This window comes from Rhodococcus antarcticus (assembly GCF_026153295.1).
GTDB classification, from domain to species: Bacteria; Actinomycetota; Actinomycetes; order Mycobacteriales; family Mycobacteriaceae; genus Rhodococcus_D; species Rhodococcus_D antarcticus.
Genome location: NZ_CP110615.1, coordinates 855,032 through 1,083,791 on the forward strand (window position 1 = coordinate 855,032; position 228,760 = coordinate 1,083,791).

Annotated in this window: 213 protein-coding genes, 3 tRNA genes, 8 pseudogenes and 3 riboswitches (2 of these 227 cut by a window edge); of the genes and pseudogenes, 152 read left to right on the plus strand and 72 right to left on the minus strand. The window is 73.8% G+C overall.

The genetic code is table 11. From position 1 onward, the window contains the following. From gltX to RHODO2019_RS04235, 4 genes are all read left to right on the plus strand, one after another. Positions 1–420, plus strand: the 3' end of a protein-coding gene (gltX, locus tag RHODO2019_RS04220; protein WP_265383770.1) for a glutamate--tRNA ligase. 1,077 nt of this gene lie to the left of the window's left edge; only the last 420 of its 1,497 coding nucleotides appear in the window; the start codon falls outside the window, past its left edge; it ends in the stop codon at positions 418–420. Further along, complete coding sequence (locus RHODO2019_RS04225; RefSeq protein ID WP_265383771.1) at positions 417–1,112, plus strand: HAD family hydrolase; 696 nt, start codon at positions 417–419, stop codon at positions 1,110–1,112. Before gltX ends, RHODO2019_RS04225 begins: the two co-directional genes overlap by 4 nt. Positions 1,113–1,197: 85 nt before the next feature. Then, positions 1,198–1,269 (plus strand) — tRNA-Gln (locus RHODO2019_RS04230). An 84-nt stretch (positions 1,270–1,353) separates the two neighbouring features. Further along, positions 1,354–1,426, plus strand: a tRNA-Glu gene (locus RHODO2019_RS04235). 74 nt (positions 1,427–1,500) lie between these two features. Here the strand turns inward: RHODO2019_RS04235 and RHODO2019_RS04240 are convergent. Beyond that, entirely contained in the window at positions 1,501–2,202 is a 702-nt protein-coding gene (locus RHODO2019_RS04240; RefSeq protein WP_265383772.1) for an IclR family transcriptional regulator, read from the minus strand. Between the two features lie 75 nt (positions 2,203–2,277). On the opposite strand from RHODO2019_RS04240, the gene leuC reads away from it, so the two are divergent. From leuC to RHODO2019_RS04255, 3 genes are all read left to right on the plus strand, one after another. After that, positions 2,278–3,693 (plus strand): 3-isopropylmalate dehydratase large subunit, encoded by a 1,416-nt coding sequence (gene leuC / locus RHODO2019_RS04245; RefSeq protein WP_265383773.1) that lies wholly within the window; start codon positions 2,278–2,280, stop codon positions 3,691–3,693. 13 nt (positions 3,694–3,706) lie between these two features. After that, positions 3,707–4,309: a 3-isopropylmalate dehydratase small subunit gene (gene leuD, locus RHODO2019_RS04250; RefSeq protein ID WP_265383774.1), complete on the plus strand. Its 603-nt coding sequence runs from the start codon at positions 3,707–3,709 to the stop codon at positions 4,307–4,309. Positions 4,310–4,450: 141 nt separating this feature from the next. Then, positions 4,451–5,032 (plus strand): HU family DNA-binding protein, encoded by a 582-nt coding sequence (locus RHODO2019_RS04255; RefSeq protein WP_265383775.1) that lies wholly within the window; start codon positions 4,451–4,453, stop codon positions 5,030–5,032. 35 nt (positions 5,033–5,067) lie between these two features. On the opposite strand, the gene RHODO2019_RS04260 is transcribed toward RHODO2019_RS04255, so the two are convergent. From RHODO2019_RS04260 to cofC, 3 genes and pseudogenes are all read right to left on the minus strand, one after another. Then, positions 5,068–5,976 (minus strand): NUDIX hydrolase, encoded by a 909-nt coding sequence (locus RHODO2019_RS04260; RefSeq protein ID WP_265383776.1) that lies wholly within the window; start codon positions 5,974–5,976, stop codon positions 5,068–5,070. A 10-nt stretch (positions 5,977–5,986) separates the two neighbouring features. Beyond that, positions 5,987–8,200 (minus strand): RNA degradosome polyphosphate kinase, encoded by a 2,214-nt coding sequence (locus RHODO2019_RS04265; RefSeq protein WP_435532173.1) that lies wholly within the window; start codon positions 8,198–8,200, stop codon positions 5,987–5,989. A gap of 240 nt (positions 8,201–8,440) precedes the next feature. After that, positions 8,441–9,079, minus strand: a pseudogene (cofC, locus tag RHODO2019_RS04270) (2-phospho-L-lactate guanylyltransferase); the annotation flags it as partial. 92 nt (positions 9,080–9,171) lie between these two features. Between cofC and RHODO2019_RS04275 the strand changes: the two are divergent. The 3 genes from RHODO2019_RS04275 to RHODO2019_RS04285 are packed head-to-tail and all read left to right on the plus strand — an operon-like array spanning position 9,172 to position 12,453. Then, positions 9,172–10,170 carry an NAD(P)H-dependent glycerol-3-phosphate dehydrogenase gene (locus tag RHODO2019_RS04275; protein ID WP_265383778.1) on the plus strand — a complete coding sequence of 333 codons (999 nt, stop codon included), beginning with the start codon at positions 9,172–9,174 and terminating at the stop codon, positions 10,168–10,170. 11 nt (positions 10,171–10,181) lie between these two features. After that, the gene (locus RHODO2019_RS04280) at positions 10,182–11,306 is read left to right on the plus strand and encodes a cystathionine gamma-lyase (RefSeq protein ID WP_265383779.1); all 1,125 of its coding nucleotides are present in this window, start codon (positions 10,182–10,184) and stop codon (positions 11,304–11,306) included. Positions 11,307–11,343: 37 nt separating this feature from the next. Then, positions 11,344–12,453, plus strand: a complete 1,110-nt coding sequence (locus RHODO2019_RS04285) for a D-alanine--D-alanine ligase family protein (protein ID WP_265383780.1) — start codon at positions 11,344–11,346, stop codon at positions 12,451–12,453. 7 nt (positions 12,454–12,460) lie between these two features. Here the strand turns inward: RHODO2019_RS04285 and RHODO2019_RS04290 are convergent, their stop codons facing one another. After that, positions 12,461–12,985, minus strand: coding sequence for a DUF3515 domain-containing protein (locus RHODO2019_RS04290; RefSeq protein ID WP_265383781.1), 525 nt, complete (start codon positions 12,983–12,985; stop codon positions 12,461–12,463). 65 nt (positions 12,986–13,050) lie between these two features. Further along, on the minus strand, positions 13,051–13,314 hold the full coding sequence (locus RHODO2019_RS04295; protein WP_265383782.1) for an Lrp/AsnC family transcriptional regulator: 264 nt from the start codon (positions 13,312–13,314) through the stop codon (positions 13,051–13,053). Between the two features lie 200 nt (positions 13,315–13,514). Between RHODO2019_RS04295 and RHODO2019_RS04300 the strand changes: the two genes are divergently transcribed. The 4 genes from RHODO2019_RS04300 (at position 13,515) to RHODO2019_RS04315 (ending at position 16,256) form a co-directional block, all read left to right on the plus strand. Then, positions 13,515–14,435 carry a thiamine-phosphate kinase gene (locus RHODO2019_RS04300; protein ID WP_265383783.1) on the plus strand — a complete coding sequence of 307 codons (921 nt, stop codon included), beginning with the start codon at positions 13,515–13,517 and terminating at the stop codon, positions 14,433–14,435. Beyond that, positions 14,432–14,935 (plus strand): GNAT family N-acetyltransferase, encoded by a 504-nt coding sequence (locus RHODO2019_RS04305; protein ID WP_265383784.1) that lies wholly within the window; start codon positions 14,432–14,434, stop codon positions 14,933–14,935. The genes RHODO2019_RS04300 and RHODO2019_RS04305 overlap by 4 nt, the downstream gene beginning before the upstream one ends. A gap of 10 nt (positions 14,936–14,945) precedes the next feature. Beyond that, complete coding sequence (locus RHODO2019_RS04310; protein ID WP_265383785.1) at positions 14,946–15,467, plus strand: gamma carbonic anhydrase family protein; 522 nt, start codon at positions 14,946–14,948, stop codon at positions 15,465–15,467. Positions 15,468–15,578: 111 nt separating this feature from the next. Continuing rightward, positions 15,579–16,256, plus strand: coding sequence for a uracil-DNA glycosylase (locus tag RHODO2019_RS04315; protein ID WP_265383786.1), 678 nt, complete (start codon positions 15,579–15,581; stop codon positions 16,254–16,256). Between the two features lie 106 nt (positions 16,257–16,362). Here the strand turns inward: RHODO2019_RS04315 and rpmB are convergent, their stop codons facing one another. Then, on the minus strand, positions 16,363–16,554 hold the full coding sequence (gene rpmB, locus RHODO2019_RS04320) for a 50S ribosomal protein L28 (RefSeq protein ID WP_265383787.1): 192 nt from the start codon (positions 16,552–16,554) through the stop codon (positions 16,363–16,365). Positions 16,555–16,733: 179 nt separating this feature from the next. On the opposite strand from rpmB, the gene RHODO2019_RS04325 reads away from it, so the two are divergent. Both RHODO2019_RS04325 and recG read left to right on the plus strand, forming a co-directional pair. Beyond that, positions 16,734–18,305 (plus strand): DAK2 domain-containing protein, encoded by a 1,572-nt coding sequence (locus tag RHODO2019_RS04325; RefSeq protein ID WP_265383788.1) that lies wholly within the window; start codon positions 16,734–16,736, stop codon positions 18,303–18,305. Continuing rightward, on the plus strand, positions 18,305–20,479 hold the full coding sequence (gene recG / locus RHODO2019_RS04330) for an ATP-dependent DNA helicase RecG (RefSeq protein WP_265383789.1): 2,175 nt from the start codon (positions 18,305–18,307) through the stop codon (positions 20,477–20,479). The genes RHODO2019_RS04325 and recG overlap by 1 nt, the downstream gene beginning before the upstream one ends. A gap of 7 nt (positions 20,480–20,486) precedes the next feature. Here recG and RHODO2019_RS04335 read toward each other — a convergent pair whose 3' ends face one another. Genes RHODO2019_RS04335 through RHODO2019_RS04365 form a run of 7 tightly spaced genes read right to left on the minus strand, consistent with a single transcriptional unit; the run spans position 20,487 to position 27,300 of the window. Beyond that, positions 20,487–20,927 carry a hypothetical protein gene (locus RHODO2019_RS04335; RefSeq protein ID WP_265383790.1) on the minus strand — a complete coding sequence of 147 codons (441 nt, stop codon included), beginning with the start codon at positions 20,925–20,927 and terminating at the stop codon, positions 20,487–20,489. Then, positions 20,924–22,231, minus strand: a complete 1,308-nt coding sequence (locus RHODO2019_RS04340) for a cytochrome P450 (RefSeq protein ID WP_265383791.1) — start codon at positions 22,229–22,231, stop codon at positions 20,924–20,926. The genes RHODO2019_RS04335 and RHODO2019_RS04340 overlap by 4 nt, the downstream gene beginning before the upstream one ends. Further along, complete coding sequence (locus RHODO2019_RS04345; RefSeq protein WP_265383792.1) at positions 22,228–22,749, minus strand: hypothetical protein; 522 nt, start codon at positions 22,747–22,749, stop codon at positions 22,228–22,230. The genes RHODO2019_RS04340 and RHODO2019_RS04345 overlap by 4 nt, the downstream gene beginning before the upstream one ends. Then, positions 22,736–23,347 (minus strand): hypothetical protein, encoded by a 612-nt coding sequence (locus tag RHODO2019_RS04350; protein WP_265383793.1) that lies wholly within the window; start codon positions 23,345–23,347, stop codon positions 22,736–22,738. Before RHODO2019_RS04350 ends, RHODO2019_RS04345 begins: the two co-directional genes overlap by 14 nt. Further along, the gene (locus RHODO2019_RS04355) at positions 23,344–23,925 is read right to left on the minus strand and encodes a hypothetical protein (protein WP_265383794.1); all 582 of its coding nucleotides are present in this window, start codon (positions 23,923–23,925) and stop codon (positions 23,344–23,346) included. Before RHODO2019_RS04355 ends, RHODO2019_RS04350 begins: the two co-directional genes overlap by 4 nt. Positions 23,926–23,965: 40 nt before the next feature. After that, complete coding sequence (locus RHODO2019_RS04360) at positions 23,966–25,489, minus strand: CoA transferase (RefSeq protein WP_265383795.1); 1,524 nt, start codon at positions 25,487–25,489, stop codon at positions 23,966–23,968. After that, a complete protein-coding gene (locus RHODO2019_RS04365) occupies positions 25,486–27,300 on the minus strand; it encodes an acyclic terpene utilization AtuA family protein (protein ID WP_265383796.1) in 1,815 nt (604 codons plus the stop codon). Before RHODO2019_RS04365 ends, RHODO2019_RS04360 begins: the two co-directional genes overlap by 4 nt. A gap of 63 nt (positions 27,301–27,363) precedes the next feature. Between RHODO2019_RS04365 and rsmD the strand changes: the two genes are divergently transcribed. The 17 genes from rsmD (at position 27,364) to RHODO2019_RS04450 (ending at position 43,215) form a co-directional block, all read left to right on the plus strand. Beyond that, positions 27,364–27,930, plus strand: a complete 567-nt coding sequence (gene rsmD / locus RHODO2019_RS04370; protein WP_265383797.1) for a 16S rRNA (guanine(966)-N(2))-methyltransferase RsmD — start codon at positions 27,364–27,366, stop codon at positions 27,928–27,930. Then, entirely contained in the window at positions 27,927–28,424 is a 498-nt protein-coding gene (coaD, locus tag RHODO2019_RS04375; protein ID WP_265383798.1) for a pantetheine-phosphate adenylyltransferase, read from the plus strand. The genes rsmD and coaD overlap by 4 nt, the downstream gene beginning before the upstream one ends. Before the next feature lie 88 nt (positions 28,425–28,512). Further along, positions 28,513–29,214, plus strand: coding sequence for a DivIVA domain-containing protein (locus RHODO2019_RS04380; RefSeq protein ID WP_265383799.1), 702 nt, complete (start codon positions 28,513–28,515; stop codon positions 29,212–29,214). 110 nt (positions 29,215–29,324) lie between these two features. Then, the gene (locus tag RHODO2019_RS04385; protein WP_265383800.1) at positions 29,325–29,993 is read left to right on the plus strand and encodes a YceD family protein; all 669 of its coding nucleotides are present in this window, start codon (positions 29,325–29,327) and stop codon (positions 29,991–29,993) included. A gap of 2 nt (positions 29,994–29,995) precedes the next feature. Further along, complete coding sequence (gene rpmF / locus RHODO2019_RS04390) at positions 29,996–30,175, plus strand: 50S ribosomal protein L32 (RefSeq protein WP_265383801.1); 180 nt, start codon at positions 29,996–29,998, stop codon at positions 30,173–30,175. Positions 30,176–30,214: 39 nt separating this feature from the next. Next, positions 30,215–31,015, plus strand: a complete 801-nt coding sequence (gene rnc / locus RHODO2019_RS04395) for a ribonuclease III (protein ID WP_265383802.1) — start codon at positions 30,215–30,217, stop codon at positions 31,013–31,015. Next, positions 31,008–31,901, plus strand: a complete 894-nt coding sequence (mutM, locus tag RHODO2019_RS04400) for a bifunctional DNA-formamidopyrimidine glycosylase/DNA-(apurinic or apyrimidinic site) lyase (protein WP_265383803.1) — start codon at positions 31,008–31,010, stop codon at positions 31,899–31,901. Before rnc ends, mutM begins: the two co-directional genes overlap by 8 nt. 37 nt (positions 31,902–31,938) lie before the next feature. Then, the gene (locus RHODO2019_RS04405) at positions 31,939–33,024 is read left to right on the plus strand and encodes a flavin monoamine oxidase family protein (RefSeq protein ID WP_265383804.1); all 1,086 of its coding nucleotides are present in this window, start codon (positions 31,939–31,941) and stop codon (positions 33,022–33,024) included. A 94-nt stretch (positions 33,025–33,118) separates the two neighbouring features. Continuing rightward, a complete protein-coding gene (locus RHODO2019_RS04410; RefSeq protein WP_265383805.1) occupies positions 33,119–33,292 on the plus strand; it encodes a PadR family transcriptional regulator in 174 nt (57 codons plus the stop codon). A 619-nt stretch (positions 33,293–33,911) separates the two neighbouring features. After that, the gene (kdpF, locus tag RHODO2019_RS04415) at positions 33,912–34,007 is read left to right on the plus strand and encodes a K(+)-transporting ATPase subunit F (protein WP_265383806.1); all 96 of its coding nucleotides are present in this window, start codon (positions 33,912–33,914) and stop codon (positions 34,005–34,007) included. Further along, entirely contained in the window at positions 34,007–35,689 is a 1,683-nt protein-coding gene (gene kdpA / locus RHODO2019_RS04420; RefSeq protein ID WP_265383807.1) for a potassium-transporting ATPase subunit KdpA, read from the plus strand. The genes kdpF and kdpA overlap by 1 nt, the downstream gene beginning before the upstream one ends. Beyond that, positions 35,686–37,776: a potassium-transporting ATPase subunit KdpB gene (gene kdpB / locus RHODO2019_RS04425; protein ID WP_265383808.1), complete on the plus strand. Its 2,091-nt coding sequence runs from the start codon at positions 35,686–35,688 to the stop codon at positions 37,774–37,776. The genes kdpA and kdpB overlap by 4 nt, the downstream gene beginning before the upstream one ends. A gap of 5 nt (positions 37,777–37,781) precedes the next feature. After that, entirely contained in the window at positions 37,782–38,432 is a 651-nt protein-coding gene (locus RHODO2019_RS04430; protein WP_265383809.1) for a potassium-transporting ATPase subunit C, read from the plus strand. Positions 38,433–38,464: 32 nt separating this feature from the next. Beyond that, the gene (locus RHODO2019_RS04435; protein WP_265383810.1) at positions 38,465–41,020 is read left to right on the plus strand and encodes a sensor histidine kinase; all 2,556 of its coding nucleotides are present in this window, start codon (positions 38,465–38,467) and stop codon (positions 41,018–41,020) included. Further along, the gene (locus tag RHODO2019_RS04440; RefSeq protein WP_265383811.1) at positions 41,017–41,697 is read left to right on the plus strand and encodes a response regulator; all 681 of its coding nucleotides are present in this window, start codon (positions 41,017–41,019) and stop codon (positions 41,695–41,697) included. The genes RHODO2019_RS04435 and RHODO2019_RS04440 overlap by 4 nt, the downstream gene beginning before the upstream one ends. A 24-nt stretch (positions 41,698–41,721) precedes the next feature. Then, on the plus strand, positions 41,722–42,225 hold the full coding sequence (locus RHODO2019_RS04445) for a hypothetical protein (protein WP_265383812.1): 504 nt from the start codon (positions 41,722–41,724) through the stop codon (positions 42,223–42,225). Between the two features lie 159 nt (positions 42,226–42,384). Beyond that, complete coding sequence (locus RHODO2019_RS04450) at positions 42,385–43,215, plus strand: hypothetical protein (protein ID WP_265383813.1); 831 nt, start codon at positions 42,385–42,387, stop codon at positions 43,213–43,215. A 19-nt stretch (positions 43,216–43,234) separates the two neighbouring features. On the opposite strand, the gene RHODO2019_RS04455 is transcribed toward RHODO2019_RS04450, so the two are convergent. Next, entirely contained in the window at positions 43,235–43,420 is a 186-nt protein-coding gene (locus tag RHODO2019_RS04455) for a hypothetical protein (RefSeq protein ID WP_265383814.1), read from the minus strand. A gap of 11 nt (positions 43,421–43,431) precedes the next feature. On the opposite strand from RHODO2019_RS04455, the gene RHODO2019_RS04460 reads away from it, so the two are divergent. Continuing rightward, positions 43,432–43,719 carry an acylphosphatase gene (locus RHODO2019_RS04460; RefSeq protein ID WP_265384618.1) on the plus strand — a complete coding sequence of 96 codons (288 nt, stop codon included), beginning with the start codon at positions 43,432–43,434 and terminating at the stop codon, positions 43,717–43,719. Positions 43,720–43,752: 33 nt separating this feature from the next. Beyond that, positions 43,753–47,364, plus strand: coding sequence for a chromosome segregation protein SMC (smc, locus tag RHODO2019_RS04465; RefSeq protein WP_265383815.1), 3,612 nt, complete (start codon positions 43,753–43,755; stop codon positions 47,362–47,364). Between the two features lie 13 nt (positions 47,365–47,377). Here the strand turns inward: smc and RHODO2019_RS04470 are convergent, their stop codons facing one another. Continuing rightward, positions 47,378–48,088, minus strand: coding sequence for a DsbA family oxidoreductase (locus RHODO2019_RS04470; protein ID WP_265383816.1), 711 nt, complete (start codon positions 48,086–48,088; stop codon positions 47,378–47,380). A 284-nt stretch (positions 48,089–48,372) separates the two neighbouring features. Here RHODO2019_RS04470 and ftsY point away from each other — a divergent pair, with 284 nt between their 5' ends. The 20 genes and pseudogenes from ftsY (at position 48,373) to RHODO2019_RS04570 (ending at position 68,987) form a co-directional block, all read left to right on the plus strand. Further along, positions 48,373–49,824 carry a signal recognition particle-docking protein FtsY gene (gene ftsY / locus RHODO2019_RS04475; protein ID WP_265383817.1) on the plus strand — a complete coding sequence of 484 codons (1,452 nt, stop codon included), beginning with the start codon at positions 48,373–48,375 and terminating at the stop codon, positions 49,822–49,824. A 241-nt stretch (positions 49,825–50,065) separates the two neighbouring features. Continuing rightward, positions 50,066–51,436 (plus strand): ammonium transporter, encoded by a 1,371-nt coding sequence (locus tag RHODO2019_RS04480; protein WP_435532199.1) that lies wholly within the window; start codon positions 50,066–50,068, stop codon positions 51,434–51,436. A 5-nt stretch (positions 51,437–51,441) separates the two neighbouring features. Then, entirely contained in the window at positions 51,442–51,780 is a 339-nt protein-coding gene (locus RHODO2019_RS04485) for a P-II family nitrogen regulator (RefSeq protein WP_265383819.1), read from the plus strand. Further along, positions 51,770–54,256 carry a [protein-PII] uridylyltransferase gene (locus RHODO2019_RS04490; protein ID WP_265383820.1) on the plus strand — a complete coding sequence of 829 codons (2,487 nt, stop codon included), beginning with the start codon at positions 51,770–51,772 and terminating at the stop codon, positions 54,254–54,256. Before RHODO2019_RS04485 ends, RHODO2019_RS04490 begins: the two co-directional genes overlap by 11 nt. Before the next feature lie 189 nt (positions 54,257–54,445). Continuing rightward, positions 54,446–55,963: a signal recognition particle protein gene (gene ffh, locus RHODO2019_RS04495; RefSeq protein ID WP_265383821.1), complete on the plus strand. Its 1,518-nt coding sequence runs from the start codon at positions 54,446–54,448 to the stop codon at positions 55,961–55,963. A gap of 4 nt (positions 55,964–55,967) precedes the next feature. Beyond that, positions 55,968–57,056, plus strand: coding sequence for an amidohydrolase family protein (locus RHODO2019_RS04500; protein WP_265383822.1), 1,089 nt, complete (start codon positions 55,968–55,970; stop codon positions 57,054–57,056). A gap of 326 nt (positions 57,057–57,382) precedes the next feature. Next, a pseudogene (gene rpsP, locus RHODO2019_RS04505) lies at positions 57,383–57,838 on the plus strand (30S ribosomal protein S16); the annotation flags it as partial. Between the two features lie 155 nt (positions 57,839–57,993). Next, positions 57,994–58,233 (plus strand): RNA-binding protein, encoded by a 240-nt coding sequence (locus RHODO2019_RS04510; protein ID WP_265383824.1) that lies wholly within the window; start codon positions 57,994–57,996, stop codon positions 58,231–58,233. 21 nt (positions 58,234–58,254) lie between these two features. After that, positions 58,255–58,779: a ribosome maturation factor RimM gene (gene rimM / locus RHODO2019_RS04515; protein ID WP_265383825.1), complete on the plus strand. Its 525-nt coding sequence runs from the start codon at positions 58,255–58,257 to the stop codon at positions 58,777–58,779. Between the two features lie 2 nt (positions 58,780–58,781). Then, positions 58,782–59,573, plus strand: a complete 792-nt coding sequence (gene trmD, locus RHODO2019_RS04520) for a tRNA (guanosine(37)-N1)-methyltransferase TrmD (RefSeq protein WP_354005577.1) — start codon at positions 58,782–58,784, stop codon at positions 59,571–59,573. A gap of 107 nt (positions 59,574–59,680) precedes the next feature. Then, complete coding sequence (rplS, locus tag RHODO2019_RS04525; protein WP_265383826.1) at positions 59,681–60,022, plus strand: 50S ribosomal protein L19; 342 nt, start codon at positions 59,681–59,683, stop codon at positions 60,020–60,022. Positions 60,023–60,107: 85 nt separating this feature from the next. Beyond that, a pseudogene (gene lepB / locus RHODO2019_RS04530) lies at positions 60,108–60,908 on the plus strand (signal peptidase I); the annotation flags it as partial. 173 nt (positions 60,909–61,081) lie between these two features. Continuing rightward, a complete protein-coding gene (locus RHODO2019_RS04535; protein WP_265383827.1) occupies positions 61,082–61,789 on the plus strand; it encodes a ribonuclease HII in 708 nt (235 codons plus the stop codon). Continuing rightward, positions 61,740–63,527, plus strand: coding sequence for a dihydroxy-acid dehydratase (gene ilvD, locus RHODO2019_RS04540; protein ID WP_435532200.1), 1,788 nt, complete (start codon positions 61,740–61,742; stop codon positions 63,525–63,527). The genes RHODO2019_RS04535 and ilvD overlap by 50 nt, the downstream gene beginning before the upstream one ends. 57 nt (positions 63,528–63,584) lie before the next feature. Continuing rightward, positions 63,585–63,908, plus strand: coding sequence for a DUF2469 domain-containing protein (locus tag RHODO2019_RS04545; RefSeq protein WP_265383829.1), 324 nt, complete (start codon positions 63,585–63,587; stop codon positions 63,906–63,908). 234 nt (positions 63,909–64,142) lie between these two features. After that, on the plus strand, positions 64,143–64,487 hold the full coding sequence (locus tag RHODO2019_RS04550) for a YraN family protein (RefSeq protein ID WP_265384619.1): 345 nt from the start codon (positions 64,143–64,145) through the stop codon (positions 64,485–64,487). Continuing rightward, positions 64,487–65,995 (plus strand): YifB family Mg chelatase-like AAA ATPase, encoded by a 1,509-nt coding sequence (locus tag RHODO2019_RS04555; protein WP_265383830.1) that lies wholly within the window; start codon positions 64,487–64,489, stop codon positions 65,993–65,995. Before RHODO2019_RS04550 ends, RHODO2019_RS04555 begins: the two co-directional genes overlap by 1 nt. Further along, complete coding sequence (dprA, locus tag RHODO2019_RS04560) at positions 65,992–67,137, plus strand: DNA-processing protein DprA (RefSeq protein WP_265383831.1); 1,146 nt, start codon at positions 65,992–65,994, stop codon at positions 67,135–67,137. The genes RHODO2019_RS04555 and dprA overlap by 4 nt, the downstream gene beginning before the upstream one ends. Before the next feature lie 85 nt (positions 67,138–67,222). Continuing rightward, a complete protein-coding gene (locus RHODO2019_RS04565) occupies positions 67,223–68,116 on the plus strand; it encodes a tyrosine recombinase XerC (RefSeq protein WP_265384620.1) in 894 nt (297 codons plus the stop codon). Further along, positions 68,109–68,987, plus strand: a complete 879-nt coding sequence (locus tag RHODO2019_RS04570; RefSeq protein WP_265383832.1) for a FliA/WhiG family RNA polymerase sigma factor — start codon at positions 68,109–68,111, stop codon at positions 68,985–68,987. Before RHODO2019_RS04565 ends, RHODO2019_RS04570 begins: the two co-directional genes overlap by 8 nt. Positions 68,988–69,018: 31 nt before the next feature. Here the strand turns inward: RHODO2019_RS04570 and RHODO2019_RS04575 are convergent, their stop codons facing one another. Continuing rightward, entirely contained in the window at positions 69,019–69,540 is a 522-nt protein-coding gene (locus tag RHODO2019_RS04575; RefSeq protein ID WP_435532174.1) for a M23 family metallopeptidase, read from the minus strand. Positions 69,541–69,896: 356 nt separating this feature from the next. Between RHODO2019_RS04575 and rpsB the strand changes: the two are divergent. The 6 genes and pseudogenes from rpsB to RHODO2019_RS04605 all read left to right on the plus strand — a co-directional run. Beyond that, positions 69,897–70,811, plus strand: a pseudogene (gene rpsB / locus RHODO2019_RS04580) (30S ribosomal protein S2); the annotation flags it as partial. Between the two features lie 237 nt (positions 70,812–71,048). Continuing rightward, complete coding sequence (gene tsf / locus RHODO2019_RS04585) at positions 71,049–71,873, plus strand: translation elongation factor Ts (protein WP_265383833.1); 825 nt, start codon at positions 71,049–71,051, stop codon at positions 71,871–71,873. A 142-nt stretch (positions 71,874–72,015) separates the two neighbouring features. Beyond that, the gene (gene pyrH / locus RHODO2019_RS04590; RefSeq protein ID WP_265383834.1) at positions 72,016–72,804 is read left to right on the plus strand and encodes a UMP kinase; all 789 of its coding nucleotides are present in this window, start codon (positions 72,016–72,018) and stop codon (positions 72,802–72,804) included. Further along, positions 72,801–73,358 (plus strand): ribosome recycling factor, encoded by a 558-nt coding sequence (gene frr / locus RHODO2019_RS04595; protein ID WP_265383835.1) that lies wholly within the window; start codon positions 72,801–72,803, stop codon positions 73,356–73,358. Before pyrH ends, frr begins: the two co-directional genes overlap by 4 nt. A gap of 82 nt (positions 73,359–73,440) precedes the next feature. Continuing rightward, positions 73,441–74,295, plus strand: a complete 855-nt coding sequence (locus RHODO2019_RS04600) for a phosphatidate cytidylyltransferase (RefSeq protein ID WP_265383836.1) — start codon at positions 73,441–73,443, stop codon at positions 74,293–74,295. Between the two features lie 5 nt (positions 74,296–74,300). Next, positions 74,301–75,047, plus strand: a complete 747-nt coding sequence (locus RHODO2019_RS04605; RefSeq protein WP_265383837.1) for a class I SAM-dependent methyltransferase — start codon at positions 74,301–74,303, stop codon at positions 75,045–75,047. Here RHODO2019_RS04605 and RHODO2019_RS04610 read toward each other — a convergent pair. Beyond that, a complete protein-coding gene (locus RHODO2019_RS04610) occupies positions 75,032–75,373 on the minus strand; it encodes a LapA family protein (RefSeq protein WP_265383838.1) in 342 nt (113 codons plus the stop codon). The genes RHODO2019_RS04605 and RHODO2019_RS04610 overlap by 16 nt on opposite strands. Before the next feature lie 116 nt (positions 75,374–75,489). On the opposite strand from RHODO2019_RS04610, the gene rlmN reads away from it, so the two are divergent. Beyond that, the gene (gene rlmN / locus RHODO2019_RS04615) at positions 75,490–76,611 is read left to right on the plus strand and encodes a dual-specificity RNA methyltransferase RlmN (RefSeq protein ID WP_265383839.1); all 1,122 of its coding nucleotides are present in this window, start codon (positions 75,490–75,492) and stop codon (positions 76,609–76,611) included. 3 nt (positions 76,612–76,614) lie between these two features. Here the strand turns inward: rlmN and RHODO2019_RS04620 are convergent, their stop codons facing one another. Continuing rightward, positions 76,615–76,884, minus strand: coding sequence for a DUF2631 domain-containing protein (locus tag RHODO2019_RS04620; RefSeq protein WP_265383840.1), 270 nt, complete (start codon positions 76,882–76,884; stop codon positions 76,615–76,617). Positions 76,885–76,965: 81 nt separating this feature from the next. On the opposite strand from RHODO2019_RS04620, the gene dxr reads away from it, so the two are divergent. The 8 genes from dxr (at position 76,966) to RHODO2019_RS04660 (ending at position 86,996) form a co-directional block, all read left to right on the plus strand. Beyond that, on the plus strand, positions 76,966–78,162 hold the full coding sequence (gene dxr, locus RHODO2019_RS04625) for a 1-deoxy-D-xylulose-5-phosphate reductoisomerase (RefSeq protein WP_265383841.1): 1,197 nt from the start codon (positions 76,966–76,968) through the stop codon (positions 78,160–78,162). Between the two features lie 3 nt (positions 78,163–78,165). Continuing rightward, positions 78,166–79,407, plus strand: a complete 1,242-nt coding sequence (locus tag RHODO2019_RS04630; RefSeq protein ID WP_265383842.1) for a M50 family metallopeptidase — start codon at positions 78,166–78,168, stop codon at positions 79,405–79,407. Positions 79,408–79,417: 10 nt separating this feature from the next. Next, a complete protein-coding gene (gene ispG, locus RHODO2019_RS04635; RefSeq protein WP_265383843.1) occupies positions 79,418–80,587 on the plus strand; it encodes a flavodoxin-dependent (E)-4-hydroxy-3-methylbut-2-enyl-diphosphate synthase in 1,170 nt (389 codons plus the stop codon). A gap of 179 nt (positions 80,588–80,766) precedes the next feature. Further along, positions 80,767–81,603: a GNAT family N-acetyltransferase gene (locus tag RHODO2019_RS04640; RefSeq protein ID WP_265383844.1), complete on the plus strand. Its 837-nt coding sequence runs from the start codon at positions 80,767–80,769 to the stop codon at positions 81,601–81,603. Positions 81,604–81,658: 55 nt separating this feature from the next. Continuing rightward, the gene (locus RHODO2019_RS04645) at positions 81,659–83,464 is read left to right on the plus strand and encodes a penicillin-binding transpeptidase domain-containing protein (RefSeq protein ID WP_265383845.1); all 1,806 of its coding nucleotides are present in this window, start codon (positions 81,659–81,661) and stop codon (positions 83,462–83,464) included. A 79-nt stretch (positions 83,465–83,543) separates the two neighbouring features. Beyond that, positions 83,544–84,401, plus strand: a complete 858-nt coding sequence (gene map, locus RHODO2019_RS04650) for a type I methionyl aminopeptidase (protein WP_265383846.1) — start codon at positions 83,544–83,546, stop codon at positions 84,399–84,401. 133 nt (positions 84,402–84,534) lie between these two features. Beyond that, entirely contained in the window at positions 84,535–86,052 is a 1,518-nt protein-coding gene (locus RHODO2019_RS04655; RefSeq protein ID WP_265383847.1) for a cobyric acid synthase, read from the plus strand. Positions 86,053–86,150: 98 nt separating this feature from the next. Continuing rightward, on the plus strand, positions 86,151–86,996 hold the full coding sequence (locus RHODO2019_RS04660; RefSeq protein WP_435532175.1) for a shikimate 5-dehydrogenase: 846 nt from the start codon (positions 86,151–86,153) through the stop codon (positions 86,994–86,996). Here the strand turns inward: RHODO2019_RS04660 and RHODO2019_RS04665 are convergent, their stop codons facing one another. Both RHODO2019_RS04665 and RHODO2019_RS04670 read right to left on the minus strand, forming a co-directional pair. Next, a complete protein-coding gene (locus RHODO2019_RS04665; RefSeq protein WP_265383848.1) occupies positions 86,997–87,401 on the minus strand; it encodes a hypothetical protein in 405 nt (134 codons plus the stop codon). After that, complete coding sequence (locus RHODO2019_RS04670) at positions 87,398–88,831, minus strand: sugar porter family MFS transporter (protein ID WP_265383849.1); 1,434 nt, start codon at positions 88,829–88,831, stop codon at positions 87,398–87,400. Before RHODO2019_RS04670 ends, RHODO2019_RS04665 begins: the two co-directional genes overlap by 4 nt. Positions 88,832–88,953: 122 nt before the next feature. Here RHODO2019_RS04670 and RHODO2019_RS04675 point away from each other — a divergent pair, with 122 nt between their 5' ends. Continuing rightward, the gene (locus tag RHODO2019_RS04675) at positions 88,954–89,769 is read left to right on the plus strand and encodes an alpha/beta fold hydrolase (RefSeq protein WP_265383850.1); all 816 of its coding nucleotides are present in this window, start codon (positions 88,954–88,956) and stop codon (positions 89,767–89,769) included. A gap of 40 nt (positions 89,770–89,809) precedes the next feature. On the opposite strand, the gene RHODO2019_RS04680 is transcribed toward RHODO2019_RS04675, so the two are convergent. Both RHODO2019_RS04680 and RHODO2019_RS04685 read right to left on the minus strand, forming a co-directional pair. Continuing rightward, on the minus strand, positions 89,810–91,189 hold the full coding sequence (locus RHODO2019_RS04680) for a mycothione reductase (protein ID WP_265383851.1): 1,380 nt from the start codon (positions 91,187–91,189) through the stop codon (positions 89,810–89,812). A gap of 10 nt (positions 91,190–91,199) precedes the next feature. Further along, on the minus strand, positions 91,200–92,702 hold the full coding sequence (locus RHODO2019_RS04685) for a WS/DGAT/MGAT family O-acyltransferase (protein WP_265383852.1): 1,503 nt from the start codon (positions 92,700–92,702) through the stop codon (positions 91,200–91,202). 105 nt (positions 92,703–92,807) lie between these two features. Further along, positions 92,808–92,926: riboswitch (cobalamin riboswitch) on the plus strand. A 35-nt stretch (positions 92,927–92,961) separates the two neighbouring features. Here RHODO2019_RS04685 and cobN point away from each other — a divergent pair. Beyond that, complete coding sequence (cobN, locus tag RHODO2019_RS04690) at positions 92,962–96,570, plus strand: cobaltochelatase subunit CobN (protein ID WP_265383853.1); 3,609 nt, start codon at positions 92,962–92,964, stop codon at positions 96,568–96,570. On the opposite strand, the gene RHODO2019_RS04695 is transcribed toward cobN, so the two are convergent. Next, on the minus strand, positions 96,534–97,556 hold the full coding sequence (locus tag RHODO2019_RS04695) for an alpha/beta hydrolase (RefSeq protein WP_265383854.1): 1,023 nt from the start codon (positions 97,554–97,556) through the stop codon (positions 96,534–96,536). The genes cobN and RHODO2019_RS04695 overlap by 37 nt on opposite strands. A gap of 117 nt (positions 97,557–97,673) precedes the next feature. On the opposite strand from RHODO2019_RS04695, the gene RHODO2019_RS04700 reads away from it, so the two are divergent. The 18 genes from RHODO2019_RS04700 to nrfD all read left to right on the plus strand — a co-directional run bounded on the left by RHODO2019_RS04700 (position 97,674) and on the right by nrfD (position 119,605). Further along, positions 97,674–98,066, plus strand: coding sequence for a GNAT family N-acetyltransferase (locus RHODO2019_RS04700; RefSeq protein WP_265384623.1), 393 nt, complete (start codon positions 97,674–97,676; stop codon positions 98,064–98,066). Between the two features lie 68 nt (positions 98,067–98,134). Beyond that, positions 98,135–98,257: riboswitch (cobalamin riboswitch) on the plus strand. A gap of 39 nt (positions 98,258–98,296) precedes the next feature. Further along, positions 98,297–100,207: a magnesium chelatase subunit D family protein gene (locus RHODO2019_RS04705; RefSeq protein ID WP_265383855.1), complete on the plus strand. Its 1,911-nt coding sequence runs from the start codon at positions 98,297–98,299 to the stop codon at positions 100,205–100,207. 11 nt (positions 100,208–100,218) lie between these two features. Beyond that, the gene (gene cobO / locus RHODO2019_RS04710) at positions 100,219–100,833 is read left to right on the plus strand and encodes a cob(I)yrinic acid a,c-diamide adenosyltransferase (RefSeq protein ID WP_265383856.1); all 615 of its coding nucleotides are present in this window, start codon (positions 100,219–100,221) and stop codon (positions 100,831–100,833) included. Next, the gene (locus RHODO2019_RS04715; protein WP_435532176.1) at positions 100,830–102,152 is read left to right on the plus strand and encodes a cobyrinic acid a,c-diamide synthase CobB; all 1,323 of its coding nucleotides are present in this window, start codon (positions 100,830–100,832) and stop codon (positions 102,150–102,152) included. Before cobO ends, RHODO2019_RS04715 begins: the two co-directional genes overlap by 4 nt. Further along, on the plus strand, positions 102,149–102,907 hold the full coding sequence (cobI, locus tag RHODO2019_RS04720; RefSeq protein WP_265383858.1) for a precorrin-2 C(20)-methyltransferase: 759 nt from the start codon (positions 102,149–102,151) through the stop codon (positions 102,905–102,907). Before RHODO2019_RS04715 ends, cobI begins: the two co-directional genes overlap by 4 nt. After that, positions 102,904–103,776, plus strand: coding sequence for a precorrin-4 C(11)-methyltransferase (gene cobM, locus RHODO2019_RS04725; RefSeq protein ID WP_265383859.1), 873 nt, complete (start codon positions 102,904–102,906; stop codon positions 103,774–103,776). Before cobI ends, cobM begins: the two co-directional genes overlap by 4 nt. Before the next feature lies 1 nt (position 103,777). After that, positions 103,778–104,944, plus strand: coding sequence for a cobalt-precorrin-5B (C(1))-methyltransferase (locus RHODO2019_RS04730; protein WP_265383860.1), 1,167 nt, complete (start codon positions 103,778–103,780; stop codon positions 104,942–104,944). Beyond that, positions 104,941–106,134, plus strand: coding sequence for a precorrin-6y C5,15-methyltransferase (decarboxylating) subunit CbiE (cbiE, locus tag RHODO2019_RS04735; protein ID WP_265383861.1), 1,194 nt, complete (start codon positions 104,941–104,943; stop codon positions 106,132–106,134). Before RHODO2019_RS04730 ends, cbiE begins: the two co-directional genes overlap by 4 nt. After that, positions 106,131–107,897, plus strand: coding sequence for a precorrin-3B C(17)-methyltransferase (cobJ, locus tag RHODO2019_RS04740; protein ID WP_265383862.1), 1,767 nt, complete (start codon positions 106,131–106,133; stop codon positions 107,895–107,897). The genes cbiE and cobJ overlap by 4 nt, the downstream gene beginning before the upstream one ends. A gap of 3 nt (positions 107,898–107,900) precedes the next feature. Next, positions 107,901–108,101 (plus strand): ATP-binding protein, encoded by a 201-nt coding sequence (locus tag RHODO2019_RS04745; protein WP_265383863.1) that lies wholly within the window; start codon positions 107,901–107,903, stop codon positions 108,099–108,101. Positions 108,102–108,323: 222 nt separating this feature from the next. Beyond that, positions 108,324–109,970 (plus strand): peptide ABC transporter substrate-binding protein, encoded by a 1,647-nt coding sequence (locus RHODO2019_RS04750; protein ID WP_265383864.1) that lies wholly within the window; start codon positions 108,324–108,326, stop codon positions 109,968–109,970. 130 nt (positions 109,971–110,100) lie between these two features. After that, positions 110,101–111,027 (plus strand): ABC transporter permease, encoded by a 927-nt coding sequence (locus tag RHODO2019_RS04755; RefSeq protein ID WP_265383865.1) that lies wholly within the window; start codon positions 110,101–110,103, stop codon positions 111,025–111,027. Then, positions 111,020–112,018 (plus strand): ABC transporter permease, encoded by a 999-nt coding sequence (locus tag RHODO2019_RS04760; RefSeq protein ID WP_265383866.1) that lies wholly within the window; start codon positions 111,020–111,022, stop codon positions 112,016–112,018. The genes RHODO2019_RS04755 and RHODO2019_RS04760 overlap by 8 nt, the downstream gene beginning before the upstream one ends. A 7-nt stretch (positions 112,019–112,025) precedes the next feature. Next, the gene (locus RHODO2019_RS04765) at positions 112,026–113,135 is read left to right on the plus strand and encodes an ABC transporter ATP-binding protein (protein ID WP_435532177.1); all 1,110 of its coding nucleotides are present in this window, start codon (positions 112,026–112,028) and stop codon (positions 113,133–113,135) included. Then, positions 113,128–114,147 (plus strand): ABC transporter ATP-binding protein, encoded by a 1,020-nt coding sequence (locus RHODO2019_RS04770; RefSeq protein ID WP_265383867.1) that lies wholly within the window; start codon positions 113,128–113,130, stop codon positions 114,145–114,147. The genes RHODO2019_RS04765 and RHODO2019_RS04770 overlap by 8 nt, the downstream gene beginning before the upstream one ends. A gap of 150 nt (positions 114,148–114,297) precedes the next feature. After that, a complete protein-coding gene (fdh, locus tag RHODO2019_RS04775) occupies positions 114,298–117,516 on the plus strand; it encodes a formate dehydrogenase (RefSeq protein ID WP_265384625.1) in 3,219 nt (1,072 codons plus the stop codon). Then, positions 117,516–118,517 carry a 4Fe-4S dicluster domain-containing protein gene (locus tag RHODO2019_RS04780; protein ID WP_265383868.1) on the plus strand — a complete coding sequence of 334 codons (1,002 nt, stop codon included), beginning with the start codon at positions 117,516–117,518 and terminating at the stop codon, positions 118,515–118,517. Before fdh ends, RHODO2019_RS04780 begins: the two co-directional genes overlap by 1 nt. Positions 118,518–118,558: 41 nt before the next feature. Next, positions 118,559–119,605 carry an NrfD/PsrC family molybdoenzyme membrane anchor subunit gene (gene nrfD, locus RHODO2019_RS04785; protein WP_265384626.1) on the plus strand — a complete coding sequence of 349 codons (1,047 nt, stop codon included), beginning with the start codon at positions 118,559–118,561 and terminating at the stop codon, positions 119,603–119,605. 6 nt (positions 119,606–119,611) lie between these two features. Here the strand turns inward: nrfD and selB are convergent, their stop codons facing one another. From selB to RHODO2019_RS04800, 3 genes are all read right to left on the minus strand, one after another. After that, positions 119,612–121,366, minus strand: coding sequence for a selenocysteine-specific translation elongation factor (gene selB, locus RHODO2019_RS04790; RefSeq protein WP_265383869.1), 1,755 nt, complete (start codon positions 121,364–121,366; stop codon positions 119,612–119,614). Next, entirely contained in the window at positions 121,366–122,664 is a 1,299-nt protein-coding gene (gene selA / locus RHODO2019_RS04795) for an L-seryl-tRNA(Sec) selenium transferase (protein WP_265383870.1), read from the minus strand. The genes selB and selA overlap by 1 nt, the downstream gene beginning before the upstream one ends. Positions 122,665–122,773: 109 nt before the next feature. Continuing rightward, positions 122,774–122,869, minus strand: a tRNA-Sec gene (locus RHODO2019_RS04800). A gap of 71 nt (positions 122,870–122,940) precedes the next feature. On the opposite strand from RHODO2019_RS04800, the gene selD reads away from it, so the two are divergent. From selD to RHODO2019_RS04820, 4 genes are all read left to right on the plus strand, one after another. Next, the gene (selD, locus tag RHODO2019_RS04805) at positions 122,941–123,945 is read left to right on the plus strand and encodes a selenide, water dikinase SelD (protein ID WP_265383871.1); all 1,005 of its coding nucleotides are present in this window, start codon (positions 122,941–122,943) and stop codon (positions 123,943–123,945) included. A 221-nt stretch (positions 123,946–124,166) separates the two neighbouring features. Then, positions 124,167–124,592, plus strand: coding sequence for an Hsp20/alpha crystallin family protein (locus RHODO2019_RS04810; RefSeq protein WP_265383872.1), 426 nt, complete (start codon positions 124,167–124,169; stop codon positions 124,590–124,592). Positions 124,593–124,966: 374 nt separating this feature from the next. Then, positions 124,967–125,722, plus strand: a complete 756-nt coding sequence (locus RHODO2019_RS04815; RefSeq protein ID WP_265383873.1) for an ANTAR domain-containing protein — start codon at positions 124,967–124,969, stop codon at positions 125,720–125,722. Positions 125,723–125,978: 256 nt separating this feature from the next. Next, on the plus strand, positions 125,979–126,308 hold the full coding sequence (locus tag RHODO2019_RS04820; RefSeq protein WP_265383874.1) for a hypothetical protein: 330 nt from the start codon (positions 125,979–125,981) through the stop codon (positions 126,306–126,308). 148 nt (positions 126,309–126,456) lie between these two features. Here the strand turns inward: RHODO2019_RS04820 and glgX are convergent, their stop codons facing one another. Then, on the minus strand, positions 126,457–128,502 hold the full coding sequence (gene glgX, locus RHODO2019_RS04825) for a glycogen debranching protein GlgX (protein WP_265383875.1): 2,046 nt from the start codon (positions 128,500–128,502) through the stop codon (positions 126,457–126,459). Positions 128,503–128,778: 276 nt separating this feature from the next. On the opposite strand from glgX, the gene RHODO2019_RS04830 reads away from it, so the two are divergent. Further along, positions 128,779–129,672, plus strand: coding sequence for a haloalkane dehalogenase (locus tag RHODO2019_RS04830; RefSeq protein ID WP_265383876.1), 894 nt, complete (start codon positions 128,779–128,781; stop codon positions 129,670–129,672). Between the two features lie 96 nt (positions 129,673–129,768). On the opposite strand, the gene RHODO2019_RS04835 is transcribed toward RHODO2019_RS04830, so the two are convergent. Together RHODO2019_RS04835 and RHODO2019_RS04840 are read right to left on the minus strand one after the other, a co-directional pair. Continuing rightward, positions 129,769–131,046 carry an MFS transporter gene (locus RHODO2019_RS04835; protein ID WP_265383877.1) on the minus strand — a complete coding sequence of 426 codons (1,278 nt, stop codon included), beginning with the start codon at positions 131,044–131,046 and terminating at the stop codon, positions 129,769–129,771. Between the two features lie 101 nt (positions 131,047–131,147). Continuing rightward, a complete protein-coding gene (locus tag RHODO2019_RS04840) occupies positions 131,148–131,792 on the minus strand; it encodes a TetR/AcrR family transcriptional regulator (RefSeq protein WP_265383878.1) in 645 nt (214 codons plus the stop codon). A gap of 101 nt (positions 131,793–131,893) precedes the next feature. Here RHODO2019_RS04840 and RHODO2019_RS04845 point away from each other — a divergent pair, with 101 nt between their 5' ends. The 3 genes and pseudogenes from RHODO2019_RS04845 to RHODO2019_RS19305 all read left to right on the plus strand — a co-directional run. Next, complete coding sequence (locus RHODO2019_RS04845; protein WP_265383879.1) at positions 131,894–132,355, plus strand: peroxiredoxin family protein; 462 nt, start codon at positions 131,894–131,896, stop codon at positions 132,353–132,355. 86 nt (positions 132,356–132,441) lie between these two features. Continuing rightward, the gene (locus tag RHODO2019_RS04850; RefSeq protein ID WP_265383880.1) at positions 132,442–133,248 is read left to right on the plus strand and encodes an SDR family NAD(P)-dependent oxidoreductase; all 807 of its coding nucleotides are present in this window, start codon (positions 132,442–132,444) and stop codon (positions 133,246–133,248) included. A gap of 219 nt (positions 133,249–133,467) precedes the next feature. After that, positions 133,468–133,818, plus strand: a pseudogene (locus tag RHODO2019_RS19305) (recombinase family protein); the annotation flags it as partial. 338 nt (positions 133,819–134,156) lie between these two features. Here the strand turns inward: RHODO2019_RS19305 and RHODO2019_RS04860 are convergent. The 3 genes from RHODO2019_RS04860 to RHODO2019_RS04870 form a co-directional block, all read right to left on the minus strand. After that, complete coding sequence (locus tag RHODO2019_RS04860) at positions 134,157–135,254, minus strand: ScyD/ScyE family protein (RefSeq protein WP_265384627.1); 1,098 nt, start codon at positions 135,252–135,254, stop codon at positions 134,157–134,159. A gap of 229 nt (positions 135,255–135,483) precedes the next feature. Then, the gene (locus tag RHODO2019_RS04865; RefSeq protein WP_265383881.1) at positions 135,484–135,807 is read right to left on the minus strand and encodes a hypothetical protein; all 324 of its coding nucleotides are present in this window, start codon (positions 135,805–135,807) and stop codon (positions 135,484–135,486) included. A 107-nt stretch (positions 135,808–135,914) separates the two neighbouring features. Further along, complete coding sequence (locus RHODO2019_RS04870) at positions 135,915–136,247, minus strand: hypothetical protein (RefSeq protein ID WP_265383882.1); 333 nt, start codon at positions 136,245–136,247, stop codon at positions 135,915–135,917. 656 nt (positions 136,248–136,903) lie between these two features. On the opposite strand from RHODO2019_RS04870, the gene RHODO2019_RS04875 reads away from it, so the two are divergent. After that, positions 136,904–138,295: a HAMP domain-containing sensor histidine kinase gene (locus RHODO2019_RS04875; protein WP_265383883.1), complete on the plus strand. Its 1,392-nt coding sequence runs from the start codon at positions 136,904–136,906 to the stop codon at positions 138,293–138,295. Here RHODO2019_RS04875 and RHODO2019_RS04880 read toward each other — a convergent pair. Together RHODO2019_RS04880 and RHODO2019_RS04885 are read right to left on the minus strand one after the other, a co-directional pair. Then, a complete protein-coding gene (locus RHODO2019_RS04880) occupies positions 138,271–138,933 on the minus strand; it encodes a response regulator transcription factor (RefSeq protein WP_265383884.1) in 663 nt (220 codons plus the stop codon). The genes RHODO2019_RS04875 and RHODO2019_RS04880 overlap by 25 nt on opposite strands. Next, positions 138,930–139,205: a YggT family protein gene (locus RHODO2019_RS04885; RefSeq protein WP_265383885.1), complete on the minus strand. Its 276-nt coding sequence runs from the start codon at positions 139,203–139,205 to the stop codon at positions 138,930–138,932. Before RHODO2019_RS04885 ends, RHODO2019_RS04880 begins: the two co-directional genes overlap by 4 nt. Before the next feature lie 104 nt (positions 139,206–139,309). On the opposite strand from RHODO2019_RS04885, the gene RHODO2019_RS04890 reads away from it, so the two are divergent. Beyond that, positions 139,310–139,456, plus strand: a complete 147-nt coding sequence (locus RHODO2019_RS04890) for a hypothetical protein (RefSeq protein ID WP_265383886.1) — start codon at positions 139,310–139,312, stop codon at positions 139,454–139,456. A gap of 170 nt (positions 139,457–139,626) precedes the next feature. Further along, on the plus strand, positions 139,627–140,415 hold the full coding sequence (locus RHODO2019_RS04895; protein ID WP_265383887.1) for a S1 family peptidase: 789 nt from the start codon (positions 139,627–139,629) through the stop codon (positions 140,413–140,415). Positions 140,416–140,590: 175 nt separating this feature from the next. Here RHODO2019_RS04895 and RHODO2019_RS04900 read toward each other — a convergent pair whose 3' ends face one another. From RHODO2019_RS04900 to RHODO2019_RS04920, 5 genes are all read right to left on the minus strand, one after another. Then, entirely contained in the window at positions 140,591–141,862 is a 1,272-nt protein-coding gene (locus RHODO2019_RS04900) for a Zn-dependent hydrolase (protein WP_265383888.1), read from the minus strand. Continuing rightward, complete coding sequence (locus RHODO2019_RS04905; RefSeq protein WP_265383889.1) at positions 141,859–143,358, minus strand: sodium:solute symporter family protein; 1,500 nt, start codon at positions 143,356–143,358, stop codon at positions 141,859–141,861. Before RHODO2019_RS04905 ends, RHODO2019_RS04900 begins: the two co-directional genes overlap by 4 nt. After that, positions 143,355–143,564: a DUF3311 domain-containing protein gene (locus RHODO2019_RS04910; RefSeq protein ID WP_265383890.1), complete on the minus strand. Its 210-nt coding sequence runs from the start codon at positions 143,562–143,564 to the stop codon at positions 143,355–143,357. The genes RHODO2019_RS04905 and RHODO2019_RS04910 overlap by 4 nt, the downstream gene beginning before the upstream one ends. Before the next feature lie 615 nt (positions 143,565–144,179). Beyond that, the gene (locus RHODO2019_RS04915; protein WP_265383891.1) at positions 144,180–145,466 is read right to left on the minus strand and encodes an MFS transporter; all 1,287 of its coding nucleotides are present in this window, start codon (positions 145,464–145,466) and stop codon (positions 144,180–144,182) included. Further along, positions 145,463–146,785 (minus strand): GGDEF domain-containing protein, encoded by a 1,323-nt coding sequence (locus RHODO2019_RS04920; protein ID WP_265383892.1) that lies wholly within the window; start codon positions 146,783–146,785, stop codon positions 145,463–145,465. Before RHODO2019_RS04920 ends, RHODO2019_RS04915 begins: the two co-directional genes overlap by 4 nt. A gap of 1,064 nt (positions 146,786–147,849) precedes the next feature. Here RHODO2019_RS04920 and RHODO2019_RS19310 point away from each other — a divergent pair. Next, a pseudogene (locus RHODO2019_RS19310) lies at positions 147,850–148,035 on the plus strand (hypothetical protein); the annotation flags it as partial. Positions 148,036–148,287: 252 nt separating this feature from the next. On the opposite strand, the gene RHODO2019_RS04925 reads toward RHODO2019_RS19310, so the two are convergent. Continuing rightward, positions 148,288–148,950 carry a hypothetical protein gene (locus tag RHODO2019_RS04925; RefSeq protein WP_265383893.1) on the minus strand — a complete coding sequence of 221 codons (663 nt, stop codon included), beginning with the start codon at positions 148,948–148,950 and terminating at the stop codon, positions 148,288–148,290. 327 nt (positions 148,951–149,277) lie between these two features. On the opposite strand from RHODO2019_RS04925, the gene RHODO2019_RS04930 reads away from it, so the two are divergent. The 6 genes from RHODO2019_RS04930 (at position 149,278) to RHODO2019_RS04955 (ending at position 155,336) form a co-directional block, all read left to right on the plus strand. After that, positions 149,278–150,198, plus strand: a complete 921-nt coding sequence (locus RHODO2019_RS04930) for an ATP-grasp domain-containing protein (protein ID WP_265383894.1) — start codon at positions 149,278–149,280, stop codon at positions 150,196–150,198. 56 nt (positions 150,199–150,254) lie between these two features. Next, positions 150,255–150,330, plus strand: a riboswitch (cobalamin riboswitch). Positions 150,331–150,412: 82 nt separating this feature from the next. Continuing rightward, positions 150,413–151,051, plus strand: a complete 639-nt coding sequence (locus RHODO2019_RS04935) for a precorrin-8X methylmutase (RefSeq protein ID WP_265383895.1) — start codon at positions 150,413–150,415, stop codon at positions 151,049–151,051. Then, entirely contained in the window at positions 151,048–151,803 is a 756-nt protein-coding gene (locus tag RHODO2019_RS04940; RefSeq protein ID WP_265383896.1) for a sirohydrochlorin chelatase, read from the plus strand. Before RHODO2019_RS04935 ends, RHODO2019_RS04940 begins: the two co-directional genes overlap by 4 nt. After that, the gene (gene cobA, locus RHODO2019_RS04945; RefSeq protein ID WP_265383897.1) at positions 151,796–153,034 is read left to right on the plus strand and encodes a uroporphyrinogen-III C-methyltransferase; all 1,239 of its coding nucleotides are present in this window, start codon (positions 151,796–151,798) and stop codon (positions 153,032–153,034) included. The genes RHODO2019_RS04940 and cobA overlap by 8 nt, the downstream gene beginning before the upstream one ends. Before the next feature lie 97 nt (positions 153,035–153,131). Next, on the plus strand, positions 153,132–153,731 hold the full coding sequence (locus RHODO2019_RS04950) for a TetR/AcrR family transcriptional regulator (RefSeq protein ID WP_265383898.1): 600 nt from the start codon (positions 153,132–153,134) through the stop codon (positions 153,729–153,731). A gap of 84 nt (positions 153,732–153,815) precedes the next feature. Further along, a complete protein-coding gene (locus tag RHODO2019_RS04955; protein ID WP_265383899.1) occupies positions 153,816–155,336 on the plus strand; it encodes an MFS transporter in 1,521 nt (506 codons plus the stop codon). Positions 155,337–155,407: 71 nt separating this feature from the next. On the opposite strand, the gene RHODO2019_RS04960 is transcribed toward RHODO2019_RS04955, so the two are convergent. From RHODO2019_RS04960 to RHODO2019_RS04970, 3 genes are all read right to left on the minus strand, one after another. Then, a complete protein-coding gene (locus RHODO2019_RS04960; RefSeq protein WP_265383900.1) occupies positions 155,408–156,280 on the minus strand; it encodes a serine protein kinase RIO in 873 nt (290 codons plus the stop codon). 203 nt (positions 156,281–156,483) lie between these two features. Then, entirely contained in the window at positions 156,484–157,230 is a 747-nt protein-coding gene (gene yaaA, locus RHODO2019_RS04965) for a peroxide stress protein YaaA (protein ID WP_265383901.1), read from the minus strand. A gap of 118 nt (positions 157,231–157,348) precedes the next feature. Then, a complete protein-coding gene (locus tag RHODO2019_RS04970; RefSeq protein ID WP_265383902.1) occupies positions 157,349–158,449 on the minus strand; it encodes a DoxX family protein in 1,101 nt (366 codons plus the stop codon). 150 nt (positions 158,450–158,599) lie between these two features. On the opposite strand from RHODO2019_RS04970, the gene RHODO2019_RS04975 reads away from it, so the two are divergent. Further along, positions 158,600–160,360, plus strand: coding sequence for a proline--tRNA ligase (locus RHODO2019_RS04975; protein ID WP_265383903.1), 1,761 nt, complete (start codon positions 158,600–158,602; stop codon positions 160,358–160,360). A gap of 66 nt (positions 160,361–160,426) precedes the next feature. On the opposite strand, the gene RHODO2019_RS04980 is transcribed toward RHODO2019_RS04975, so the two are convergent. Genes RHODO2019_RS04980 through RHODO2019_RS04990 form a run of 3 tightly spaced genes read right to left on the minus strand, consistent with a single transcriptional unit; the run spans position 160,427 to position 161,836 of the window. Next, positions 160,427–160,837: a secondary thiamine-phosphate synthase enzyme YjbQ gene (locus tag RHODO2019_RS04980; protein WP_435532178.1), complete on the minus strand. Its 411-nt coding sequence runs from the start codon at positions 160,835–160,837 to the stop codon at positions 160,427–160,429. 1 nt (position 160,838) lies between these two features. Continuing rightward, a complete protein-coding gene (locus RHODO2019_RS04985; protein WP_265383904.1) occupies positions 160,839–161,336 on the minus strand; it encodes a ferritin-like domain-containing protein in 498 nt (165 codons plus the stop codon). After that, on the minus strand, positions 161,333–161,836 hold the full coding sequence (locus RHODO2019_RS04990; RefSeq protein WP_435532179.1) for a hypothetical protein: 504 nt from the start codon (positions 161,834–161,836) through the stop codon (positions 161,333–161,335). The genes RHODO2019_RS04985 and RHODO2019_RS04990 overlap by 4 nt, the downstream gene beginning before the upstream one ends. A 113-nt stretch (positions 161,837–161,949) precedes the next feature. Between RHODO2019_RS04990 and rimP the strand changes: the two genes are divergently transcribed. The 10 genes and pseudogenes from rimP (at position 161,950) to RHODO2019_RS05040 (ending at position 172,030) form a co-directional block, all read left to right on the plus strand. Further along, positions 161,950–162,531, plus strand: coding sequence for a ribosome maturation factor RimP (gene rimP, locus RHODO2019_RS04995; protein WP_265383906.1), 582 nt, complete (start codon positions 161,950–161,952; stop codon positions 162,529–162,531). Beyond that, positions 162,528–163,625, plus strand: a complete 1,098-nt coding sequence (nusA, locus tag RHODO2019_RS05000) for a transcription termination factor NusA (protein WP_265383907.1) — start codon at positions 162,528–162,530, stop codon at positions 163,623–163,625. The genes rimP and nusA overlap by 4 nt, the downstream gene beginning before the upstream one ends. A gap of 37 nt (positions 163,626–163,662) precedes the next feature. Continuing rightward, entirely contained in the window at positions 163,663–163,989 is a 327-nt protein-coding gene (locus RHODO2019_RS05005) for a YlxR family protein (RefSeq protein ID WP_265383908.1), read from the plus strand. A 120-nt stretch (positions 163,990–164,109) separates the two neighbouring features. Continuing rightward, positions 164,110–166,934 (plus strand): annotated as a pseudogene (gene infB, locus RHODO2019_RS05010) (translation initiation factor IF-2). Then, on the plus strand, positions 166,931–167,083 hold the full coding sequence (locus RHODO2019_RS05015; RefSeq protein WP_265383909.1) for a hypothetical protein: 153 nt from the start codon (positions 166,931–166,933) through the stop codon (positions 167,081–167,083). Before infB ends, RHODO2019_RS05015 begins: the two are co-directional and overlap by 4 nt. Positions 167,084–167,136: 53 nt before the next feature. Next, the gene (rbfA, locus tag RHODO2019_RS05020; RefSeq protein ID WP_265383910.1) at positions 167,137–167,685 is read left to right on the plus strand and encodes a 30S ribosome-binding factor RbfA; all 549 of its coding nucleotides are present in this window, start codon (positions 167,137–167,139) and stop codon (positions 167,683–167,685) included. After that, positions 167,682–168,659: a DHH family phosphoesterase gene (locus tag RHODO2019_RS05025; protein ID WP_265383911.1), complete on the plus strand. Its 978-nt coding sequence runs from the start codon at positions 167,682–167,684 to the stop codon at positions 168,657–168,659. The genes rbfA and RHODO2019_RS05025 overlap by 4 nt, the downstream gene beginning before the upstream one ends. Before the next feature lie 20 nt (positions 168,660–168,679). Then, the gene (locus RHODO2019_RS05030) at positions 168,680–170,020 is read left to right on the plus strand and encodes an MATE family efflux transporter (protein WP_265384629.1); all 1,341 of its coding nucleotides are present in this window, start codon (positions 168,680–168,682) and stop codon (positions 170,018–170,020) included. Positions 170,021–170,076: 56 nt separating this feature from the next. Next, positions 170,077–171,057: a tRNA pseudouridine(55) synthase TruB gene (gene truB, locus RHODO2019_RS05035; protein ID WP_265383912.1), complete on the plus strand. Its 981-nt coding sequence runs from the start codon at positions 170,077–170,079 to the stop codon at positions 171,055–171,057. A 10-nt stretch (positions 171,058–171,067) separates the two neighbouring features. Continuing rightward, positions 171,068–172,030 (plus strand): bifunctional riboflavin kinase/FAD synthetase, encoded by a 963-nt coding sequence (locus RHODO2019_RS05040; RefSeq protein ID WP_265383913.1) that lies wholly within the window; start codon positions 171,068–171,070, stop codon positions 172,028–172,030. Positions 172,031–172,055: 25 nt separating this feature from the next. Here RHODO2019_RS05040 and RHODO2019_RS05045 read toward each other — a convergent pair whose 3' ends face one another. Next, positions 172,056–172,670, minus strand: coding sequence for a CDP-alcohol phosphatidyltransferase family protein (locus RHODO2019_RS05045; RefSeq protein WP_265383914.1), 615 nt, complete (start codon positions 172,668–172,670; stop codon positions 172,056–172,058). Further along, positions 172,663–173,295, minus strand: a complete 633-nt coding sequence (locus RHODO2019_RS05050) for a TVP38/TMEM64 family protein (protein WP_265383915.1) — start codon at positions 173,293–173,295, stop codon at positions 172,663–172,665. The genes RHODO2019_RS05045 and RHODO2019_RS05050 overlap by 8 nt, the downstream gene beginning before the upstream one ends. Positions 173,296–173,391: 96 nt before the next feature. Between RHODO2019_RS05050 and RHODO2019_RS05055 the strand changes: the two genes are divergently transcribed. The 3 genes from RHODO2019_RS05055 to RHODO2019_RS05065 are packed head-to-tail and all read left to right on the plus strand — an operon-like array spanning position 173,392 to position 176,062. Then, positions 173,392–174,240 carry an ABC transporter permease subunit gene (locus RHODO2019_RS05055; RefSeq protein ID WP_265383916.1) on the plus strand — a complete coding sequence of 283 codons (849 nt, stop codon included), beginning with the start codon at positions 173,392–173,394 and terminating at the stop codon, positions 174,238–174,240. Beyond that, positions 174,237–175,010 (plus strand): ABC transporter permease, encoded by a 774-nt coding sequence (locus tag RHODO2019_RS05060; protein ID WP_265383917.1) that lies wholly within the window; start codon positions 174,237–174,239, stop codon positions 175,008–175,010. The genes RHODO2019_RS05055 and RHODO2019_RS05060 overlap by 4 nt, the downstream gene beginning before the upstream one ends. Continuing rightward, positions 175,007–176,062, plus strand: coding sequence for an ABC transporter ATP-binding protein (locus tag RHODO2019_RS05065; RefSeq protein ID WP_265383918.1), 1,056 nt, complete (start codon positions 175,007–175,009; stop codon positions 176,060–176,062). Before RHODO2019_RS05060 ends, RHODO2019_RS05065 begins: the two co-directional genes overlap by 4 nt. 81 nt (positions 176,063–176,143) lie before the next feature. Here the strand turns inward: RHODO2019_RS05065 and RHODO2019_RS05070 are convergent, their stop codons facing one another. Beyond that, the gene (locus RHODO2019_RS05070) at positions 176,144–177,028 is read right to left on the minus strand and encodes an ABC transporter substrate-binding protein (protein ID WP_265383919.1); all 885 of its coding nucleotides are present in this window, start codon (positions 177,026–177,028) and stop codon (positions 176,144–176,146) included. 73 nt (positions 177,029–177,101) lie between these two features. Between RHODO2019_RS05070 and RHODO2019_RS05075 the strand changes: the two genes are divergently transcribed. The 7 genes from RHODO2019_RS05075 to RHODO2019_RS05105 all read left to right on the plus strand — a co-directional run bounded on the left by RHODO2019_RS05075 (position 177,102) and on the right by RHODO2019_RS05105 (position 183,719). Further along, positions 177,102–177,563: a helix-turn-helix domain-containing protein gene (locus tag RHODO2019_RS05075; RefSeq protein WP_265383920.1), complete on the plus strand. Its 462-nt coding sequence runs from the start codon at positions 177,102–177,104 to the stop codon at positions 177,561–177,563. Positions 177,564–177,735: 172 nt separating this feature from the next. After that, positions 177,736–178,005 carry a 30S ribosomal protein S15 gene (gene rpsO, locus RHODO2019_RS05080; protein ID WP_265383921.1) on the plus strand — a complete coding sequence of 90 codons (270 nt, stop codon included), beginning with the start codon at positions 177,736–177,738 and terminating at the stop codon, positions 178,003–178,005. 302 nt (positions 178,006–178,307) lie between these two features. Continuing rightward, positions 178,308–180,548, plus strand: coding sequence for a polyribonucleotide nucleotidyltransferase (locus RHODO2019_RS05085; protein WP_265383922.1), 2,241 nt, complete (start codon positions 178,308–178,310; stop codon positions 180,546–180,548). An 83-nt stretch (positions 180,549–180,631) separates the two neighbouring features. Continuing rightward, complete coding sequence (locus RHODO2019_RS05090) at positions 180,632–181,999, plus strand: M16 family metallopeptidase (protein WP_265384630.1); 1,368 nt, start codon at positions 180,632–180,634, stop codon at positions 181,997–181,999. A 28-nt stretch (positions 182,000–182,027) separates the two neighbouring features. Further along, positions 182,028–182,792 (plus strand): 4-hydroxy-tetrahydrodipicolinate reductase, encoded by a 765-nt coding sequence (dapB, locus tag RHODO2019_RS05095; RefSeq protein WP_265383923.1) that lies wholly within the window; start codon positions 182,028–182,030, stop codon positions 182,790–182,792. A gap of 25 nt (positions 182,793–182,817) precedes the next feature. Next, positions 182,818–183,273: a hypothetical protein gene (locus RHODO2019_RS05100; RefSeq protein ID WP_265383924.1), complete on the plus strand. Its 456-nt coding sequence runs from the start codon at positions 182,818–182,820 to the stop codon at positions 183,271–183,273. Further along, positions 183,270–183,719: a flavodoxin family protein gene (locus RHODO2019_RS05105; protein WP_265383925.1), complete on the plus strand. Its 450-nt coding sequence runs from the start codon at positions 183,270–183,272 to the stop codon at positions 183,717–183,719. Before RHODO2019_RS05100 ends, RHODO2019_RS05105 begins: the two co-directional genes overlap by 4 nt. A gap of 32 nt (positions 183,720–183,751) precedes the next feature. Here the strand turns inward: RHODO2019_RS05105 and RHODO2019_RS05110 are convergent. Both RHODO2019_RS05110 and RHODO2019_RS05115 read right to left on the minus strand, forming a co-directional pair. Further along, positions 183,752–184,516: pseudogene (locus RHODO2019_RS05110) on the minus strand (LLM class F420-dependent oxidoreductase); the annotation flags it as partial. 70 nt (positions 184,517–184,586) lie between these two features. Continuing rightward, positions 184,587–185,087, minus strand: coding sequence for a GNAT family N-acetyltransferase (locus RHODO2019_RS05115; RefSeq protein WP_265383926.1), 501 nt, complete (start codon positions 185,085–185,087; stop codon positions 184,587–184,589). A gap of 219 nt (positions 185,088–185,306) precedes the next feature. Between RHODO2019_RS05115 and RHODO2019_RS05120 the strand changes: the two genes are divergently transcribed. Next, positions 185,307–186,548, plus strand: coding sequence for a winged helix-turn-helix domain-containing protein (locus tag RHODO2019_RS05120; protein WP_265384631.1), 1,242 nt, complete (start codon positions 185,307–185,309; stop codon positions 186,546–186,548). On the opposite strand, the gene RHODO2019_RS05125 is transcribed toward RHODO2019_RS05120, so the two are convergent. Genes RHODO2019_RS05125 through RHODO2019_RS05135 form a run of 3 tightly spaced genes read right to left on the minus strand, consistent with a single transcriptional unit; the run spans position 186,523 to position 188,490 of the window. Further along, on the minus strand, positions 186,523–187,158 hold the full coding sequence (locus RHODO2019_RS05125; protein WP_265383927.1) for a GNAT family N-acetyltransferase: 636 nt from the start codon (positions 187,156–187,158) through the stop codon (positions 186,523–186,525). The two genes, RHODO2019_RS05120 and RHODO2019_RS05125, sit on opposite strands and share 26 nt — an antisense overlap. A gap of 52 nt (positions 187,159–187,210) precedes the next feature. Further along, positions 187,211–188,002 (minus strand): DUF4097 family beta strand repeat-containing protein, encoded by a 792-nt coding sequence (locus tag RHODO2019_RS05130; RefSeq protein WP_265383928.1) that lies wholly within the window; start codon positions 188,000–188,002, stop codon positions 187,211–187,213. After that, complete coding sequence (locus RHODO2019_RS05135; protein ID WP_265383929.1) at positions 187,999–188,490, minus strand: toxin-antitoxin system HicB family antitoxin; 492 nt, start codon at positions 188,488–188,490, stop codon at positions 187,999–188,001. Before RHODO2019_RS05135 ends, RHODO2019_RS05130 begins: the two co-directional genes overlap by 4 nt. Before the next feature lie 176 nt (positions 188,491–188,666). Here RHODO2019_RS05135 and thyX point away from each other — a divergent pair, with 176 nt between their 5' ends. The 4 genes from thyX to dapA are packed head-to-tail and all read left to right on the plus strand — an operon-like array spanning position 188,667 to position 191,889. After that, positions 188,667–189,458 (plus strand): FAD-dependent thymidylate synthase, encoded by a 792-nt coding sequence (gene thyX, locus RHODO2019_RS05140; RefSeq protein WP_265383930.1) that lies wholly within the window; start codon positions 188,667–188,669, stop codon positions 189,456–189,458. A 42-nt stretch (positions 189,459–189,500) separates the two neighbouring features. Beyond that, the gene (locus RHODO2019_RS05145; RefSeq protein ID WP_265383931.1) at positions 189,501–190,295 is read left to right on the plus strand and encodes a thymidylate synthase; all 795 of its coding nucleotides are present in this window, start codon (positions 189,501–189,503) and stop codon (positions 190,293–190,295) included. Between the two features lie 15 nt (positions 190,296–190,310). Then, positions 190,311–190,934 (plus strand): TIGR03085 family metal-binding protein, encoded by a 624-nt coding sequence (locus tag RHODO2019_RS05150; protein ID WP_265383932.1) that lies wholly within the window; start codon positions 190,311–190,313, stop codon positions 190,932–190,934. 43 nt (positions 190,935–190,977) lie between these two features. Then, the gene (gene dapA / locus RHODO2019_RS05155; RefSeq protein WP_265383933.1) at positions 190,978–191,889 is read left to right on the plus strand and encodes a 4-hydroxy-tetrahydrodipicolinate synthase; all 912 of its coding nucleotides are present in this window, start codon (positions 190,978–190,980) and stop codon (positions 191,887–191,889) included. A gap of 145 nt (positions 191,890–192,034) precedes the next feature. Here the strand turns inward: dapA and RHODO2019_RS05160 are convergent, their stop codons facing one another. Further along, positions 192,035–192,190, minus strand: coding sequence for a hypothetical protein (locus tag RHODO2019_RS05160; protein WP_265383934.1), 156 nt, complete (start codon positions 192,188–192,190; stop codon positions 192,035–192,037). 10 nt (positions 192,191–192,200) lie between these two features. Here RHODO2019_RS05160 and RHODO2019_RS05165 point away from each other — a divergent pair, with 10 nt between their 5' ends. After that, positions 192,201–194,540 carry an FtsK/SpoIIIE family DNA translocase gene (locus tag RHODO2019_RS05165; RefSeq protein ID WP_265383935.1) on the plus strand — a complete coding sequence of 780 codons (2,340 nt, stop codon included), beginning with the start codon at positions 192,201–192,203 and terminating at the stop codon, positions 194,538–194,540. A gap of 61 nt (positions 194,541–194,601) precedes the next feature. Here the strand turns inward: RHODO2019_RS05165 and RHODO2019_RS05170 are convergent, their stop codons facing one another. Then, positions 194,602–195,096 carry an amino-acid N-acetyltransferase gene (locus RHODO2019_RS05170; protein WP_354005593.1) on the minus strand — a complete coding sequence of 165 codons (495 nt, stop codon included), beginning with the start codon at positions 195,094–195,096 and terminating at the stop codon, positions 194,602–194,604. A gap of 103 nt (positions 195,097–195,199) precedes the next feature. On the opposite strand from RHODO2019_RS05170, the gene rimO reads away from it, so the two are divergent. From rimO to pspM, 5 genes are all read left to right on the plus strand, one after another. Next, a complete protein-coding gene (rimO, locus tag RHODO2019_RS05175; protein ID WP_265383937.1) occupies positions 195,200–196,633 on the plus strand; it encodes a 30S ribosomal protein S12 methylthiotransferase RimO in 1,434 nt (477 codons plus the stop codon). Then, positions 196,630–197,268: a CDP-diacylglycerol--glycerol-3-phosphate 3-phosphatidyltransferase gene (gene pgsA / locus RHODO2019_RS05180; RefSeq protein WP_435532180.1), complete on the plus strand. Its 639-nt coding sequence runs from the start codon at positions 196,630–196,632 to the stop codon at positions 197,266–197,268. Before rimO ends, pgsA begins: the two co-directional genes overlap by 4 nt. A 74-nt stretch (positions 197,269–197,342) precedes the next feature. Next, a complete protein-coding gene (locus RHODO2019_RS05185; protein ID WP_265383938.1) occupies positions 197,343–197,681 on the plus strand; it encodes a helix-turn-helix domain-containing protein in 339 nt (112 codons plus the stop codon). Between the two features lie 148 nt (positions 197,682–197,829). Beyond that, the gene (locus RHODO2019_RS05190) at positions 197,830–198,660 is read left to right on the plus strand and encodes a PspA/IM30 family protein (protein WP_265383939.1); all 831 of its coding nucleotides are present in this window, start codon (positions 197,830–197,832) and stop codon (positions 198,658–198,660) included. A 5-nt stretch (positions 198,661–198,665) separates the two neighbouring features. Further along, the gene (gene pspM / locus RHODO2019_RS05195) at positions 198,666–199,457 is read left to right on the plus strand and encodes a phage shock envelope stress response protein PspM (protein ID WP_265383940.1); all 792 of its coding nucleotides are present in this window, start codon (positions 198,666–198,668) and stop codon (positions 199,455–199,457) included. Positions 199,458–199,567: 110 nt separating this feature from the next. Here the strand turns inward: pspM and RHODO2019_RS05200 are convergent, their stop codons facing one another. Further along, on the minus strand, positions 199,568–200,422 hold the full coding sequence (locus tag RHODO2019_RS05200; RefSeq protein ID WP_265383941.1) for a DNA-formamidopyrimidine glycosylase family protein: 855 nt from the start codon (positions 200,420–200,422) through the stop codon (positions 199,568–199,570). Between the two features lie 53 nt (positions 200,423–200,475). Between RHODO2019_RS05200 and RHODO2019_RS05205 the strand changes: the two genes are divergently transcribed. Together RHODO2019_RS05205 and RHODO2019_RS05210 are read left to right on the plus strand one after the other, a co-directional pair. Next, the gene (locus tag RHODO2019_RS05205) at positions 200,476–201,402 is read left to right on the plus strand and encodes a DMT family transporter (RefSeq protein ID WP_265383942.1); all 927 of its coding nucleotides are present in this window, start codon (positions 200,476–200,478) and stop codon (positions 201,400–201,402) included. A 97-nt stretch (positions 201,403–201,499) separates the two neighbouring features. Continuing rightward, on the plus strand, positions 201,500–201,670 hold the full coding sequence (locus RHODO2019_RS05210; protein ID WP_265383943.1) for a hypothetical protein: 171 nt from the start codon (positions 201,500–201,502) through the stop codon (positions 201,668–201,670). Positions 201,671–201,684: 14 nt separating this feature from the next. On the opposite strand, the gene RHODO2019_RS05215 is transcribed toward RHODO2019_RS05210, so the two are convergent. After that, positions 201,685–206,277, minus strand: coding sequence for an ATP-dependent helicase (locus RHODO2019_RS05215; protein ID WP_265384633.1), 4,593 nt, complete (start codon positions 206,275–206,277; stop codon positions 201,685–201,687). Between the two features lie 61 nt (positions 206,278–206,338). Continuing rightward, positions 206,339–207,328 carry a GGDEF domain-containing protein gene (locus RHODO2019_RS05220; protein ID WP_265383944.1) on the minus strand — a complete coding sequence of 330 codons (990 nt, stop codon included), beginning with the start codon at positions 207,326–207,328 and terminating at the stop codon, positions 206,339–206,341. 175 nt (positions 207,329–207,503) lie between these two features. On the opposite strand from RHODO2019_RS05220, the gene RHODO2019_RS05225 reads away from it, so the two are divergent. The 3 genes from RHODO2019_RS05225 (at position 207,504) to RHODO2019_RS05235 (ending at position 209,882) form a co-directional block, all read left to right on the plus strand. Beyond that, on the plus strand, positions 207,504–208,262 hold the full coding sequence (locus RHODO2019_RS05225) for an SDR family oxidoreductase (protein WP_265383945.1): 759 nt from the start codon (positions 207,504–207,506) through the stop codon (positions 208,260–208,262). Positions 208,263–208,339: 77 nt separating this feature from the next. Continuing rightward, positions 208,340–209,488 carry a glycosyltransferase gene (locus RHODO2019_RS05230; RefSeq protein ID WP_265383946.1) on the plus strand — a complete coding sequence of 383 codons (1,149 nt, stop codon included), beginning with the start codon at positions 208,340–208,342 and terminating at the stop codon, positions 209,486–209,488. Between the two features lie 184 nt (positions 209,489–209,672). Then, positions 209,673–209,882 carry a DUF3046 domain-containing protein gene (locus RHODO2019_RS05235; RefSeq protein WP_265383947.1) on the plus strand — a complete coding sequence of 70 codons (210 nt, stop codon included), beginning with the start codon at positions 209,673–209,675 and terminating at the stop codon, positions 209,880–209,882. On the opposite strand, the gene RHODO2019_RS05240 is transcribed toward RHODO2019_RS05235, so the two are convergent. Continuing rightward, complete coding sequence (locus tag RHODO2019_RS05240) at positions 209,879–210,664, minus strand: YqjF family protein (RefSeq protein ID WP_265384634.1); 786 nt, start codon at positions 210,662–210,664, stop codon at positions 209,879–209,881. The two genes, RHODO2019_RS05235 and RHODO2019_RS05240, sit on opposite strands and share 4 nt — an antisense overlap. 5 nt (positions 210,665–210,669) lie before the next feature. Further along, on the minus strand, positions 210,670–211,344 hold the full coding sequence (locus tag RHODO2019_RS05245) for a DUF4383 domain-containing protein (RefSeq protein ID WP_265383948.1): 675 nt from the start codon (positions 211,342–211,344) through the stop codon (positions 210,670–210,672). A gap of 266 nt (positions 211,345–211,610) precedes the next feature. Here RHODO2019_RS05245 and recA point away from each other — a divergent pair, with 266 nt between their 5' ends. Next, entirely contained in the window at positions 211,611–212,657 is a 1,047-nt protein-coding gene (gene recA / locus RHODO2019_RS05250) for a recombinase RecA (protein WP_265383949.1), read from the plus strand. 98 nt (positions 212,658–212,755) lie between these two features. Beyond that, positions 212,756–213,280 carry a regulatory protein RecX gene (locus RHODO2019_RS05255; RefSeq protein WP_265383950.1) on the plus strand — a complete coding sequence of 175 codons (525 nt, stop codon included), beginning with the start codon at positions 212,756–212,758 and terminating at the stop codon, positions 213,278–213,280. A gap of 16 nt (positions 213,281–213,296) precedes the next feature. Here RHODO2019_RS05255 and RHODO2019_RS05260 read toward each other — a convergent pair whose 3' ends face one another. The 4 genes from RHODO2019_RS05260 to RHODO2019_RS05275 form a co-directional block, all read right to left on the minus strand. After that, a complete protein-coding gene (locus RHODO2019_RS05260) occupies positions 213,297–214,244 on the minus strand; it encodes an amino acid ABC transporter permease (protein WP_265383951.1) in 948 nt (315 codons plus the stop codon). Beyond that, positions 214,241–214,891, minus strand: a complete 651-nt coding sequence (locus RHODO2019_RS05265) for an amino acid ABC transporter permease (RefSeq protein ID WP_265383952.1) — start codon at positions 214,889–214,891, stop codon at positions 214,241–214,243. The genes RHODO2019_RS05260 and RHODO2019_RS05265 overlap by 4 nt, the downstream gene beginning before the upstream one ends. 121 nt (positions 214,892–215,012) lie before the next feature. Then, on the minus strand, positions 215,013–215,909 hold the full coding sequence (locus RHODO2019_RS05270) for a glutamate ABC transporter substrate-binding protein (RefSeq protein WP_265383953.1): 897 nt from the start codon (positions 215,907–215,909) through the stop codon (positions 215,013–215,015). Between the two features lie 95 nt (positions 215,910–216,004). After that, on the minus strand, positions 216,005–216,784 hold the full coding sequence (locus tag RHODO2019_RS05275) for an amino acid ABC transporter ATP-binding protein (protein WP_265383954.1): 780 nt from the start codon (positions 216,782–216,784) through the stop codon (positions 216,005–216,007). Positions 216,785–216,935: 151 nt separating this feature from the next. Here RHODO2019_RS05275 and miaB point away from each other — a divergent pair, with 151 nt between their 5' ends. Further along, positions 216,936–218,369, plus strand: coding sequence for a tRNA (N6-isopentenyl adenosine(37)-C2)-methylthiotransferase MiaB (gene miaB, locus RHODO2019_RS05280; protein WP_265384635.1), 1,434 nt, complete (start codon positions 216,936–216,938; stop codon positions 218,367–218,369). Then, positions 218,366–218,902, plus strand: a complete 537-nt coding sequence (locus tag RHODO2019_RS05285) for an Rv2732c family membrane protein (RefSeq protein WP_265383955.1) — start codon at positions 218,366–218,368, stop codon at positions 218,900–218,902. The genes miaB and RHODO2019_RS05285 overlap by 4 nt, the downstream gene beginning before the upstream one ends. A gap of 16 nt (positions 218,903–218,918) precedes the next feature. On the opposite strand, the gene RHODO2019_RS05290 is transcribed toward RHODO2019_RS05285, so the two are convergent. Continuing rightward, on the minus strand, positions 218,919–219,257 hold the full coding sequence (locus tag RHODO2019_RS05290) for a DUF1330 domain-containing protein (RefSeq protein ID WP_265383956.1): 339 nt from the start codon (positions 219,255–219,257) through the stop codon (positions 218,919–218,921). Then, positions 219,254–220,666 carry a DUF349 domain-containing protein gene (locus RHODO2019_RS05295; protein WP_265383957.1) on the minus strand — a complete coding sequence of 471 codons (1,413 nt, stop codon included), beginning with the start codon at positions 220,664–220,666 and terminating at the stop codon, positions 219,254–219,256. The genes RHODO2019_RS05290 and RHODO2019_RS05295 overlap by 4 nt, the downstream gene beginning before the upstream one ends. 190 nt (positions 220,667–220,856) lie before the next feature. Between RHODO2019_RS05295 and miaA the strand changes: the two genes are divergently transcribed. Next, positions 220,857–221,768 carry a tRNA (adenosine(37)-N6)-dimethylallyltransferase MiaA gene (gene miaA / locus RHODO2019_RS05300; protein WP_265383958.1) on the plus strand — a complete coding sequence of 304 codons (912 nt, stop codon included), beginning with the start codon at positions 220,857–220,859 and terminating at the stop codon, positions 221,766–221,768. After that, the gene (locus RHODO2019_RS05305) at positions 221,768–222,523 is read left to right on the plus strand and encodes an IclR family transcriptional regulator (protein ID WP_265383959.1); all 756 of its coding nucleotides are present in this window, start codon (positions 221,768–221,770) and stop codon (positions 222,521–222,523) included. The genes miaA and RHODO2019_RS05305 overlap by 1 nt, the downstream gene beginning before the upstream one ends. A 199-nt stretch (positions 222,524–222,722) precedes the next feature. Here the strand turns inward: RHODO2019_RS05305 and RHODO2019_RS05310 are convergent, their stop codons facing one another. The 4 genes from RHODO2019_RS05310 to RHODO2019_RS05325 are packed head-to-tail and all read right to left on the minus strand — an operon-like array spanning position 222,723 to position 228,366. After that, the gene (locus RHODO2019_RS05310; RefSeq protein WP_265383960.1) at positions 222,723–224,390 is read right to left on the minus strand and encodes an L-lactate permease; all 1,668 of its coding nucleotides are present in this window, start codon (positions 224,388–224,390) and stop codon (positions 222,723–222,725) included. A gap of 46 nt (positions 224,391–224,436) precedes the next feature. Next, the gene (glcF, locus tag RHODO2019_RS05315) at positions 224,437–225,777 is read right to left on the minus strand and encodes a glycolate oxidase subunit GlcF (protein WP_265383961.1); all 1,341 of its coding nucleotides are present in this window, start codon (positions 225,775–225,777) and stop codon (positions 224,437–224,439) included. Continuing rightward, positions 225,777–226,892: an FAD-binding oxidoreductase gene (locus RHODO2019_RS05320; protein ID WP_265383962.1), complete on the minus strand. Its 1,116-nt coding sequence runs from the start codon at positions 226,890–226,892 to the stop codon at positions 225,777–225,779. Before RHODO2019_RS05320 ends, glcF begins: the two co-directional genes overlap by 1 nt. Further along, positions 226,882–228,366: an FAD-linked oxidase C-terminal domain-containing protein gene (locus RHODO2019_RS05325; RefSeq protein ID WP_265383963.1), complete on the minus strand. Its 1,485-nt coding sequence runs from the start codon at positions 228,364–228,366 to the stop codon at positions 226,882–226,884. The genes RHODO2019_RS05320 and RHODO2019_RS05325 overlap by 11 nt, the downstream gene beginning before the upstream one ends. Positions 228,367–228,640: 274 nt before the next feature. Here RHODO2019_RS05325 and dapF point away from each other — a divergent pair, with 274 nt between their 5' ends. Beyond that, positions 228,641–228,760, plus strand: the start of a protein-coding gene (dapF, locus tag RHODO2019_RS05330) for a diaminopimelate epimerase (RefSeq protein ID WP_435532181.1). The gene runs 735 nt beyond the window's last position; only the first 120 of its 855 coding nucleotides appear in the window; the start codon lies at positions 228,641–228,643; its stop codon lies beyond the right edge, outside the window.

Here is a 228,760-nt window from a genome sequence, read left to right on the forward strand (position 1 = left end):
GACCCCGAGCTCTTCGCCGCCGCGGCCGCGCTGGTCCAGGAGCGCATCGTGGTGCTCTCGGACGCCGGACCGCTGCTGCACTTCCTGTTCGTCGACGATCTCGTGGTCGAGGAGGCAGCCCGGGTCAAGGTGCTCACCGAGGACGCGCGGGCGCCGCTGCAGGCGGCCGCCGCTGCGCTGGAGGCGATCGGGGAGTGGACCCCGTTCGCGATCGAGGAGGCGCTCCGGGCCGCCCTGGTCGACGGTCTCGGGCTCAAGCCCCGCAAGGCCTTCGCCCCCGTCCGGGTGGCCGTGACGGGCTCGACGGTGAGCCCGCCGCTCTACGAGTCGATGGAGCTCCTGGGGCGTGCGCGGACCCTCGCGCGGCTGCGAGCGGCGATCGAGCAGCTCGACGCCGCGGACGCTGCCCCCGAGCCGTGAGGGTGCGGGCGGTCTGCCTCGACGTGGACGACACGCTGGTCGACTTCGGCGGGGCGGCCCTGGCGGCGCTGGAGCACGTGCTCGGCGCGCCCGCGGACGGCGCTCTGTGGCACCAGCTCACCGAGCACCACTACGGCCGCTACCTCGCGGGGGCGGTCGACTTCCCGACCATGCAGCGCGACCGCCTGGCCGGGGTCTACGCGGCGACGGGTCGGGCGGTGCCGGCCGACCTGGTCGAGGTCGACGGCCGGCGTCTGGTCGAGCTGCGGGCCCGGCTGCGGCTGTTCGACGACGTCGCGGCCTGCCTGGCGCAGCTGCGGGCCGACGGGCTGCACGTGGCGGTGGTGAGCAACTCCGACGGACCGCACCAGCGGGCGAAGCTGGCCGCGGCGGGGTTGGAGGATGCCTTCGACGCGGTGGTGGTCTCGGGCGAGGTGGGCGTGGCCAAGCCGGCGCCGGAGATCTTCCGGCACGCCTGCACCGAGCTCGGGGTGACGCCCGCCGAGACCGTCCACGTGGGCGACAAGCTCGACACCGACGCCCGCGGTGCCCGGGACGCCGGCCTGCACGGGGTGTGGCTGGACCGGGCCGGGGTGGGGGGAGAGCTGCCGGACCGTGTCCACCGCGTGCGCGGGCTGGGCGAGGTGGCGGGGCTGGTGCGGACCCTGGACGGTCGAGCGCGCGATTGGTGATCGGCCGGGGTGGTGCGTTACTCTGCTACCCGGCCGTCGTGCTCGCCCGAGTTCGCGCAAGTCCTGGGTGAGCGTCGAAAGCCATTGGGGTATGGTGTAATTGGCAACACTAGGGATTCTGATTCCCTCATTCTAGGTTCGAGTCCTGGTACCCCAGCTGAGCACCTCCACCGGGCGTGAGAACCCGCTCCGGGGTGTTCTATGCTTCATCGGCACCACCATCTCCACCAGCTCGAGTCTTGGCCCCGTCGTCTAGCGGCCTAGGACGCCGCCCTCTCACGGCGGTAGCGAGGGTTCGAATCCCTTCGGGGCTACACCACCGAGACCCCCTCACCCCCTGCGGGCGAGGGGGTCTCGTGCTGTGCGCCCCCGCCGCGCGACGGAGCCGTCAGAGGCGGTGGTGCAGCGCCTCCGCCGCGGCGAGGAGGTCGGTGGCCCACCGCACCCCGGGGCGCCGACCCATGCGGTCCACCGGCCCGGACACGGACACGGCCGCCACCACGACACCGGTCGCGTCGCGGACGGGGGCGGAGACGCTGGCCACGCCCGGCTCGCGCTCGGCCACGCTCTGCGCCCATCCCCGGCGGCGGACGTCGACGAGGGTGCGGTCGGTGAACGCGGCATCGCTGAGCACCTGGCGCTGGGTCTGCGGGTCCGCCCACGCCAGCAGCACCCTGGCGCCCGAGCCGGCCGTCATGGGCAACCGCGCGCCGACCAGCACCGTGTCGCGCAGGCCGGTCGGCGGCTCGACGGCGGCGATGCAGATCCGGCTGGTGGCCTCTCGCCGGTAGAGCTGCACGCTCTCCCCGGTGATGTCCCGCAGCCGCGGCAGCACGGAGGCGGCCGCGTCGAGCAGGGGGTCGCTCGCGGCGGTGGCGAGCTCGGCCAGCGCCGGTCCGGGCCGCCACCGTCCGTCCGGGGCCCTCGCGAGCAGCCGGTGCGCCTCCAGGCCGACGGCCAGGCGGTGCGCGGTGGCCCTGGGCAGCCCCGTCCGGGCGCAGAGCTCCGCCAGGGTGCACGGTTCCGTGGCGGCGGCCCCGAGCACCGCCACGGCCTTGTCGAGCACGCCGATCCCGCTATGCTGTCCCACGAGCCGATACTAGCGTCCCGAATGGTGAGAATTCATCCCACGGGGCCGGCCGGGAGCCGAGCGAGAGGCAGGACGATGGGCAGGACGCTGGCGGAGAAGGTCTGGGATGCGCACGTGGTGCGCCAGGGCCCCGGCGAGGGCGCGGCCCGCGAGCCGGACCTGATCTACATCGACCTGCACCTCCTGCACGAGGTGACCAGCCCGCAGGCCTTCGAGGGACTCCGCCTGGCTGGTCGGTCCGTGCGCCGCCCGGACCTCACGATCGCCACCGAGGACCACAACGTCCCCACCCAGGACATCTTCGCCCCCATCGCCGACCTCGTCAGCCGCACGCAGGTGGACACCCTGCGCCGCAACTGTGCGGAGTTCGGCATCCGGCTGCACTCGATGGGGGACGTCGAGCAGGGCATCGTGCACATCATCGGCCCGCAGCTCGGGCTCACCCAGCCCGGTGTCACCATCGTCTGCGGGGACAGCCACACCTCCACCCACGGGGCGTTCGGCGCGCTCGCCTTCGGCATCGGCACCAGCGAGGTGGAGCACGTCATGGCCACCCAGACGCTGTCGCTGTCGCCGTTCCGGACGATGGCGGTCACCGTGGACGGCGAGCTCGCCCCCGGGGTCACCAGCAAGGACCTCATCCTCGCCGTCATCGCCCAGATCGGGACCGGCGGCGGGCAGGGCCACGTCCTGGAGTACCGCGGCGAGGCCATCCGGGCGATGAGCATGGAGGCCCGGATGACGGTCTGCAACATGTCCATCGAGGCCGGGGCGCGCGCGGGGATGATCGCGCCGGACCGGACCACCTTCGAGTACCTGCAGGGCCGCCCGCACGCGCCGCAGGGGGCGGACTGGGACGCCGCGGTGGCGCAGTGGCAGCAGCTGCGCACCGATGACGACGCGGTGTTCGACCGTGAGGTGCACATCGACGCCTCGGCACTGACCCCCTTCGTCACCTGGGGCACCAACCCCGGGCAGGGCCTGCCGCTGGGCGGCTCGGTGCCCGACCCGGCGGTGATCGCCGAGGACGGTCCCCGGGCCGCGGCCGAGAAGGCGCTGGAGTACATGGGGCTCACCGCGGGCACGCCGCTGCGGGAGATCGCGGTGGACACGGTGTTCCTGGGCTCGTGCACCAACGGCCGCATCGAGGACCTGCGCGCGGCCGCCGGGGTGCTGAGCGGGCGCCGCGTGGCCGAGGGGGTGCGCATGCTCGTGGTCCCCGGCTCCATGCGGGTCAAGGCGCAGGCCGAGCAGGAGGGTCTGGACCAGGTCTTCCTCGACGCCGGGGCCGAGTGGCGCCAGGCCGGGTGCTCGATGTGCCTGGGGATGAACCCCGACCAGCTCGCTCCCGGTGAGCGGTCCGCGTCGACCTCCAACCGCAACTTCGAGGGCCGCCAGGGCAAGGGCGGCCGCACGCACCTCGTCTCGCCGCTGGTCGCCGCTGCGACCGCCGTGCGGGGCACCCTGTCCAGCCCCGCCGACCTGAGCTGAGAGCGAGACCACCGTGGACGCGTACACCACCCACACCGGCACCGGGGTCCCGCTGCGCCGGTCCAACGTGGACACCGACCAGATCATCCCCGCCGTCTACCTGAAGCGGGTCACCCGCACCGGGTTCGAGGACGGCCTGTTCGCGGGCTGGCGCACCGACCCGGGCTTCGTGCTGAACATCCCGCCCTTCGACACGGGCACGGTTCTCGTGGCCGGCCCGGACTTCGGCACCGGATCCTCCCGCGAGCACGCGGTGTGGGCGTTGAGCGACTACGGGTTCCGCGTCGTGATCGCCTCCCGGTTCGCGGACATCTTCCGGGGCAACGCGGGCAAGGCCGGGCTGCTGGCCGCGGAGGTGGCGCAGCCGGACGTGGAGCTGCTGTGGAAGCTGCTCGACGAGCAGCCGGGCACCCAGGTGACCGTGGACCTCACGACGAGGACGGTGGTCGCCGGAGACCTCGTGCTGCGCTTCGACATCGACGACTACACCCGCTGGCGGCTGCTCGAGGGTCTCGACGACATCGGCCTGACGCTGCGCCAGGTCGAGCAGATCGACTCCTTCGAGGGCGCCCGGCCGTCCTGGCTGCCCGTCACCACACCGGTCGCCGGGGGCTGACCGACCCCACCCGTCGTTCGACGACGCCAGATGTGGCGCGGCACATGGACTTCGGCGTCCAGCCGGTCTACCGTCAGCGCAGCTGGTCCCAGGTCGCACACCCGAGCGGCGGTGGACCACCCGGCGCGGAGGACGGCACGGATGAACAAGGCTCAGCTGATCGACCTGCTCGCACAGCGGATGGACGGCGACAAGCGGGCAGCCTCCGTGGCCGTCGAGGGCGTCGTCGACATCGTGGTGCGCACCGTGCAGGCCGGCGAGAACGTGACCATCACCGGGTTCGGCGTGTTCGAGAAGCGCAGCCGGGCCGCTCGGGTGGCGCGGAACCCGCGCACGGGCGAGACCGTCCACGTGGCGCCCACCTCGGTGCCCTCCTTCAGACCCGGCACCACCTTCAAGGCCGTGGTGAGCGGGCAGGCCGAGCTCCCCGCCGACGCGCCGGCCGTCAAGCGCACCGCCAGCGCCGCGTCGAGGGCGCGGACGACGGCCGTCTCGAAGGCGCCGGCGAGGCGGGGCCCCGCGACGAGCGCGCCAGCGGCGAAGGCCCCCGCCAGGAAGGCGACGGCGAAGGCGGCCACCAGCTCGGTCCCGAAGACGGCCGCGGCGAAGGCCGCGGCCAAGGCGGCGGCCGCGTCAGCCCCGCCCAAGGCACCCAAGGTGGAGAAGCCCGCCAAGGGCAAGAAGGTCGACGACAAGAAGAAGAAGTCCAAGCCCAAGAAGTAGCCGCGCCCGCCGCGCGGCGGGTTCCGGACCGCGGCTCAGTGGAACGGATCGGCCAGGTGGTCCAGCGCGACCACCCGACCGTCCACCGAGGACACCACCCAGGTGCTCGCCTTCCGGGTCCGGCCGGGCGGGACGGCGATCCCGGACGCCCCGGCCCAGCGCGCCACGAGCTCGGGGATGACCCCGCCCTGGCTGCACAACACCGGCACGCCACCGGCGGTGAGCACCTGCTGGGCCCGCCGCGCCCCGTGCGCCGGACCGGCCGCCCACCCCTCCTCCGACAGCAGCGGCTCCGACCGCACGCCGACGTCCAGGACGTCGGCCAGCGGCTGGACGGTCTGCTCGCAGCGCACGCGGTCCGCGGCGTGCACCACGGTCGCACCGAACGCCTGGCACAGGGGGACGAGGGCGCGCGCCTGCAGGTGTCCCTCGCGCACCAGGGGACGCAGCCGGTCCTCGCCGCGGAAGCGCTTGCGGCTGCCCGCCTTGGCGTGGCGCACCAGCAGCAGGGTCTCGGTGTCCGCGGGCAGGGCGGCGAAGCGGCGCAGGACGGTGGCGTCCGAGCGCTGGGTCACCTGCTCGCGGGCGGGCGCCACCGGGAGCCAGCGCAGCTCGTCCACCTCCTCGTTCGGGGTGAAGCTGCCTCCGGTGGCACGCGCCGCCCAGTGGTCCACCCGTTTCGGGCGCCCGGCGACGCGGTAGCGGCTGCGTCCGAGGTGACGGCCGAGCACGGCCCGGTGACCGGTCTCCTCGGCGATCTCGCGCAGTGCGGCCACCACGCGGTGCTCCCCGTCCTCCACGTGGCCCTTGGGCAGCGACCAGTCGTCGTGGCGCGGTCGGTGCACCAGGGCGACCTCGACCTGGGCGCCGGCCGCGCCCGCGTCGGTGGCCCAGCGCCAGAGCACCCCGCCCGCGGCCAGCACCGGTTCGTCGTGGCTGCTCACCCCGGGCCCGTCACTCCGCCGCGTGGTGCTGGCGCATCATCTGCACCTGGTGGTCGCGCACGCGCTCGCCGGAGGCGGGCGACGCCGTCCAGCTGCCGTCGGACTCCATCACCCAGCAGCGGGTGGACGGGTCGAGCAGCGAGTCGAACATGTCGTCCAGCTCGCTGGTCAACCGCGGGTCGCGCACCTGCACCATGACCTCCACGCGTCGGTCGAGGTTGCGGTGCATCATGTCCGCGCTGCCGATCCAGCACTCGTCGCTGCCCAGGAAGTGGAACACCCGGGAGTGCTCGAGGAAACGACCCAGCACGCTGCGCACGTGGATGTTCTCGCTCAGTCCCGCGACCCCCGGCCGCAGCGCACAGATCCCGCGGACGACGACGTCGACGGGGACCCCGGCCTGCGAGGCCCGGTAGAGGGCGTCGATGACCTGCTCGTCGACCAGGGCGTTGGCCTTGAGCCGGATGCCGGCGGGACGGCCGGCGCGGGCGTGCGCCACCTCGTCCTGGATGCGGCTCACGATGCCGCGGCGAACCCCGTACGGGGCCACCAGCAGGTTGCGGTACTCCTTCTGCCGGGAGTACCCGGTGAGCGAGTTGAACAGCTCGGTGAGGTCGCGACCGATCTCCGGCGAGGCCGTCAGCAGGCCGACGTCCTCGTAGATGCGTGCCGTCTTGGGGTTGTAGTTGCCGGTGCCGATGTGCGCGTAGCGCCGGATGGTCGAGCCCTCGCGCCGCACCACCAGGCAGGTCTTGCAGTGGGTCTTGAGCCCGACCAGGCCGTAGACCACGTGCACACCGGCCTGCTCCAGCTTCCGGGCCCAGCTGATGTTGGCCTGCTCGTCGAAGCGGGCCTTGACCTCCACCAGGGCCACCACCTGCTTGCCCGCCTCCGCCGCGTCGACCAGGGCGTCCACGATGGGGGAGTCGCCGGAGGTGCGGTAGAGCGTCTGCTTGATGGCCAGCACGTTCTTGTCGGCGGCGGCCTGCTCCACGAAGCGCTGCACGCTGGTGGAGAACGAGTCGTAGGGGTGGTGCACCAGCACGTCGCCCTCGCGCAGCGTCGCGAAGACGCTCTTGGGGATCTCCCTCTCACCGAAGGCCGGGTGCGTGGCCGGCACGAACGGGGGGTCCTTCAGGTGCGGCTTGTCGACGGAGTAGAGCTCCATCAGGCTCGCCAGGTCGAGCAGACCGGGCACCTGGATGACGTCGCGCGGGTTGACGTCGAGCTCCCGCAGCAGCAGCTCGAGCATGTGCTCGGTCATGTCGTCGGCGACCTCCAGGCGCACCGGCGAGCCGAAGCGGCGGCGGGCGAGCTCGCGCTCCAGGGCCTGCAGCAGGTCCTCGTCACGGTCCTCCTCGACCTCGACGTCGGCGTTGCGGGTGATGCGGAAGGTGTGCTGCTCGACGACCTCCATGCCCGGGAACAGCATCCCGAGGTGCGCGGCGATGAGCTCCTCGAGCGGCAGGAACACCTCGACCCCGGCCTGCACGCGGACGAAGCGGTCCACGTTGTCGGGCACCTTGACGCGGGCGAAGCGCTCACCCGCGGTCTCGGCGTCCCGCACGGTGACGGCCAGGTTGAGGGCGAGCCCGCTGATGTAGGGGAAGGGGTGCGCCGGGTCCACGGCCAGGGGGGTGAGCACGGGGAACACCTGGTCGCGGAAGTACTCCGAGAGCCGGGCGCGGCTGTCGGCGTCGAGGTCGCTCCACTCCGCGATGGCCACACCCTCGGCCTCCAGGGCGGGCTGCACGTCCACCAGGAAGAGCTGGGCGTGCCGCTGGGAGATCTCCTGCGTGCGCTCGGAGACCCGGCGCAGCTGCTCGCGGGGGGAGAGCCCGTCGGCCGACCGGACCGAGAGACCGGTCTCGTCGCGGCGCTTCAGCCCGGCCACCCGCACCATGTGGAACTCGTCGAGGTTGGAGGCGAAGATGGCCAGGAACTTGGCGCGCTCCAGCAGCGGCAGCGAGGCGTCCTCGGCCAGGGCCAGCACCCGGGCGTTGAAGTCCAGCCAGCTGAGCTCGCGGTTGAGGTACCGGTCCTCGGGCAGGTCGTCCAGCACGACCGCGGCCGGGGTGGCTGCGGGCGGGGCCGTCGGCAGGGTGCGCGGGGTGTGTGCGTCGACGACGACGACCGTGGCACCCTCCCGGCCCCCGGGGCCCTCCTCGTGCGGGGTGTCGGCGGGGGACGGCTCTGCGGTGCTCACCCCCCGATCCTGCCCCATCCGCGACCCCCGGCAGGCGTCGCGCAGGTGAAGTCCTCAGCCGGGCGCCGTGATCGCGGCCGTGAGCAGGAACACGGCCCCGTCGGTCCCGGCGTGCACCCGCACCCGCTGCCCGACGTGGATCCGGAGCCACCCGCCCAGCACGGCCGCGGACTCATAGCACCGCAGCAGCGACCCGGCGTCGGTGCGCAGCTCGACCACCCCGTGCTCGTGGGCGGACACGGTGGCGGGGGTGCCGGCGGCGTCCAGCAGGGCTGCCGTCGCCGGACCCACGCCGGCGCGGACCGCGGCGCCGAGGTCGGTGACGGTGTCCACGTCACCGCGCAGCCCCGGCCAGCCCCCACCGAGCAGGTGGGCCCCGGAGGCGGCGTGGGCTGCGGCCGAGCCGGGCCCGAAGTGCGGGTCCAGCGCCGTGCCGGCCGGGGCGAGCAGCATCGTGGTGCCCGTGCCGCCGGTGTCGGCCACCGCGGCCCGCCCGCCGGCCGCGGCCGACACCGCGGCCGTGAGCTCGGTGGGCCGCAGCGCCGGGAGGTCGCCCTGCAGCGCGAGCACCGACCGCTCGGCGCCGAGCTGGTCCGCCGCGTGGGCCAAGGCGTCGTTGAGCGAGTCGGTGGGGTCGGTCAGCGGGACGGCCCCCGCCGCCCGCGCCGCCGCGACCACCGCGGGATCGGCCGTCACCACGTGCACGGACGCGACGACGGGGCAGCGGAGCGCGGCGGAGACGGTGTCGGTGAGCATCGCGAGCACCAGGGCCGACCGCTCCTGCTCGCCGAGCGCCGGGCCCAGCCGGCTCTTGGCCGCGCGCAGGCGCTTCACGGCCACGACCACCCGGACACCGGCCTGCTCCACCCCGGCCCCGTCCACCCGGGCCCCGTCCACCCCGGCCTGGTCCACGCTGCCGATCCTGCCAGCACCGGGCAGGGCAGGATGACACCCGCCGGGTCGGGTGCGCGGCAGGACGGGGACGTGACGTGGCGGTGGTGGCGGTGCTCGGCGCGGGGTCGTGGGGCACCACCTTCGCCAAGGTCCTCAGCGACGCCGGCAGCGAGGTCACCCTGTGGGCGCGGCGTCCGGAGGTGGCCCACGCCGTGCGCAGCACCGGCCGCAACCCCGAGTACCTGCCCGACGTGCAGCTCCCCGCAGGCCTGCGCGCGACCAGCGACCACCGCGAGGCGCTGGACGGCGCGGACACGGTGGTGCTGGCCGTCCCCTCGCAGAGCCTGCGGTCCAACCTCGCAGGGTGGGTGGCCGACCTGCCGCCGGGAGCGACCCTGCTCAGCCTGGCCAAGGGCGTGGAGCTGCGGACGCTGGAACGGATGAGCGAGGTGGTCCGCGAGGTCGCCGGGGTGCCGGCGGACCAGGTGGCGGTGCTCAGCGGACCGAACCTGGCCCGGGAGATCGCCGTCGGGCAACCCACCGCCACCGTCATCGCCTGCACCGACCACGACCGCGCCGTCGCCCTGCAGCAGGCCTGCACCACCGGCTACTTCCGGCCGTACACCAACACCGACGTGGTGGGCTGCGAGCTGGGCGGGGCCGGCAAGAACGTCATCGCCCTGGCCTGCGGGATGGCCGTGGGCATGGGCCTGGGGGGCAACACGACGGCCACCATCATCACCCGCGGACTGGCCGAGGTGGCCCGGCTCGGCGTGGCCCTCGGCGCTCGGCAGGAGACGTTCGCGGGTCTGGCGGGCCTCGGCGACCTGGTGGCTACCTGCTCGTCCCCGCTCTCGCGCAACCGTACCTTCGGCGAGCTCCTGGGCCGGGGATCGACCCTGGCGCAGGCGCAGGAGGCCGCGCACGGCCAGGTGGCCGAGGGTGTGAAGACCTGCACCGCGCTGCGCGAGCTCGCCGCGCGGCACCGCGTCGAGGTGCCCATCACCGACGGCGTCCACCGGGTGTGCCACGAGGGTGCACCCGTCTCCGCCATGGCCCGGGAGCTCCTGGGCCGCAGCACCAAGCCCGAGTAGAGGAGCAGCCTGTGACGACACCTCAGACCGGTTACGGGGACTCCACCCGGTGCGTCCGCGCCGGCGTGGGTCCGGCCGTGCCCGGGGAGCCCTTCCTGCCCGGGCCGGTGATGGCCGCCCCGTACCACCTCAGCCCCGACGAGGGGTCCGAGCCGCACTTCTACGCGCGGGCCTCGAACCCGGGCTGGGAGGGCCTGGAGGCGGCGCTGGCCGAGCTGGAGGGCGACGGGACCCCCGGCACGCAGGCCACGGTGACCGGCGCGGGGATGGCGGCCATCACGGTCCTGCTGCGCGCGGTGCTCCGCTCGGGCGACGTGCTGGTGCTCCCCAGCGACGGGTACTACCAGGTGCGGGCCTACGCGGCCGAGCGCCTGGCGTCCTGGGGGGTGGTGGTCCGCGAGGTGCCGACGCCCAGGATGGCCGACGAGCTCGACGGCGCCCGGCTCGTGCTGGCCGAGACCCCGTCCAACCCGGGCCTGGACGTGGTGGACCTGAGGGCCGTGGCCGCCGCCGCGCACGCCACCGGGGCGCTGCTGGCGGTGGACAACACCACGGCCACCCCGCTGGGCCAGCTGCCGCTGGGGCTGGGTGCGGACGTGGTGGTCGCCAGCGGGACGAAGGCGCTCAGCGGGCACAGCGACCTGCTCATGGGCTACGTGGCCACCGCGGACCCCGAGCTGCACGCCGCCGTCGGCCGCGAGCGGTTGCTCTCGGGCTCCGTGCTGGGCCCGTTCGAGACCTGGCTCGCGCACCGCAGCCTCGGCTCGGCCGCGCTGCGGATCGACCGGCAGTGCGCGACCGCCGCCGCCCTGGTGGAGGCGCTCGACGGCCACCCCGGGGTGCACGGGCTGCGCTGGCCCGGCCTGTCCAGCGACCCCTCCCACGCGGTGGCCGCCGCCCAGATGCGCCGTTTCGGCGGGGTGCTGCGGTTCGAGCTGGCCTCCGCCGAGGCGGTGCACGCCTTCGTCGCGGCGTCGAGCCTGGTCAGTGCGGCCACGAGCTTCGGCGGGCTGCACACCACCGCCGACCGGCGGGCGCGCTGGGGCGACGCGGTCCCGCCGGGCTTCGTGCGGCTGTCCTGCGGCATCGAGGACACCGCCGACGTGGTGCGGGACGTGCTGGCCGCCCTCGGCTGACCGGGGCCGCCGCCCCGCGCCGGTAGGTTGACCGGTCATGGGCGAGCGTCGGACGAGGGTGGCCGTGGTGTTCGGCGGGCAGAGCAGCGAGCACGCCGTGAGCTGCGTCTCCGCCGGCAGCGTGCTCGCCCACCTGGACCCCGAGCGGTTCGAGGTGGTCCCGGTGGGGATCACCCGGGACGGAGCCTGGGTGCTCGGCACCTCCGACACCGCGGCCCTGGCCTTCGGTGGTGCGGCCCTGCCGTCGGTGGACGCCACGGGCACCGCGCTGGTGCTCGCGCCGGACCCGTCCCGACCCGGTGCGGTGGTGGCCCTCGAGCCCGGCCGGGTCGGGGAGGTGCTCGCCCAGGTGGACGTGGTGTTCCCCGTGCTGCACGGTGCACGCGGCGAGGACGGCACGCTGCAGGGACTGCTGGAGCTCGCGGGTGTGCCCTACGTGGGTGCGGGGGTGCTCGCCAGCGCGGCCGGGATGGACAAGGAGTTCACCGCGAAGCTGCTCGCCGCCGACGGGCTGCCGGTGGGCACCCGGGTGGTGCTGCGCCCGCGCACCCCGACGGTCTCCGAGCAGGACCGCGCGCGGCTGGGCCTGCCCGTCTTCGTCAAGCCCGCCCGGGCCGGCTCCTCCTTCGGCATCACCCGGGTGGCGCGCTGGGAGGACCTGGACGCCGCGATCGCCACGGCCCGCGAGCACGACCCCAAGGTGCTCGTCGAGGCGGCGGTGGTCGGCCGGGAGGTGGAGTGCGGGGTGCTGGAGCTGCCCACCGGTGAGGTGCGGGCCAGCGTCCTGGCCGAGATCCGGCTGGCCGTGGACCCGGGGCACGAGGGCGCGTTCTACGACTTCGAGACCAAGTACCTGGGGGCCGGTGCGGCTGCGTACGACGTGCCCGCCCGGCTGGACGCGGAGACCACCCGGCAGGTCCAGGACATGGCGGTGGCCGCGTTCGCAGCCCTGGACGGCCAGGGACTCGCGCGCGTGGACTTCTTCCTCACCGCCGACGGACCCGTGGTCAACGAGGTCAACACCATGCCGGGGTTCACCCCGAGCTCGATGTACCCGCGGATGTGGGCCGCCACGGGCGTGGACTACCCCGCGCTGCTCTCGACGCTGGTGGACACCGCCCTGGCCCGCGGCACCGGCCTGCGCTGAGCCGCGGTCAGCTCCCGGCGAGCGGGGCGGGGTCGAGGTCGTTGGCCGGCAGGTCCGCGGAGATGATGTCGGCCAGCTCCTGCACCGCCCCGCTGCCCTGGCCGTCGGGCAGCGTCAGGGCGATGTAGGCGGCGCGGTCCACCGCCACGTAGGTGGTGGCTGCGATGCCCTGCGGAGCTCCGGGGATCTCCAGGAACTGCACCCCGTTCACGCCGAGCAGGTTCGCGTCCACCGTGAACGTCTCCGGGCGCGGGATGCCGCAGCGCAGCACGAGGGGCTCGCCGCTCACCTCGGTGGAGCTCCACGCGGCGGCTCCTGCCGGTGCGGGATCGGCCAGGGCGGCCCGGGGCGCTCCGCCCAAGGCGTCGGGCAGGGCGGCCAGCAGCGTCGCGCAGGCCGGGTTCGCCGAGTCCGGGGCCGGGGCCGACGCCAGGACGACGGGGGCCGTGACCGGGGCGCGCTGGGCCAGCACCGAGGCCACCACCACGCCGACCAGGAGCGCGATCGGCAGGGCGACCGCGGTGGCGATCACCGCCGGAGAGGGGCCGGTCCGCCCGCGGGCCTCGACGGGCCCGGGGTCCGGGGGAGCCGTCACGGTCACGACAAGTTGACGACCGGACAGGTGAGCGTGCGGGTGATGCCCGCCACGCCCTGCACGCGCGCCACCACGAGCTGACCGAGCTCGTCGACCGTCGCGGCGTCGGCGCGGACGATCACGTCGTAGGGCCCGGTCACGTCCTCGGAGGAGGACACCCCGGGGATCCGGCCGATCTCCGACGCGACGGCGGCGGCCTTGCCGACCTCGGTCTGGACCAGGATGTATGCCTGCACCACGGCGTGCCTCTTCTCTGCGACGGTCACCACCGGGGTAGGAACGACACGTCCGGCGGCGCTGTCTCGACTGCGGCGACCGGGGTGGAAACCCCGACCGACCCGTCAACCTACTCGTCCCGCTCCGGCCCACCACCCGCCCGCACCGCCCGCACCCACGGAGGCCCCCGATCCCCTCGTCACCGCCGCCCCCAGCCCCGGGAACAGTCGCCGAGATCGGCGAGCACGGGGTGATCGCCCGGGCCACCGCCCACCGGACCCAGCCCGCCACCACCCTGCTCGGCCCCGGTGACGACGCGGCCGTGGTCTCCGCCCCGGACGGCCGCACCGTCGTGACCACCGACGTGCTCGTCGAGGGGGTCCACTTCCGCCTGGACTGGTCCACCGCCGAGCAGGTGGGGCGCAAGGCGGTGGCCCAGAACTTGGCCGACGTGGTCGCGATGGGGGCGGTCCCCACCGCGCTCCTGGTCGGCCTCGCCTGTCCCGGGTCCACCCCGGTGGAGGTCGTCGACGGACTGACCACCGGCCTGTGGGACGAGGCGGCGAAGGTGGGTGCCGGCATCGTCGGAGGTGACGTGGTGCGCGCCGAGCAGGTGGTGGTGTCGGTGACCGCGCTGGGCGACCTGCAGGGCCGTGAGCCGGTGCTGCGCTCCGGTGCCCGTCCCGGTGACGTGGTGGCCGTGGCGGGGCGGCTGGGCTGGTCGGCGGCGGGGCTCGCGGTGCTGAGCCGGGGGTTCCGGGCGCCTGCCGCCGTGGTCTCGGCCCACCGGGTGCCCGAGCCGCCGTACGCGCTGGGCCTGGCCGGCGCCAGGGCCGGGGCGTCGGCGATGACCGACGTCTCCGACGGCCTGCTGGCCGACCTGGGCCAGCTCGCCGAGGCCTCCGGCGTGTCGGCCGACCTGGACCGGGTGGCGCTCACCCCGGCCGCCAAGCTGGTCGAGGTGGGCTCCGCGCTGGGCGTCGACCCGTGGACCTGGGTGCTCACCGGTGGGGAGGACCACGCCTTCCTGGCCACCTTCGGGCCCCGGCGCACGCTGCCGGCGGGCTGGACCGTCATCGGGACGGTCGGTGAGGGGTCGGGGGTCACCGTGGACGGCGTGGACTGGGACCCGGAGAACGGCCCCACCGGGTGGACGGCCTTCGGACGGTGAGCGGCTGGACGCTGGAGCCGGTGCGCTACGACCACCCGGAGGTCGCGCTGCTCGTCGACGCCGTCCAGGCGGAGTACGTGCGGCGCTACGGGACGGGCGACGACACGGTGCTGACCCCGGCGGACTTCGCCGCCGGCCGCGGGGTGTTCCTGCTGGGGTGCCTGGACGGCGTTCCCGTCGCGATGGGCGGCTGGCGGTCCCGGGACGCCGAGCGGGGCGAACCCGGGCTGGCCGACGGTGACGCCGAGCTCAAGCGGATGCACGTGGTCGCGGCGGCGCAGCGTCGAGGGCTCGCGCGGCTCCTGCTCGCGGAGCTGGAGGCCTCGGCGGCGGCCGCGGGACGTCGTCGGGTGGTGCTGGAGACCGGCACGGAGCAGCCGGAGGCGATCGCGCTCTACCTGTCCTCCGGGTACGCGCCCACCGAGAAGTTCGGCCTCTACCGGTTCGAGGCGTCCTCGCGCTGCCTCGCCAAGAACCTGGGCGAGCCGCTGCCCGGCTAGGTTCGCCCGCATGGCCCTCTACGCGCTCGGCGACGTGGTCCCCACCGTCCACCCCGACGCCTTCGTGCACCCGGACGCGACCGTGATCGGCGACGTCACCCTGGCCGCGGGGGTGAGCGTGTGGCCGCACGCGGTGCTGCGCGGGGACTACGGGCGCATCACCGTGGGGGAGCGCACCTCGGTCCAGGACGGCACCGTGCTGCACTGCACGGAGTGGCACCCCACCGTGGTCGGGGCCGACTGCGTGCTCGGGCACAACGTGCACGTGGAGGGCGCCACCATCGGCGACGGCTGCCTGATCGCCTCCGGGTCGGTGGTGCTCAACGGCTCCGTGGTCGGCGATGGTGCGGTGGTCGGTGCGGGCGCGGTGGTGAGCTTCAACGGCGTGGTGCCGGCCCGGTCGATGGCCCTCGGGGTCCCGGCCCGGATCCGCGAGGGCCACGAGGTGCCGGCGGGGTCCACCCTGGCCATCGTGGAGAAGTACCTGGAGAACATCACCCGCTACCGCAGCGAGCTCCGCCGGTTGGACTGACCCACTCTGTTTCGCCAAGTGCGGGCTTGTGGTCGTCATTCGGATCGGGATGACCGCCATAAGCCCGCACTTGGCGGTGGTCCGCCCGCGCGACCGATAGCGTGGCGGCTCGTGGCTGGACGACCGTTGACCGAGGTGGTGGAGGCCGGCTGGGCCCGTGCGCTGGAGCCCGTGGCCGAGCAGGTGACGGCGATGGGGGAGTTCCTCCGCGCCGAGGTCGCAGCGGGGCGCACCTACCTGCCGCCCGGTGCCGCGGTGCTGCGGGCCTTCCAGCAGCCCTTCGACGCGGTGCGCGTGCTGGTCGTGGGCCAGGACCCCTACCCGACCCCCGGGCACGCCGTCGGACTGAGCTTCTCGGTCGCGCCGGACACGCGCCCGGTGCCCCGCAGCCTGGCGAACATCTTCCGCGAGTACAGCGACGACCTCGGCCACCCGACGCCGTCCTCGGGTGACCTCACCCCGTGGACCGAGCAGGGCGTGCTGCTGCTGAACCGGGTGCTGACCGTGCGGCCGGGCGAGCCCGCGAGCCACCGCGGCCAGGGCTGGGAGGCGGTCACCGAGCAGGCCATCCGTGCTCTGGTCGACCGGCCTGATCCGCTGGTGGCGGTGCTCTGGGGCAAGGACGCCGGCACCCTGGGTCCGCTGCTGGAGGACGTGCCGATCATCGCCTCCGCGCACCCGTCGCCGATGTCGGCCGACCGCGGGTTCTTCGGGTCGAAGCCGTTCAGCCGCGTGAACGCCGAGCTGGAGGACCTGGGCGACGAGCCGGTGGACTGGCGCCTGCCCTGAGGCGCTGGACCACCCGCCCCACCGGCTCGTCCGGGGCGCCGAAAACGGCTCCGGACGCACGAGAGCCCCGCATCCACCAGGGGTGCGGGGCTCTCGGGAGACGAGCTCAGGCGCGCGTGACCTTGCCGGCCTTGAGGCAGGAGGTGCACACGTTCAGGCGCTTGCGGTGGCCGGGGGAGACCTCGGCGCGCACCGTCTGGATGTTCGGGTCCCAGCGGCGCTTGGTCCGCCGGTGCGAGTGGGAGACCGACATGCCGAAGCCGGGTCCCTTGGCGCAGACGTCGCAGACGGCAGCCATGTGTCGAACTCCTAGCGTGTGGTGAGCGGATCAGGGGTGGCGCGGCGACGAGCAGCCGTGCGCAACCCTGGAAGAGTAACCGTCGCGGACGCGTGGCCCAAACCGGCGTCCACGCCCCGGGCCCGTCGGTCCCCGCCGATACCCTGCGTCGGACGCACCGAGAAGGGGAGGACGCCGCCGTGCTGCACGTGCTCGACGCCGACGCCGTGCTCCGGTGGGCCGAGCAGAGCGTGGTGGTCCTCGCCGCGCACCGGTCCGAGGTGGACCGGCTGAACGTCTTCCCGGTGCCGGACGCGGACACCGGGAGCAACCTCCTCGCCACCAGCACGGCGGCCCTGGCCGGCTTGCTCCAGGTCCCCGAGCCGCGCACCGCTGCGACGGCCGCGGCGGGCTGGGCCCACGGGGCGGTGCTCGGGGCGAGGGGGAACTCCGGACTCATCCTGGCCCAGGTCCTCGTCGGCATCGCGGAGACGCTGGCCGACGCCGGTCCGTGCACCGGCCCGGTGCTCGCGGCCGCGCTCGCCCGCGCCGACGTCCTGGCCACCGCCGCGGTCAGCGAGCCCGCCCCGGGCACCGTGCTCACCGTGCTGCACCTCGTGGCCTCGGTGGCCGGGTCCGCGGCCGGCGCCGACCTCGCGTACGTGACCAGGGGGGCCTGCGCAGCCGCGGGCACCGCGGTGGCCGACACCACCGGTCAGCTGCCCGAGCTCGCGGCGGCCGGGGTGGTGGACGCTGGAGCGAGGGGACTGGAGCTCGTCCTGGCGGCCCTGCTCTCGGTGGTCGCCGACGCACCCCTCCCGGTGCCGGCCGATCCCGCGACCGCCCTCCGCCCCACCCCGGTCGCAGCGGTCGGGTACGAGGTGGTCTACCTCCTCTCCGACACCGACCCGCCCCGGGTTGCGGTGCTGCGCGCGGCCCTCGACTCGCTCGGCGACTCGGTGGTGCTGGCCGGCGACCCGTCGACCACGGTCACCGTCCACGTGCACGCCCGGGACGCGGGGGCGGCGCTCGAGGCGGGTCTGGCCGCCGGTCGCCCGCACCGCATCACGGTCGAGGTGCTCGCCGCGGTGCCGGCCGTCACCGTCGGCGGGGCCCGCCGGGCGGTCCTGTCCCTCGTGGTCGGGGCCGCCACCGCCGCGCTCGTGGCGGGCGAGGGCTCGGCCGTGCTGCGCGTGGACTCCGCCGTGGGTGCGCTCGGGGCCGTCCGGGCCGCGATCGCCGCCACGGGGGCCGAGCGCGTCACCCTGCTGCCGAACGGGGCGGTGGATCGCGACGTCGTGACCGAGGCGGTGGCCGCCGCGCGGGACGCGGGTCAGCGCGTCACGGTGGTGCCGACCGCCTCGGCCGTGCAGGGCCTGGCTGCCCTGGCGGTGCACGACCCCACCCGGGATGACTCCGACGACGTGGTCGCCATGGCCGAGGCCGCGGCGGCCACCCGTCGGGGTTCGGTGCACGTGGCGACCGGACGCGGTCTCACGTGGGTGGGGCAGTGCGAGCCGGGTGACGTGCTCGCCCTGGTCGACGACGACGTGGCGCTCATCGAGAGCGACCAGGGTGCGGCGTGCGAGCGCCTGCTGGACCGGATGCTGGGTGGGGGCGGCGAGCTGGTCACGGTGCTGACCGGGGTGCAGGCCGAGCCCGGGCTCGCCGAGCGGCTCGAGGAGCACGTGCGCTCGGAGCACCGCGGGGTCGACGTGGTGGTCTACCCGTGCGACCTCGCGGACGTGGTGCTCGTGCTGGGGGTGGAGTAGTGGCCGCCCTCGCCGACGGGCTGGAGGGGGTGGTCGGGGCGAAGGCCGCGAAGGCGCTGTCCACCGCGCTGGACCTGCAGACGGTGGGCGACCTGCTGCGGCACTACCCCCGCCGCTACGTCGAGCGCGGGAAGATGACCGTGCTGGGCGGTCTCGAGGTCGACGAGCACGTCACGGTGCTGGCTCGCGTCGCGACGATCACCAGCCGCCGGATGCAGAACAGGCCGGGCACCATCCAGGAGCTGGTCATCACGGACGGCCGCGGGGAGCTGCGGTGCACGTTCTTCTCCCGTCCCTACCTGCTGCAGCAGCTGCCTGCGGGCACCGAGGCGCTCTTCGCCGGCCAGGTCAGCCAGTACCGACGCACCCTTCAGCTCACCCACCCGGACTTCCGCGTGCTTCCCGGGCACGACGACGCCCCGGACGCCGCCACCGCCGCGGAGATCGCCGACTTCGCCCGCCCGCTCATCTCGATCTACCCGGCCACGGCGAAGCTGCCGTCCTGGGACGTCTCGGCCTGCGTGCGCCAGGTGCTCGCCGTCCTGGACCCGCAGGACGACCCGCTGCCGGCCGCCCTGCGCGCGGAGCTCGGGCTCGTCGGTCTGGAGGCGGCCCTGCGGGGGGTGCACCGGCCGGACCGGCTGGAGGACGTGGAGGCGGCCAGCGAGCGGCTGCGCTTCGACGAGGCGATGGCCCTGCAGCTCGTCCTCGCCCAGCGCCGCCACGCCGACTCGGTACGCGTGGCCCCGGCCTGCCCGCCGGTCGCCGACGGGGTCGCCGCCGCGTTCGAGCACGCACTGCCCTTCCCGCTGACCGACGGCCAGCTCACCGTCGGCGCCGAGCTGAGCGCCGACCTGTCCCGCACCCGGCCGATGAGCCGGCTCCTGCAGGGCGAGGTGGGCTCGGGCAAGACGGTGGTGGCGCTGCGCGCGATGCTGGCGGTGGTCGACGCCGGCCGACAGGCCGCGATGCTGGCCCCCACCGAGGTGCTCGCCGCCCAGCACGCCCGGTCGCTGCGCGCGATGCTGGGCCCGCTGGGCCGGGCGGGCGAGCTCGACGGGGCGGAGCGGGCCACCCGGGTCACCCTGCTCACCGGGTCCATGCCCACCGCGGCCAAGCGGCAGGCGCTGCTGGACATCGTGACCGGGGACGCCGGCATCGTCATCGGCACCCACGCCCTGATCCAGGACAGGGTGTCCTTCCTCGACCTGGGCCTGGTCGTGGTCGACGAGCAGCACCGCTTCGGCGTGGAGCAGCGCGACCGGTTGCGCGACCGGGGCCGGGACGGCGCCACCCCGCACCTGCTGGTCATGACGGCCACGCCCATCCCGCGGACCGTGGCCATGACCGTCTTCGGCGACCTCGAGGTGTCGACCCTGCGCGAGCTGCCGCGCGGACGGGCACCCATCGCCAGCTCGGTCGTGCCGGTGGCCGAGAAGCCGGCCTGGCTGGACCGCGCCTGGGCCCGCATCACCGAGGAGGTGGCCGCGGGGCGACAGGCGTACGTGGTGTGCAGCCGGATCGGGGCCGACGACCCGCAGGAGGAGGCGGAGAACGAGAGCCCCACCCGGCCGGTGCTCGAGCTGGCCGAGGAGCTGGCCGCCGGCCCCCTGGCGCACCTGCGGCTGGAGGTGCTGCACGGGCGGATGCCGGGCGAGGAGAAGGACGCGGTGATGCAGGCCTTCGCCGCCGGGGAGATCGACGTGCTCGTGGCCACCACCGTCATCGAGGTCGGGGTGGACGTCCCGAACGCCACGACCATGGTGGTGATGGACGCCGAGCGCTTCGGGGTCAGCCAGCTGCACCAGCTGCGCGGGCGGGTGGGTCGTGGTGGGCACGCGGGGCTCTGCCTGCTGCACACCACGTCCCCGGCCGGCGCAGCGAGCCGGGAGCGGCTGGCCGCGGTGGCCGCGACCTCGGACGGCTTCTCCCTCGCCCAGCTCGACCTGGCGCAGCGCCGGGAGGGTGACGTGCTCGGGGTGGCGCAGTCCGGCACCCGCTCCACCCTGCGGATGCTGAGCCTGCTGCGCGACGGTGACGTCATCGCCAGCGCCCGGGTGCAGGCCGCGCTGGTGGTGGACGCCGACCCCACGCTCGCGCTGCACCCGGGGCTCGCCGGCATGGTCACCTCGGCCCTGGACGGCGACCGGGTGGACTACCTCGAGAAGGCCTGAGCCCGGCTCAGGACAGCAGGACCACCAGCCCGACGGCCCCGCAGCACCCCGCCGCCGCCGCCGCGAGCAGCCCCACCCGGGCGGTCCTGGTGCGGACCCGCGCCGCGGCGGCGAGGAGCAGCAGGCCGGAGCCCAGCCCGAGCAGCAGGGCGGTGCCCGGGGGCGGCGCGGCCGGGGCGGGCACCACCTGCTCCACCGTGCGGGCGTCGTAGCGGCCGGGCAGCACCATGACCAGCGCGCCCGCGGCGTCGCGCTCCACCGACACCGTCGAGCCGGCGGCGGCGGCCGCGAGGATGTCGCGGTCCGACGGGGCGGGGACGATCTCGTCCGGAGCGGCGGCCACCACCTCGGCCCCCGGGGCGGACACCGCCGCCAGGATCGCCAGCGACCCCGTGCCCACCCCGCTGAGCAGCAGCACCACCACGACGAGGAGGTCGGATCGGGTCACCCGACGAGCGTGCCCAGGCGCACGGGCAGTCGCTCCCACCCGCGCAGCACCCGCGTCGGCCGGCGCTGGGCGCCCGGTGCCAGGGCCAGGTCCGGGAACCGCTCGAACAGGGCGCGCAGCCCCACCTCGCCCTCGATGCGGGCCAGCGCGGCCCCCAGGCAGAAGTGCCGGCCCGCGGAGAAGGACAGGTGCTCCCGGGCGTTGGCGCGGTCCACGTCGAACACGTGCGGGTCGGTGAACACCGCCGGGTCGCGGTTGGCCCCGGCCAGCATGGTGGCCACGAGGTGGCCCTTGCGCACGGCCACCCCCTGGACCGAGGTGTCGCGCACCGCCACCCGGGCCGTCACCTGCACGGGCGACTCGTGACGCAGGACCTCCTCCACGGCGTTGCCCCAGCGCTCGGGCTCGGCGCGCAGGCGGGCCAGCTGGTCGGGGTGGCGCAGCAGCAGCTCGGTGCCGCTGCCGATCAGGTTGACCGTGGTCTCGAACCCGGCGGCGAGCAGCAGGCCGGCCGTGGCGCGCAGCTCGTCCTCGGACAGCCGTCGTCCGTCGTCGGTGGCCACCACGAGCTGGCTGAGCAGGTCGGTGCCGGGGTTCTCGCGCAGCCGCTGCAGGTGGGTGCCCAGCCAGGCGTCGAAGGCACGCAGGCTCGTGTCCACGTGGCTGAACTCCGACCAGCTCAGCCCCACGTCCAGGCTGGGTGCCGCGCCCGCGCCGAAGGTGAGCACCTGGGGGCGGTCGGCCTCGGGGACACCGAGGATGTCCGAGATCACGGTGAGGGGCAGCAGGGTGGCGTAGCGCTCCACCAGGTCGACCTCGGAGGTGGTGCTGGCCGCGAGCTCGTCGAGCAGCCGGCCCGCGGTGTGGGTGACGTCCCCGCGCAGGGCCTCGACGGCTCGGGCGGAGAACACGCGGGAGACCAGGCGGCGGTAGCGGGCGTGCTGCTCCCCGTCCACGGCCAGCAGCGAGGGCGGCTCCACCGGGTGCAGCACGTGCTGGCCGGCCGACCACTCGGCGAGGCGCGCGACCAGCCCGGACAGCGGGGTCTCGGGGGGCCCGGTGCGGAAGTCGTCGCTGCGCAGCACCTCCTTGCAGGCGGCGTGGTTCGTGCTGACCCAGGACAGTCGTCCGCGCAGCAGGGGCCCGGCGGCGCGGACGGTGTCGTGCAGCGCGTACGGGTGGGCCCGGGTGTCCGCGTCCATGATGAGCAGCGCCTGCGGGTCGCCCTGCCGGGCTGCCCGGGTGAGCACCCGCCGGGCCAGGCCGTGCTGCAAGGTCCACCGCACCGCTCTGCGCGCGTTCATGCGCGCCATCCTGCTCCCGCGTCGTGCCGGCGCACGAGGAGCCCTCCGGCCACCACCAGCACGCAGGCGGCCACGAGCGGGGCCACCCCGCCCCCCGAGAGGCCGACCACCAGCGTGGTGGCCCCCAGCACGCCGGCACCGGCGGCGACGAGTCCCCCGGCGAACCGTCGCAGGACGGTGCCGAGCGCGAGGACGAGCGCCGCAACCCCGAGCGACTGGGGGGCTCCCGGCGGCGCGGCGGGCACGTCCTGGGCCAGGAACAGGGACGAGCCGTACGCGGAGTCGCGCTGGTTGGCCTGCAGGAGGGCCAGGGGGGCCACCGCTCCGGCCGGACCCTCGGCGTAGCGGCGCGACGAGGGGGCGCCGAGCTCCGCGGACGGGACGAGGACGGGGCCGGTGGCCTGCGGCTGCGGCACCCCGGTGTGGTCGTTGGTGGCGAGGGCCGTGACGCCGGCCAGCACGGCCCCGGCGAGCAGCAGCGCGACCCCGAGCAGGGCGAGACGGTCAGGCCGGCGCACCGCGCACCCGCTCCCGGCGCAGCAGCACCGCGCCCAGGCCCGCCGCCAGCCCGCTGGCGGCCAGGACGGGCGACCACCAGCCGAGCACCCCCACCACGGCGGTCACCGCGGCCAGCCCACCGGCGGCGAGAACCGCCGTGCCCGCGGCTGCGCGCGGGGTCCACCGTCGCCCGTGCCGTCCCGCCCCGCCGAGCACCGCCGCCACCAGGCCCAGCCCCGCCAGCGCCGCGAGCACCGGCCGCAGCCCGTCGCCCGCCCCGCCGGCCGGGCTCAGGCTGGAGTCGGTCCGCACGTCCGGGCCGGTCACGCTGGAGAGCAGGGTGCCGTTGCGCAGGGACTGGGCGGCGCGGAGCTGGGAGAGGTAGCTCTCGGTGAATCCGAAGCCCGGCACCACGGCCGGGCCGTCGCCGGGGCCGGCGAACACCCCGGAGGTCCGCCCCGTCGCCGCGTCCAGCACGACCAGCGTCCACCCGGGCGAGGCGTTCGGGGCCGTGGTGGTCACGGAGTCCCCCGGGGGACCCACCGCGGTGGCGGCCACCCAGCCGGACCCGGCCACCGCCGAGACGAGCAGGGCGGTGGCCAGCAGCCGAGAGCTCACGGCGAGCTCGGTGTCACGGGCTGCCACACGGCCAGCGGGGGAGGCGGCACCCGGGCCGGGCGGGGGGTGCGACGGGGGGCGAGCGCAGCCACCGCCGCCAGCACGCCGGACGCGACGAGCAGCCAGGGTCCCGCCGACCCGGTCAGCACCACCTGGCCGGGCACGACCTCGACGAGCACGTCGCGCAGCCGTGCCGCCCGGGCGGCGGTGTGCAGCACCACGAGCACGCCGGTGGCCACCAGCCACCCCGCTGCCAGCACGGCGGTCGCCGGGGACCGGCCGACGCGCAGCCGCAGCGCGACGGCCACCCCGAGCAGCACCACTCCCGCCAGCACCACCCACCCGAAGGCGGGAACGGCGCCGGCGCTCACCGTCCGCGCACCGGTGCCGTCGGTGCTGACCAGGTCGCCGAACCAGCCGGAGGTCGCCGTGGCGCTGCCGGTGCCGTCGGCGGAGCGGGTGGTGGCGACGGGACTCGCCAGGGCCAGCAGGGCGAGCACCGCAGCGAGGACGATCGCGCCCGTGCCGAGGTCGCGCCGGGCGGCCGGCTCCGGGGTCGGCGTCGCGGGGTCCGACACGTGCGCCACCCCTCCCGCTCGACCGCTGGTCGGCCCGAGGCTAGCCCGCAGGGGTGTGGCGCGGGTGCGGTCGGGCGCGGGGCAGCCACTCCGGCCGCGACGACCCGCGCGGCACGAGCACGGGGGAGTAGCGACCCGGGGTGCCGGACATCCGGACCTGCTCGGTGACCCCCTGGTAGCGACCGAGCGGGGTGTCGGCGGTGAAGGTCTCGGGGTCCAGGTAGGCGTGCTCGCCCCCGGTCCCGGCGATCTCGTGGGCGTAGCCGCGGTCGAAGACACCGAGGGAGAGCACCCACAGCGCGGCCCGGGTGAGGGAGACGTGCACCCGCCAGCTGCCGCCCTCGGTGGCCCGGCGGCGCAGCGCCTCGACCACGCCCGCGGTGAGCAGCCAGCTGACCATGTAGTCGTTCACCACCAGGATCGGGGGCAGCCGCGGCGGACCGTCGCCGCCCTCCAGGCCCATCATCCCCACGAGGCTGCCCGCGCTCTGGTCGAACCCGACGCGGTCGGCCCACGGTCCCCGGGGCCCGTTCAGCGAGGCGGTGGCGTGCACCAGACCCGGTCGTGCCGCCACGGCCTCCTGCCAGCCCAGGCCGATCCGCTCCAGCGCACCGGGGCGTCGGTTGGCGTAGAACACGTCGGACTCCACCAGCAGCCCGCGCAGCAGTGCGCGCCCGTCGGTGGAGTGCGGGTCCACGGTGGACGAGCGCACCCCGACGTTGGCCGTGGTGTACGTGGAGTCGTGCTCGATCTCGTCGGGCCGCCAGACGTTCAGCACGTCCGCGCCGTGCAGGGCGAGCGCACGGCCCACCCCGGCCCCGGCGATGACGTGACCCATGCCCAGCGCCCGCACCCCACCGAGCGGGTCGTCGTGGTGGCCCAGGGGCTCCGGCGGGGCGTCGCCCACCCGGGTGATCTCGACGAGCGGCAGGTCGCGCAGCCCCTCGGCGTAGTGGCGCTCGGCCAGCAGCTCACCGGTGGTGCGCAGCACGGGGCAGACCACGCCCGCGGCGACGGCGGCCTCCTCGAGCGCGTGGGCGTCCCAGCCCGCGACCGCCCGCGCCACGGCGTCCTTGTCGTCGGGCACGCCCAGCAGGCGCTGCGCGGCCACCGACATCGCGGGGTAGGGGTTCAGCGGCATCACCCAGCGACCGTCCCGGGTCCGGGTGAAGCGGAAGCCGAAGCCCGTGCCGGCGGTGGCCGGGGCACCGGGTGGGTAGCCGTTGAGCAGCTCCCAGCGCCGGTCGTAGAACGGGCACAACCGGTGCGGCGTCACGCGCAGGTCCACCGACAGGTCCTGGCCGGCTCCGCCGCGGGCCCGGTGCAGGGCGGCGACGGACACCGACTTCGCCAGCAGCGCCACGCCCGCGGCCCCGCCCAGGCGCAGGGTGCTGGGCACCACCGGGTCCGCGCCCACGACGTCGATCCGGCCCCCGGCGTCCGCGGCACGCAGCCCGATCCCCGCGAGCACCTCCGCCAGTGCTGCGTGCGGGTCGAAGGCGTCGTCGGTGGCCGGGTGGGCCAGCGCCTCGGTCAGCCGGTCCGCCAGGGGGTCGATGGTCACCGGGGCACCTCCGTGATCAGCGGGAGCGTGGCGAGCAGCTCGTCGGGCACGTCCACCCACCGGGCGCGCAGCAGCTCGCCCACGGCCTTGCCCACCTGGTCCACCCGGGTGTTGGACGAACCCCCGGTGCCCAGCAGCCCACGGACGACCAGGTGCACCGCGCGCAGCCGGGGCAGCTCGTGGCGCACCAGCTCCAGGTGCGCGGCCTCGCCGAACAGCTCCCGGACCCGCGCCGTGGTCACGGTGCGGCGCAGCCACTCCCAGGCCCGGTCATCGGTGACCCACAGGCCGATGTTGCTGTTGCCGCCCTTGTCCCCGCTGCGTGCGTGCACCAGCACCCCGAGCGGCGCGCGGGTGGTGGACCCGGTGGTCGCCGGGCCCACCGGCTCGGGGTGCACCGGCTGGCGGCTCTCGCGGGTGGCGGGCGGTGGCGGCACCGGCAGGCGGCGGCCGTCGGCGAGCACCACCTCGTGCCGGGGCACGTCGCCGGCGAGCAGGGCGGGCCAGTAGTCCACCCGGACCCGGGCGCGCCGGGCACGGTCGGCCACCGTGTCGATGTAGTAGCCCGGCACGCTGCCCAGGAACAGGCTGCCCACCGCGGCCAGGAAGTCCTCGCCCAGCGGTTCCGCGTCCGGCCCGGTGGCCACCACGCGGACCGCCACGGTGGCCTCGTCCTGGGTCGCCGGGTCCAGCACCGGCCGCCCCAGCGGGGTGAGCTCGACCTGCACACCCGGGTCCAGCAGCGCCGTGAGCTGGGCGCGCAGCAGCTCCACCTTGGCCGGCACGTCGAGGCCGGTGAGGTAGACCGTGGTCGCGCGGACGAAGCCCGTCGGCGCGAACACGGCGACCTTGGTGGTGGGCGAGGGGGGCGAGCCGACGACGCCGCCGACGGCCACCCGGTCCGGCCCCACCTGGGTCAGGGTGACGTCGTCGAGGTGGGTGGTGACGTCGGGGTTCAGGTAGCGCGGGCCCTGGATCTCGTAGAGCAGCTGCGCGGTGACGGTGTCCACGGTGACCGTGCCGCCGTCGCGCGCGTGCTTGGTGATGACGGCGGTGCCGTCCGCGGCCACCTCGGCGACGGGGAAGCCGGGTGCGGTCATCCCGGGCACGGCCCGGAACCCGGAGAAGTTCCCGCCGGTGGAGTGCGGTCCGCACTCCACGAGGTGACCGGCAACGACCGCGCCCGCGAGCGCGTCCCAGTCGTCGGGGGCCCATCCGTGCCACCACACCGCCGGACCGACGACCAGCGAGGCGTCGGTGACCCGCCCGCAGATCACCACGTCCGCCCCGGCGGTGAGCGCGGCCGCGATGCCGAACCCGCCCAGGTAGGCGTTCGCCGCGACCGGGGTCAGGGCCCAGTCCTTGAGCGGGGCGCCACTGTCCAGGTGCTCCATCCCGTGGCCCTGCGCGTGCAGCTCCGGCAGCCGGGCGAGCAGGTCGTCGCCCTCGACGTGGGCCACCCGCAGCTCCGCCCCGGCCGCGCGGGCCAGCTCGCGGACCGCCGCGGCCATGCCCGCCGGGTCGAGCCCGCCCGCGTTGACCACCACCTTGGTCCCCCGGTCGGCGAGGACGCCGAGGTGTGGTCGCAGCTGGTCGAGGAAGCCCGGCACGTACCCGGCGCCGCCGCTGGCCCGGGTGCGGCCGACCAGCGCGGCCAGGGTGACCTCGGCCAGGTAGTCCCCGACGAGGACGTCGACGGGGTCGCCCGCCAGCACCTCGGCCAGGGCGCTGGCCCGGTCTCCCAGGTAGCCGGAGAAGCCGGCCACCCGCAGCGGGCGACGGTCCGTGGGGGTCTCCTCGGTGGTGCTCACCGAGCCATCAGACCACCTCGGTCGCCGGGAGGGGCCGTCTCCGGCGGGTGGGAGGATCGACCGGTGACACGGATCGTGGCGGGCTCCGCCCGTGGCCGACGCCTCAAGGTGCCGGCCCAGGGCACCCGACCCACCTCGGAGCGGGTGCGGGAGGCGGTGTTCAGCGCGCTGGAGTCCCGCACCGACCTCGACGGCGCCCGGGTGCTCGACCTCTACGCGGGTTCGGGCGCGCTCGGGCTGGAGGCGCTCTCGCGGGGGGCGTCGCGGCTGCTGCTCGTGGAGTCCGACGCCCGCGCAGCCGCGGTGGCCGCGGCCAACGTCGACGCCGTCGGCCTGGCCGGGGCCGCGGTGCGTCGCGCCCCGGTGGCCAGCGTCCTGGCGCAGCCTGCGGACACCCCCTACGACCTGGTCCTGCTCGACCCGCCGTACTCCGTGACCGACGCTGCCGTGGCCGGGGTCCTCGCCGCGCTGCTCCAGCACGGGTGGCTCGCCCAGGACGCGCTCGTCGTGCTGGAGCGGGCCGGCCGCTCGCCGGACACGGTGTGGCCCACCGGGCTCGAGGCCACCTGGGGCAAGCGCTACGGCGACACCAGGATCGAGATGGCCACCTGTTACCGTCCCGGCCCATGAGCAGCGCGGTCTGCCCGGGTTCCTTCGACCCGGTCACCAACGGCCACCTCGACGTGATCGACAGGGCCTCGGCTCTGTTCGACGAGGTCGTCATCGCGGTGATGATCAACAAGAGCAAGAAGAGCCTGTTCACGGTGGACGAGCGCATCGACATGCTCACCGAGTCCACCGCTCACCTGCCCAACGTGCGGATCGACTCCTGGCACGGCCTGCTCGTGCACTACGCGACGGCCAACGGGCTCAAGGCGATCGTCAAGGGCCTGCGTGCGGTGAGCGACTTCGACTACGAGCTGCAGATGGCGCAGATGAATCAGCGGCTCTCCGGGGTGGACACCATGTTCATCGCGACGAACCCGCTGTACAGCTTCCTCTCCAGCTCGCTGGTCAAGGAGGTGGCGACCTACGGGGGCGACGTCTCCCACCTCCTCCCGGAGAAGGTGCACGGACAGCTGCTGGACCGCCTGGCGCTCAACGCGTCGGTCGCGCAGGACTGAGACCGACACGCCCGCGCACCTGCGCCGGGCGCGGTCGGTGCCCGGGCAGACTGGGCCCCCAGCAACCAGCGGATGATCGGGGAGTGTCGTGTACCGGGTTTTCGAGGCGCTCGACGAGCTCGTCGCCATCGTGGAGGAGGCGCGCGGCGTCCCCCTGACCGCCGGCTGCGTCGTGCCGCGCGGTGACGTGCTCGAGCTGCTCGACGACGTGCGCGACGCCATCCCCGGCGAGCTCGACGACGCCCAGGACGTGCTGGACCACCGCGACGGCATGATCAACGAGGCCCGCGCCTCCGCCGAGGCCACCGTCGCCGGGGCGAGCTCGGAGGCGGAGGGCACCGTCGCCGGTGCGCGCGCCGAGGCCGACCGCATCGTCGCCGAGGCCCGCGCCCGGGCCGACGCCTTCGTCGCCGAGGCCCGCACCGAGGCCGAGCGCACCGTCACCGCCGGGCAGCGCGAGTACGAGCAGGTCACCACCCGCGCGCGCTCCGAGGCCGAGCGTGCCGTCGCCGCGGGGCGGGCCTCCTACGAGCGCTCGGTCGCCGATGGTGAGACGGAGCAGGCCCGCCTGGTGTCGCAGACCGAGGTCGTCCAGGCTGCGCACGCCGAGTCGGCCCGGGTCATCGACGAGGCCCACGCCGAGTCCGACCGCCTTCGCGGGGAGTGCGACGTGTACGTCGACGCCACGCTGGCGAGCTTCGAGGAGACGTTGACCGGCACGCTGCGCACCGTCACCCGCGGTCGTCAGCAGCTGCGCTCCGGCAACGGCGCACCCGACTACCGCAGCTGACGGGCCGAGGTCCGCGGCCGACGATTTCGTGGGAGACCCGGCCTCACGTACCGTGGTGTGGTTGCCGGTTCGGCAGCACCCCCACCTCGCGAGGAGAACGACCCACCGTCATGGCTGCACACCGACACGAGGGACGCCTGGACGCCGCGGCGCCGCTCGTCCTGGACACCCGCGAGCTGGGCCGCCGCCCCGGCTCGATGCGGCCGGTGCACCGCGAGGTCCCGTCCCCGCGCCGGATCGGCCTCGACCTGGTGGCCGTGCCCGAGGGGGGCGAGCTCGTGCTGGACCTGCGCATGGAGTCCGTCGTGGAGGGCGTTCTCGTGACGGGCACCGTCACCGGTGTGGCGGAGGGTGAGTGCTCGCGCTGCCTCGAGCCGTTGAGCGACCCGGTGTCGGTGCACCTCACCGAGCTGTACGCCTACCCGAGCGCGACCACCGAGGCTGCCCACCCCGACGACGAGACCCGGAGCGTCCTCGACGACCTCGTGGACCTCGAGGAGGCGATCACCGACGCCGTCGCGCTGGCCCTCCCGCTGCAGCCGCTGTGCGACGACGACTGCGCCGGGCTGTGCTCGGAGTGCGGCGAGCGGCTCGCGGTTGTGGGTCCGGACCACCGGCATGAGACGATGGACCCCCGGTGGGCGGCGCTCGCGGCGAAGTTCGCGGATCCCGACGCGCCCGGCCCGCAGGACGCCGTCAGCGTGGCGTCCCCCGCCCGTTCCACCACCCAGCACGGCGGCACCGAACACGGTGCCGCACCCGATGTCGAGGAGAAGTAGTCGTGGCTGTCCCGAAGCGCAAGATGTCCCGAGCCAACACCCGGGCCCGTCGCAGCCAGTGGAAGACCACTGTGCCCACCCTCATCACCTGCCCCAACCGCGCGTGCGGTGAGCAGAAGCTCCCGCACACCGCCTGCGCCGCGTGCGGCACGTACAACAACCGCCAGGTCACCGCGGTCTGACCGGCCGAGCGTCGGGGTGGTGACGGAGCAGCGGTCCGGGTGAAGCGCGAAGCCGGAGCAGCGACCGATCGTGGGCCCCTGCTGGACTCGCTCGGTGTGCAGCTCGACGCCGAGCTGCTGACGCTCGCCCTCACCCACCGCTCGTTCGCCTACGAGAACGGCGGACTGCCCACCAACGAGCGGCTCGAGTTCCTGGGTGACGCGGTGCTGGGGCTCGCGGTGACGGAGCGGCTCTACCGCTCGCACCCGGACTTCTCCGAGGGGGTGCTGGCCAAGATCCGCGCCAGCGTGGTGAACATGCACGCGCTGGCGGGGGTCGCTCGAGCCATCGGCGACGGGGGCCTCGGCGGGTACCTGCTCCTCGGGCGCGGCGAGGAGCTCACCGGGGGACGGGACAAGACGTCGATCCTCGCCGACGCGACGGAGTCCCTGCTGGGTGCGGTGTTCGTGGAGCACGGCATCGACGCGGCCCGTGGCGTGGTGGACCGCCTGTTCGCCGCCCTGCTGGCCGAGGGTCCGCTGCTCGGCGCCGGTCTGGACTGGAAGACGAGCCTGCAGGAGCTGACCTCCGAGCGCGGTCTCGGTGTCCCGGTCTACGAGGTGACCTCGGACGGACCCGACCACCTCAAGGAGTTCACCGCGCAGGTGCTCGTGGTGGGCGACTCGTTGGGCACCGGCACCGGCCGCAGCAAGAAGGAGGCTGAGCAGCAGGCGGCCTCCTCGGCGTGGCGTGCGCTCTCGGTGGGGAACCCCGGGACCGAGCCGGAGCTGGAGCCCGGGACCGAGTCGGGGTCCGAGCTGGGGCCCGGGACCGACGGGGGCGCACCGGCCGGTGCCTGAGCTCCCCGAGGTGGAGGTGGTGCGGCGCGGCCTGGCCGAGCACCTCCTCGGGCGGATCGTGACCTCCGTCGAGGTCCGTCACCCCCGCGCCGTGCGCCGCCACGTGGCCGGGGCGGACGACCTCGCCGCCCAGCTGACCGGCGCCAGGGTGCTCACGGCCGATCGCCGCGGGAAGTACCTGTGGCTGGAGGTGGAGGGCCCCGCGCAGCGCGACCGCACCGCCCTGGTGGTGCACCTGGGCATGAGCGGGCAGATGCTGGTGCAGCCGGCCGGGGCCCCCGACGAGAAGCACCTGCGCATCCGGGTGCGGCTGCGCCCGCACGACGGGGAGCCCGACGCCCCCGAGCTGCGGTTCGTGGACCAGCGGACCTTCGGGGGCTGGGCGGTGGAGCCGCTGGTGGAGGTGGACGGCGCGTGGCTGCCGCGCCCGGTGGCCCACATCGCCCGCGACCCCCTGGACCCCGCCTTCGACCTGGAGGCCGTGGTGACGGCACTGCGGAAGCGACGCACCGAGCTCAAGCGCGCGCTGCTGGACCAGACGCTGGTCTCCGGGATCGGCAACATCTACGCCGACGAGGCCCTGTGGCGGGCGCAGCTGCACGGCCGCCGCCCCACCGACGTGATCAGCCGGCCCCAGGTGCGCACCGTGATCGGGGCCGCCACCGAGGTGATGACCGCGGCCCTGGCCCAGGGCGGCACCAGCTTCGACGCGCTGTACGTCAACGTGAACGGCGCGTCGGGCTACTTCGACCGGTCCCTGGACGCCTACGGCCAGCAGGACCGCGCGTGCGCCCGCTGCGGCGCGGCGATCGTGCGGGAGCAGTTCATGAACCGCAGCTCGTTCAGCTGCCCGCACTGCCAGCCACCTCCGCGGCGCCGGCGCTGAGGTCGCGACGCCGTACCGCACACGGCAGGCTGCCCGGGTGACCCACGACGGCAGCGCCGACCGCCCGGACCACCGCGACGTCGTCGTCATCGGCGCCGGGACCGCCGGGCTCGCCGCTGCCGACCTGCTCAGCGGCGCGGGGCGCAGCGTCACCGTGCTCGAGGCCCGTGACCGTGTCGGCGGACGGGCCCACAGCGTCGGGACCCCGCACGGGCCGGTGGACCTGGGCGCCAGCTGGTTCTGGCCGGGCGAGGCTCGGGTCCGGTCCCTGCTGGAGGAGCTCGGCATCGGCACCTTCGCCCAGCACCTGGCCGGGGACGCGCTGTTCGAGCCCGTCGGCAGCGGGCCGCAGCGCCTCGCGGGCAACCCGATCGACGTTCCGTCGGGCCGCATCGTGCCCGGGGCCCAGGAGATGTGCCGCCGACTGGCCGGCCGGCTCCCGGCGGGCGCGCTCCGCCTCGAGGAGCCGGCCAGCGCCGTGACCCTGACCGGGCAGGGCGTCCGGGTCGAGCACCGCAGCGGGGTGCTCACCGCCGCGGACGTCGTCCTGGCGGTGCCCCCGCCCCTGGCGGTGGAGCAGATCCGCTTCGTCCCGGCGCTGCCCGAGGGGGTGCGCTCCGGCGCGGAGTCGATCGCGGTGTGGATGGGGAGCACGGTCAAGGCAGTGGCGGTGTTCGAGCGCCCCTTCTGGCGGGCTGTGGGGATGTCGGGATCGGCGATCAGCCACCAGGGTCCCTTCCAGGAGCTCCACGACCTTTGTGGTCCCGGCGGGGCCCCGGCGGCCCTGTTCGGCTTCGCCCCCGCGGACCGGTTCGCCGGCGTCGGCACCCCCGAGGTGGCTGCGGCGTTCGGTGCGCAGCTCGTCCGGCTGTTCGGTCCGGCGGCCGAGGACCCGCTGCACGTCCACGTCACCGACTGGAGCCGCGAGCGCTTCACCACGCCCCGGGCGCCGGCCCGGCACGCCACCTCCGCCGGCTTCGGCGCGCCCGAGCTCCAGGTCCCGGTGGGCGGGCGGATCCACTGGGCCTCCACCGAGAGCGCGACCACCCACGCCGGCCACCTCGAGGGTGCCCTCGGCGCGGGGACGGCGGCCGCGCGGGCGATCCTCCGCGCGCGGGCCTGACCGGGGACCGCGCCGATGGTGCGCTCTGGCCAGTACCGCGCATCGCGTGGTACGCGTTCACCGCGTCACACCGGAGCGGACCGCAGGGGTACGGATGGACACCACGCAGCTGCTCAAGGGGGTGCTCCACCTGGCCGTGCTGGCGGTGCTCGAGCGCGAGGACGGGTACGGCCACCAGGTGGTCCGTCGGCTGCGCGACGCCGGTCTGGAGGAGGTGGGAGACGCGTCGCTCTACGGCACGCTGCGGCGGCTGTTCAACGCGTGCTGACGTCCTACGTGGTGCCCAGCGACGAGGGCGGCGAGCAGGGGGTGGGAACGGGTGGTGGCAGCGCTGCCACCCGCCGTGCTCGAGCTGCTGCGGGCGCGGCGCCCCGCGTGGTGGGTGCTGCGTGCCGTGCTCGCCGCCGTGCTGGTGCTGGGCGCGATCCGCAGCCCCCCCGGGGTAGCCCGATGCCCCGTCACGGGACGACCACGGGGTGGGGCCCGCCGTGGCACCGTCGCTCGCGCACACCGAACGGGGGTGAGCGGTCGTGGGGAAGCCGGAAGCCGATCGGTGTGCGAGAACGACGGGCCGGGGCCGAGAACGACGGGCCGGGGCCGAGAACGACGGGCCGGGGCCCGGGGCCGGGCGGCGCCACGACCGGCCACGGCCCCGGGGTCCGCCCTCCGCGTCAAGAACGCGTCAAGGGCACGCGCCCGGGGTCAACGACGCGTCAGGGCCGACGCCAGGGTCCCGCGCCGCGGGCACAGTCGCCACGAACGCAGCGCCACGACCGGCGCTGTGCTGACATGGATGGGGTTCCGCACATGGCCGACCTGGCCTTCGTCCTGGTGGTGCTCGGTGGCTTCGGGGTGTGCGCGCTGGTGCTGCGCGCCCTGCAGGGCCGGTGACGGGCGTGGCGGAGAACATCGTCCTGCTGGTCATCGCCGCCGCCCTCGTGGTCTACCTGCTGGTGGCGCTGCTCGACCCCGAGAGGTTCTGATGAACGCCGCCCTGGCCGCCACCCTCCAGCTGGCGGCCGTCGTCGGCGTGCTCGCCCTGCTGTACGTCCCGCTCGGTGACCACATGGCGCGCGTGTTCACCTCTGCCCGGCACCTGCGCATCGAGTCCGGCTTCTACAGGGCGACCCGGATCAACCCGGACACCGACCAGACCTGGGGCGCCTACGCCGCGAGCGTGCTGGGCTTCTCCTTCGCCAGCATCGGGCTGCTGTACCTCCTCCAACGGGTGCAGGACCTGCTGCCGATGAACAACGGTCTCCCCGCGGTGAGCCCGGCGGTCGCGTTCAACACCGCGATCTCGTTCGTCACGAACACCAACTGGCAGTCCTACGCGGGCGAGTCGACGATGGCCAACCTCACCCAGATGATCGGGCTGACGGTGCAGAACTTCGTCTCCGCCGGGGTCGGTCTGGCCGTGGCGGTGGCGCTGGTGCGCGGCTTCCTCGGCACGGGCGGCGGACGCATCGGCAACTTCTGGTCCGACCTCGTCCGCGGGGTGACCCGGATCCTGCTGCCGCTGGCGTTCGTGGTCGCGCTGGTCCTGCTGACCCAGGGCGTCATCCAGTCCTTCCACACGAGCTTCGCCTCCACCGGCCTGGACGGCAGCGCCGCGGTGAACCCGTTGGCGCCGGTCGCCTCGCAGGAGGCGATCAAGGAGCTCGGCACCAACGGCGGTGGCATCTTCAACGCCAACTCCGCCCACCCCTTCGAGAACCCGACCCCGCTGAGCAACATCGTTGAGATCATCGCCCTCCTGCTGATCCCGGTCGCCCTCACGCGGACCTTCGGCACCATGGTCGGCGACAGGCGGCAGGGCTGCACGATCCTCGGCGTGATGACCTTCCTGTGGGCGGCGATCCTCACCGCCACCACCCTCGCCGAGTCCTCCGCCAGCGGCACCGCGGGCAGGCTCGCCGGCGCGATGATGGAGGGCAAGGAGGTGCGCTTCGGCATCCCCGGCTCCACGCTGTTCGCGGTCAGCACCACCGGGACGTCCACGGGTGCGGTCAACTCGATGCACGACAGCTACTCCGCCCTCGGGGGCGGCGCGCTGACCCTCAACATCCTGTTCGGCGAGATCGCGCCGGGCGGGGTGGGCACCGGTCTCTACGGGATCCTCGTGCTCGCCGTCATCGCCGTGTTCATCGGTGGCCTGCTCGTCGGGCGCACCCCGGAGTACCTGGGCTGCAAGATCGCCCGGCGCGAGATCACGATGGCTGCGCTCTCGGTGCTGGTCATGCCCGCGCTCGTGCTCATCGGCACCGCGGTCGCCGTGGCGCTGCCCAGCACCCTGAGCGCCCAGGGCAACAGCGGTGACCCGGGTTCCAACGGCTCGATCCACGGCTTCTCCGAGGTGCTCTACGCCTACGCCTCGGCGTCGAACAACAACGGCAGCGCGTTCGCCGGCATCACGGTCACCAGCGACTGGTTCCAGACCTCGCTCGCGATCTGCATGCTGCTCGGCCGGTTCCTGCCGATCCTGTTCACCCTCGCGCTGGCCGGCTCGCTGGCGGCCCAGCGCAAGATCCCGGCCACGGCCGGGACGCTACCCACCCACGGCCTGCTGTTCAGCGGGTTCCTGGTCGGGGTCGTCGTCCTGGTCGCTGCCCTCACCTTCTTCCCGGCGCTGGCGCTGGGCCCGATCGCCGAGGCACTCGCATGAGCAGCACCGCGCTGCAGGACGCACCTTCCCCCTCGTCCACGCCCACCGAGGGCAAGGTCGGCTCCGGGCTCTTCGACCCCCGCCAGCTGCTCACCTCGCTGCCCGGGGCGTTCCGCAAGCTTGACCCGCGCCACCAGGCCCGCAACCCGGTCATGTTCGTGGTGCTCGTCGGGTCCGCGCTCAGCACCGTGCTCGCGGTCAAGGACCCGTCGGTGTTCGCGTGGCTCATCGCCGCGTGGCTGTGGTTCACGGTGCTGTTCGCGAACCTGGCCGAGTCGGTCGCCGAGGGACGAGGCAAGGCCCAGGCGGCTACGCTGCGCGCCGCCAAGAAGGACACGATCGCCCGCCGCCTGGGCGAGGACGGCACCGAGACCGAGGTCCCCGGCACCGAGCTCACCCTGGGTGACCGCGTCGTCGTCGAGGCCGGCGGGACCATCCCCGGGGACGGCGACGTCGTCGAGGGCATCGCGACCGTGGACGAGTCCGCGATCACCGGGGAGTCGGCGCCCGTCATCCGCGAGTCCGGCGGTGACCGCTGCGCCGTCACGGGCGGCACCACCGTGCTGAGCGACCGGATCGTCATGCAGATCTCGTCGAAGCCGGGGGAGTCGTTCGTCGACCGGATGATCGCCCTGGTCGAGGGTGCGGCCCGGCAGAAGACGCCGAACGAGATCGCCCTGAACATCCTGCTCGCCTCGCTGACGATCGTCTTCCTGCTCGCCGTCGTGTCGATCGGCCCCATGGCCCTCTACGGCGGACGGGCCCAGGACCCGATCAAGCTGATCGCGCTGCTGGTCTGCCTCATCCCCACCACGATCGGTGCGCTGCTCTCGGCCATCGGCATCGCCGGGATGGATCGGCTGGTCCAGCGCAACGTGCTCGCCATGTCCGGACGTGCGGTGGAGGCGGCCGGCGACATCGACGTCCTGCTGATGGACAAGACCGGCACCATCACCTTCGGCAACCGGCGTGCCACCGCGCTGGTTCCGGTGGGCGGCGTGGAGCCGGCCGAGCTGGCCCGCGCCGCCCGCCTGTCGAGCCTGGCTGACGAGACCCCGGAGGGACGCAGCGTCATCGACCTCTGCGCCGCCGAGCACGGTCTTCCCTCCGAGGCCACCGCCCACGAGCTGCGGGCGGAGTTCGTCCCCTTCACCGCGCAGACCCGGATGAGCGGCCTCGACCTGCCAGGTATCGAGGTCCGCAAGGGTGCCAGTGGTTCGGTGATCGCCTGGGTCGTGGAGCACGGGGGCTCCACGGCTGCCGACGTCACCGGCGCGGTCACCACGATCAGCAACCGTGGCGGCACCCCGCTGGTGGTGGCGGAGAAGCACGGCTCCGGAGCGGCGCGCGTGCTGGGCGTCATCCAGCTCTCCGACGTGGTCAAGCCCGGCATCGCCGAGCGGTTCGCCGAGCTGCGCGAGATGGGCATCCGCACCGTCATGGTCACCGGGGACAACCCGCTGACCGCCGCGGCGATCGCCGCCGAGGCCGGGGTGGACGACGTCCTCTCCGAGGCCACGCCCGAGGACAAGCTCGCCCTGATCCGCACGGAGCAGGAGGGTGGCCGGCTGGTCGCCATGACCGGGGACGGCACCAACGACGCCCCGGCGCTGGCCCAGGCCGACGTGGGCGTGGCCATGAACACCGGTACCTCCGCGGCCAAGGAGGCCGCCAACATGGTCGACCTGGACTCCGACCCCACCAAGCTCATCGAGGTCGTCCAGATCGGCAAGCAGCTGCTCATCACCCGCGGCGCGCTCACCACGTTCTCCCTGGCCAACGACCTCGCGAAGTACTTCGCGATCCTGCCGGCGCTGTTCAGCGGTGTGTACCCGGCGCTGGGCTCGCTGAACATCATGCGGCTCTCCAGCCCCGAGTCGGCGATCCTCTCGGCCGTCATCTTCAACGCCCTCGTCATCGTCGGGCTCATCCCGCTCGCGCTGAAGGGGGTGCGCTACCGACCCACCACGGCCGCGAAGATGCTGCAGCGCAACATCACCGTCTACGGCCTCGGCGGTGTGGTGGTGCCCTTCGCCGGCATCTACGTCATCGACCTCCTCGTCCGCCTCATCCCCGGGATCGGCTGAACACCATGCGCTTCGCCTCCTCGCTCCTGCGCCAGACCGGAGCCGGCCTCCGCGTCCTGCTCCTGCTCACCGTCATCACCGGGCTGGTCTACCCGGCCCTCGTGTGGGGGGTCAGCCGGATCGGCTCCAGCTCCGCCGAGGGCTCCCCGCTCACCGACGCCTCCGGCTGCGTCGTCGGCAGCGCGCTGCTCGGCGTCGACCCGCAGGTGGTGGCCGGTGCTCCCGACCCGTACTTCCACCTCCGCGTCAAGGGCGACCCCACCGCCACCGACCCCACCGCGGCGGCCACCGCCCCCGGCGACCCGGCCTCCAGCGGGGGCAGCAACCAGGGCCCGAACGACGAGACGCTGGCGGCGGACATCGTGATCCGGCGCCAGGTGGTCGCCGACCGCGAGGGCGTCGACCCCGCCCGGGTTCCGGTGGACGCCGTGACGGGCTCCGGCTCGGGCCTCGACCCCCAGATCAGCCCGGCCTACGCGCGGATCCAGGTCGCCCGGGTCGCTCGCGAGAACGACACGACCACCGCCGCGGTGACCGCCCTGGTCGCCGAGCACACCGACGGCCGCCAGCTCGGGTTCCTCGGCCAGGAGCGGGTGGACGTGCCGGCCCTCAACGTCGCGCTGGGGCTCACCGCCCCCCGCTGCGCCGGGTCCTGAGCCGGGAGCCCCGCACGGAGGATGATGACGGCATGAAGGAGAGGTCGGGTGGCCGGGCTCGCGGGGAGCTGCGCATCTACCTGGGCGCCGCCCCCGGGGTCGGCAAGACCTTCGCCATGCTCGGGGAGGCCCAGCGGCGCGCCGAGCGCGGCTGCGACGTCGTCGTCGCCCTCGTGGAGACCCACGGCCGCGAGCGCACCGCGCAGGCCATGGGCGACCTGGAGGTGCTGCCCCGCAGGGTGGTCGACCACCGGGGCGCGGCGCTGGAGGAGATGGACCTCGACGCCGTGCTGTCCCGGCGGCCGGACGTGGCCCTGGTCGACGAGCTCGCCCACACCAACGCCCCCGGCGCGCGCCACGAGAAGCGCTGGCAGGACGTCGAGGAGCTGCTCGCCGCTGGCATCGACGTGCTCTCCACCGTCAACGTGCAGCACCTGGAGAGCCTCAACGACGTGGTCCTCCAGATCACCGGGGTGGTGCAGCAGGAGACGGTGCCGGACGAGGTGGTGCGTCGCGCGGAGCAGGTGGAGCTGGTCGACATCACCCCGGAGGCGCTGCGCCGCAGGCTCTCCCATGGCAACGTCTACAAGCCCGAGCGGGTCGACGCGGCGCTGAGCAACTACTTCCGCGCCGGCAACCTGACCGCGCTTCGCGAGCTGGCGCTGCTCTGGGTGGCCGACCAGGTCGATGCGGCGCTGGCCACCTACCGCGCGGACAACGCGATCACCGACACCTGGGAGGCCCGCGAGCGGGTGGTGGTGTCGGTGACCGGGGGTCCGGAGTCGGAGACCCTGGTGCGCCGGGCCAAGCGGATCGCCTCCCGCGCCGGTGGCGAGCTGGTGGTGGTGCACGTCGTCCGGGGCGACGGGATCGCCGGGACATCCCCGGCCGCCATGCTCCGGGTCCGCACGCTGGCCGAGGGCATGGGCGCGAGCGTGCACAGCGTGGTCGGCGACGACGTGCCGAGCACCCTGCTGGAGTTCGCCCGCAGCGTGAACGCCACCCAGCTCGTGCTCGGCACCTCACGACGCTCCCGCTGGGCGCGGATGGTGGACGAGGGCATCGGCGCGACCGTGGTCCGCGACTCCGGACCGGTCGACGTGCACATGGTGACCCACTCCGAGTCGAACACGCGGCGGATCCGGCTGCAGCACTTCACCTCGTCGCGGCACCGGCTGCTCAGCTGGGTGGCCGCGGTGGTGGTTCCGGCGCTGGCCACCGTGGTGCTCGCCCTGCTCGGGCGGTTCCTCGACTTCAGCAGCCAGGGCGTGCTGTTCTTCCTCGTGGTGCTCGGGGTGGCGCTGCTCGGCGGGGTGGGACCGTCGGTGGTGGCGGCCCTGGTCTCGGCCGGGCTGCTGAACTACTTCTTCACGGAGCCGCGCTACAGCTTCACCATCGCCGAGCGCGACAACGTGGTCACCCTGGTCGTCCTCATGGTGGTGGCCGTCGCGGTGGCGCTGCTGGTGGACACCTCCGCCCGCCGGGCCCGCGACGCCCGCAGCGCCTCCCGCGAGGCCGAGCTGCTCGCCCTGTTCGCCTCCTACGTGCTGCGCGGGGCCGACCTGCCCGCGCTGCTGGACAAGCTGTGCGCCACCTACGGCCAGGACGCGGCGAGCCTGCTGCGGCGCAACGGCTCCACGGGACCGCTGCGCGTCGCCGTCGGGGTGGGTGCGAACCCGCCCGAGTCGGAGGAGGACGGCGACACGGTGTGCGAGGTGGCCGAGGGGGAGTTCGCCCTGGTGCTGTCGGGTCCGGAGCTCACCGCCCGCGACCGCCGGGTGCTCCGCGCCGTGGCCTACCAGTCGGTGGGCCTGCTGCGTCAGGAGGAGCTCGCCGCCGAGGCCGCCGGGGCCGTGGCGCTCGCCGAGGCCGACGACCTGCGCCGCGCGCTGCTCTCGGCCGTGAGCCACGACCTGCGCACCCCGCTGGCCGCGGTCAAGGCCGGGGTGTCCAGCCTGCGCAGCCCGGACGTCGAGTTCTCCCCCGAGGACACCGCCGAGCTCCTCGCCGGGGTGGAGGAGTCCACCGACCAGCTCAGCGCGCTGGTGGCGAACCTGCTCGACTCGTCGAGGCTGGCCGCCGGCGTGGTACGGCCGCAGGTGCGCGAGGTGTCCTGCGAGGAGGTGGTGCACCGCGCCCTCGTCGGGGTGCCCCAGCACGAGCGGGTGCACGTGGACCTCACGTCGGTCGCCGAGCCGCTCCCGACGGTGCTCGCGGACCCCGGGCTGCTGGAGCGGGTGCTGGCGAACCTGCTGGCCAACGCCCTGCAGCACGCTCCCCTCGCCGATGTCCGGGTGTCGGTGGCCGAGCAGGCCGGACGGGTGTCGATCCGGGTGGCGGACACGGGGCCCGGGCTCCCGCGCGGCGGCGTGGACCGGGTGTTCGAGCCGTTCCAGCGACTGGGTGACCGCGACAACTCCACCGGCGTGGGCCTGGGGCTCGCGGTGGTCAAGGGGTTCACCGAGGCGATGGGCGGCACCGTGACCGCGGAGGACACCCCCGGAGGCGGTCTGACCATGGTCGTCGAGCTGCCGAGCGCGCCGAGGGCCACGGCCGTTCCCGTGGTCCGCGAGGAGGTGCCGGCGTGACCCGGGTGCTCGTGGTCGACGACGAGCCGCAGATCCTGCGGGCCCTGCGCATCAACCTCTCCGCCCGCGGCTACGAGGTGACGACGGCCGTGGACGGGGCCTCGGCGCTGCGGGCCGCGGCCGAGCGCAACCCGGAGGTCGTGGTCCTCGACCTCGGGCTGCCGGACATGGACGGCACCGAGGTGCTCGCCGGGATCCGCGGCTGGAGCACGGTCCCGGTGATCGTGCTCAGCGCCCGCACCGACTCCGCCGACAAGGTCGACGCCCTGGACGCCGGGGCCGACGACTACGTGACCAAGCCGTTCGGGATGGACGAGCTGCTCGCGAGGCTGCGTGCGGCCGTGCGGCGCGGGGCCGCCGCCACCGAGGAGGACCTCCCGGTGGTGGAGACCGCCTCGTTCACGGTGGACCTGGCCGCCAAGAAGGTGGTCCGCGGCGGGGCCGAGGTGCACCTGACGCCCACGGAGTGGGGGATGCTGGAGGTGCTCGTGCGCCACCGCGGCAAGCTCGTCGGGCAGAAGGCCCTGCTCCAGGAGGTGTGGGGACCGGCCTACGCCACCGAGACGCACTACCTGCGGGTGTACCTGGCCCAGCTGCGTCGCAAGCTCGAGCCCGAGCCCGCCCGTCCGCGCCACCTGCTGACCGAGGCCGGGATGGGCTACCGCTTCCAGGTCTGATCCGGGTCCGGCTACCGTGCGGACATGGACCCCGTCGAGGACCCCGCCGCCGCCGACGAGCCGGGAGCGGTCCTGGAGCCGGACCGCTGGTGGACCCGCGTCCTGGTGCCCGAGCCCCGTCCGTGGCCCCGCTCGTTCGGGTGGCTGGCGCGGGCGGACGCGTCGTCGGCGCTGCTCGTGTGGTATCCGGGGGAGCCCGGCGACGCCGAGCTCCCGATGCTGCCCGAGCTCAGTCCGCGGATCGAGGTGGAGCTCGTCCGTCCCGGCTCGGCCGGCCAGGAGGGTGGCGACCTGGACGTGCTCGTGGGGGAGCTCCGGCTGCCGGGCGTGCTCGGTCGGGCCCGGCACGGCTGGAGCGCGACGCTGCTCGTGCCGGGCGCGGAGCTCGACGGTGGCAGCGACCTCGCGGTGACGGTCCGGGCGGCGGGCGTGCCCGCCCCGCTCCAGCTGCGGCTCGAGGCGGCCCCGGTGACGGACGTGCTCGAGGGTCGTCGCCACCTGCTCTCGAGGGTGCAGCAGCTCTCCTGAGGGGCAGAGAGGGGCATCGTCGGACGAACCGGGCGGACCGGGTGGAAACCTCCTGACCGGGAGGAACACGGCGACGAGACACCGTGGGCCCGATCGGTGGCGGCGCTACGGTCTCCCCTGCGCGGACGCCACCGGGGGTCCGCCGGAAGGGGGCTCGACGTGAGCGGCGGTCAGCAGGAGGCGGCCACGGGTCGGCGGGGTGGCGGTTCTCCGGCGGCCCGGACGCCGCCGTTGCCGGTGGTCGACCGCGAGGTCCTCGAGCGGGCTCGGGCCCACCTCCGGGCGGTGGCGGTGGCGAAGGGCCCGGCCGCGCGGTTGGTGGCCGGGGCGTCCCCGGCCGGGTTGCGCAGCGTCGTGACGGGTCTGCGGCAGCTGCCCGTGGTCGAGGCACACCTCAGCGAGCAGCCGGCCGGCCTGGAGCTGCGCTCGTGGTTCGCCAACGGCCGGCGTGCGCTCCCGGTCGACCGGCTGGCCGTTGCGGTGCTGCCGCTGCCCCCGGAGCACACCGCGTACCTGGCCGGGCGCCAGCGCCAGGCGCTGCGCACGAACGTCCGTCGCTCGGAGCAGGCCGGGGTGGTCTGCGCGGACGTGTTCGACGCGGCTGAACGGCACCGGTGCGTCGAGCACGTCGTCAGCACGCGCGGCGACGGTGACCCCCAGGGGGTGCTGGGGCGCGAGACCCGGCCAGGGCTGCACCGGTGGGTCTCGGTCGCCTACGACGCGACGGGTGATCCCGTGGCCTTCCACGAAGCGGTGGTCGACGTCTCCTGGGCCGGGGTGGGCGCGTTCCTGACGGCCAGGACGGGCGGTGCCACCCACGACGCGCGCTACCAGCTCCACGTGCACGCGGTGCGCCGGCTGATCTCGGCCGGCATCGGCCACCTGGTCGTGAGCGGGTTCAGCCTGCTGGCACCGCCCGGGATCCGCTACTTCCAGGAGCGCACGGGGTTCCAGCCCGTCCGCCTGCGGCTGCGAGGGCCCGAGCACTGACGCTCGACGCGGCTGCAGCTCAGGCCCTGCGCGCGGCCCGTACCGCGTCGGGCACCACGCCGTCGGCGTCCACCGGTGTCCAGCCCTGACCGGGCTCCCACTGCGAGCCGCACCCCGCGCAGGCGAACAGCTCGCCCCCGGCGCGGCTGCGCCGCCAGGAGCACAGCGAGCGGCACGGGTTCACCACGAGGTCGACGGAGGCCACGGGCAGGCATGATGCCGCACGTGGGAGACAGCTGCCGTCTCACCGCCTGGGTCCACGGTGACGTCCAGGGGGTCGGCTTCCGGTGGTGGACGCGCTCACGCGCCCTGGAGCTCGGGCTCGTGGGCACCGCGACCAACACCGCGGACGGCCGGGTCCTCGTGGTCGCCGAAGGGGAGCGTGCACGGTGCGAGGCGCTGCTGGCCGCACTGCGCGGCGGGGGCGCCCCTGGCCGCGTCGACCTGGTGGTGGACGGCTGGGACCTGCCGCGGGGTGCGCTCACCGGGTTCACCGAGCGGTAGCGAGCCGGGGTGCGGCCGGTAGGTTCAGCGGCTGTGCACCTGAAGAGCCTGACGCTGAAGGGCTTCAAGTCCTTCGCCTCGGCGACCACGCTGCGCTTCGAGCCGGGCATCACGTGCGTGGTGGGGCCGAACGGCTCCGGCAAGTCCAACGTGGTCGACGCGCTCACCTGGGTGATGGGGGAGCAGGGGGCCAAGGCGCTGCGCGGCGGCAAGATGGAGGACGTCATCTTCGCCGGCACCGCCGGCCGCGCACCGCTGGGGCGGGCCGAGGTCACCCTCACCATCGACAACGCCGACGGCGCGCTGGCCATCGAGCACGCCGAGGTGTCCATCACCCGGCGGATGTTCCGCGACGGGGCCAGCGAGTACGAGATCAACGGCGCGGGCTGCCGGCTCATGGACGTCCAGGAGCTGCTCAGCGACTCCGGGATCGGTCGCGAGATGCACGTCATCGTCGGGCAGGGCCGCCTGGCCGGGATCCTGGAGTCGCGCCCGGAGGACCGCCGCGCCTTCATCGAGGAGGCCGCCGGGGTGCTCAAGCACCGCAAGCGCAAGGAGAAGGCGCTCCGCAAGCTCGACTCGATGCAGGCCAACCTGGCGCGGCTGGCCGACCTCACCACCGAGCTCCGCCGCCAGCTCAAGCCGCTGGGGCGCCAGGCCGAGGTGGCCCGCCGTGCGCAGACCGTCCAGGCCGACCTCCGGGACGCCCGTCTGCGCCTGGCCGCCGACGACCTGGTCACGCGTCGCGCCGAGCTCGCCACCCAGCAGGCCGACGAGACCACTTCCCGGGCCGAGCAGGAACGGGCTCAGGCTGCCCTCGCCGCCGCCGAGGCCGCGCTGGCGCAGGGGGAGGCGGCCGTGGCCGAGCTGGCGCCGGCCGCCCACGCCGGCCAGGACACCTGGTTCCGGCTCTCGGCGCTGTCCGAGCGCGTCGGGGCCACCACCCGGGTGGCCGCGGAGCGGGCCCGGCACCTCGGTGCTCCGGCCGGGCCGGAGCGCCACGGCCGCGACCCGGCCGAGCTCGACGCCGAGGCCGAGCGCTCCGCCGCCCTGGAGGCCGAGCTCGCCACCGCAGTCGAGGTCACCCGGGCCGCCCTCGGCGGCGCCCAGGCCCACCGCGCCGAGCTGGAGCGGATCCTGACTGCGGCCGAGCGCGAGCACCTGGCTGCCGTGCGGGCCGTCGCCGACCGGCGTGAGGGCTTGGCCCGCCTCTCCGGCCAGGTCGACACGCTGCGCTCGCGCACCGAGTCCCGCGCCGCGGAGGTCGAGAGGTTGTCGGCGGCGGTGGCCGAGGCGCGCGAGCGGGGCGCGGCCGCCCAGGAGAAGTTCGACAGCGTGCAGGCGCAGGTGGGGGCGCTGGACGAGGGCGAGGTGGACCTCGACGACACCCACGAGCAGGCCGTGGCTGCACACGGGGCGGCCCGGGCGCGGGTGGTCGAGCTCGTGGCCGCCGAGCGCTCGGCCGAGCAGGAGGTGGCATCGGGCCGCGCCAGGGTCGAGGCGCTCTCGGTCGGTCTCACCCGCCGCGACGGGGCCGCCTGGCTGCTGGAGCACGGCAGCACCGGGCTCGTGGGGGCCGCCGCGCAGCTGCTCCAGGTGGAGCCTGGGTTCGAGGTGGCCGTGGCCGCGGCGCTAGGTCCGGCCGCGGACGCCGTGGTGGTGGACGGGCCGGCCGCGGCGCTCGGGTCGCTGCGGGCGCTCAAGAGCGGTGACGGTGGGCGGGCCGGCCTGCTGCTGCAGGGCGCCGCGGCGACCGTGGCGCGGCCCGAGCTCCCGGGCGGGGCTCGGTGGGCGGCCGAGCTCGTCACGTGCGCGCCCGCCCTCCGCGGAGCCGTGGACGGGGTGCTGGCCGACGTGGCGGTGGTGGACGACCTGGCCGCGGCGTCCGCGCTGGTGGCGGCGCGGCCGGGGCTGCGCGCGGTCACCCCGGACGGTGACCTGCTGGGCGAGGGCTGGGCGGCCGGTGGCTCCGACCGGGCCCCGTCGACCCTGGAGGTGCAGGCCTCGGTCAACGAGGCCGTGGCCGCCCTCGCCTCGGCCGAGCAGCGGGCCCACGGCCTCGACGCCGCGCTGCGGTCCGCGCGCGAGGAGGAGACGGCGCGGGCCGGTGCGGCCGGGCGGGCGCTGGCGGCGCTCAACGCCTCCGACGCCGCGCTGGCGGCCGTGGCCGAGCAGCTCGGTGGCCTGGGCCAGGCCGTGCGCTCGGCCTCCGCGGAGGTGGCGCGGCTCAGCGCCCAGCGTGCCGAGCTGGAGGAGCGCCGGGACACCGACGTGGCCGCGCTGGAGGACCTCGTCGACCGCCTCGGGCGGGTGCAGGCGGAACCCGGTGAGCACGAGCCCAGCACGGACGCCCGCGACGCCGCGGCCACCGAGCTCACCGCGGCCCGCGCCGTGGAGGTGGAGGCCCGCCTGGAGCAGCGCACCGCCGAGGAGCGCGCCGGGGCCCAGCGGGGGCGCGCGGAGGGCCTGCGGCGGGCCGCGGCCACCGAGCGGGAGGCCCGGGCCCGCGCCGAGGTCGCGCAGCGCGCCCGTGCGCACGCCGCGGCGGTGGCGGCTGCCGTCGTCACCGGGGGCGAGCGCACCCAGGCCCGCCTGCAGGAGGTGCTGGTCCTGGCCACGGCGGAGCGTGACGCGGTGGCCGCCCGGCGCGCGGCCGCCGACGCCGGGCTCGCCGGGGCCCGCGCGCAGGTCCAGGGGCTGCGCCAGCAGGTGGCCACCCTCACCGACACGGTGCACCGCGACGAGGTGGCCCGCACCCAGGCCGCCGTGCGCACCGAGCAGCTCGAGCAGAGCATCGGCGAGCGGCTCGGGATCTCCCTGGACGAGCTGGTGTCCGAGTTCGGCCCGGACGTGCCGCTGCCGCCCAGCGCTGTCGAGGTGGACGAGTACGAGACCGCCCGCGAGCGCGGCGAGCAGGTCACCGCACCGGCTCCGCTGCCCTTCGAGCGGGCCGCGCAGCAGCGCCGCGCAGCGGCCGCGGAGAAGGACCTCGCCCTGCTCGGGCGGGTGAACCCGCTGGCCCTGGAGGAGTTCGCCGCGCTGGAGGAGCGCCACACGTTCCTGGCCACCCAGCTGCAGGACGTCAAGGACACCCGGCGCGACCTGCTCGGCGTGGTCGCCGACGTGGACGCCCGCATCCTGGAGGTCTTCACCGCCGCCTACACCGACGTGGCCCGCGAGTTCGGGGCCGTGTTCGAGACCTTGTTCCCCGGGGGTGAGGGCCGCCTGGTGCTCACCGACCCCGACGACATGCTCACCACCGGGATCGAGGTCGAGGCACGTCCGCCGGGCAAGAAGGTCAAGCGCCTCTCGCTGCTCTCCGGGGGCGAGAAGTCCCTCACCGCAGTGGCCATGCTCGTGGCGATCTTCCGGGCGCGTCCGTCGCCGTTCTACGTGATGGACGAGGTGGAGGCTGCGCTGGACGACACCAACCTGCAGCGTCTGATCACCCTGTTCACCCAGCTGCGGGAGAAGAGCCAGCTCATCGTCATCACCCACCAAAAGGCGACGATGGAGGTGGCCGACGCCCTCTACGGGGTGAGCATGCGGGGCGACGGCATCACCACGGTCATCTCCCAGCGCCTGCGTGGCCAGGACCTCGGAACCCCGCCCGTGGTCGTGGACGTGGGACCGGACCGGCCCTAGCCGTCCTGGCCGGTCACACCGCGCAGGAGTCGCCCTCGCACCCGGGCGCCGCGCCGCCGGCCGGTGTCACCAGGGTCAGCGGGCTGCGCTCGGACCACGCCTGCTCCAGCGCCTGCAGGACGGTGTCGGCCGGCTGCGCCCCGGAGATCCCGTACTTGCCCTCGATGACGAAGAACGGCACCCCGCTGATGCCGTACGCGTGGGCCTGGTCCTCGTCGGCCCGGACGTCGGCCGCGAACTCGTCGGAGCCGAGGACGGCCTCCACCCGCTCCTGCGGGAGCCCGACCTCGAGCGCCAGGCTGCGGAGGGCCTCGTGGTCCGAGGCGGGCGAACCCTCGGTGAACGTGGCCCGGTCGAGACGCTCCTTGAGGGTGTCCTGCAGCCCGTGCTCCTTGGCCAGGTGCAGCAGCCGGTGCGCGTCGAAGGTGTTGCCCGGCCTCGCCAGGTCGAAGCGGAAGTCCAGGCCCTCCTCGGCGGCCGCCGCCGTCATCGTGTCGATCATCCCCTGGGCCTGCTCCGACGAGCTGCCGTACTTCTTCGCCAACCTCGCGACGTAGGACCCCTGCTGGGCGTCGCTGGGCCCGGCCGTCGGGTCCAGCTCGAAGCTGCGCCACACCAGCTCCACGTCCTCGGCGTGGGCGAAGCGGGCCAGCGCCGCCTCGAAGCGCCGCTTGCCGATGTAGCACCACGGGCAGACGACGTCGGACCAGATCTCGACCTTCATGCTCATGCCCGTGCCAACGCACGGGGCCGTCCGGGGCTTCCCGGCCGGCCCCCGCCGCACCCAGGACGTGGACGGGAGCACCACGGTGCCGGCGTCGTCGACGACCTCGAAACCGTCGGCGGCGGTGCGCAGGACCGAGGAGCTCCGGCCCGTGCGCCTGGTCCGCGGCCCGGACCCCGGGGTCCCCGGACAGTGCCGGGAGCGGGGTCTCGGTGGAGGTCACCCCAGCACCTGCGCACCCCGGGCCAGGAACGTCCACCCCGGCCGGCTGCGAGGATGGAGCGGTGACCACTGCCCTCTGGATCGTCCTCGCCGTCGTGCTCGTCCTGGCCGTGGCCCTCGCTGTCGGTCTCCTGCTGCGCCGTCGTCGCCGGGTCAGCCTCCACGCACCCACCACGCCGGCCGTCCCGCAGGGCTACCAGGCCGGGGGCGGGTTCAGCTTCAGCCAGGGGGGCGTCACGACCCCGGCTCCGCCCGTGCCCCTCACCCCGACGCCCCCGGTGGAGCGCACGGTCACCCCGACGCCCCCGGTGGAGCGCACGGTCACCCCGATGCCCCCGGTGGAGCGCACCGAGACCGACGGACAGCCCGGGGTGGGGGACGACGCCGCCGTCCCCCGCGACTCGCCCCAGCGTGGAATGGTCGATGTAGGCCTGCCCGAGGTCGACGACGAGCCGCCCACCCCCGCGGCCGTGCGCACCCCGCAGCCCCCCGCCCCGCCGGTGGTCGCCCTGCCCCCCGAGGTGCCCGCCGCCGACGAGGTGGCTCCGGAGCAGCCGGCCCCGGAGCCGCTCGCCGCTCCGCGGGACGAGATCGAGCCCACCGCAGGTCGGCTCGACCGGCTCCGCGGACGCCTCTCCCGCTCCCAGTCCGCCGTGGGTCAGAGCCTGCTCGGGCTGCTCGGCGCCGGCGACCTCGACGAGGACTCCTGGGAAGAGGTCGAGGACACCCTGCTCGTGGCCGACCTCGGCTCCGCCACCACCACCGCCGTCGTCACCCGGCTGCGCGAGGAGATCGCCCTGCGCAACGTGCGGACCTCCGAGCAGGCCCGGGCGCTGCTGCGCGAGGTCCTCGTGGCCGAGCTGCACCCGGAGATGGACCGCTCCATCGCCGCGCTGCCGCACGACGACCACCCGTCGGTGCTGCTCGTGGTCGGGGTCAACGGCACCGGCAAGACCACCACCACCGGCAAGCTCGCGCGGGTGCTGGTGGCCGACGGCCGACGCGTCCTGCTGGGTGCGGCCGACACCTTCCGCGCCGCCGCGGCCGAGCAGCTGCAGACCTGGGGTGAGCGGGCGGGTGCGGAGGTGGTGCGCGGCAAGGAGGGCGGCGACCCCGCCGCCGTGGCGTTCGACGCCGTCAGCCGCGGGACCGCCGACGGCGTCGACGTCGTGCTCATCGACACCGCGGGCCGGCTGCACACCAAGACCGGGCTGATGGACGAGCTGGGCAAGGTCAAGCGCGTGGTGGAGAAGAAGGCCGCCGTCGACGAGGTGCTGCTGGTGCTGGACGCGACCACCGGGCAGAACGGGCTCACCCAGGCCCGGGTGTTCTCCGAGGTCGTCCAGATCACGGGTGTGGTGCTGACCAAGCTGGACGGGACGGCCAAGGGCGGCATCGTCTTCCAGGTCCAGCGCGAGCTGGGCGTGCCCGTGAAGCTCGTCGGTCTCGGCGAGGGTCCGGACGACCTCGCCCCCTTCGAGCCGGGAGCCTTCATCGACGCGCTGCTGGGCTGAGCCGCTCGTGCGCGCCGCCGCCGGGTGACGTGGTGCGCACGCACGGGTCACGCGGTCGTAACACGGTCCGAGGGTTCGTTCACCTCGGCGAAACGACCGTGCGCCCTGGGCGAAACACGCAGTGCGGACCCTTCTCCCCGAGACGACGGCCACGGTCCCCCCGGCCGCGGCTGGACAGAGGAGGAGGCTCCACGTGGATTTCCCACTCATCGGTGCAGCGGACACGGGCGACACCGCCTGGATGTTGGCCAGCGCCGCACTGGTGCTGCTCATGACGCCGGGACTCGCGTTCTTCTACGGCGGCATGGTGCGCGCCAAGGGCGTGCTGAACATGATGATGATGAGCCTGTCCGCCATGGGCGTGGTGGGCCTGCTCTGGGTGCTGTTCGGGTTCTCGGTGGCCTTCGGCGAGGACAAGGGCAACTTCTTCGGCGACCCGACCCAGTACCTCGGCCTCAAGGGCCTGATCGGCGGCACGTACCTCGCCACGGCCGCGGTGCCGGCCGCTGACGGCGCCCCCGCCGTCGACGCCGTCGCCTCCGCCATCCCGCTCGCGGGCACCATCCCCGCTACCGTGTTCGTGGCCTTCCAGGCGATGTTCGCCATCATCACGGTGGCCCTGATCTCCGGCGCCATCGCCGACCGCATGCGCTTCGGCCCGTGGCTCGTCTTCGCCGGGCTGTGGGCGACCATCGTGTACTTCCCGGTGGCGCACTGGGTCTTCGCCTTCGACGGCGTCACCGCCACGGACGGCGGCTGGATCGCGACGAAGCTGAAGGCCATCGACTTCGCCGGCGGCACCGCGGTGCACATCAACGCGGGCGCCGCCGGGCTCGTCCTGGCGATCGTCCTCGGCAAGCGCCGCGGCTGGCCCAAGGAGCCGATGCGCCCGCACAACCTGCCCTTCGTCATGCTCGGAGCCGGTCTGCTGTGGTTCGGCTGGTACGGCTTCAACGCGGGCTCGGCCATCGGGTCCAACGGCATCGCCGGGGCCACGTTCATCACCACCACGGTGGCGACCTGCGCGGCCATGCTCGCCTGGCTGCTCACCGAGCGGCTGCGCGACGGTCACGCCACCAGCCTCGGCGCCGCGTCCGGGATCGTGGCCGGCCTGGTCGCCATCACCCCGTCCTGCTCGTCGGTGAACGTCTGGGGCGCCCTCGTCATCGGGGTGGTCGCCGGCGTCCTGTGCGCCCTGGCCGTGGGCCTGAAGTACCGCTTCGGCTTCGACGACTCGCTCGACGTCGTGGGGGTGCACCTCGTCGGCGGCATCATCGGCACCTTGATGGTCGGTCTCGTCGCGACGAAGGACGCCCCGGCCGCCGTCGACGGTCTGTTCTACGGCGGAGGTGTCGACCAGCTGTGGCGCCAGGCGGTGGGGGCCGGTGCGGTGCTGACCTACTCCCTCGTGGGTACTACCGTCATCGCCCTCGCCCTGAAGCACACGATCGGGCTGCGGCTCGACGACGAGTCGGAGGCCATGGGCATCGACGAGGCGGAACACGCCGAGACGGCGTACGACTTCGCCACCCTCGGTTCGCTCGGCCGCGGAGCCAGCTCGCACACCAGCAGCCACGCGCCGGCGGCAGCGCCCGCCGGCCGGGAAGGATGACCGACGTGAAGCTCATCACCGCCATCGTCAAGCCGTTCACCCTGGAGGACGTCAAGACCGCCCTCGAGCAGATGGGCGTGCTCGGCATGACCGTCAGCGAGGTCCAGGGATACGGACGCCAGAAGGGCCACACCGAGGTCTACCGCGGCGCCGAGTACTCGGTGGACTTCGTGCCCAAGGTGCGTGTCGAGGTCGTCGTCGACGAGTCAGTGGCGGACAAGGTGGTCGACGCCATCGTCGAGGCCGCACGGACGGGCAAGATCGGCGACGGCAAGGTCTGGGTGTCCCCGGTGGAGACCATCGTGCGCGTCCGCACGGGCGAGAGGGGAACGGATGCGCTCTGACCCCCCCGGGTCCGACGCGCCCGACCACTCGGGTGCGCCGTCGTCGGCTGAGCGATCAGCCGGGGACGGCGTGCCGGCCGTCGTCGGTCCGGGCACGGCGGCGGCCGACCTCGTGCGAGCTCGCACGCTGCTGCTGGAGTCCGGTGGCCGGGGCCGGGGCCGGGGCGGCGAGAAGCGGCTGGACGCCGAGTCCCTGCGCGACGCCCTCGTCGACCTCCACGAGTTCTGGCTGGGCACCCGTGCGCTGGAGCTCGGCATCACCGCCGGCAGCGGCATGGCCATCGTGGCCGTGGGGGGGCTCGGGCGTCGCGAGCTCCTGCCGCACTCCGACCTCGACCTGGTCCTGCTGCACGACGGCAAGCAGGGCTCCGGCCTGTCCGAGACCGCCGACGCCCTCTGGTACCCGCTGTGGGACGCCCACATCAAGCTCGACCACAGCGTGCGCACGCCCGACCAGGCCGTGAAGGTCGCCGCCGCGGACCTGACCGCTGCGCTCGGGCTGCTCGAGGCTCGGCACATCGCGGGAGACGCGGCGCTGTCCAGCACCCTCGTCACGGCCGTCCGGGCGCAGTGGCGCGCGCAGATCCGCGGCCGCTTCGACGAGCTCGCGGACCAGGCGGCCGACCGGTGGAGGCGCAGCGGGGAGATCGCCCACCGCATCGAGCCCGATCTCAAGCACGGCCGGGGTGGCCTGCGCGACCTGCAGCTGCTGGACGCGCTGGCCGCCGCCCAGCTCACCGACCGGATGCCCGGGTTCAGCCCGGACTCGCCCGGGGGCGGGCTCCCGGGCGCCCACAAGCACCTGCTGGACGTGCGCACCGAGCTGCACCGCGCCGCCGGTCGCGCGCGGGACGTGCTGCGGGCGCAGGACGCCGACGAGATCGGCGACGCGCTGCGACTGGGCGACCGGTTCGACCTCGCCCGGGTGCTGAGCGACTCCGCGCGGACCGTCAGCTACTCCGTCGACGTCGGCCTGCGCACCGCGCGCGCCGCCCTGCCCAAGCGCACCCTCTCCGCGCTGCGGCGCGGTCCGGTGCGCCGCCCGCTGGACGAGGGCGTCGTCGAGCACGCCGGCGAGGTGGTGCTGGCCCGGGACGCGCAGCCGGCGAGGGACCCGGCCCTGGTGCTGCGGGTGGCTGCCGCGTCGGCGCGCACCGGCCTCCCCATGTCCGCCGCCACGCTGGCCCGGCTGGCCGAGGCCGCCCCCGAGCTGCGCGAGCCGTGGCCGCGCGAGGCGCTCGACGAGCTGCTGGCCCTGCTGGGATCCGGTCGCCGGCTCATCGATGCCGTGGAGGCGCTGGACCGCACCGGGTTGTGGGGGCGCCTGCTGCCGGAGTGGGGTGCGGTGCGCGACCTCCCCCCGCGCGACGCCGCCCACACCTGGACCGTGGACCGCCACCTCGTCGAGGCCTGCGCCCACGCGGGCGCCCTCACCACCCGGGTGTCGCGACCGGACCTGCTGGTGCTCGGTGCGCTCGTGCACGACATCGGGAAGGGTCGGGGCGGGGACCACAGCGTCGTCGGCGCCGAGCTCGCCACCCAGATCGGCAACCGCCTGGGCCTGTGGCCCAGCGACGTGGCCCTGCTCAGCGCGATGGTGCGCCACCACCTGCTGCTGCCCGAGACGGCGACGCGTCGCGACCTCGACGATCCGGAGACCGTCGCGCGCGTGGTCGAGGCCGTCGGCGGGGACACGGTGCTGCTCGAGCTGCTGCACGCCCTGGCCGAGGCCGACTCGCTGGCCACCGGGCCCGGTGTGTGGGGGGACTGGAAGTCCTCGCTCATCAGCCAGCTCGTGATCCGGTGCCGCCTGCTCACCGCGGGGGAGGCCCTGCCCGGCCCGGAGGAGGTGGACCCCGCGCACCGTGCCCTGGCGGCCGACGGTGGGCTGCACGTGGAGCTCGCCCCGGGCACCGCGCGCGCGCCGATGACCGTGACGGTGATCGCCCCGGACGTTCCCGGGCTGCTCTCCCGGGCCGCGGGGGTGCTGGCGCTGCACTCCCTGCAGGTGCACTCCGCGTCGGTGCGCAGCCACGCGGGCTCGGCGGTCGACTCGTTCGTGGTCTCGCCGCGGTTCGGCGAGCCCCCGTCCGCCGCGCTGCTCCGCCAGGACCTGGGTCGCTCGCTGGCCGGGGAGCTCGACCTCGGCAGGCGGTTGGCCGAGAAGGAGAAGGCGTACGGCGAGAACGCGGTGCGCGAGCAGCGGGAGGGCCTCGCCCCGCCGCGCGTGCTGTGGGTGGAGGACTCGACCACCGCGTCGGTGGTGCTCGAGCTGCGGGCGGCCGACCGCACCGGGCTGCTGCACAGGGTGGCCGGGGCGCTCGAGGCGCAGGGTGCCACGGTCCGCTGGGCCCGGGTGGTCACCCTGGGTGCGTCGGTGGTGGACGTGTTCGCGCTGGACCTCGGCGGTCCGGCGACCCGGGCCCGGCGGCGCCAGCTCGAGGCCGCGGTGCTGGCCACGGTCGGCGGGGACTGACCGCGACCGCGCGACGTGGCGGCTCGTGAGTAGGAACCCCCACCCCGACCAGGGGGTCGTGCTCAGGTGCCCACCCCGCCCGGCGCGACAGGCTCGATCCGTGCCACGGGGCGGTCCGTCGGAGGGGTCGGACCGCCCCGGGCACCCAGCAGCACCCGGCCAGGCGCACCGCGCGACTAGGGTGAGCCGGTGTTCGAATCCCTCTCCGACCGGCTCGCAAGCACCCTCAAGGACCTCCGTGGCAAGGGACGGCTCTCCGACGCGGACGTCGACGCCACCTGCCGCGAGATCCGGCTGGCGCTGCTCGAGGCCGACGTCGCCCTGCCCGTGGTCCGTGCGTTCATCACCCGCATCAAGGACCGGGCCAAGGGCGCGGAGGTCTCCGGGGCGCTGAACCCGGCGCAGCAGGTCGTCAAGATCGTCAACGAGGAGCTCGTCGGCATCCTCGGCGGGGAGACTCGGCGCCTGACCTACGCCAAGACCGCGCCCACGGTGATCATGCTCGCAGGCCTGCAGGGCGCCGGCAAGACGACCCTGGCCGGCAAGCTCGCCGCCTGGTTGCGCAAGCAGGGCCACACCCCGGTCCTCGTGGCCTGCGACCTGCAGCGTCCCAACGCCGTGCAGCAGCTGCAGGTGGTCGGGGAGCGCGCGGGCGTGCCCGTCTTCGCCCCGGAGCCCGGCTCGGGAGTGGGTGACCCGGTCGACGTGGCGCGCCGCGGCATCGTGGAGGCACGCGCCCGCCAGCACGACGTCGTCATCGTCGACACCGCCGGTCGCCTGGGCATCGACACCGAGCTGATGCAGCAGGCCGCCGACATCCGGGACGCGGTCAGCCCCGACGAGATCCTGTTCGTCGTCGACGCGATGATCGGCCAGGATGCCGTGAACACCGCCACGGCGTTCCAGGAGGGCGTCGGCTTCACCGGGGTGGTGCTGACCAAGCTCGACGGCGACGCCCGTGGTGGTGCGGCGCTCAGCGTCCGCGAGGTCACCGGACGGCCGATCCTGTTCGCGTCCACGGGAGAGAAGCTCGAGGACTTCGACGTCTTCCACCCGGACCGGATGGCCAGCCGCATCCTGGGCATGGGTGACGTGCTGAGCCTCATCGAGCAGGCCGAGCAGGTCTTCGACGCCGACCAGGCCGAGGCCACCGCGGCCAAGATCGGCTCCGGCCAGCTGACCCTGGAGGACTTCCTCGAGCAGATGATGGCCGTGCGCCGGATGGGCCCGCTGGCCAACCTGCTGGGCATGCTGCCGGGTGCGGGCGCCATGAAGGAGCAGCTCGGCCAGGTCGACGAGAAGCAGCTCGACCGGGTGCAGGCCATCATCCGTGGCATGACACCGGCCGAGCGCGCCGACCCCAAGATCATCAACGCGTCGCGGCGGCTGCGGATCGCCACCGGATCCGGCGTCAAGGTCAGCGAGGTCAACCAGCTCGTCGACCGCTTCTTCGACGCGCGCAAGATGATGGCGCAGATGGCGGGACGCTTCGGCCTCCCCGGGGCGGGCAGCGCCACCCGGAAGGCGGTCAAGGGCAAGAAGGGCAAGAAGGGCAAGGGCTCCGGCCGCGGTCCCACTCCGCCCAAGAACCGTGGGGGGATGCCCGGCGGCTTCCCGGGCCTGGCCGGCATGCCGCCGGGGCTCGACCAGCTGCCCCCGGGCCTGGAGGGCTTCGACCCCTCCCAGCTCAAGCTGCCGAAGAAGTAGCGCGGTGACGGCGGCGGCTGCCCGCTACCACCTGCGCGGTACCGGCCTGCCCGACGGCGAGCCGGTCGAGCTGTGGGTGCACGACGGGGTGCTCAGCACGGAGCCGGTCGCCGACGCGGAGACGATCTGCGACGGCGGCTGGATCACCCCCGGCCTCGTCGACGCCCACTGCCACGTCGGCCTCGGACCGCACGGGCCGACCGACCTGGCCGAGGCGCTCGTCCAGGCGGAGGCCGAGCGCGACGCCGGGGCGCTGCTGCTGCGCGACGCCGGATCGCCGGTGGACACCCGGTCCTTCGACGACCACCTCGACCTGCCGCGGATCATCCGGGCCGGCCGTCACCTGGCCCGGCCCAAGCGCTACATCTCCACCCTGGCCCTGGAGCTCGAGGACGAGTCCGAGCTGCCCGGCGCGGTCCTGGAGCAGGCCGCCCGGGGTGACGGCTGGGTGAAGCTGGTGGGCGACTGGATCGACCGCGCCACCGGCGACCTCGCGCCGCTGTGGAGCGACGCGGTGCTCGTCGAGGCCGTCGCGGCCGCGCACTCGGTCGGTGCGCGGGTCACGGCGCACGTGTTCGGCGAGGACGCGCTGCCCGGGCTGGTGCGTGCGGGGATCGACTGCCTGGAGCACGGGACCGGGCTCACCGAGGACACCGTCGCGCTGGTGGCCGAGCACGGGACCACGCTCGTGCCCACCCTGATCAACATCGAGAACTTCCCCTCCATCGCCGACGGCGCGAGCCGCTACCCGGTGTACGCCGCGCACATGCGTGACCTGCACGCCCGGGTCGGGTCCACCGTCGCGGCGGCGCTGGAGGCCGGGATCACCGTCTACGCGGGCACCGACGCCGGCGGCGGCATCCGGCACGGACGGATCGTCGACGAGGTGGAGTCCCTGGTCGCGGTCGGCATGAGCAGGCACGATGCTCTCGGGGCGGCCTGCTGGGACGCACGCACCTGGCTCGGGCACCCGGGCCTGGCGCACGGGGCGTCGGCCGACCTGCTGGTGCACGAGCAGGACCCGCGGACCTCCGCGGCCGTGCTGCGGACGCCCCGGCACGTGCTGCTGCGGGGGCGTCGGGTCGGCCGGTAGCCGCTCGGCGGGCACCGTCGGAGGAGGTCTCGCCTGCGGCGTCGGGACACCACGCACGGCAGGGTCGTGCGTCAGGGGAAGGGACGTCGTGACCGGAGGATGGCCACCGCGGTGGGGGGAGGACCTCGTGCTCGCGCCGCACCTGCTCACCCGCACCGACCCTGGCGTGCACGTCCGCGGGCGGGGTTCGTCGCGGCCGGGTTTCTTCCCACCCGCCTCATCTGGCACCATGGGACGGTCACCCACCAAGGGCGGAACCGGGTGCGCGAGCCTCGCGCGCCGCTGAACCGCGTCGTGACCGAACACCTCAAGGAGATCTGAACCTCGTGGCTGTCAAGATCAAGCTCATGCGTCTCGGCAAGATCCGTGCCCCCCACTACCGGATCGTCGTCGCCGACGCGCGCACCCGCCGCAACGGCCGCGCCATCGAGACCATCGGCAAGTACCACCCGAAGGAGGAGCCGAGCCTCATCGAGGTCGACTCCGAGCGGGCGCAGTACTGGCTGGGTGTGGGTGCCCAGGCCACCGAGCCTGTCGAGAGCCTGCTGAAGATCACGGGCGACTGGCAGAAGTTCAAGGGCCTGCCGGGCTCCGAGGGCACCCTCCGCGTCAAGGAGGTCGGTGCCTCCAAGCTGGAGCTGTTCCAGGCCGCACTCGCGCAGGCTGGTGACGAGCCCTCCGGTGCCGCCACCACGCCCAAGAAGAAGACGGCCAAGAAGGCCGACGACGCCCCGGCAGCGGCCGAGAAGCCCGCCGCCAAGGCCGACGACGCGCCTGCCGCCAAGGCCGATGACGCGCCTGCCGCCAAGGCCGACGACGCGCCCGCTGCCAAGGCCGACGACGCGCCTGCCGCCAAGGCCGACGACGCGCCCGCCGCCAAGGCCGATGACGCGCCTGCCGCCACCGACACTGCTGCGCCCGCCGGGGCCGACGCGAAGTGAGCGAGGTCGTCGACGCCGTGGAGCACCTGGTCCGCGGCATCGTCGCCAACCCGGACGAGGTCCGGGTGGAGATGGTCACCGGTCGTCGGGGTCGCACCATCGAGGTCCACGTGCACCCCGAGGACCTCGGCAAGGTGATCGGCCGTGGTGGTCGCACCGCCACGGCTCTGCGCACCCTGGTCGCCGGTGTCGGTGGCCGTGGGGTGCGGGTCGACGTGGTCGACACGGACGGCTAGACACCAACCCCGAGGAGGCACGTGGAGCTCGTCACCGGGCGCGTCGCGCGCTCGCACGGCGTCCACGGCGAGCTCGTCGTCGACGTCCGCACGGACGACCCCGAGGACCGCTTCGCCGTGGGCACCGTCCTGCACGCCCGCCGACCGCGGGAGCGCGAGACCACCGACCACGAGGTCACGGCCGTCCGGAGCCACTCCGGGCGGCTCCTCGTGCGGCTGGCCGGTGTCGACGACCGGGCCACGGCGGACGGGCTGCGCGGGCTGCTGTTCGTCGTCGACCACTCCGAGCTCCCGCCCTCGGCGGACCCGGACGAGTTCTACGACCACGAGCTCGTGGGCCTGCGGGTCGAGCTCACCGACGGCACGGAGGTCGGCACGGTCCTCGACGTGCTGCACGGTGCCGCCGGGGAGCTGCTCTCCGTGCGACCGACCGGCCGGTCCGAGGGCGAGCACCTCGTCCCCTTCGTCGCGGCCATCGTCACGTCGGTCGACCGCACGACGGGCACGGTCGTCATCGACCCGCCCGACGGCCTGCTGGAACCCTGAACGTGCAGCTCGACGTCGTCACGATCTTCCCGGAGTACCTCGAGCCGCTGCGCGCAGCGCTTCTCGGCCGGGCCGCCGAGCGCGGACTGGTGCGGGTGGGCGTGCACGACCTGCGTCGCTGGACCCACGACGTGCACCAGGCCGTCGACGACTCGCCGTACGGCGGTGGCCCCGGGATGGTCATGAAGGCCACCGTGTGGGGCGACGCGCTCGACGAGGTGTGCGCGGGTGACCCGGCTCCGCTGGTGGTGGTACCGAGCCCGGCGGGGGAGCCGTTCACCCAGGCTCTGGCCCACGAGTGGGCGGCCGAGACCCGCATCGTCTTCGCGTGCGGGCGCTACGAGGGCATCGACCAGCGGGTGCTCGACGACGCCGCCCGCCGCCACCGGGTGCGCGAGGTGTCCCTGGGCGACTACGTGCTCATCGGCGGCGAGGCCGCGGTGCTCGTCATGGTCGAGGCCGTGGTCCGGCTGCTGCCCGGGGTGCTGGGCAACGCCGCCTCCCACGAGCAGGACTCGTTCTCCGACGGGCTGCTGGAGGGCCCGGCCTACACGCGCCCGGAGACCTGGCGTGGCCTCGCCGTGCCCGAGGTGCTGCGCAGCGGGGACCACGCCCGGATCGCGGCCTGGCGCCGGGCCGAGTCGCTGCTGCGGACGGCGGCGCGCCGCCCCGACCTGCTCGCCGGGGTGGAGCTGGACGACCGCGATCGCGCAGTGCTGGCCGAGGCAGGTTCTGCCGACGACCCCGCGTCTGGCACACTGGACCAGTTGCCTGGGGCGCCCGCGCCCCGGTGAGCATCGTCTCGGTCCCACTCGTTCGACCCCCAGCAGGAGCACGAACGCTGCGCGCCACGTCGCCGAGCGTTCCTCTGCTCACGTGATCACGCAAGGACGGTAGACACATGAACACCCTGGACGCCCTGGACAACCAGTCGCTGCGCAGCGACATCCCCGACTTCCGCCCCGGTGACACCCTCAACGTGCACGTGCGCGTCATCGAGGGCACCCGTGAGCGCGTGCAGGTCTTCAAGGGCGTCGTGATCCGTCGCCAGGGTGGCGGCGTGCGCGAGACCTTCACCGTCCGCAAGGTCTCCTTCGGCGTCGGCGTCGAGCGCACCTTCCCCCTGCACACCCCGAACATCTCGGTCATCGAGGTCGCGACCCGGGGCGACGTCCGCCGCGCCAAGCTCTACTACCTGCGCGACCTGCGCGGCAAGGCCGCCAAGATCAAGGAGAAGCGCTGAGCGCTCGGCCCCCCGGTCCGTCCCTGTGGGGCGCCTGCAGATCCTGCGGGCGCCTCGCCGCTAACCTGATCGGGTGCCGGACGACGTGAGTGACAACCCCACCCGAGACGGCAGCGTCGAACCCGAGTCGCCCGTCGAGGCCCCCGCGGCACCGCCCCGGTCCAGACGGAAGAAGGCTCCGCAGCGATCCTTCCTGAAGGAGCTGCCGATCCTGCTCTTCGTCGCCCTGGTGCTCAGCTTCGTGATCCAGACCTTCCTGGCCCGGGTGTACGTCATTCCCTCGGAGTCCATGGAACCCACCCTGCTGGGCTGCTCCGGCTGCGGGATCACCAACGACCGCATCGTGGTCGACAAGGTCGGCTACCGCTTCAGCGATCCGCGCGCGGGCGATGTCGTGGTGTTCAAGGGCCCCGACTCCTGGTCCAGCGAGTTCTCCTCCAACCAGTCGGGCAACGTCCTCGTCCGCGGACTGCAGCAGGTCGGCGCCGTGGTGGGGCTGGCCCCGCCGAACGAGCGCGACTTCGTCAAGCGGGTCATCGCCACCGGCGGTCAGACGGTCACCTGCTGCGACGCCCAGGGCGACGTGCAGGTGGACGGGGCCCCGCTCACCGAGCCGTACGTGGTGAACGACTTCCCCTTCGTGCCCGGGACGCTGGACTGCACCACTCCCGCCGTGTCCGGCCGTTGCTTCGCGCCGGTGACGGTGCCCGAGGGCCACCTCTGGATGATGGGCGACAACCGCAACAACTCCGCCGACTCGCGGTACCACGTGGGGGACGCCGCCCGTGGGACCGTCCCGGTGGGCAACGTCGTCGGCAAGGCCAGGATCATCATCGTGCCGGTCTCCCGGTGGCAGCTCGTGGACTCCCCGCAGATCAACCCCACCGCCTCGGCGCTGGGCGCCCCCACACTGCCGGACACCACGCCCGCACTGCTCGGGGCTCTCGTCCTGGTGCCCGGACTCCGGCGCCTGCGCGGCTGCGCCATCGATCCGACACCGGGTGGCCCCGCGACCGGGGCGGCACCGCGTGACCCCGCCCCGGGGCGCCGCCGCCGGTCGTGAGCCGCACCTGGCCGCCCCGTGTCGTGGTCCGCTCGGCGGCGGGTCTGCGCACCCTCGAGTCCACCCTGCAGCGCAGCGGGCTCGGACCCGTCGCCGGTGCCGACGAGGCGGGCCGCGGGGCGTGCGCGGGGCCGCTCGTGGTGGCTGCGTGCGTGCTGCCGCCCCGGCCCGTGCCCGCGCTGGAGGGCCTCACCGACTCCAAGCTGCTTCGCGAGTCCGAGCGCGAGAGGCTGTTCCCCCTGGTGCTGCGGCACGCCGTGGCCAGCTGCGTCGTGGTGGTGCCGGCGCAGGAGGTCGACGCCCTGGGCATCCACGTGGTGAACATCGAGGGCATGCGCCGCGCGGTCGCCGGGCTGTCCGTGGCGCCCGGCTACGTGCTGCTCGACGGGTTCCGGGTGCCCGGCCTGCCCGCGCCCTCGCTGCCCGTCATCGGCGGCGACGCCGCCGCCGCCTGCATCGCCGCCGCGAGCGTGCTGGCCAAGGTGACCCGCGACCGGATCATGGTGGTGATGGACACCGAGGTGCCCGGCTACGAGCTGGCGGTGCACAAGGGGTACTCCACCCCGGCGCACCTGGCGGCGCTGGCCCGGCTGGGTCCGAGCCGCCAGCACCGGTTCTCCTACGTGAACGTGCGCACGGCGGCAGCCCGTGCGGATGCAGCGCGCGGGGCCCCGCTCCACGCCGACCGGGCCCGCGCGTCCTGAGCTCACGGGCTGCGGACCTACACTCGCGCACGTGAGCGACAGCAGCGCAGCACCTGACATCAAGCCCCGCAGCCGGGTCGTCACCGACGGCATCGAGGCGACCACCAGCCGGGGCATGCTCCGCGCCGTCGGGATGGGCGACGACGACTGGGTCAAGCCCCAGATCGGCATCGCCAGCTCCTGGAACGAGATCACCCCCTGCAACCTCTCGCTGGACCGTCTGGCGAAGGCAGCCAAGGAGGGCGTCCACTCCGGCGGGGGCTACCCGCTGCAGTTCGGCACCATCTCGGTCTCCGACGGCATCTCGATGGGCCACGAGGGCATGCACTTCTCCCTGGTCTCCCGCGAGGTCATCGCCGACTCGGTCGAGACCGTCATGATGGCGGAGCGCCTGGACGGCTCCGTCCTGCTCGCGGGCTGCGACAAGTCGCTGCCCGGCATGCTCATGGCCGCCGCCCGCCTCGACCTGGCCTCGGTGTTCCTCTACGCCGGCACCATCGCCCCCGGCTGGGTGAAGCTCAGCGACGGCACCGAGAAGGACGTCACCATCATCGACTCGTTCGAGGCGGTCGGGGCGTGCAAGGCCGGGACGATGAGCCTGGACGACCTGGGCCGCATCGAGCGGGCGATCTGCCCGGGCGAGGGGGCTTGCGGCGGCATGTACACCGCCAACACCATGGCCTCGGTGGCCGAGGCGCTGGGGATGAGCCTGCCCGGATCGGCCTCCCCGCCCTCGGCCGACCGTCGCCGGGACAACTTCGCGCACCTCTCCGGCGAGGCCGTCGTGGAGATGCTGCGCCGGGGGATCACCGCCCGGGACATCCTGACCAAGCCGGCCTTCGAGAACGCCATCGCCGTGGCCATGGCCCTCGGCGGCTCCACCAACGTGGTCCTGCACCTGCTCGCCATCGCCCGCGAGGCCGAGGTCGACCTGACCCTGGAGGACTTCAACCGGATCGGCGACAAGGTTCCGCACATCGGCAACCTGAAGCCGTTCGGCCGCTTCGTGATGAACGACGTGGACCGCAACGGGGGCATCCCCGTGGTGATGCGGGCCCTGCTGGACGCCGGCCTGCTGCACGGGGACGCCCTCACCGTGACCGGTCGCACCGTCGCCGAGAACCTGGCCTTGATCAACCCGCCGGACCCCGACGGCAGCGTGCTCCGGAAGCTGTCGGACCCGATCCACGCCACCGGCGGGATCAGCATCCTCACGGGCTCGCTCGCCCCCGAGGGTGCCGTGGTCAAGACGGCCGGCTTCGACCTCGACGTGTTCGAGGGACCCGCCCGGGTCTTCGAGCGCGAGCGCGCAGCCATGGACGCCCTGACCGCCGGCGAGATCCAGGCCGGCGACGTCGTGGTGATCCGCTACGAGGGGCCCAAGGGCGGACCGGGCATGCGGGAGATGCTGGCCATCACCGCGGCCATCAAGGGCGCGGGCCTGGGCAAGGACGTGCTCCTGCTCACCGACGGTCGCTTCTCCGGGGGCACCACGGGGCTGTGCATCGGCCACGTCGCCCCCGAGGCCGCCGACGGCGGGCCCATCGCCCTCGTCCAGGACGGCGACCGCGTCCGGGTGGTCGTGGCGGACAGGACGATCGACCTGCTCGTCGACGACGCGGAGCTGGACAGGCGTCGCGAGGGCTGGGCACCCCTGCCTCCCCGCTACACCCGCGGTGTGCTGGCCAAGTACGCCGCGCTGGTCGGCTCGGCGGCCCACGGCGCCGTCACGGGCTGAGGCACGTGATGATGGGCCGCGGCCACGCAGCGACGACGGGACAGGGGTGCGACACCGATGAGCGCTGAGGAGCTCGAGAAGTACGAGACCGAGATGGAGCTCAGCCTCTACCGCGAGTACCGCGACATCGTCAGCCAGTTCACCTACGTGGTGGAGACGGAGCGTCGGTTCTACCTGGCGAACTCCGTCGACGTGCAGCCGCGCAACGCTGACGGCGAGGTCTACTTCGAGCTGAAGATGACCGACGCCTGGGTCTGGGACATGTACCGACCCGCCCGGTTCGTCAAGCAGGTCAAGGTCATCACCTTCAAGGACGTCAACGTCGAGGAGCTCGACAAGCCCGACCTGCGACTGCCTGAGGACGGTCCCTTCCGCGGGTAGCACCACGCCCCGACGGTTCGGCCGTCGGGGCCTGTCGTGGTGACGGTTGTCCACAGAGCCGCGAGCTGTCCACAGCGAGGACCGGCAGCGGCGGCCCGGTGGGCGCGCACCGGCACAGTCGGGTCCCTCGGTGGCCGGACCTGCGGCTGCCCCGCACGAGGTCCGAGGCCAGCCGTGGCAACCGCACCACCTCCGGGCGCACCCAGCGCCCCCGCCCCGCCGAACCCGCGCGCCGTGCTCGGCGCCCGCGGCGAGCAGATCGCCGTCGAGCACCTCACGGGACAAGGCCTGGTGGTCCTGGACCGCAACTGGCGCTGCCGTGAGGGCGAGCTCGACGTGGTCGCCACCGACGGGGCCACCGTCGTCGTGGTGGAGGTGAAGACGCGGACCGGGACCGGCTACGGCACCCCCGAGGAGTCCGTGACCCCCCGCAAGCTCGCCCGCATCCGTCGGGTCACGCAGCGCTGGCTCTCCGAGCACCGGGTGGGCTGGGTCGAGGTGCGCTTCGACGTGGTGGCCGTGCTGGTGGACCGCCGCACCGGTACCGCCCAGGTCACCCACCTGCGCGGGGTGTTCTGATGGCGCTCGGACGAGCGCACTCGGTGGCCGTCGCAGGGGTCGACGGCGTGCTCGTGGAGATCGAGGCCGACCTCGGTCAGGGGCTGCCCGGCGTGCACATCGTGGGCCTGCCCGACACGGCGCTGCAGGAGTCCCGCGACCGGGTGCGGGCGGCGGTGACGAACTCGGGCGAGACCTGGCCGTCGCGGCGCACGACCCTCGCGCTCTCGCCGGCGACCCTGCCCAAGGTCGGCTCGGTCTACGACCTGGCCCTCGCGTGCGCCGTGCTGTGCGCGGCCGGTTCCGTGCCGCAGGCGCCGCTGGCCGGGGCGGTGCTGCTCGGAGAGCTCGCGCTCGACGGGCGCCTTCGCCCGGTGCGTGGGGTGCTGCCCGCCCTGCTCGCCGCTCGCAACGCGGGGTGGGCGCGCGCGGTGGTGCCGGCCGACTCCCTCGCCGAGGCCTCGCTGGTGCACGGAATCGAGGTGCTGGGCGCTCGACGGCTGCTCGACGTGCTCGTCTGGGCACGGGGGTTCGGAGACCTGCTGGTGCCGGGGCCGTGCGTCCTGCCGCCCGAGGAGGACCTCGTCGACCTGGGCGACGTGGTGGGCCAGGGTGAGGCCCGCTGGGCGGTGGAGGTGGCCGCGGCCGGTGCGCACCACCTGCTGCTCACCGGCCCGCCGGGCACGGGCAAGACGATGCTGGCCCAGCGTCTGCCGGGCCTGCTGCCCCCGCTGGGTGAGCAGGACGCGCTGGAGGTCACGGCCATCCACTCCGTGGCGGGGTTGCTCACCGCGGAGCGACCGCTCATCTCCCGGCCGGCCTTCGTGGCCCCGCACCACACGAGCTCGGTGACGGCGCTGGTGGGGGGCGGCAGTGGCTGGGCGCGTCCGGGAGCGGTCAGCCGCGCCCACCGGGGGGTGCTGTTCCTCGACGAGTGCCCCGAGTTCGGCTCCCGGGCCCTGGAGGCGCTGCGCACCCCGATCGAGGACGGCGAGGTGCGCATCGCCCGGCGGGACGGCGTGGCGCGCTACCCGGCACGGTTCCAGCTGGTGCTCGCCGCCAACCCGTGTCCGTGCGCCCCGCCCCGGGAGACGGAGTGCGTGTGCCCGCCCACCGCGCGTCGCCGGTACCTCGGTCGGCTGTCCGGTCCGCTGCTCGACCGGGTGGACCTGCGGGTGCGGATGCGTCCGCTCGCCTCCGCCGCGCTCACCGACGCCACGGCCGAGGACTCCGCCGCCGTGCGGGCCCGGGTGGCCACCGCCCGGGAGGCCGCCGCACTGCGGTGGGCCGAGCACGGCTGGCGCACCAATGCCGAGGTTCCGGGTCCGGCCCTTCGCCAGCGCTTCCGCCTCGGCCGCGCCGCGCTCGTCCCGCTCGAGAGGGCCCTGCGGACCGGAGACGTCACCGCACGCGGAGCGGACCGGGCCCTGCGGGTGGCGTGGACGCTGAGCGACCTCGTCGGCGCCACTGCACCCGGCCGCGAACAGGTGGGCGCCGCGCTCGAGTTCCGCGACCGGCGGTCGGTGTGAGCGCCCCCACGGCCGCGGGCAGACAGGCGTGGGCCTACCTGTCCAGGGTGGTCGAGGCACCCACCGCTGCACTGCACGCCCTGCTGGCCGAGCACGGGGCCGAGCGTGCCGCCGCCCTCGTCCGCACCCGGCAGGTACCCCCGGGGCTGCGAAGGAGCACCGAGGCGCGACACCACCTCGACACCGCCGAGGCCGACCTGGCCCGGGCCGGGGCGCTCGGCGGACGGCTGGTCACCCCGGAGGACGCGGAGTGGCCGGGGTGGAAGCTGCACCCCTTCGCGACGACCGTGCCAGCCCCGCGCCAGGTGCCGGTGCTGCCCGTCGCGCTGTGGGTGCGGGGCCCGGCCCGGCTCGACGAGGTCACCGACCGGGCGGTGTCGGTGGTGGGCACCCGGGACGTCAGCGGCTACGGCGAGCACGTCACCGCCGAGCTGTGCCACGACCTGGCCGCCGACGGCTGGACGGTGGTGTCGGGCGCCGCGTACGGGGTGGACGGTGCGGCACACCGCGCGGCCCTGACCGCCGGGGGACCGACCGTCGCCGTGCTGGGGTGCGGGATCGACCGCGCCTACCCGGCCGGCCACGCCGCCCTGCTCGCCCGCATCGCGGAGGTGGGGCTGGTGGTCAGCGAGCACCCGCCCGGCACGACCGCCGCCGGCTACCGGTTCCTGGCCCGCAACCGTTTGGTGGCCGGGCTCGGGGACGGCGTGCTCGTCGTGGAGGCCGGCTGGCGCAGCGGGGCGCGCAGCACCGCGCGGTGGGCCCGCGAGCTCGCTCGGCCGGCCATGGCGGTCCCGGGGCCGGTCACCTCCCTGGGGTCCACCGGCTGCCACCAGATGATCCGCACGGGGGAGGCCGAGCTCGTCACGACCGCCGCGGAGGTCGTCGAGCACGTCGGACGGGTGGGCGAGCTCGCGGAGGTCAGCACCAGCCCCCCGCGACCGCTGGACGGGGTGGACGCTGCCCTGCGCCCGGTGCTGGAAGCACTCCCGCGCCGGGGCAGTGCGAGCCCGCAGCAGATCTCCGAGAGCTCGGGCGTGCCGCTCGACGCGGTGCGGGCGGCCCTGCCCGAGCTGGAGCTCGACCGGCACGTGGTCCGCACGGAGGACGGGTGGTCCCTGCGGCGCGGCGCGGGTGCTTGACCGGTCCTGGCCGACGGGGCACCGTGCAGGCGTGGCAGCACCGGTCGACGTGGGGGCCGGGGAACCCGGGCTCGGTGGAGGTGCGGTGGCCGACCACCTCGCTGCCTTCGCCCGGCACCTCCTGCTGGAGCGCGGCCGCTCCGAGCACACGGTGCGGGCCTACCTCGGCGACCTCCGGTCGCTGCTGGCGCACGCGGGCGAGCCCGCCGACCTCGGCGCCCTGACCCTGCCCGTGCTGCGCGCGTGGTTGGCGGAGCAGGCACGCTCCGGGGTGGCCAGGACCACGCTGGCCCGGCGGACGGCCGCGGTGCGCACCTTCACCGCCTGGGCCCGGCGCACCGGACGCACCGAGACCGACACCGGTGCTCGGCTCGTCGCCCCACGAGCGCACCGCACCCTGCCCGCGGTGCTGCGCCCCGAGCAGGCCGCGATCGCGCTGGGGGCGGCAGCGGCGGGTGCAGCGCAGCTGGATCCCGTCGCGCTGCGTGACCACCTCGTGGTCGAGCTGCTCTACGCCACGGGCATCCGTGTCGGCGAGCTGTGCGCGCTGGACGTCGACGACGTGGACCACGGGCGGCGCGTGGTCCGCCTCCTGGGCAAGGGTGGCCGCGAGCGGACCGTCCCCTACGGAGTGCCCGCCGAGCGGGCGCTGCGCCAGTGGTTGGCCCACGGCCGTCCTGTGCTCGAGGGGGAGAACAGCGGCGCAGCGCTGCTGCTGGGGGCACGCGGCGGCCGGCTCGACCCCCGCGCCGCGCGGCGGACGGTGCACGAGACGGTGGCGTCCGCGCCGGGCGCCCCCGACCTCGGACCGCACGGCCTGCGTCACTCCGCTGCAACGCACCTGCTGGAGGGAGGGGCGGATCTTCGTGTCGTTCAGGAGCTGCTTGGTCACGCTACGCTGTCAACGACACAGCTGTACACCCATGTCACCGTCGAGCGACTGAGGGCCGTCCATGACAGAGCGCACCCGCGTGCCTGAGCGGCCGGCGCTCTCCCGGGTTCCCGGCCGACCTCCCGCGGGTTCCGACGGTCTCGCGGTCGAGCAGGCCCTGGACGAGCTGTGGAACGCGTTCACGCGGGAGCGCAGCCAGGCCCTCCGCGGCCGCCTGGTGCTGCACTACGCACCCATGGTCAAGTACGTGGCGGGTCGGGTCGGCACGGGTCTGCCCCAGCACGTGGATGCCGGAGACCTGGTGCAGGCGGGCATCTTCGGGCTCATCGACGCGATCGACCGCTTCGAGCCCGAGCGAGGCTGGAAGTTCGAGACCTATGCCATCAACCGGGTGCGGGGCGCGATCCTGGACGACCTCCGCGCGCAGGACTGGGTGCCGCGCTCGGTGCGGTCCCGGGCGCGCGCGGTACAGGCCGCTCTGGGGCGCCTGGAGTCGAGCCTGCGCCGCAGCCCCACGGACGCCGAGGTGGCGGCCGAGGCGGAGCTGACGCTGCCGGAGCTGCACGCTCTGTACAGGGAGATGTCGATGACGTCGGTCATCGCGCTGGACGACCTCGTGGGTGGTGACGGGGAGTCGGGCGGGCTCTCGGCCGCGGACGTCCTGGCCGACGAGCACGCCCCGGACCCGGTGGCCGTGCTGGAGTCCGAGGAGTCCCGTCGGCTGCTCGCCGAGGCGGTGGCCGGCCTGCCCGAGCGCGACCGCACCGTCGTCACGCTGTACTACTTCGAGAACCTGACGCTGTCGGAGATCGGCACCGTGCTCGGGGTGACCGAGAGCCGCATCTGCCAGCTCCACACCCGCGCGGTGCTCCGGCTGCGCACGCGGATCGCCGAGGTCACCGGGGACCGGGTGCCCGATCCGTCCTCCCGGCCCCGTGCGCGGCGCGGCCGGGCCTGATCCTGCAGCGCGGCGCGGCCGGGCCTGATCCTCACCCCCGCCAGGGGAGCAGTCGCACCTCCCACCGTCCCAGCAGGCGCAGCGGGTCGAGGTAGTTCTCGGCTCCGCGCCGCACCCCCCAGTGCAGGCAGGACGGCGCGGGGCAACCCGGGTGTCCGGGCTCCAGCACCCCGAGCACGTCCCCGCGCTGCACGTGGGCGCCGACGGCCACCGCGGCGGTGACCGGCTCGTAGGTGGTCCGCAACCCGTCCGCGTGCAGCACCGACACCACCCCCCGGCCGGCGAGCGGACCGGCGAAGGCCACGGTTCCCGATCCCGCCGCGAGCACGGCCGTCCCAGGCGCGGCCACCAGGTCCACCCCGCGGTGACCCGCGCCGTAGGTGGACTCCGGCGGGTCGAACGGCCGGGCCACCCGCGGCCAGCCGGGTACCGGCCACCCGTAGTCCCCCGTGGGGGCCACGGCGCCGGGAGGTGGGGCAGCAGCGCGCACGGGGGCCGCGGGCAGCCCGGTCAGCAGCGTGCACAGCAGCACGGTCAGCACTCGTCGTCGCACGCCCCCACCTTCGTGGAGCCCGGTCCCCGAGCCGGCCGCCGACGCCCCCACCTGTGGATGGCGCCGGTCCTGTCCACAGCAGGGGCCTCGGTGGCGGCGTGGCGTCGTCGCAGGTCGTACACTCCCGGGTGCGGCTCGTGCGTGCACGGGCCGACTTCGCGCGCTCGGGCCCCACCCGCTCACCAGGTGGACGGTCACCGGCGGTCCCGCTCGTCGGGCCCGGTGTCCTGCTCGGGCGCCAGGGCGGGGACCCACCGGGCCCCCGCGGCAAACCGAGAACACCTCGGCGCAGCAGTCCGGCGCCGCGGTGCTGAACGAGGAAGCGAGGACGGGGGCCACAGGCTCCCGCACCACACATGGCAGTCGTCACCATGAAGCAGCTGCTCGACAGCGGCGCTCACTTCGGGCACCAGACCCGTCGCTGGAACCCCAAGATGAAGCGGTTCATCTTCACCGACCGCAACGGCATCTACATCATCGACCTGCAGCAGACCCTGGTCTACATCGACCAGGCCTACGAGTTCGTCAAGGAGACCGTCTCGCACGGCGGCACCCTGATGTTCATCGGCACCAAGAAGCAGGCGCAGGAGTCGATCGCCGAGCAGGCCACCCGCGTCGGCATGCCCTTCGTGAACCAGCGCTGGCTGGGCGGCATGCTCACCAACTTCTCGACGGTGCACAAGCGCCTGCAGCGCCTCAAGGAGCTCGAGTCCATGGAGCAGACGGGGGGCTTCGAGGGTCGCACCAAGAAGGAGATCCTCATGCTGACCCGTGAGATGACGAAGCTGGCCCGCACCCTGGGCGGCATCCGGGACATGTCCAAGGTTCCCTCCGCGGTGTGGATCGTCGACACCAACAAGGAGCACCTGGCCGTCGCCGAGGCGCGCAAGCTCAAGATCCCCGTCGTCGCGATCCTCGACACCAACTGCGACCCGGACCTCGTCGACTACCCCATCCCGGGCAACGACGACGCGATCCGCTCCGCCGCCCTGCTGACCAAGGTCGTGGCGACTGCCGTGGCCGAGGGTCTGCAGGCTCGCGCCGGTCGCAGCAGCGGTGACGACAAGCCGGCCGACGGCGCCGACGAGCCGCTCGCCGAGTGGGAGCAGGAGATGCTGGCTGCTGCCGGCACCGACTCCGCCACCGCACCCGCCGCCACCGCACCCGCCGCCACGGAGGCCCCCGCGGCCGCCGGTGCGGCCGCCACGGCGCCTGACGAGACCGCTGCCGTTGCCGAGAGCGCTGCGGCCGAGGTCCCCGCCACGGAGGTGGCCGAGGCCGCCGTCGGTGGCGCACCCGTCACGGGAACCGACGAGCCGACCCCGGCCGACGCTCCCGCAGCGGACGTCGAGCCCAGCAAGTCCTGATCCGTCCGAGCCGGGTCCCTCGCCTGACGGCAGGGGGCCCGGCTCGTCGGTTCGGCGCCCCGAACGTGGCGCCCCGCACTGCCCGGTCGTGCCCGCCCCGGCACGAGCACCCCAGACCCCGAACCAGGAGGCCGTCCCACCATGGCTAGCTACACCGCCGCCGACGTCAAGAAGCTCCGCGAGCTCACCGGCTCCGGGATGATGGATTGCAAGAACGCCCTCGCCGACAGTGACGGTGACCACGACAAGGCTGTCGAGCTGCTCCGGATCAAGGGCGCCAAGGACGTCGGCAAGCGTGCCGAGCGGTCCACCGGCAACGGCCTCGTCGCCGCCTCCGAGGGCGTCATGGTCGAGCTCAACTGCGAGACCGACTTCGTGGCCAAGAACGCGGAGTTCCAGGCCCTGGGCGACCGCATCGTCGCCCTCGCCGTGGCCCACAAGCCGGCCGACGCCGAGGCCTTGAAGGCCCTCGAGCTCGACGGGAAGACCGTCGGAGCCGTCGTCGAGGAGTTCTCCGCGCGCATGGGCGAGAAGCTCGAGGTCCGCCGGGTCGTCGTGTTCGACGGTCCCGTCGCCACCTACCTGCACCGCAAGTCCGCGGACCTGCCGCCCGCCGTGGGCGTGCTGGTCGAGTACGCGGGGGAGGGCGAGGCCGCGGGCGAGGCCGCCCGCGGTGCGGCCATGCAGGTCGCGGCCATGCGCCCGAAGTTCGTCACCCGTGACGAGGTCCCGGTCGACGTCGTCGCGAACGAGCGCCGCATCGCCGAGGAGACCGCCCGCGAGGAGGGCAAGCCGGAGCAGGCGATGCCGAAGATCATCGAGGGCCGGGTGAACGGGTTCTTCAAGGACGCCGTGCTGCTCGAGCAGTCCTCGGTGCAGGACTCCAAGAAGTCGGTCAAGGCGGTGCTGGAGTCCGCCGGCGCCACCGTCAGCCGGTTCGCCCGTTTCGAGGTCGGGCAGAGCTGATCGAGGCAGGAACCGGTCCCCGCGTGGGGCAGGATGACGGGGTCGTCCCGGGTGCCACGAGCCCCTGGGGCGGCCCTGCCCTGCGCAGACCCCCGGCAGCCGTGCGCCCACCGCGCACCCGCCAACCCGACGGAGGACCGTGATGACGAGCCACGAGGCCGAGACGCCGGAGACCGGAGGGCGGCACGGCTACCACCGGGTGCTCCTCAAGCTCGGCGGGGAGATGTTCGGCGGCGGGGCCGTCGGCGTGGACCCCCTGGTGGTGCAGAACGTCGCCGAGCAGATCGCGGCCGTGGTGGCCTCGGGGGTGCAGGTGGCGGTGGTCATCGGGGGCGGCAACTTCTTCCGTGGCGCCGAGCTGCAGCAGATGGGCATGGACCGCGCCCGCGCCGACTACATGGGCATGCTCGGCACCGTGATGAACTGCCTCGCGCTGCAGGACTTCCTGGAGAAGCAGGGCGTGGACACCCGCGTGCAGACGGCGATCACCATGGGCCAGGTGGCGGAGCCGTACATCCCCCGCCGTGCGGTGCGCCACCTCGAGAAGGGTCGCGTGGTCATCTTCGGGGCCGGCGCGGGCATGCCGTACTTCTCCACCGACACCACCGCCGCCCAGCGTGCGCTGGAGGTCCACGCGGAGGTCGTGCTCATGGCCAAGGGCGTCGACGGCGTCTACACCGCGGATCCCAAGACCGATCCCGCGGCGACGATGTTCTCCGAGATCACCCACCGCGAGGTGCTCGAGCGCGGGCTCAAGGTCGCCGATGCCACCGCGTTCAGCCTCTGCATGGACAACGACATGCCGATCATGGTCTTCAACCTGCTGGTGCAGGGCAACATCGCCCGTGCCGTGGCGGGTGAGAGGATCGGCACCCTGGTCCGCACCCCCGGCACCCCCGCCGACGACACCACCCCTGGAGGTACCGAGTGATCGACGAGACCCTCTTCGACGCCGAGGAGAAGATGGAGAAGGCCGTCTCGGTGGCCAGGGACGATCTCTCCTCCATCCGCACCGGACGCGCGAACCCCGGCATGTTCTCCCGCATCGTCATCGAGTACTACGGCTCCATGACCCCCATCACCCAGCTGGCGGGGATCAACGTCCCCGAGGCTCGGATGATCATCATCAAGCCCTACGAGGCGAGCCAGCTCCAGGCGATCGAGACCGCGATCCGCAACTCCGACCTCGGGGTGAACCCGAGCAACGACGGCACGATCATCCGCGTCGCACTCCCGCAGCTGACCGAGGAGCGCCGCCGCGAGTACGCCAAGCAGGCCCGCGGCAAGGGCGAGGATGCCCGCGTCTCCGTGCGGTCCGTCCGGCGCAAGGCCATGGACGAGCTGGCGCGCATCCAGAAGGACGGCGACGCCGGCGAGGACGACGTGGCGCGGGCGGAGAAGGAGCTGGACAAGACCACCAGCCGGTACACGGCGCAGATCGACGAGATGGTCCGCACCAAGGAGGGTGAGCTGATGGAGGTCTAGTGCGGGCGCCCCACGGGGCTCCAGCACGACCCCACCAGCGGGTCCAGCACGGGCGAGGCGAGCAGCGGGGAGGAGGGCAGCGGTGACCAAGAACGGCTCGGCACGCACCGGCGCCGCACCCGCCACCCCGTCGACCCCCCGAGCCGGGCGCAACCTGCCCGCCGCGCTGGCCGTCGGTGGTGCCCTGGGCGGTGTCATCATCGCGAGCCTCGTGCTCGTGCCCCAGGCCTGGGTCGTCATCGTGGCCGTCGCCATGGCCGTGGCCACGTGGGAGGTCTCCACCGCCGCGTCCACCGCCGGGGTGCGGGTGGCCCTGGTGCCGCTGCTGGTGGGCGGACAGGCCATGGTGTGGCTGGGGTGGGTCTTCGGTCCGGACGGGGCCCTGGACGCGTTCGCGGCGACCGTCGTCGTCTGCATGGTGTGGCGGCTGGCCGGCGGCGCGCAGGGGTACGTGCGCGACGTCGCCGCGTCGACCTTCGTCGCAGCCTGGGTGCCGCTGTTCGGCTCGTTCGCCGTGCTGCTGCTCACCGAGGACCACGGCGCGGCTCGGGTGGCCTGCTTCATGATCGGCGTGGTGTGCTCCGACGTCGGCGGCTACGCGTTCGGGGCGGCACTGGGCAAGCACCCCATGGTCCCGACCATCAGCCCCAAGAAGTCCTGGGAGGGCTTCGCCGGGTCGATGCTGCTCGGCGTGGTCGGCGGAGCACTGACGGTCTCCCTGCTGCTCGACGCGTCGCCCTTCGTCGGAGCGCTGTTCGGTGCGCTCATCGTGGTGGTGGCCACCGGGGGCGACCTCGTGGAGAGCCAGGTCAAGCGGGACCTGGGACTCAAGGACATGGGCGACCTCCTGCCGGGCCACGGCGGGCTGATGGACCGGCTCGACTCGATCCTGCCCTCGGCCGTCGTCTCGTGGCTCGTGCTCAGCGTCCTGGTCTGAGGACCGTGCCCCCGAGACCCGCCGCGCGTGCGCCTGCCGTTCTGCCCAGCCCCAACATCTGGCACTGGCCGGCGGTCTACGAGGTGGAGAACGCTGCCCAGGACGCGCACGACGCCGTGTGGACGGTGCTCGGAGAGGTGGCGCCGTGGGCCGGGCTCGACGTCGTGGACGTCGGGTGCGGAGCAGGGTTCCACCTGCCGCGGTTCGCCGGCACCGCCCGCACCGTGGTGGGGGTGGAGCCGCACCCGCCGCTGGTCGAGCTCGCCCGCGCCCGCACCGACGGCCTCGGCCGGGTGCACGTGCTCGCCGGGACGGGCGAGCGGCTCCCCCTGCCGGACGCCCGCGCGGACGTGGTGCACGCGCGCACCGCCTGCTTCTTCGGGCCGGGGTGCGAGCCCGCGGTGGCCGAGGCCGAGCGGGTGCTGCGGCCCGGCGGGGTACTCGTGGTGGTGGATCTCGACGCCACCCGCGGGCCGTACGGCGAGTGGATGCGCACCGACCTGCCCCGCTACGACCCGGTGGCAGCCGAGCGGTTCTTCGCCGACCGGGGCTTCGGCCTGCGCCGGGTGGACACGACCTGGCGCTTCGCCGACCGCGCCGCCCTCAGGTCGGTGCTCGGGATCGAGTTCTCCGCGCGCGTGGCCGACCGTGCCTTCGAGCGCACCCCCGGGCTGACCCTGGACGTCGCCTACCGGGTGCACTGGCGCCGCACGCCGGGCGTCCCCGGTGCCGGCGCTCAGGCCTTCTTGTAGGCGCGGCGCAGCTGCAGGATGCGGATGGCCCCGGCGAACCCGGTGATGATCGCCCCGGCCAGCGCCGAGATCAGCATGTTGATGCCGATCGGCAGCTGGTAGCCCCAGCCGAAGAACTTCACCTCGGGGCTCGCACCGAGGTTCTGCACGATGAAGACGACCAGCGCCAGCATGACCAGAGCACCGACGACGAGGAACGCGTAGCTGCTGGCCGCTCGGGTCTTCTTCACCCTTCGCGGCGCGCCCGGGGAGGTGTCCGGACGTGCGGAGCCGACGGTCGAGCCGTGCTCGGGCGAGGACGAGGGGTTTCCGGGATCGGTGGTCATGGCGCAATGATGTCGGCCGCAGGCGATCCGTCACGAACGACGGGCCGCGGGTCGCGCAGGGGGTCGGCACCGGTCGGCGGTGGTCCGGGCCGTCGGAGGTGAGAGACTGGGCCATCATGGCTGTCTCCCTCCCCCTCGTCTTCGACGCTCCCAAGCGCGGTCTGCCCCCACGTCACCTGGCCGACCTCGACGCGGCCGGTCGTCGGGCCGCCGTCGCGGCCCTCGGTCTGCCCGCCTTCCGGGCCGACCAGCTGGCCCGCCAGTACTACGGCCGGCTCACCGCCGATCCGGCGCAGATGACGGACCTGCCGGCCGCGGTCCGCGACACCGTGGCCAGCGAGCTGTTCCCCACGCTGTTCACCACCGTGCGACACCTCTCCTGCGACGAGGGCACCACCCGAAAGACGCTGTGGCGGGCCCACGACGGGACGCTGGTGGAGAGCGTGCTCATGCGCTACCCCGACCGCGCGACGCTGTGCATCTCCAGCCAGGCCGGCTGCGGCATGGCGTGCCCGTTCTGCGCCACCGGCCAGGGCGGGCTGGACCGCAACCTGTCCACCGCGGAGATCGTGGACCAGGTGCGGGCCGCAGCGGCCGCCATGCGCGACGGCGAGGTCGGGGGCAGCCCCGGCCGGCTGTCGAACGTGGTGTTCATGGGCATGGGGGAGCCCCTGGCCAACTACAACCGGGTGGTGGCGGCAGTGCGCCGGATCATCGAGCCCAACCCCGACGGTCTGGGCATCTCGGCGCGCTCGGTCACGGTGTCCACCGTCGGGCTGGCCCCGGCGATCCGCAAGCTCGCCGACGAGGGTCTCCAGGTCACCCTGGCCGTGTCGTTGCACACCCCTGACGACGAGCTCCGGGACACCCTCGTGCCGGTGAACAACCGCTGGTCGGTGCGCGAGGTGCTCGACGCCGCCCGCTACTACGCGGACTCCACCGGCCGACGGGTGTCCATCGAGTACGCGCTGATCCGGGACGTCAACGACCAGCCGTGGCGGGCCGACCTGCTCGCCAAGAAGCTCAGGGGCGCGCTCGGCGCCCGGGTGCACGTGAACCTCATCCCGCTCAACCCCACGCCGGGCAGCGAGTGGGACGCGAGCCCGAAGCCGGTGGAGCAGGAGTTCGTGCGCCGGGTGCTCGCCGGTGGGGTGTCCTGCACGGTGCGCGACACCCGGGGCCAGGAGATCGCGGCCGCCTGCGGACAGCTGGCGGCCGAGGAGCCCGGCCGCTCCTGAGCGCTACTTGCGCCAGGCGGTCCGGCGGCGCAGCGAGTCCCGGAAGATGAGGGCGAGCAGGCCGACCGCCAGCGCCACGAGCCAGATGTCCTCGATGTGCCCGCGGTGGTTCCCGTGCATCAGCGCCAGCAGGCCCAGGGCCACCAGCACGCCCATGAGCCGGGTGACGCGGGGGAACTGACCGTGCCAGCCCCACTCGACGGACGGCTCGTCGGAGACGTCGACGCGGGCGACCGCGGTACGGGTGGTCGTCTCGAGCTGCTTGCCTGCCACGGGGGCCTCCGGTTCCTCGTCCTGCGTTGGTTCCATCGTGGCACACGGGCAGCGACGGCCCCGGTCGGGGATGATGGGTCCGTGACCGACGACGCCCTCCCGCCGACCCGCCTGCTGCTGCTCGGCAGCACCGGGTCCATCGGGGTCCAGGCGCTCGAGGTGGTCGTGGCGAACCCGGGCCGGTTCACGGTGGTGGGGCTCGCGGCGGCCGGGCACGACGTCGGGGCGCTCGCCGCCCAGGTCCGCGCCACCGGGGCCGCCCGGGTGGCCGTGGCCGATCCTGGCGCCGCCGACCGCCTCCGGGTGCTGCTGCCCGGCACGGAGGTGCTCGCCGGCCCCGGAGCCGCCACCCGCCTGGTCGAGGACACCCCGGCCGACGTCGTGCTCAACGCGCTGGTCGGCTCGCTCGGGCTGCGGCCGACGCTGGCCGCGCTGGCCACTGGGGCGCGGCTGGCGCTGGCCAACAAGGAGTCCCTCGTCGCCGGCGGGCCGCTCGTCACCGCCGCGGCCGCACCCGGCCAGATCGTCCCGGTGGACTCCGAGCACTCCGCCATGGCGCAGTGCCTGCGTGGCGGTCGGGCCTCCGAGGTCGCCCGCATCGTGCTCACCGCCTCCGGCGGCCCGTTCCGCGGGTGGACGGCGGCGCAGCTGGAGGGCGTCACCCCGGAGCAGGCCGGTGCGCACCCCACCTGGTCGATGGGGCCGATGAACACCCTGAACTCCGCGAGCCTGGTCAACAAGGGCCTGGAGCTCATCGAGACGCACCTGCTGTTCGACGTCCCCTACGACGGGATCGACGTCACGGTGCACCCGCAGTCGGTGGTGCACTCCATGGTCACCTTCACCGACGGCTCGACCCTGGCCCAGGCCAGCCCGCCGGACATGCGGCTGCCCATCGCGCTCGCCCTGGGCTGGCCCGACCGGATCGCCGGCGCCGCCGCGCCGTGCGACTTCTCCACCGCTGCCACCTGGACGTTCGAGCCGCTGGACGACGTGGTGTTCCCCGCGGTGGACCTCGCCCGGACGGCGGGCAAGGGCGGCGGGTGCCTGCCCGCGGTGTACAACGCCGCCAACGAGGAGGCCGCGGCGGCGTTCCTCGAGGGGGCGACGAGCTTCCCCGCGATCGTGCGGACCGTGACCGACGTCCTGTCCGGGGCCGGCCAGTGGTCGGCGGAGCCGGTTACCGTGGAGGACGTGCTGGCGGCGGAGGAGTGGGCTCGCGCCCGGGCCCGCCACCTGCTGGGACGCGCCCCCGTGTCCGCCGGACGAGAGGTATAGAACGTGGTCTTCGCCTTCGGGGTGGTGCTGTTCGCCCTCGGCATCGCCCTGTCGATCGCCCTGCACGAGTTCGGCCACCTGCTCATCGCCAAGGCCTTCGGGATGAAGGTGCGCCGCTACTACATCGGCTTCGGCCCCAAGCTGTTCAGCTTCCGGCGCGGGGAGACCGAGTACGGCTTCAAGGCCATCCCGGCCGGTGGCTTCTGCGACATCGCGGGTATGACCGCCCTGGACGAGGTCACCGCCGAGGAGCTGCCCCGGGCCATGTACCGGCAGAGCGCGTGGAAGCGGATCGCGGTCATGATGGGTGGTCCCATCACCCACTTCGCCCTGGGCATCGTGCTGGTCTACGCCCTGGCGCTCGGGTACGGCCTGCCCAACATCGGCGCACCGACCACGGCCGTGGTCGGCGCGGCCACCTGCGCCCAGCCCACCCAGAACGGGCTGACCGACAACCCGGGCACCAGCTACGCGCTGCCGGACTGCGCCCCGGGGGACCCCAGCCCGGCCGCGGCCGCCGGGCTGCGCAACGGAGACGTCATCACGGCCGTGAACGGTGCGGCCACCGCCACCTTCGCCGACGTCGTCACCCGCACCCGGGCCCTGACCGGCACCGCGGCGTTCACGATCGACCGCGACGGCCGGTCGATCACCGTGCCGGTGACGATCGCCCAGGTGCAGCGCTACGTCAGCGTCCCGGGGGGAGAGCCCCGCTCGGCGACCGTCGGCGCGATCGGTGTCGAGGCCGCCACCTACGGCGCCACCAGCTACAACCCGGCGTCGGCCGTGGTCGGCTCGGTGGCCTTCACCGGGCGCATGTTCGCCCAGACGTTCGCCGGCCTGCTGGACTTCCCGCAGAAGATCCCCGCCGTGGTGAAGGCCATCGGCGGGGGCCAGCGCGGCGCCGACACGCCGATCAGCGTGGTGGGGGCCAGCCGCATCGGCGGCGAGGTCGCCCAGCGCGGGCTGTGGCAGGTGTTCATCCTGCTGCTGGCAGGACTGAACCTGTTCATCGGCGTGTTCAACCTGTTGCCGCTGCTGCCGCTGGACGGCGGTCACATGGCCGTCACCGTGTACGAGAAGGTGCGCAACCTGTTCCGGGTGCGGCGGGGGCGGCCGATCGGCGCCCCGGTCGACTACACGAAGCTGCTGCCGCTGACCTACGTGGTGGTCCTGCTCGGCGGCGGGGTCACTCTGCTCACCATCACCGCCGACATCGTCAACCCGGTCCAGCTGTTCCAGTAGGAGGTTCTCCGTGACCGTTCCCGTCTCCCTCGGCATGCCCGACGGCCCGCAGCCCGTGCTCGCGCCGCGCCGCACCACCCGTCAGCTGATGGTCGGCTCGGTCGGCGTCGGCAGCGAGTCGCCGGTGTCGGTCCAGTCCATGACGACGACCAAGACCCACGACGTCAACGCCACGCTGCAGCAGATCGCCGAGCTGACGGCGACCGGCTGCGACATCGTCCGGGTGGCGTGCCCCCGCCAGGAGGACGCCGACGCGCTCAAGGAGATCGCGGCCAAGAGCCAGCTCCCCGTGATCGCGGACATCCACTTCCAGCCGCGCTACATCTTCTCCGCCATCGAGGCCGGGTGCGCCGCCGTGCGGGTCAACCCCGGCAACATCAAGGAGTTCGACGGCCGGGTCAAGGAGGTCGCCCTGGCGGCCAAGGACGCGGGCATCCCCATCCGCATCGGGGTCAACGCCGGGTCGCTCGACCCGCGGATCCTCAGCAAGTACGGCAAGGCCACCCCGGAGGCCCTCGTCGAGTCGGCGCTGTGGGAGGCGGGCCTGTTCGCCGAGCACGACTTCCACGACATCAAGATCAGCGTGAAGCACAACGACCCGGTGACCATGGTGCGGGCCTACGAGCTGCTCGCCGAGCAGTGCGACTACCCGCTGCACCTCGGGGTGACCGAGGCCGGACCGGCGTTCCAGGGCACCATCAAGTCCGCCGTCGCGTTCGGGGCCCTGCTGAGCAAGGGCATCGGCGACACGATCCGGGTGTCGCTCTCGGCGCCGCCGGTGGAGGAGGTGAAGGTGGGCAACCAGATCCTGCAGTCCCTCGGCCTGCGCCCCCGCAAGCTCGAGATCGTCTCCTGCCCCTCCTGCGGGCGCGCCCAGGTCGACGTCTACACCCTCGCGGACCAGGTCACCGCCGGGCTGGAGGGCATGGAGGTGCCGCTGCGCGTGGCGGTCATGGGCTGCGTCGTCAACGGCCCCGGTGAGGCCCGCGAGGCCGACCTGGGAGTGGCGTCGGGCAACGGCAAGGGCCAGATCTTCGTCAAGGGCGAGGTCATCAAGACCGTGCCCGAGGCGATGATCGTGGAGACCCTCATCGAGGAGGCCATGAAGATCGCCGAGCAGATGGAGCGCGACGGGGCGAACGCGACCGAAGGAGCGACCCCGTCGGTGGTCGTCGGCTGACGAGGCCGCGGGTGTGGTGGGTCGGCTGACGAGGCCGCGGGTGTGGTGGGTCGGCTGACGAGGCCGCGGGTGTGGCGGGTCGGCTGACGAGGCCGCGGGTGTGGCGGGTCGGCGGCGGCCCGGGGCCCGACGTGGCAGTGTGAGCCCGTGACCCAGGACGAGGCGGGGGCGGACGGTCGGTGCTGAAGACGCACTCCGTCCGCCAGCTCGGCGCACGGGACACCACGGCCGTCCTCCGCGCGCTCGACCGCGATCCCGTCGTCTCGTGCATGGTGGCGGCGCGCGTCCAGGCCCACGGTGTGGACCCGAACCGGTTGCAGGGCGAGCTGCTGACCCAGGGCCGCGTCGAGGACTCGTTGTGCTTCTCGGGCGTGAACCTCGTGCCGCTGAGCGGCTCTCCGCAGGCCGTGCGCGCGTTCAGCGACCGGGTCCGCCGCCGTCCGCGCAGCTGCTCCTCGCTCGTGGGCCCGGCCGACCTGGTGATGGCCATGTGGTCCGAGCTCGAGGGCACCTGGGGTGCGGCCAGGGACGTGCGGCCGGAGCAGCCCCTGCTGGCCCTGACCGGGGCGCTCCGGCACGCTCCGGACCCGCTGGTTCGACCCGTGCAGATGCACGAGCTGGACGTCTACCTCCCCGCTGCGGTGGCCATGTTCACCGAGGAGGTGGGGGTGGATCCGCGCGGCTCCGACGGTGGCCGGTCCTACCGGCACCGCGTGGCCGATCTCATCGCGGGCGGCCGGGCGTGGGCCCGCTTCGAGCACGGCGAGGTGGTGTTCAAGGCGGAGATCGGGTCGGTGTCCGCCCTGGCCGGGCAGATCCAGGGCGTGTGGGTGCACCCGGAGTGGCGGGGTCGCGGTCTGGGGGCGGCAGGCACCGCCGCGGTGGCGGCGGGTGTGCAGGCCGGTGGACGGGTGCCGAGCCTGTACGTCAACGACTTCAACGCGCCCGCGCGCGCGGCCTACCGGCGGGTGGGGTTCACCCAGGTGGGCACCTTCGCGACGGTGCTGCTGCACTGACCCGTTCCACGGAGACGGCCGGAACCGTGGACGTCCGTGCCTATGCTCGGCGGCGATGAACCGACGGCAGCGGATCCTGGTCCTGGTGGTCGCGGCAGTGGTGGGCACCTCGCTCGCCTCGTGCAGCGCGGCGCCGCCCACGCCCGACGGCACGGCGAACACGTTCCTGGCTGCGCTGAGCAGCGGGGACGCCACCGCGCTCGGCGCCACCACCGACGCCCCGGACGCCGCCTCGGCCGCGCTGACCGCCGCGCGCACCGCGCTGGAGCCGACGACGGTGGCCACCACGCTGAGCCAGGTGCAGACCACCGGCGACACGGCCACCGTGCTGTTCGACGCCACGTGGACCCTGCCCCAGGACCGGGTGTGGACCTACTCCGGCTCGCTGCCGATGGCTCGCAGCGGCGGCGGGTGGCAGGTGCGGTGGAGTCCGGCGGACCTGCACCCGCAGCTGGCCGTCAACCAGACGCTGGCCCTGCGGACGAAGGACGCGCCCACGGCCGCGGTGCTGGACCGCAACGGCACCCCCGTGCTGACCCCCGCCGCCCTCATCCAGGTCACCCTCGACCCGGCCAAGGCCGGCGACGTGGTGGCCGTCGCGGGTGCGCTGGCCGCCGCGCTCGGCCCGGTGGACGCCTCGATCACCCAGCAGGCCATCGTCGATGCCGTGGCCGCGGCGCCCGCCAAGCCCTACGTGGTGGCCAGGCTCCGCGACGTCGACTACCAGGGCGTCAAGCCGGCGATCTACGACCTGCCGGGCGTCACGTTCCCCACCCGCGCGGCGCTGCTCACCCCGTCGCGCACCTTCGCCCCCGCACTGATGAGCCAGGTACGCCAGACCGTGCAGGACGAGCTCGACGGCAAGGCGGGCTGGACGATCGTCACCGTCGGACCGACGGGTGCTGACGTCGCGACCCTCGCGCAGGGTGCCGCCCAGCCCGCTCCGTCGGTGAGCCTCACCCTGGACTCCGGCATCCAGACCGCCGCGCAGGACGCCGTGAACGCCGTGGCCGGCAAGCAGGCCATGGTCGTGGTGCTGCAGCCCTCCACCGGGGACGTGCTCGCCGTCGCGCAGAACCCGGAGGCGGACGGCCAGGGCACCCCGGCGCTCAACGGGCTCTACCCACCTGGGTCGACCTTCAAGATCGTGACCGCGTCGGCGGCCCTGCAGGCCGGCGTCACCACCATCGACACCCCGGTCGACTGTCCCGGCACCACCGTCATCGGGCCGCGCCGGATCCCCAACTACGACGAGTTCGCCCTCGGCACGGTGCCGCTGAGCCTCGCCTTCGCCAAGTCCTGCAACACGACGTTCGCCCAGCTCGCGACCCAGCTCGGGGCGAGCGGGCTCACCGACGCCGCGCTCCAGCTGGGACTGGGTGCGGACTACGCCGTCGACGGCATCACCACCGTCACCGGCACCGTGCCGCCGGCGCAGGACACGGTGAAGCGCGCCGAGGACGGCTTCGGCCAGGGCGACGTGGTGGCGAGCCCGTTCGGCATGGCACTGGCCGCCGCCACCGTGGCGAACGGAGCCACGCCGGTGCCCACGCTCATCAGGGGGTCCACCGCCACCACGGTGACCCGCCCGCCGCCCGCCGTGCCCCGGCCGGTGCTCGACGGGGTGCGGACGATGATGCGCGACGTGGTCACCGAGGGCACCGCCACCTCCCTCCGCGGGCTCGGTGAGGTCTACGGCAAGACCGGCGAGGCCCAGTTCGGCGACGGCACGCAGAGCCACGCCTGGTTCGTGGGCTACCGGGGCGACCTCGCGTTCGCGACGCTCGTGGTCGACGGTGGCAGCTCGACCAACGCCGTGGCGGTGACCAAGCAGCTGCTGACCGCGCTCCCCGCGGGCTGACGGCGCGGGTGCGGACGGCGCTCCTGGCGGGCTGACGCGCGGGCCGCGGGCTCCGCGGCCCGCGGCTAACCTGGAGTCCATGCCCGTCCGCGCCCCGCTCGCCCCTGGCCACCTCTCGCCCGAGCGCTCCGTGCCCCGCGATATCCCCCGCCCCGAGTACGTCGGGAAGAAGGGCCCCGCCCGCAGCACCGACCCCTGGGTGCAGCCGCCCGAGGTCATCGAGGCCATGCGGGTGGCCGGTCGGATCGCGGCGCAGGCCCTCGCCGCCGGTGGGGCGGCCGTGGCCCCCGGCGTCACCACCGACGAGGTCGACCGCGTGGTGCACGAGTACCTGCTCGACCACCACGCCTACCCGTCGACGCTGGGCTACCGGGGGTTCCCCAAGAGCTGCTGCGTCTCGCTCAACGAGGTCATCTGCCACGGCATCCCGGACTCCACGGTCATCGACGACGGCGACATCGTGAACATCGACGTCACCGGCTACATCGGTGGTGTGCACGGGGACACCAACGCCACGTTCCTGGCCGGCGAGGTCAGCGAACCGGCCCGGCTGCTCGTGGAGCGCACCCACGAGGCCACCATGCGGGCGATCCGGGCCGTCAAGCCGGGCCGCCAGCTCAACGTCATCGGCCGGGTCATCGAGGCCTACGCCGCGCGGTTCGGCTACGGGGTGGTCCGCGACTTCACCGGTCACGGGATCGGGCGCACCTTCCACAGCGGGCTCGTGGTGCTGCACTACGACAACCCCGACGTCGACACCGTGATCGAGGAGGGAATGACCTTCACGATCGAGCCGATGATCACCCTGGGCGGGATCGACCACGACCAGTGGGACGACGGGTGGACGGTGACGACCAAGGACCGCAGCTGGACCGCGCAGTTCGAGCACACCCTGCTGGTCACCGCGGCGGGCGCCGAGATCCTGACCCTGCCGTGATCGCGGCGCCACCCCCGGCCTCGCGCCCCGCGCACGTCCCGGGGGCCGCCCCTGCTCGCGTCGTGCGCGCCCATCGTCGTTCCGGGGCCGTCCCTGCCGCGTCGTGCGGACCCGACGGCGGGGCACCGGTCGCGTGAGGGGTGCGCTGCTCGTCGCGGGCACCACGTCCGACGCGGGCAAGAGCGTCCTGGTCGCCGGCATCTGCCGCTGGCTGCACCGGCAGGGGGTGAGCGTCGCCCCGTTCAAGGCGCAGAACATGTCCAACAACTCGGCCGTGACCCTGGACGGCGGGGAGATCGGCCGAGCCCAGGCGCTGCAGGCCGCGGCGTGCGGGCTGGAGCCGTCGGTGGCGTTCAACCCCGTGCTGCTGAAGCCGGGCAGCGACCGCACCTCGCAGCTCGTGGTCAACGGCCGCGCCCGGGGCCAGGTCAGCGCCACCAGCTACCACCGCCACCGCACCGAGCTCGCGGCCGTGGTGGCCGACGGCCTGGCCGCCCTGCGCACCCGCTTCGACGTGGTGGTCTGCGAGGGCGCGGGTTCCCCGGCGGAGATCAACCTCCGCGCCACCGACCTGGCGAACATGGGTCTGGCCCGCGCGGGTGACCTGCCGACCATCGTGGTGGGCGACATCGACCGGGGCGGCGTGCTGGCGCACCTGTTCGGCACCGTGGCCGTCCTCTCCGCCGCGGACCAGGCGCTGGTGGCGGGGTTCGTCGTCAACAAGTTCCGGGGCGACCAGGACCTGCTCGCTCCAGGGCTGGAGCAGCTGCGCGCGCTCACCGGGCGGCCGACCCTGGGCGTGGTGCCGTTCACCGACGCCCTGTGGATCGACGCCGAGGACTCGCTGTCCACGGTCGCGGACGGCACCGTCGGACGTCCCGCCCCGCCACACGGTTCGAGCTGGCTGCGGGTGGCCGTGGTGCGGCTGCCCCGGGTGTCCAACGCCACCGACGTGGAGGCACTCGCCTGCGAGCCGGGGGTGGCGGTGCGCTGGGTGACCGAGCCCTCCCGCCTGCTCGACGCCGACGTGGTGGTGCTGCCGGGCTCGAAGTCCACCGTGGACGACCTCGGGTGGTTGCGGCGCACGGGGATGGCCGGTGCGGTGCTCGCCCACGCCGCGGCCGGCAAGCCGGTGCTGGGGGTGTGCGGTGGCTACCAGATGCTGGGCCGGCGGATCGTCGACGGAGTCGAGTCCGGGGCCGGGGAGGTCGCGGGACTCGGGCTGCTGGACCTCGACGTCGTGTTCGAGACGGAGAAGGTGCTGGCCCGGCCGAGCGGGGTGGCGATGGGCGAGCCGGTGCGTGGCTACGAGATCCACCACGGCCGGGTGGTCCGCTCCGGTGATCCCGTGCTCCTGGAGCAGCCGGGGGAGGGCAGCCGGCGCGGCAGCGTCCACGGCACGCACTGGCACGGGCTGCTGGCCAACGACGCCTTCCGTCGCGCGTGGCTCACCGAGGTGGCGGCAACGGCGGGCTGCACCGGGTTCGTCGTCGCCCCGGACACCGATGTCGCCGCCGAGCGCGAGGCCCAGCTGGACCTGCTGGGTGACCTCGTCGAGGCGCACCTGGACACGGCTGCGCTGGTGGCGCTGATCGAGCACGGCGTGCCGCGGGGGCTGCCCTTCGTCCCGCCCGGGTCCCCCGAGCCCTGACCTCCTGGACCTCGACCCGGGGCTCCGGCTGACGGGCCGGATCCAGTCCCGATCGGTGGGGCCCTCGCGGGACACCGCGCCCGGTAGCGTCGCTCGCCGTGGACCACCTGCCCCTCGCCGACCTGGACGACGTGCGGCTGACCCTGACCAAGGACACCCAGCTGTGCGTCTCGCTCGCCGCGCGCCCGGGCAACACCGGCACGCGGCTGCAGAACTTCCTCTACCGGGCCACCGGCGCCGATCTCGTCTACAAGGCCTTCGCCCCCACCGACCTGGCGCAGGCCGTCGCCGGTATCCGGGGCCTGCCCATCCGCGGTGCTGCGGTGTCCATGCCCTACAAGTCCGACGTCATCCCAATGCTCGACCACGTCGCCCCCTCGGCGGCCCGCATCGGAGCCGTCAACACGATCGTCAACGACGCCGGGGTGCTCACCGGGCACAACACCGACGTGACGGCGGTCCAGGCCCTGGTGGCCGGGCTCGGGGTCCCGCGCGCGGCCACCGTCTGCGTGACCGGTAGTGGCGGCATGGCGCGGGCGATCGTCTCCGGCCTGCACGACTCCGGGTTCACCTCCGTGACGGTTGCGGCCCGCACGGAGGCGACCGGCCGCCCGCTCGCCGAGCGGCACGGCTGCGCCTGGTCGCCGGTACCGGTGGCCGCCGAGCTGCTCGTGAACGCCACCCCTGTCGGCATGGAGCCGGACCAGGACGGACTCCCGTTCACCCCGGCGCAGGTGGACACCGCCGGGTACGTCCTGGAGAGCGTCGCGTACCCGCTGGAGACCCGGCTGGTGCGTCTGGCCCGCCAGCAGGGCACGCCCACCGTGGACGGGTTCCAGGTGACGGTGCTGCAGTCGGTCGAGCAGTTCACCCTCTACACCGGGATCGTCCCCGGCGCAGAGATCATCACGGCCGCACGGGAGTTCGTGCTCTCCCGGGCGTGATCAGCCGGCGACGTTCTTCGTGGCCGTCTCGTAGCGACGCTGCAGGTCCACGCTGACGCCCTCGCTGAAGGTCAGCGAGGTGGCGACGATGTGGAAGATCCCCACCGAGTTCGAGTAGATCTCGGCGCGGCCGGAGGTGGGGAAGACCCGCACCACCACGTCGTCCGTGCTGATCGCCTGGCTGCAGCCGGACCCGGGGCAGTCGGCCGCGGTCGTGTCGCGCGCGCCGGTCGTGTCGAGCCCGGCCGCGGTGAAGCCGTCGATGACCTCCTGGGCGGTGACGCGGCCAGGACCGACCGCGTTGGGGGGCAGGACGTCGGGCACTCGGGCCGCCGAGCGTCCGCCGCACGCCGACAGCAGGATGCCGAGCACCAGCACTGCCGCACCCAGCCTCGGCGCGCTCACCGGACGTCCTCGAGGGAGCGGCCCTTGGTCTCCTTGACGAACTTCAGCACCACGAACAGCGACAGCAGCGCCATCGCGGCGTAGCCCGCGTAGGTGACCGAGAGGTTGAGGTCGGAGAAGGTCGGGAACGTGACCGTGACCGCGAAGTTCGCGATCCAGTTCGCCGAGGTGGCCACCGCCACCGCCGCCGCGCGGGACTGGTTCGGGAACATCTCGCTGAGCAGGACCCAGACCGTGGGGCCCCAGGACAGGGCGAAGAAGAACACGAACAGGTTGGCCGCGACGAGGGCGATGGTTCCCTGCGGCGAGGGCAGCGTGGCCGTGCCGTCCACGGTCTGGGAGTAGGAGAACGCCCACGAGGCGGTGCCCAGCGCCAGGGTCATGCCGATGGAGCCGGTGATGAGCAGCGGGCGCCGCCCCACGCGGTCGATGATGGAGATGGCCACGAGGGTGCCGGCGATGTTCACGCCGGCACTGACGACGCTGATGAGCAGCGAGCGGTCCTCGCCGATGCCGACGGACTGCCACAGCGAGGATGAGTAGTAGAAGATCACGTTGATGCCGACCAGCTGCTGGAGCGCGGCCAGGGCCACCCCGAGCAGGACCAGCGGGACCATCTTGTTGGGGCCCATGAACAGGTCGCGCACCCGCGACTTCTCGTCGCTGCGCAACGACGACTTGATCTCGTCGAGCCGGGACTGGACCTGCTCCTCGTCGCCGCCCTCGAGGTCGGCGAGGATGCCGCGGGCCTGCTCGGTGCGGCCCAGGCCGACGAGGTAGCGCGGGGACTCCGGGATGGTCAGCGTCATGACGCCGTAGAGCAGGGCGGGCACGGCCGCGACCAGCAGCATCCACTGCCAGGCCTGGACGCCGAGGAGCTGGTTCGACGCGGAGCCCCCCGCGGCCTGGGCCAGGCCGTAGTTGACGAGCGCGGAGACCGCGATACCGAGCACGATGGCCAGCTGGTGCATGGACCCGAGCCTGCCGCGGTAGGCCGCCGGGGAGATCTCGGCGATGTAGGCCGGGGAGATCACCGACGCCACGCCCACCGCGATTCCGCCGATCACCCGCCAGAACGCGAGGTCGATGATGTCGAAGGGGAAGGCGGAGCCGATCGCGCTGATGACGAACAGCGCGGCCGAGACCTGCATGACGCGGATCCGGCCGAAGCGGTTGGCCAGCGCGCCGGCGTACCAGGCGCCCAGCGCCGCCCCGAGCAGGGCCAGGGAGACCGTGAGGCCGGTGACGGCGGTGCCCACCTCGAAGCGCTGCTGGATCGCGTCCACCGCGCCGTTGATGACGGAGGTGTCGTAGCCGAAGAGGAACCCCCCCAGTGCGGCGGCGGAGGAGAAGAACACCGCGTGCGCGAGGTCCGCCTGCCCTGAGCCGGACCTGGAGCCGTCCGCCCGGGATGTCGCCGTGTCCGCCATCTCGCCCACCCTCACCGGGGCCGGCCGACGCACCCGTCGCGTCGTCCTCGCACGGCCCGAGCCGGGACGCTACGCCCGGGCGCGCCGAGCGGCTGATCCGAGGGCCGGTAGCGTCGCCCACCATGCCGGTCCAGCACGTCAGCGTCGACGAGCTCACGTTCACCGTCCACACCGACGGCCCCGACGATGGGCCGGCCGTGCTTCTGCTGCACGGCTTCCCGCAGGGCCCGGGCTGCTACGACGCCGTGCTCCCGAGGCTGCACGGCGCGGGTCTGCGCACGATCGTGCCGGCCCAGCGGGGCTACTCCCCGGGTGCCCGCCCGACCGGGGACGATGCCTACGCCGTGGAGCACCTGGTGGCCGACGCCCTCGGGCTGCTCGACGCCCTCGGCGTGGGGTACGCGCACGTGGTGGGCCACGACTGGGGTGCAGCGGTGGCCTGGCAGCTGGCTGCGCGGCACCCGGGCCGGGTGAGCAGCCTGGTGGCCGCCAGCGTCGGTCACCCCACCGCGCTGTCCGACGCGCTGGCCACCGACGCCGACCAGCGCAGCCGGTCGGCCTACATGCGCGACTTCGCGGTGCCGGGTGCGGCCGAGCAGGTGCTGGCGGGGGGCACCGACCGGCTGCGCGCCCTGGTCGGGGAGGGCCACGACCTGGCCGAGGCCGTCACCGGACCGGCGGGCCTGGACGCGGCGCTGGGCTGGTACCGGGCACGGGGCTCGGCGGAGTTCCGCGCGACGCCGGACGTGGAGGTCCCCACGACCTTCCTGTGGGGCACCGAGGACGAGTTCCTCGGCCGCACCCAGGCGGTGTCGACCGGGCGGCACGTGCTGGCTGAGTACCGCTTCGTCGAGCTGGCCGGGGTGGGCCACTGGATCCCCGAGGACGCCGCTGCGGCGCTGGCCACCGAGGTGGTGCTGCGCTCGAGCCCCTGGTGAGCGGAGCTCGGGGGAGTGTCCTGGTGAGCGGAGCTCGGGTCTAGACCTCGAGGCCCAGCAGGGCGTTCTCCAGCACCTCGGGCAGACCGGGGTGGATCCAGTACTGCCCGGTGGCCATGTCGGTGGCGCTGAGGCCGAAGCTCAGCGCCTGGATCGCCGGCTGGATGATGCTGGAAGCCTGCGCGCCCATGACGTGGACGCCGAGCAGGCGCCCGGTGCCCTTCTCGGCGATGACCTTGCAGAAGCCCTCGCGGTCCTCCATGGCCCAGCCGTAGGCGACGTCGGCGTACTCCTGCACCTTCACCGTGATGTCGAGGCCCTGCTCCCGCGCGGCGCGCTCGGTGAGTCCCACGGTGGCGATCTGGGGGTCGGTGAACACGGCGGCAGGCACGAACCGGTGGTCGCTGGCCCGCAGCGCGTCGGGGTGCAGGAGGTTGTGCTGGACCACGCGGGCCTCGTGGTTGGCCACGTGCTTGAGCTGGTGCTCCGAGGAGATGTCGCCGAGGGCGAACACGCCGTCGAGGACGCTGCCGTCGTCGGTGAGCACCCGCTGCTGCGCGTCGACGCGGATGCGGCCGTCGGGGTGCAGGCCGATCCCGCCGGTGGCGACCTCCAGCTCGTCCCCGTTCGGTGCGCGCCCGGCGGCGACGAGGAGGGCGTCCCCGTGAACCACGGACCCGTCGTCGAGCTCCACCTCCACCGCGCCCCCGGTGCCGCGCACGGCGGCGACGGTGCGCTCCAGGCGGACGTCCCACTTCTCCTGGGCCAGGCGGGTGAAGCGCGTGCTGACGTCGTCGTCCTGGGCGCGCAGCATCGTGGCGCTGCGCGCGATCACGGTGACCCGGCTGCCGAGGGCGGCGAACACGTGCGCGAACTCCGAGGCGATGTACCCCGCGCCGATGATGACGAGGTGCTCGGGCAGCTCGGGCAGGCGCATCACGTCGTCGTTGGTGTGGAACCGCACCCCGGAGTCGCGGACCTCGGCGGGGATCACCGGCCGTGAGCCGGCCGCGATCACGATGCGGTCCGCGGTGATGGTCTCGCCGGTCCCCGTCTCGATCGTGCGGGGTCCGACGAACCGGGCGTGGCCGGTGAACACGGTGGTGTTCGGCGTGCCCTCGGCGCGGTACGTCGCTCCCCCGACCGAGATGGGGTCGATGCGGCCGAAGACGCGGTCGACGATGTCGCGCCACCGGACCCCGTCGACGTGCGCGTCCACCCCGAAGCGGTGCGCGTCCCGCACGGCCAGGGTCTGGTCGGCCGCGTAGACGTACATCTTGGTGGGGATGCAGCCCACGTTGATGCAGGTGCCGCCGAAGGTCCCCTGCTCCAGGATCGCGACGTCGAGGTCGTCGAACCTGCCGTCGAGGATCGTGTTGCCCGAGCCGCTGCCGATGACCACCAGGTCGAAGTGCCTCACCGCGGCAACGCTACCGGGCCGTGGACCGGGCCTTGCGTCGACCGCCCGTGGCTTGCTGGCGAGCCATCTCCAGCAGCTCGTCCATCGCGTCGTGCAGCCCGCGGGCCATGTCCCACACGTCCGGCACCATCTCGCGGCAGACGATGATGCCGAAGTCGAGGTGGCCGTCGTAGGACATGACGGTGATGTTGATGCCGCCGCCGGCGTCGCTCACCGCCGAGACGGGGAAGCTGCCCGTCACCCGCGACCCGGCCGTGTACAGCGGCAGCTGCGGGCCGGGCACGTTGGAGATGAAGAGGTTGAACGGCGGTGACCCCATCGTCAGGGCGCGCAGCAAGGTCCGGGAGGCCAGTCCGTGCAGGGCCTGCGGCAGCACGGAGCTGTACTCCTGCAGGAGCTGGGCGGGCACGGCGTCGAAGCGCTCCTTGGCCTCCAGCAGCGAGGCGTGCAGGTCGTCCAGCCGCTGGGCGGGATCGTCCTCCTGGGTCGGCAGCGCGGTGAGCATGAAGGCGATCTGGTTGCCGCCCGTGCCCATCTGCTCCGGCGTGCGCACCGAGACGGGCATGGCGGCCACGAGAGGCGTTCGGGGCAGGGCGTCGTGCTCGAGGAGCCAGGTCCGCAGCACCGTGGTGCACAGCGCCATCACCACGTCGTTCACGGTGAGGCCGAAGGCGTTCTTCACCTCCTTCACCTCCTCCAGCGGCAGCGACGTGAACGCGAAGCGCCGGTGCGGGGTGATGGGGCCGTTGAACGGGGTGCGCGGCGGGACCGGCGCCGGGTCGGGGCGGTCGCCGATGACGCTGAGCCCGGCCATCCGGGTCACGGTGCCCACCACCTTGGCCACCTGCGGGACACCGGGGATGGTCTGCGCCCCGGGCAGGTCCAGCACGTGCGGCAGCATGGTCGGGGCGTTGAGCAGGAAGCGCGCCGGTCGGGCCGCGATCTTCCAGACGCCGCGGAGCACGGCCTGGGCCGTGCCGGGGGCCTCGTCGGGCTCGGCGTCGGGGTCCGGGGGCTCCACCTCCCGGGGCTCGGGGGTGGCGTCCATGATCACGGCGAGCACCTCGGCGCCCGAGACGCCGTCGATCGCCGAGTGGTGGACCTTGGTGTACAGCGCCTTGCGGCCGTTCTCCAGGCCGTGGATCAGGTAGCACTCCCACAGCGGGCGGGAGCGGTCCAGCGGCCGCGCGGCCAGACGGGCCACCTGCTCACCGAGCTGCTCGTCGGTGCCCGGCGCCACCAGGGCGATCTCGCGGATGTGGTACTCCAGGTCGAACTCTTCGGACTCGACCCAGTACGGCAGGTCCAGGCCCAGCGGTACCTCGTGCAGGCGCCAGCGCAGGGGTCCGATGAGGTGCAGCCGACCACCGATGAGCTCGCGCAGGTCCTCGACCGTCAGGTCCCCCCGCGGCGAGTCCGCGGTGTCGACGATGGTCAACGATCCGACGTGCACCAGCGTGGTCGACGTCTCGGCGTTGAGGAACTGGGCGTCGAGCGGGCTGAGCTGGCGCATGGCACTCCTTGTTCGACGCGTCGGGTGCACACCCGTCCCGCGGGTGCCGAACGTACCCGACCGTCTGTGACCCCGACCACGTCCTCCTGGCACCACTAGGCTCGGACGCACCAGAACGGCGGTGGTGGCAGGGAACCCGGTGCGAACCCGGGGCTGTCGCGCAACTGTGAGGTCTCCCGTCCGGGTGACCGAGCCAGGAACCCCACCCGCGCCGTGCCACTCGACTCGGGGCGCGCCACCCCGGTGAGGACCCCACACCGTGCCTGCCGCCCTGCTGCTCTCCACCGCCGACACCGACCTGCTCGCCGCCCGTGCGGCCGACGCGGGGTGGACGGTGGCCAACCCCTCGCGAACCGGCGTCGAGGACCTGCCTGCCCTGCTCGACGGGGTGGACCTCGTGGTCGTCCGGCTGCTCGGCGGACGCCGCTCCTGGGAGCAGGGGCTCGACGCCGTGCTCGCCAGCGGCAGGCCGGTGGTGTGCCTGGGCGGGGAGTCCGTGCCCGACGCCGAGCTGCAGGCGCTGTCGACCGTGCCGTCGGGGGTCGCCAGCCAGGCCCTGGCCTACCTCGCCGAGGGGGGCGCGGGGAACCTGCGCGAGCTCGCGGCGTTCCTGTCCGACACCGTGCTGCTGACCGGGGAGGGCTTCGAGGCACCCGCACCCATGCCGTCGTTCGGGGTGCGCGGGGTGGTCCCCGGGGGCGCCGGGCCCGTGGTGGGCCTCGTCTACTACCGGGCCCACGAGCTCAGCGGCAACACCGGCTTCGTCGAGACCCTGGCCGAGGCCGTCACCGCCGCCGGGGGGCGTCCGCTGCCGGTGTGGTGCGGTTCCCTGCGCGGGCTGTCGGCCGACGACGCGGCCGGGCTCCGGTCAGCGCTGGCGGAGTGCGACGTGCTCGTCACCACCGTGCTGGCCGCGGGCGGGGCGGTCGCCCAGTCCGCCAGCGCCGGGGGCTCGGAGGACGCCTGGGACGTCGGCGCGCTCGCCGAGCTCGACGTGCCCGTGCTGCAGGGGCTGTGCCTGACCTCCAGCCGTGAGGCCTGGCTGGACTCCAGCGCGGCGCTGACCCCGATGGACGCCGCCATGCAGGTCGCGATCCCCGAGTTCGACGGCCGCCTCATCGGGGTGCCGTTCTCGTTCAAGGAGCTCGGCGCCGACGGGGTGCCGGTGTACGTCGCCGACCCCGAGCGCGCCGCTCGCCTCGCCGGGACCGCGGTGCGCCTGGGGGTGCTGCGGCACACGGCGAACGCGGACAAGAAGCTGGCCATCGTGCTGTCGAGCTACCCCACCAAGCACGCCCGGGTGGGCAACGCCGTCGGCCTGGACACCCCGGCCAGCGCGGTGGTGCTGCTCAAGGCCCTGCGCGACGCCGGCTACGACCTGGGTGGCTTCGACCCGGACATGATCGATGGCGACGCCCTGGTGCACCGCCTGATCGCCTCCGGCGGGCACGACGTGGAGTGGCTGACGAGCGAGCAGATGGCCGCCGCCGAGGTGCGCGTGCCGGTCGCCGACTACCGGGAGTGGTTCGCGGGCATGCCGTCCGGGTTCCGCGCCTCGGTGGAGCAGGCCTGGGGCCAGGCGCCGGGCACCCTCTACGTCGACGGGGACTCGCTGTACGTGGCGGCCCTGCGCTTCGGTCACGTGGTGCTCATCGTCCAGCCGCCGCGGGGCTTCGGCGAGAACCCGGTGGCGATCTACCACGACCCCGAGCTCGCCCCCAGCCACCAGTACCTCGCGGCCTACCTGTGGCTGCGGCGCAGCTTCGGCATCGACGCCGCGATCCACCTGGGCAAGCACGGCACCCTGGAGTGGCTGCCGGGCAAGGGGATCGGGCTCTCGGCGGACTGCGCGCCGGACGCGGTGCTCGGCGACGTGCCGCTGGTCTACCCGTTCATCGTCAACGACCCCGGCGAGGGCACCCAGGCCAAGCGCCGCGCGCACGCCACCGTCGTGGACCACATGATCCCGCCGATGGCGCGGGCGGACAGCTACGGCGAGATGGCCCAGCTGGAGCAGCTGCTCGACGAGTACGCCACCGTCGCGGCGCTCGACCCGGACAAGGTCCCCGTCCTGCGCCAGCAGATCTGGGAGCTCGTCACCGCCGCCCAGCTGCACCGCGACCTGCACCAGGACGAGATCCCCGGTCCGGACGACTTCGACGACTTCGTGCTGCACGTGGACGGTTACCTCTGCGAGGTCAAGGACGTCCAGATCCGCGACGGGCTGCACGTGCTCGGCCGGGCGCCGGAGGGCTCCGAGCTGCACGCCGACGTGCTCGCGATCCTGCGGGCCAAGCAGGTGTTCGGCGGCGTGCACGGGGCGGTGCCGGGGTTGCGCAACGCCCTGTGCGCGCACGTCGGGCTCAGCGAGGACGACCTGCTCGCGGACCCGGGCGTGGTGCTGCAGGTGCCGGCAGCCCTCGGCGGGGGCCGCGAGCGCGCCTCGGTGGTGCTGGACCGGGTGGAGGACACAGCCATGGGGCTGGTGGTCGCCCTGCCCGCGGTGAGCCAGGAGTGGGGCGACGACGTGGCCCGGGTGCTGGTGTTCGCCCGCGACGAGCTGGTGCCGCGGCTGGCCCGGACCACCGACGAGATCACCAACACCCTCCGCGCCCTGGACGGCCGCTTCGTCGAGCCCGGCCCGTCCGGCTCGCCGACCCGGGGCCTGGTCTCGGTGCTGCCGACCGGGCGCAACTTCTACTCCGTGGACCCCAAGGCCATCCCGTCGCGCAACGCGTGGGACGTCGGGGTCGCGCTGGCCGACTCGCTGATCGCCCGGCACGTGGCCGACACCGGGGAGGTCCCGCGCTCGGTGGGCCTGACGGTGTGGGGCACCTCGGCCATGCGCACCCAGGGCGACGACATCGCCGAGGTGCTCGCCCTGCTCGGCTGCCGGCCCACCTGGGACGACGCCAGCCGCCGGGTCACCGGGTTCGAGGTGGTGCCGCTGGCCGAGCTGGGTCGCCCCCGGGTGGACGTCGTCGTCCGCATCTCCGGCTTCTTCCGCGACGCGTTCCCGCACGTCATCACCCTGATGGACGACGCCGTGCGGGCGGTGGCCGAGCTGCCGGAGGACGACGGGGAGAACTTCGTCGCCGCCAGCTACCGGGCCGACCTGGCCGAGCACGGGGACGCCCGCCGCGCCTCCACCCGCATCTACGGCTCCAAGCCCGGCGCGTACGGGGCGGGCCTGCTGCCCCTGATCGACGCACGGAACTGGCGCGACGACGCCGACCTGGCCGAGGTGTACGCCACCTGGGGCGGCTACGCCTACGGCAAGGGCCTCGACGGGGCCCCGGCACGCGGGGACATGGAGCGCAGCTTCGCCCGCATCCAGGTGGCCGCGAAGAACGTGGACACCCGCGAGCACGACATCGTCGACTCCGACGACTACTTCCAGTACCACGGGGGCATGGTGGCGATGGTCCGCCACCTCACCGGCTCCGATCCCGCTGCCTACGTGGGGGACTCGGCCGTGCCGCACGCGGTGAAGACCCGGGCGCTGGGGGAGGAGACCCTGCGGGTGTTCCGCTCGCGGGTGGTGAACCCCAAGTGGGTCACGGCCATGCAGCGTCACGGGTACAAGGGCGCCTTCGAGCTCGCGGCCACGGTGGACTACCTGTTCGGCTACGACGCCACGGCCGGGGTGGTGCAGGACTGGATGTACGAGAAGCTGTCCGAGGCCTACGTGTTCGACCCGCAGGTGCGCTCGTTCATGGAGAAGTCCAACCCGTGGGCGCTGCGGGGGATCTCCGAGCGGCTGCTCGAGGCGGCGGAGCGCGGCATGTGGGCCGAGCCCGACCCCGCCACGATCGCGCAGCTCAAGGCCACCTACCTGCAGCTGGAGGGAGAGCTCGAGGGCGACTGAGCTCCGTGACCACCCGGCGCTGAGGCGGGGACGGTGGCGTCCAGCCACGCGGTGAGCTCGGCGTACGCCGCCGTCAGCGCCGGCTCCTGGGACAGGAAGACGTCGTGCCGGGCCCCGTCGAGCGGCACCACGGACGTCCGCCCGCCGAGGCAGCCGGCCCAGCGCGCGATCTGCCGCACGTCGAGCACGGCGTCAGCGGTGTCCACCTCCGGTGTGTAGTGGGTGGCGAACCGGGTCCGCACCGACCGCAGCACGAGCGACGGGCACCCGACGTCGAGCCCGCGGTGCAGCTGCGCGTGCCCGCGGCGCACCGCCCTCAGCCAGCCCAGCCGCACGGGGAACCCGTTGAGCGGCTTCCACTCCAGGTCGTAGTCCCACTCGCCCTCACGGCTGGCGTGCAGGCTCACCCCGTAGGCGTCGGCCTCGTCCTTGTTGAGCAGACGCATGCCGTCCAGGCGCCCGACGAGGTCGATCCCCAGCGTGCCGACGTGGCGGTAGTAGGGCGGGCCCTGGAGGTCGAACCACGGGCTGTTGAGCACCAGGCCCTGCACCCCGGTCTGGCCACGGTCGCGGCGGCGGTCCAGCCAGAGCGGGGTGATGATCCCGCCGGTGGAGTGTGCGACCACCACCACGCTGGCGTGCTCGGCGCGGATGATCGACAGCGCCCGGTCGAGCTCCTGGTCGTACTGCACGAGATCGGTCGTGTAGTGCGGGGTGTGGCCGGGACGGATCGAGCGGCCGCACTTGCGCAGGTCGAGGGCGAAGAACGCGAGGCCCTGGGCGGCGAGGTGCTCGGCGAGCCCGGTCTGGAAGAAGTAGTCGGTGTAGCCGTGCACGTAGAGGACGGCACCGCGGGTCGACGGCGTCGCGGAGGTGTGCCGGACCAGGGTGGCCACCACGTCGCCCTCGCCGTCGGGGTCGGGCCCCAGCTCGAGGGTGCACTGCTCGTAGCCGTCGCCGAGGATGTCCGGAACCCAGTTGCCCATGGGCGGCGATGGTAGTGCGGTGGCCCGCTCGTCCACCCGGGGTGGGTGCTGCTGTGGTACCCACACGTGGTGAACCCCACCCTGCACCGCGCCTGGGCCGCCGACCTCGACACGGCGATGCTCTACAAGCTGCTCGAGCTGAGGGTGGAGGTGTTCGTCGTCGAGCAGAAGTGCGCCTACCCCGAGCTCGACGGCAAGGACCTGCTCAGCGACACCCGGCACGTCTGGATCGAGCAGGACGGGCAGGTCCTGTGCACCGCCCGGCTGCTCGAGGAGCACGACGGCGGCGAGCGGTTCCGCCTGGGCCGGCTGTGCACGGCGGCGGCGTCCCGCGGCCAGGGCCACACCAAGCGGGTGCTCCAGGCCGCCCTGGCCGAGGTGGGGTCCATGCCGTGCGTGCTCGACGCCCAGGCCTACCTGGTGGACATGTACGCCCAGTACGGCTTCGTCCCCGATGGCGAGGAGCGCGTGGAGGACGGCATCGCGCACGTCCCGCTGCGCCGCGGCTGACCCCGGTTCCGGAACGCCGGTGCGCGCAAACCGCCGGGGCGACGGGTGCGGGCGGTGCGGCCGGGGTCTGACAGGATCAGGGCGCCAGTTCGAGGGGTGGGCAGGGAAGCCGGTGCGACTCCGGCGCGGTCCCGCCACTGTGAGGGTGCCCAGCACCCGAGCCAGAGCACTGCGGCCCCTCGTCGATCACCCCACCACGGGCGCGGACACCCGAGGACAGGACACAGACCATGCAGGGCTTCCCCTTCTCGGCCGTCGTCGGCCAGGACCAGCTGCGGCTCGCGCTGCTGCTCAACGCGGTGCACCCCGGGATCGGCGGGGTGCTGGTGCGCGGGGAGAAGGGCACCGCGAAGTCGACCGTGGTCCGGGCGCTGGCCGCGCTGATGCCGCACGGCCGCCTGGTCGAGCTGCCCATCGGCGCCACCGAGGACCGCGTCGTCGGCTCGCTGGACCTGCAGCGGGTGCTGCGCGACGGTGAGGCCGCCTTCCAGCCCGGCCTGCTGGCCGCGGCGCACGAGGGCGTGCTCTACGTCGACGAGGTCAACCTGCTGCACGACCACCTGGTGGACGTGCTGCTCGACGCCGCCGCCATGGGCCGGGTGCACGTCGAGCGCGACGGCGTCAGCCACAGCCACGACGCCCGGTTCGTCCTCGTCGGCACCATGAACCCCGAGGAGGGCGAGCTCCGCCCCCAGCTGCTCGACCGCTTCGGCCTGGCCGTGGAGGTCGCGGCCTCCCGCGAGGTGGCCGTCCGGGTCGAGGTCGTCCGCCGCCGCCTCGCCTACGAGGACGACGCCGACGCCTTCGCCGCCCGCTACGCCGAGGCCGATGGCGTGCTCGCCCAGCAGATCCTAGACGCCCGCGCCCGGCTGCCGCACGTGGTCCTCACCGAGGGCGAGCTCCGCCGGATCGCTGCCCTGTGCGCGAGCTTCGACGTCGACGGCATGCGCGCGGACCTGGTCCTCGCCCGCACCGCGCTGGCCCACGCCGCCTGGCGGGGTGCCGCCAGCGTGGACGAGACCGACGTCCGGGTGGCCGCCGAGCTCGCCCTGCCGCACCGCCGCCGCCGCGACCCCTTCGACGCCCCGGGCATCGAGCCCGAGCAGCTCGACGAGGCGATGCGCGACGCCGCCGAGCACGCGCAGGAGCGAGAACCCGATCCGGACCCGACCCCGCCCGAGGGTGGCGGCGAGCCCGACCCGACCGACGGCCCCGCGCCGGAGCAGCCCGCCGTCGACGGAGACGCCGTCGAGGGTGACGCTGCCGACGGTGAGCCCGCCGGGGAGGCCGAGGCACCGCCCAGCCCCGAGCAGCCCGCCCCGCAGGAGCGGCCCGCGGGCGAGCCCGGGGCGCAGTTCCGCACCCGGCGCCTCGAGGTCCCTGGTCTGGGTGAGGGTGCCCCCGGACGGCGTTCCCGCTCCCGCTCGGACACCGGCCGCACCGTGCGATCCCAGACCGGGACCGGTCGTGGGCTGCACCTGGTGCACACCGTCCTCGCCGCCGCCCCGCACCAGGGCTCTCGCGGCCGCACCGACGGGCCGCTGCGGCTGGACGCGACCGATCTCCGCCGGCCCGTCCGCGAGGGCCGTGAGGGCAACCTCGTGCTCTTCGTGGTCGACGCCTCGGGCTCGATGGCCTCCCGCGACCGGCTCACCGCCGTGACCGGGGCGGCGATGAGCCTGCTGCGCGATGCCTACCAGCGCCGGGACAAGGTCGGGGTCATCAGCCTGCGCGGCTCGACGGCAGAGCTCGTGCTCCCGCCCACCGGTTCGGTGGACACCGCCGCCACCCGCCTGCGCCGCATGACCACCGGGGGGCGCACCCCGCTGGCGGCCGGGCTGCTCGAGGCGCGGCGCGTCCTGGCCAGCGAGGCCGTCCGCGACCCCCAGCGGCGCCCGCTGCTCGTGGTGCTCACCGACGGCCGCGCCACCGGCGGAACCGACCCGGTGCCCCGTGCGCAGGCCGCCGCGGGGCTGCTGCGGGCCCGGGGCACGGCTGCCGTCGTCATCGACTGCGAGTCCGGGGTGGTCCGCCTCGGACTCGCCGCCGAGCTCGCCACCAGCCTGGGCGCCGCGTGCGTGCGCCTGGACGAGCTGTCCGCCGAGCAGGTCGGCGGCGTCGTCCGCGCCGCCGCAGCGTAAGGAGTCCACCCGTGCCCCAGGGAGTTCCGACCAGCGTTCCCGACGACGGTCTCACCACCCGTCAGCGACGCAACGCCCCGCTGCTCGTCGTGCACACCGGGGAGATGAAGGGGAAGTCCACCGCCGCCTTCGGCCTCGCCCTGCGCGCCTGGAACCAGGGCTTTCCCATCGGGGTGTTCCAGTTCGTCAAGAGCGCCAAGTGGAAGGTCGGCGAGGAGGCCGCGTTCCGCGCGCTCGACCAGGTGCACACCGACACCGGCCAGGGCGCGCCGGTCGAGTGGCACAAGATGGGCGAGGGCTGGAGCTGGACCCGCAAGCAGGGCACCGAGGAGGACCACGCCGGGGCCGCGCGCGAGGGCTGGGCCGAGATCGCCCGACGGCTGCGCAGCGAGGCCCACGGCTTCTACGTGCTGGACGAGTTCACCTACCCGCTGCACTGGGGCTGGGTGGACGTCGACGAGGTGGTCTCCGCGCTGCGCGAGCGCCCCGGGCACCAGCACGTCGTCATCACCGGCCGCAACGCCCCCGCCGCCCTGGTCGAGGCCGCGGACCTGGTGGTCGAGATGACCAAGGTCAAGCACCCGATGGACGCCGGCCGCAAGGGCCAGCGCGGCATCGAGTGGTGAGCGTTCCCGCCGTGGTCATCGCCGCTCCCGCCTCGGGCAGCGGCAAGACCACGGTCGCCACCGGGCTCCTGGGGGCCCTGCGGGCCGCGGGTCGCACCCCGGCCCCGTTCAAGGTCGGCCCCGACTACGTGGACCCCGGCTACCACGCGCTGGCCGCCGGGCGCCCGGGCCGCAACCTCGACCCGGTCATGGTCGGCGAGGACCTCGTCGGCCCGCTCTACGCCCACGGTGGCGCCGGCTGCGACGTCGCGGTCGTCGAGGGCGTGATGGGCCTGTTCGACGGGCGAACCGGAACCCAGGGCTTCGGCTCCACCGCGCACGTCGCCGAGCTGCTCGGTGCCCCGGTGGTCCTCGTGGTCGACGCCCGAGGGCAGGCCGGCAGCCTCGCTGCGCTGCTGCACGGGTTCGCCACCTACCGCCCCGGCACCCGGCTGGCCGGGGTGGTGCTGAACCGGGTGGGCTCGCCGCGCCACGAGCAGGTGCTCCGAGCGGCCTGCGAGGAGGTGGGGCTGGCCGTGCTGGGGGTGCTGCCGCGTCACGACGGGCTCGCCGTGCCCAGCCGCCACCTGGGCCTCGTCACCGCCGTGGAGCACGGGGCGGCCGCCGTGGACGCCGTGGCCGCGATGACCGCGCTGGTGCGCGGGCACGTGGACGTCGAGGCCGTGCTGGCCCTGGCCGCCAGCTCCGTCACCGCCGCGCCCTGGGCCCCGGAGGTCGCCGTGACCCCCGGACGGCCCGTGGTCGCGGTGGCCGGGGGAGCGGCGTTCACCTTCGGCTACGCCGAGCACGTCGAGCTGCTGGCCGCCGCCGGGGCGGACGTCGTCACGGTGGACCCGTCCCGCGACGAGGTGCTGCCCGAGGGCACCCACGGGCTCGTCCTGCCCGGTGGCTTCCCCGAGGAGCACGCCGCCACCCTGGCCGCGAACACCAGGCTGCTCGAGCAGGTCCGGGCTCTCGCCCTGCACGCACCGGTGCACGCGGAGTGCGGCGGCCTGCTGTACCTGGCCCGCGAGCTCGAGGGCCACCGGCTGGCCGGGGTGCTGGACGCCACGGCCACGTTCGGCCCCCGCCTGGCGCTGGGCTACCGCGACGCCGTCGCGCTGGGGGACTCGGTGCTGCACCCCGCCGGCGCGCGCGTCACCGGCCACGAGTTCCACCGCACCGTGCTCACCCCCGGCGCCGGCGCCACCCCAGCCTGGGCGTGGACCGGGACCACCGAGGGGTTCGTGCAGGACCAGGTGCACGCCTCGTACCTGCACACCCACCCGGCGGCCGCACCGGGTTCGGTCGCCCGGTTCGTGGCAGCGTGTGCGGCATGAGCGAGCTGTGGGGTGTCGGAGTGGGCCCGGGTGACCCGGAGCTGGTCACTCTCAAGGCGCTGCGGGTGCTGCGCGAGGTCGACGTCGTCTTCGTGCCCGTGATGACCGCCGGGGAGCGCGGCCGGGCCGAGGCGATCATCGAGGCGCACCTGCCCGAGGTGGTGCTGCACCGGCTCGTGTTCGCCCTGAACGACGAGGTCACCGGGCCGCAGGAGCGGCGACGCCAGCACTGGGACGCCGCCGCGGCCACCGTGGCCGAGCACCTGCGGACCCACGGGGGCAGTGGTGCTCCCGGAGCCCGCTCCACGTACTCGGCCGCCTTCGCCACCATCGGCGACCCGGCCGTCTACTCGACCTTCGGCTACCTGGCCCAGGGGGTCCGGGACGCCCTGCCCGACGTCGTGGTCCGCACCGTCCCCGGGATCACGGCGATGCAGGCGGCGGCGTCGGCGGCCGGAGTGGTGCTGGTGGAGGGCACCGAGCCGCTGACCCTGCTGCCGCTGAGCCGCGAGCTCGACGTCCTCACCGACGCGCTGACCCGGCCGGGCGCGGTGGTCGCCTACAAGGGCGGCCGCCGCCTCGCCCAGGTGCGCGAGGCGCTCGGGGAGCACGTCTCCCGCGCCGTCCTCGCCGAGCACCTCGGTACCCCCGACGAGCGGGTCCGCCCGCTGGCCGAGGTCACCGAGGACACCGTCCCGTACCTGTCCACCATCGTCATCACGCCGCCGCGCGGCGGAGCAGGAGACCAGCTGTGAGCGCACACGTGTCCTTCGTCGGAGCCGGACCCGGCGCCGCCGACCTCATCACCCTCCGCGGTGCTCGGCGGATCGCCGAGGCCGACGTCATCATCTGGGCCGCGAGCCTCGTGATGGAGGAGTGCGTGACGGAGCACCAGCGGGCCGACGCGGAGGTGCTCGACTCCTCGCAGCTGACCCACGAGGACGTCACGGCGGTCTACGAGCGGGCCGCCGCCGACGGGCTGCGGGTGGCCCGGGTGCACTCCGGGGACCCGTCGCTGTGGGGCGCGGTGCAGGAGCAGTACGACCGCTGCGTGGACCTCGGCATCGAGGTGGAGATCATCCCCGGGGTGTCCGCGTTCTCCGCCGTGGCGGCGGCGGCGGGCCGGGAGATCACCGTGCCCGAGGTGGCCCAGAGCCTGGTTCTCACCCGGCTCGAGGGCGGCAAGACCCCCATGCCGGAGCGGGAGAAGGTGCGTGAGTTCGCCCGGCACGGCACCACCATGGCGCTGTTCCTCTCCGCGGCGCGCACCGGTCAGCTCGTCGAGGAGCTGGTCGCGGGCGGCTACCCGGCGGAGACCCCCGTCATCGTCGGCTACCGCACCTCCTGGCCCGACGAGGACCTGCTCTGGAGCACGCTCGAGGCGCTGGAGGCCGACGTCAAGGAGCGCAAGTGGTGGCGGCACACCCTGTTCCTCGTGGGCCCGGGCCTCACCGCCGGCGGCACCCGCAGCCACCTGTACCACCCGGGTCACTTCCACACCTTCCGCAAGCCCGACCGTGCGGCCCGCAAGGCCCTCAAGGAGCACGGCGCCAGTGGCGTCCAGGAGCACGGCACCGCCGGTGCCCAGGAGCTCGGCGCCGGTGGCGTCCAGGGCGCGAGCTGAGGTGACCGGGACCGGGCCCCTGCGCGAGCCGGACATGCCCCGCACCATGAAGGTGCGGCCGAAGGCCCTGCGCACGGGGTTCACCACGGGCGCCTGCTCCGCGGCCGCGGCGAAGGCGGCGGCCCTGCTCCTGCGTGACGGCACGGCGCCCACCTCGGTCGAGATCGGCTTCCCCTCGGGCAACCGACACACCTTCGACGTGCTCTCGGCCGAGCGCCTCGACGACACCGCGACGGCCGTGGTGGTCAAGGACGCCGGTGACGACCCGGACGTCACCCACGGCGCGCACCTCACGGTGACGGTGCGTCGGTGCGAGGACGTCGTGTTCCGGGCGGGGGTCGGGGTCGGCACGGTGACCAAGGCCGGCCTGGGCCTGGAGGTCGGCGGCCCGGCCATCAACCCGGTCCCGCGCCGGATGATCACCGAGGCCGTGCGGGAGGTGCTGGGGGAGAACGGGTTCGAGGTGACCATCAGCGTGCCCACCGGCGAGGTGATGGCCCGCAAGACGACCAACCGGCGCCTGGGGGTCGAGGGCGGCATCTCCATCCTCGGCACCACGGGCATCGTGCGGCCGTTCTCCACCGCGTCCTGGCGCGCCAGCGTGGAGCAGGCCGTGGCCGTGATGGCGGCCCAGCAGGTGCCCACCCTGGTGCTGGCCACCGGGGGTCGCACCGAGCGCGCGGCGGTGCGGCTGCTGCCCGAGCTGCCACCCGTCGCGTTCGTCGAGGTCGGCGACTTCACCGGGGCTGCCCTGCGCCGGGCCGTCGAGCACGGCCTGACCGACGTGGTGTTCGTCGGCATGGTCGGCAAGCTCACGAAGCTCGCCAGCGGCGTCCTGATGACCCACTACACGCGGTCCAAGGTGGACACCGAGCTGCTCGGCCGGATCAGCACCGACCACGGCATCGGCACGGACCAGGCCGCCGAGGTCGTGGCCGCGACCACCGCGCGCCGGGCCTACGAGGTCTGGGAGGGTGCGGGGCTGCTGCGAGCGTGCGGCGACGACCTGTGCGCCCGGGTGGCCGACGTGCTGCGTCGCTTCAGCGCCGAGGCGTGCGTCGAGACGGGGCTGCCGGCCGGGCGCGAGCTGCGCACCCGGGTGGCGATGGTCGACTTCACGGCGGAGCACGTGGTCTCCGCCACCGAGGCGGGGTGGGTGAGCGCGTGAGCGTGACGGTGCTGGGTGTCGACGGGACCACCCGTCCGTCCGCGGCGTCCGCCCGGGCGCTCTCGCGGGCCACCCTGGCCGTGGGGGCCGCCCGCCACCTCGAGTCCGTCGTGCTGCCGACGGGGTGCCGGCGCCTCGAGCTGGGCCCGCTGGCACCCGCGCTCGCCGAGCTCCGGGCGCACGACGGTCACGCGGTGGTGCTGGCCTCCGGTGACCCGGGCTTCTTCGGCATCCTCCGGGCGCTGCGGGCCAGCGGGATCCGTCCCGCCGTGGTTCCCGCGCTGTCCAGCGTGCAGCGGGCCTTCGCCGCCATCGGCCGCTCGTGGGACGACGCGGTGGTGGTCAGCGCGCACGGCCGCGAGCTCGGCCCGGCCCTGAACCTGTGCCGCGCCCGCTCCACCGTGGCCGTGCTCACCGCCCCGGGCGCCGGTCCGGCCGAGATCGGGGCCGGGCTGGCGGGCTGGCGCCGGACCCTGGTGGTCGCGGAGGACCTCGGCGGCCGGGACGAGAGCATCAGCACCGTCACCCCGGACGAGGCGAGCCTGCGCACCTGGCGCGAGCCGAACGTCGTGCTGTGCCTGCGCGACACCGAGTCCGTGGCGCCGCGGGGCTGGCTCGCCGGTGGGGAGCCGTGGCCGCCGGCCGACGGGTGGGCCCTGGCCGAGTCGGAGTTCCACCACCGCGACGGCATGATCACCAAGTCGGAGGTGCGGGCGGTGGTGCTCGCGCACCTCGCCCCGCGGCCCGGCCGGCTGGTGTGGGACCTCGGAGCCGGATCAGGATCGGTCGGCGTGGAGTGCGCCAGGATGGGAGCAGCCGTGGTGGCCGTCGAGCGCGATCCCGCGCAGTGCGTGCGGGTGGTGGCCAACGCCGGGGCGCACGGCGTCGACGTGCGGGTCGAGGAGGGTGCGGTGGCCGACGTGGTGCCGCACCTGCCCGACCCGGACTGCGTGTTCGTCGGTGGTGGGGGTGCGGCCGCCGTCGAGCTGGCCGCTGCCTCCACCGCGCGGCGCGTCGTCGTGGCCCTGGCTGCGCTCGACCGGGTTGCTGAGGCACGGGACGTGCTGGTGCGCAGCGGGTTCGCCGTGGACGGCGTGCAGCTCTCGGCCGCCCGGACGGTCGAGCTCCCCGGGGGCGGGCTGCGCCTGGCCGCCACCAACCCCGTGCTCGTGCTGGCTGGTGTCCGGTGATCGGGCTGTTCGCGGTGACGGCCGCGGGCCGGGCCGGGGCCGCCGAGCTCGCCCGGGCGCTGGGCCCGGACGCCGTGGTGGTCGACGGCCCGCTGCGCCCCGGGCTGGAGCGGCTCTGGCCCGAGCTGGACGCGGCCGTGCTCTTCCTGGCCACCGGCGCCACCGTGCGGCTCATCGCCCCGCTGCTGGTGGACAAGCACGTCGACCCCGGCGTGGTGTGCGTGGACGAGGCGCACCGCTTCGCCATCGCGCTGGCGGGCGGTCACGACCGCGCTGGACGAGCAGGTGGGGCCAACGCCCTGGCCGAGCAGGTGGCGCAGGTGCTGGGCGCGACGGCCGTGGTCAGCACGGCCTCGGACGCCGCCGGGTCCACCCCGCTCGACGAGCTCGTGGCGCTGCTGGACGCCGCCGTGGACGGCGACCTGGCTGCGGCCGGGGTGGCCCTGCTCGACGGCGAGCCCGTGCTGCTGGTCAACCCGCTGGGGTTCCCGCTGCCCGCGCTGCCGCCGAACGTCAGCCTCGACGTGGGTGAGCCGGGGTGGCGCATCGTCATCGACGACCGGCTGCCCGCGGTGCCCGACGACGAGCGGACCCTGCGCCTGGTGCCGCTGACGCTCAGCGTGGGGATCGGCTCCGTGCGCGGCGTGTCCGCCGACGCGGTGGCCGCCGTGCTGGACGAGCTCGCCGGCGCGGGGCTGGACCCGCGGGCGGTGCGCGGCTACGCCAGCATCGACCTCAAGGGGGATGAGCAGGGCATCCTCGACGCCGTCGCCCAGCACGGCTTCTTCCACGGCAGCGACCCCGCGGTGGCGCCCGCGCTGCAGACGTACACCGCCGAACAGCTTCGCGCGGTGGTGGTGCCCAACCCCAGCCCGGTCGTCGAGGCCGAGGTGGGGACGCCGAGCGTGTCCGAGGCATCCGCCCTGCTGGCCGCGGCCGAGCACGGCCGGGCCGAGCTGGTGCTGGCCAAGGTCAAGGGGGCGGGTACGAGTGCGGGCGCGACGGTCGCCGTCGCCCGCTCCCGCCCACGGGGCCGCCTCGCCGTGGTTGGGCTGGGGCCGGGGGCGGCGGACCTGCGCACCCCCCGGGCGGAGGCCGAGCTGCGCCGGGCGTCGGTGGTGGTGGGCCTGGACCAGTACGTGGACCAGGTGCGGCACCTGCTGCGTGCGGGCACCGAGATCGCCGAGACCGGGCTGGGCCAGGAGTCCGAGCGGGCCGCCGCGGCCGTGGAGCTGGCGCGGGCCGGTCGGGCGGTGGCGCTCATCGGGTCCGGGGACGCCGGGGTGTACGCCATGGCCAGCCCCGCGCTGGAGCAGGCCGGCGACGACATCGAGGTGGTCGGCGTGCCCGGGGTCACCGCGGCGCTGGCCGCCTCGGCCGTGCTCGGCGCGCCCCTGGGCCACGACCACGTGTTCATCAGCCTGAGCGACCTGCACACGCCGTGGCCGGCGATCCTGCGCCGGGTGCGGGCCGCGGCCGAGGGCGACTTCGTCGTCTGCTTCTACAACCCGCGCTCGCGCGAGCGGGACTGGCAGCTGGGCGCGGCCCTGGACGTGCTGCGCGAGCACCGTCCGCCCGGCACGCCGGTAGGCGCGGTGCGCCAGATCAGCCGGGACGGCGAGCGGGCCTGGACGGCGCCGATCGGGGAGTTCGACCCGGCCACCGTGGACATGCTGACCACCGTGGTCGTCGGCTCGTCGACCACGACGATGGTGGGCGGCCGGATGGTCACCCCGCGCGGCTACGCCTGGATGCCGGGCTGAGACGTGCTCTCCGAGCTGGTCGTCACCGACGTCTCCGACGAGTGCACCGCGTGCGGTGCGTGCCTGCTGACCTGCCCCGAGCACGCCCTGCGCCCCGCACCCGGGCGGCCGCTGGTGCTCGCCGACGCGTGCACCGGGTGCGGGGAGTGCGTGGAGATCTGTCCGCGTGACGCCCTCACCGTGGGTGCCCGGCTAGCGCCCTGAGGGCGGTTCGCCCGACCTGCATCACGTTGGGTGACGATGATCGTGACGCAGGGTGCACACGGGGCAGCACCGATGCGCGATCGTGACCATCGCTAAACAGGAGCAGCACCTGGGCACTTCTAAGGTGTCTCTCAGCCAGGCCGACACAGCCGGGCGCGTTCGACGTCGTCGGCACACGACCGGTGCTCGGCCGTAGCGAACCACTCGAGAGGAACAACAGGCATGCGGAGACGGCTCACAGCATCGTTGGCGCTCCCGGTCGCGGCAGCCCTGCTGCTGTCCGGTTGCAGCAACAGCAACAGCAGCAGTGGGGGCGGCGGTAACGCTGCGCCCAGCGTGGCCGACGGATCGGTGTCCATCTTCGGCAGCCAGCCCGAGAACGGGCTCGTCCCGGCCAACACGAACGAGCAGGGCGGCGCGAAGATCATCGACAACATCTTCACCGGGCTGGTGACGCTGAACAGCGACACGTCCGAGTCGGAGATGGCCAACGCCGAGTCGATCACGACGACCGACGCCCAGAACTACGACATCAAGCTGAAGCCCGGCTGGAAGTTCACCGACGGCACCGCCATCACGGCCAAGAGCTACGTCGACGCGTGGAACTGGGGTGCCTACGCCCCCAACGGAGCGTTGAACGGCCCCTTCTTCGCCGAGGTCGAGGGCTACAGCGACCTCAACCCGCCCGCGGCGACCAAGGGCGGCACCCCGCCGACCCCGACGGTCAAGGAGATGAGCGGGGTCAAGGTCGTCAGCGACACCGAGTTCACCGTCAAGCTCACCCAGCCGTACAGCCCGTGGATGCAGAAGCTCGCTTACCACGTGTTCGACCCGATGCCGGCGTCCTTCTACGCCGACCCGAAGGCTTTCGGCCGCAACCCGGTCGGCGACGGACCGTTCAAGTTCGTCTCCTGGCAGGACAACGCCTCCATCGTCCTGACCCGCAACGACGACTACTCCGGTGCCGCCAAGCCGACCATCAAGGACGTCACGGTCAAGCTGTACCAGAACTCGGACGCCGCCTACGCGGACCTGCAGACCGGCAACCTGGACTTCATGGACACGCTGCCCACCTCGGCGCTCGCCGGTGACAAGTACAAGGCGGACCTGTCCGGCCGCGACCTGTCCAAGCCGGCGCCCATCGTCGACACGATCACCGTGCCGCTCTACGACCCGGCCTACCAGAGCGCCGACCTGCGCCACGCGATCTCGATGGCCGTCGACCGCGACTCGATCACCAAGGTGATCTTCAGCGGCGCGCGTGCCCCCTCGACCGCGTACTCCTCCCCGGTGGTTGCGGGCTACAAGGCCGGCACCTGTGGCGAGTTCTGCACCTACGACCCGGCGAAGGCCAAGGCGCTGTTCGACAAGGCGGGTGGCTTCAAGGGCACCCTGACGCTGAGCTACAACGCTGACGGTGACCACAAGGCCTGGACCGAGGCGGCTTGCAACAACATCTCGCAGGCCCTCGGTGTGCCCTGCACGGCGACCCCGGTGCCGACCTTCGCGGACTTCCGCAAGGGCATCAACCAGAAGGCCGAGACCGGCATGTTCCGCTCCGGCTGGGCGTACGACTTCCCGAACCTGGAGAACGGTCTCTCTCCGCTGTACTCCACCGGCGCCTCGTCGAACGACTCGGGCTACTCCAACCCGGCCTTCGACAAGGCGCTCCTCGACGCCGCGGCGAAGACCGACCCCGCCGCGGCCAACGCCGGCTTCGTCGACGCCGAGAAGCTGCTGGTCCAGGACATGCCGGCCATCCCGCTGTGGAGCCGGACGTTGATCTCCGGCTACTCCGAGAAGGTCGGCAACGCCAAGGTCACGGCACAGGGCGAGCTCGACCTCCTCCAGGTCACCACGAGCAGCTGAGCGCGACCGCGGGCCGGACTCCCCTCTGGGTGGCCGGCCCGCGGCACGTCCGGGTGCGCGACCTGCAACCCGGACGACCTACCCGGCTACGTGCGCCCTGACCGGGTGCGCCCTTCTCCCAGGAGGTCTCGTGGGCCGCTACGTCGTGCGCCGCCTGCTCCAGATGATCCCGGCGTTCCTCGGTACCACCCTGCTCATCTACGTCCTCGTCTTCGCGGTGCCGGGCGACCCGCTGGCCGGCAAGTGCGGCGACCGCCCGTGTCCACCGGCCTTCGTCGCCAAGTTCACCGCGGAGTACAACCTCAACGACAACGTGCTCGTGCAGTACGTCAAGTACATCGGCAACCTGCTGCAGGGCAACTTCGGCGTGAACTTCTCCGGGCGCTCGGTGAGCGACATCATCCTCGGCTCGTACCCGGTGACGGTGAAGCTCGCGCTCGTCGCCCTGACCTTCGAGATCGTCTTCGGTCTCACCGCCGGGGTGCTGACCGGGCTCGGGCGGAAGGGCTTCGTCGACAACCTGGTCCTCGTGGGCACGCTGGTGCTCATCGCCCTGCCGGTCTTCGTCACCGCCTACCTGCTGCAGCTCTACCTGGGCATCAAGTGGGGGATCTTCAGCGCGACGGTGTCGACGAAGGCGCCGCTGCAGGAGCTGATCATGCCGGGATTCGTGCTGGCGAGCCTCTCCCTCGCCTACGCCACGCGCATCACCCGGACCTCGATCGTGGAGAACTCCCGTGCCGACTACGTGCGCACCGCGAAGGCCAAGGGCCTGCCCCAGCGGCGCATCGTCGGGGTGCACCTGCTGCGCAACTCGCTGATCCCCGTCGTGACGTTCTTCGGCACCGACCTCGGCGCCCTGATGGCCGGGGCGATCGTCACGGAGGGCATCTTCAACATCAACGGGATCGGCCGGGAGACCTACCGCGCCATCGTCACCAAGGACGGGGCTACGGTCACCGGCATCGTCGTGGTGCTGGTGCTCGTGTACCTCGTTGCCAACCTTCTCGTGGACCTGCTCTACGCGGTCCTGGACCCGAGGATCCGATATGAGTGAGACCTCCGCCCCGCCGACCCGCCCGGGCTCGGCGGACTCGTCAGCCACCGGAGCCGGGGCCCCGGGCGTGATCGGCACCGACCCGGCGGGCGAGCCCGGGGGAAGCGCGGTCGCCAGCGCGACCCAGGAGCGCGTCGGCGGGCTGTGGTCCGACGCGTGGAAGGACCTCCGACGCAACCCGCTGTTCCTGGTGGCCGGGTTCATCATCGTGGTGATGCTGCTCATCGCGGCGTTCCCCGGGCTGTTCACGTCGGTGGACCCCGCCGCCGGCGACCTCAGCCGCAGCAACCAACCTCCGTCCGCGCAGGCGATCTTCGGCTACGACCTGCAGGGTTACGACGTCTACTCGCGCACGCTCCACGGCGCCCGGTACTCGATCATCGTGGGCGTGCTCTCCACCCTCGGGACCACGCTGGTCGGCATGACCGTGGGCATGCTGGCGGCCTACTACGGGCGGTGGATCGACACCCTGCTCTCCCGGATCAGCGACGTCTTCCTCGGCATCCCGTTCCTGCTCGGCGCCATCGTCATCCTCACCACCTTCAACCAGTTCAGCAGCCCCGTCGCGATCGTCGGCGTCGTGGTGGCTGCGCTGGTGGCGCTCGGTTGGCCGGTTCCCGCGCGGGTCATGCGCTCCGCGGTCATCCAGACCAAGCAGAACGACTACGTGGCCGCCGCCCGCTCGATGGGCGCGAGCACGGGACGCATCATCTTCAAGCACCTGCTCCCCAACGCGCTGGCGGCCTCGCTGGTCTACGCGACCATCTCCCTGGGGGCGTTCATCGGTGCGGAAGCCACTCTTTCCTTCCTCGGCATCGGCCTGCGCTCCCCGGTCATCTCCTGGGGCTCGATGATCTCCGACGCGTCCAGCCGACTGCGTGACGCGCCGCACGCCCTGCTCTTCCCGGCCGGGTTCCTGGTCCTCACCGTCCTCGCCTTCGTGCTGCTCGGGGATGCTGTGCGCCAGGCGCTGGACCCCAAGCTCCGATAGGAGACTCGTGAAGCTGCGAACGACCCGGAACTCCCAGGTCGCTGTCGAGACCACGTCGCCCGGCGCGGTGGTCCCCGACGGGCGCCTGATCGACGTCGAGGACCTGCACGTCGAGTTCCGCACCCGCGACGGGGTGGCCACCGTCCTGAACGGCGTCAGCTACCACCTCGACGCCGGCGAGACCCTCGCCGTGCTGGGGGAGTCCGGCTCGGGCAAGAGCGTCACCGCCCAGACCGTGATGGGCATCCTCGACATGCCGCCGGGGGTGATCACCGCCGGGGCCATCCGCTACAAGGGCCAGGACATGCTCACCATGACCGACGAGCAACGGCGCCTTATCCGCGGCGAGGGAATCGCCATGGTGTTCCAGGACGCGCTCTCGGCCCTGAACCCGGTGTTCACCGTGGGCTTCCAGATCGCCGAGCAGTTCCGGGTCCGCCGCGGCATGAGCCGCAAGGACGCCACGGCACGGGCGGTCGAGCTGCTCGACCAGGTGAAGATCCCCGGCGCGCCGCAGCGGGTCAAGGAGTACCCGCACCAGTTCTCCGGTGGCATGCGGCAGCGCGTGATGATCGCCATGTCCCTCGCGCTCGATCCGGACGTGCTCATCGCCGACGAGCCCACCACGGCCCTCGACGTCACCGTGCAGGCGCAGATCATGGACCTGCTCAAGGAGATCCAGGCCGAGCGGCACATGGGGATGATCCTCATCACCCACGACCTCGGGGTCGTCGCCGACGTCGCCGACCGCATCGCGGTGATGTACGCGGGGCGGATCGTGGAGCAGGCCGAGGTGCACGAGCTCTACGCCCGCCCGTGCCACCCGTACACGACCGCGCTGCTGGAGTCGGTGCCGCGCGTGGACCAGCGCGGGCAGAAGCTCGTCACCATCGCGGGCCTGCCGCCGAACCTGATGCACATCCCGGAGGGCTGCTCGTTCCACCCCCGCTGCCGGATGGCCCAGGATGTCTGCCTGGTCCGAGTGCCGCCGCTGGTGGAGCTGTCGCCCGGACGCACGAGCGCCTGCCTGTTCGCCGAGGACCTCTTCGCCCGGGGTGACCACTCGGCCGAGAACGGGGTGGCCGAGACCGAGAAGGAGGTGGTCGGTCGTGGCTGAGAGCTCGAGCGAGCCGCTGCTGCAGGTGCGGGACCTGGTCAAGTACTTCCCGGTCACCCGGGGGGTGCTCTTCCAGCGCACCATCGGCCAGGTGCGCGCGGTGGACGGGGTGAGCTTCGACCTCGCCCACGGGGAGACCCTCGGTGTGGTGGGGGAGTCGGGCTGCGGCAAGTCCACCCTGGCCCGGACGCTCGTGCGCCTGGAGGAGGCCACCTCCGGTGAGGTGCTCTACGAGGGTGAGGACGTGCTGGCGCTCAAGGGTGCCGCGCTGCGCCGGATGCGCCGCAAGGTGCAGATGGTGTTCCAGGACCCGTACACCTCGCTGAACCCGCGCATGACGGTGGGCGACCTCATCGGCGAGCCCTTCGAGATCCACACCGAGGTGACCCCCAAGGGCGACCGGCGCCGCGCCGTGCAGGACCTGCTCGAGGTGGTGGGCCTCAACCCCGAGCACATCAACCGCTACCCACACCAGTTCTCCGGTGGGCAGCGCCAGCGCATCGGTATCGCCCGGGCCCTTGCGCTGAAGCCGAGCCTGATCATCTGCGACGAGCCCGTCTCCGCCCTGGACGTCTCCATCCAGGCCCAGGTGATGAACCTGCTCGGCGACCTCAAGGACGAGTTCGGGCTGTCCTACGTGTTCATCGCCCACGACCTCTCGGTCGTGCGCCACCTGGCCGACCGGGTGGCCGTGATGTACCTGGGCAAGGTCGTCGAGCTCGGCACCGAGGACGAGATCTACGAGCGCTCCACCCACCCGTACACCCAGGCCCTGCTCTCGGCCGTCCCGGTGCCGGACCCCCGGGCGCGGGAGCACAAGGACGTCATCCGCCTCGACGGGGACGTGCCCAGCCCGGTCGACCCGCCCTCGGGCTGCCGGTTCCGGACCCGGTGCTGGAAGGCGCAGGACCGGTGCGCGACGGAGGAGCCGCTGCTGGTCGAGCGGGAGGGTCACCTCTCGGCGTGCCACTTCCCCGAGCTGCGCAAGGTCGTCACCACCCGGACCCCGTGACCGCCGCAGGGCGGCCCGGGGCAGGAACATGCCCGGGCCGCTCCGCGCCGCACCAGCGACGAGCCCGATCTGCCACGAGGCTCCCACCAGCGCTACCGTGACCAGACCAACGACCCATCCGGGAGGCCCGCCGTGGACGTTCGAAGGACGATGCTCGACTGGCCGGTCCTGCGGCAGCTCAGCGGAGCGGACCCTCTCGGGCGAGGTTCGGGCGCGAAGTCGCCGAAGACGGGTGCCACCGCCAATCGCGCGGTGACCGCGGACCGGGTGGTGAAGAGCCTCTGCCCGTACTGCGCGGTCGGGTGCGGGCAGAACGTCTACGTCAAGGACGAGAAGATCGTCCAGATCGAGGGCGATCCGGACAGCCCCGTCTCCCGGGGGCGGCTGTGCCCCAAGGGGTCGGCGAGCATGCAGCTGGTGACCAACCCCGGGCGGGTGACCACCGTGCGCTACCGGGCCCCGCACGCGAAGCAGTGGGCCGACCTCCAGCTCGACGTGGCGATGGACATGATCGCCGACCGCGTCCTGGCGGCGCGGAAGAAGGGCTGGGTCGACGAGGTCGACGGGCAGCCGGCCCGGCGGACCCACGGGCTCGCGAGCCTCGGCGGGGCGACCCTGGACAACGAGGAGAACTACCTCATGAAGAAGCTCTACACCGCGCTGGGTGCGGTGGAGGTGGAGAACCAGGCCCGAATTTGACACAGCTCCACCGTTCCCGGTCTGGGAACCTCGTTCGGTCGTGGCGGCGCCACCTCCTTCCTGCAGGACCTCGCGAACGCTGACTGCATCGTCATCCAGGGTTCGAACATGGCCGAGGCCCACCCGGTGGGCTTCCAGTGGGTCATGGAGGCGAAGGCCGAGGGCGCCACGATCATCCACGTGGACCCGCGGTTCACCCGCACGTCCGCGGTGGCCGACATCCACGCGCCGCTGCGGGCGGGCTCGGACATCGCGTTCCTGGGCGGGATCATCCACCACGTCCTGAGCAACGACCTCGACTTCCGCGAGTACGTGCTGGCCTACACCAACGCCGCGTCGCTGGTCAGCAAGGACTACGTCGACTCCGAGGAGCTCGGCGGAGTGTTCTCCGGGTGGGACCCCGAGGACCGCCACTACGACGTGTCGTCGTGGCAGTACGAGGGCACCCAGACCGCCCCGGCGGCGGGGCAGCGTGACCAGGAGCACGACGAGCGGATCGCCCGGTCCGGGGACGGTGGTTCGCCCACGATCGATGGTGAAGCCCCTCAGGACCCGACGCTGACCGACCCGCGGTGCGTGTTCCAGGTGCTGAAGCGGCACTTCGCGCGCTACACCCCGGAGATGGTGCAGGAGGTCTGTGGCACCCCGCCGGAGACCTTCGCGCAGGTCTGCGACGCGGTCACCAGGAACTCGGGCCGGGAGCGCACGACGGCGTTCGCATACGCCGTGGGTTGGACGCACCACACGGTGGGCGTGCAGTACGTCCGGACGGCCGCGATCCTGCAGACGCTGCTGGGCAACATCGGGCGACCGGGTGGTGGGATCCTGGCCCTGCGCGGGCACGCCAGCATCCAGGGCTCCACCGACATCCCGACCCTGTTCAACCTGCTGCCCGGCTACCTGCCGATGCCGCACGTGCACGAGCACTCCACCCTGGACAGCTACGTCGCCGCCGATGCGGGGACGAAGGGGTTCTGGGGCAACATGCGGTCCTACAGCGTGAGCCTGCTGAAGGCGTGGTGGGGTGAGGCGGCCACGGCGGAGAACGACTTCTGCTTCGACTACCTGCCGCGGATCAGCGCCGACCACGGCACCTACGCCACGGTGACCCGCCAGATCGAGGAGGGTGGGGGCGGGTACTTCCTGGTGGGGCAGAACCCGGCGGTGGGCAGTGCCAACGCGAAGATGCAGCGCCTGGGCATGGCGAACCTGGACTGGCTCGTCGTCCGCGACCTCGTCGAGATCGAGTCGGCGACGTTCTGGCGGGACGGCCCGGAGATCGAGACCGGGGAGATGCGCACCGAGGACGTCGGCACCGAGGTGTTCCTGATGCCCGCGGCGTCGCACACCGAGAAGACCGGGAGCTTCACCAACACCCAGCGGATGCTGCAGTGGCACCACGAGGCCGTCGAGCCCCCGGGTGACGCGCGCAGCGAGCTGTGGTTCTACTACCACCTGGGCCGCATCCTCAAGGAGAAGCTGGCAGGGTCCACCGACCCGCGCGACCGGCCGCTGCTGGACCTGACCTGGGACTACCCCACCCACGGGCGCCTCGCTGAGCCGTCGGCGGAGGCGGTGCTGGCCGAGATCAACGGGACCGGTGCGGACGGCGCTCCGCTGAGCTCGTACACCGAGCTGAAGGCAGACGGGTCGACCACGTCGGGTTGCTGGATCTACACCGGGGTCTACGCCGACGGGGTCAACCAGGCGGCTCGGCGCAAGCCAGGCTCCGAGCAGGACTGGGTGGCCGCCGAGTGGGGCTGGGCGTGGCCGGCGAACCGGCGGACCCTGTACAACCGTGCGTCGGCCGACCCCCAGGGCAAGCCGTGGAGCGAGCGCAAGGCCTACGTGTGGTGGGACGAGAACGCCGGGGAGGACGGGGCCGGCCGCTGGGTGGGTCATGACGTGCCGGACTTCGAGGTGACCAAGCGGCCGGACTACCGCCCTCCCGCCGGGGCGACCGCGCAGGCCGCGATCGCCGGCGACGAGCCGTTCATCATGCAGACCGACGGCAAGGCCTGGCTCTACGTGCCGACCGGGCTGGTCGACGGTCCGCTGCCCACGCACTACGAGCCGGCGGAGTCCCCGGTGCGCAACGCGCTGTACCCGCAGCAGGCCAACCCGTCGCGTCAGACCTACCCCGCCCCGTACAACCTGTACCAGCCCAGCGGGGACGAGCCGGGCAGCGAGATCTTCCCGTTCGTGTTCACCACCTACCGGCTCACCGAGCACCACACGGCCGGCGGGATGAGCCGGACGCTGCCCTTCCTGTCCGAGCTGCAGCCGGAGTTCTTCTGCGAGGTCAGCCCCGAGCTGGCCGCGGAGCGGGGTCTGGAGCACCTGGGCTGGGCGACGATCGTCACCGCGCGCACGGCCATCGAGGCACGGGTGATGGTCACCGAGCGGATGAGTCCGCTCACCGTGGGTGGCAAGCCGCTGCACCAGGTGGGTCTGCCGTACCACTGGGGATCCAACGGGCTCACCACCGGCGACGGGGCGAACGAGCTGCTGTCGGCGGTGCTCGACCCGAACGTGCACATCCACGCCACGAAGGCCGCGGCCTGCGACGTGCAGCCCGGCCGGCGCCCCCGGGGGCCGGCCCTGCTGACCTACGTGCAGGCCTACCGCGACCGCGCCGGCATCACGCCCGAGACCGGGATGGGGATCTGATGGACCGCAACAGCTTCTACGGGCCGGTGGACCCGGCGCGCGACGCCGGCTGGGTCGATCCGCCCGCGCGCAAGGGCTTCTTCACCGACACCTCCATCTGCATCGGCTGCAAGGCCTGCGAGGTGGCGTGCAAGGAGTGGAACGCCGTCCCCGAGGACGGGATGTCGCTGACCGGGATGAGCTACGACAACTCGGTCGGCCTGGGTGCCTCCACGTGGCGCCACGTGGCGTTCATCGAGCAGCCCGCGTCCTCCGGCAACCAGGAGTCCGGGGTGCGCCACGACGAGAGCCACGCGAACCTGGACGTGCTCGCCCTCGCCGGGGGGCAGGGTGACCCTTCTCCGCCGCCCGCCTCGGTGGACCTGGGCATGCCGCTGCCGACCCTGCCCGGTGCCGGCGGCGAGGACTCCAGCGTGCCGTTCCGCTGGCTGATGGAGTCCGACGTCTGCAAGCACTGCACCCACGCGGCCTGCCTGGACGTGTGCCCCACCGGTGCGCTGTTCCGCACCGAGTTCGGCACCGTGGTGGTGCAGGACGACATCTGCAACGGTTGCGGCTACTGCGTGCCCGCGTGCCCGTACGGGGTCATCGAGCGCCGCGAGGGGCCGAAGAACGACCACGCCGTCGGCGTCGCCCAGAAGTGCACCCTCTGCTACGACCGGCTCGGCGAGGGCATGGAACCGGCCTGCGCCAAGGCCTGTCCCACCCAGTCCATCCAGTTCGGTGACCTCGACGAGCTGCGCCAGCGCGCCGACGTCCGGGTGGCCGAGCTCGTGGAGGCCGGCGTGGTCGACGCCCAGCTCTACGGCCACGACCCGGCCGACGGGATCGGGGGTGCGGGAGCCTTCTTCCTGCTGCTCGACAAGCCCGAGGTCTACGGCCTCCCCCCGGACCCGGTGGTGACGACCAGGGCGCTACCGGCGATGTGGGGCCGGGCGGCCATGGCCGCGGGCACCATGCTCGCGGGTGCGGCGATGGCGTTCCTCGGGAGCCGGCGGTGAGCGAGGACGCCAGGGCGATCCGTGAGCCGTCCGAGCCCGCGATGCACGACGTGCCCGCCCGGGACGCGCCGCGTCGCCGGGGCGGTGGTCGGCGCAAGGGCGGTCGCGGCGAGCAGCTGATGGTTCCCGAGGCCGAGTTCACCTCCTACTACGGTCGACCGATCGTCAAGGCCTCCCCGTGGGAGGTGGACATCCCGGTGTACCTGTTCCTCGGCGGGCTCGCGGGCGGTTCCTCGCTGCTCGCGGCGGGGGCGGACCTGCAGGGCAACGCTGCCCTGCGCATCCCCATGCGGTGGACCGCGATCGGCGCCATCGCGGTGAGCTTCGCGGCCCTGGTGCACGACCTGGGCAAGCCCTCGCGCTTCCACCACATGCTCCGAGTGGCCAAGGTGACCTCCCCGATGAGCGTGGGCACCTGGATCCTGACGGTCTACGGCCCGGCCGCGGGCATCGCCGCGGCCGTGCAGGCCCTGCCGGTCGCCCCGACGGCGCTGCGCCGCAGCTGGATCGGCCGCAGCGGCCCGCTGGCCGGTCGGATCGCCGGGTTCGTCGCGGCCGCGACCGCGCCCGCCGTCGCGGCGTACACGGCGGTCCTGCTCTCCGACACCGCCACCCCGACCTGGCACGACAGCCACCTCCAGCTGCCGTTCGTGTTCGTGGGCAGCGCGAGCGCAGCGGCGGGCGGGGCGGGGATCGCGCTGGCCCCGCTGTCCGCCTCCGGTCCGGCCCGACGCCTGGCGGTGGGGGGTGCCGTGGTCGAGCTCGCCGTGTCCGAGTACATGGAGAAGCAGATGGGGCTCTCGGCCGAGCCCCTGCACACGGGTCGGCCGGGCGCGATGATGCGGGCCGCCAAGGCGTGCACCGCCACCGGAGCGGTCCTGGCGGTCGCCGGACACCGCAACCGGGCCGTGTCGGTGCTGGCTGGAGCCTCGTTGCTGGCCGGTTCGGCCCTGACCCGGTTCGGCATCTTCTACGGCGGGCAGGCCTCGGCCCGCGATCCGAAGTACACGGTGGTGCCCCAGCGGGAGCGGGTCGACGCGGGCCGTCCGGTTCGGTCCGACGACCCTGCGGCGCGACCCGCGCGCTGAACGACCTCAGGCGACGGAGTGCGTGCCGTCCTCGTCGCGGACGGTGAGACCGCGGGCGGCGAGGAGCTCCAGCAGCGGGACCACCACCCGCCGGCTGGAGTGCATCGCCTCCCGGGCCGCGGCCGGGGTGAACGGCTGGTCCAGACCAGCCAGCACCGCGACAGCGCGGGTGAGCGCGTCCGGGGCCAGCCACACCCCGTCGACGACCTTGAGCAGCAGACCGGCCCGGCCCGCGGCCGCGAGCTCGCGCGGCCCGAGGTGCAGCGCCGCCAGCCGCGGTGCGTCCGGGGCGGCGAACGGCTCGCGGCCCAGCTCGGCCAGCAGCGTGGTCACCGCCTGCTCGACGGCGGGCGGCAGGCCCACCGTGGTGCCGGCGGCGTGCACCCGCCCCTCGCGGACGGTGAACCCGCGGGAGACCAGGGCCAGCAGCCGGGCGTCGGGCAGGTCCAGGGCGCGGCGGGCGGCCTCGACCGGGAGTCCGGGGTCCAGGGGGTGCAGCCGCGCGTGAGCCCGTACGGCCGCGGCCAACCTCGCGCGCCACGGGTCGAGCAGCGCGGGGTCGACGAGCCAGCCGGCCTCGTTGGGGGCGTCCGCCGGGACGGGAGCGCCGAGCGCGCGGAGGTCCTCGGCGCGCACCGTCCCGCGCCGGGCGAGCTCCGCAGCTCCGTCGGGGCGCCCGTCCATCCGGGAGAGCACCGTCGCGCGGTCGACGGCCGCACCACGGCGGCGCAGCGACGGCGGGGCGGGGTCCAGCACCACCACCCCACCCACCACCCGCCGCGCCCCGGAGTCCCGGAGCACCGCGCGGTCACCGATGCGCAGCGGCAGCGGGTGGTCCAGGGTCAGCCGTGCGGTGTCGATCCCCAGCGGACGGATCCGGGCAGGCACGGCGGCCGCACCGACGTGCAGCACCCCGTGGGTGGGCAGGTCCAGCTCCGCACCCCGCACCGGTCGCACCCGCACGTCGAGGGTGCCCGTGCTGCGCCAGCGTCCCGGGGAGAGGAGGGCGGTGCCGCGGGGGACGTCGTCGACCCCCACCCCGCGCACGTTCACCGCCACCCGGGCGACGGAAGCCACCTCGGCGGTGGCGGCGCCGAGGGACTGCAGCCCCCGCACGCCGACCCGTCGCCCGGCCAGCTCCAGCTCGTCACCCACCCGCAGCGTGCCGGCCGCCAGGGTGCCGGTGACCACGGTGCCCGCGCCCCGGACGGTGAAGGCGCGGTCGACCCACAGCCGGACGTCCGCCGTGGTGTCCGGCGCGGGCAACCCGTCCACCAGCACCCCCAGCGCGGTGCGCAGCCCGGCCATCCCCTCGCCCGTGGTGGCGGAGACGGCCACGGCCGCGACGTTCGCGAGGCCGGTGCCGGACAGGTGCTCCTGGGCGTCGGTCAGCGCGAGCTCCGGGTCCAGCAGGTCGCTGCGGGTCACCACGAGCAGGCCGTGCGTGACGCCCAGGGCGTCCAGGGCGTCGAGGTGCTCGGCCGACTGCGGCATCCACCCCTCGTCCGCCGCCACCACCATCAGGGCAGCAGGCACGGGCCCCACCCCGGCGAGCATGGTGGGCACGAACCGCTCGTGGCCGGGCACGTCGACGAAGGCCACGGTCTGCCCGGATCCCAGCGCGGTCCAGGCGAAGCCGAGGTCCAGGGTCATGCCACGGCGGCGCTCCTCGGCCCACCGGTCCGGCTCCATCCCGGTCAGGGCACGGACGAGGGTGGACTTGCCGTGGTCCACGTGGCCCGCGGTGGCGAGGACGTGCATCAGCGGCTAGCGGCGCGGCGTACCGCCTCGAGCAGCTCCGCGTCGTCGGCGGGGTCGACGGCCAGCAGGTCGAGCAGGCACCGGCCCTGCTCCACCCGGCCGAGCACGGCGGGGTGCCCCGTGCGCAGCGCCGTCGCCATGCCGGCAGCCACGCTCACCGCCGCACTGTCGAGCTCCACCCCGGGCGCACCCCCGCCGCCCACGGTTGCCGCACTGGGCACCGCCCTGGCGTCGACCCCGGCCGCGGTCAGGGCGTCCGCGAGCGCCGTGGCCCGGGCCCGGAGCTCGGTGGCCGACGTCGCGAGCCCGCGCGCGGTGGGGGTGGCCGGGCCCCGCACGGTGGCCTCGAGGGCGGCGAGGGTGAGCTTGTCCACCCGCAGCGCGCGGGCGAGCGGGTGGCGGCGCAGCCGGTGGACGATCTCGGCGTCACCGAGCAGCAGCCCGGCCTGCGGTCCGCCGAGCAGCTTGTCGCCGCTGCAGGTCACCAGGTCTGCACCGGCCGCGAGGGTGCTCGCAGCGTCGGGCTCGTCGGGCAGGCGGGGGTGCGGGGCCAGCAGGCCGGAGCCGATGTCGCAGACCACGGGGACCCCCAGCCCCGTGAGCTCCCCGGGGCCCACCGACGAGGTGAAACCCTGCACCACGAAGTTCGACGGGTGGACCTTGAGGACGAACCCCGTCGCGGGTCCGACGGCCCGGGCGTAGTCCTCCCGGGTCACCCGGTTCGTGGTGCCCACCTCCCGCAGGCGGGCCCCGGTGGACTCGAGGAGGTCCGGCAGCCGGAAGCCGTCGCCGATCTCCACCATCTCCCCGCGGGCGATGACCACCTCCCGACCGGCCCCTGCGAGCGCGGTGGCCGCGAGGACCAGCGCCGCAGCCCCGTTGTTCACCACGTGCACGTCACCGGCACCGGGGACCGCGGCGGCGAGGGCGGCCATCGCGCCCCGGCCCCGGCGTCCCCTCGCACCGGTGACCAGGTCGAGCTCGACGTCGGTGGCGCCGGCGGCGAGGGCGAGGGCGGACACGGCGGCGGGGGAGAGGGCGGCGCGCCCGAGGTTGGTGTGCAGCAGCACCCCGGTGGCGTTCAGGACCCGCACCAGCGCGACGGGAACCCGGGGCAGCTCTAGGAGCACGGCGTCGACGGTCCCGTCCGGGTCCAGCTCGCCGGCCCGGACCCGCTGCTGGACGGCCGACACGGTCCGCTTCACCTCGGCACGACCCAGCCGGGCCAGCGGCTCGGCCAGCGCCGGGTCGGCCAGCACGTCATCGGTGCGGGGGACCCGGCGTCGAGGGTCCGGCACGGGAGCTCCTCCCGATCTGGGGGCTGGGCTGCCTGGTGGGCTGGGCTGCCTGGTGGGCTGGGCTGCCTGGTGGGCTGGGCGTTCTGGTGGACTGGGCGTTCTGGTGGACTGGCGGAGGCGGACGGGAATCGAACCCGCCTGACCGAGGTGCTCGGCCACATCGGTTTTGAAGACCGTGGGGGCCACCAGGCACCCTCACGCCTCCGTTCGGGACGCTACTCACGGGCCGCAGGTCGCGCTGCGTGGGGCTGGGCGTCGGGGCTACCGTCCCTCTCCGTGAGCCCTGCCCCCGAGCTGCGACCACTGACCTCCTACGCGCACGGCGGGGGTTGCGCCTGTAAGATCCCGCCAGGGGAGCTCGAGGCGGTCGTCGCCGGACTGCGCGGGTCGCGACCGGGCAACCCCGCCGGCGAGCTCGTCGTGGGCCTCGAGGACGGCGACGACGCAGCGGTGGTGACGATCCGGGACGGGCTCGCCGTCATCCTGACCGCCGACTTCTTCACCCCGGTGGTCGACGACCCCTACGACTTCGGCCGCATCGCTGCTGCCAACGCGCTCTCGGACATCTACGCCATGGGTGGCACCCCGCTGGTGGCGGTCAACCTGCTCTGCTGGCCCCGGGACGTGCTGCCCATGGAGATGGCCGCCGAGGTGCTCCGCGGAGGGCTCGACGTGGCCAACCTCGCCGGCTGCCACGTGGCTGGCGGGCACAGCGTCGACGACCCCGAGCCCAAGTACGGCATGGCCGTCACCGGGACCGGCGACCCCGCGAGGCTGCTGCGCAACGACGCCGGTCGCGCCGGGCTGCCGATCTCGCTGACGAAGCCGTTGGGCACCGGCGTGCTGAACAGCCGCACCAAGGCCACCGGAGAGGTCTCCGCAGCGGCCGTCGAGGCCATGACCACGCTGAACGCCGAGGCCTCCGCGGCCGCGCTGGCGGCAGGGATCCGTGCGGCCACCGACGTCACCGGGTTCGGCATGCTCGGTCACCTCTACAAGCTCGCCCGGGCCAGCGGGGTCTCCGCGGTGGTCGACGCCGCGGCCGTGCCCTACCTCGAGGGGGCGCGTGCCGCGCTCGCCGCCGGGCACGTCAGCGGGGGCACCCGGCGCAACCTCGACTGGGTGCGCCCACACCTGTGCTCCAGCGTCGGTGAGGACGAGCTGCTGCTGCTGGCCGACGCGCAGACCTCGGGCGGGCTGCTCGTGATCGGGGAGGTTCCCGGTGCGCCCGTCGTCGGAGAGCTCGTCGTGGCCGACGACGCGGTGCTGCACGTGCGCTGAGCCGGTGGCCTCCGGTCCCCGTGCTCGCACGCGACACGGTGGCGCCGCGGCCGGCGGGTTCCTGGACAGCCACGGTCGCCTCCGTCGCGGTCCTGTGCTGGGTCTTGCTCGACGGTAGCAGCGGTGGTACAAAATCTGTATCCGGCGAAGCAGATCGTCGGGGTTCCCACTGTCGGAGCGCGACGGGTGTCGCGCGGAGAGCTCTGTGGAGGTGGTTGGAGATGTTGGTGCGCACCGATCCGTTCCGGGAGCTGGACCGGCTGACCCAGCAGGTGCTGGGCACGGTGGCACGCCCGGCCGGGATGCCGATGGACGCGTGGCGGGAGAACGACACGTTCGTCATCGAGCTCGACCTGCCCGGGGTCGATCCCGGCTCGGTGGACCTGGACGTGGAGCGCAACGTGCTCACGATCCGCGCCGAGCGCGGCCCGCGGGCCAGCGACGCCCACGAGCGGGTGGTCTCGGAGCGCCCCCGGGGGGTGTTCAGCCGTCAGGTCATCCTTGGTGACACCTTGGACACCGAGCACGTCACCGCTGAGTACCGGGCGGGGGTGCTGCGGCTGACGATCCCGGTGGCCGAGCGGGCCAGGCCCCGCAAGATCGCCGTCAGCAGCGACACCCACGACCAGCACGCCATCAACGCCTGAACCGGGGGGTGGTGGCGATGAGCTCCACACCAACCCCGTCCGCCCCGGTGCTGGAGGCGGACACGGTCTCCGGGTGGGCCGCTCACCTCCGGCAACACGAGCAGGTGACCGGTCGGTGATGGAGGAGGTGGTGGCCCGTTCCGGACATCGATGCCCAGCGCGACGTGCCCTGCCACTTCGGCAGGGCACGTCGCCTCCCCGTGTCACGGGTGGGCGGGACAGCTGCGCACGACGGGAACGCCCGCGACGGTCTCGATCGTGACCACGCCGCCTGTGCTCCACCGCTGGTGGTGTGCGACATTGTGCGCGAACCACCCTCGTGGGCGCCGTCGAGATGGGTGCGGTGCCACTCCCCCCAGTCCCCGGGAGCACTCATGATCCCCGCCGTTGACCTGGCCGCCGTGTTCGACGCCGTTCCCGATGCCTGCCTCGTCCTGGACGTGAACCTCGTGATGGTGACCGCCAACCAGGCCTACCTCGACATGACCGGCACCACCCGTGCCCAGGTACAGGGCCGCCGGATCCCGGAGGTGTTCCCCGTCAACCCCGAGGACGCGGCGGCGATGACGCGTCTGGAGTCGGCGTGCACCCGGGTCCTGCGCACCGGGCAGCCCCACCGCATGGGTGTCATCCGGTACGACCTGGTCACCGACGACCCGGCGGTGTTCGACACCCGCTTCTGGAACGTGACCATCGCCCCGGTCCCCGACGCCGACGGCACCGTCACCCACCTCGTTCACCGTGGCCGCAACGTCACCGACGTCCATCCCGTGCTGCTGCGCGTGCTGGCCACCTACTGCCGCGAGCTCGGCGCCGCCGACGACGCGGACCTCGCCGAGCTCCTGGAGGTCGACGCGGACACGGCGGCCACCGGTGAGCTGGTCGCAGCGCTCGTCGCGGAGGTCGAGCAGATGTGGGAGGCGATGGCCTCCCGCGCCACCATCGAGCAGGCCAAGGGCATGCTCATGAGCACCCTGGGTTGTGGTCCCGACACCGCCTTCGACACGCTCCGCAGGCAGTCCCAGGACACCAACGTCAAGCTCCGGACCGTCGCCGAGACCCTCGTGGGCAGCAACTCGGCAGCCCCGGTCCGCTCGGCGGTGGGGGTCGGCTCACCCTGGAGGTCTTGACCCCCAGGGCGAGGAGGTCGTGGTCAACCGGGTCCGAAGCCGACGGGACGATCTCGGCGAGATGCAGGGAGGTCGAGCGACCTGAAGGACCCACCAGCGCCCCCACCTCGGCGACGTCACCCACGGACGTGAGCACGAGCCCCGATCAACCACCAGCTGTCGTGACCCCGTGGAACACCGCCGCACGCCTGGCACGGCGTGGCTGCGCACCCTCGTCTGAGCTGGTCAGCACCGGCACGAACCACCGGGGTCGGGGATGAGCGGGCACGACACCGATCCACTGCGAACACCGGACGGGCGGTACATCGTGGTCCGCGGCCGCCTGTGGCGGGCCCGCGACCCACGCCTGGGCGACGAGCGGGTGCACGAGCTCACGGCGGAGCTCATGAGCGCCCGCCGTGACAAGGGTGCTGCGAAGCGCGCAGGAGAGCCGGTCGACGAGGCGAGGAACCGCGTGGATGCGGCGAAGCACGCCCTGGGGGAGCGAGGTCCGGTGTGGTGGGAGGACGGGGAGCCCGACCTCACTCGGCACCTCGCGCGCACGACGTCGTACGCGGCGTGGTTCGCCGGACACGACCACCCTTGACCTGGTGCCCGGGCCGGACCTGGTGCAGCCTCGTCCGTGAAGCTCGCGCCCCTGGGTGCGGCGAGGCCCTGCGGAGTCCGCGGCGGCTGGTTGTCGTGGGTGGGGCATCGTTGCCCCTGATCCCCTCGTCTGGGCCACGACTCGACGATCAGCACTTCAGCAGGGTCACCGACTTCCCGGCGACGAGCAGGGTCTGCACGTCGGCGCCCACCTCCTGCTCAGGGTCCGAGGACAGCGCTAGCGTCCAGGCCCCCTCGGGCACGGTGAACTCCACCGGACCCTCGGAGGCGTTGAGCAGCAGCAGGAACGTCGCGCTGTCCTGCGCGGCGAGGCGGACGGCCAGCGACCGGGCGTTGGTGTCCGACCAGTCGTCGTCGTTCATGCCCACGCCGTCGGCCCGCAGCATCTGGACCGAGTCCGGGCCCTCGCTGCCGCGGAAGTCCGGGGCCCGCAGTGCCGCGTTCTCCCGGCGCAGGGTGAGCAGGTCACGGGTGAAGGTGAGCAGCTCGTGGTCGACCGCGGCCCAGTCGAACCAGGAGATCTCGTCGTCCTGGCAGTAGGCGTTGTTGTTGCCGCCCTGGGTGCGACCGATCTCGTCGCCGCCCAGGATCATCGGCACCCCGGCCGAGAGCAGCAGCGTGGCCAGGAAGTTGCGGCGCTGGCGGTCGCGGCGGGCGTTGACCGCCTCGTCGTCGGTCTCGCCCTCCACCCCGCCGTTCCAGGAGCGGTTGTCACTCTCCCCGTCGTTGCCGTCCTCGCCGTTGTCCTCGTTGTGCTTGGACTCGTAGGCGGTGAGGTCGTGCAGGGTGAAGCCGTCGTGGGCGGTGATGAAGTTGACGCTGCACAGCGGGCTGCGACGGCTGCCCTCGTAGACGTCCGGGCTGCCGGTGAGGCGCTGGGCCAGCTCGCCCAGGGTGCCGGGCTCGCCGCGCCAGAAGTCCCGCACGTCGTCGCGGAACTTGCCGTTCCACTCCGACCAGTCGGCCGGGAACCCACCGACCTGGTAGCCGGCGGTGTCCCAGGGCTCGGCGATGAGCTTGACCGTGCGCAGCACCGGGTCCTGGTGGCAGAGGGTGAGGAACGCGCTGTGGATCTCGGCGTCGCCGGCCTGCCGGGTCAGGGTGGTGGCCAGGTCGAAGCGGAAGCCGTCGACGTGCATCTCGGTGACCCAGTAGCGCAACGAGTCCATGATGAGCTGGAGGGCCGCGGGGTGGCCCACGTTGAGGCTGTTCCCGGTGCCCGTGGTGTCGAAGTAGGAGGCCTCGTCACCCTCCACCAGCCGGTAGTAGGCGGCGTTGTCGATCCCCTTGAAGCTCAGCGTCGGGCCCCGGTGGTTGCCCTCGGCGGTGTGGTTGTAGACCACGTCCAGGATGACCTCGAGCCCCGCGGCGTGCAGGGCCTTCACCATGGCCTTGAACTCCGCCACCTGGCCGCCGCCGTCGCCGACCGAGCTGTAGTCGCCGTGCGGGGCGAGGAAGCTCAGCGAGTTGTACCCCCAGTAGTTGCGCAGGCCCTGCTCGAGCAGGTGCGAGTCCTGGGCGAACTGGTGCACGGGCAGCAGCTCGACGGCGGTGACCCCGAGATCGGTGAGGTGGGCGATCGCCGCGGGGTGGGCCATGCCGGCGTAGGTGCCACGGATCTCCTCGGGCACGTCGGGGTGCAGCTGGGTGAAGCCCTTGACGTGCACCTCGTAGACGACTGTGTCGCGGACCCGGGTGCGCGGCGGGGTGTCGTCGCCCCAGTCGAAGGTGCGGTCGGTGACCACGCAGCGCGGCATGCGGTCGGCGGAGTCGGCGTCGTTGCGGGTGCCGAGCTCGTCGTGCAGGTGGCTGAAGACGTCCTCGCTCCAGTCCACCTCGCCCTCCACGGCGGTGGCGTAGGGGTCGAGCAGCAGGTTGGCCGGGTTGTGGCGCAGTCCGTTCGAGGGGTCCCACGGGCCGTGCACGCGCAGGCCGTAGCGGGTGCCGACACCGGCGTCGGGCACCAGGCCGTGGAAGACGTGTCCGGTGTGCTCGTCCAGGCGCACCGTGCGCTCGGAGCCGTCGGCCTCGAACACGGCCACGTCGACAGCATCGGCGGTCTCGGAGTACACGGCCACGTCGAGGGTGCCGTCGGGTCGGGGGGTGGCCCCCAGGGGGTGCGGCAGGCTCCGAGGGTTCGAGGCGTGGGGGTTCGAGACGCGGGGAGTGTTCACGGCAACGATCGTTGCGGGCGGAGGGCTGAGGCGCCCGACGAAGCAGGTCGCGACCACCTGCAGTCGTCACCAGCCCCGGCCAGCACTGAACGGTCCCGGCACGTCGGCGGTCGGGATCCGAGGTGGGTTCGGAGTCGTGCCACGAGCAGGATCCCGGCCGTGCCGAGAGCGGCGATCGGCAGGGGACGAGGGCTGGCTCGCGCCCTGCCAGTTGCGTCGGCCGGTGGGCCGGCGGGTGCTGGGGGTCTGGTCGCGGCGGACGGCTAGGTTCGTTGGATGGCTGCGAACATTGACTCGGTGGATCCCTACGAGCGGCACCGGGTGGACGTGCTGGGCACGACGATGGCGTACGTGGACACGGGTGGACAGGGTGGGGGGGAGCCCCCGTGCGTGTTCCTGCACGGCAACCCCACGTCGAGCTACCTGTGGCGCAACGTCATCGGTGTCGTTGCACCGCACGCCCGTTGCCTGGCCCCGGACCTGGTGGGCATGGGTGACAGTGGCGGGTCCTCGACGGGGTCCTACCGCTTCGTCGACCACGCCGAGCACCTCGATGCGTGGTTCGACGCCGTGCTCCCGGAGGGGCCGGTGGTCCTGGTCATCCACGACTGGGGTTCCGCGCTGGGCTTCCACTGGGCGCACCGCCACCCCGACCGGGTGGTGGGGATCGTGTTCACCGAGGCCATCGTGACCCCGGTGAGCTGGGATGACTGGCCGACCGCGGCGACGGGCATCTTCCGGGCGATGCGGTCGGAGGTGGGGGAGCGGCTGGTGCTGGAGGACAACGTGTTCGTGGAGCGCATCCTGCCCGCCAGCGTGTTGCGCGAGCTCGGGGAGGCCGAGATGGCCGTGTACCGCCGCCGCTTCACCGAGGCCGGTGAGTCCCGTCGACCAACGCTGTCCTGGCCGCGGGAGATCCCCATCGAGGGCACCCCCGCCGACGTGCACGACATCGTGGCGGCCTACGCCCAGTGGCTGGGGACCCACCCCGGGCTGCCCAAGACGTTCGTCAACGCCGACCCCGGGTCGATCCTGGTCGGGCGCCAGCGCGAGGTCGCCCGGTCCTGGCCCGACCTGGTCGAGGTGACCGTGCCCGGTAGCCACTTCGTCCAGGAGGACTCCCCGACCGAGATCGGCGAGGCGGTGCTGGGGTTGCTGCGCCGGTTGTGAGGCGGCACCCGTCCCGCGGGTGCAGCCCACACCGGCGCCGTCGGTGGCCCTGACGAGGGGGTTCCCGGCCGCTGGACCCGCTGTGGTGCGGGGGTGTCAGGTACCGGGTGGGGTGTTGGGGCGAGGGGTGGATGGCGTGGCTGGGTGGCGCCGGCCCTGCACGGTGACCACGAGCGTGGTGAGCGCGGCGGCGAGGGCGAGCAGCAGCAGCCCGGCGGGGTAGCCCAGGTGCGGTCCGGTGAGGGCAAGCAGGTAGGGCAGGGCCAGTCCGGAGTAGGCGAGGGAGTAGAAGATGGCCACGAGGCCGCCGAGCTCGTGGGCGGGTGCGAGGTGTTCGACCTCCCGCAGGCCGCAGATGATGGCCATGCCGTAGCCAGCACCGAGCAGGACGGCGGCGCCGGTCGCTGCACCCACGCTGGGAGAGGCGGTCGCGGCAGCGGCGGCGAGGCAGCCGGCAGTGATCACGGCCAGGGCAACGGCGGAGGCGTCGGCGGTCCCACGTGTCACCGCGGCGTTCTGCAGCCGGTGCGCGAGGGGTTGCGCGGCGATGCCGGCTGCCAGTGCGACGGCGGCGAGGACGCCGGGGAACGCCACTGTCAGGCCCGCGACGGGACCGGTGGCGTGGGCGGGCAGCGTGGTGAACACCAGGGTGACGCTGCCGAAGACCCAGGGACCCAGCGGGACCACGACCCTGGTGAAGCGGCGGGTCCGTGCCGAGCTCGCGAGCAGGCGGCGCTGTGGGGTCAGGTCCCGGTCGCTGCCGGCGCGGGTCGTGACGGTCTCGGGGGCCCGGGGCAGCAGCGCCAGCGCGGCCGCGGCGAGCAGCAGGTGGATCAGGTACGGCACCAGCTGCGGGCCGGGTGCCCACTGGGCGAGCAGCCCGCCGACGAGGGGGCCCGCGGCGAACCCTGCGGTGAGCGCGAGGGCCCCCCGGCGGGCCCCGGCACCGGGTGCGGCACCGATGGAGAGCTCCTTGACCCAGGCGGTGCCGACGGAGAACGCCCCGCCGGAGACCACACCGGTGAGCAGCCGGCCGGCGTAGAGCCCCGTCGGTCCCCACTGGCCGGTGATGAGCACCCCCGTCGCCAGCAGGGACAGGGCCGCGAAGGCGAGCATCAGGGGTCGTCGGCCGTAGCGGTCGCTGGCCGGGCCGGCGAGCAACAACCCCGGGATGAGCCCCAGTGCGTAGACACCGAAGATCGCCGTCGCCTGCGCGTCGGACAGTCCCAAGGTCCGCCGGTACACCGCGAGCAGCGGGACGAACTGGTTGGCCCCGTACCCCACCGTGAACATCACCAGCGCCGGCCACCACCACGGGGCTACCCCCTGTCGGCTGCGGGCGTGGACCGTGGCCCCCGTGACCGTGTCGCTCACGTGATCCCTCTCCTCCTCGTGTGCTGGTTCAGCCTGGCTGGCGCCGGCACGACGGAGCGCCGAGGTGGACGGACGTTCGCAGGCCGGGCGGCGGTGGGGTGTCAGCCGTCCACGCCGGCGGGGGTACGGGTGGCGGCGAGGGGCACCGTTCGGGCCTCGACGGAGTCCAGGGCCAGGTCCAGGGCTGTCCGCAGCGGGGCCACCGAGCCGGTGGCCTGGGCGAGGAGCAAGCCACCCTGCACCGCCGCGAGCAGCCCGAGGGCCAAGGCCTGCGGGTCTGCACCGGGGCCGAGCGCGCCGTCCCCGCGCATGGTCTCCAGTCCCGTGGCCAGGCGGCCCTGCCACCGGGCGAACCCGGCCGTCAGGGCCGCCCGGGCGGCCGGGTCGCTGTCGGTCAGCTCGCTGGCCAACCGGCCGAGAGGGCAACCACGGGCGTCCTGCTCGTTCAGGGCGATGAGCCGGTCGCGCCAGCGCCGCAGACCCGCCATCGAGGTCGCGCCCCCGAGCTCGGGCTGCTGCGCGGTGAGCACCTGATCCACCTGCAGCTCGATCACCGCCCGCACCAACGCCGACTTGTCGGTGAAGTAGTGGTAGAGCTGCGACTTGCTCGTGGCCGTCACCGCACGCACGTCGTCCAGGCTGGTCCCGGCCACCCCGCGCTCGTGGATCAGGGTCGCCGCCGCCGCCACGATCCGATCCCGCGTCGCACGCCCCCGGTCGGTCAGCACGGTCGCAGCAGCGGGCATGTCTCCTATCGTACGGGGCGGTGGACTTGACAGTCCACACCTGGCGGGCGACTCTGGACTCATCGGTCCACTGTTTGTCGCCCCCTCACGTCAGGAGAGTCGTGCCTCGCCTCGAGAACGGCCAGAGCTTCCCGTCCCTGCAGGTGCCGCAGGTCGGCGGTACGACGTTGTCACTGCCGGAAGGGCTGGCCGGGTCGTTCGGTGTCGTCCTGGTCTACCGGGGGGCGTGGTGCCCGTACTGCAACGCGCAGCTGTCGGCCTTCCAGCGGGCGAGCGCGAGCCTGGAGGCGGCCGGGGTGAAGGTCGTGGCCCTGTCCGTCGACGACGAGCAGACCTCGGCGGCCCTGGTGGACAAGCTGCGCCTGTCCTTCCCCGTCGGGCACAGCGCGGACGCCGACCAGGTCGCGGCCGAGCACGGCTGCTACGTCAACGACGAGCCGCACTACCTGCAGTCCACGGGTTTCGTGCTGGCTCCCGACGGCACCGTGGTCACCGGCGCCATCGGACGGCTCACACCGGAGGACGTCGTCGGGCTCGTCACCTACCTCGAGGACCACGCCTGACCGCAGGTAGGACCACCCGGTCCGGCCACCGTCCACCCTTGCCCGCAACCGTCTGACCCTCTCACCGTCTCCTTGGAGGAGAACCCATGGATCTGCACGACCGCTCGATCCTGCTCACCGGCGCCGGCAGCGGCATCGGCCGCGCGCTCGCGCTGCAGCTCGCCGAGCACGCACCTCGGCTGACCCTGGTCGGTCGACGGACCGAGCCGCTGGAGGAGGTCGCCGCGGTGGTGCGTGAGCGTGGTGGTCAGGCCCTGGTGGTGCAGGCCGACCTGACCGCTCCCGGTGCCCCCTCCGTCGTCGTCGCGGCCGCACAGGAGCGCTTCGGTGGGATCGACGTCCTGGTCAACAACGCCGGCAACGTCCGCGCCGGTCGGCTGGAGGCCGTGGAGGAGTCGGAGGTGCTCGCCCAGGTCGCTCTGAACCTGAGCGCCCCGATCCTGTTGACCCGGGCCGCCCTGCCCGCGCTGCGCGCCTCGGGTGAGGGGCTCGTCGTCAACATCTCCTCGGGCATCGCCCTGATCGGCATGCCGTTCTACACCACTTACGCCGCGACGAAGGCGGGCATCGCGCACTTCGGGGAGGCGCTGCGCCGTGAGCTGTTCGGCGAAGGCATCCACGTGGTCACCGTCTTCCCCGGCGCGACCAGCACCCCCATGATGGAGACCTCGAAGGCCGGGACGGAGCACGGCTTCGACTACGAGAGCCCCGAGAACGTTGCAGCCGCCACCCTCGCCGGCATCACCGACGGCAGCCTCACCGTGGTCCGCGGCGGCGAGACACGCACCCAGATGATCGCCCTCAACCGCACCGACCCCGGCGCCGTCGACGAGCTGCTCAACGGCCGCAAGGCCGAGCTCGAGCAGGCCGTGGCCGGCCACTCCAGCCTGTAGCGGGCCCCGCCCGGCCCCTGCTGGGGGTGCAGGCATGACGGTGACCGGCATGCGAAGCCACCGGCAGCTCATCGTGGTCGTGGTACCCGCCCAGGAGCTCGACGACCTGGTCCGCAAGGACGCCTTCACACTGGCGAGTGCCCGAACGACACGGTCCACGACGGTCACTCGCCACTCGCTCTGCGGCCTGCTCGCGCCCTCGTCGTCAAACAGGGACGGATGGTTGGCGCCGGCGCCGCGAGGAAGCTCACTCGTCGGCCAGCGAACCAGTGTGTCGCCAAACGATGCTCTCAGCGCCACGGGGTGCTTCCGGTCGTGGACCGACACCGCGTCGGGGTCGTGGACCACCAGCCCGAGCTCGGGGCGGTGATGGACGCGTTGCGTCCGGGGGACACCTTGGTGGTGTGGCGGCTGGACCGCCTGGGTCGGTCCTTGCCACACCTGATCGAGACCGTCCGCGGGCTCGCGGAGCGGGGGATCGGGTTCCGGTCGTTGCAGGAGGCGATCGACACCACCACCCCGGGGGGCCGGTTGGTCTTCCACATCTTCGGGTCCCTCGCAGAGTTCCAGCGGGACTTGATCAGGGAACGCACCATGGCCGGGCAGGCCTCGGCCCGCCGCCGTGGCCGGGTGGGGGGCCGGCCGTCGGTGCTGACCGTGGCGAGGACGAAGCAGGCCGCCCGCATGGTGACGGTGGGGACCCCGCTGACGGAGGTCGCCGACGTGCTCGGGGTCAGCCGCACCACTCTGGATCGACACCTGGCTGGTGACCGCCGGCTGGGCTACTGCACCCGAGCTCGTCCGTCCTACGCACTGATCCCGGGGTTCGACCGCGCCTGGGCCTTGACCTCTCCGTCGACCGTGCTGGGGCTGGTCGACGGAGAGGCCAAGGCCGAGGGTGGGCTAGGTCAGCTGGTGACCTTGACGATGGCGCCGACCCCCGCTTCTGTGTTCGCGGAGTTCACGCTCACGTACATGGACCCGTCGGGGCCCTGGGCGATGCCGCCGGGGAGGGGGAGGTCTTCGGCCCCGATCCGGGTCAGGGTTGCCGGGCTGGAGAACGGGATCGTGACGATGTCACCCGGCGCTCCTTGGGTCGGCTGGAACATTTCGGTGGCCCAGAAGTTCCCGGCGCGATCGAACGTGCAGGAGGTGACCGTGGTCAGACCCGTGGCCCACACGGTCGGGATTGTGGAGAAGTTCGCGTTGGGGTCGACCCGCCACACCGCGGACCGGTTGGGACCGCCGGGCACGAACAGGTTGTAGACCAGGTCGAGGGTTCCGACGTAGAGCATGCCGTCAGGCCCTTGGGAGATGCAGGTGGGTGTGGAGTCACTTACCGGGTCGTTGGGGATGTAGGCGATGATGCGGTTGCTGCCGTCCTTGGCGATCTCGCTGATCGTGTTGGCGCCGGCGTCCGCCACGAACGTGCGGATCGCGTCCGTGGCCGGGTCCTTGGTGACCAGGACCCCGTAGGGGTTGGAGTCGGGAAAGTCCGCCGTTTGCAGTGACTTGTGGTCGGCGGTCCACTGGTACTGCTGGTCTCCGACGTCGCTGATGCTGGTCGCGGTGCCGGTGGCTCCGTCGAGGCGGTACAGCCGCCCGGCCTGCGTCGCGTCAGGGAGCCCGGCCGCGGCGAGCCCGGTGGTCGACTCGCTCATGATCATCTTGACCTGGCAGCCGTTGCGCTGACCGGCGCTGTGCTTCATGCAGCCCGAGCCGATGGCGCTGATGCCTTCCGGGCCGAGCACCTCGGGGCCATGCTCGGTGTCGTACACGCTGGAGAAGGGGGTGGACCACGCCGGGGTGAAGGTGGACCCGCGGTACTTGGTGACCTTGCCGGTCGAGGAGAGATGGAAGCCGAGGGCGTCCGAGAGGTATTGGCCCGACTCGGCTACGTAGAGACTGCCTTGGCCGTCGAAGGCGACGCCCCGTGGAGCGTTCAGGCCGGTGATGACGGGGGTGAAGCTGACCCCGGGCGAGCCGGCGGCGCTGGGTGTTACCACCGCGAAGGTGGCAACCGCGCTAGCGCCGACGACAACAGCGACGCGTCTGATGAATGTCCTTTTCATGCGAGAACTCCAGTCCAAGGGTGGTACGTGGACGACCTGCTCAACTTCGGTGTCCCCCGTGCCGACAGCCGAGTCACTCCCGACGCCGGCGTTCGTGTTGCTGGTGGGTACGTGGGTCACGCCCGTCAGGCCGTGAGCCCGTCGGGGCGTGGTGTCGTCCGGGTCAGACCGGGGCGTCGGACCGGGCGACGCTCAGCAGGGCGTGCAGGGTCAGCTCCTCGACCGGGGGAGGTCCAGCGGCGACGGCGTCGGCACCGCCGATCCGCTCGATGATCGGCCGTCTCACCTCGCTCACGAAGCGGTCGGCGGCCTCGTGGGAGTCCCACACCTCGGTGACCCGGAACCCCGTCGCGGTGGCGGTCGCCATGTGCATGAGGCACCCGTCGGGCATCGCGTGGCCGGTGACCTTCAGGACCTCGGCGTGGACTGCGTCCCACATGGCCATGGGTTGCGCGACATCCATCTGGTAGGCGTACATCTGCGTCATCTCCGTTCGGTTGCTGATCGGTTCTCACCGCACTCGGCGTTGGTGCCGTGTGCGGGTCCCGCGAGCACGGGGGTGACCGGCTCTCGGGGACGACTGGGGGGCTGCGCTCAGGGGTAGGCGCGGGGGGTGTCGGGGTGCAGCGAGACGGCCAGGACACCGAGGCACAGCAGCACCCCGACCGCCTCAACGGTCTTCCCGCCGGCGCTGGGGGCGTTGACGACGCCCACCGCTGCGAGCACCAGCGACAGTGCCGCGACGGTGAGGGCACCGGTGCGGGCCCAGTGGTGCAGTCCCCACACACCGGCGGCCACAGCCAGCTCGACCACGCCCAGCGCGACCTGACTGATCACGACCGCGGCGGGGATGTCGACCCCGGCCGCGACCGCCGCGAGCAGGCTGACGTTGCGCACGGCGTCGAGCACGAGCAGCACCGCAGCCACTACAACGAGGCGAGGACGGTCGTGGTGGGCATGATGCGGGCGCCCGGCGGTGAACGTGGACATGGCGAACCCTTCAGGACAGCGGACAACACCGATGTGAGTTCGGCGTGAAGACCCGGGGTTCGCGACGCGGCGCCTACGCTACTCCCGCCTTATCCGCAAGTCGATCACTATCTGAGACGACCTCAGCGGGCTGTGGTGGTTGCCTTCATCGCAGTCGACCCGCTGGTGGCGCAGGCGCCGGGTGAGCCGGAGAACGGCCAGGCGCAGGTCACGGCCAGGGTGTCCTTGGTCGTCACCTGTGGGCCTCCTCCCATGCCCGCCCGGGAGCTAGATGGTGGTGTGACTGTGCAGGAGCACGGCTGTTCCTGTCGCCGATAGGGCGGAGGACAGGGTCGACAGGACCCGGGCCCGGGGCGTGAACGACCGGTCGCCGAGCAAGTTCATGAACACCCCGGACGCCCCGGGTGCGGTCGAGACCGCGGACGCCCCGGGCGCCTGACACCCACCTAGTGATCCGGTGACTGCCGTCGACGGATCGTCGGGGACCCAGAGGGCACTCGTGGGTGGGCACGTGCGGGTGGGCAAAAGCTCTTCGGGGTGCGGGCGGGCATTCTGGAGCGGGGCATGCGGATCGGAGGCACGTGGTGGTGGCGGTGAAGCTCGATCCCCGGGACTGGGGAGTTCGGGTCCGGTTGAGCCTGGCCGCGGTCGTGGTGCTCGCCGCGACGCTGCTGGTGGTGGCCGGTGGGGTGCTCTGGGTGTTGAGGGGGTCGTTGCAGTCCTCGGCGGATGCCGCGGCCGGCGTCCGGGTCGACCAGCTTGTCGCCCAGCTGCGCACTAGTGCCCCGGGGTCTCAGGATCCTGGTCTCGTGGCCACCAGCGGGGAGACCTCGGTGGTGCAGATCCTCACTCCTGACGGTGGCGTGCTGCTGGCCTCGCCCGATGCTCCTGGCGTCCCGCTGGCGGGGCCCCTGCCGGACGGGGCGAGCTCCCTGAACGGGTCGGTGGGGGTACCGGGCGCCCAGGGCGGGGTGTTCCGGGTGACCGCGCGTGGGGTCGGCGGCCCGGGCGGTGACCTGACGGCGGTGGTGGGGGTGGACTCCGCCGGGGTCACCGACACCGTGATGACGGTGGGGGCGGTGCTCGCGGTGGGTCTGCCCGTCGTGGTGGTGGTCGCTGCTGCGCTGACCTACGTGCTGGTCGGGGTCTCGTTGCGGTCGGTGGAGCGGATGCGGGCGCGGGTGGCCGACGTCAGCCCGGCCGAGCTGTCGCTGCGGCTGGCGGTCCCCCGTCCGCGTGACGAGATCTCCCGGCTCGCCACGACGCTGAACGCGATGCTGGCACGGCTGCAGGCTGGTAACGACGCGCAGCGCCGCTTCGTCGCCGACGCCTCCCACGAGCTGCGCAGCCCGTTGGCGACGGTCACCGCGGCCCTCGAGCTGGCCCGGGACCGGCCGGGGGTCATCGACCGTGAGCTGGTGGGCGCTCACCTGCTGCCCGAGGCGCAGCGGATGCAGCGCCTGGTGGAGGACCTGTTGTTGCTGGCGAAGGCCGACGAGCAGGGCCTGGCGCTGCGTGTCGCCGATGTCGACGTCGAGGACCTGGTCGGGGTCGAGGCGGCCCGGCTGCGGGCCACCACCACCCTGGCGGTCATGACGCAGGTGCAGGCGGTCAGGGTGCGCGGTGACGAGGGCCAGCTCGCGCGGGTGGTCCGCAACCTCGCCGACAACGCCGCACGCCACGCTCGCAGCCAGATCGAGCTGTGGTGCCGGATCACCCCGGGTGGGGTGCAGCTGGTTGTCGCCGACGACGGCCCTGGGATCCCCGCATCCGAGCGTGAGCGGGTCCTGCAACGGTTCGTCCGCCTGGATGAGGGTCGCGCCCGGGCGACGGGTGGTAGCGGTCTCGGTCTGGCCATCGTCGCGGAGATCGTCGCCGCGCACCACGGCACGATCACCATCGCCGACTCCGAGCTCGGTGGTGCCCGTGTGATGGTGGAGCTGCCCAGTGCTGGGCCGGGTCAGTCCCCGTCGCGCCAGCGGTAGCCGCGGCCCCGGAGGGTCTCGATGGTGGTGGCCCCGAACTTGCGGCGCAGGTACCCGACGTAGACCTCGACGATGTTGTCGTCCCCGTCGTAGTGGGTGTCCCACACCCCGGCGAGGATCTCCGCCTTGCTGACCACGATCCCCTGGTGGCGGAGCATGAACTCGAGAAGGCCGTACTCGCGCCGGGTCATCTCCACCTCGACGCCACCCTGGTGGACCCGCCGACGGGCGGGGTCGAGGGTGATGTCGCCGGAGGTGAGCACGACAGGGCGGGTCGGGGCGCCACGGCGCTGCAGGGCGCGCAGCCGGGCCACCAGGACGGCGAAGCTGAACGGCTTGATGAGGTAGTCGTCGGCGCCCAGGTCGAAGGCGTCGGTCTGGTCGAACTCACCGTCCTTGGCGGTGAGCATGAGCACCGGGGTCCACACCTGCCGTCGGCGCAGCCCCTTCAGGACGTCGTAGCCGTTGAGGCGGGGAAGCATGATGTCCAGGACGATCACGTCGTAGGGGTGGTCGCTGCCCAGGCGCAGCCCCTGCTCCCCGTCGGTCGCGACCTCGACCACCCACCCCTCCGCGTCGAGTCCACGGCGGATCGTCTCGGCGAGGCTCACCTCGTCCTCGACCAGCAACACCCTCACCGGCCGAGAAGGGCACGCAGAACCACGATGCCCAGGAAGATCACCAGGATGGACAGGTCGATCGCGACCGGACCGACCCGCACGGGGGGCAGCCGGCGGCGCAACGGGGCCAGGACAGGCTCCGTCACCCGGTGCAGCGAAGCCTGGGTGCGGGCCACCGGCTGCTGTGCACCCGAACCGACCGGGACCACGGACATCGCGAAGTCCACGAGCACGCGGGCCACCAGGACGAACCACGCGACGGTCAGCAGGAACAGCAACACAGCGATCATGGGGGAGTCCTCCTCTAGGCGTGCCCTCATGGTGCCGACGCGCCGCTGAAGCCACGCTGAACGCGGCGGGTTCATCACCACCTACCCCACAGGTCCCCCGTCCTGTGTGGGCCTGGAGCGACAACGCCTACGAGCAGCTCGACAACGGCACCACAGGAAACCCGATCACCCCGGTCCAGGTCAGTGGGCTCACCGGGGTCACAGCTACCGCCGCTCATGGGATCGACGCCCATGCCATCGCCCGGCCGTGACCCTCTGAGCGACGTGGGTGGCCCCCAGCCAAGCCGCTGGCGGCCGGCGCGGAGATGTTGGGACTGTGTGACCTGTCCAGCGTGGTGCAGCGTCTCGTTGCGCGCATCCACGTGCACCGCTCGCACCGGGGGTTAGCATCACTTTCCCCGGTGGGTACGGAGGAGCGACGATGAGGCGTCTTCGGGTTGTCAGCGCGGTGGCCACGGCCTTGGTGGGGATCCTCATCGGCAGTGTGGTGAGTGCAGGCCCGGCGTTCGCGCTGGCGAATGGCACAGCAGCGACAGCGGGGCAGTTCGCGTTCGCGGTCAAGCTGGTGATGACCAACGTTCCCGCCAGCACCGGGGGTTCCTACACCAGTGGGTGCTCCGGTGCGCTGATCTCCCCGACATGGGTGATCACCGCCGGGCACTGCTTCCACGACGTGAACCGCAACCCGGTCAGCGGTGCGGTGCCGTACCCGACGACCGCGACGTTCAACACCGTCACCACCAACCCGACCCCGGCCACCGCGGTCACCTTCAGCATCGACACAGTCCAGCAGTCGCCCACCGCCGACATCGCCCTCGCCCACCTCAGCGGTGCGAGTGCGACCACCAACACGGTGGCACCGCTGCACCTGGCGACCACCCGGCCCAGCAGGGGCACGATCGTGACGATGGCCGGGTGGGGTGCCACCCAGGACGTGAACCCCACCCCCTCGAACCAGCTGTACTGGGGTCGGATGAAGATCACCGGCTACTCCTCGACGACGGTGAACGTCGTCGGATACTCCCCGTCCAAGAACACCAGTGCCTGCCTGTACGACTCCGGTGCGCCGTACTTCACCACCGGGACCACCCCGCTGCTGGTGTCCACCGAGTCCGACGGGCCCAGCTGCCCGCACACCTCGGCCGAGACCACTGCGCGGGTGGACAACCAGCTGACCTTCATCCGCAGCTGGGTACCTGACCTGCCCTGAACCGGTCACGACCGGCTCCTGGGGCCCGGGCGCACTCGTGGATGCGGCGCCCGCCACCGGCGTGCGGGGTGCCACCACCCCGACTCGAGACCCCTGCGAAGACGGTGCACAACCCTTCGGTGTTGAACCGCTGGACAGGGGCCCGCCGGTGGCGGTGTGGTTGGTCCGGGCGTCGTTACTGCTGGTCGCTCTGGGGCGGGGCCCACGCGAGGAGACGCACGGCGGTGGCCAGCACTGATGCGCCCTGGGCGCAGTCGTGGGGGGTGCTGTACTCGGCGGGGCTGTGCGATCTGCCGTCCACGCTGGGCACGAACAGCATCGCTGCCTTGACGTGGGTGCCCATGGTCTGGCTGTCGTGTCCGGCGCCGCTGGGCAGCTCACGCCAGGTCAGCCCGCACGTGTCCGCAGCCTGCTGGAGCACTGCGCGCAGGCCGGCGTCGAGGGTGTGTGGTGGCGTCTTCTTCACCACCTGGAGGTCGACCTGAACCCCGCGGTCGGTGGCGACGGCCGCGCACTGCTCACGCATCGCCGCCACCATCTGGTCGAGGACGTCCAGCTCCGGGTGTCGCACGTCGATGGTGAACTCGACCCGCCCCGGCACGATGTTCGCGCCACCGGGGTGAACGCGTACCACTCCTGTCGTTGCGACTGCCGGGTGTCCCTCGGCGAGCGCCACGCCTTCCACCGCGGTGATCATCCGCGCCGCGGCCTGCAGCGCGTCCTGGCGGTTGGTCATCGCGGTGGCGCCGGCATGGTCGGTTCGGCCGTCGACGACCACCTCGAGCCACATGAACCCGGTGATGACGTCGACCACGCCGACGTCGATGGCAGCGTCGACGAGCGTGCGGCCCTGCTCGATGTGCAGCTCGAGGAAGGTGTCGATGTCGTCACGGCGGGCGTCGCTGAAGCGGGCTGGATCCAGTCCGACCGACCGGGCGGCCTCGGCCAGCGTGACGCCGTCGGGGTCCACCAGGAGCTCTGGTTCGTTCTCGGCGACGAGCCCGAGGATGGACCGGGTGCCGAAGTAGTTCGCGTGGAAGCGGCTGCTCTCCTCCTCGCACAACGAGACCACCTCGACCGTGCGCCGTGGAGTACCGCCGGCTGCGGCGCACGCCTCGAGGGCGACGATCGCCGACAGCACGCCCAGCGCCCCGTCGTAGGCGCCGCCGTGCACCACGGTGTCGATGTGCGACCCGGTCAGCAGGACAGGTCCGGCGGTGTCGCCGGCGAGTCGCCCGAACACGTTGCCGACAGCGTCCTCGCGCACGCTCAGGCCAGCGTCGCTCATCATGGTGGCCACCATGTCCTGGGCCTCACGCCAGGGCGGTGAGTACAGCGGTCGGATGATTCCCCCGCTGCTCTGCGCGCCTACCCGACCGAGCTGCTCGACGAGCGAGGTCAGCCGCGCTTCGTCGACACGGACCCCAGCAGCGGGCCTGTCGTTCATCGGGTGCCGCCACGGACAGGTTCGAGGCTCGGGTTGCTGGGTGCGGCCGACCTGCGCGCACCCTTGGTGAACGTCGAGACGACGGCGAGGGCAACCACGTTCGCCACGAGGGCGATGATGCCGACGTTGAGGGTCGCCGCCCATTGAGGCAGGAAGGGCAGCAGGCTCCCGACGGACCGCTTGGCGATGATGACGTAGCTGACGACTGCAACCCCGACGACCATCCCTGCTGCGGCACCCCAGGTGGTGACCGGGTTGCGCGGCAGCAGGCTCGCGATCAGCGCGGGGAACAGCTGGGTGACGAAGGCGTAGCCCAGCAGGAGCAGGGCGACGATGGTGCTTCCCCCGCCGAAGGTGAGCAGCAGCGTGATCGCCGCGAGCACCGGGACGAGCAGCTGTGCCAGCCGCAGCACCGTCTTCGGTGACGTGCCCGGTCGTAGCTCGGCGTACACGTTCTTGGCCAGCATCGTCGCCGATGTGGTCAGCAGCATCGAGCCTGGGACCAGCGCGGTGAGCATCCCGGTCACACCGATCAGCCCGACGAACCACGGCGCGAACGTGTCCCTCGACAACCGCAGCAGCGCCAGGTCGGAGTCGGTGCCCTTGAGCCCGGGAACCTTGAGCACGGCGGCGAATCCGACGAAGAAGATGAACAACAGCACCAGCTGGTAGAGCGGGAAGATCACCGCGTTGCGTCGGAGCACCCGCTCATGCTTGGCCGAGAAGGTCGCGCCGAAAAAGTGCGGCCACATGTAGAAGCCGAGCGAGGTCAGCAGCACGGTGCTGATGAACCAGGAGACGCCGAGCTTGGGGGTGTGCAGGGTCAGGAACCCCGGGTCCATCTCCTGCACGGAACGGAACATCGGGGTGATGCCGCCGTAGTAGTGCCAGGGAAGGTAGATCCCCAGGAAGATCGCCACGGCGAGGATGAGGATGTCCTTCAGGACGGCGGTCCACGCGGCACCGTGGATCCCGGAGACCATGACGTAGGCCGTGAGGACAACCGTGCCGATGATGATGGCCGTGGTCTGCGACACCGCGCCGTAGGACGTCTCGGCGACGATGATCGCCATGCCCTTCAGCTGCAGGATGAGGTAGGGAACCATGGCGACCACCCCGATGAGGGAGACCAGGATGCCGAGGTTGCGGCTGTTGTACTTGCGGGTGAAGAAGTCGGCCTGCGAGACCAGCTTCTCGCGCTGGGCGTAGCGCCAGATCGCCGGCAACAGCCAGTAGGACATCACGTACGCGAGGCAGCCGTAGGCGAGGATGTAGAGCGCGGGACCGCCGTTGGCGTAGGAGAAGCCGCTGCCACCGAGGAAGGTGAAGGTCGTGTAGATCTCCCCGGCCAGCAGCAGGAAGACGAAGACCACCCCGAAGGAACGCCCGCCCACGGACCACTCCTCGAGGTTCATCTCGCGCCCGCGGCGGGCGCGAAGGCCCAGCGCGAGGGCGACGACCAGGCCGGCGCCGAGGACGACGAGTGCGACGTTCATGAGGTGGCCACCTCGTCGTCGGGGAGCTGCGGCCCACGATTCGCGGGGTCGAGGGCGTAGACGATGGCCAGCAGCCCGCTGGTCGCGACCACCCACAGCACTATCCACGCCATCAGGAAGGGCAACCCGAGCACGTACGGCTCCGTCCGGTTCGCGAAGCCCGCACCACCAAGGATGCCGAGGAACGGCAAGCTGGCGAGTCCCACCCTCAACAGTCGGGTTCGATCCGGCGGCGACTCGACCGCAGACGCGCCACGTTCCACCGAATCCGTCATCGAGACCTCCATGTTTCGTGTCGGTACCGAACGAGCTGCACACACTGCATTCCCCTCGGCACCACTGTGTCAAGACCGAGCACAGAATTGCCTGCGAGGCCCGGCCGGTCAGGGCCCGTTGTGGAACGTCGACGTGGGGTCCGGGCGTTGTCGCTGCGCCCGGGGGACACCTTGGGACCGGTTGGAGTGCACCTGTTGCGGGTCGGTGGCCTACCCGGCCCGCCGCTGGCTGGTCACCGCGGGGTGGAGCACGGCCCCGGAGCTGGTCCCCGCGGAACGTGAGCTCTACGCGGTCAGGGCGGTGGCCACGGGTGTGCCCCTGCCGGCAGGCGAGGCGGCGACGACCGTGAGCTCGAGGACGATGTACAGGACGGACCGACCATCGGGATCCTGGTCGCCCGCCACCGGTGTCGATGTCCTCCTCCAGCGCCCCAACGGCAAGGTGGCGCCGGTACCCCCGGGGTGGGGACACCTACCGGACGCCGCCGCCCTGCCTGGCGAGGTCCGGTAGGCGTTGCCGTGGCGCCGTGTGTCGGGTGGGTGGTGTCAGCTGGAGGTGGCGACGGGATCGAGGTGGTGTTGGCGGATGCGGCGCAGGGTGAGGGTGGCGCCCAAGCCGGTGGCGGTAGCGCCTGCGGTGGCGATGGTCAGGCTGGGGGTGAGGTGCTCGGTGAGGAGCCCGGCGGTGAGCAGGCCGAGGCCTTGGGCGGCGAGGAGACCGGCGGAGGCGAGGGCGATGCCTTGGCCGCGGAGCTGTGCGGGGATGAGGTCGACGAACTCGGTGACGACCTGGATCTGGTAGCCGGTGAACGCGCCGGCAGCGGCGAACAGGCCACAGACCAGCACGAGTCCGGGGCGGGTGGCGCAGAGAATGAGGGGGATTCCGGTGGCGGTGGCGAAGGGTCCGAGGAGACGGGCGCGGGTGGGAGTGGTGAGCAGGCGGGTGTAGGCGAGGGTGCCGAGCAGGACCCCGGTGGGTCCGGCGGCCAGCAGGACCCCCACCGCGGTGGGTCCGGCGTTCAGCTCGGCGGCATACGGCGCGGCGAGGCCTTCGGGGACCACGATGAGACCGAGGATCCAGGAGAAGCACAGCAACAGGCGCAGCTGGTGGTCCCCGAGCACCGCGCGGGCCCCGCCCAGCCACCCCGCCGGTGGGGACACCGCGACCGTCCGGGGTGCGGTGGCACCGGTCTGCACGACGTCGGTGCGACCAGCGGGTGCGGTTCGGATGGGGGTGGGTCGTGGGTGCAGGTAGGTGCGGATGACCAGGGCGGACACCGCGAAGGTGGCGGCGTTGACGGCGAGGGCAGTGTGGGCGCCGAGGACGGCGACACCGAGGCCTCCGGCGGCGAACCCGATGAGCTGGGCGGACTGGTTGGTGGCCGAGCGGAGACCGAGCCCGACGGGGTAGTCGGGGCTGGGGAGGATGTCGGCGATGAGGGCGGCCTCAGCGGCACCCCAGGGTGCGCCGACGGTCACCGCGACGACGAGCAACGCGGCGAGCGCCCACAGGGGTAGTGCTGGGATGGCCATCGCGGCGAGCAGCCCTGCTCGGATGAGGTCACCGACGACCAGCACGGACCGCCGGGGAAGCCGGTCGGTGAGGGGCCCGAGGAGGATGTTGCCGGCGACGGCGGGCAAGAACGTGAGGGCGTAGACGGTGGCGGTGGCGAACCCGGAACGGGTGCGGTCGAAGACCAGCACCGCGAGGGCGACCCGGGCGATCTGGTCGCCGAGCAGCGACTGGATGCTGACCAGCCACAGCACCCGGAACTCCCGCACGGCGAGCACGTGCCGGAAACCGGGCTCTGGCACCCCGATGGGCGGGGTCATGCAGCGGTGCGGATCCTGTCGCGCCCGGCGGCCTTGGCGGCCATCATCGCAGTGTCGGCCCGGGCCAACATCCCGCTCAGCTCCGCGCTGGTTGCTGTGTCGGTCTCACGGTGCGCGGGGAGCCGTGCGCCGTCCGAGGCAGGGGTGCGGTGGTGGGCGACGCCGATGGACATGGTGACGTGCACACCGGGTGCTGGAGTAAGGGCGGCGACCGCGGCGCGAACCCGGTCGGCAACCCGCTCGGCCTGCTCCGGGCTCACCTCGAGGAACACGACGAACTCCTCCCCACCGAAGCGTCCGATGCCGTCGTGGTCTCGGAGCTCGGCGCGTAGGCAGTCGGCGACGGCGCCGAGCACGGTGTCCCCGACGAGGTGCCCGTGGGTGTCGTTGATGACCTTGAAGCGGTCGAGGTCGCAGAACATGACGCTGAACGGGGTGCCAGCCGACCGGGCTGAGGCGATGGCGGTCTCGGCGTGCTCGACCCACGCGGGGTGGCTGAGCAACCCGGTCTTGGTGTCGGTGCGCGCCCGCTGGTGCAGGGCCTTGACCAGGGAGCTGCGGTGCAGCAGGGCGGCGAGCCCGACAACGACCGGGGTCAGGACCGGGGTGGTGAGCAGGAACTGGGCGGCGACGACACCGAGGACGAGGGTGGCGATCTCGTAGCCGAGGACGTCTCTGCTCGGGAGCAGGACCCGGACCGACGGCGGGCGGGCGGTCAGCCACATGCCGCCCAGCAGGACACCGAAGTTCACCGCCGTGTACGCCGCCAGAGCGACCACCAGCAGCACCGGTCCCCGCAAACCCCCGGTGAGCACGTGCTCTCGGCCCGTTGTCGACAGGAGTGCGGAGGCGGAGACGACGGCGAGCACGACGGTGGCCGCGGTGAACGCCGCCCGGTAGGGAAGCCCTGAGTGATCACGGCGGCGCTGCCACGTGGCGTGGGTGTAGAGCACGATCACCAGCAGCGCCGCCCACCCGGGGGGCACGGTCAGGGTTGCCGCGAACAGCCACACCGACATCTGGTCGGAGAACACGGTGCCCGCACCCAGGTAGTGCTTGATCCGCTCGACGCGGGCCGCACCCTCGACGTAGCCGATGCCCAGCACGGCCAGGGCCCCGACCCGCGCCAGCTCGACACCGCTGACCGGTTGCCCCCAGAGGAGGAACACGGTCACGGCCAGTGCCGTGGCCTCCACCCCGAGCAGGAACACCCGAGCCGGCAGCGGGATGGTCCACAGCGCCCACCTAGGCAGCCATCCCCGTCGCTGGGGGACGATGACGTCCCCGCGCAGACCCCCGGTGGGACGGTCGACGGTCATGGTCGGACCTCATTCCCGGGGTGTCGCCTCGTCGCGTCTGAGGCTTCGTACGTCGTTGAGGTGACGGTAAACGACTCGCTGTGACCTTCTCAGAGCCGTTCGGGTGGTACCCGGGGCTGGTTGGGGTGACGCGGCGGAACAGGGTCACCCATATGGACACACGGGTCGGGGCCCATTGCGGTTGTTCGCCACGATCAGTCACAATGATCACGCGGATCGGTCGTGCGTCGCCCGATGTGATGGAGGTGAGTGCAGTGGCCGATCGAAGCTGGGCATGGCGCTGAGCGCCCGCCCTCCACGTCCCGCCCGACACCTCCTCGACGCCGCCGGTGAACGCCCCCGGCGACGGCGACCTGCTGCCTGCCGGGAGGTGAGTGCGATGCGGAGCTGGACCTGGTGAACACGGTCGGTGTCGGTGGTGCGGCGTGGTGTGGGAGGTGAGTGCGATGCGGAGCTGGACCTGGTGAACACGGTCGGTGTCGGTGGTGCGGAGTGGTGTGGGAGGTGAGTGCGATGCGGAGCTGGACCTGGTGAACACGGTCGGTGTCGGTGGTGCGGAGTGGTGTGGGAGGTGAGTGCGATGCGGAGCTGGACCTGGTGAGCACGGTCGGTGTCGGTGGTGCGGCGTGGTGTGGGAGGTGAGTGCGATGCGGAGTGGTGTGGGAGGTGAGTGCGATGCGGAGCTGGACCTGGTGAGCACGGTCGGTGTCGGTGGTGCGGCGTGGTGTGGGAGGTGAGTGCGATGCGGAGCTGGACCTGGTGAACGGCCGTACCTGGTGGCGGGGCAGCCCGTGTAGAGGCCCACGGCGGGCCCGACGACGGTCCGGCCCGGTGTAGCTCGAGGATGCGCGCGCGGACGGTGGGCAGCGTCCACCACGAGCTGTCAACGCCGAACGAGTCTTGACCCCCTGCTGCTGCTCCCCGCAGCAAGGCCGTTCGCTGGCGCTCGAGCAGCGACAGGTACCCGTTGCTTCGCACCCGCCTCAGCCAACCGGGCCTGCGCGACACCACCAGCCTCAGCGCGCCACCGGTACCCATCTTGCGGGTGTTGCCCGCACCGCGGCATGCCACCACCGTCCCGACACCACTGGCCAACAGCTCCCAGTACCTGGCCTCGACCTCCAGCTGACGCTTGCGACCTCGACGAGCCATCACAGAATCTCACCCCCAACAGCAGCGGTGTTGCGACAAGCCCTCGAACCCAGGGTGGTGCCGGGATCCGGGGGATCGCGACCATCCTTGGTCGGGCACCGTCCACTGTCAGCCGGGAGCTGGCCCGCAACACCGTCCGCCATGACCGCCGCGGGTACGAACCGGTGGTGGCCCATGCTCGTGCCCGGGCGCGCGCAGACCCACCGCATGACATCGAGCAGGGGGCAGGCCCCGCGCGTCGGATCGCTCGTTGGCCCATGGGCCGCGATGGACGTAGCTCCCCGACTCCCCGACTCCCCGGCGCCCCCCATCGGGGGCGCCGTTCGACGGCTCGAAGCGGCGGGTGGGTTTCAGCTGGTGGGGGCGGTCTCGACCCAGACGAAGGGCTGGAAGGTCTGGAAGGACAGGGTGGAGCCGTCGCTGGTGCTGGGCAGCAGCTTCGGGTACGCGGCGGCGGTGGTGGTGTTGTTGGCGTTGTAGACGTACACCTGGTTCGCCCCGGTCCGGGCGGTGATGGTGACCAGCTTGTTGCCGGCGGTCCCGAAGTTGGTGTTTCCGGCGGCGTCGGGCAGGGGGTGCCCGGCGGTGTAGTCAAAGGTCTGGCCGTGGATCTTCTGGGTTCCGGCGGGGCTGTTGGGGAAGTTGCCGAGCTCGCTGGTGCACCCGGTGGCGTCGGTGTTGCACTCCTGCAGGCCGAAGGTCTTCACCGCGGTGCCGCTGGGCGGGGTGACGTCGAGCCCGTTGGGCCAGTTGCCGAGGATGATGAGCCGGGGGGAGGTGACGGCCCCGGGGGCGAAGGTCGCGGTGATCCCGAACCCGGACACCTGACCACCGTCCGGGGTGATGATGGCGGAGGCGAAGGCGGTGGCCGCCGCGGGCGGGCCTGACGCGAGAGCACTGCCGGTGCCCAGGGCGAGGCCAGCAGCGACGGTGACCGCGGACCCCAGAACAGCAAGATCACGGAGCTTAATGGTTCTACTTCCGTAGCAGGTGGTGGGGACGGTGGCCCCCACCTGTCCACACGGATCCCATGCACTCGTGGTTCACCTGGCGTCAGCCTTGGGTGGTCGATCACCTGGCACCCCGGCCCTGACCGCGTCAGCACGAGTTGGCGCCGGGCGGAATTGACCGGCGAACCACCAGCTGCTCACCAGCTTGTCGACGAGCGGGGTTCCGTGACGGCGTGCCGCCACCGCGGCGAGGTAACCGACGACCGTGCTGATGAGGAGTCCGGCGATGTCGACGCCGCGGCGAGCTCCTCCCGAGTCCCCGCCCGAACCCGTGGCCACCACCGGGAACGGAAAGCCGTCGGGGACCGGCGCTGTGAGACGCTGACGGGCGTGGCCTCTGACCTGCACAGATCGAACCGCACGGTGATCGCCCTGCACGAGAACCCCGAGTGGTGGGCGCCGTTCCAGGTCGCCTTCGACGCCGAGGGGGTCGACGTCGAGCAGTGGTTGCTGACCGGCGAGGGCGAGCTGGACCTGGACTCCGTTCCGCCGGAGGCGGTGTTCTGGTCGCGGATGAGCGCCTCGGCCCCGAGCCGCGGGCACGCCCTGGGCAAGGAGCAGGCGCGCGGGGTGCTCGCCTGGCTGGAGTCGCACGGGCGCACGGTGGTCAACGGGCGCGGTGTGCTCGAGCTGGAGATGAGCAAGGTCGCCCAGCACGCGGCCCTGCGGGCAGCCGGGATCGACGTGCCGCGGACGGTGGCCGTGCTCGGGGGGCCGCAGCGGCTGGTGGCGGCCGCGGAGCGGGTCGGGGCGCCCTTCGTGACCAAGCACGACCAGGGCGGCAAGGGTCTCGGCGTGCGGTTGTACGGCTCGGTCGAGGAGCTCGCCGACACCGCCGCCGAGCTCGATCCGCCTGCGAACGGGGTGTGGCTGGTCCAGGAGTACGTGGCGCCGGCGGAGCCGTTCGTGACCCGCGTGGAGATCGTCGGCGGGGAGCACCTCTACTCGGTGCGGGTCTCCACCGAGCAGGGCTTCGAGCTCTGCCCCGCCGACGCGTGCGCCGCTCCCGGCGCGGCACCGTTGTTCGCGCTGCGCGAGGGCTACACCCCGCCCCAGCTCGGTGCCTACCAGCAGTTCCTGCGCCGCAACGGGATCGACGTGGTCGGCCTCGAGTTCGTGGAGACGGCGGACGGACGCCTGGTCACCTACGACGTGAACACGAACACCAACTACAACCCGGACGTCGAGGCCGTGGCCCCCCGGTCCGGACCGCGCGCGATCGCCCGCCTGCTCGCGGCCCGCGCAGGCTGAGCCGCCCGGTCGTCGCGGGGTGCGGGGTCTGCCAGGATGAGCGGCGTCGGCAGTTCAGGAACCCGGTGCGACTCCGGGGCGGTCCCGCCACTGTGACCGGACCGTCCCCGTGGCGGTCCGGGAGCCAGGTCTTCGCCGCCGACCCGGTCCCCGCGGTTCGCGGGAGCCGGACCCGCAGGCTCGGGCGCGGAACCCGGGGGAGGTGGCAGCAACGGTGACGCGCGTCGTGCACCCCATCGAGGTGCGCTCCTACGAGATCCTGCGGTCGCGGCTCCGCCTGGAGCACCTGCCGCCCCTGACCCGGGCCGTCGCCGAGCGCGTCGTGCACACCACCGCCGACACCTCCTGGGCGGGCGAGGTGCTCACCGACGAGGCCGCGCTGCGGGCGGGTCGGGCCGCGCTGCTCGCCGGCGCCGAGCTGGTGGTGGACGCCCGCATGGTCGCCGCCGGGGTCACCAGCCGGGCGTCGTCGGTGGTGCTGGACGAGCCCGGTGTCGCCGAGCTCGCCGCTGCAGAGGGGCTGACGCGCTCGGCTGCCGGGGTCCGGCTGGCGGCCCGCCGGGTGCCCGCCGGGGCCGTGTGGGCCGTGGGCAACGCCCCCACTGCCCTCCAGGAGCTGCTGCGGCTGGCCGCGGCCGGGGAGCTCGCGCCCGCGCTGGTGGTCGGCGTCCCCGTCGGCTTCGTCGGCGCGGTGGAGGCGAAGGCCGCGCTCCGCGCGTCCGGCCTGCCGGCGGTGAGCACGCCCGGCGAGCGCGGCGGCACCCCGGTGGCCGTCGCGGTCCTCAACGCCCTGCTCTACACCGACCTCACCGACACCGACCTCACCGACACTGACCCGGAGGGACCCGCGTGAGCGCCCTGCTCCTGCTGCCCGACCCCACCGCGACCGGCGCCGCCCTGGGCCCCGAGCTCGCCGCGGTGCTCGCCGACGTGCAGGAGGCGCTGCCCGACGTGCTCGTCTCGGCCTCCCTCGCCGAGCTCGTCGAGCGGGGCGAGCAGGACGTGGTGGCCCTGCCCCTGGTGCCGGGGGCCGCGGGGTACGACCCCGGCATCCTCGAGCTGGCGCTGCGCCAGCAGGCCCCCGGTGCGACCGTGACCCTGGCCCGCGCCCTCGGCCCGCACCCGCTGCTGGTCGAGCTGGCCGCGCAGCGGGTCCTGGCGGCGCTCGACGGCGCCGCACCCGCGGAGGTCGGCGTGCTGGTCGTCGGTCCCGGCTCCCACGACCCTGAGGCGAACGCGGAGGTGGCCAAGGTCGCCCGGCTGCTGCAGGAGGGGCGCGACTTCGCGCTCGTCGAGGTGGCGTACCTGGCGGACACCGGGCCGGACGTGGCCGCAGGCCTCGCGCGCTGCCGGGCGCTGGGCGCCGGGCGGGTGGTGGTGCTGCCGCACGCCGTGGTGGACCCCGGCTTCGCCGCGCGGGTCGCCGAACGGGCCGCGGGGGAGGAGGGCGTGCACGTCGCCGGGCACCTGGCCGCGAGTCCCGAGCTCACCGCGCTGGTGGTGGAGCGCCACCACGAGGCGCGGCACGGCGACCTGCGGATGAGCTGCGACGTCTGCGCCTACCGCGAGCTTCAGCCGCACCCGCACGAGCACGCCGGTGCCTAGCTCGGTCAGCAGCCCCTACCTGGTGGGCCTCGAGCTGCGCGGGCGCCGCGTGGTGGTGGTGGGGGCGGGCACCGTCGCGCAGCGCCGGCTGTCCCGGCTGCTCGCCACCGGGGCGGACGTGCTCGTCGTGTCCCCGGAGGCCACCCCGGCCGTCGAGGGGATGGCCGAGGCCGGCCAGCTGAGGTGGGAGCAGCGGGCCTACGCCGACGGTGACCTCGACGGCGCCTGGTACGCCCTCGCCGCCACCGCCGACCCGGCGGTGAACGCGACGGTGCTCGCCGACGCCGAGCGCCGCCGGGTGTTCTGCGTCCGGGCCGACGACGCGTCGCGGGGCACCGCGGTGACCCCGGCCACGGCTGAGCACGACGGGCTGACCCTGGGCGTGCTGGCGGGGGGGCGCCCGCGGCGCTCGGCCGCGGTGCGCACGGCGCTGCTCGAGGCCCTGCAGACCGGGCTGGTCGACGACACCGCCGAGCCCGTGACGCCCGGGGTGGCCCTGGTGGGCGGGGGCCCGGGCGACCCCGACCTCATCACCGTCCGCGGGCGCCGGCTGCTGGCCCGGGCGGACGTGGTCGTCACCGACCGCCTGGGTCCGGCGGAGCTGCTGCACGAGCTGCCCGCCCACGTGCAGGTGATCGACGCCTCGAAGATCCCCTACGGCCGCGCCATGGCCCAGGAGCACATCAACGCCGCGCTCGTCGAGCACGCCCGTGCGGGAAAGTTCGTGGTGCGGCTCAAGGGCGGGGACCCGTACCTGTTCGGCCGCGGGTTCGAGGAGGTGCAGGCGTGCGTGGCCGCCGGGGTGGCCGTCACCGTCGTCCCGGGCATCACCAGCGCGTTCGCCGCAGCCTCGGCCGCCGACGTGCCGGTGACGCACCGGGGGGTGGCCCACGAGGTGGTGGTGATCTCCGGGCACGTCGCACCCGACGACCCGCGCTCGCTGGTCGACTGGCCCTCGGTCGGCCGGCTGCGCGGCACGGTGGTGCTGCTGATGGCCGTGGAGCGGGTGGGCGCGTTCGCGGCGGCGCTCGTGCAGCACGGGCGGTCGGCCGACACCCCGGTGGCGGTGGTGGCCGACGGGACGCTGCGCACCCAGCAGGTGGTGCGCTGCACGCTGGCCGACGTCGAGGAACAGGTGCGCGCCCACGGGGTGCGTCCGCCCGCGATCGTGGTGGTCGGCGACGTGGCGGGCCTGCCACGGGGGATCGTGGAGCCGACCACGATCGTGTGACCTGGACCACTCGGGACCGGCCTGGGAATGCCGAGGGGATTCCAGGCGCTCACGATGAACGGAACGGTTTCGTTCCGTCGTGAGGAGGTGGTGGTCCGTGTCGGTCAGCGTGCCCGCCCTGCCGGGGGCCACCGTCCGGGAGCAGGAGATCTTCACCGCGACGCTCGACCTGGTCGCCGAGCACGGCTACGACCGGCTCACCATGGACGCCATCGCCGCGGCGTCGCGAGCGGGGAAGGCAACCCTGTACCGCCGGTGGGCCTCCAAGGCCGAGCTCGTCGTCGCCGCGGTGGTCGAGCTGAAGTCCCGCACCACGCCGTCGCCGCGCGACACCGGCACCCTGCGCGGGGACCTGCTCTCGGGTGTCTGCGTCGAGATGGGCCTGGACGATCCGCGCCAGATGGCGATCATGAGCGGCCTCTCCACGGCCATCCACTCAGACCCGGAGCTCCGGGAGGCCTTCGTCGAGGGATTCCTGGCCCCCCGCCGGATCGAGCTGGAACAGGTCTTCCAGCGCGCCGTCGACCGGGGCGAGCTCCCCGACGGGGCGGACGTGGCGCTGCTCGCCACCGTGCTGCCCGCCCTCGCCGTCTACCACACCACCTTCGCGACCGAGCAGGTCCGGGACCCGGGGTTCATGACCCGGGTCGTCGACCAGGTCGTGCTCCCCATGACCGACCAGCACGCCCCGCGCTGACCCGCACCAGACCAGCGCTTCCCGCGCGACGCCCCTCGCTCACCGTCGAGCACCTGCCCCACCAGTCCCCGAGTGAGGAACACCATGTCCGACACATCCCTGTCGAAGCCGGTCACCGACCGCACCGCCGGTGACCCCGGCCGGTCCGGGGTCACCCCCGCAGGCGGAGCGCCGTCCCGCCTCGGGGTGGCCCTGGTCGTCATCAGCGCCGCCCAGCTGATGGTCGTGCTCGACGCGAGCATCGTGAACATCGCGCTGCCCTACGTGCAGACCGACCTCGGCTTCTCCCCGGAGAACCTGTCCTGGATCGTCAACGCCTACACGCTCGCCTTCGGCGGACTCCTGCTGCTCGGCGGACGCCTCGGCGACCTGCTGGGCCGCCGCCGCATGTTCATGGTCGGAGTGGGTGTCTTCGCGCTGGCCTCGCTGCTGGGCGGCCTGGCCACCGGGGAGACCACGCTGATCTCCGCCCGCGTCCTGCAGGGCGTCGGGGCCGCGATCGCCTCACCCACCGCGCTGGCCCTCATCACCACCACGTTCCCCGCGGGTGCGGCCCGCAACCGGGCCTTCGGCATCTACGCCGCGATGTCCGGAGCCGGCGCGGCCGTCGGCCTGATCCTGGGCGGCGCGCTCACCGAGGCCTCCTGGCGGTGGACCTTCTTCATCAACGTCCCCATCGGCCTGCTCGTGCTGTTCATGGCCCCCCGGGTGCTCCCGGAGTCGGTCAAGGGTGACGGCCACTTCGACATCCCCGGTGCGGTCACCGCGACCGCCGGGCTCGCGTCGCTGGTCTACGGGCTCACCCAGGCCGTGAACGGCTGGGGGCGCGTCCAGACCCTGGGCTGGATCATCGCCGGCGTCGTGCTCATCGCCGCGTTCCTCGTCATCGAGACCCGCTCGGCCCACCCGCTCATGCCGATGCGCGTGCTGCGCAACCGCAACCGTGCGGTGAGCTACCTCGCCATGCTGGCCACCGGCTCGGCGCTGTTCGCGATGTTCTACTTCCTGAGCCTCTACGTCCAGCAGGTGCTGGGCTACTCCGCCATCACCACCGGCGTCTCGTTCCTGCCGTTCGCCATCGGCATCGGCATCTCCGCCCAGGTCGCCGGCAAGCTCATCACCCTGGTCGACCCGCGGTTCGTCAGTGCATCCGGTGGTGCCATGGCCGCGGTGGGTCTGCTCTGGATGTCCCAGCTCGAGGTGGGCTCCAGCTACTTCCCGCACCTGTTCGGGCCGATGGTCGTCATCGCGCTTGGCCTCGGTCTCACCTTCGTCCCGCTGACCCTGACCGCCGTCAGCGGCGTGGAGAAGGAGGACTCCGGGGTGGCCTCGGCCGTGCTCAACACGATGCAGCAGGTCGGCGGCGCGCTGGGGCTGTCCCTGCTGGCCACCGTCGCGGCCTCCGCCAGCCGGAACAGCTCGGCGCTGACGTCCGGCGCCCAGCCACGGCTGGCCGCGCTGCAGGCGGCCGTGGACGGCTACACCTCGGCGTTCACCACCGGCGCCGTCATCACCGCCGTGGCCGCCGTGGTCGTCCTCGTGGGGCTGAACATCTCCAAGACCGAGCTCTCCCCCGACCAGGAGAGCCCGGTGCACGTGGGCTGAGGTCCGACCCAGGTCCACCGTGTGGCGTGCACCCCCGGCGGGGGTGCACGCCACACGCCGTCCGGAGGCGGTCAGGGCCGGCCGAGCACGGCGAGCACGTCGTCGGGGTCCTGGACGAGCCCCCGGGAGGTGAACCAGGTGCACATGACGGTGACGTCGCGGCGCGCGATCTCGGCCCCGCGGGGGTTCGCCACCACGTCGACCACCTGGGGCAGGTCGATGACCACGAGGTCCCCGCGGTGCACGAGGAGGTTGTACGGCGAGAGGTCCCCGTGCGCGAGCCCCTCGTCGGCCAGCAGGCCGAGCACGTCCACCAGCTGGTGCCAGAGCCGCGCGAGGTGCGCCCGGTCGAGCCTCAGCTGGGCCAGGCGGGGCGCGGCGGAGCCGTCCGGCTCGTCGAGGTACTCCAGCAGCACCTCCGTGCCGAGCAGCTGCACCGGGTACGGCACCGGGGCGCCGAGCTCGGTCAGCCGGGTCAGGGCGGCGAACTCCGCCGCGGCCCACTGACCGGCCAGCAGCTGACGGCCGAACTCGGTGCGGTGCGCCATGGCCCGGGTCTCCCGCGAGCGGCGAACCCGGCGGCCCTCGGTGTAGCCGGCGTCGCGGTGGAACAGCCGGTGCTCGGGGCTGCGGTAGCGCTTCGCGGCCAGCAGGCACGACGGACCCCCCGGGACGGCGCGCTCGATGAGGTTGACGTCGGCCTCCTTGCCCGTCTTGAGCACGCCGAGCTCGGTGTCGGTGGCGGCGGCGTCGGTCACCAGCCAGCCCGGCCGCGGTACCGGGCCGTGCACGGCGTCGGGCCAGGTGCTGGGGGTCGGCCCCCCGGGGACGGGCGCGTCCGTCGCGTCCCAGACGGCCGGCGCGCGGCGTCGGGACCGGGGGGTGGGGTCGTCGTCGAACCGGCCGGGCCGGGAGCGCCGGGGGCCGGGGATGTCGTGGGGCACGGGAACCTCTCGGTGACCCCGGGCGGCCCGCTCAGGAGGGCGGCGGCACGGGGTGGGGGAGTGCGGGGCGGACGTGCTGGTGCAGCACCGTCATGGCGCGACCTCCTCCTGCTCGACCTCGTGGTGGCCAGAGCCTGCCCCGCGCGTCGAGTCCCCGTCCACCGGTTTACGGGTGCAGGTTTGCTGCCTGCGGGGACCGCCGACTACCTGGCGTGACCCGCGTCGTCGGTGAGCACGACCACCTCGTGCTCACCCACGAGCTCGACCCGCAGTCCGGCCCGCGCCGCCACCCGGGCCACGCCGGCTGCGTCGTGCGGCTCGGCCCGCGAGCTCACCAGCGCCCGGGCCAGGCGACCCTTGTGCGACTTGTTGAGGTGGCTGACCACGGTGCGGGAGCCGTCGGGCCGCTCGGTGAGCACGGTGGCGGTCACGGCCCCCGGCGCGGGCCCCAGCGCGGCGTACGCGCCCGAGCGCAGGTCCACCACGAGCTCGTCCACCGCGGCAAGCGTCGGGGTCAGCACCGGGCGCCACAGGGTGCGCAGCCCACCGAGGCCGGGGAGGGTGGAGCCGGCCGAGAGTCGGTACGCGGGCACGGGATCGGTGGCGCGGAGGAGTCCGAACAGGGCGGAGGAGACGGCGAGGCGGGCGCGGGCGCGGGGGGTCAGGGTGCGCGCGTCGAGGGCGTCGTAGAGGACTCCCGTGTAGCGCTGCAGAGCGGGCATGGTGGGCGAGCTGAGCAGCTGCGCGTTGCGGGCCACCTCGTGGGTCTGCTTCGGCCCCAGGCCCAGCGCGACCAGCGAGCCGCCCACGTCCGCGGCCAGGGCGACGAGCGCGTCGAGCAGGGTGCGCCGCACGGCGGTGAGCCCCGGGTGACCCAGTGCGGCGAGGTCGAGCGGGGCCCCGCGCCCGCCGGTGGCCTTGGTCTCCGAGGGCGGCAGCAGCACGAGCACGGCGCGAGGGTAGCGAGGGAGCGCGGGGGCGCCGGCGGCCGGCGGCCCCGGGGCTGCGGGAGGACGGGGTCGGTGCACGACGGCCCCCGCCGGGGGCGGGGGCCGTCGTGCGGGCGGTTCAGCGGTAGGAGCCGGCCAGCTCCCCGCCCTTGGCCTGCGCCTGGGCGGCGAGGTCCGCGCCCCGGGTCTGGGCCTGGGCGGCGAGCTCGGCGACGCGGTCGGCGGCGGTGGCGGCGCGCTGGTCCGCCTGCTTGCGCGCCTGCTTGGCCGTCCTCGCAGCCTCCTTGCGGGCCTGCTTGGCGAGCGAGCGGCCGCGCCGGGTGCCCTCGTCGGCCAGCTCCTCGGCCCGCGCCCGTGCGACGGTGGCGAGCTCGCCGGCCCTGACGGAGGCGTCGGAGGCCCAGCTGTCCGCCTCCTTGCGCGCCTGCTTCGCGAGGGCGCGGCCACGCCGGGAGCCCTCGTCGGCCCACTCCGAGGCCAGTGCGGCGCCGCGCTGGGCAGCGGATTGGGCGAGGTCCTGCCCCTGGGCGGCGAGCTTCTTCGTCGTGTCGCTCTCGGCCACCTGGTGGGCGATGTCCTGGGCCCGGGCGGCGGCCGTGGCGGCCAGGGCGGCTCCGCCTGCGGCGAGCCGCTTGGTCGTGTCGCTCTCGGCGACGGTGTGGGCCAGCTCCTGGCCCCGCTCGGCCGCCGTGTGCGCAGCCCCGCGCAGCGCCTCGCCGGAGTGCCCGCTCGACGAGCCGGGCAGGGCGGCGGAGAGAGCCTTCTGGGCGTGCTCGGCGCTCGCCCGCGTGCGCCAGGCGACGGAGGGCTTGCCCTCGGTGTCGACAGCGGCGATGAGCAGGCCGCCGAGCAGGCCGACGTTCTTGAGGAACTGGGTGCGGTGGGCCGCCTTGGCCTCCGGGTCGGTCTCCTCCCAGAAGGCGTGGCCGGCCAGGGTGGTCGGGACGATGCTGCCGGCGAGGGCGAGCGAGGCCAGGCGCGGCAGCTTGCCGCTGGCGAGCAGGAGGCCACCACCGATCTGCACCGCGGCGTTGATCTTGACCAGGGTGTCCGGGTCGGTCGGGATGTTGTCGGTGATGTCGTCGGGCAGGGCCTGCTCGCCCTTCGCCACCAGCGGGGCGGCCGCCTCCACCCGGGGCGCGGGGTTGCGCAGGGCGTCCACGCCGCCGGCCACGAAGACCGCGGCCAGCATGGGGCGAGCAATACGGCGGATGAGCACGGTGGGACCTCCTGCATCTGCCGCGGGCACCCTGGCGGAGCCCGCGTGTCGTGTCGACCTCCGGTGATCGTAGGAGAGGACGTCGCCGGGGCGCCCAACGTCACCGAACCCGGGTGAGCCTGCCGTGGGCCCCGGCTACGCTGCGCACCCGTGATCACCCGCCTCTCGACCTTGTTCCTGCGCACCCTGCGCGACGACCCCGCCGACGCCGAGGTCCCCAGCCACAAGCTGTTGGTGCGCGCAGGGTACGTCCGGCGGATCGCCCCCGGGATCTACTCGTGGCTGCCCCTGGGGCTGCGGGTGCTGCGCGAGGTCGAGCGGGTCGTCCGCGAGGAGATGGACGCCATCGGCGCCCAGGAGATCAGTCTCCCCGCCCTGCTCCCGCGCGATCCCTACGAGAGGTCGGGCCGCTGGAGCGAGTACGGCCCCGGACTGTTCCGCCTCAAGGACCGCAAGGGCGGGGACTACCTGCTCGGACCGACCCACGAGGAGCTGTTCGCGCTCACGGTGAAGGGCGAGCTCAGCTCCTACAAGGACTTCCCGGTGACGCTGTACCAGGTGCAGACCAAGTACCGCGACGAGGAGCGTCCCCGCGCCGGCATCCTCCGCGGCCGCGAGTTCGTCATGAAGGACTCCTACTCGTTCGACCTCGACGAGCAGGGCCTCGCCGCCTCCTACGCGGCCCACCGGGGCGCCTACCAGCGGATCTTCGAGCGGCTGGGCGTCCGGTACGTCGTCGTCTCCGCCGTGTCCGGCGCGATGGGTGGTTCTGCCTCCGAGGAGTTCCTGGCCGAGAGCGAGGTCGGTGAGGACACCTACGTGCGCTGCCTCGAGTCCGGCTACGCGGCGAACGTGGAGGCCGTCACCACCCCGGCCCCCCCGACGATCCCCCTCGACGGGCTGCCGGGCGCCGTCGAGCACGCGACCGCGGACACCCCGACCATCGACGCCCTGGTCGGCTGGGCCAACGGGGCGGAGCTCGGCCGCACCGTGACCGCCGCCGACACCCTGAAGAACATCCTCGTGAAGACGAGGCTGCCGGGCGGCGAGTGGCAGCTGCTCGGCATCGGGCTGCCGGGCGACCGGGGGGTGGACCTCAAGCGGCTCGCGGCGTCGCTGGAGCCCGCCGAGGTCGTGCTGGCCACCGAGGGGGACTTCGCCAAGAACCCGTTCCTCGTCAAGGGCTACATCGGTCCCCGCGCCCTGGCCGCCAACGGGGTCCGGTACCTGGTCGACCCCCGCGTGGTCAGCGGCACCGCGTGGATCACCGGGGCCGACGCGGACGGACGGCACGTCGTCGACCTCGTCTGCGGCCGGGACTTCACCCCCGACGGCACCGTCGAGGCGGCCGAGGTCCGGGCGGGCGACCCCTCGCCGGACGGGGCCGGGCTCCTGGTGGCCGCGCGTGGGATCGAGATCGGTCACATCTTCCAGCTCGGTCGCAAGTACACCGACACGTTCGCGGTGGACGTGCTCGGTGAGGACGGCACCAAGGTCCGCCCGACGATGGGCTCCTACGGGGTGGGTGTCTCGCGCCTGGTGGCCGTCATCGCCGAGCAGTCCCACGACGAGCGGGGCCTGCGCTGGCCGGCCGAGGTGTCCCCGGCCGACGTGCACCTGGTGCTCGCGGGTCGGGCCAAGGGTGGCGACGAGGAGGTCTCGGCCGGGGCCGAGCAGCTCGCTGGTGAGCTGCACGCCGCAGGGCTGCGGGTGCTGTTCGACGACCGCAAGGCCTCGCCCGGGGTGAAGTTCGCGGACGCCGAGCTGATCGGCGTGCCGCTGGTGGTGGTGGTGGGCCGAGGGTGGAAGGACGGTGTCGTCGAGCTGCGCGAGCGCTTCGGCGACGGCGGCAGCCGTGACGTCCCCGCGGCGGAGGTGGTGGCCGAGGTCGTCCGGCTGTCGGCTCGCTGAGCCCGAGGTGGGCGGGTGCTGTCGCGGCGTCGGGCGGCCGGCCACCCGGCGAGGACGGCAGCCCGCTCAGCCACGCAGGAAGCTCAGCCGGACGCTGCGCTGGTGGTTGTCGCCGTTGGTGTCGACCAGGCACACCGACTGCCAGGTGCCCAGGGCCATGGTCCCGGCGAGCACGGGGACGGTCGCGTGCGGGGCGATCAGGGCCGGCAGCACGTGGTCGCGGCCGTGCCCGGGCGAGCCGTGCCGGTGCACCCAGCGCTGGTCGCGCGGCAGCAGGTGCTCCAGGGACTCCAGCAGGTCGGTGTCGCTGCCCGCGCCCGTCTCCAGCACCGCGACCCCGGCCGTGGCGTGCGGCACCCACACGTGCAGCAGGCCGTCCGCCGCGCCGATCGAGGTGAGGAACTCCCGGCACTCGTCGGTGATCGACCGGACCACCTCGCTGCTACCGGTCGCGATGCTCAGGACCGTCGACTCCACGTCATCCTCCTGTCGTGACCGGCTGCCCGGGGAACGCCCTGGTGGCCGGGACGGATCCCAGCGCCACCCGCCACCCGGCCGCCCGGACGGCACAGTCGGTGAGTGCCGCGACGGCCGTCGTGCGCAGGTCCAGGGGCACCTCGGCGGGGACCGGAACCGTCGGTCCGCTGCGCTCCGCCGCCGGGTCGCTGCGCTCGAGCACCGCGCGCCACGCCTGCGCGGTGGCGTCCTCGACCGTGGCGGCGAGCTGCAGGGCCGTGACGCCGTCGGTCACCGTGACCGGCAACGCGTACCCCGTCGCGGACGGCACGGCGGTGGCACCGTCGGTGGTCAGCGCGTCGGTGGCGGCGTCCCGCCGGGCTGCGTGGGCAGCGGTCGCGGCGGCGACGGCCTCGCCGCGCTGCGCCGGGGCGAAGGCGGCCACCACGCCGTAGGCGTAGACCGCGGCGTGCTCGGCGGCCAGGGCGTCGTCCAGCGCCTGCTGCTCGGTGACGTTCACGCCAGCACCGCCACGGCCGCGGCGCACGAGGCGGCCACCGAACCGAGCAGCCCGGCCCGGTAGGGCGCCGCCACCACGGCGGCACCACCTGCGGCCGCCGCGGCGGCGGTGAGCGCCGCCGTCACCTCGGCGAGCGTGGCGGGGGCGGCTGCGCCGGTCGTGGTGGTCGGCACGGCGGTCACCGGGGTCCCGTCCACGGTTCCGGCGGCCCGGACCACCTCCGCGTCCAGCGCGTCGGCGTGCGCGGTCCGCTCGGCGGCGACGGCGCCCAGCGCGGCCGCCCGCTCCGGCGTCCCGGGTGCGGCGGAGGCCGCGGCGGAGGCCGCGGCGGAGGCGTCGGCCCGGGCGGCGGCGGCGAGGGCGCGCAGCGGGTCGACCGCCGGAGCAGGGGGCTCCGGGGTGCTCGGCGGCGGGGCGGCGGTGCAGGCCGCCACCAGGCCCGCCGCCCCGACGGCGAGCGCCGAGCGCAGGAGCACGCGGCGGGACGGTGTGGTCGGCACGGCGGTCATCCTGCCAGTCCCGGGCCGCTACGATCAGGCCCTGCGCTGCCCGCCTCCAGGTGCCTGCGGACGGCGCCCACAACTGCACCTCGACCCCGCTGGGAGCCCCGAACATGCCCGTCCCGCCCCCGGACAAGGTCACCGAGCTCGTCGGTGGGGTCGTCGCTGACTCCGGCGCCGAGCTCGAGACCGTCACCGTCTCCGCCGCCGGCCGCCGCAGCGTGGTCAAGCTCGTGGTCGACGCCGAGGACGGGCTGGACCTGGACGCGGTGGCCGAGCTGACCCGGGCCGTCTCGGCCGTCCTCGACGAGGAGCCCAGCATCGGTGAGGCGGCCTACACCCTGGAGGTCACCACCCCGGGCGTCGACAGGCCGCTCACCCACGAGCGCCACTGGCGCCGCAACCGTGGTCGCCGGGCGGCGGTGCGGGTCGGCGGCGAGCTGCTCACGGTGCGCATCGGCGAGGTGGTCGACGCCACGGTGGTCCTGGTGCTGCCGGACCGGCGCGAGCCCACCGTGCGCACGGTGGCGCTGGCGGACGTGGAGCACGCGGTGGTCGAGGTGGAGTTCAGCAACCCCGACCCGCGCGAGCTGGCGCTGAGCGGAGCGCCACGGGCCACCCCCACCAGCGTGCCCGACGGCAACGACACCGTGGACGACGGCAACGACACCGCGGACGACGAGGAGAACCGGTGAACATCGACGTTGCGGCCCTGCGGGCCATCGAGGTGGAGAAGGGGATCTCCGCGTCCCTGGTGCTCTCGGCCATCCGGACGGCGCTGCTGACGGCCTACAAGCACACCGAGGGGCACTCGGCCGACGCGTGGATCGACATCGACGCGAAGTCCGGGCTCGTCCGGGTGATGGCCAAGGAGATCGGCCCCGACGGCGAGGTCGTCTCCGAGTGGGACGACACCCCGGAAGGCTTCGGCCGCATCGCCGCGGCCACCGCGCGCCAGGTGATCCTGCAGCGGCTCCGCGACGCCGAGCACGAGCAGTCCTTCGGCGAGCTCTCCGCCCACGAGGGCGAGGTCGTCACCGGCATCGTCCAGCGCGACACCCGGGCCAACGCACGCGGGCTCGTCGTGGTGCGGATCGGCACCGAGGCCAAGGGCATCGAGGGCGTGATGCCGCCGGCGGAGCAGGTGCCGGGGGAGTCCTACGAGCACGGCGACTACGTGAAGAGCTTCGTGGTCGGCGTGACCAGGGGCCAGCACGGACCGCAGGTGACGCTCTCGCGCACGCACCCCAACCTGGTCCGCAAGCTCTTCGCCCTCGAGGTCCCCGAGATCGCGGACGGCTCGGTCGAGATCATGGCGGTCGCCCGCGAGTCCGGCCACCGGTCCAAGATCGCCGTGCGCACCACCGTGCGCGGGCTCAACGCCAAGGGTGCGTGCATCGGGCCGATGGGCCAGCGGGTGCGCAACGTCATGAGCGAGCTCGCGGGGGAGAAGATCGACATCATCGACTTCGACGAGGACCCGGCGCGCTTCGTCGGCAACGCGCTCTCCCCGTCCAAGGTCGTCTCCGTCACCGTGGTCGACGCCGCGGCCCGTTCCGCCCGCGTGGTCGTGCCGGACTACCAGCTCTCGCTCGCCATCGGCAAGGAGGGGCAGAACGCCCGGCTCGCCGCCCGCCTGACCGGGTGGCGCATCGACATCCGCAGCGACGCCGCCGTCGAGCCCGCCGCGGTCGAGGCCGCTGCCGACGAGCCCGCTGCCGTCGAGCCCGCTGCCGACGAGGTGGCCCCGGTGGACGACGTTTCGTCGGTCGCGGCGCGGGAGGGTTAGACTCGTCGTGGCCGAGCGAGAGCCCTGCCCCTGCGACGTGTCCACAGGTCCCGAGCGTGCTGCCCGGGCTCCTGAGCGGACCTGCGTGGGGTGTCGGGTCCGCGCTCCGGCCACCGGACTCCTCCGGGTGGTGGTCCAGGGATCGTCCGTGATCCCTGACCCCCGTCGCAGGCTCCCCGGCCGTGGTGCCTCCGTGCACCCCACCGAGGAGTGCGTGGGCCTCGCGGAGAAGCGCCGGGCGTTCGGCCGGGCGCTGAGAGCACCCGGTCAGCTCGACGTCAGTGCCGTGCGGACCTACGTGGCCCGGACGCGTGACGGGCTCCACCCGGACATCTCCACCCCGGAGCACAGCAGCAGCACGTGACACTCAGAGAAGACAGGTCGAGAACCCGTGAGCACACCGTGAAGCACGTCTGATGACCGTCTACATCCCGTAGTACGAGGCCGCGCGGGTCCCCCGCCCGGCCTCCCAGTGAGGAGAGCAGTGGCAGGCAAGGCCCGAGTGCACGAGCTCGCGAAAGAGCTCGGCATCAGCAGCAAGGACGTTCTCGCCAAGCTCAGCGACATGGGCGAGTACGTGAAGTCGGCGAGCTCCACCGTCGAGAACCCCGTGGTCCGCAAGCTCCGGGCGGAGTTCCCCTCCGCCGGTGGTGCAGCGGCCCCCACCGCCCCGGCCGCCCCGGCCGGTGGCGCCCGTCCCGGTCCGCGCCCCGGCCCCAAGCCGGCCGAGCAGCCCGTGGCCGAGGTGCCGGCAGCACCCGCACCTGCCGCGCCCGCCCCGCAGGTCCCGGCCGCCAGCGCGCCTGCCGCGCCTGCCGCACCGGCTCCCGCAGCCCCGGCGCAGACGTCGCCGGCGCAGCCCGAGGCCGGCGGTCCGAAGCCCGGCCCGGCCGCACCCACGCCTGCCGCCCCGGCCCCCGCCGCGCCGGGTCCCAAGGCCCCGCGGGTCGGCAACAACCCCTTCAGCTCGGCTCCCGTGCCGCGCCCGGCGGCCCCCCGCCCCGCGCAGCCCGGCGCCGCGCCGGCCGCCCCCGGCGCCCCCGCCGCGCGTCCGCAGCCCGGAGCGCCGGCGTCCCGTCCGGCCGCGGCCGGACCGGGCGGACCGCGTCCCGCCGCGGGCGCGGGCGGTCCCCGCCCCAGCCCCGGCAGCATGCCGCCGCGGCCCAGCCCCGGGGCCATGCCCCAGCGTGCGGCTCGTCCCGCCCCGGGCGGTGCCGGTCGTCCCGGTGGTCGCCCCGGTGGTCCCGGTGGTCCCGGTGGACCCGGTGGTGCCCGCACGGGTGGTCCCGGTGGATACCGCGGCGGCCCCGGTGGTGGCGGTGCTCCGGCGGGTCCCCCGCCGGCGGCTTCCGCGGTCGCCCCGGTGGCGGCGGTCGTGGTCGTCCCGGTGCGGCAGCCGGTGCCTTCGGGCGCGCGGGTGGTCCCGTCCGTCGCGGCCGCAAGTCGAAGCGGGCGAAGCGGGCCGAGTACGAGAGCATGCAGGCGCCCGCCGTCGGCGGCGTCCGGCTTCCCCGCGGCAGCGGCGAGACCGTGCGGCTGGCCCGTGGCTCCTCGCTGTCGGACTTCGCGGACAAGATCGACGCGAACCCGGCTGCGCTGGTGCAGGCGCTGTTCCACCTCGGTGAGATGGTCACGGCCACCCAGTCGGTGAACGACGAGATCCTGGAGCTGCTCGGCTCCGAGATGAACTACGTCGTGCAGGTCGTGAGCCCGGAGGACGAGGACCGCGAGCTGCTGGACAGCTTCGACCTCACCTACGGCGAGGACGAGGGTGGCGAGGCCGAGCTCGAGGCCCGTCCGCCGGTGGTCACCGTCATGGGTCACGTCGACCACGGCAAGACGCGCCTGCTGGACTCGATCCGCAAGGCCAACGTCCGCGAGGGCGAGGCCGGCGGCATCACCCAGCACATCGGCGCGTACCAGGTGCTCACCGAGCTCGCGGGCAACGAGCGCCCCGTCACCTTCATCGACACCCCGGGCCACGAGGCGTTCACCGCAATGCGTGCCCGTGGTGCGAAGGCCACGGACATCGCGATCCTCGTGGTGGCCGCGGACGACGGCGTCATGCCGCAGACGGTGGAGGCCATCAACCACGCGCAGGCGGCCGACGTGCCGATCGTGGTGGCGGTGAACAAGATCGACAAGGAGGGGGCCAACCCCGACAAGATCCGCCAGCAGCTCACCGAGTACAACCTCGTGGCCGAGGAGTACGGCGGCGAGACGATGTTCGTGGACATCTCCGCGAAGAACGGCACGAACATCGACGCGCTGCTCGAGGCCGTCCTCCTCACGGCGGACGCCTCGCTGGACCTGCGGGCCAACCCGGACATGGACGCGCAGGGGATCGCCATCGAGGCGCACCTCGACCGTGGTCGTGGCCCGGTGGCCACCGTGCTCATCACCCGCGGCACGCTGCGGGTGGGCGACTCGATCGTGGCCGGCGACGCCTACGGCCGCGTGCGTCGGATGGTCGACGAGCACGGCGCGGACGTCACCGAGGCCCTGCCCTCGCGTCCCGTCCAGGTCATCGGGTTCACCTCGGTGCCCGGGGCCGGCGACAACCTGCTGGTGGTCGACGAGGACCGCACCGCGCGGCAGATCGCCGACCGGCGCAGCGCGGCGCGGCGCAACGCCATGCTCACCCGGTCCCGCAAGCGCATCAGCCTCGACGACCTCGATGCCGCGCTCAAGGAGACCAACGAGCTCAACCTCATCCTCAAGGGCGACAACTCCGGAACGGTGGAGGCCCTCGAGGAGGCGCTGTACAACATCGAGATCGACGACGAGGTGCAGCTGCGAGTCATCGACCGCGGCGTCGGTGGCATCACGGAGACCAACGTCAACCTGGCGGCGGCGTCGAACGCGATCATCATCGGGTTCAACGTCCGGGCGGAGGGCAAGGCCACCGAGCTGGCCAACCGCGAGGGCGTCGACATCCGGTACTACTCGGTGATCTACCAGGCCATCGACGAGGTGGAGAGCGCGCTCAAGGGCATGCTCAAGCCGATCTACGAGGAGGCAGAGCTGGGCCGGGTCGAGGTCCGCGCCCTGTTCCGCTCCTCGAAGGTGGGCACCATCGCCGGCTGCATGGTCATGTCGGGCTCGGTCAAGCGCAACGCGAAGGCCCGCCTGCTGCGCGACGGCAGGGTGGTGGCGGAGAACCTCACCGTCACCTCGCTGCGCCGCGAGAAGGACGATGCCACCGAGGTGCGCGAGGGGTACGAGTGCGGTCTCACGCTCTCGTACTCCGACCTCAAGGTCGACGACGTGGTGGAGACCTACGAGATGCGGGAGATCGCCCGCTCGTGATCGGCGGGCCGTGGTGGGTGGGTCTGCACGGACCGCCCACCACGGCCACCGGGGTCTGCGACCACCACCGGCCGGGGGGAGCCACGGTGCACGGGGGAGGGCTCGAGCTGCCCTCCGCCCGCCGCAGCGTGCTCGGCCCGCAGGACTGACCGCTGCGCCCCTGCCCGGGGGCGCAGCGCCCGACGAGAGGACACTGGTCGTCATGGCTGACCCGGCACGCGCGCGCAAGCTCGCCCGGCGCATCGCGCAGATCGTCGCCACCGCCATCGAGCACGAGATCAAGGACTCCCGGCTGGAGTTCATCACCGTCACCGACGCCAAGGTCACCAACGACCTGCACGACGCCACCGTGTACTACACGGTGCGCGGGGCCCGGGTCGACGAGGAGCCCGACCTGCAGACGGCCGGGATGGCGCTGGAGAAGGCCAAGGGTGCGCTGCGCACCCGGGTGGGGGCTGGCACCGGTGTCCGCTACACCCCGACGCTGACCTTCGTCGCCGACACCGTGCCCGATGCCGCCCGGCACATGGAGGAGCTGCTCGAGCGTGCCCGCCGCCTCGACGCCGAGGTTGCCCTCGCGGCCGCCGGAGCCACCCCGGCCGGCGACGCCGACCCCTACCGGGAGCCCCGCGTGCGCGAGCCGGAGCCCGAGACGGACGACGCCGCGGACGACGCCGCGGACGACGGGGACCACGACGAGGACACCGGGCTGGACCGCGACCAGGGCGGTGGGGCAGTCTCCCGGGGATGACCACCGTGAGCGGCACCGAGACCGACGCTCGCGGAGCGGCGGAGCTGCTGGAGCAGGCCACGTCGGTGACGGTGGTGTGCCACGTGAACCCGGACGCCGACGCCCTGGGTAGCGCCCTGGCGCTCGGCACGGCGCTGCGCCGCCGGGGCACCCCCGTGCAGGTGGCCTTCGCCGATCCGGCGGAGACCCCGGAGAGCCTGCGCACCCTGCCCGGCGGTGACCTGCTCGTCGCGCCCGGCGAGGTGTCCCACGAGGTGGACGTGCTCGTGGTCGTGGACTGCGGCTCGGCCGGCCGGATGGGTGCGCTGCGGGACCGGATGTCCGGGGCCCGCGAGGTGCTCGTGGTCGACCACCACGTCTCCAACGCCCGGTTCGGCAGCATCAACCTCGTCGACGGCGCCGCGGAGTCCACCACCGTGCTGGTGTGCGAGGTGCTCGACGCCTGGGGCGTGCCGTTGGACCGCGACCTCGCCCACTGCCTCTACGCGGGTCTGGTCACCGACACCGCGTCCTTCCGGTGGGCCCGCCCGGCCACGCACGAGCTCGCCGCCCGGCTGCTGGCCACCGGCATCGATCCGGTGGACGTCTCCCGCCCGCTGATGGACACCCACCCGTTCGGCTGGCTGGGCATGCTCGCCAGCGTGCTCGGCTCCGCCGGGCTGCACCGCGAGGCGGCCGGCGGGCTCGGACTGGCCCACGCGGTGGTGCGCTGCAGCGACCGCGAGGGGATGCGCGCCGAGGAGACCGAGAGCGTGGTCGACCTCGTCCGCACCGCCTCGGAGGCCGAGGTGGCGGCCGTGCTCAAGGAGGGGCCGCCCCGGCAGTGGTCGGTCTCGCTGCGGGCCAAGAGCGTGGTGGACGTCTCGGCCGTGGCCGCCCTCCTCGGCGGTGGCGGGCACCGGCGCTCGGCCGGCTACACGGCGCGCGGCAGCTCGGAGGACGTCCTCGCGGCCCTGCGCACCGCGCTGGGGTGAACAGGGGGAGGCCCGGGCGGGTGGCGGACGTCGCCGCGCCCGAGGACCTCGACCAGGTCGGGGGCCGCCGCATCCTCGGGCTGGCACTGCCGGCGCTGCCCGTGCTCGCGGCGGAGCCGCTGTACCTGCTCGTCGACACCGCGGTGGTGGGCCGGCTGGGGGCGGTGGCCCTGGGTGCGCTCGCCGTGGGTGCCGTCGTGCTGGCCCAGGTCAGCACCCAGCTGACGTTCCTCTCCTACGGCACCACGGCGCGTGCCGCCCGGCTGCACGGCGCGGGCCGGCGCACCGACGCCGTCGCCGAGGGCGTGCAGGCCAGCTGGCTCGCGGGCGGTGTCGGGATCGTCCTGCTGGCCCTGGTGCAGCTCGTGGCCGGACCGGTCACCCGGCTGCTCGCCGGTGGGGGGGAGCTGGCCGCGCAGGCGGAGGGGTGGCTGCGGATCGCCTCGCTCGGCATCCCGCTGGTGCTGGTGACCCTGGCCGGCAACGGCTGGATGCGCGGGGTCCAGGACACCGTGCGGCCGCTGCGCTACGTGCTCATCGGCAACGGGGTCTCCGCGGTGGTGTGCCCGGTGCTGGTGCTCGGCGTGGGCTGGGGCCTGCCCGGCTCGGCCGTGGCGAACGTGCTGGCGCAGGTGCTGTCAGCGGGGTTGTTCCTGCGGGCGCTGGCCGTCGAGCGCCGGGCGGGTGCGGTGTCGTTGCGGCCGGACCCGCGCACGATCGGTGCCCACCTGGTGCTCGGCCGCGACCTGGTGCTGCGCAGCCTCGCCTTCCAGGCCTGCTTCCTCTCCGCCGCCGCGGTGGCGGCGCGCTCGGGGACGGCGGTGGTGGCGGCGCACCAGGTGGTGCTGCAGCTGTGGACCTTCACCTCGCTGGTGCTGGACTCGCTGGCGGTGGCCGCCCAGGCGCTGGTCGGTGCCGCGCTCGGAGCCGGCCGGACGGCGGGGGCCCGGGCGCTGGCGTGGCGGGTGACGCGGTGGTCGGCGGTGTTCGCGGCGGTCATCGCGGCGGGCTTCGCTGCCGCGCACTCCGTGCTCCCCCGGGTGTTCACCCCGGACCCGGCGGTGCTGGCGCAGGTGCCGGACGCGTGGTGGTTCCTGGTGGCGGTGGTCCCGGTGGCCGGGGTCGTGTTCGCCCTGGACGGGGTGCTGCTCGGGGCCGGCGACGCCGCGTTCCTGCGCACGGCCACCCTGGGCTGCGCCGTGCTGGGGTTCCTGCCGCTGATCTGGCTCTCCGAGCTGGCGGGCTGGGGCCTGCGCGGGATCTGGGCGGGGCTGACGGCGTTCGTGGTGCTGCGGATGGCCACCGTGGTGGCGCGGGTGCGCTCGGACCGCTGGGTGGTGGCGGGACCCGTGCGCACCTGAGGCGGTGCTGGCGCGGACGGGTGGGGTGCGCGGCCGGTGCGGCAGGATGGAGCCCCGTGCCCCCCCACCGCCGCCCCCCCACCGGTCTCGACGGCGCCGGACTGCTGGTGGTGGACAAGCCCGCCGGCATGACCAGCCACGACGTGGTGGCCCGCTGCCGCAAGCTGCTGGGCACCCGCAAGATCGGCCACGCCGGCACTCTCGACCCGATGGCCACCGGCGTGCTGGTGCTCGGGGTCGAGCGGGCCACCAAGATGCTCGGCCTGCTCAGCCTCACCACCAAGGCTTACACCGCCACGGTGCGCCTGGGGCAGTCCTTCGACACCGACGACGCGGAGGGCGAGCTGCTCGAGGCGCCGGGGGCCACCGCCGTGGACCCCGCCGCCCTCGCCGCGGCCGTGGCGGCCCTGACCGGGGACATCCAGCAGGTGCCCGCCAGCGTCAGCGCGCTCAAGGTCGACGGCCAGCGCGCCCACGTCCGGGTCCGCGCCGGCGAGCAGCTGGACCTGCCGGCCCGCCCGGTGACGGTGAGCCGCTTCGACGTCGTGGCGCAGCGGGTGGTCGAGGTGGACGGGCTCGCGGTGCTCGACCTCGACGTCGAGGTGGACTGCACCTCCGGCACCTACGTCCGTGCCCTGGCCCGTGACCTCGGGGCCGCGCTGGGCACCGGTGGGCACCTCACCGTGCTGCGGCGCACCCGGGTGGGCCCGTTCACCCTGGACCACGCCAGCACCCTGGAGCAGCTGGCCGACGACCCGCGGGTCAGCCTGGACGCCGACGAGGCCGCCCTCACCGCGTTCGGGCGCCGCGAGATCGACCTCGAGGAGGCCGTGGTGGTCAGCCACGGCCGCTGGCTGGAGCCGCGGGGCGTGGTCGGGGTGCACGCCGCGGTGGGTCCGGACGGGCGCGTGGTCGCGCTGCTGGAGGAGTCGGGCGGCCGCGCGCGCACCGTCATGGTCGTGCGGCCCTCGACGCTGGGCCCCGCTCCCGACCTCCCGCCGGGTCCGGTTCAGGTCCCCGACACCGGGCAGCCGTAGGCTCCCGGCCGTGCAGAGGTGGCGAGGACTTCACGAGGTGCCGGCGGGCTGGGGCCGGTGCGTGGTCACCGTCGGCGTGTTCGACGGGGTGCACCGCGGTCACGCGCAGCTGATCAGCCGTGCGGTGGACCAGGCCCGCGAGCGGGGGGTGCCCTGCGTGGTGCTGACCTTCGACCCGCACCCGGCCGAGCTCGTGCGTCCGGGCAGCCACCCGGCCCAGCTCACCACCCTGGCCCGGCGCGCCGACCTGGTGGAGGCCCTGGGCGTGGACGCGTTCTGCGTGCTGCCCTTCACCCGGGACCTCTCCCACCTCTCTCCGGAGGGGTTCGTGCACCAGGTGCTCGTGGAACGGCTGCACGCCGCCGCGGTGGTGGTGGGGCAGAGCTTCACCTTCGGGTACAAGGCAGCGGGGGACGTGGCCCTGCTCCGCCGGCTCGGCGAGCGCTACGGCTTCAACGTCGACGGCGAGGCCCTGCTCAGCGACCGTGACGTGACCTACTCCTCCACCTACATCCGCTCCTGCGTCGACGCCGGGGACGTGGCGGCGGCCTCGGCGGCGCTCGGCCGTCCGCACCGGGTGGAGGGTGTGGTGGTGCGGGGCGACGGTCGTGGCCGCGACCTCGGCTACCCCACCGCCAACGTGGCCCCGCCGATGCACTCCGCGATCCCCGGTGACGGGGTCTACGCCGCCTGGTTCACCCTCCTCGGCCGGGGCCCGGTGGTCGGCACCGTCGTCCCTGGTGAGCGCTACCGGGCTGCGGTGTCCATCGGCACCAACCCGACGTTCTCCGGGCGCACCCGCACGGTGGAGGCCTTCGTGCTGGACACCGAGGCCGACCTGTACGGCCAGCACGTCGCCGTGGACTTCGTGGCCCGGCTGCGCGGGATGGAGCGCTTCGACTCCGTCGACGAGCTGCTGGTGGCCATGGCCGCCGACACCGAGAACGCCCGCACGGCCCTGGACGGCGGCTAGCTCCGCAGCCGGCGGACGGCCGCCCTCAGCGCAGCGCGCGGTACCCGGCCACGACCCGCTGCGCCGCGCTCACCGCCACCACGGCGGCCCACACCGCCGCGATCTGCCACGCCACGCTGGAGAGCGCGAGCCACAGGGCGTGCACGGCGATCGTCTCGGAACCCTCGGCCAGCCCGCCCAGGAACGACAGCGAGCGACCGTCGTCGATGGTCCGACCGCTGCGCTCGGCGATCGAGGAGAACGCCAGGAACGCGGTCCCGTTGACGTAGTAGGCGAGCAGCACCAGCAGGAACGGCCACCACGGTGCGCCGTGCTCCGCGCTGGCCCCCACGGCGACCCCGACCACGGTGGACCCGTACACCACGAAGTCGCACGTGATGTCGAGGAACCCACCCGCACCGGCGTCCCGCACCCCGCGGCGACGGGCCAGCGGACCGTCGAGGCCGTCCGCGGCCCGGGAGACCAGCCACAGCGCCAGCGACACCCACCACCACTGCGCTGCCGCCGCTGCGGCGCTCGCGAGCCCGGTGGCCAGGCCGAGCAGCGTCAGGCGGTCCGGGGTGAGCGGTGGATGGTCCAGCCGGGCCGCGACGGCGTCGAGCGGGCCGGCGAACAGCGGGCGCAGCCGCGCGTCAAGCACGGGCGTGCCACCGCCTGGCGGCCAGCGCGCCGCCCCCCACGAGCAGCACCACCGCCGCCACGGCGAGCAGGAAGGGGGTGGACCCGGGATCGGACCCGTACGCCCCCAGGGTGACCGCGGCCGCCGTCCCCGGGAGCATCCCGACGGCGGTGCCCAGCACGTAGTCGACCGGCCGCACCGGGCTGAGCCCCGCGGCGTAGTTCAGCGCGGTGAACGGGACCAGCGGCACCAGTCTCAGCACCACCACGGCCAGCAGCCCGCGGCGCTCCAGCAGGTCCACCACCCGTGGCCAGCGGTCCAGCGCCGCCGTACCCGCACCCAGCCACCGGGCGAGGGCGAACGCGATCGCTGCCCCCAGCGTCGCCCCGGCGAGCACCACCGCCAACCCCACGCCGATGCCCAGCACCGCCCCCGCGGCCACCGTGAGCACGGACTTGGGCACCGGGAGCAGCGCCGCCACCGCGTAGCCGCCGACGACGAGCAGCCAGCCCCAGGGTCTCGCCCCGTCGACCACTGCTCCCAGCCGCTCCGCGGACGGCAGGTCCACCAGCAGGGCCACGGCCACTGCGCCCACGACCAGCACCGAGAGCACCACCACGCGGGAGCGGGACGCCGGCAGCAGCACGACCTCACGGTAGCCCGGTCGTCCGTGCCGCAGACTGGCCCACGTGCCTCGACTGCCGATGGTCCAGCTCGTCGCGGTGCTCGCCGCGTGCGCCGGGTGAGCACCCCGCGCGGTGCCCGGCCGGCCCCGGGGTCGTGGCGGGGAACGCTGCTCGTGCTGCCCGCCGTGCTCCCGGTGGTGGCGGTGCTCGGGGTGGGGGTGAGCACGTCGGCGCTGCAGAGCCTGGGCCTGATGCCGCTCGTGGGCACCCCACGGCTGTCGACCGTGGCCTGGACCGGCTCCGACCTCCTCGGCCCGGCGGCGCTGTCGCTGGCCATCGCGGTGGCCTCGACGGTGCTGGCCGCGGTGGTCGGGCTCGTCGCGGCCCTCGCGGTCCTGGGGGGCGGTCGCCTGGTGGCGCTGGCGGGCCTGCTCACCGTGCCCGTGCCGCACCTGGTGGGGGCGGCGACCACGGGACTGCTGCTGGCCGACTCCGGCCTCGCGGCCCGGGTGCTCGGGGTGCAGCAGGGTTGGCCGCAGCTGGTCGGGGGACCGTGGTGGGTCGCCGTGGTGCTCGAGCACGCGTGGAAGGAGTCGGCCTTCGTCGCCCTGGTGGTGGCCGCCGCACTGGCCGCCCGGGCCGAGGCGCTCACCGAGACGGCGGCGACGCTGGGCGCGGGCCGGTGGCGGCGGCTGCGCCACGTCACCCTCCCGCTGGCCGCCCCCGCGCTCGTCGCGTCGTCGGGGATCGTGCTGGTCTACACCCTGGGCTCCTACGAGGTGGCCCAGCTGCTGGGGCGTCCGTCACCGGAGCCGCTGGCCGTCGGTGCGGTGCGGCTGTTCGGCTCGATCGACCTGGCCGCGCGCCCCCAGGCGGCTGCGCTGGCCACCGCGTCGACGGTGCTGTGCCTGCTGGCGGTGGTCGTGGTGGGCCTCGTGCTGCGCCGGCTGGCGGCCTGGCGGTGACGGTGGGAGCGGCCCGGCGGCTGGGTCGCGCGGTGCTCGTGGCGTGGTTCCTGCTGCCCCTGCTGCCCCTGCTGCTGTGGGCCGGGGCCGACCGCTGGTCCTTCCCCGCCGTCTTGCCGCAGCGGTGGGGGTTCGCCGGGGTGCGCCAGGCCCTCGGGGCGGGTGGGGTGGCGGCCCTGGGCCGTTCCAGCCTCCTGGGGCTGGGGGTGGCCCTGCTCGCGGTGCCCGTCGGGGCCGTGGCCGCCCGAGCGCTGGTGCAGGGACGGGTGCGGCTGCCCAGGACGGTGGGCGTGCTGCTGCTGGCCCCGCTCGCGCTGCCGCCGTTCGCCGTCGCGCTGGGCCTGGACGTGGCGCTGCTGCGGGCTCGGGTACCGGGGCCGCTCGGGGTCCTGCTGCTGCTCACCGTGGCCGCGGTCCCGTACACGACCTACACCATGCGGGTGGCCTGGGGCGCCTACGACGCGGCGGTGGAGGACGAGGCCCGAACCCTGGGCGCCGGGCGCCGCGCGGTCCTCCTGCGGGTGCGCCTGCCCGCGCTGGCGCCGGCACTCTCGGGTGCCGCGTTCCTGGCCTTCCTCGTCGGCTGGAGCGACTACGTGGTGACCCTGCTCGTCGGCGGTGGTCGACTGGTCACCGTGCCGCTGCTCGTCGGGTCCTCCGCCGCCGCCGTGGGCAACGACGCCCTCGTCGCCGTGCTGTCGCTGGCCGCGGTGGCACCCCCGCTGGTGCTGCTCGTGGCTGTCGCCGCCCTGCGCCGGGGCCGGACGTGAGCGCCGCCGTCGAGCTCGTCGAGCTGGGACGGGTGCACGGTGACGTGGTCGCCCTGGCCGGGGTGGACCTCACCGTGCCGGCCGGTTCGTGCGTGGCGGTGCTGGGTCCCTCCGGCTCGGGCAAGTCCACCCTGCTGCGCCTGCTCGCCGGGCTGGACGTCCCCAGCACGGGGGTGGTCCGCCTGGACGGGGTCGACCAGTCCGGGGTTGCGGCCGAGCGCCGCGGGGCCGCCCTGGTGAGCCAGCGGCCGCTGCTGTTCCCGCACCTGTCCGTGCTGGACAACGTGGCCTTCGCCGCCCGCGTCGGTGGTGCGTCGCGCCGGGCGGCCCGGGCCGGTGCGGGGGAGTACCTGGACCTGGTGCAGCTCGGCGGCCTGGGGCGGCGGCGGACGGGGCAGCTCTCCGGCGGGCAGGCGCAGCGGGTGGCCCTGGCCCGGGCGCTGGCCGCGAGGCCCCGGGTGCTGCTGCTGGACGAGCCCTTCAGCGCCCTGGACAGCGTGCTGCGCGCCGACATGCACGCCCTGCTGGCCACGGTGCGCGCCGAGCTCGCCCCGACGGTGGTGCTCGTGACGCACGACCAGGACGAGGCCGCGCTGCTGGCGGACACGGTGGCGGTGCTGACCGACGGACACCTGCTCCAGCACGGGCCGCCGGCGCAGGTGTACACCCGACCCGCCTCGATGGCCGTGCACCGGGTGATGGGAGGGCGGACCGCGGTGCCGGGGACGGTGCGCACCGGGGTGCACCACTCGGACCTGGGCGCCCTGGCGGTGGCAGGCGCCCCGGACGGCGCCGGGCTGCTGGTGCTGCGGCACGAGTCGGTGCAGCTGGGCGGCGACGTCGCGGGCACCGTGGCGGCGGTGACCCCGCGCGGGCCGCGGCGGCTGCTGGAGGTGCACGTGGGCACGGCCGCCGTGTTCGTGGAGGTCCCTCCCGGTCCCGGCCCGTCCGTGGGCGACGAGGTGGCGCTGACGGTGCCCGTCGAGGCCCGCTGGGTGGTGCCCCCCGGCTCCCCGGACCCGGACGTCGTGGATGGTCGACCGAGGGCGTAGGAGGTGCTGCGCGGGTGCTCCCGCCCTGGCACCGGCGTCAGCGTCCGCCGCGCGGTGCCCTCGCGGGCCTCGGCCACCACCTCACGGCGCCACCCGGCGGACGCGGGTGGGGCGGGCGGGCACCGCGGCCGGGTGCAGCACCGCCGCGACCGCCTCCACGCCGTCGACCAGCCGGGGTCCGGGCCGCACCACCAGGCCGTCCCCGTCCACGGCCCACACCGGAACGCCGGGCAGTGCGTCGACCACCGCACGGGCCTGCTCGGCGGCCCCGTCCAGCCCGTAGCCGCAGGGTGCCACCAGCACCACGTCCGGCTCGAGCGCCGCCATGGCCGTCCAGGTGGTCGGGACGGAGCGCTGCCCCGGACGGCCCCCCACCGGCTCGCCGCCGGCAGCGGTGACCATGTCCGGCACCCAGTGCCCGGCCCCGAACGGGGGGTCCACCCACTCCACCACCAGCACCCGTGGCCGGGGCCGCCCCGCCACGGCCAGCCGGACCCGCTCCAGGCGCGCGCGCAGCCCGTCCACCACCTCCGCCGCCCGGCCTGCGACCCCGGTCCGCTCACCGACAGCGGTGATCGTGGCGAGCACGTCCGCCAGGGTGTGCGGGTCCAGGGTGAGGACGTCGGCGGTGCTGCCCAGGTGCGCGAGCGCGTCCGCGACCCGGTCCCCGGGCAGGGCGCAGACCCGGCAGAGGTCCTGGGTGAGCACGAGGTCCGGGTCGAGCCCGCGCAGGGCGTCGGTGTGCAGGGTGTAGAGGTCCTGCCCGGCGGCGACCCGCCCGCGGACCGCGGCGTCGACCTCCCCGGGCGTCATGGTCGTGGTGTCCAGCCCGCCGACCACGACGGTGGCGCTGGTGCGGGCCGAGGGCGGTTCGTCGCACTCGAACGTGACCCCCACCAGCTGGTCGCCCAGGCCGAGGGTGTGGACGATCTCGGTGGCCGAGGGCAGCAGGCTCACGATGCGCACACCGGCGAACCTAGCCCGGGATAGTGTCGGGACCCGGGCCGCCGGCCCGGGTCGGAGGGGCCGGGGGTGTTCGGTGGGCGGCACGCATCCGGGCGGGGCGGAGACCGCGCGGCTCAACCTCGCCCGGCAGCGGGAGCTCTACGGCGAGGTCCTCGCTGACCGGGTTCGCCGGCTCCTGGTGGCCTTCGACCTCTCGCAGACCCAGCTGGCCTCCGTGGTCGGGATCAGCCCCACGATGCTCAGCCAGGTGGTCAACGGGCGACGGCAGAAGATCGCGAACCCCGCGGTGCTGGCGCGGATGACGCTGCTGGAGCGGCGCGCGGTCGGGGCGGACGCGGGCCGGCGTGCCGCGGTGCTCGAGGAGGTGCGGGCCACGTCCGTCCCGGAGGCGGTGGAGCAGGCCGGCGACGCCGACCGGGTCGTCGTCTCGGCGCTGCGCGCCGAGCTCGCCGGAGAGGACCTGCAGGCGTGCGCGGAGGCGGTGCGGCCGCTCAGCCCCGCGCTGGCCGAGCTGCTGGAGCAGGCAGCACGCTGACCTGCGGGGAGACGGGGCGGCAGGCCGGGGGCCTGCTAATCTGGGCGACGGTGCTCCTGCAGTCCGTGGCGGCGGCACCGAACGTCCCGCGGTCAACCGACCGCCCCGGGAACCGTGCGCACGCGCCCGTCGTCCCGTCCAGCACGGTCGTCACCACCAGGAGAACACGCACGTGGCTCTGAGCACCGAGGACAAGAAGTCCATCCTCAGCGAGTACGGCCTGCACGAGTCCGACACCGGGTCCCCCGAGGCCCAGGTGGCGATGCTGACCAAGCGCATCCGCGACCTCACCGAGCACCTCAAGGAGCACAAGCACGACCACCACTCCCGCCGCGGCCTGCTGCTGCTGGTGGGGCGTCGTCGTCGCCTGCTCAAGTACGTCGCCAAGGTCGACATCGGTCGCTACCGCTCGCTGATCGAGCGGCTCGGCCTGCGTCGCTGACGCACCGGAGGGAGGGTGACCCCAGGGTCACCCTCCCTCCACTGCTCTTCCGAACACCCGCACCACCAGCACCACCCACGGGGCACGAGTCCCCGGCTCCGCCGCGAGGTCGGCGCGGAGACGGTCCTCGGTAGTGGCCCCCGGCACGGCCCGCGACGGGCCCCGGACGCCGGGAGCCTCGATCGAGAACCGCCCCCCTGCCGCAACCCCGCGCGACGGCGCAGCTCGGCCAGGTCCGGCCCGCACGAGGGCCCGGCACCCCGAGCGCCCGCGGAGTGCGCACCAAAGACGAGAGGAAGCACATGAGCGACACCACCCAGGCGCAGCCGTCCGAGGACGGCGTGCACGAGAGCACCGCCACGATCGACAACGGGCGCTTCGGCACCCGGACCATCCGCTTCGAGACCGGCCGGCTGGCCCAGCAGGCCAACGGCGCCGTCGTGGCGTACCTGGACGAGGAGACGATGCTCCTCTCGGCCACCAGCGCCAGCAAGCGTCCCAAGGACCACCTGGACTTCTTCCCCCTCACGATCGACGTCGAGGAGCGGATGTACGCCGCGGGCCGCATCCCGGGCTCGTTCTTCCGTCGCGAGGGTCGCCCCTCCACCGACGCGATCCTCACCTGCCGCCTCATCGACCGGCCGCTGCGCCCGACCTTCGTCGCCGGGCTGCGCAACGAGATCCAGGTCGTCATCACCGTGATGAGCCTGAACCCGAACGACATCTACGACGTGGTGGCCATCAACGCGGCCTCCGCGTCCACCCAGATCGCCGGGCTGCCGTTCTCGGGCCCCGTCGGCGGCGTCCGCGTGGCCCTGATCGACGGCCAGTGGGTCGGGTTCCCCACCGTGGAGCAGCTCGAGGGTGCGGTGTTCGACATGGTCGTCGCCGGCCGCATCGTCTCCGGGTCCGGTGACACCGCCGACGTCGCGATCATGATGGTCGAGGCCGAGGCCACCACCAGCGTCGTGGAGAAGGTCGCCGCCGGCGCCCAGGCCCCCACCGAGGAGATCGTCGCGCAGGGCATCGAGGCGGCCAAGCCGTTCATCGCGCGGCTGTGCACCGCCCAGCAGGAGCTCGCCGCCAAGGCCGCGAAGCCCACCGGCGAGTTCACCCTGTACCCGCCCTACGCCGACGACGCGTTCGCCGCCGTCGAGGCCGCGGGCTCCACGGACCTGGCCGCCGCGCTCACGATTGTCGGCAAGTCCGAGCGCGAGGACCGCCTCGACGAGGTCAAGGCCGAGGTCCTGGCCAAGGTCGCGTCCGAGCTCGCCGGGCGTGAGTCCGAGATCGGCGCGGCGTTCCGCTCGCTGACCAAGAAGCTGGTGCGCCAGCGCATCCTGCGAGACCAGGTCCGGATCGACGGTCGCGGCATCACCGACATCCGCTCGCTCTCCGCCGAGGTCGCCCTCGTCCCGCGGGCGCACGGCTCGGCGCTGTTCGAGCGTGGCGAGACCCAGATCCTGGGCGTCACCACCCTCGACATGCTCAAGCTGGAGCAGCAGATCGACTCGCTCGGGCCCGAGAAGACCAAGCGCTACATGCACCACTACAACTTCCCGCCGTACTCCACCGGTGAGACCGGCCGCGTGGGTTCGCCCAAGCGCCGCGAGATCGGCCACGGCGCGCTGGCCGAGCGGGCCCTGCTGCCCGTGCTGCCCAGCCGCGAGGAGTTCCCCTACGCCATCCGGCAGGTCTCCGAGGCGCTGAGCTCCAACGGCTCCACCTCGATGGGCTCGGTGTGCGCCTCCACCATGTCGCTGCTGAACGCCGGTGTGCCGCTCAAGGCCCCCGTCGCCGGCATCGCCATGGGCCTGGTCAGCGACCAGGTGGACGGGGAGACCCGCTACGTGGCCATCACCGACATCCTCGGGGCCGAGGACGCCTTCGGCGACATGGACTTCAAGGTCGCCGGCACCAAGGACTTCGTGACGGCGCTGCAGCTGGACACCAAGCTCGACGGCATCCCGTCCGAGGTGCTCGCGGCCGCCCTGACCCAGGCCCGCAACGCCCGCACCACCATCCTCGAGGTCATGGCCGAGGCCATCGACGCCCCGGACGAGATGAGCGAGTTCGCCCCGCGGATCACGGCCATCAAGGTGCCGACCGACAAGATCGGGGAGGTCATCGGGCCCAAGGGCAAGATGATCAACTCGATCACCGAGGCGACCGGGGCCTCCATCTCGATCGAGGACGACGGCACGGTCTACGTGGGGGCGGCCGACGGCCCGTCCGCGCAGGCGGCGATCGACATGATCAACGCGATCGCCAACCCGCAGCTGCCCAAGGTGGGCGAGCGGTTCCTCGGCACGGTGGTGAAGACGACCGCGTTCGGCGCGTTCGTCTCGCTGCTGCCCGGGCGTGACGGCCTCGTGCACATCTCCAAGCTGGGCCAGGGCAAGCGGATCGACAAGGTGGAGGACGTGGTGAGCATCGGCTCCAAGCTCCGCGTCGAGATCGCCGACATCGACAACCGCGGCAAGATCAGCCTCATCCCGGTGGCGGAGAACGCCCCCGACGCCGAGGCCGTGCCGGCCTCCTGAGCGAGCCGACCTGATCGCCCGACCCATCCGCCGCGGCGGCCCCCGGAGCTCCGGTGGCCGCCGCGTCGGCGTCGCGCACCTCCGTGCTGCCGCTGGTCGGACCCACCACCGAACGAGGAGAACCCTTGGCCGCGAACCCCGTCCGCCGCACCGTCCTGCCCGGTGGGCTGCGCGTGGTCACCGAGCGGGTGGCGGGGGTGCGCTCGGCCTCGGTGGGCATCTGGGTGGGGGTGGGCTCCCGCGACGAGCAGCCGTCGGTGGCCGGCGCCGCGCACTTCCTGGAGCACCTGCTGTTCAAGGGCACCCCCACCCACAGCGCACTGGAGATCGCCGAGTCCGTGGACGCCGTCGGCGGTGAGCTCAACGCATTCACGGCCAAGGAGCACACCTGCTTCTACGCCCACGTGCTCGACGAGGACCTGGCGCTGGCCGTGGACATGGTCAGCGACGTGGTGCTTCGTGGCACCTGCACCCGCGAGGACGTGGAGATCGAGCGGGGGGTGGTGCTCGAGGAGATCGCGATGCGCGACGACGACCCCGAGGACCTGCTGCAGGACGTGTTCGGTACCGCGCTGTTCGGCGACCACCCGCTGGGACGGCCCATCATCGGCAGCGTCGAGTCCGTCGAGGCGATGACCCGCGCGCAGCTGCACTCGTTCCACCGGCGCCGGTACACCCCCGAGCGGATGGTGGTGGCGGCCGCGGGGAACGTCGACCACGACGACGTGGTCCGCCTGGTGCGCGCCGCGTTCGCGGGGCACCTCGACCGCGCCGTCGACCCGGAGCCGCCCCGCACCGGCGTGGCCCGGCTGCCCGGCCGTCCCGGGCTCAGCGTGCTCGAGCGCGACAGCGAGCAGGCGCACGTGATCCTCGGGATGCGCTCCATCGACCGGCACGACCCGCAGCGGTGGGCGCTCTCGGTGCTCAACGCGGCCGTCGGCGGGGGGATGAGCTCACGGCTGTTCCAGCAGGTGCGCGAGGAGCGGGGCCTGGCCTACTCGGTGTACTCCGGGCTGGAGAGCCACGCGGACGCCGGCGTGTTCTCCGTCTACGCCGGCTGCCAGCCCGAGAACCTGGGCGAGGTTCTCACCGTGGTCGAGGAGGTGCTCGGCGACGTGGCCGCCGACGGGCTCACCGAGGCAGAGGTGACCCGCGGCAAGGGTCAGCTGCGCGGCACGCTCGTGCTGGGCCTGGAGGACTCCGCGTCCCGGATGAGCCGGCTCGGCCGCAGCGAGCTGAGCTTCGGCGCGCACCTGGACGTGGACCAGACCCTGGCCCGGATCGACACCGTCACCGCGGAGCAGGTGCGGGCGGTGGCGGCCACCGTGCTGCGACGCCCGCGCGGCGTCGCGGTGGTGGGCCCGTACGCTCACGCCCGCGACCTGCCCGCCCCGGTGCGCGACGCCGTGCGGGCGGGTGGGCCGCGGTCCGGACGGGCCGGAGCGGCGTGAGGTGGACTGTAGCGAGGGAGTGGTGACGGTGACGGGACCAGAGGTCGAGCCCATCCGGGTGGGCGTGCTCGGCGGGCGCGGCAAGGTCGGTGAGCAGGTGTGCCGGGCGGTGGACGAGGCCGAGGACCTCGACCTGGTGGCCGTGGTGGACGCGGGCGACTGGCTGTTCAACGTGGCCGACGCGGGTGCCCAGGTGGTGGTGGACTTCACCCACCCCGACGTGGTGCTGGACAACGTCCGGTTCTGCATCGACCAGGGCATCCACGCCGTGGTCGGCACCACCGGCTGGGACGCGCCCAAGTTCGACCAGGTGCGGGCGTGGTTGGAGCCCAAGCCGGACCTGGGTGTCCTCGTGGCCCCGAACTTCGCCATCGGCGCGGTGCTGAGCATGCGCTTCGCCGCGATGGCCGCCCGGTTCTACGAGTCCGTGGAGATCGTGGAGCTGCACCACCCGGCCAAGGCCGACGCCCCCTCCGGCACCGCGGCCCGCACCGCGGAGCTGGTGGCGGCCGCGCGCGCCGAGGCAGGGATGGCCCCACCGCCGGACGCCACCACCAGCGAGCTCGACGGTGCACGGGGTGCGCTCGTGCACGGGGTGCACGTGCACTCGGTGCGCCTGGCCGGTCTGGTGGCGCACCAGGAGGTGCTGATGGGCACGCAGGGGGAGACCCTGACCATCCGGCACGACTCGATCGACCGCAGCTCCTTCGTCCCCGGCGTGCTGCTGGGCGTGCGGGAGATCTCCGGCCGCCCCGGGCTCACCGTGGGCCTGGAACACCTGCTCGACCTGTGAGGCCCGTCGTCGTGGGCGCGCACGCATGAGGTCGCGGACGATCGCGCTGGCCATCAGCGCGGCCACCCTGTTCTACATCCTGTTCCTGGGCTACATCGGGTTCGTGCTCATCCGGGCCGGCGGGGTCGGACCCGTCGGGCTGGGGATCGGTGTGGTGCTGCTGGTTCCCCTGGGCCTGTGGGTGCTGGGCTCGACGCTGCGGGCGGGGATGCGCCACCAGCACCTGGCGCGCCGGCTGCACGAGGAGGACCTGCTGCCGGACACCTCGGAGCTTCCGCGCCGGCCGTCCGGGCGCATCGACCGCGAGGCCGCCGACGCCTGGTTCGAGCAGCGGCGGGTGGAGTACGAGGCCGACCCGGACAACTGGCGCACCGTGTACCGGCTGGCCATCGGCTACGACACCGCCGGCGACCGCAGCCGGGCCCGGGAGACCATGAAGCGTGCGGTGGCACTGGAGGCCGTGGAGGCAGCGAAGCCGTGAGCGTCCTGCTGGTGGTGCACCACACGCCGTCGCCGGCCACCCGGGAGCTGCTGGAGGCGGTGCTGGCCGGCGCTCGCGACCCCGAGATCACCGGGGTGGACGTGCACGTGGTGCCGGCGCTCGGGGCGACGGTGCCGGACGTGCTCGCCGCCGACGGGTACCTGTTCGGCACGCCCGCGAACTTCGGCTACATGTCCGGGGCGCTCAAGCACTTCTTCGACACCGTGTACTACCCGTGCCTGGACGCGGTCGAGGGCCGGCCGTTCGGCGTCTGGGTGCACGGCGGGGACGACGCCACGGGCGCGGTGCGCTCGGTGCAGAAGCTCACCACCGGCATGGGGCTGACCTCCGTGGCTGCCCCGCTGGAGCTCGCCGGCGCCCCGGACGCCGCCGCGCGCGCGGCCTGCCGCGAGCTCGGGGCCGTGGTGGCCGCATCCCTGCTCTGAGGGTCGGCGGTCACGGCGTCCTCACCGGCGTTGCGGGCGTCGCGCCAGGCCAGCAGCGCCTTCAGGGCGGCGAGGTCGTAGTCCGGCCCGCCCGTCCCGGTGGTGAACAAGGTGACGCCCGCGTCGGCGAGGGCGTCGATCCCGTCCAGGCCGTCCGGGGCCTCGGCGGAGTGCTCGATCCCCCCGGGGTCGCGCCCGACCGCGGCGCAGTGCTCGGCCAGGACCGCCGACTTGCGCGCGAGGGTCTCCGCGTCGCCGAAGCAGTGCCACACGTGCGCGTGCTCGGCCACCAGCCGCAGCGTCTTCCTCTCACCGCCGCCGCCGATGAGCACGGGGATCTCCCGCGTCGGCGCCGGGTTGAGCACGGCGAGGCGGTCCCGCACCCGCACCAGGTTCTCGCCGAGCAGCCGCAGCCGGGAGCCGGCGGTACCGAAGTCGTACCCGTAGGCGTCATAGTCCTTCTCGAACCAGCCCCCGCCGACGCCGAGCACGAGCCGCCCGCCGGAGATGTGGTCCACGGTGCGGGCCATGTCCGCGAGCAGGTCCGGGTTGCGGTACCCGCCGCCGGAGACCAGCGCGCCGAGCTCCACCCGCTCGGTCTGCTCGGCCCACGCCGCGAGCATCGTCCAGCACTCGAAGTGCGCGCCGTCGGGATCGCCGTAGAGGGGGAAGAAGTGGTCCCAGTTCATCACCAGGTCCACGCCCAGCTCCTCCGAGCGCAGCACGGCGTCGCGGATCTGGGCGTAGGTGGCGTGCTGGGGCTGCAGCTGGACGGCAACGCGGATCGGACGGGGCACGGCTCTCCCGGGGGTGTGGACGGCACGGCTGGACGACGGTGTCCCGGTCAGTCTCGTGGCCGCGCGCGGACTACCGCCAGTGCACGTCCGTCGAGCCCGTGAGCCGCAGCTCACGCAGGACGTGGGCACCGTGCTGCGAGGTGCGCACCGTGCCGTCGAGGTGCCAGCCGTGACGGGGGAAGAAGCGCAGCGACGCCTCGTCCGCGTCGGCGACCCACACCTGGGCCCGCTCGGCACCGCCCTGGCGCAGCAGGTGGGCCACCGTCCCCAGCAGTCGTCCGCCGTGACCACGGCGGCCCCAGCGGGGTGCCACCAGCAGCGTCGCCACCTCGGCACCGGTGCCCGCGGCGAACCCGGTGACCTCGACGCCCTCGGTGGCGACCAGCAGGTGTGCGTCGCCGTCGGACCCGATGGCCTGGGCCCAGGCCTCGGTGGTGGCGGAGAGGTCGAGGGAGTCGACGACCTCGGGCGGGAGGAAGGCGGCGTAGGCCGTGCGCCAGACGTCGAGCTGGACGGCCGCCATCGCCGCGGCGTCGGTGAGCGTGGCCGCGCGCACCGCAGCGTCGGCCACTACAGGTCCGCCGTCAGCATTGGGCACCAGCGCTGAGGGAGGTCGGCGGGATCGGGACCGGGGCCGCCAGGGAGGCGGTCCCGCGGGCCCTGGCCACCAGGGCAAGCAGCAGCACGGGCAGCAGCGCGGGACGGGGGCTCATCGACCGTCAGGGTGCCACAGCTGCTGATCCGGTCGTGGTGGCCTGGCAGGGTGAACCCCGTGGCCACCTCGCTGACGATGACGGCTGCCGCGGCCCGTCGCACGGCCCTCGCCGCCCAGGGCTTCGCCGACCCGCGGCCCGCCGGGCCGGTGACCCGGCGGCACCTGCAGCGGGTGCTGTCCCGGGTGCAGCTGCTGCAGCTCGACTCGGTGTCGGTGGCCGTCCGTGCGCACTACGCGCCGGTGTTCAGCCGCCTCGGGCCCTACGACCGTGCCCTGCTCGACGAGGCGTCCTGGCAGCACACCGCACGCCGTCCGCGGCTGCTCGCCGAGTACTGGGCGCACGAGGCGGCGCTCGTGCCCGTCGCGGACTGGCCGCTGCTGCGCTGGCGGATGCGGGCTCGCGAGGAGCTGGGCTGGCGGGCGCACAGCCAGGCGGTGGAGCGCAGCCCGCAGCTGGTGGACGACGTGCTCGCCGCCGTCACCGCGCTCGGACCGTCCACGGCGGGGGAGCTGGAGCGCGCGCTGGAGGTCGGCCGGTCCGGCCCGTCCGGGTCGGCGAGGGGCCCCTGGTGGGACCGCACCGACACCAAGGTCGTCTGCGAGCACCTGTTCGCCACCGGCGTCCTCACCGCGGCCACCCGGGTGGGGTTCCAGCGCCACTACGACCTGACCGAACGGACCCTGCCGGCGGAGGTGGTGGCTCGGCGGGTCGACGACGACGAGGCCGTGCGCTCCCTGGTCGCCCAGGCCGCCGTGGCCCTGGGGGTGGCCACCGAGCCTGATCTGCGCGACTACTACCGCCTGCCCCCGGCGCGCAGCCGGCCCGCCGTGGCCGAGCTCGTCGAGGCCGGGGTGCTGCTGCCCGTCGCGGTGCAGGGCTGGTCGGCCCCGGCCTACCGGCACCGCGACGCCCGCACGCCGCGCCGGGTCGAGGGTGCGGCCCTGCTCTGCCCGTTCGACCCGCTGGTGTTCTGCCGCCCGCGCACCGAGCGGGTGTTCGGCTTCCGGTACCGCCTGGAGATCTACACCCCGCAGGCCCAGCGGCAGTTCGGTTACTACGTGTTCCCGTTCCTGCTCGACGGGGAGCTCGCGGCCCGGGTGGACCTCAAGGCCGACCGGGTGGCGGGGCTGCTGAGGGTGCCGGGCGCGTTCGCCGAGCGCGGGCCGGACCTCTCCCGCGCGGTCCGGGGGTCGCTGGCGCAGAGGCTGGCCGCGAGCCTGGCGGAGATGGCGCGGTGGCTCGGGCTCGACGGGGTGGCGGTGGGGGAGCGGGGAGACCTCGCCGTGGCCCTCAGCTCGGCAGTGCGGGCCGCCTGAGCGCCGGGGCCGGACGCGCAGCGGCGTCCGCGCCGGCACTCCGTGCGGGCACCACGCGGCTGCGCAGCTCGCGCCACTCGTCGTCCAGCACGGCGAAGACCAGCTCGTCACCCCAGGCACCCTTGAACCACTCGTGGTGCACGAGGTGCGCCTCCTGCCGCAGGCCCAGGCGTGCCAACAGCCGGGCCGAAGCCGTGTTGCGGGCGTCGCAGCGCCCGGACACCCGGTGCAGGCCCACCGGCCCCGTGGCCAGGTCCAGCAGTGCTGTGGTCGCCTCGGCCGCCACGCCGTGGCCGTGCACGCGGGGGTGGAAGGCGAACCCGATCTCGCCCTGGCGGTGCTCGGCGCTCGTCCACGCCAGCGAGACGTCGCCGACGACGCGGCCGTCCAGCTCCGCGGCCAGCACGAGGGTGTCCCCGGGCTCGACGAGCCGGTCCAGGACCATGCGACGGCGGAGCAGGTCGGCCGTGCCGCGGCGGTCGAGGACCTCGGCGTCGAGGTACCGCACGACCTCGGGCCGGCTGCGGTAGGCGTGCAGGTCCTCGAGGTCCCCCACGGCGAACGGGCGCAGCAGCAGGCGCGGGGTGCGCAGGCGGATCCCGGAGCTCACCGGCCCGAGTGTGTCAGGCGCGGGTGAGAGCCCGACCCGGCCCGAGTACGGCTCAGGCGTGCGCGGCGTGCACCACCACGTCACCGGAGCCGGTGCGGGCACGCACCCGGGCGGTGCCCGCGGTGGGGTCCTCGACCTCGGCCAGCACCGGCAGCTCGCTGCGTGCCCGGCCGGACCCGGAGCGCACGTCGAGCTCGGCCAGCACCCCGGCGGCGATGCCCAGGCGCAGCGAGCCGGACCCGGTGAGCACGTCGATCTCCCCGGTCACGGCGTCCACCGCGACGTGGCCGGACCCGGTGCGGACCTGACCCACGCCGGCGAGGTGCCCCGCGTGGACGTCGCCCGACCCGGTGCGCACCTGCGCACCGGCGGTGACGTCACCCACGCTGACGCTGCCCGAGCCCGTGCCGACGTCGAGGGAGGACACGGTGCCGGTGACCCGGACCGGCGCCGACCCCGAGCGCACCAGGACGCGGCTGCCGGACGGCGCGGCGACGGTGATCTCCACCGGCACCGAGCGGGCGGGCCCGGAGCGGGGGCTGCGCACCACCAGCCGGCGGCGCTCGCCGGAGCCGTCGACGGTGATCTCCTCGAGGGCCTGCCGGGCGAGCGCGTCGTCGGTGGATCCCTCGCCCTGCGGGCCGCCGAGAGCAGCGAGCACGTCGGCGAAGCCGCGCCGCCACCCGCCGCGCCCCGTGCGGACGGTGACCTCCAGGGCGGTGGCCCCCGGGCTGAGGTCCACCCGCACCGAGCCCGCGCCGATGTGCAGCTCCACCTCGGCGGGACCGTCCACCGGCCAGCTCTCCGTGCGGGGCTCGGCCGCGACCGGATCGGCGGCGCTCATCCCTTGACCCACCCGCGCAGCGAGCCGCCGCCGTCGGTGTCCGGACGCGAACGGGCACCGGGCTCGCGCAGCGCTCCCTGGACGGCCTGGGAGAGCCAGGAGTTCAGCGACACGCCCTCCCGGTTCGCGGCCTCCTCGGCCCTGGCCTTGACCTGCTCGACCACGCGGAGCGTCACCCGGCTGATGTCGCCGGTCACGTCCTCGACGCTGCGCGGTCCGGGGGCCGCGGCGGGCTCCGCACCGGCGGCGTCGCCGGTGACGACCACCCGCACGTCGCGGCCGTCCAGGCGCACCTCGACCACCCGGTCACCCAGTGCGGCGGTGATCTCGGCGGAGAGGTCGGAGAGCGCGGTCATGAGGGTGAGACGAAGGGCGGGCTCGACCGAGGTGGCCAGGGCGGCGGCGGTGCGGCGGGTCTGCTCGTCACCCAGCGCGGCAGCCGCCGTGAGGTCGTCCCGGAGGGAGTCGGTGTACGTGGTGAGGTCCATGACGTCATCATGGCACCATGCGTGACGTCTGTCGAGGCGGCGGCGACGTCGTCGCGGCGGTCGGATCGGCGCGGACCACCACGTCGGGCCGGTCGGGTGGGCGTCGCCCGATAAGGTCGAGGGTGTTCGTCAGCGAGCCCCGTCCGTCGTCAGCCCCGCACGAGGAGGTCCTGCCCGTGCCCCGGACGCCGGCGAGCCAGGTGCACCAGCTGCGGGTGCAGCTGGTGGCGCGCACGGAGTTCCTGCCGCCGGCCGACGTCCCGTGGAGCACCGACGCCGAGGGTGGCCAGGCGCTGGCCGAGTTCGCCGGGCGCGCCTGCTACCAGAGCTGGTCCAAGCCCAGGCCGAGCACCGCCACCAACGCGGCGTTCCTGCGCCACGTGCTGCAGGTCGGCCACCTCTCCGTGCTCGAGCACGGCACGGCCACCCTGTACCTGCGCGGGGTCTCCCGTGCCGTGGCGCACGAGGTGCTGCGGCACCGGCACTTCTCCACCTCCGAGCTCTCCCCCCGGCACGTGCCGACCGACGGTGCCCCCGTGGTGGTCCCGGCGGTGGTGGCGCAGGACCCGGCGGCGGCCGAGCTGTTCCTGCGCGCCGCCACCGCCGCCCGCGCGGCGCACGACGAGCTGCTCACGGCGCTGGAGGCGGGTCGGAGCGGGGGGGCTGCGTCGGCCGGCCCGGAGCTCGCGGCGGAGACCCTGCGGCACAAGCAGGCCCGCCAGGCCGCCCTCGCGCTGCTGCCCGGCGCCACCGAGACCCAGCTCGTCGTGACGGGGAACTACCGGGCGTGGCGGCACTTCGTCGCCGCACGGGCGACCGACCTGGTGGACCTCGAGGTGCGCGCGCTCGCCGTGGCGTGCCTGCGCCAGCTCCAGTCCGCCGCCCCGCACGTGTTCTCCGACTTCGAGGTCGGCGAGCTGGTCGACGGCACCGAGGTGGCCTCGAGCCCGTACGTCACGGAGGCGTGAGCGACCATGGACGACGCACGCCCGAGCACGGGAGGAGACCGGATGGACACGCCGTACGAGGACCTGCTGGCCGACGTCATGGCCACCGGGACCCACAAGTCCGACCGCACCGGGACCGGGACCCGCAGCGTCTTCGGCCGCCAGCTGCGCTTCGACCTGTCCGCCGGCTTCCCGCTGGTCACCACCAAGCGGGTGCACCTCCGGTCGGTGGTCGGCGAGCTGCTGTGGTTCCTGCGCGGGGAGTCCAACGTGTCCTGGCTGCGGGAGAACGGCGTGCGGATCTGGGACGAGTGGGCCGACGCCGACGGTGAGCTCGGCCCGGTCTACGGGGTGCAGTGGCGCAGCTGGCCCACGCCGGACGGGCAGCACGTGGACCAGGTGGCCCAGGTGCTGGAGTCGCTGCGGACCAACCCGGACTCGCGCCGGCACGTGGTCTCGGCCTGGAACGTCGCCGACCTCGGCGCGATGGCCCTGCCGCCCTGCCACCTGCTGTTCCAGTTCTACGTGGCCGACGGGAAGCTGTCCTGCCAGCTCTACCAGCGCAGCGCCGACCTGTTCCTGGGCGTGCCGTTCAACATCGCCAGCTACTCCCTGCTCACGCACATGGTGGCCCAGCAGCTCGACCTGGAGGTGGGGGACTTCGTGTGGACCGGCGGTGACTGCCACGTCTACGACAACCACGTGGAGCAGGTCACCACCCAGCTCGCCCGGCAGCCGTACCCGCGGCCGCGCCTGGAGCTGCGCCGGGCGGCCTCGCTGTTCGACTACACCCTCGACGACGTCTCCGTGGTCGACTACCGCCACCACCCCACCATCGCCGCGCCCGTCGCGGTCTGACGCTGCGGAGCCCCCGTGACCACTGCCGCCCGGCGCGAGCGTGCCGCCCTCGCCGTCCTGGTCACCGCGACCGGGCCCGAGGCCCCCACCCTCTGCGGGGACTGGACCACCCGCGACCTGCTCGCGCACCTCGTGCTCCGGGAGACCCGTCTCGACGCGGCCCCCGGAATCGCGGTCCCCCCGTTCGCCGGCTGGACCTCGCGGGTGCAGGCCGGCATCGCCGCGCGGGACTGGTCGACGCTGGTGGCCGACCTGCGCGACGGGCCGCCGTGGTGGTCGCCGTTCCGGCTGCTCGACCCCCTGGTCAACGGCGCCGAGCTGTTCGTGCACCACGAGGACGTCCGCCGCGCGCAGCCCGGCTGGGAGCCCCGGCTGCTGCCCGCGGCCCAGCAGGACGCGCTGTGGAAGCAGGCGCGGCTGGTGGCGCGGCTGGGCTACCGGCACAGCCCCGTGGGGGTCGTGCTGCGCCGGACGTCGGGCGCCACCAGCACGGCCAGGCGCGGCCCGCGCCCGGTCACCCTCGTCGGCGAGCCCGCCGAGCTGCTGCTGCACGCCTTCGGTCGCGACGAGGTGCGGATCGACGGCCGGGGGGACGCGGCCGACGTCGCCGCGGTGCTCGCCCTCGACCGCAGCTTCTGAGCCGCGCCGGGACCTTCCGACGGGTCGGGTAGGTTCCCGGGACATGACGACGACCGCCCCCAGTGCCGCCCCCGGGCGGCCGTTCGGGCGGGTGCTCACCGCCATGGTCACGCCGTTCGACGTGGACGGCGGCCTCGACCTGGACGCCGGGGTGGCCCTGGCCGTGCACCTGGTGGAGCAGGGCTGCGACGGGCTCGTCCTGGCCGGGACCACGGGGGAGTCCCCGACGACCACCGACGCGGAGAAGATCGACCTGCTCCGGGCGGTGCTCGATGCCGTGCCCGCCGGCACCACGGTCGTCGCTGGAGCGGGAACCAACGACACGGCGCGCTCCGTGGTCCAGGCCCGGGCCGCGGCCGAGGCCGGCGCCCACGGGCTCCTCGTGGTCACCCCGTACTACTCCAGGCCGTCGCAGGCCGGGCTGCTCGCGCACTTCCGCACCGTCGCGGACGCCACCGACCTGCCCGTGATGCTCTACGACATCCCGCCGCGCTCGGTGGTGCCCATCGCCCCGGACACGCTACGACGCCTCGCCGAGCACCCCACCATCCTCGCGGTGAAGGACGCCAAGGGTGACTTCGCGGCCGGGGCCACGCTCATCGCGGAGACGGGCCTGGCCTGGTACTCCGGGGACGACCCGGTGAACCTGCCCTGGCTGTCGGTCGGCGCGGTGGGCATGGTCAGCGTGGTCAGCCACCTCGCCGCGGCGCCGCTGCGCGCGATGGTCGACGCCTTCGAGGCCGGCGACGTCGCCACGGCCACCCGGATCAACGCCGAGGTGCTCGCGCTGTGTGACGCGATGGCGCCGCTCGGTGGCGTGGCGTTCAGCAAGGCGGCCCTAGGGCTCGTCGGTCACGGCGTGGGCGAGCCGCGGCTGCCGGTCGTGGCCCCGGACCCCGCGGAGCTCGCCACCCTGGCGGCCGCGCTGCGGGCCAGCGGTCACCTGCCCACCTGACGCCCACGCGGGACCCCGGCCGCCCGGGCTCCCCCCGCCGCTGCGGCGCGTCGTCGTGGTCGCGCCCCTCGCACGGCCCACACTCGACCGTGCCGGGTCCGGGTCGTGACGCATGTTCTTGCTGGGGCCCGTGGGGCACCTGGGACTAACCTGCACCCATGGCAGGCAAGGCGAGCACCCGTGGTCCCGCGAAGCGCCCGGCGCGCGGCGCCACGCGCAGCACCCCCCGTCGCGCCCCGGCCGCGGCGCCCGCGAGGACTGCGGCCACGACCTCGACGAGGGCGGCGACCCGCTCGCGCACCACCCGCACGGTGACGACCCCGCGCGAGCCCGGCCTGGCCTCGCGCGCCGTCCGCGCCTCGTGGTCGGGGGTGGCCCGCGGCGTGGGTGCCAGTGTCCGGGCCGTCGGTCGCACCCGGGAGATCGAGCCCGGTCACCGTCGCGACGGGCTCGCGCTCGGGCTGTTCGCCGGGGCCGTCCTCGTCGCTGCCGGGGTGTGGTGGAGTGCCGGGGGACCCGTGGGCTCGGCCCTGGACACCGCGCTCCGCACGGTCGTCGGGGCCCCGGCCGCCGTGCTGCCGCTGGTCCTGGTCGGTGTCGCCGTCACCCTGCTGCGCTGCGCTCCGGCACCGGAGCACCGTCCGCGCACGGTGCTCGGCAGCATGCTGCTCGGGCTCTCCGTGCTCGGCCTCTTGCACCTCGGCGCCGGCTCGCCGGACACGCTCGCCGGTCAGCAGCGCGCGGGCGGCGGGGTCGGCCACCTGGTCGGGGACCCGCTCGCCGGTGGGGTGAGCACCTGGTTGGCCGTCCCGCTGCTCGCGCTCGTCGCCGTGTTCGGGCTGCTCGTGCTCACCGGGACCACCGTGCGCGAGGTCCCCGGACGGTTGCGGTCCCTGGCCGGGGGCACCCCCGACCCGGACGAGGAGGGGGCCGACGACCTCGACCTGCTCCACGACGCGCCGGAGCTCGACGAGACCGCCGCGCCCGTCACGGAGAAGCTCCGCAAGCCCTCCCGTCGTCGCCAGGGCACCGCGGCCGAGCCGCCCGCCGAGTCCGCGACGCCGCCGACGGTCCGCGCCCGCCCGACCGTCGTCGCGGCCACCCCGCCGCCGGCCCCGGTGGCGGGTGAGCAGCTCACCCTCGACCGCGTCGTCGAGGGCGACTACGTGCTGCCGCCGGTCACGCTGCTCAAGGCGGGCGACCCGCCCAAGACCCGCAGCTCGGCCAACGACGCGATGATCGAGGCCATCACCGGGGTGCTCGAGCAGTTCGCCATCGACGCCGCCGTCACCGGGTTCACCCGTGGTCCCACCGTCACCCGCTACGAGGTGGAGCTCGGGCCCGGGGTCAAGGTCGAGAAGATCACCGCCCTGGCCCGCAACATCGCCTACGCGGTGGCCACCGACAACGTGCGCCTGCTGGCGCCGATCCCCGGCAAGTCCGCCGTCGGCATCGAGGTGCCCAACACCGACCGCGAGATGGTCCGCCTGGCCGACGTGCTGCTCGCCCCGACCGCCAAGGGCGACCACCACCCGCTCGTCATCGGTCTGGGCAAGGACATCGAGGGCAACTTCGTCACCGCCAACCTCGCCAAGATGCCGCACCTGCTGGTGGCCGGGTCCACCGGCTCGGGCAAGTCGAGCTTCGTCAACTCCATGCTGGTCAGCCTGCTGGCCCGGGCCACCCCGGACGAGGTCCGGATGATCCTCATCGACCCCAAGATGGTCGAGCTCACGCCCTACGAGGGCATCCCGCACCTCATCACGCCCATCATCACCCAGCCCAAGAAGGCCGCCGCGGCGCTGGCCTGGCTGGTGGAGGAGATGGAGCAGCGCTACCAGGACATGCAGGTCAACAAGGTCCGCCACATCGACGACTTCAACGCCAAGGTCCGCTCCGGGGAGATCACCGCCCCGCTGGGCAGCGAGCGGGTCTACAAGACCTACCCCTACATCCTGGCCATCGTCGACGAGCTGGCCGACCTCATGATGACCGCGCCGCGCGACGTCGAGGACGCCATCGTCCGCATCACCCAGAAGGCCCGTGCGGCCGGGATCCACCTGGTGCTCGCCACGCAGCGCCCCTCGGTGGACGTCGTCACCGGGCTGATCAAGACCAACGTGCCCTCGCGGCTCGCCTTCGCGACGTCCTCGCTGACCGACAGCCGGGTGATCCTCGACCAGCCGGGTGCGGAGAAGCTCATCGGCATGGGCGACGCGCTGTTCCTGCCGATGGGGGCCGGCCGTCCGGTGCGCCTGCAGGGCGCGTTCATCACCGACGAGGAGATCTCGGCGATCGTCGAGGCCGCGAAGAGCCAGGCCGAGCCGGAGTACACCGAGGGTGTCACGGTCCAGACCGCCGCGGCCGGCAAGGGCGACGTCGATCCCGACATCGGCGACGACATGGACGTGCTGCTGCAGGCCATCGAGCTCGTGGTGACCAGCCAGTTCGGCTCGACCTCGATGCTGCAGCGCAAGCTGCGCGTCGGGTTCGCGAAGGCCGGCCGCCTCATGGACCTCATGGAGAACAAGGGCGTGGTCGGCCCCAGCGAGGGTTCCAAGGCGCGCGACGTGCTGGTCAAGCCCGAGGAGCTGGACGGGCTGCTCTGGTCGGTCAAGGGCGGCGACCCGCTGGACGTCGAGGTCGACTGAGCTCCGGAGGCCGACCGGGCCGCGGCCGGGGGATCCCGTGCGTTCCGGCCGCAGGCCGTGCTCAGAGCGTGACGAGCATCCGGGTGTTGCCCAGGGTGTTCGGCTTGACGTAGCTGAGGTCGAGGAACTCGGCGACGCCGGTGTCGTAGCTGCGGCGCATCTCCTCGTACACCGCGGCGTCCACCGGGGTGCCCTCGATCTCGACGAAGCCGTGCCGGGCGAAGAACGCGGTCTCGAAGGTCAGCACGAACACCCGGTGCAGCCCCAGCGCCCGGGCCCCGTCCAGCAGCTGGGTGACCAGTGCGTGCCCGACCCCGCCGCCCAGCACCGAGGGGTCCACGGCCACGGTGCGCACCTCGCCGAGGTCGGCCCACAGCACGTGCAGCGCGCCGCAGCCCACCACCGCCTCCCCGTCCGGGTCGTGCCGCACCGCGACCCAGAACTCCTGGACCGCCTCGTACAGCGTCACCAGGTCCTTCTCCAGCAGGATCCGGCCCGCGTAGCGGTCCACCAGGTCCTTGATGCCGGGCACGTCCCGGGTGCGCGCCCTGCGCAGCTCGACGGCACCCCTGGTCACGGCGCCACGGTAGTGGCCGGGTGGGTGTGGTCGGCGAGGCGGATAGGCTGCAACGGTGTCAACGCCTGTCCGGAATCCTCGTGTGTCCCTGCTCACCATGGGCTGCGCCCGCAACGAGGTGGACTCCGAGGAGCTCGCCGGCCGCCTGGCGGAGGGCGGTTTCGAGCTCGTGGGCGACGGCGAGGACACCGACCTGGTGGTCGTGAACACCTGCGGGTTCGTCGAGCAGGCCAAGAAGGACTCGATCGACACCCTGCTCGCTGCCTCCGACACCGGCGCCAAGGTCGTGGCCGTTGGCTGCCTGGCCGAGCGCTACGGCGAGCAGCTCGCCGCCGACCTGCCCGAGGCCGACGCGGTGCTCGGCTTCGACCACTACCCCGACATGGCCGCCCGTCTGAAGGAGATCCTCGGCGGTCACGCCGTGCCCAGCCACACCCCGTCGGACCGTCGGCTGCTGCTGCCCATCTCCCCGGTGGACCGCCCGGCGGCCGCGTCGGACGTCACCGTCCCCGGCCACGCGTGGGGTCCGGCGAGCCGGGTGGTGCGACGCCGCCTGGACGACGCCCCGGTCGCCCCGCTCAAGCTGGCGTCGGGCTGCGACCGGCGCTGCTCGTTCTGCGCCATCCCCTCCTTCCGCGGCTCGTTCGTCTCGCGCAGTCCCGCCGACGTCCTGAGCGAGGCTCGCTGGCTGGCCGAGCAGGGCGTGCGGGAGCTGTACCTGGTCAGCGAGAACTCCACCTCCTACGGCAAGGACCTCGGCGACCCGACCGTCCTGGACACCCTCCTGCCCGCGCTGGCCGAGGTACCGGGCATCGACCGGGTGCGACTGAGCTACCTGCAGCCCGCCGAGACGCGACCGGCCCTGCTGGCCGCCATCGCCGGCACCGCGGGTGTCGCCGACTACTTCGACCTCTCGTTCCAGCACGCCTCCGGTGCGGTGCTGCGCCGGATGCGGCGCTTCGGCGACCGGGAGAGCTTCCTGGGCCTGTGCGAGCAGATCCGCGCGCTGAGCCCCGAGGCGGGCATCCGCACCAACGTCATCGTGGGCTTCCCCGGCGAGACCGAGGACGATCTCGTCGAGCTCGAGCAGTTCCTGATCGGGGCCCGCCTGGACGCCGTGGGGGTGTTCGGCTACTCCGACGAGGACGGCACCGAGGCCGTGGGCCTGGACGGTCACCTCGACGCGGCCGAGGTCGTCGCGCGCGTGCAGCGGATCTCGTCGCTGGTCGACGAGCTCACCAGCCAGCGCGCGGAGGACCGGATCGGCACCGAGGTCGTCGTGCTCGTGGAGGACAGCGGTGACGGCGAGATGGGCGACGGGGCCCTGGCCGAGGGCGAGGTGGGCCTGGCCACGGGTCGCGCGGCGCACCAGGCGCCCGAGGTCGACGGGGAGTGCGTGTTCACCGAGGTCGGCGAGGTGACCGTCGGCGAGATGTGGCGCTGCCGGGTGGTGGCCTCGGAGGGCGTGGACCTGGTCGTGGAGGCCCTCGAGCCGCTGGCCCGGGTCGCGGGGTGAGCACCCGGCCGGTGGGGACGCCGGTGCCCGTGGTGAACATCGCCAACGGGCTGACGATGCTGCGGCTGCTGCTGGTCCCGGTGTTCCTGGCGGCCCTGTTCGTCGACCACGGGCAGACCTCTGGATGGCGGGTCGGGGCCTTCGTGATCTTCGCCCTCGCCTCGTTCACCGACCGGGTCGACGGGGAGATCGCGCGCAAGCGGGGTCTGGTCACCGACTTCGGCAAGATCGCCGACCCGATCGCGGACAAGGCGCTGACCGGCGCCGCGCTCGTGAGCCTCAGCGTGCTGGGTGAGCTCAGCTGGTGGGTCACCGGCGTGATCGCCTTCCGCGAGCTGGGCGTGACCGTGCTGCGGTTCTGGGTGATCCGCCACGGCGTGATCCCCGCGAGCCGGGGGGGCAAGGCCAAGACGTTCGTGCAGGCCATCGCCATCGGGCTCTACGTGCTGCCGCTGCCCGACGGGGTGCACCCGGTGGCTCAGGGCGTGATGGCCCTGGCGGTCGTCCTGACCGTCGTCACCGGCGTTGACTACGTCGTCCGCGCGCTGCGGCTGCGACGGGCGGGCATGCGCGCGCAACAGGCGGCGCTGCTCGGCCGTCGCACGGTGGTGGGCGACGGGGCCGCCGGGAACTGAGCGGAGGTGTCGGTGCGTTGTCATGATGAGAGCGCACGAGACGAGCAACGGTGGCGACGAGTGGGGAGAACGACATGGCAGTCCTGCTGCGGGAGGCGATCGGGGGCAGCCTGCGACGAGCACGCACGTCCCAGAGCCGCACCCTCCGCGAGGTGTCGAGCAGCGCACGGGTGAGCCTGGGCTACCTCTCCGAGGTGGAGCGCGGCCGCAAGGAGGCCTCGAGCGAGCTGCTGGCGGCGATCTGCGAGGCGCTCGAGGTGCCGCTGTCCGAGGTGCTCGTCGACGTGAGCGAGTCGATGGCCCACAGCGAGGCGCCGGTGCTGCGCCGTCCGGGTGTCGAGGTGCTCGCCGGAGTGCCCCGCATGGTGATCCCCGCCCCCTCGGTGGTACGGGTGGCGGCGCACGCCGCCTGAGCCGGGTTCGGCCGAGGTGGACGACACCGGGCCGGACACCTGAGACGATGTGACCCTGGTGCGTGGGGTGATCCCGCCCCACCCGGTGTGCGAGGGTCGTGCACGGCCGCGACCTGCGGCGCAGAACCGATGGAGGCAGGCTCAGTCCATGGCGAACCCGTTCGTGAAGGCGTGGAAGTACTCGATGGCGCTGTTCTCCTCCAAGGTCGACGAGCACGCCGACCCCAAGGTGCAGATCCAGCAGGCCATCGAGGACGCCCAGCGTCAGCACCAGGCCCTCTCCCAGCAGGCGGCGGCCGTCATCGGCAACCAGCGTCAGCTGGAGATGAAGCTCAACCGCCAGCTCGGTGAGGTCGAGAAGTACCAGGCCAACACCCGTCAGGCGCTCGTGCTGGCCGACGCCTCGCGCGGGCAGGGTGACGAGGCGAAGGCCCAGCAGTACGAGCAGACGGCGCAGACCCTGGCCGCGCAGCTCGTCACCGCCGAGCAGGGCATCGAGGACCTCAAGCAGCTGCACGACCAGGCCATCCAGGCGGCCGGGCAGGCCAAGGGGGCCGTCCAGCAGAACTCCAGCCGGCTGGAGCAGAAGCTGGCCGAGCGGACCAAGCTCCTCAGCCAGCTGGAGCAGGCCAAGATGCAGGAGCAGGTCAGCGCCTCGCTCCGGTCCATGAGCGAGCTCTCCGCGCCGGGCAGCACTCCCTCGCTCGACGAGGTGCGCGACAAGATCGAGAAGCGCTACGCGACCGCACTGGGCTCGGCCGACCTCGCCGAGAACTCGGTGCAGGGCCGGATGATGGAGATCGAGCAGTCGACGACCGACATGGCCGGCAGCGCGCGGCTCGAGCAGATCCGGGCGTCCATGGGCGGGGCGCTGCCCGCCGGCGGCTCGTCCTCCGCCGGGGCGATCGGGATGTCGAAGAACACCAGCGCACCGCAGAACGCCGTGCAGCCCACCCCTCAGGGCGAGCAGCAGGGCTGAGACCGGTGGCCGCCCGCGGGGACGTGCCGGCGATCTGGGAGCGCGCCCAGGCCGCGGCCGCCGAGGTGGGCGGCCGTCTCGACGCCGCCTCGACGTCGCTGGCACGGTGGAACGACCCGCGGGAGAAGCAGATCCGACGACGCAGGGCGGCCACGGCCGTCACTGCGGCCCTCACGGGCACCACCAGCGTGCTCGGTGTGACCACGGTGGGTCTGACCGTCTCCCCGATGACCGAGTGGGTGGTGGTGGGCTCGGGGGGTCTGACCGCCCTGGTGGCCGTGCCCACGGTGGCGGCTGCGGTGCGGTGGCGCCGGCTGCGGCGCGCCCCCCTGCCGGACCCACGCCCGGCGCGGGTGCGGCGACCCGGTCGTGACTCCCTGGCCCACGAGCCGGTGGTGCGCCTGACCCACGCCGAGCGGAGCCTGTCCGAGCTGCTCGGGCTGCTGCAGCGGGATCCGGCCGTCCCCGGCGGCGAGGTCGAGGAGGCCCGCACCGCCGCCCGGGCCGCCGTGGACGCGCTGCGGCGGGAGGCCGATGACCTCGGGGCCCTGGAGCGCGCCCGGGACACCAGCCCCGCCGCGGCTGCTGAGCTGGATGTCGTGGTGGGCGCGGCGCTGGTCCGGCTCGAGAGCGGGGTGCGCGCCTACGACGGGCTCGTCGCCTCCGCGGCCCGGGCCGTGGCGGCGGGCTCCGGGCCGGAGCGGCACTCGGAGAGCATCACCGCGGCCGTGGACCGGGTGGACGCGCTGACCGCGGCGCTCACCGAGCTCGCGGGCCTGCACGCCGCGCGCCGCTGACCCCGGAGCTGGTTGCGCATCGCGCGGGAGGGGTGTCGTCGGGGGAGGTCTGGTCGCGCATCGCGCGGGCGCGATGCCGTCGGGGGGGGGCTGGCGGTGGTGATCCGTGCTCAGCCGTAGCGGGCCCGCGGCACGGTCGGTTGCTGGGGACGACGCCCAGCGGTCAGCGGAGGGTGCGGACCCGGCTGGCAGGTGGTGCACACGTACGTGATCCGTGCCTGGTGGCCGGGGCCCTGCATGGCCGTCCGGATGCGCGTGCCGCAGCGCCGGCAGGGGCGCCCGGCGCGCTCGAACACCCAGTGCTGCGCGTCCCGCCCCAGCGCGCCCGTCGTCGACTGCTCCGGCCGGTCAGCGTTGCGCCACAGCAGGTCCCGTCCCATCCGCACGGTCTGCACGGGGTCCACGGACGAGACCGGGCACCACGGGGACACGCCGAGCAGGAAGCACATCTCCGTCCGGTAGAGGTTGCCGAGCCCGGCGACCACGCGCTGGTCGAGCAGCGCCTGGCCGAGCTCCCGGTCCGGCTGCGCTGCGAGGTTCACCACCGCGGCCGCCGCCAGCTCGGGTCCCCACGCGTCGTCCAGCAGGTCGGGGCCGAGGTGCCCCACCACCCGGGCCTCGTCGTCGGTGGGCACCAGCGCCATCTGGTGCAGCCGGAACCCCACGGCCACCCGGTCGGGCACACCGAGCACGGCACGCACCTGGTGGTCGGGGCCCTTCCACCGCGCGCCGGGGGAGTACAGGTGCCACGAGCCGTCCATGAGGAAGTGGGTGTGCAGCGAGGACCCGTCGTCGAAGCGGGTCAGCAGGTGCTTGCCGACGCTCGCGACCCCGGTGACCGTGCGACCGGTGAGGTCCACCGTCGACAGCTCGGGATGGCGCAGCTCGCCGCGCACCAGCTCGTGCCCGACGAGGGCCCCGCGCAGCCGCTTGCCCGCCAGCCAGACCGTGTCCCCCTCAGGCACCGCTCGACACCGCCACCACCGGATCCTCCCACCGGCAGCGATAGCGTGCCCGCGTGACGACAGCACGGACGGGACCCAGGACGCGGCAGGAGGTGGCCCTGCTCCTCGCCCCGGCGGTCTTCGTCCTGCTGTGGAGCACCGGCTTCGTCGGGGCGAAGTACGGGCTCCCCTACGCGGCGCCGTTCACCTTCCTGGCCGTCCGGCTGCTCATCGCCGCCGTCCTGCTCGCGGTGCTCGCACTGGTCCTGCGAACCCCGGCCCCCCGCGGTCGGACGCAGTGGGGGCGCTCGGCCCTCACCGGGGTGCTGCTGCACGCCGGATACCTCGGGGGGGTGTTCTGGGCAATCTCGCGGGGGTTCCCCGCCGGGGTGAGCTCGGTGGTGGTGAGCCTGCAGCCCGTCCTCGTCGCCGCCCTGGCCGGCACCGTGCTCGGGGAGACCCTGCGGCGGGTGCAGTGGGTGGGTCTGGTCGTGGGGGTGGTCGGGGTGGGTCTCGTTCTCGCGCCCGGTCTGGCCGCGGCCGACGGGGTGCCGGTGTCAGGTCTGCTCTCCTGCCTGGTCGCACTGGGGGCCGGGACGGCCGGCACCCTGCACCAGAAGCGGCACGGGGGCGGGATCCCGCTGCTCGGGGGCACGGCCGTGCAGTACGCCGCGGCCGGGGTGCTGCTCGGGGTGCTGGCCCTGAGCACCGAGGACACCACCGTCGAGTGGACCCCGCGGTTCGTCGCCGCCCTGGCCTGGCTCGTCCTCGCGCTCTCGATCGGGGCGGTGCTCCTGCTCCTCGTGCTGCTGCGCCGGGGGAGCGCGTCCGGCGTCTCGTCACTGTTCTACCTCGTGCCCCCCGCCACCGCGGTGGAGGCCTACCTGCTGTTCGGCGAGACCCTCGCACCGGTGTCGGTGCTCGGCATCGTCGTCGCCGCGGTGGGTGTCGCCCTGGTCGTGCGCACCCCCCGGACGCCGCCGGAGCTCGAACCCGTCTGAGCAGGGGCCACGCGATCCTGCCGCTCCACCGCGCGCCGTGGCACTCTCGAGGAGAACGCGCGGCTCGGCCGGGCGTCACCGACAGGTGGAGGTCGCCGTGCTGTGGAAGATCCTCGGGGCGCTGGTCGTGCTCTGGCTGGTGGTCACCGTCATCGGGTTCGTCGTCAAGAGCCTGCTGTGGCTGGCGTTCGTCGGGCTCGTGCTCGCTGCCGGCACCGTCGTCTACGGAGCGGTGAAGGGCCGCAGCCAGAAGGGCCTGTCCCGGTAGCCGCTACCGCGGGCTCACGCCCGCAGGCGCATCCCCTTGGGGGTGGCGCGGAACCCCGCGTCGGCCAGCACCGCGCCCAGGGCTGACCCGAGCGCGTCGCCGCCGTCGGCACGCTCCACGGCCAGCGCCCCGAGGCGGCCGTCCTTCACGGCCGCGGCGAGGGTGCGGGCGGCGGCCTGCAGGTGGGCCGGTTCCTCGGTGAAGCTGAGCAGGCTCTTGCCGCCCCGCTCGACGTAGAGCGCCGGGGTGCCGTCGACGAGCACCACGAGCGAGCCCGCCTTGCGCCCGGGTCGGTGCCTGGCCCGGCCCTCGGTCTCCGCCCCGACCACGGTGGGCCAGTCGAGCGCTGCGCCCCAGGGCTGGGCCGGGTCGGTGGCGGCGAGCAGCAGCGCGCTCGGCTCCGCACCGTCCTCCACCCGGCTCGTGGCGCGCAGCCGGTCGATCGCCCCGGGCACCGCGAACTGCGCCCCGCCCAGGCCCTCCACCACGTAACCGCGGCGGCAGCGCCCGGAGTCCTCCATGGCCCGCAGCACCTTGTAGACCGCGGAGAACCCGCCGACCACGCGCTCGGTGTCCACGGCGCCCCGGGTGAGCACGCCGTGGCGCTCCAGGTACGCCTCGGCGCGGGCGGCGGCGCGACGGGTGGGATCGGGCTCGCGGGGCACGGCGGCCGACCAGCGCCCGGCCACGGTGGGCGGACCGGTGCGCGACGGCATCGGCGGGCGGCCGGCTCGCATCCTGGCGTAGCGACCACGCGGGGCCGGGGCCCGGGACTTGTGCGTCGCGGCCTTCGACCCGGCCAGGGCGCGCACCGGGGCCAGGGTGTCGTTCGTGGCCAGCCCCGCCCACACCAGGTCCCAGAGCGCGCTCACGGTCTCGGCGTCACCCGGGGCGGGTTCGGCGGCCTCGACCAGGGTGGCCCCCGCGCGGTCGGCGAGCTGACGGAAGAACAGCGCACCCCCGTCCAGGGCGGTCAGCAGGGCACGGTGCAGCGGGGAGTCGGGTGGCTCCGGGTCCACCTCGGGCAGCAGCAGGTCGGCGACGTCGGTCGGGGCCAGGGCGAGCCACCCGTCGCCGCCAGCGAGGCCGCCGCACCCGGTCCACGTGACCTCGCCGGAGGCCGTGAGCTCGTCGAGCAGGGCGGGGGAGTAGCCGGGCAGCCGGGCGGGCAGCACCAGGGTCTCGAGCGCGCTGGCGGGCAGCGGCGCCCCGGCGAGCTGCTCGACGACCCCGAGCAGGTCGTCCGCGGTGGGCACGCTGCGCAACCGGCCCCCGGGTGTAGCCCCGATGCCGTGCCACGCGGGCAGGAACCGGCCCAGCGCCGCGGGTTCGACCGGCTCCACCTCGGCGCGCAGCTTCGCCAGCGAGGCCCGGCGCACCCGGCGCAGCACCTCGGCGTCGCAGTACTCGGTGGTGGCACCGTCGGGGCGGAGCTCGCCGCGCACGACCCGACCGCTGCCGGTGAGCCGGTCGAGCACGCCGGAGACCACGGCCACGCCGAGCCCCAGCCGGGTGGCGAGCTGGGCGGGGGGGAACGGGCCGTGGGTGCGGGCGTAACGGCCGACGAGCTCACCCAGCGGGTCGGTCACGGGCTCGGTGAACACCTCGGGAACGCCCACGGGCAGCGCCACCCCCAGCGCGTCCCGGTAGCGCCCGGCGTCCTCGATCGCGATCACCCGGTCCTCCCCGGCGATCCGCACCCGCAGCGCACGGCGGGCGCCTATCAGCTCGTCCAGCCACGCAGGTTCCGCACCCCGGGCCTGCGCGTCGGGGGTGGAGAGGTCGCCGACGAAGCGCAGCAGGTCGGCGAGGCCCTCGGCGTTGCGGACGTGCCGCTCGGGGTCGGTGCGCTGCAGCTGGGCCTCGATCTCGGCCAGCGCGTCCAGGTCGAGCAGCTCGCGGACGCTCTCGGTGCCCAGCAGCTCCGCGAGCAGGGTGGAGTCGAGGGAGAGCGCGGCGGCCCGGCGCTCGGCCAGCGGGGCGTCGAGCTCGTAGAGGAACGTGCCCACGTAGCCGAAGAGCAGGCTCCGCGCGAAGGGCGAGGGCTGCTGCGTGGTGACCTCGACGACCTTCACCTTGCGGGCCCGCACGTCGGCCATCAGCTCGCGCAGGCCGGGCAGGTCGTAGACGTCCTGCAGGCACTCCCGCATGGCCTCCAGCACCACCGGGAACTGCTCGTAGGCGCTGGCCACCTCCAGCAGCTGGGCGGACTTCTGGCGCTGCTGCCACAGGGGCGTGCGTCGGCCGGGGTCGCGCCGGGGCAGCAGCAGCGAACGGGCTGCGCACTCCCGGAAGCGGGCCGCGAACAGGGCGGATCCACCCACCTCGGCGATGACGAGCTGTTCCACCTCCTCCGGGTCCAGCAGCACGTCCTCCGCGCCCGCGAGCACCTCCTGGCCGGTGTCGTCGTAGGCCTCGGGCAGCCGCAGCACGATCCCGTCGTCGGCCGAGGCCACTCGCGCGTCCACCCCGCGACGCTCCCGCAGCCGGGCGGCCACGGCCAGCGCCCACGGGCCGTTGACCTGGGCACCGAAGGGCGAGTGCACCGCCACCTGCCAGTCACCCAGCTCGTCGCGGAAGCGCTCGACGACGATGGTGCGGTCGTCGGGGACCCGTCCGGTGGCCTCCTTCTGCTCTCCGACGTAGGCCAGCAGGTTGTCCACCGCCCACGTGTCGAGCCCCGCGGCCTCGGCGCGGGCCCGGGCGGCGGGGGTGTCCAAGGCCACGAGCTCGCGGACGAACGCACCCAGCGCCCGGCCGAGCTCCAGCGGGCGACCGACGGACTCCCCGCGCCAGAACGGCATCTTGGCGGGCTGGCCGGGGGCCGGAACGGCGATCACCCGGTCGTGGGTGATGTCCTGCACCCGCCACGCGCTGGAGCCCAGCAGGAACGTGTCGCCCACCCGTGACTCGTAGACCATCTCCTCGTCCAGCTCGCCCACCCGGGACCCGCGGGAGCCGTCCTCCCCGCCGGGCGTCATCACCGTGAACAGCCCGCGGTCGGGGATGGTGCCCCCCGAGGTCACCGCGAGGCGCTGCGCGCCCGGCCGGCCCTTCAGCTCGTCGGTCACCCGGTCCCACGTGATGCGGGCCCGCAGCTCGCCGAACTGCTCGCTGGGGTAGCGCCCCGACAGCATGTCGAGGACCGAGTGCAGCGCCGAGTCCGGCAGGGCGGCGAACGGGGCGGCCCGGCGCACGAGCTCGGCCAGCTCGGTCACCGTCCACGTCTCCAGCGCCACCATGGCCACGACCTGCTGGGCGAGCACGTCCAGCGGGTTGCGGGGGTAGCGCATGCTCTCGATGGCGCCGGCCGCCATCCGCTCGGCCACCACCGCACAGGACACCAGGTCGCCGCGGAACTTGGGGAACATGACGCCGGAGGACACCGCGCCCACCTGGTGACCGGCTCGGCCCACCCGCTGCAGCCCGGCGGCGACGCTGGGTGGGGCCTCCACCTGCACCACCAGGTCCACCGCGCCCATGTCGATGCCCAGCTCCAGCGAGGACGTGGCGACCACGCAGGGCAGCGTGCCGCCCTTGAGCGCCTCCTCGACGTCGGTGCGCTGCTCGCGCGACATCGAGCCGTGGTGGGCGCGGGCGATGACGACCTCGGCCGCGCCGCCCGCGCTGGCCCCGGCCGCCCCCGCCAGCTCGGCCGGGTGGGCGCCCGGCTCCGGGGGCGGCTCGTTGACCAGCTCGTTCAGCTTCGACGTCAGCCGCTCGGCGAGGCGCCGGGAGTTGCAGAACACGATGGTGGAGCGGTGCTCCTGCACCAGCCTGAGGATGCGTTGCTCCACCGACGGCCAGATGGACACCCGGGTCTCCGCGCCGGCCGCGGAGCCCTCCACCTCGCCGGTGGGCTGGCCGAGGTTGGACATGTCCTCCACCGGCACCTCGACGGTGACCTCGATGGTCTTGGTCGACGGCGGCTGGACGATCCGCACCGGCCGTCCGCCGCCGAGGAAGGCGGCCACCTCGTCCACCGGGCGGACGGTCGCCGAGAGCCCGATCCGCTGGGCCGGCCGCTCCAGCAGCTCGTCCAGGCGCTCCAGGCTCAGGGCCAGGTGCGCGCCGCGCTTGGTCGCGGCGACCGAGTGCACCTCGTCGACGATCACCGTCTCGACCCCGCGCAGCGACTCCCGGGCGGCCGAGGTGAGCAGCAGGAACAGCGACTCCGGGGTGGTGACGAGCACGTCCGGCGGGGTGCGGTTGAAGGCGCGGCGCTCGTCGGCCGGGGTGTCCCCGCTGCGTGAGCCGACGGTGATCTCCCGCAGCGGCTCGCCCCGTCGCTGCGCCTCCTGGCGGATGCCGGTCAGCGGGGAGCGCAGGTTGCGCTGCACGTCCACGGCCAGGGCCTTGAGCGGGGAGACGTAGAGCACCCGGCAGCGGCGCCTCGGATCCTCCGGGAGCTCCTCGGACGCGAGCCGGTCCAGGGCCCACAGGAACGCCGCCAGGGTCTTGCCGGACCCGGTGGGGGCGACGACGAGGGCGTGCGTGCCGGCCTGCGCCGCGGCCCACGCGCCGGTCTGCGCGGGGGTGGGGGCGTCGAAGGCGCCGGCGAACCACGCGCGGGTGGCGGGGGAGAACCCGCCCAGCACGTCGGTCACGCCGTTCTCGCTCACGGGGCTGATCCTGCACCCGAGGACCGACACTTCGCCCGGTGCACGGTCAGCCCCGGCTCGCCCGTCGTCGCCGCTTGGTCTCGTACATCGCCGCGTCCGCGTCCGCGACGGCCCCGGGGAACCCCGTGACGACGCTGTAGGGGGCGAACCCGAACGACCCCTGCACCCCGGCCGCGGAGAGCGCGGTCTCCATCCGGTCGACGAGCTCGCGCGCCTCGTCGCGCCCCGTCCGCACCACCATCGCGAACTCGTCGCCCCCGAACCGCGCGAGCGCGTCGCCGTCCCGGACGCACCCGCGCAGGACGTCGGCGGCATTCCGGATGTAGCGGTCCCCCGCATCGTGGCCGCGGGTGTCGTTCACCTGCTTGAGCAGGTCGAGGTCGAGCACCACCACCGAGGCGGGGTCCCCGAACCGTCGGAAGCGGTCCTCCTCGCGGTCGATCCACCGGTCCCAGCCGCGCCGGTTCAGCAAGCCCGTCAGCGGGTCGGTCTCGGACTCGCCGAGGGCCTGCTCCAGGGCACGGGCGGCCTCGGTGCTCGCGGTGTCGGCCTGGAGCACCGTCGACAGCAGGTTCGACAACAGGTCGAGCAACCCGGGGTCGGCACCATCTCCGGGCAGCGCCCCGGGGTCGACGCCGCACACTGTGCCGAACAGCCGTCCGTCCGGCCACACGATCGGCGTGCCGACGTAGGCGCCGATCACCATGGCCTGGGCGGCCGCCGCGTCGACGGCCGCGGCGAGCGCGGGCACGGCGCGGGTGTCGGGCACGACGCGGGGCGTGCTGCCCGCGGCCATGGTGCGACACATCGCGGTGTCCCAGGGGAACTCCGCCCCCGGCGACACGAACCCGTACGCGGAGTCGGCGGCCACCAGCACCACCTGCGTGGGCCCGGCCACCCGGGTGACCGCCCACGCCCCCATCGGAGCGGCGCGGGCCAGGTAGTCCACGACCATCCGGCACGCGGTGTCGAAGGCCGGCCGAGGCTCCAGCGCAGCGCTGAGCCCGGCACCTCCCACCACCGGACCCGCCCTCACCGCAACAGGGTAGGCAGGTCGTCGGCGGCGCGCCGGCCGGTCCTTCGGGGGCGCGGGCCTCCCGGTGGGGTCGGGGTCCGGGACCGCCCGCCCGCACCCGCCAGCCTCACGGCGTTAGGCTCGGGTCTCCGGCAGCAACGACGCAGCTGCAACGACGCGAGGGACGAGGCAGGCGATGGCACGGTTCGACGGACGAGTGGCGATCATCAGCGGTGCGGCACAGGGGATCGGCTTCGGCATCGCGGAGCGGCTGGTCTCCGAGGGAGCTGCGGTGGCACTGCTCGACATGAACGCCGACGCGGTCGCCTCCAGCGCCGAGGCCCTCACCCTCAAGGGCGGCAAGGCCATCGGCATCACCTGCGACGTCTCCGACGAGGCCAGCGTGAACGCTGCGGTCGAGAAGGCGGTGGGCGAGCTGGGCAAGCTCGACATCGTGGTGAACAACGCCGGCATCACCCGCGACAACATGCTGTTCAAGATGAGCGTCGAGGAGTTCGACCTCGTCCTCGCCGTGCACCTGCGTGGCACGTTCCTGCTCACCAAGGCCGCGCAGAAGCACCTGGTGGCCAACAAGTACGGCCGTGTGGTCAACCTCTCCAGCCGCAGCGCGCTGGGCAACCGCGGCCAGGCCAACTACTCGGCGGCGAAGGCCGGCATCATCGGCTTCACGGCCACCGCGGCGATCGAGCTGGGCAAGTTCGGCATCACCGTGAACGCCGTGGCCCCCGGCTTCATCGACACCGCCATGACCGAGGCCACCGCTCTGCGCATGGGCATCACCCCGGACCAGTTCCGCGAGGGCGCGGCCCAGCAGATCCCGGTCGGGCGGGTGGGCCTGCCGGCCGACATCGCCGCGACGGTGGCCTTCTTCGCCAGCGAGGACGCCGGCTTCGTCAGTGGCCAGACCCTGCACGTCAACGGCGGGCAGCGCTGACCTGACCCGCACGCAGGAACGGGCCCCGGACACCACGTCCGGGGCCCGTTCCGGTCCGGGGCTGGCACACTGGGTCGGTGCGAGTCGTGGTCGTGGCCGGCCCTGACCCCGGTCACGCGTTCCCCGCGGTGGCGCTGTGCCTGCGGCTGCGCGGAGCGGGGGACGATCCGGTGCTGCTCACCGGCACCCGGTGGGTCGACCGGGTCCGCGCCGAGGGCCTGCAGTGCCACGAGCTGCCCGGCCTGCTGGTCGAGGACGGTGACGACGACTCCGACGCGGGGGCCCGACTGCACGCGCGTGCGGCCCGGATGTCCACCGCGCTGCTGCCCCTGCTGCGGGAGCTCGGAGCCGAGCTGGTGGTCTCCGACGCGCTCACCGCCTGCGGGGGTCTCGCGGCCGAGCGGGCCGGGTTGCCCTGGGTGGAGCTGAGCCCGCACCCGTTGTACCTGCCCTCGCGCGGGCTGCCTCCGGTGGGCAGCGGGCTCGAACGTGGGGCCGGGCTGGGCGGCCGGGCCCGCGACGCGGTGCTGCGCACGTTCACCGCGCGCTCGCTGCGCCAGGGTGCCGAGCACCGGCGCGTGGCTCGGGCGTCGGTGGGCATGGCCGCGCTCGATCCCGGACCGACGGCTCGGATGGTCGCCACGCTGCCGGCGCTGGAGGTGCACCGCCCGGACTGGCCGGAGCGGACCCACGTCGTCGGCCCGCTGCTCTGGGATCCGGCGACCGTTGATCTGGCGCTGCCGACGGGCACCGACCCGCTCGTGCTCGTCAGCGCGTCCACCGCGGTCGGCGGCACGCTCGGGGTGCTCGACGCGGCGCTGGCCGGCCTGGACGGGGTGCGCGTGGTGTCCACCCACCTGGCCGGGGCGGGCGCCCCGGTGGACCTGCCGCCGTGGGCGGTCGCGGGCCCGGGTCGTCAGGGGCCGCTGCTGGCGCAGGCGCGGGTGACGGTGTGCGGTGGCGGACACGGGATCCTGGCCAAGACCTTGCTGGCGGGAGTGCCCACGGTGCTGGTGCCCGGTGGCGGTGACCAGTGGGAGCTCTCCTGCCGCGCCGAGCGGCAGGGCAGCGCGCTGGTGGTGCGTCCGCTGTCCCCGGGGGCGCTCGCGGCCGCGGTGCGCCGGGTGCTGGCGGAACCGTCCTTCGCGGTGGCGGCCCGGGCGGCGGCGGGGTCCCTGCGGGACCTGGCCGACCCCGTGCAGGTGTGCCGCGGGGCCCTCCGCTGACCCTCAGCGGTGGCGGTCGCTCCAGAAGCGGTGGACGAGCACGGCGATCGTGGTCAGCAGCACGACCAGCACGGTGATCGTCCAGAGCGGGCTGTCGAGCCCGAAGTCGCCGGTGGTGTCCACGGTGCTGGACCCTACCGGGGGCGGCTGGGCCGATAGGCGGCTCTGCTCCTACGGTGGTCGGGTGCGCCTCACCGAGTTCGGCAACCTCGTCCTGACCGAGTTCGGGCAGGCCAGGGGGGATGCGATCGTCGCCGACCACAGCCTGCTCAGCCTGGGCAACCGGACCCCGGTGCAGGCCATCGAGGACGGGCAGGATCCGCGGGACGTCTGGCGGGCGCTGTGCGTGGAGTTCGACGTCCCGCCGGAGCGTCGGCTCGGCCCCGACGACTAGCGGGTGCGCACCCGTCGCCACGGGCCGAAGCGGACGGGCAGGCCGGGGGAGTACAGGACGCTGGCCGGCGGTGCGTCGGTCACGCCGGGCAGGCCTCCCGCAGCCACCGCGTCCTCGGTGAGGTGCTCGAGCTCGGCGGTGTGCAGCTTCCACTGCGGGTGCTCGTTGGGCCAGCGCACGGTGGTGCGCCCCCGCGGGCCCAGCCGCGAGGTGTGCAGCGCCCAGCGCGCGGTGAGGAAGTGCTCGAGCTCGGTGGGCTCGGCGATCGGGCCGCCCACCCGGACCTCCGTGTGGGTGGCCGTACCTCGGGGCCCGGGCCAGCGGCGCACGGTGTCGTAGCGGACGGTGCTCGCCGCCCCGGCGGACCGTTCGACGTGCACCCGGCTCGGGGCCCAGCTGTACGGCAGCGCAGCAGCTCCCCGTGCGCCCAGCACGGGAAGGCCCCGGTCGGCGTCCAGCGAGCGGAACACCACCCCGCGTCGACCCTCGTCGTCCACGGAGTAGAGCCGCACGTTGGTCTCCGCGAAGTCGCCGAGCCAGGGCAGGCCCGGCAGCGGCCCGAAGCCCAGTCGCACCATGCGGAAGTGAACGAGTCCCACCCAGGTCGTCCCGCCGTGCACGTCCGGGTGCACTCCGGCGGGCATCAGGGGGGCGACCCGTTCGACGGGCACCGGCCAGTGCAGGAACACCACGTCGGCCCAGTGCTGGTGGAGCAGGACGGGCCGGACGGCCACCGGGGGCCGGTGGCTGACGGGCTCGACGGAGACGCCCGCGGGCAGCATCGTGCTCACGCCGTCGGCTCGGTGGAGCCCACCGGCACCTGGCCCGTGCGACGGGCGTGGGCCCAGGCCCGGTCGTGCTCGAGCTGCGCGCGGCGCTGTCGGTCGGCGGCGACCGCCGCCTCCTGCTCGGGGGTGCCCCGCCCCTCGGCGACGAGCTGCTCGGCGAGCGAGAGGGCCTCCAGCTCGGCGAGGCGCGCTGCGTCCGGGACGGGCTGCCCGGCGGTGCCGGCACGCACCTCTCGCTCCTGGCGGTAGGGGTTGTCGGCTGCCAGACCGCCGCTGACCCGCCCGTAGAGGCCCATGGTCAGCAGGACCACGCCGGCGACGAGGCTGAAGAAGACGTTCGCGATGGTGAAGGCCAGGATGTTTGCGCTGGTGTTCAGCACGCCCAGGTTGACCAGCCCGGAGAGGATGAACAGCCCACCGACCACGGCCGTCACCGTCGAGGCGGTGCGTCCGCCCCGGACGCCGGAGGCGATGAGGACGGCGCCGACGACCAGGGAGACCGTGGACAGCAGGCCGTTGGTGTTCAGCCCCATCACGGGAGTTCCGGTCGTCTCGAAGTATCCGAGCTGGTCGACCAGTCCCAGGATGCCGAACACCCAGAGGACGAGCCCGAGGACGACCGCTCCGATGCGGTGGACAGCGGCGAGCGGTCGGCGTGCGGTGGTTCGGGTCACGGTTCCTCCTCGTGCGACGGGATCGCCTGAGTGTGGGGCCGGGGCGGGTGACCCGCACGACGGGCGCGGCGTGTCGCCTAGCACGTTCGAACACCTGTTCGTCTAGGCTGGGTCCTGTTCTGAGCGGGTTGTCCACACCGACCCTGGTGGTCCACAGGCCGGGGCGGCGTCCTGTTCCTGTCGGTCCCGCGTCCTAGCGTCGCCACCGACCGCACCACCAGGTACGTGCAGCACCCGGCACGACCACCACCCACGAGGAGACGACGATGGCGGCAGCACCGGATCGCGACAAGGCGCTCGAGCTGGCGATGGCCCAGATCGACAAGAACTTCGGCAAGGGCTCGGTGATGCGCCTGGGCGACGAGGCCCGGGTCCCCATCGCCGTCATCCCCACCGGCTCGATCGCGCTGGACGTCGCGCTGGGCATCGGCGGGCTGCCGCGGGGGCGCGTCGTGGAGATCTACGGCCCGGAGTCCTCGGGCAAGACCACCATCGCGCTGCACGCCGTGGCAGAGGCGCAGAAGGCCGGCGGCATCGCCGCCTTCATCGACGCCGAGCACGCGCTGGACCCGGACTACGCCCAGAAGCTGGGTGTGGACACCGACGCGCTGCTGGTCTCGCAGCCGGACACCGGTGAGCAGGCGCTGGAGATCGCGGACATGCTCATCCGCTCGGGGGCGCTGGACATCCTCGTGATCGACTCCGTCGCCGCCCTGGTGCCCCGCGCGGAGATCGAGGGCGAGATGGGCGACAGCCACGTCGGCCTGCAGGCCCGGCTGATGAGCCAGGCCCTGCGCAAGATGACCGGCGCCATGAGCAACTCGGGCACCACGGTCATCTTCATCAACCAGCTGCGCGAGAAGATCGGCGTCATGTTCGGCTCGCCGGAGACCACCACGGGCGGCAAGGCGCTCAAGTTCTACGCCTCCGTCCGCCTGGACATCCGCCGCATCGAGACGCTCAAGGACGGCACCGACGCGGTCGGCAACCGGACCCGCGTCAAGGTCGTCAAGAACAAGGTGGCCCCGCCCTTCAAGCAGGCGGAGTTCGACATCCTCTACGGCCACGGCGTGAGCAAGGAGGGTTCGCTCATCGACATGGGTGTGGACCACGGCTTCGTCCGCAAGTCCGGCGCCTGGTACACCTACGGCGGCGACCAGCTGGGCCAGGGCAAGGAGAACGCCCGCAAGTTCCTGCTGGAGAACCCCGACGTGGGTGTCGAGATCGAGAAGAAGATCAAGGAGAAGCTCGGCATCGGAGCCGTGCTCACCGCGGACGACGTCGAGCCGGTCCCCGCACCCGTCGACTTCTGAGCCGGTCGGACGTGGCCTCCTCCGGTCAGCGGGGCCGTGCCCGCTCCACCTCAGGCGCTCCTGCCGACCGGTCCGCGACGAGCGCGCCCTCCGCCTCCGTGCCGCCCACTGCGGCCGAGGCGGAGGGCGCGGCCCGTGAGGCGTGCCTCCGGTTGCTGACCAGCCGTCCGCGCAGCCGCCACGAGCTCGCCCAGCGGCTGCGGGACAAGGGCATCGAGCCCGAGGTCGCGGAGCGGGTGCTCGACCGCATGGAACAGGTCGAGCTGGTCGACGACGCTGCCTTCGCCCGGGCGTGGGTGCACTCGCGGCACACGTACTCGGGCCGGGGTCGCCGTGCGCTGGCGATGGAGCTGCGGACCAAGGGCGTGGCTGCCCACCACGCCGACGCCGCCCTGGCCCAGGTGGACGACGAGGCGGAGACCGAGCGCGCCCGCGAGCTCGTGCGCCGCAGGCTCCGCCGGCTCACCGTGCCCTCGGACGAACGCGAGCGCGCCGTGGTGGTTCACAGGCTCGTCGGTGTCCTCGCGCGGCGCGGCTACGGCCAGGGACTGGCGTTCGGCGTGGTCCGCGACGAGCTCGCCGCCGCGGGGACGGACGTGGAGGGGCTCGACCCGGACGCCTGAGCGGCGTCGGTGCCGCTCAGACGGTGGCTGTGCCCGTCGCTCCGTCCACGATGGGCACCCGGCCGCTGGCGCTGCTGCGGGACGAGCGGCGCTGCACGTACTCGGCGAGCTTGCCCAGCGTGTAGTTGATGAGGATGTAGATGATCCCGATGACCACGTACACCTGGATGGGGTTCCCGAGGTTCTGGATGAGCAGCCCGCCCTGCTTGAGCAGCTCGATGTAGCCCCCGATGAGGCTGATCAGCGAGGTGTCCTTCAGCACGACGATGAGCTGGCTGATCAGCGAGGGCAGCATCACGCGGAAGGCCTGGGGCAGCAGGATCGAGCGCATCGCCTGCTGGTTGGTCAGGCCGACCGCCAGAGCGGCCTCGCGCTGACCCCTGGGCAGCGAGACGACGCCGGCACGGACGATCTCGGCGATGATCACGCAGTTGTACAGCGTCAGGCCGATGACCAGGATCCAGAGGTCCCGGCCGCCGGGCAGGAAGCCCAGGTTCACCCTGTAGGAGGTCACCACGGTGTAGACGAGCAGGATCGTGATGACCACGGGGAGCCCGCGCAGGAGCTCGATGAGCGCGACCACCGGCACCCGCCCGACCCGGCCGAGCGACAGCCGGAGCAGGGCGATGACCGTGCCGATGACCAGCGACAGCACGATGGCGATGACGGCGGCGCGCAGGGTGTTGCCCAGACCGGTGCCGATGAGCTTCCACACCTGCTGGAAGTCCTTGTCCGACGGGTCCAGCAGTGGTGCCCACAAGGCCCCCTTGAACTGTCCGCGATCGGCGAGCCGGAGCACGGCCACGACCACGACCGCGACGACGAGGACCGCACCGACGAGGCTGAACACGAACGCGTTTCGCCGGGCCACCGGACCGGGGGCGTCGAACAGCACCGTGGCACCGGGGTCCGGGGCCGCGCGCCGAGCCCGCCGGGAGGGAGCCTTGGGAGTCGTGGTGCTCATCGGACGATCGCCACCTTCCGCTCGATGACGGCCAGGGCGAGCCCGGCCGACAGGGTGATCACGAGGTAGCCGAGGGCCGATCCGACGTACACCGGCAGGGCCGGCAGACCCTGCGCGCTGGAGAGCTGCTTGCCGACGCTGTAGAGGTCGCTGCCCACGCCGAAGGCTCCGACGACGGCCGAGTTCTTGAACATGGCGATGATGACGCTGCCCAGCGGGGGCACCACCGTGCGCAGCGCCTGCGGCAGGACGACCACGGTGAGGGACTGGGTGAAGTTCAGCCCGATGGAACGGGCTGCCTCGGCCTGTCCAGGAGCGACCGAGTTCACGCCGCTGCGCACTGCCTCGCACACGAAAGCGGAGGTGTAGAAGATCAGTCCGGCCACCCCGAAGGTGTAGAAGCTCTGGTTGATCCCCAGCTCGGGCAGACCGAACGCGAGGAAGAACAGCACCACCGTCAGGGGCGTGTTGCGCAGCACCGTCACGTAGGCGCTGCCGACCCACCGCAGCGTCGGCACGGGGGACACCCGGAAGGCGGCGAGCACCGTCCCCAGGAGCAGGGCGCCGACCATCGCGTAGATGCAGATGAGCAAGGACTTCAGGAACCCGGACCAGTAGAGGTCCAGGTTGTCGAGGACGGGGCTCACGGGGTGCGGCCTCCTGCGGCGGGCGTCGGTGCGGTGCGTGGGTCGATCGCGGTCGGACGGCGGGGCAGCGGCGGTCGCGGGGTGGTGGGACGAACCACCGCCCCGCGACCGCCGGGCTCGATCAGCTGCAGGCGTCCAGGGTGGGCAGGGTCGGGGTCTCGGCACCGTCGACCTTGCCGGCGGTGGAGGTCCAGGCCTTCTCGTAGGCACCGGAGCTCGCGGCGGCCGTCAGCTGCTCGTCGATGAACGTGCAGAAGGCGGTGTCGCCCTTGGGGATCCCGATGCCGTAGGGCTCCTTGGTGAACTGCTTGCCGACCAGCTTGTAGGCACCGTTGGACTTGGAGACGAAGCCCAGCAGGATGACGTTGTCGGTGGTCACCACCTGCACCTGGCCGTTGCCCAGGGCGTCCGCGCACTGGGAGTACGTGTCGAACAGGACGAGCTGGTCGGGGCTCGCCAGGTAGGGCTTGATGTTCTCGCTGGGGGTCGAGCCCGTGACGGAGCAGACCTTCGCGCTGGCGTTGGTCTTCAGGTCGTCGGGGCTGGTGATGGTCGAGTTGTCGGACTTGACCATCAGCTGCTGACCGGCCTGGTAGTACGGCCCGGCGAAGGAGATGCGCTCCTTGCGGGCCTTGTTGATCGTGTACGTGGCCACGACGATGTCGACCTGCTTGTTCTCCAGCACCTGCTCGCGCACCGACGAGGTGGCCTCGGAGTACACGATCTTGTCCGGGCTGATGCCCAGGCCGGCGGCAACGATCTTGGCCATCTCCACGTCGAAGCCCTCGTAGCTGCCCGAGAGTCCCCGCAGCCCGAATCCCGGCTGGTCGATCTTGATGCCCACGCGGATGGTTCCGGCGGAGGCCAGCTTGGCCATGGTCGTGCCCGCCGCGAAGCTGGGTGCGGAGGCCACGGGCGCCGGCGCGTCCGCGGTGGAGCTGCTGCCCCCGCACGCGGCGAGGGTGAGGGCCAGGACCGCGGCGGCTGCCGCGGTCGAGAGGATGCGTCGGTTCTTCACGGTGCGCTCGTTCCTGGTCGGGCCCGCGGTCACGGGCTCAGTGGGGGGCGTGCGACGGCCGGGGGGGCACGCCGGTCCCTGGTGGGAGATGGAGGTCAGTGACTCAGGATCTTCGAGAGGAAGTCCTTGGCCCGGTCGCTGCTCGGGTGGGCGAAGAACTCGTCCGGGGTGGCCTGCTCGACGATCTGGCCGGCGTCCATGAACACCACTCGGTCGGCGGCCCGGCGGGCGAAGCCCATCTCGTGGGTCACCACCACCATCGTCATGCCGTCCTTGGCCAGCTGGGTCATCACGTCGAGGACCTCGTTGATCATCTCCGGGTCGAGCGCCGAGGTGGGCTCGTCGAAGAGGATGACCTTGGGTTCCATGGCCAGGGCCCGGGCGATGGCGACGCGCTGCTGCTGACCACCGGAGAGCTGGGCGGGGAGCTTGTCGGCCTGGCTGGCGATGCCCACCCGCTCGAGCAGGGCGAGCCCCGCGGTGCGGGCCGCCGCCTTGTCCCTGCCGCGGACCTTGATCGGCCCGAGGGTGACGTTCTCCAGGATGGTCTTGTGCGCGAACAGGTTGAACGACTGGAAGACCATGCCGACCTCGGAGCGCAGCGCGGCCAGCGCCTTGCCCTCCTCCGGCAGCGGGGTGCCGTCCACCGTGATCGACCCCGAGTCGATGGTCTCGAGCCGGTTGATGGTGCGACACAGCGTGGACTTGCCGGAGCCGGACGGGCCGATGACCACCAGGACCTCGCCCGCGTGCACCGTGAGGTCGATGTCGCGGAGCACGTGCAGGTCGCCGTAGTGCTTGTTGACCGCCGACAGCACCACGAGCGGGGCTCCCGGGGGCGCGACGGGCTGCTTGCTCAGGTCCGACTGCGTCATGGGCGAGAAAACTACCCGGTAATCACTCCCCATCCGCGGTGGTCGACGAGTTGTACCCCAGTTGTGACCAGCGCCTAGCCTCGGACCCGTGGAGCAGACGGCGGGCCAGCAGCAGATCAGGACGTACCAGGTGCGGACCTACGGCTGCCAGATGAACGTGCACGACTCCGAGCGCCTGGCGGGCCTGCTGGAGGACGCCGGGTACGCACGAGCAGAACCGGACGCGCAGGCCGACGTCGTCGTGTTCAACACCTGTGCGGTCCGCGAGAACGCCGACAACAAGCTGTACGGCAACCTCAGCCACCTGGCCCCGGCGAGGCGGGCGAACCCGGACATGCGCATCGCCGTCGGGGGGTGCCTGGCCCAGAAGGACCGCGAGACGATCGTGGCCAAGGCCCCGTGGGTGGACGTCGTGTTCGGCACCCACAACATCGGTTCGCTGCCGGCGCTGCTCGAGCGCTCGCGACACAACGACGAGGCGCAGGTGGAGATCCTCGAGGCGCTCGACGTGTTCCCCTCCAGCCTGCCCGCGCGCCGGGAGTCGAGCTACTCGGGGTGGGTCTCCATCTCGGTGGGCTGCAACAACAGCTGCACGTTCTGCATCGTGCCCGCGCTGCGCGGGGTCGAGGTGGACCGCCGTCCGGCCGACGTGCTCGCCGAGGTGCGGGCGCTCGTCGCCGAGGGCGTGCTGGAGGTGACCCTGCTGGGTCAGAACGTCAACGCCTACGGCACCGGTCCGGGGGGCGTGGGCCAGGGTGCGTTCGCCGACCTGCTCCGTGCGTGTGGCGAGGTCGAGGGGCTGGAGCGGGTGCGCTTCACGTCGCCGCACCCGAGGGACTTCACCGACGACGTGATCGCGGCGATGGCGCAGACCCCGAACGTCATGCCGCAGCTGCACATGCCGCTGCAGTCCGGCTCCGACCGGGTGCTGCGGTCGATGCGCCGGTCCTACCGCAGCGAGCGCTACCTCGGCATCCTCGACCGGGTGCGCGAGGCGATGCCGCACGCGGCGATCACCACCGACGTCATCGTTGGATTCCCCGGCGAGACCGAGGAGGACTTCCAGGCCACCCTGGACGTCGTGCGGGCGTCGCGGTTCACCAACGCGTTCACCTTCCAGTACTCGCCGCGACCGGGCACCCCGGCCGCGGGGATGGGTGACCAGGTGCCCAAGGAGGTCGTGGGGGAGCGGTACGTGCGGCTGACCACGCTGCAGGACGAGATGGCGCTGGCGGGCAACCGTGAGCTCGTGGGGACCGAGGTCGAGCTGCTGGTGGCCGCCGGCGAGGGCCGCAAGGACGTGCACACGGCGCGGATGAGCGGCCGGGCGCGTGACGGGCGGCTGGTGCACTTCGTGCCCGGCGAGCGCGCGGTGCGCCCGGGTGACGTGGTCACCACCGTGGTGACGCACGCCGCACCCCACCACCTCGTCGCGGACGCCGTGCTGGTCGGGCACCGCCGCACGCGGGCCGGTGACCTGCACGAGGCCGGTGCCCGCCCCCGCACCGCCGGGGTGGGGCTGGGGCTGCCGACGGTGGGGGCGCCGAGCACGCCCGTGGCGGCCGCGGGAGGATGTGGGGCATGAGCGAGGACCTGCACCCCGACACCCACGCCGAGCTCGAGGAGGTGGAGCGCAAGGTCGCGCGCGAGCTCGAGCCCGGCATCCGCGGGGTGGGCATCGCGGGCGCCCTCCTCGTCCTCATCGTGGCCATGCTCCTGCCGCACACCGGTGGCGCCTCGGGCTGGGACGTCCTGCTGCTCGACGCGAGCGCCCGGGCGGAGGACGTCCGGCTGCCCTCGCGCCTGTTCGTGGGCGGTGCCGTTCTGTTCACGGTGGTGGTCACGGCGCTGGCGCTGCTGACCCGTCGGTGGGCGCTGGCCTGGGTGGCGGCGGCCGGGAGCGGGCTGACGTCGCTGTTCGGCCTGCTGGCCGTGTGGTCGCGGCAGACGGTCGGCATCGGGGCCACGGGCGCCGGTCCCGGGGTGGGCCTGGTCCTCACCTGGATCGTGGTGCTGGTGGTGACGTTCAACTGGCTGCGCCTGGTGTGGACCCAGGTGCCGTCCTCGCGCACGCAGCGCGAGGCGGAGTTCACCCCGAAGCTGCTCCTCGACGACTGAGCACCCGCCGGGCCCGTCAGGGGCGCAGCAGGGGGCGCAGGTCGTCGAGCCGGTCGAACAGGTGCCAGACGTACGACGACGCCCCGGCCTCGCGGTGCGGGTGCAGGTCGGCCAGGTCCGGATCGTCCCGGTAGCCCTGGAAGGCCGCGGCCGAGGACCACTCGACGACGATCATGACCTGGCGGGGGGTGACGTCGCCGTGGACCGCCTCCCGGAACCGCCCGAGGGCCACCACCCGCCCGCCGTGCCCGACCACCGCCGCCGCCGAGCGACGCGAGTAGGCCAGGTACTCGTCGCGGTCGGCGACGTCGAACAGGTTGAGCGCGTAGACCGGCGCGTCGTCCCCGGTGCTCATGCGCCGCCCACCGCGCCCTCGGCGGCGTCGGCCCACTCGCGCCACTGCGCGGCCTGCGCCTCGGCCTCGAGCGCCCGCTTCTCCTTGCCCGCCGCACGGGCCTTGGCGGCCTGCTCCTCGAACGCGCGCACCCGCTCGCGGAACTGCGCCGCCCGGGCCTCCGCCTCGGGGTCGGTGCGCGTCCACCGGGCCTCGTCGGCCCCGCGGACCGTGTCCTCCACCGTCCGCATGCGGGCCTCGAGCGCCTGCACGAGCTCGCGCGGCACCTTGCCGACGGCGTCCCAGCGCTCCTGCACCGAGCGGAGCGCCGCCTTGGCCTGGTCCAGCCCGCGCGCCGGGTCGATCGTCTCCGCCTCCGCGAGCAGGGCCTGCTTCGCCTCACCGTTGGCGCCGAACTCCGCGTCGCGCTCACCGGCCGCGGCGTTGCGCGCGGCGAAGAAGCGGTCCTGGGCGTCCTTGAACTGGGCCCACAGCGCGTCGTCGGCCTCGCGGGGCGCCCGACCGGCGGCCTTCCACTCCGCCATCAGGTCGCGGAACTGGCCGGCGGTGGCTCCGAAGTCCGTGGAGGTCGACAACGCCTCGGCCTGGGCGACGAGCTCGTCCTTGCGGGTGCGGGCCACCGCGCGCTCGCGGTCGAGGTCGGCGAAGTGCGCTCCGCGCCGACGGTTGAACGCCTCCCTCGCCTTGGAGTAGCGCTTCCACAGGGCGTCGTCGGTCTTGCGGTCGATCCCCCGGATGGTCTTCCACTCCTCGAGGATCTCCCGCAGCCGGTCGCCGGCGGCCTTCCACTGGGTCGACTCGGTGCCGAGCTGCTCCGCCTCCACGGCGAGCGCCTCCTTGTGGGCGGCCTGCTCCGCCCGGGCCGCCTCCTTCTGCTCCTTCGCAGCCGCAGCGGCAACCTCGGTGGCAGCGAGCACGGCCTCGAGGCGGGTGCCGAGGGTGGCGACGTCGCCGACCACCGCGGCGGTGGGCAGCCCGTCGAGCAGCGTGCGGGCCGACTCCTGGGTCTGCCGGGCGTCGCCACCGCCCGAGGCCAGGCGCTTCTCCAGGATCGTGACCTCGGTCGCGAGGTCGTCGAAGCGGCGACCGAAGTGGGCCAGGCCCTCTGCGGGCTCACCGGCCTGCCAGGACCCGACCTGGCGCTCGCCCTCGGTGGTTCTCAGCCAGACCCCGCCGTCCTCGTCGACCCGACCGAACGCGCTCGGGTCGCTCGTCGGTGCGGCGGTGGCGGGCCGTGCCGCCGGGGCACCGGGGCGGGGGGCACCCGGGCGGGGCCCGCCGGGGCGCGGTCCGGGGCGGGGGGCGGGGGCCGGGGCGGGCGTGCTCTCGGACTCCGGGGCGTCGGTCACGACCTCGGCCGACGTGGCCTCCTCGCTCGTCGTGCCCTGCTCGGTCGTGTCCTCGCTCATCGGTGCCTCGTCCCTGCCGCGCGCCACGGCTGCCAGTCGCTCCACCCCGCGGTGCCGCTGAGGGTGCTGGCGGACATTCAAACAGGTTCGGCGTCGGCAGGGACACCGACAGCGGCCGTCGGGGTGCACTACCGTTGGCTCCCGTGCTGACGACGGACGTGGCGGTGCCCCCACCGGCGGTCCGGCGGCGGTGACGGCAGTGCCGGTGCGGCCCGTGGCGGTGGTCGGCCCCACGGCCACCGGGAAGTCTGATCTCGGCCTGGAGCTGGCGGTGCGCCTGGGCGGCGAGGTGGTCAACGTCGACGCCGCGCAGCTCTACCGCGGGATGGACGTGGGCACGGCCAAGACCCCCCTCGCGCAGCGCCGCGGCGTGGTGCACCACCAGCTCGACGTGCTCGCCGTGACGGACCTGGCCTCCGTGGCGCACTACCAGCAGGCGGCGCGCGCGGACGTGGACGGCCTGCTCGCCCGCGGCGTTGTCCCGGTGCTGGTGGGCGGCTCCGGGCTGTACGTGCAGGCACTGCTCGACGAGCTGCGCTTCCCGGCCACCGACCCCGTGGTGCGCGCACGCTGGGAGGCCGAGCTCGCCGAGCGCGGCAGCGGGGCCCTGCACGCCGAGCTCGGACGGGTCGACCCCGTGGCCGCGGCCAAGGTGCTGCCCAGCGACGGCCGCCGCGTCGTGCGCGCCCTCGAGGTCGTCGAGCTGACCGGACAGCCGTTCAGCGCCTCCGCCCCCCGCGTCGGCACCCCGAGGTGGGACACCGTGCTCGTGGGCGTGGACCGGGACACCATCGAGCTCGACGCACGCATCGAGGCCCGCACCGCCGCGATGTTCGACGGCGGGCTGGTCGCCGAGGTCGAGCACCTGGTGGGCTGCGGCCTGCGCGAGGGCGTGACAGCGCGGCGGGCCCTGGGGTACGCGCAGGTGCTGGACCTGCTCGACGGCGTGCACGACGAGGGGGAGGCCCGCCGCTCCACCGCGGCCGGCACCCGTCGCTTCGTCCGCCGGCAGCGCTCGTGGTTCCGCCGCGACGCCCGGGTGCACTGGTTCGACGCCGCGCGGGCGGACCTCGTCGACGCGGTGCTCGATACGCTGCGCTGATGGAGGTCGCGCGTGGTCAGTCGGGCGTGCAGTCGGTGGACCGCGCGTTCACGCTGCTCGAGCTGCTGGCCGACGCCGGGGGGCGCGCGACGCTCGGCGAGCTGGCCGCGGCGTCCGGGCTGCCCGCGCCCACCATCCACCGGCTGCTGCGCACGCTCGTCGCCGGCGGCCACCTGCGGCAGGAGCCGTCCCGGGCCTACGCGCTGGGCCCGCGCCTGGTCAGGCTGGGGGAGGGTGCCGGGCGGCTGCTCGGCTCCTGGGTGCACCCGGCGCTGACCGAGCTCGTGGAGGTCACCGGCGAGACGGCGAACATGGCCGTGCTGGAGGGCGACCGCGTGGTGTACCTGGCGCAGGTGCCTAGCAAGCACGCCATGCGGATGTTCACCGAGGTCGGACGCCGGGTGCCGGTGCACTGCACGGCCGTGGGCAAGGCGCTCGTCGCTCAGCTCTCCGAGGCTGACGTGCGGGCGATCGTGGCGCGGGCCGGCATGCCGGCGCAGACCCCGAACACGTTGACGGAGCCGGCGGCGCTGCTGGCCCACCTGGAGCAGGTCCGCAGGCAGGGCTTCGCGACCGACGAGGCCGAGCAGGAGCTGGGCGTGCGCTGCGTGGCGGTGCCCGTGCTCGACGGCCCGGCCCGGGTGGCGCTGTCGGTCTCCGGGCCCGACGCGCGCTTCACCCCGGCGGCGCGGGACCGGGTGGTCCCCGAGATGCAGCGCGTGGCCACCGAGCTGGCGCGGATCAGCCGGGCGTGACCCCCGGGTCCGGGGGGTGGGGTTCGGTCCACCGGGGCGCGGTGGCCGCGTCTACCTGATCACCGGGTCGAGGCGGTCCGCGACCGCCGCACCGGCGGCCGCTGTGCCACGGGCCCGCCGAGGGCATCGGACCGTCGAGCACCCGGACCCAGGCCACGACGGTGGCCTGGGTCCGGGTGGCGACCTCCTGGCACGCGCGTCAGACCACCATCCAGCCCAGCACCGGGGTGGACTGCAGGTAGACCAGCACGCACATGAAGGCCAGGAACCCCAGGCTCCAGCCGACCACCTTCCGGAAGATGTCGCCCTCCTTGCCGGCGAGACCGACGGCCCCCGCCGCGATAGCGAGGTTCTGCGGGCTGATCATCTTGCCGAGCACCCCGCCGGCACCGTTCGCGGCTGCGGCGAGGACCGGGCTCATGCCCACCTGGTTGGCCGCGGAGACCTGCAGCGCTCCGAAGAGCGTGTTCGCCGAGGTGTCCGAGCCGGTCACGGCCACGCCGAGCCAGCCGAGCACCGGGGCGATCAGGGCGAACAACCCGCCCGCACCGGCCAGGAACAGTCCCAGCGACGCGGTCTGGCCCGACGCGTTCATGACGTAGGCCAGGGCCAGCACGCTCATCACCGTGATGATGGCGAACTTGAGCTGGACGTAGGTCGAGCCGTAGCGGGCGAGCGCCCGGGCCGGGGAGATGCCCAGCAGCGGGATGGTGATCAGCCCCGAGATGAGCAGCAGCGTGCCGGCGGCGGCGAGCCAGTCGAACTTGAACGTCTGCAGGCTCAGGGCCTTGCCCGCGGGATCGCGGACGTCCAGGCCCGGCCAGCCGAACTTCTCCGTGACCGAGCCGAGCGCGCTCTTGATCGCGGGGATCTGGGCCAGGCTGAACACGACGATGATGACGAGGTAGGGAGCGTAGGCCCGCAGCACGTTCGCGCGGGTCTCCGGCAGGACGTCGGTGCGCGTGCTGGTGGTGACGCCCCCTGCAACGGGCAGGCCACCATCGGCGGCGTCCTCCGCGGCGGCTGCGGCCCTCGCGTGCTCGACGGTGTACGGCTCCGACGGGCTCCACACCCGCAGCACCGCGACCACGGCGCCGGCCGAGAACAGGGCTGCGACGATGTCGGTGAGCGGCACGGACAGGAAGTTCGACGCGAGGTACTGCGTGATGGCGAAGGTGAACCCACAGGCCAGCGTGGCCGGCAGGGTGGCGCGGACGCCGCGCTTGCCGTCGACCAGGAACACCAGCACCAGCGGCACGAACACCGCGAGCACCGGGGTCTGCCGACCGGTCATGGCGCCGAGGTCGGCCACGGACAACCCGCTCGTGGTGGACAGCGCCGTGATCGGCGCGGCGAGCGCACCGAAGGCCACGGGAGCGGTGTTCGCGACCAGGGCCACGACGGCCGACTTCATGGGGCTCAGACCCAGCGCGATGAGCATCACCGAGGTGATGGCGACCGGGGTGCCGAAGCCGGCGAGGGCTTCCAGCAGGGCACCGAAGCAGAAGGCGATGATCACGGCCTGGATGCGCTGGTCGGAGCTGACCCGGGCGAAGCTGCGCTGCAGGACGTCGAAGTGACCGGTCTCGACGGTCATGTTGTAGACCCAGATCGCGTTGATGACGATCCACAGGATGGGGAAGAACCCGAAGACGGCGCCGAGGGTTCCGGACAGCAGGGCCTGACCCACGGGCATCGAGTAGACCGCGACGGCGACCACCAGCGACACCACTAGCGCCACCAGCGACGCCTTCCACGCCGTCATCCGCAGGACGCCGAGCAGGATGAACAGCACGAGCAGGGGTAGCGCGGCGACCAGGGCGGTCAGCCCCAGCGAACCGAAGTGCTCGAGAACTTGGGTGTACACGGGTGCTCCTCGTCGTTGAGTGTCGTGCGGCCGGCGTCCTCGTCGCTCAGGCCAGCGGCACGCCCCGGATGGACGCGTCGAGGACCTCGACGGTGTGCGCGAGCCGGATCCGCCCGCCCGCCCGCTCGGTGGCGGTGGCGATCTGCATGAGGCAACCGGGGTTGGCGGTGATGAGCAGCTCGGCCCCGGTGGCGAGGACGTTGGCCGCCTTGCGGTCCCCGAGCTCGTCGGCCGGTCCGGGGTTGAGGATGTTGTAGACGCCCGCGGAGCCGCAGCACAGGCTGGCGTCGGCGATCTCGCGGACCTCGAGGCCGGGGATGGCCGCGAGCAGCTCGCGCGGCTGGCTGCGGATGCCCTGGGCGTGCGCGAGGTGACAGGCGTCGTGGTACGCGGCGACGGCGTCCACCGGGTGCCTCGGTGCCACCGTCCCGAGCTCGACCAGGATCTCGGAGACGTCGCGGACCTTGGCGGTGAAGGCCTGCGCGCGCTCGGCGTAGGTCGGGTCGTCGCGCAGGAGGTGGGCGTAGTCCTTCATCTGCGATCCGCAGCCGGCCGCGTTGACCACGACGTGGTCGACCCCGGCCGCGTCGAAGGTGTCGATCAGCGCCCGGGCGAAGGCCAGCCCCTCCTCCTCGCGGCCCATGTGCTCGCTCAGCGCCCCGCAGCAGCCCTGGGCCCTCGGGGTGATGACGTCGCAGCCCTCGGCTGACAGGACCCGCGCGGTGGCGGCGTTGACCCCCGGGAAGAAGGCGCTCTGCACGCAGCCGGTGAGCATCCCGACCACGGCGCGCCGCTCACCCGTGGCCGCGGTGCGCACGGGGATGTCCTCCCGCTTGGACAGGGTCGGCGCGAGGGACTCCATCACCCGCAGCTGCGGGGCGATCCGCTCGAGCAGCCCGGATCGGCGCAGCAGCCGCGAGAGCGGGGTGGCCTGGTACAGGCGCAGCGGGCCGCGCAGCAGGTTCAGCCGCTTCGGGTAGGGGAACAGGCGGAAGATCGCCTCGCGCAGCAGCCGCTCGCTGCGGGGGCGTTCGTGGTGGCGCTCCACCTGGGCGCGGGTGGCCCCGATGAGCTTGTCGTACTGCACGCCCGAGGGGCACGAGGTGACGCACGCCATGCAGCCGAGGCAGGCGTCGAAGTGCCCGACCATGGTGTCGGTCATCGGGGCCCCCTCGAGCCCGGTCTTCATGAGGTGGATGCGCCCGCGCGGGGAGTCCATCTCCTCGCCCCACAGCGCGTAGGTGGGACAGCTGGGCAGGCAGAAGCCGCAGTGCACGCAGTCGTCGACGAGCTCTTCCGACGGCGGGTGGTGGTGGTCGAAGGCAGACCCGGTGTTCTCGGGAGGCTGGTGGCCCACCGCAGGTAGGCCCAGGTTCACGTCGGTCATCAGATGTCTCCCAGCAGGCGCCCGGGCGCCAGGGTGTGTGTCGGGTCGAACTCGTCCTTCACCCGACGCATGAGGGTGAGCAGGGCGGGGTCGCCGGGACCCCGCACGTCGAGGTCGTGTCCGGCGGGGGCGCGCAGCACGGTGGCCGTGCCGTGGTGGCGGGCGGCGACCGCGCGGGCGGCGGCGAGCACGTCCGACGCGCGGTCGAGGTCGCACCCGACCCGGAGCACGCCGACGGCGGAGCCGGTCACGGTGGTGCCGGTGAGCGCGGACAGCACGTCGGTGAGCGCTGCCGGGGAGTGCGTCACGGCCAGCAGCACCGGCTCGTCGGGCCAGGTGCCCCAGCCCGCAGGCTCGGCATCGGTGGCCGTGCCCCCGGTGAGGGTGGCCACGAGGCCGGCCCGCGTCTCGATGCCGGCGGCCACGCCGTCGACCTGGACGGCGACCTGGTACCCGTCGCCGCTGCTGCGGACCTCGATGGCCGTGGGTGCCGTCTGCGAGCTGCGGACGGCGGCGAACGCACGGCCGGCGCCCTCGGCGTCCAGCCCGTCGGCCACGACCCAGCGGGTGGACTCGGGCAACGGGTGCAGCCGGAACCACGCGTCGGTTATGACGCCCAGCGTGCCGCGGGAGCCCGTGTACAGCTTGCCCAGGTCGTAGCCGGCCACGTTCTTCACGACCTTGCCGCCGGAGTGCGTGACGGCGCCGTCCGAGCGCACCGACGTGGTGCCGATCACGAGGTCGCGCACGGTGCCGTACAGGTAGCGCCCGGGCCCGGAGAGGTCGCCGGCGAGCAGCCCACCCACGGTCACGCCGTCCACGGGTGCGCTCAGCGCGAGGTGCTGACCGGCGCCGGCGACCGCGGCCTGCAGGTCGCTGAGCAGGGTGCCCGCCTGCACGTGCACCACGAGGTCGCCAGCCGAGTGCTCGAGCACGCCGTCGAGGCCCCGCAGGCTGAGCACCTCGTCGGTGTCCGGTCCCGGCAGCCAGTCCACCGTGGACCGGTTGCCGACCGGGAGCACCGTGCGCCCGGCCGACGAGGCCGCGCGCAGCACGTCGCACACCTCGTCCACGGTGGTGGCCGCGTGCTGCACCGGCACGGACTCAGAAGGCATCGGCGAGACCTGCCTGCACGAGCGGGTGGGCCTCGGTCCGCCGACCCGGCACCTCGCCGCACAGACGCGGCGTCGGGAACACCTTGCCGGGGTTGGACAGCCCCTTCGGGTCGAAGGCGCACCGCACGCGCTGCATGGTGTCGAGGTCGTCCTCGGTGAACATCTTGGGCATGTGCTTCGCCTTGTCCGAGCCCACGCCGTGCTCGCCGGTGATGGAGCCGCCGTGGCTCAGGCAGAGGTCGAGGATCCCGCCGGAGACCTCCTCCGCCCGCTGGGCCTCGCCCTCGACACCGTCGTCGAAGAGCACCAGCGGGTGCAGGTTGCCGTCCCCGGCGTGGAACACGTTGGCCACCCGCACGCCGGCCGCGTCGGCCAGCTCGCCCATGGCGCTGAGCACCTCGGCCAGCTTGGTCCGGGGGATGACGCCGTCCTGGACGATGTAGTCGGGGCTGATCCGGCCCACGGCGGCGAACGCGGACTTGCGGCCCTTCCAGATCAGCGCGCGCTGGGCGTCGTCGGCGGCCACCCGGATCTCGAAGGATCCGTTGTCGCGGCAGTGCTGCTGCACGGCGGCGAAGGTGTGCTCCACCTCGGCGACCGGCCCGTCCAGCTCGACCACCAGCACCGCGCCCGCCCCATCGGGGTAGCCGCAGTGCGTGGCCGCCTCGGCCGCCTCGATGGCCAGGGCGTCCATCAGCTCTATGGCCGCGGGCACCACGCCGGAGCCGATGATGGCGCTCACCGCCGCACCCGCGGCGTCCGTGCTCCGGAAGCCGGCGAGCAGCGTCTGCACCGTCTCGGGCTTGCGCAGCAGGCGGACGACGACCTTGGTGGTGATGCCGAGGGTGCCCTCGCTGCCCACGAACGCGCCCAGCAGGTCGTAGCCGGGGGTGTCCCGGGTGCGACCACCGAAGGTCACGAGCTCGCCGTCCGGGGTCACCACCTCCACCCCCAGCACGTGGTTGGTGGTGAAGCCGTACTTCAAACAGTGCGCGCCCCCGGAGTTCTCGGCCACGTTGCCGCCCACCGAGCACACCTGCTGGCTCGACGGGTCCGGCGCGAAGTACCAGCCCTGCACCGCCGCCGCCTTGGTGACGTCCAGGTTGATCACCCCGGGCTCGACGACGGCGAGCTCGTTGGCCACGTCCACCTCGAGGATCCGTCGCATCTGGCTCGTCACCACCAGGACGCCGTCGGCGTGCGGCAGCGCCCCGCCGGAGAGCCCGGTGCCCGACCCCCGCGCCACGAACGGCACGCCGAGCTCGTGGCACACCCGCACCACGTGCTGCACCTGCGCCGCCGTCTGCGGCAGCACCACCACGGCGGGGGTGACCCGGTAGTGGGCCAACCCGTCGCACTGGTACGTGCTCAGCCGGGTGGGGTCGGTGATGATGGATCCCGGGGCGAGCTGCTCCGCGAAGCGGTGGGCGAGCTGCGCAGCCGGGACGGGGGGAGCCAGAACGGCGCTGTCCATGACGGTCTCCTGGTGGGTCAGTGCATCCGGGCGTGGGCGGGCACGGAGGGGGTCTCCGGGAGCTCCCGGCCCGGCGCAACCACGACCGCGACCGCGACCGCGGCCGGCAGCTGCAGTGCCATCAGAACTCCTCCCGTCTCGTGCATGTTTCGCATCGTGGAACTGGCGGACCTCTGAGTGAAAACGTAGTGCTCCCGGCGTGACCTGCACAACAGGTCCGGGCAGTGTGCGCCGCCGGACCGACAGGACGGGAACGAACGGTCGCCCGCCTAGCATGGGATCCGTGGACGACGTGGGGTTCGTGAAGGGGCACGGCACGGAGAACGACTTCGTGCTGCTCACCGACCCCGACGGCGAGCTCGACCTGACCCCGGCCCGGGTGCGGGCGCTGTGC

Coding starts and splice junctions, on each gene's coding strand:
- RHODO2019_RS04865 (WP_265383881.1), bottom strand. CDS start 135,807: ATGACGCAGATGTACGCCTACCAGATGGATGTCGCGCAACCCATGGCC.
- tsf (WP_265383833.1), top strand. CDS start 71,049: ATGGCTAGCTACACCGCCGCCGACGTCAAGAAGCTCCGCGAGCTCACC.
- RHODO2019_RS04810 (WP_265383872.1), top strand. CDS start 124,167: ATGTTGGTGCGCACCGATCCGTTCCGGGAGCTGGACCGGCTGACCCAG.
- RHODO2019_RS04900 (WP_265383888.1), bottom strand. CDS start 141,862: ATGAACGACAGGCCCGCTGCTGGGGTCCGTGTCGACGAAGCGCGGCTG.
- rbfA (WP_265383910.1), top strand. CDS start 167,137: ATGGCTGACCCGGCACGCGCGCGCAAGCTCGCCCGGCGCATCGCGCAG.
- RHODO2019_RS04255 (WP_265383775.1), top strand. CDS start 4,451: ATGAACAAGGCTCAGCTGATCGACCTGCTCGCACAGCGGATGGACGGC.
- RHODO2019_RS04675 (WP_265383850.1), top strand. CDS start 88,954: ATGCCGGTCCAGCACGTCAGCGTCGACGAGCTCACGTTCACCGTCCAC.
- RHODO2019_RS04670 (WP_265383849.1), bottom strand. CDS start 88,831: ATGGCGGACACGGCGACATCCCGGGCGGACGGCTCCAGGTCCGGCTCA.
- RHODO2019_RS04545 (WP_265383829.1), top strand. CDS start 63,585: ATGAGCGCTGAGGAGCTCGAGAAGTACGAGACCGAGATGGAGCTCAGC.
- RHODO2019_RS04905 (WP_265383889.1), bottom strand. CDS start 143,358: ATGAACGTCGCACTCGTCGTCCTCGGCGCCGGCCTGGTCGTCGCCCTC.
- RHODO2019_RS04645 (WP_265383845.1), top strand. CDS start 81,659: ATGAACCGACGGCAGCGGATCCTGGTCCTGGTGGTCGCGGCAGTGGTG.
- RHODO2019_RS04780 (WP_265383868.1), top strand. CDS start 117,516: ATGGACCGCAACAGCTTCTACGGGCCGGTGGACCCGGCGCGCGACGCC.
- RHODO2019_RS04850 (WP_265383880.1), top strand. CDS start 132,442: ATGGATCTGCACGACCGCTCGATCCTGCTCACCGGCGCCGGCAGCGGC.
- RHODO2019_RS04385 (WP_265383800.1), top strand. CDS start 29,325: ATGGCTGCACACCGACACGAGGGACGCCTGGACGCCGCGGCGCCGCTC.
- kdpB (WP_265383808.1), top strand. CDS start 35,686: ATGAGCAGCACCGCGCTGCAGGACGCACCTTCCCCCTCGTCCACGCCC.
- kdpA (WP_265383807.1), top strand. CDS start 34,007: ATGAACGCCGCCCTGGCCGCCACCCTCCAGCTGGCGGCCGTCGTCGGC.
- RHODO2019_RS04695 (WP_265383854.1), bottom strand. CDS start 97,556: ATGGGCAACTGGGTTCCGGACATCCTCGGCGACGGCTACGAGCAGTGC.
- RHODO2019_RS05320 (WP_265383962.1), bottom strand. CDS start 226,892: ATGCCTTCTGAGTCCGTGCCGGTGCAGCACGCGGCCACCACCGTGGAC.
- RHODO2019_RS05100 (WP_265383924.1), top strand. CDS start 182,818: ATGAGGTCGCGGACGATCGCGCTGGCCATCAGCGCGGCCACCCTGTTC.
- RHODO2019_RS04840 (WP_265383878.1), bottom strand. CDS start 131,792: ATGCCCGCTGCTGCGACCGTGCTGACCGACCGGGGGCGTGCGACGCGG.
- leuC (WP_265383773.1), top strand. CDS start 2,278: ATGGGCAGGACGCTGGCGGAGAAGGTCTGGGATGCGCACGTGGTGCGC.
- RHODO2019_RS05325 (WP_265383963.1), bottom strand. CDS start 228,366: ATGGACAGCGCCGTTCTGGCTCCCCCCGTCCCGGCTGCGCAGCTCGCC.
- RHODO2019_RS04705 (WP_265383855.1), top strand. CDS start 98,297: ATGCAGGGCTTCCCCTTCTCGGCCGTCGTCGGCCAGGACCAGCTGCGG.
- RHODO2019_RS04340 (WP_265383791.1), bottom strand. CDS start 22,231: ATGAACGCGCGCAGAGCGGTGCGGTGGACCTTGCAGCACGGCCTGGCC.
- RHODO2019_RS04815 (WP_265383873.1), top strand. CDS start 124,967: ATGATCCCCGCCGTTGACCTGGCCGCCGTGTTCGACGCCGTTCCCGAT.
- RHODO2019_RS04920 (WP_265383892.1), bottom strand. CDS start 146,785: ATGACCGTCGACCGTCCCACCGGGGGTCTGCGCGGGGACGTCATCGTC.
- miaB (WP_265384635.1), top strand. CDS start 216,936: ATGAACGTGCACGACTCCGAGCGCCTGGCGGGCCTGCTGGAGGACGCC.
- RHODO2019_RS04460 (WP_265384618.1), top strand. CDS start 43,432: ATGCCGCACGTGGGAGACAGCTGCCGTCTCACCGCCTGGGTCCACGGT.
- coaD (WP_265383798.1), top strand. CDS start 27,927: ATGAGCAGCGCGGTCTGCCCGGGTTCCTTCGACCCGGTCACCAACGGC.
- RHODO2019_RS05025 (WP_265383911.1), top strand. CDS start 167,682: ATGACCACCGTGAGCGGCACCGAGACCGACGCTCGCGGAGCGGCGGAG.
- RHODO2019_RS04700 (WP_265384623.1), top strand. CDS start 97,674: ATGCTCTACAAGCTGCTCGAGCTGAGGGTGGAGGTGTTCGTCGTCGAG.
- RHODO2019_RS05275 (WP_265383954.1), bottom strand. CDS start 216,784: ATGACGCAGTCGGACCTGAGCAAGCAGCCCGTCGCGCCCCCGGGAGCC.
- map (WP_265383846.1), top strand. CDS start 83,544: ATGCCCGTCCGCGCCCCGCTCGCCCCTGGCCACCTCTCGCCCGAGCGC.
- RHODO2019_RS04750 (WP_265383864.1), top strand. CDS start 108,324: ATGCGGAGACGGCTCACAGCATCGTTGGCGCTCCCGGTCGCGGCAGCC.
- RHODO2019_RS04285 (WP_265383780.1), top strand. CDS start 11,344: ATGGGCGAGCGTCGGACGAGGGTGGCCGTGGTGTTCGGCGGGCAGAGC.
- RHODO2019_RS05135 (WP_265383929.1), bottom strand. CDS start 188,490: ATGGACCTCACCACGTACACCGACTCCCTCCGGGACGACCTCACGGCG.
- rplS (WP_265383826.1), top strand. CDS start 59,681: ATGAACACCCTGGACGCCCTGGACAACCAGTCGCTGCGCAGCGACATC.
- RHODO2019_RS04310 (WP_265383785.1), top strand. CDS start 14,946: ATGGCCCTCTACGCGCTCGGCGACGTGGTCCCCACCGTCCACCCCGAC.
- RHODO2019_RS05305 (WP_265383959.1), top strand. CDS start 221,768: ATGGAGGTCGCGCGTGGTCAGTCGGGCGTGCAGTCGGTGGACCGCGCG.
- pyrH (WP_265383834.1), top strand. CDS start 72,016: ATGACGAGCCACGAGGCCGAGACGCCGGAGACCGGAGGGCGGCACGGC.
- RHODO2019_RS05285 (WP_265383955.1), top strand. CDS start 218,366: ATGAGCGAGGACCTGCACCCCGACACCCACGCCGAGCTCGAGGAGGTG.
- RHODO2019_RS04265 (WP_435532173.1), bottom strand. CDS start 8,200: ATGGGGCAGGATCGGGGGGTGAGCACCGCAGAGCCGTCCCCCGCCGAC.
- RHODO2019_RS04410 (WP_265383805.1), top strand. CDS start 33,119: ATGGACACCACGCAGCTGCTCAAGGGGGTGCTCCACCTGGCCGTGCTG.
- RHODO2019_RS05120 (WP_265384631.1), top strand. CDS start 185,307: ATGACGGCTGCCGCGGCCCGTCGCACGGCCCTCGCCGCCCAGGGCTTC.
- RHODO2019_RS04885 (WP_265383885.1), bottom strand. CDS start 139,205: ATGATCGCTGTGTTGCTGTTCCTGCTGACCGTCGCGTGGTTCGTCCTG.
- RHODO2019_RS05190 (WP_265383939.1), top strand. CDS start 197,830: ATGGCGAACCCGTTCGTGAAGGCGTGGAAGTACTCGATGGCGCTGTTC.
- RHODO2019_RS04820 (WP_265383874.1), top strand. CDS start 125,979: ATGAGCGGGCACGACACCGATCCACTGCGAACACCGGACGGGCGGTAC.
- nrfD (WP_265384626.1), top strand. CDS start 118,559: ATGCACGACGTGCCCGCCCGGGACGCGCCGCGTCGCCGGGGCGGTGGT.
- RHODO2019_RS04915 (WP_265383891.1), bottom strand. CDS start 145,466: ATGACCCCGCCCATCGGGGTGCCAGAGCCCGGTTTCCGGCACGTGCTC.
- rpmB (WP_265383787.1), bottom strand. CDS start 16,554: ATGGCTGCCGTCTGCGACGTCTGCGCCAAGGGACCCGGCTTCGGCATG.
- RHODO2019_RS05295 (WP_265383957.1), bottom strand. CDS start 220,666: ATGAGCGAGGACACGACCGAGCAGGGCACGACGAGCGAGGAGGCCACG.
- RHODO2019_RS04760 (WP_265383866.1), top strand. CDS start 111,020: ATGAGTGAGACCTCCGCCCCGCCGACCCGCCCGGGCTCGGCGGACTCG.
- recA (WP_265383949.1), top strand. CDS start 211,611: ATGGCGGCAGCACCGGATCGCGACAAGGCGCTCGAGCTGGCGATGGCC.
- RHODO2019_RS04955 (WP_265383899.1), top strand. CDS start 153,816: ATGTCCGACACATCCCTGTCGAAGCCGGTCACCGACCGCACCGCCGGT.
- RHODO2019_RS04480 (WP_435532199.1), top strand. CDS start 50,066: ATGTTGGCCAGCGCCGCACTGGTGCTGCTCATGACGCCGGGACTCGCG.
- RHODO2019_RS05260 (WP_265383951.1), bottom strand. CDS start 214,244: ATGAGCACCACGACTCCCAAGGCTCCCTCCCGGCGGGCTCGGCGCGCG.
- RHODO2019_RS05240 (WP_265384634.1), bottom strand. CDS start 210,664: ATGCTGCCCGCGGGCGTCTCCGTCGAGCCCGTCAGCCACCGGCCCCCG.
- rimP (WP_265383906.1), top strand. CDS start 161,950: ATGCCCGTCCCGCCCCCGGACAAGGTCACCGAGCTCGTCGGTGGGGTC.
- ilvD (WP_435532200.1), top strand. CDS start 61,740: ATGCAGCGCGCGGGGCCCCGCTCCACGCCGACCGGGCCCGCGCGTCCT.
- RHODO2019_RS04490 (WP_265383820.1), top strand. CDS start 51,770: ATGCGCTCTGACCCCCCCGGGTCCGACGCGCCCGACCACTCGGGTGCG.
- RHODO2019_RS05290 (WP_265383956.1), bottom strand. CDS start 219,257: ATGAGCACCGGGGACGACGCGCCGGTCTACGCGCTCAACCTGTTCGAC.
- RHODO2019_RS04685 (WP_265383852.1), bottom strand. CDS start 92,702: ATGCGCCAGCTCAGCCCGCTCGACGCCCAGTTCCTCAACGCCGAGACG.
- RHODO2019_RS04830 (WP_265383876.1), top strand. CDS start 128,779: ATGGCTGCGAACATTGACTCGGTGGATCCCTACGAGCGGCACCGGGTG.
- RHODO2019_RS04430 (WP_265383809.1), top strand. CDS start 37,782: ATGCGCTTCGCCTCCTCGCTCCTGCGCCAGACCGGAGCCGGCCTCCGC.
- rlmN (WP_265383839.1), top strand. CDS start 75,490: ATGGCTGTCTCCCTCCCCCTCGTCTTCGACGCTCCCAAGCGCGGTCTG.
- RHODO2019_RS04435 (WP_265383810.1), top strand. CDS start 38,465: ATGAAGGAGAGGTCGGGTGGCCGGGCTCGCGGGGAGCTGCGCATCTAC.
- cobI (WP_265383858.1), top strand. CDS start 102,149: ATGAGCGAGCTGTGGGGTGTCGGAGTGGGCCCGGGTGACCCGGAGCTG.
- glcF (WP_265383961.1), bottom strand. CDS start 225,777: ATGACCGACGTGAACCTGGGCCTACCTGCGGTGGGCCACCAGCCTCCC.
- RHODO2019_RS05185 (WP_265383938.1), top strand. CDS start 197,343: ATGGCAGTCCTGCTGCGGGAGGCGATCGGGGGCAGCCTGCGACGAGCA.
- RHODO2019_RS05130 (WP_265383928.1), bottom strand. CDS start 188,002: ATGAGCGCCGCCGATCCGGTCGCGGCCGAGCCCCGCACGGAGAGCTGG.
- RHODO2019_RS05085 (WP_265383922.1), top strand. CDS start 178,308: ATGAGCGACACCACCCAGGCGCAGCCGTCCGAGGACGGCGTGCACGAG.
- RHODO2019_RS05225 (WP_265383945.1), top strand. CDS start 207,504: ATGGCACGGTTCGACGGACGAGTGGCGATCATCAGCGGTGCGGCACAG.
- RHODO2019_RS05145 (WP_265383931.1), top strand. CDS start 189,501: ATGGACACGCCGTACGAGGACCTGCTGGCCGACGTCATGGCCACCGGG.
- RHODO2019_RS04470 (WP_265383816.1), bottom strand. CDS start 48,088: ATGAAGGTCGAGATCTGGTCCGACGTCGTCTGCCCGTGGTGCTACATC.
- selB (WP_265383869.1), bottom strand. CDS start 121,366: ATGCACGTCCTCGCCACCGCGGGCCACGTGGACCACGGCAAGTCCACC.
- RHODO2019_RS04895 (WP_265383887.1), top strand. CDS start 139,627: ATGAGGCGTCTTCGGGTTGTCAGCGCGGTGGCCACGGCCTTGGTGGGG.
- RHODO2019_RS04555 (WP_265383830.1), top strand. CDS start 64,487: ATGGCGCTCGGACGAGCGCACTCGGTGGCCGTCGCAGGGGTCGACGGC.
- dapA (WP_265383933.1), top strand. CDS start 190,978: ATGACGACGACCGCCCCCAGTGCCGCCCCCGGGCGGCCGTTCGGGCGG.
- RHODO2019_RS04610 (WP_265383838.1), bottom strand. CDS start 75,373: ATGACCACCGATCCCGGAAACCCCTCGTCCTCGCCCGAGCACGGCTCG.
- RHODO2019_RS04445 (WP_265383812.1), top strand. CDS start 41,722: ATGGACCCCGTCGAGGACCCCGCCGCCGCCGACGAGCCGGGAGCGGTC.